Source organism: Nocardioides sp. SLBN-35 (assembly GCF_006715725.1).
GTDB lineage: Bacteria > Actinomycetota > Actinomycetes > Propionibacteriales > Nocardioidaceae > Nocardioides.
Map to the genome: position 1 here is coordinate 724974 of NZ_VFNU01000001.1, position 227144 is coordinate 952117.

Genomic DNA, 227144 nt, shown 5'->3' on the forward strand with positions numbered 1-227144 from the left:
CCCGAGCCGGTACGACGCTCGCCGGCCTCGCCGAGCTGTCCCCCCTGTTCGGCGAGGACCCGTTGTGGGCGCGGGTGGAGCGCCGGTTCCCCGGATTCACCCGTCCCGCCGAGGGCCTGCACACCGTGGCGACGGCGCCGCAGCTGTGCGACGGTGCCTCCGCCGCGGTGATCGGCTCCGAGCGCGCCGCCGACCTGCTGGGCCGGGCACCGGTCGGCCGGATCGTCAGCTGGGCCCACACGGCCGTCCGCTCGCCCGGTCTCGACGGCACCGTCGAGGCCGCCCGACTCGCCCTCAAGCGCGCCGGGATCACGGCGAGCGACGTCGACGTCGCCGAGCTCAACGAGTCGTTCTCGGTCACGCCGCTGCTGCTGGTCCGCGAGCTCGGGCTCGACCCGGAGCGGGTCAACATCGAGGGGGGCGCGGTCGCCGTCGGCCACCCGCTCGGCGCGAGCGGCGGGATCATCCTCGCCAACGCGCTCGACCTGCTCGCCCGCCGCGACGGCCGCTACGGCCTGCTGGTCATCCCGGCCGCGCTCGGCGTCTCGATGGCCATGGTCGTGGAGCGGACGGCCCGATGACCTACCGCGTGGTGCAGTGGGCGACCGGCGCGATGGGCAAGGCCGCGCTGCGCTCGATGATCGACCACCCGGGCGTCGACGTCGTCGGCGTCTACGTCTACGGCGCGAGCAAGGTCGGCCGCGACGCCGGCGAGCTCGCCAACCGCCCGCCCACGGGCGTCCTGGCGACGAACGACGTCGATGAGATCCTCGCGCTCGGGGCCGACGTCGTGGTGCACGCTGGCCGGCTCGGCCCCTACGGCAGCCACGACGACGACCTGGTCCGGATCCTCGAGTCGGGCAGCAACGTCATCAGCATCAACGGCTACAGCCATCCCGAGCACTGGGGCGGTGAGCGGCTGGGGCGGCTGGAGGACGCCTGCAAGAGGGGTGGCACCTCCCTCATGGGCGCCGGCCTCAACCCGGGCTTCATCGCCGAGCAGATCGCGACGGTGGCCACCAGCGTGTGCCTGTCGGTCGACCACATCGAGATCGTCGAGGCCGCCGACGCCTCGGAGGTGCGCGACCCGGCGTACCTCTTCGACGCGCTGGGCTTCGGCGCCGACCCGGCCGCCGTCGACCCGAACGACCTGTCGTGGGGCCCGGTCTCCTCACTCAACGGGATGTACGAGGAGACGCTCGCCGCGGTCGCCCGCCGGCTCGGGATGACCCTCGACCGGGTCGAGTCCGACCACCTCGTCCATGCGACGACCCGCGACCTCGAGGTCCCCGCCGGCGTCATCCCGGCCGGCACCATCGGCCACACCAACTGGCGCTGGCACGCGATCGTCGATGGTGAGCGGCGGCTGACCATGTCGATCCACTGGTACGTCGACCGCAGCCACCTCGACGACGCCGAGCCGCCGCTGTGGCAGGTCCGGGTCACCGGGCACCCCGGCGTCCGGATCGCCGTCGACCTGGTCAAGCACCCCGACGACTCGAGCCGGATGGGCGCGGAGCAGTACGGCCTCGCCGGCCAGGTGATCAACGGCCTGCCGCACGTGGTCGCGGCCGAGCCAGGAGTTCTGACCCGGCCGCTCGCCACGCCTTTCCGGGCCGACTACGCCTGACGGCGCAGCAGCGCCTGCTGCGTCACGTGGCAGACCGCTGCGCCGTCGGCGGTGAACGCGGTCGCCTGGACCAGTGCGCGGGAGGCGTGCGCCATCGGCGTGACGTGCTCCCACATCAGCCAGTCGTCGGCGCGGAACTCGCCCTGGAACCACATCGCGTGGTCCAGCGAGACCGCCCACCAGTCGCGGGCGAAGGTGTTCTCCATGCCGACGGCGAGGCCCTGGGGGGTGACCGCGGTCGACATCAGCATCAGGTCGCTCTGGTAGCCCGCGGCGGCGATGTGGAACAGCCGGTCGTCGGGCAGCTCCTCGGCCGCGCGCATCCACACGTGGATCGGCGGCGCGGCCGAGTGCGCGACGCGGGCGGTGGGGTCGACGTCGCCGACCCGGACCTCGACGCCGTCCATGCCGTCCCACATGGAGCTCAGGCCGCCGTCGGCCTCGGCCAGCTCGGCGAACGGCGGTGAGTCGTGGGGTGCCCGGGTCTGCGGGGCCGGGCGCTGGTGCGCGATGCCGTCGTCGACGACGCCGCCGGTGACGGTCGAGACGCAGAGGAGACGCTCGCCCTGCAGCACCTCGACCCGGATCGTCGCCTGCTGGCGGCCGGCTCGCACCACGTCGGCGCTGAGGGTGAGCGGCTCGTCGTGCCGTCCGGCCCGCAGGAACGAGGTGTACGACGAGTGGATCGTCTTGTCGTCGCCGAGCGCCCGCCCGGCCGCGACGAGCGTCTGCCCGACGAGCTGGCCGCCGAAGAGCTGCGGCAGGCCGAGGTTGTCGGACGCGGTGGTCCACCGCAGCTCCCCGACCTCGGTGAGGTCGAGGAGCCCGGCGAGCTTGGACCTCGTGCGCATCAGCCGGCCCGGACCCGGCGCGGCGGCATCGGGAAGAAGCCGCTCGTGCTCTCGAGGTACGCAGCATAGGCGTCGCCCTTGCTGCGCAGCATCCGCCGCTCCAGCAGGGCCTTGCCGCTGTAGCGCAGCAGCAGGACGGTCATGATCACCGGCGACAGCACGGTGGCCAAGCCGATCGGGTGGCCGAGCGAGAGCAGCCAGAGCGCCGTCCACACGCAGGAGTCCCCGAAGTAGTTGGGGTGCCGGGTCCACGCCCACAGGCCGCGGTCCATCACCTTGCCCTTGTTGGCCGGGTCGGCCTTGAACCGGGTGAGCTGCCAGTCGCCGATCGACTCGAAGCCGAACCCGACCATCCAGAGCGCGATCGCGACGACGCCGAGCACGCCGAGCGCGGTGTCCTCGTACATCGCGACCTGCACGGGCAGCGAGACCAGCCACATGAGCACGCCCTGCAGGCCGTAGATCTTGCGCACCAGGAACACCACGAGGTTGCCCTCCCGGTGGCGCATCAGCGCGGTGTAGCGGGGGTCCTCGCCGTGGCCGAGGTTGCGCCTGCCGATGTAGAAGCCGAGGCGAAGGCCCCAGATCGCCGTCAGCAGCAGGACGACGAGCCGGCGGGTGTCGTCGCCGTCCGAGCCGGCGGAGACGAGATAGCTGACCGCCGCGACGACGACGAAGCCCGGCCCCCAGACGATGTCGATGATCGACTGGTTCCTGATGAGGCACGCGACGGCCATGACGATCGCCATGACGGCGACGACGGCGCCGGCGCTGACTGCGAGGTTGAGGGCGAGATCGCCCCAGGGGTAGGACATGTACGGGTTTCCTTCGGTGGGATGGGGGTTTCGCGGTCAGACGAGGTCGGCGGCGAAGTCCTGGAAGGCGGCCTGTGCCTCGGGGAACGTGCGCCGTTCGCCGGCTCGGCTCCGCTCGACGAGCGCGACGAGCTCGTCGGGTGCGATCTCGGTGCCGGGGAAGCGCACGGTCGCGCCCTCGGACGTCTCGCCGATCCGGATGCCGTCGGCGCCGGCGACCATGGTGGTGCCGTTGAGCACGCAGCGCGGGTCGACGAGCGCGGTGGCGACCGGCGCGACCTTCTCGGACGTGAGCAGGTCGGCGTAGCGCTCGTCCATGTTGGTCTCGGTCATCTGCGTCGTGGCGTAGGGGAGCAGCACGTTCGTGTGGACGCCCTTCGCGCCGCCCTCGGTGGCCGCGGTCTTGGCCAGCGCGATGACGGCGCCCTTGCTCGCGGCGTACGCCGACACGGTGGTCTCGCCGTGCAGCCCGGCGGTCGAGGCGACCATCAGGATCCGGCCGCGGCCGGCCTCGCGCATGACCCGCGCGGCCTCGGCGGTGACGAGCACCGTGCCGAGCACGTTGACGTCGAGCACCTGCCGGAAGTTCTCCGGCGTCGTCTTGTGGAACATCTGCGGGTTGCTGATGCCGGCACTGGTGATCACGCTGTCGAGGCGGCCCCAAGTGTCGAGTGCGAGGGCGACCATGGAGCGTGCCGACTCCGGGTCCTCGACCGCGCCGTGGTGGGCGATCGCCGTGCCTCCGGCGGCGGTGATCTCGGCGACCACGTGGTCGGCCGGGCCGCGGCCGTCGGCGTCGACCTGGCGGTTGCGGTTGTTGACGACCACGCGTGCGCCGCGGCGGGCGAGGTCGAGGGCGAACGCGCGGCCCAGGCCCTTCCCGCCGCCGGTCACGACGGCGACCTGGTCGGCCCAGACGTCCTCGGGCTGCGTCGATCCGTTCACGTTCGGTTGTCCTCTCACGGCGATTCATGGCGAAGTCGGGCGGTTCCGGGAGGCTTCTTCCCTAGAACCTCTGTTAGTTGTAGTGTGAACGGGACGCTGTGGCAAGCGCCCTGCGCAAAGACGTGAGGAGATGAGGCGGATGAGCCTGCGGACGACGGACGTGTGGGTGCTGGGCGGCTATCAGTCGGACTTCGCGCGCAACCTGCACCGCGAGGGCAAGGACTTCGCCGACCTGGCCTCCGAGGTCGTCGACGCGACCCTCGCCGCGGCCGGCGTCGATGCCGAGCAGATCGGCGTGATCCACGTCGGCAACGCGTTCGGCCAGCTCTTCACCCACCAGGGCCACCTCGGTGCGATGCCCGCGACCGTCAACGCCGGCCTGTGGGGCGTCCCCGCCGCGCGGCACGAGGCGGCCTGCGCGTCCGGCAGCATCGCGGTGCTCGGCGCGATGGCCGACCTGCGCGCCGGCAACTACGACGTCGCGCTGGTCCTCGGTCTCGAGCTGGAGAAGACCGTCGGCGGCGACGAGGCCGCGCGGCACCTCGGCGCGGCTGCGTGGACCGGGCACGAGGGCGCCGACGCCACGTTCATGTGGCCCTACATGTTCGACAAGGTCATCGACGAGTACGACGCCCGCTACGGCATCGACCAGGCGCATCTCTCGCGGATCGCCGAGATCAACTTCGCCAACGCGCGCCGCAACCCCAACGCCCAGACCCGCGGCTGGGACGTCCCCGACCTCGGCCCGGCCGGTGACCCCGCCAACAACCCGTCGGTCGAGGGTCGCGTACGCCGCTTCGACTGCAGCCAGATCACCGACGGCGGCGCGGGCGTCGTCCTGGTGTCCGACGCCTTCCTGGCCCGCAACCCGGACCTGCGGCCGATCGCCCGGATCGCCGGCTGGGGGCACACCACCGTCGGCCTCGACATTCAGCAGAAGCTGGAGCGCGCGTCCGGTCAGCCCTACGTCATGCCGCACCTGCGCCAGGCCGTGCTCTCGGCGTTCGACCGCGCGCAGGTGCGCCTCGACGACGTCGACGCCCTCGAGACCCACGACTGCTTCACGCCCAGCGAGTACATCGCCATCGACCACATCGGTCTGACCGAGCCCGGCGAGTCCTGGAAGGCCGTCGAGAACGGCGACATCGAGCTCGGCGGCCGGCTCCCCATCAATCCGAGCGGCGGCCTGATCGGCGGTGGACACCCGGTCGGGGCGTCCGGCGTACGGATGCTGCTCGACGCGGGCAAGCAGGTCAGCGGCACTGCCGGCGACTACCAGGTCGAGGGCGCCGACACCGTGGCCACGCTCAACTTCGGCGGTTCGACCGCCACCACCGTCAGCCTCGTCGTCACCGCGAGCTGACCCCTACTCCCCGAGAGGAAGCACCCCTGTGAATGTCGAGCTGATCGGCCGGGTCCTGTCCACGCTGCCGGAGGACGACGACCACCCGTACCGGACCGGTCCCTGGAGGCCGCAGACCAACGAGTGGAGCACCGACGACCTCGAGGTGGTGGAGGGCGAGATCCCGACGGACCTCGACGGCGTCTACCTGCGCAACACCGAGAACCCGGTGCACCCGGCCAAGAAGTTCTACCACCCGTTCGACGGCGACGGGATGGTCCACGTCGTCGGGTTCCGCGACGGCAAGGCCTTCTACCGCAACCGGTTCATCCGCACCGACGGGCTGCAGGCCGAGCTCGACTCCGGCCGCGCGCTGTGGGCCGGCATCTCCGAGCCGCCGGTGATCTCCGAGCGTCAGGACGGCTGGGGCGCACGGCAGCGGATGAAGGACGCCTCCAGCACCGACGTCGTCGTCCACCGCGGCGTCGCGCTCACCAGCTTCTATCAGTGCGGCGACCTGTACCGGATGGACCCGTTCTCGCTGCAGACGCTCGGCAAGGAGAGCTGGAAGGGCCACTTCCCGTTCGACTGGGGCGTCTCCGCTCACCCGAAGGTCGACGAGCGCACCGGCGAGATGCTGTTCTTCAACTACAGCAAGGAGGCGCCGTACATGAAGTACGGCGTCGTCGACGACAACAACGACCTGGTCCACTACGTCGACGTACCTTTGCCCGGGGCACGGCTCCCGCACGACATGGCGTTCACGGAGAACTACGCGATCCTCAACGACTTCCCGCTGTTCTGGGACGAGGACCTGCTCAAGCAGGGGGTGCACGCCCCCCGCTTCCACCGCGACCTGCCGTCGCGCTTCGGTGTCATTCCGCGCCGCGGCGACACCTCGCAGATCCGCTGGTTCGAGGCGGAGTCGACCTACGTCCTGCATTTCGTGAACGCCTACGAGGACGGCGACGAGATCGTCCTCGACGGCTTCTTCCAGGGCGACCCCGAGCCCAAGGACATCGGCGGCGACCGCTGGGAGCGCGCCTTCCGCTTCCTCGCCCTCGACCGCCTGCAGGCACGCCTGCACCGCTGGCGCCTCAACCTGCGCACGGGCCTGGTCAAGGAGGAGCCCCTCAGCGAGACCATCACCGAGTTCGGCATGATGAACGGCGCCTTCACCGGCACCGACTACCGCTACGCCTACGCCGCCACCGGCAAGCCCGGCTGGTTCCTCTTCGACGGGCTGGTGCGGCACGACCTGCGCGACGGCACGGAGGAGCGGTACGGGTTCGGCGACGGCGTCTACGGCAGCGAGACCGCCATGGCCCCGCGGGTCGGGTCCACCGCTGAGGACGACGGGTATCTCGTCACGCTCACCACCGACATGAACCAGGACGCCTCGTTCTGCCTGGTCTTCGACGCGGCGCGGGTCGGGGACGGGCCGGTGTGCAAGCTCAAGCTGCCCGAGCGCATCTCCAGTGGCACGCACTCGACCTGGGCGGCCGGAGACGAGCTGCGGCGCTGGCGGACTGCTGACGAGGCCGCCGAGGCGATCGGGCTCTGAGCTCACACAGACCGACGAACCAGGGGGTGGACCGGGATCGCCGGTCCACCCCTTGGCGGTTCCCGGGCCGCTGGTCAGGCCGACGTGAGCCGGGTGAACCGGCCGGCCGCGGCGTCGTACTCCTTGACGAGGTGGTCGACGACGTCGGCCACGGGCTCGACCGACCTGATGGTCTGCAGGCCCTGGCCGGCGGCCCACAGGTCCTTCCAGCGGGTGGCGTTGCCGGAGGAGGAGTCGTAGTCGCGTGCGGTGGGCTTGACCAGGGTGTCGGGGTCGATGCCGTTGGCGAGCAGGCTCGGGCGCAGCCAGGAGGCCGGGGTGCCGGTGATGCCGTCGGTGACGACGAGGTCGTCGGGGCCGTGGTCGACGACCATCTGCTTGTAGCCGTCGGGGGCGAGGCTCTCGGAGGTGGCGAGGAAGCGGGTACCCATGTAGACGAGGTCCGCGCCGGCGGCGACGGCACCCGCGATGCCGGCCCCGTCGGTGATGCCGCCGCCGACGGTGACCAGGCCGTCGAAGAAGTCGCGGACGGCGGAGATGAACGCGAACGGCGACATCATGCCGGTGTGGCCGCCGGCTCCGGCGGAGACACAGGCGAGGCCGTCGGCTCCGGCGGCGACGGCCTTGCGGGCCAGGTTGATGTTGACGACATCGGCGATGACGGTGCCGCCGTACGACTTGACCGTCTCGATCGCGGGGATGGGGGAGCCGAGGGCGGTGATCACGAGTGCGGGCTGGTACTCCGCGACCAGGCGCAGGTCGTCCTCGAGTCGGGTGTTGGTGCGGTGGGTCACCAGGTTGAGGGCCCACGGCGCGCTGTCCGTGCCGGCGAGCTGGTCGGTGATGGTGCCCATCCAGGTGTCGAGGTCCTCGACGGTGCGGCAGTTCGGGCTCGGGAACGAGCCGATCACCCCCGAGCGGCAGGCGGCGACGACGAGGTCGGGCCCGGAGATCAGGAACATCGGCGCCGCGACGACGGGGAGCCGGAGGTGGTCGAAGGTGGTCATCGTGGTGCCTCGTCTCAGTGGGTGGGGTCGATCTGCAGGCCGGGGAAGGCCGGCGGACGTCGTTCGAGCAGGCTGTCGAGGCCCTCGCGGAACTCCGCCGAGCCGAGTACGGCGTCCAGCGTCGCGTCGACGCTCGTCACGGCCTCCTCGATCCGGGGCAGCCACGGCGCGGCCAGCGCCTGCTTCATCGTCATCAGGGAGGTCGGCGAACAGGTCGCCGCGATCCGCTCCGCCAGCTCGGTCGCCCGCGCCAGCGGCTCGTCGCTGACCGAGGTGACGACGCCGAGCCGCAGCGCCTCGTCGCCGCCGAAGGTGCGGGCGGTGAGCAGCAGCTCGGCGGCCGCGGCGTCGCCGGCGACCCGGGTGAGCAGGGGGACCATGCCGTGCATCGGCGGCAGCGCGCGCTTGGCGAAGGCGGTGGTGAAGCGGGTGTCGGGCGCGGCGATGCGCAGGTCGCAGAGCAGCGCCTGGGCCAGCCCGACGCCGGCGCACATGCCGCTGATCGCAGCGACGATCGGCTTCGGCACGAGCGCCGGGTACCACTCGGGCTGCTCGATGAGGGCCATCGCCGGGTTGGTCGTACCGGTCTCGGAGTAGCGGCTCAGCGCCTCGGTGTCCGCGCCTGGGCAGAAGGTGTCGCCGGCGCCGGTCACCACGATCACCCGGACCTCCGGGTCCGCGGCGAGCCGTTCCAGTGCTGCGAAGTACGCCGCCTGCATCGGCACGGTCCACGCGTTGTGGCGCTCCGGCCGGTTCAGGGTCACCCGGGCGACGCCGGCCTGCGTGGGCGCGACGAGTACGTCGGTCATGTGGCTCTCCCATCTGGTGCTGTCGAAAACGTACCTAAATCAATCCAAGAAGCGCCATAGCCTCTACCAGCCAAGATTTCTGTCACTTTCGATCTAGTAGTTCCGCTTCTCCGATCGTAGACTGCGGAGTGTGGAGCTCTACGACGAGGACCGGCGCGCGGCATTCGTCGCCGACGGCTGGTGGACCGGTGTGACCTGGAGTGGGCTGGTCGAGCGCTGGGCGCGGGAGAGTCCCGGACGCCCCGCCCTTGCCGACGCCGTCAACCGCGCGACCTTCGTCCCGGGCGCGCCCCGCGAGCTGACCTGGGCCGAGGTGGCCGAGGAGGTGCGCGCGCTGGCCGCCGTCCTCCACGCCCACGGCGTACGACGCGGCACCACCGTCGCCGTCCAGCTGCCCAACTGCGTCGAGCTCCCCGTCGCCATGGTCGCGATCGCCCGGCTGGGCGGGGTGGTCTCGCCGTTCCCGGTGCAGTACCGCCGCCACGAGCTGGAGCGGATGTGCACCCTCGCCGGGGCCGAGGTCTTCGTGACCGCGGAGCAGGCGGTCGGCCGGCCGCTCGCAGCCGAGGCCCGCGAGCTGGTCGCCGATGTCGTCACCATCGACGACATCGCGCCCACCCCGGCCCAACGCGAGGCGGCCGACGCCTACGCCGCCGGCCTCGACCTCACCTCCGCCGACCCGGTCACCATCGTGTGGACCTCCGGGACCGAGGGCCTGCCCAAGGGCGTCCCCCGTGGGTACGGCGACTGGGAGGTCCTCGGCACCGCGTGCTCGCAGTCCCCGCGACTGACCGGCGACGACGTCCTGCTCAACCCGTTCCCGATGGTCAACGGCGGCGGCCTGGCCGGGATGTTCCTGCCCTGGCTGCTGAACGGGACGATGCTCGTCCAGCACCACCCCTTCGACATCGCGACCTTCTGCGCGCAGGTCGAGCGGCACCGCGTCACCTACACCTGCGCGCCGCCGCCGGTCCTCAACGCGCTGGTCTCCGACGGCGCCCCGGCCCGCGACCTCTCCAGCCTGCGGGCGGTCTCGTCCGGCTCGGCGCCCCTGTCCGGCTGGATGATCGACGCCTGGGAACGCGGTCGCGGCGTGGAGGTGCTCAACCTGTTCGGCTCCAACGAGGGCGGCATGCTCTTCGCCGAGCCCGAGACGGTGCCCGACCCCGCTCAGCGCGGCCGCCTGTTTCCCAGGTACGGCGTGCCCGGCATGCCCTACCGCACGGCCGTCGCCGCCGCGATGCGCAGCCGCCTGGTCGACCTCACCACCGGTGAGGAGATCACCACGCCCGGTCGGGCCGGCGAGCTGAGGCTGCAGGGCCCAGCCATCTTCTCGGGCTACCTGGGCCGCTGCGGTGAAGGCTTCGACGAGGACGGCTGGTTCTGCACCGGCGACGTCTTCGAGATCAGTGCCGAGAACGCCGACCTGCTGGTGCACGTCGACCGCGCCAAGGACCTGGTGATCCGCGGCGGCTTCAAGATCTCGGCCGCCGAGATCGAGAACCTTCTCGTCGCCGATCCGCGGATCGCGGAGGTCGCGGCGGTCGGCATGCCCGACCCCGACCTCGGCGAGCGGCTGTGCGTGTACGTCGTGCCTGCCGACCCGGGCGCACCGCCGCCGACCCTCGACGACGTGATCGCCGTCGTCCGCGCGGCTGACGTCGCGAAGTTCAAGTGGCCCGAGCGCCTCGAGATCGTCGACGCCCTGCCCCGCAACCCGATCGGCAAGGTCCTCAAGCGAGAGCTGCGCACCCGGCTGCAGCCCACCCCTGCCGGAACGGAGCAGTAGATGTCCCACCCCCGCCTGCGCCAGGTCGTCCTCATCACCGCCGACCTCGACTCCGCGCTCACCCGCGCGCGCGACGCCCTCGGCTTCGGCCCCGGCGTCCGTGACGTGGAGGAGATGGCCAAGCTCGGCTTCGAGCACGAGGTGCTCACGCTGGCCGACACCTTCGTCGAGATCGTCGCGCCCCTCGACCCGGGGTCGTCCTTCGGGCAACTGGTCCGACGCAACGGCGACGGCGGCTACATGGCCGTGGTCCAGGTGCCCGACCTTCAGGGCGTCGTCGACACCGCCGCGGGGATCGGCGTCGAGCCGGTGATCCACCAGGAGTACGACGGCCACCGGATCAGCCAGTGGCACCCCAAGCACCTCGGCACCCTCGCCGAGCTCGACCAGGTCGAGCCCGCGGGGACCTGGCACTTCGCGCCCGGCATCTTCGAGCACCGGGCGCAGGGCCCCGGCGGCGACATCGTCGCGTGCACGATCGCCACGCCCGACCCGGCGACTGTGGCGCGGAACTGGGCCACGATGCTCGGCCTCGAGGCGGGGGCCGACTCCGTCCTGCGCCTGCCCGGCGAGGAGATCCGCTTCGTCGCCTCGGGCGAGGGTCCGCGCGGCCTGGTCGCCGTCGACCTGGTCGCGGTCGACCCGGCCCGCGCCGGTGAGGTCATCGAGCTGTGCGGGGTCCACTTCACCCTCGTGGCGAAGCAGGGAGAGAAGGCATGAGCGAGCACGTCCACTACGACGTCGACGAGGGCGTCGCGACGATCACCATCGATCGCCCGGAGAAGCGCAACGCCCTCTCCTACGCGATGTACGACGCGATCCGCGACGGCGTCGCCCGGGCAGAGGCCGACCCGGGGGTGCGCGCGATCGTGCTGACCGGCGTACCCGGCCAGTTCTCCGCGGGCACCGATCTCAGCCAGCTCGAGAAGGTCGAGGCCGAGACCCGGCCCGAGGACCGTGGCGAGCACGCCGACGGCCGGCACTGGTTCCTGTGGTCGTGCACGAAGCCGGTGGTCGCCGCGGTGGACGGGCCCTGCGCCGGCGTCGCGGTGGAGTTCGCGACCCAGGCCGACTTCCGGATCGCCTCGACGCAGGCCCGCTTCTCGTGGATCTTCGTGCAGCGCGGCCTGATCCCCGACCAGGGCGTCGGCACCTGGGTGCTACCGCGACTGATCGGCGCGCAGTGGGCGAAGCGGCTCATCTTCTCGGGCGAGTTCATCGGCGCCGAGCAGGCGCGCGACATCGGCTTCGTCCTCGACGTCGTCGAGCCCGAGCGGCTGCCGCAGGCGGCGCGCGAGCTCGCGCTGGCCGTGTCCTCGGGCTCGCCCTTCGCGCTGCGCAGGGCCAAGGCGCTGATCAACGACGGTCAGTCGCGCACCCGCGACGAGCACCTGCAGGCGCACGTCGTGGCGCTCACCGAGTGTGAGCAGTCCGAGGACCACCGCGAGGGGGTCGCGGCCTTCTTCGAGCGCCGCCCGGCGCGGTTCACAGGTCGCTGATCGCGCCCTCGAAGCGGATCTGGTCCCGCTCGATCACACCGTTGCAGGCGTTGCAGGTGTACTGCGGGACCAGTTCCGCGCCGCACGTGGTGTGCGTCAGCGACAGGCCGGAGTGACCGTCGGTCGCCACCCAGCGTTGCGCCCAGTGGTTGATGGTCGTGGTGACCTCCCAGAAGTCCAGGGCCTTGGGGGTCAGCCGGTACTCCGTGCGCTTGCTGCCCTCGATCGCGTCCTGCGACATCAGGCCGCCTTCGACGAACAGGTTGAGCCGCTGGGTGAGCGTCACCGGTGAGATCTGCAGCTTGGTCTGGAAGTCGTTGAACCGTCGTGAGCCGGTGAACGCGTCCGAGAGCAGGAAGGTCGACCAGCGGTCGCCGAGCACGCCGGTCGCGTCGATCGGCGTGGTCATCGACGGGGAGCGCCGGGAGCGCTTCTGGTGCGTGTCGACGTGCAGCCGCTCGTCGACGCGGCCGGTCGTGTCGCGGATGCCGACGCCGATCGCGCCGCAGACCGCGCAGCCGAAGACGGGTCGGGTGAGATGGCCGCACGGCAGGTGGCGCAGGTGCATGTGCGCGTCACGGTGCTGGTGCCCGGCCCAGCGCCGGTCCCAGACCCACAGCGCGACCAGGACCGGCCACAGCGCCCGGCCGGACTCGGTGAGCAGGTACTCCTTGCGGGGTGGGTTCTGCTGGTACTCCCGGGTGAACAGGATGCCGTGCTCGATGAGCGAGGTGAGTCGTCGCGAGAGCACCGGGTCGGAGATCGCCAGCGAGGTGCGGATGTCCTGGAAGCGGCGGCGCCCGGAGAACACGAGCATCACGATCCGCAGCGTCCACATGTCGCCGAGCAGGGCGAGCGCCGTACCGAGGGGTGACACCTCCGGCTCGGCGTCGTCGGTCTCGCGGTTCATCTCTCCTCGTTTCCAGCCCGGTCCCGGCGCGGGGCGGTGCCTGCACACGGTAGTGGAGCCGGACTCGATCGGGGCGCGCTCGGGCCGCGCGCGCGGCGCGGTGGGATCCGCCGGTGTGACGACGATATATCAATAGAGAAAGTTACAGAAGAGGACGGTTACTTCTATTGACGGAGTGACTTCGCCGCCGATATAAACATCCCCAACGCCCCATCCAGTGATCGGGGTCACAGGCTTCTCGGGTCCGTAGGAACGCTAAAGATTCGGCTAGGAAAGGTACCTCTGATGCTGAAGGTGGAAGGCGTCGTACTCCGCTTCGGGGGACTCACCGCACTCGACGAGGTCACCTTCTCGGTCGGGGACAACGAGATCTGCGGGCTGATCGGGCCCAACGGTGCGGGCAAGACCTCGCTGTTCAACTGCGTGACCCGGGTCTACCAGCCCAGTGCCGGCACCATCGCGTACGACGGCCGCGACCTGCTCGCGCTGCGTCGGCACCAGGTGGTCCGGGCCGGAGTCGCCCGCACCTTCCAGAACCTCGCGCTCTGGCCCTCGCGGACCGTGCTCGAGAACGTCATCGTCGGCGCCCATGCGCGCTCGGTGCCCCACCTGCTGCCGTCGCTCGTCGGCTGGCCGGGCGCGCTGCGTCGCACCCGGGCGATCGAGGCCGAGGCCTGGGCGCTCCTCGAGCGCTTCGACCTCGTCGACGTCGCCCACCACCCGGCGCGCGGCCTGCCGTTCGGCACCCTCAAGCGGGTCGAGCTGGCCCGCGCGCTGCTCAGCCGGCCGACGCTGCTGCTGCTCGACGAGCCGGCCGGCGGGCTGACCCATGCCGAGGTCGCCGAGCTCGGCGGGCTGATCCGAGAGCTGCGCGACGAGCTCGGCTTCAGCGCGCTGCTGGTCGAGCACCACATGGGCCTGGTGATGGGCGTCTCCGACCACGTCGTGGCGATGGACCACGGCGCGACGATCGCCGACGGCGCCCCGACCGACGTCCAGCGCGACCCCGCGGTGATCGCGGCGTACCTCGGGCGGGCGGCATGAACGCGGTCCTCGAGGCCCGCGACCTGGTCACCGGGTACGGCGGCCTGACCGTCCTGCGCGAGGTGTCGGTCAGCGTCGAGCCGAGCGAGGTCGTCGTCGTCCTGGGCGCCAACGGCGCCGGGAAGTCCACGCTGCTGAGCGCGCTCTCCGGTCAGCTCCCGATCTCCCGTGGCCAGCTGCTCGTCGACGGGGCGCCGGTGCGCAACGCCCGGCCTGACGTGATGCTCGCCAAGGGCGTCAGCCTGGTCCCGCAGGGGCGTGGCACGCTCACTGCGTTGTCCGTGATGGACAACCTGCGCCTCGGCGCGGTCACGCGCAAGGACAAGGGCGAGGTCGCCACCGACATCGACCGCTGGTTCACCGTGTTCCCGCGGCTCGCCGAGCGGCGCGACCAGGTTGCCGGCACCCTGTCGGGCGGCGAGCAGCAGATGCTCGCCGTGGCGCGGGCGATGATGAGCCGGCCCCGGCTCCTGCTCTGCGACGAGATCAGCCTCGGCCTCGCGCCGGTCGTCGTCCAGGAGCTCTTCGTGACGCTCGCCGAGGTCAACCGGGAGCTCGGCACCGCGCTGCTCCTCGTCGAGCAGAACGCCGAGCTGGCACTGGAGATCGCGTCCCGGGTCTACCTGCTCGAGGTCGGCGAGGTCAGCGCGAGCGGCTCGGCGGAGTCCTTCCGCGACGACAACAGCATCCGTGCCGCGTACCTGGGCTACTGAGGAGGGAACCCATGGACATCTTCTTGTCGCGACTGTTCGCGGGCACCACGTCGGGCTCGGTCTACGTGCTGATCGCGCTGTGCCTGGTGATGGTCTTCCGCAGCTCGTCCACCATCAACTTCGCCCAGGGCGAGTTCGCACTCTTCACGTCGTACGTCACCTGGTGGCTGGCGGGCAAGGGCGTCAACATCTGGCTGGCGGTCGTCCCGGCCATCCTGATCGGCTTCCTGATGGGCGCGCTGGCCGAGCGCTGGCTGGTCCGCCCGGTGCGCAAGCGGGACGAGACGGCGGTGCTCATCGTCGGCCTCGCCTTGTTCACCGGGCTGAACGGGCTCAGCGGCTGGATCTGGGGATCGGACGAGAAGCCGTTCCCACGGATGCTGCCCACCGGTGAGGACACCTACGTCGACATCGCCGGCGCCCGCCTGCACTACGACACGATCCTGATCGTCGCGATCATGGCCGCCGTCGTCGCGGGGCTCACCCTTTTCTTCAACAAGACCAGCATCGGCCTGCAGATGCGGGCGGTGGCCACCAACCCGGACTCGGCGTCGCTGTGCGGCGTCCGCGTCGGCCGGGTGCTCACCCTGTCGTGGGGCATGTCGGCCGCGGTCGGCGCCCTGGCAGGGCCGCTACTGGTGCCGCTCGTGCCTCCGGGCCAGCTCGGCCTGTCCGCCATGTTCCCGGTCCTGATCTTCGCGACGGCCGCCGCCCTCCTCGGCGGGCTCGACAGCATCAAGGGCGCCGTCGTCGGCGGCCTGGCGCTGGGCATCGGGCTCGCCATGGTCAACGGCTACGTCACCTTCCTCGGCGGCTCGATGTCGCTGACCTCGGCCCTCGTCGTCATCGTCGCCGTCCTGCTGGTGAAGCCCACCGGCCTCTTCGGCGCCCGTCGTCTGGAGCGGGTATGAAACTCCCCGTCGTCATCGAGCGCGGCACCACGCCGTACCGCGCGATCCTCGTCGCCGTCGTGCTCGTCGTTGCTCTCGCCGCGCTGTGGGGCAGTGGTCTCGCGCCGTTCGAGCAGGGGCAGGTCACCCGGTTCATGATCTACGCGGTCGCGATCGCCGGCCTCAACCTCGCCACCGGCTACGTCGGCCTGCTCTCGGTCGGGCACTCCGCCTTCCTCGGCCTGGGTGCCTTCACCACCGGCATCCTGGTCGTGCACCAGGCCTGGGAGCCGTGGGCCACGATCCCCGCAGCCTTCGGGGTCTGCCTGGTCGCCGGTCTGCTGGTGGGCCTGCCCGCGCTGCGGATCAAGGGCCTCTACCTGGCGATGGTGACGCTGGCCTTCGCCGTCGCCTTCCCCGAGCTGGTCGCCCGCTTCGACGGGCTGACCGGCGGGTCCAGCGGCATGAACATCCCGCGGCTCGCGATGCGTCCGCCGGCCTGGTCGGGCTTCACGCTCGGTGAGAAGGACCAGTGGCTCTACTGGCTCGGCGTCATCGTGCTCGCCCTGACCCTGTATGCCACCCACTGCCTGACCCGCAGCCGCTACGGGCTGGCGATGGCCGCCGTACGGGAGAACGAGATCGCCGCGTCGTCGTCAGGGATCAACATCGCGGTCGTCAAGACGCTGATGTTCGGCCTGTCCGGCGGCATCACCGGCGCGGCCGGCGCGCTCTTCGCGATCTACATGGGCACCCTGTTCGCCGAGGGCTCCTTCACGCTGATGGCCGGCATCACGCTGCTCATCGGCCTGGTGATCGGCGGCGAACGGACCATCTTCGGTCCGCTCATCGGTGCCGCCTGCGTGGTCTACATCCCCTACTACGCCTCGTCGATCGGACAGGGCCAAGGCTCCGCGGTGCTCTTCGCCGTGATCCTGCTGCTGGTCATCTTCCTCGCCCCCTCGGGCATCGCCGGCGCGCTCGGGTCGCTGGTGGACAAGTTCGTCGTGGTGCGCGCGGCTCGGCCGCGCACCGCGCCGCCGGCCCCCTCCGGGCCGGTCGTCTCCTCCGCAGAACCCGAGCGCGGACCCGTCCTCGCTCCATGAACACCGGAAACCAGAAAGGCAGTGCAATGACCGCACTCAAGCGTTCCCGAGCCCGCTCCCTCGCGGCCGTCTCGGGACTGGCCCTCTGCCTCGCGCTCACCGCGTGCAACAGCGCCGCGGACGACGGCGGCGGTAGCAGCTCGGCCGGAGGCGTCAACCTCGACGACTGCCCGGACCCGGCTGCGGTCAAGAAGGAGATCAAGGACGAGATCACCCTGGGCTACAGCGCACCGCTCTCAGGCCCGGTCGCCGGAGTCGTCGAGGTCTCCGGCCTCGGGTTCAAGGCCCGGATCAAGGCCGCCAACGACGCGGGCGGGATCAACGGTGTCCCGATCAAGATCGAGTACCTCGACGACGCCTTCTCGCCGGACAAGGCGAAGGCCAATGTCACCCAGTTCATCGAGAAGATGGACGTCGACATCCTCAACACCTTCGGCGCCGGCCAGGTCGGCGCGATGGCCGACGACCAGAACGCCGCCTGTGTGCCGCTGCTCTACCCGAGCTCGAGCGACCCGAAATACCTCGACATGAAGTCCTACCCGTGGACCGTGCAGTTCCTGCCGTCCGCCGCGGCCGAGACCGCCGTCCTCGTGCACCTGATCCAGGAGAAGGTCCCGAACGCCGTGGTCGGCGTCGCGGAGAACGAGACCGCCAGCGGCAAGGCCCAGAGCGAGGCCTTCCAGGAGGCGGCGAAGGACGCCGGCCTCGACATCGAGCTGGTCACCTCCGACACCGACCCGAACGCGGCTGCAACCGCGCTCAAGGAGGCCGGTGCCACCGTCGTCTACCACGCCGGCGTGGTCGGCACCTGTGGCGCATTCGACACCGCCCGAGGCCGGATCGGCTACGAGCCGGAGCTGGTCATCGCCGCCAGCAACTGCGCCAACGCCGCGGAGTACATCGCCGCCGGTGACGCAGCCGACGGCGTGACGATCCTGCGCTACTACAAGGACCCGGCCGACCCGGCCATGAAGGACGACGCCGCGGTCAAGGACTACCTGGCCGCCCTCGGAGATGTCGACGACCCGTCGAACTCCATCACCGTCGCCGGCTGGCTCCAGGCCGACCTCCTGGTCAACACCCTCCAGCAAGCTGCCGACTCGAAGGACGGGCTCAGCCAGCTCGGCATCATCGAGGCCGCCCGCGACCAGGACTACGCCTCGCCGATCCTGATCGACGGAATCCACTGGCTCAGCACCAACGAGCGCCCCGCCGGCGTCAACGGCTTCGAGCCGATCGCCTGGAGCGCCGCCGAGAAGCGGTTCGTGTCCGCCGGGGACGTCGTCCCCGCCGACTGAGGTCCTGCCCCCATCCCACGAGAAGGGCCCCGCTGCCGAACGGCAACGGGGCCCTTCTGTGGTGCTGGTCGCTCAGCGGAGCAGCTCGACCGCGCCGTGGTCGCCGAGACCGGCAGCGAGCCGCTGCAGGTGGAAGCCGGTGTCCCCCCAAAGGTGCTCGATGACCTCGAGCCGGGCCGTGAAATAGCCGATGCCGTGCTCGTCGGTGATGCCGATGCCGCCGTGCAGCTGGATGGCCTCCTGGCCGATCAGCCGCCCGGCCCGGCCGGTCTGCACCTTGATCCGGGAGGCGACCGCCGGGTCGAGGACGCCCTCGGTCAGGCACGCGGCACCGTAGAGCACGGTGCTGCGGGCCAGCTCGAGCGCGACGTAGGCGTCGGCGGCGCGGTGGGTGAGCGCCTGGAACGACGCCAGCGGTACGCCGAACTGGTGCCGGGTCCGCAGGTGGCCGACCGTCCGGTCGAGCGCCTCCTCCATCGCGCCGAGCGCCTCGGCGCCGTACGCCGTGACGGCGCGGACGCCCGCCGCGGTGAGCAGGTCGTCCGCGTGCTTGGGCGCGGCGAGGAGGGTCGCTGGCGTGTGCTCCAGCTCGACCCGGGCCACCGGGGAGCGGTCGTGCGACGCGTAGGCGTGGATCGCGACGGCACTCGGGTCGACGAGGAAGAGGGCGAGGCCTTCGGGCCCGGTCGCCGAGACGACGAGATGGTCGGCGGCGGCGCCGTGCGGCACCGGCTCCTTGGTGCCGGAGAGGTGCCACGTGGTCCCGTCGGCGCCGGGCTCGGCGCGGACGCCGGCGCCGGGATGCCAGCGGCCGCCGGGCTCGTCGTGGGCGAGGACGACCAGCCGGCCCGCCGTCCCCGGGACGAGGTGACTTCCGACCACCCCCTCGACGTACGGCGTCCGGGCGCCCGCGCGGCCGAGCGTCCGGGCCACGACGAGGACGTCGGCGAACGAGCCGCCCGCGCCGCCGTCCTCCTCGGCGAGGTCGAGCCCGAGCAGGCCCATCTCGGCGAGCCCGGCCCACGGGTCGGACGCGGTGGTCAGCATCCGGGCGACGGCGTCGCCGAGGTCGGTCTGCTCGGGAGAGAGAGTCAGGTCCATGTCAGAGTCCCAGCACGTTGGAGGCGATGATGGTGCGCTGGATCTCGTTGGCGCCGCCGTAGATCGAGACCTTGCGCTGGTTGAGGTACTGGAGCGCGGATCGGCGCGCCCACGCGTCGGCGCCCACGCGCTCGGCCGGCGTACCGGTCGCGACGGAGGCGGGTCCGGCCAGGTCCATGACCAGCTCGGCCACCAGCTGCTGCAGGTGCGTGCCGTGCAGCTTGAGCACCGAGGACGCCGGCTGCGGGCGCCCGTCGCTCGAGCCGGCGGCCACTCGCAGCGCGGTCAGCTCGAGGGCGGCGAGCGAGGCCTCCACCTCCGCGATCCGTACGGCGAGCAGCGGGTCGTCGATCAGCCGGGTGCCGTCGGCCCGTCGGGCGAGTGCCTGCTCCTTCGCGAGGGCCAGTCGCAGCTTGGTGGCTCCGATCTGGGCGACATTGACCCGTTCGTTGCCGAGGAGGAACTTGGCGTAGGACCAGCCCTGGTGGGGTGTTCCGACGAGCTGGTCGGCCGGCACCCGCACGTGGTCGAAGAACACCTCGTTGACCTCGGCCTCGCCGTCGATCATCCGGATCGGGCGCACCGTGATGCCCGGCGTGGCCAGGTCGACCAGCAGGAACGAGATGCCCTGCTGTCGCTTCGGTGCGTCCGGGTCGGTGCGGACCAGGCAGAAGATCCAGTCCGCCCAGTGCGCCAGGCTGGTCCACGTCTTCTGGCCGTTCACGACGTACTCGTCGCCGTCGCGTACGGCGCTCGTGCGCAGGGCGGCCAGGTCGGAACCCGCGTCGGGCTCGGAGAAGCCCTGGCACCAGAAGATGTCGAGCGCTGCGGTGGCGGGCAGGAAGCGTCGCTTCTGCTCCTCGGTGCCGAAGGCCGCGATCACCGGCCCGACCAGGCCGGTGTTGGAGCTCAGTGGCGGGAACACCGCGGCGCGGTGCATCTCCTCGGCCCACAGGTGGTGCTGCAGCGGCGTCCAGTCGCGCCCGCCCCACTCCACCGGCCAGTCGGGTACGGCGAGCCCGGCCCGATGCAGGATCCGGTGGGTCTCGACGATCACCTCACGGTCGAGCGGTGCGCCGTGCGCGACAGGCTCCCGCAGCTCCCACGGCACCTGGGTCTCGAAGAACTCCCGCATCTCCTGCCGGAACGCGGCGAGCTCGGGGGTCAGGGCAAGCCTCATGAGGTCATTCAAGCGTGTGGCCAAGTCACTGTCTACCAGATAGTGAACTGTCGTTTCGGCGCGCAACTATGGAGTTTTGGCGGCGCTCTTCCTTGATGTCGTTGTTGTAGTTAACATGCGGCCATGACCAACCCGAGCGAGCACGCGGCGCGCCACCCCGACAAGGCGGCGGTGATCCTCGCCGAGACCGGCGCGACGCTCACCTACGGCGAGCTCGACCGCGAGTCGGTGCAGCTCGCCCAGGCCTTCCGGGCGGCCGGGCTGCGTCCCGGCGACCATGTCGCCTCGGCGGTCGCCAACCACCTGCGCAACCCGGTGGTCTATTGGGCCGCGATGCGGGCCGGGCTCTACTACACGCCGATCAACACCTACCTCACCGACGCCGAGGCCCGGTTCATCGTCGAGAACTGCGGGGCGAGCGCGCTCGTGGTCGACGGCCGGCTCGACGTGCTCGCGGCCGGCCTCGCCGACCTCGATCTGCCACTTCGGATCAGCCTCGACGTCGCACTTCCGGGCTTCGAGGACCTCGGCGCTGTGCTCGACCGGCAGCCCGCCGTACCCGTCGACGAGGAGGTGCTCGGCGCGTCGATGGTCTACAGCTCCGGCAGCACCGGCCGGCCCAAGGGGATCAAGCGCCCGCTGCCGCCCCGCACGTACGCCGAGGGCAACGTTCCGCTGCTCGAGTTCGCCCGCACGGCCTACGACGTCGGCACCGACACGGTGAACCTCAGCCCGGCCCCGCTCTACCACGCCGCGCCGAACTCCTTCGCCAGCGCGGTTCTCGGCCTCGGCGGGACCCTGGTGCTGATGGAGCGGTTCGACGCCGCGGGTTTCCTCGACGCGATCGGCCGCTACTCCGCGACCCACGCGCTCGTCGTACCCACCATGTTCGTGCGGTTGCTGCGCCTGCCCGAGGCCGAGCGCTTGGCCGCCGACCTGAGCTCGCTGCGGTTCGCCATGCACGGCGCCAGCCCGTGCCCGGTGCCGGTCAAGCGGGCGATGATCGACTGGTGGGGCCCGGTGATCATGGAGTACTACGCCGGCAGCGAGGACAACGGCTCCACGGTGATCACCTCGCAGGAGTGGCTGGCCCACCCCGGCTCCGTCGGCAGGGCGTTCGGCAGCGCGGTGATCCACATCTGCGGTCCCGATGGCGCCGAGCTGCCGACCGGTCAGGACGGAGTCGTCTACTTCGAGACGCCCGGCGGCCTGCCCGCATTCGAGTACCACGGCGAGCCCGACAAGACCGACGCCACCCGCCATCCCTCGCACCGCGACTGGAGCACGCTCGGCGACGTCGGGCACCTCGACGCGGAGGGCTACCTCTACCTCACCGACCGCACCGACTACATGATCATCTCCGGCGGTGTGAACATCTCGCCGCAGGAGATCGAGGACGTCATCTCCGCACACCCGCGGGTGCTCGACGTCGCGGTCTTCGGCGTACCGAACGAGGAGTTCGGTGAGGAGGTCAAGGCGGTCGTCGAGCTCGCCGACGGTCCCGGCGCCGACGCCACCGCGGTCGCCGAGGAGATCCGCGCGTACGTCCGTGGCCGGCTCGCCCGGCACAAGGTCCCCCGCACCGTCGACGTCATCGACGTGATGCCCCGTTCGCCCGCCGGCAAGCTCTACAAGCGGCAGCTGCGCGAGCGCTACCTGAAGGAGGTCGGCCGTGGCTGACCAGCGCACCGCCATCATCACCGGAGCGGCTCGCGGCATCGGCCGCGCGGTCGCCGAGCGACTCGCCGCCGACGGACTCGCCGTCGCCGTGATGGACCTCGACGAGGCCGCCTGCGCCGACACGGTCTCGGCCGTTCGCGCCGCGGGCGGCCGGGCCCTCGCCGTCGGCGGCGACGTGGCCGACCCCGACGGCGTCGCCGCGGCGGTCGAGCGGGTCACCACCGAGCTCGCCGCCCCGACCGTCCTGGTCAACAACGCCGGGATCATCCGCGACAACCTGCTCCACAAGATGTCGCTCGACGACTGGGAGGCCGTCATGGGAGTGCACCTGCGCGGTGCCTTCCTGATGACCCGGGCGTGCCAACCGGCGATGCGGGAGGCGGGCTTCGGCCGGGTCGTCAACATGTCCAGCGGCTCGGCGCTCGGCAACCGCGGCCAGGCCAACTACTCCTCCGCCAAGGCCGGCCTGCAGGGTTTCACGAAGACGCTCGCCATCGAGCTCGGCCCGTCCGGCGTGACCGTGAACGCGATCGCGCCGGGCTTCATCCAGACCGAGATGACGGTCGCGACCGCCGAGCGGATGGGCTTCGAGTTCGACGCCTTCGTGGCGAAGTACGCCGACCAGATCCCGGTCCGCCGTGTCGGACAGCCGGAGGACGTCGCACACGCCGTGTCGTACCTCGTCAGCGAGGGCGCCGGCTACGTCTCCGGCCAGGTGCTCTACGTCGCCGGCGGTCCGCTGGGATGAAGCGCGACGACGTCGTCATCGTCAGCACCGCCCGCACCCCGATCGGGCGGGCTCACAAGGGCTCGCTGCGCGACGTCCGCGCGGACGACCTCGGCGCCATCGCCGTCCGGGCCGTCCTCGACCAGCTTCCCGCGCTCGACCCGGCGCAGGTCGACGACGTCGTCGTCGGCTGTGCCGTGCCCGAGGGACAGCAGGGCTTCGGGATCGCTCGCGCCGTGGGACTTCTCGCCGGGCTCCCGGTCGCGGTGCCTGGGCTGACGGTGAGCCGCGCGTGTGCGTCCTCCCTCCAGGCGATCCGCTCGGCCGCCCACGCGATCGCCGCCGGTGAGGCCGAGGTCGTGATCGCCGGGGGAGTCGAGAGCGTCTCGAAGGTGCCGGTGCCGCTGGGCCACGACGACCTCAATCCGCGCCTGTGCGACCCCGCCGCCGACGGGTTCGTCACCGACCTGTTCGCCTCGATGCTGCAGACGGCCGAGAACGTCGCCGCCCGCCACGACGTGTCCCGGGTGCGGATGGACGAGTTCGCCGCCCTGTCCCAGGCGCGTGCCGTCGCCGCGCGCGAGCTCCACGACGCCCGGATCACACCGGTCCCCCTGGCGGACGGCTCCGTGGTCGCCACCGACGACTGCCCGCGTCCCGGTACGACGGCTGAGGCGCTCGCCGCCCTGGCGCCCGTCCTCGGTCCCGCAGCGACCGTCACCGCCGGCAACTCGTGCCCGCTCAACGACGGCGCCGCCGCGGTCGCCGTCATGTCGGCCGGTCGCGCCGCCGACCTCGGGATCCGGCCGATGGCGCGGATCGTCGCCTCCGCCGTCACCGGCCTCGAGCCGGCCACCATGGGGGTGGGGCCGATCGCCGCTGTCGAGCGGCTGCTCGCCAGCACCGGACACACCATCGGCGACATCGATGTCGTCGAGCTCAACGAGGCGTTCGCCGCCCAGGTACTCGCGGTCGTCGACGCCCTCGGCATCGACATCGAGCGTCAGCTCAACCCGTTCGGCGGAGCGATCGCGCTGGGCCACCCGTTCGGCATGACGGGTGCGCGCATCATGACGACGCTGCTCGACGGTCTCGAGGCTCGCGACCAGGAGCTCGGCATCGAGACGATGTGCATCGGCGGCGGCATGGGCATGGCCATGCTGGTGCAGCGTCTCTGACCGGGCGTGGCGGTTCCCGGCCCCTCAGGAACGGACCTTGCGCACCGGTCCGGTCGTGATCACCTCGATCGTCAGCGCTCGCCTGGCGATCAGCCAACGCCCGTCGACCAGCGCGTACTCGTCGTCGTAGTGCAGGTACCAGGTCAGGTCCTGGGCCCGGCCGTCATCCGCCGTGCTCACGTGGTGCGCCTCGCAGGCGACCCGACCGGTCGCTCGGTCGGGTCGATCCGCGTCGACGTCCGCGATCCGGCCGACCACGGCGTGGAAGGTCGCCGCGAAGCCGGCGAGCCGGCCGAGAGCGGTGACCACGGCCTCTCGGCCGAGCACCTCGACGGTCGGCTGCAGGGAGGACGGCGGATCGGGCAGGACCAGCTCCGCGTCGGACGTGAACAGGTCACCGACCGCCGCGAACGCGCGCTGATCGACCAGCAGGGTGTAGCGGTGGACGAGGTCGTCGAGAGCGAGCCGGTCGGCGGTCGTCGGGGTCACGGAGGCGAGCCTTCCGGTGCACGGGACCGACGACAAGTCGCTCGACTCACCCAGTGGGACCCGGATCGAGATCGCGCGCGGGTCGCCCGAACAGGTAGCCCTGGGCCCGGTCGCAGCCGACGTCGCGCAGGAACAGGCGCTGCTCCTCGCACTCCACGCCCTCGGCGACGACGGACAGTCCGAGATCGTGGGCGCCGTCGACGAGCCACTGCACGACCCGCGCCACCCGGACGTCGTGCGGGACCCGGCTGATGATCGACAGGTCGAGCTTGATCCCGGTCAGGGGCAGGTCGAGCAGGCGCTGGAGCGTCGAGTGGCCGTTGCCGAAGTCGTCGGCGTCGATCCGCAGCCCGGCGTCGCGCAGTTGCTGCAGCTCGGGGCGCAGCACCTCGATCGGCGTCGGGCCTCCGGTCTCGGTGAGCTCGATCGTCACGGCGCCGGCCGGGACGGCCTGCTCGGCGATCTCGTCGATGATCCGCCGGGCGAACCCGGGCTGGGCGATCTCGACGGCCGAGGCGTTGATCGATACGCCGAACCCGGGCCCCTCGGCGGAGCCGCTGGAGACCGTGTCCAGGACCGATCGCAGTGCGGCGAGCGAGCGCCGCACCACCTGGCGTCCGGTCGGCAGGATCAGCCCGGTCGCCTCGAGCACGGGCAGGAAGGCCGACGGGGGGATCGGTCCGTGCTCCGGGTGCTCCCAGCGCAGGAGCGCCTCCGCGCCGCAACGCCGGCCGGTGTGCAGGTCGACCACCGGCTGGAACCAGGGCAACAGCTCGCCGTTGTCGAGGGCGGCGCGGATCCGCTCGGGTCGCAGCAGCCCGGACGTCTCGAAGCCGTCGGCCAGACCCGCTCGGTGGTCGGTGCGTCGCAGCTCGATGTGGGCGACGACCTGCTCGGCCAGGATCCGCAGCCACTCGACGGACTTGTCCGGCAGCTGGCGGGCGACGGTGTCGAACACGCAGAGCGTGCCGATGGGCAGGCCGTCGCGGCCCACGAGGGGCACACCGGCGTACGCCAGCACTCCGTCGTCGGCGGCGGCGCGGAATCGCGGATCGAGCCGTGAGTCGGCCACCGCGAGGGGCTCCTTGCGGGCCACTACCTGCTCACAGAAGGTGAAGCCGCGCGGCACTTCGGTGCGCCGGATGCCGAAACGGGCCTTGAACCACACTCGCTCGTCGTCCACCAGGGCCACCGCCGCCATCGGCGTACCGCACATCCGGGCGGCGATGAGGACGAGGTCGTCGAACAGGTCCTCGGGCTCGGTGTCGAGGAGCGCGTAAGAGCGCAGCGACTCGAGTCGGTCGGCTTCGTGGTCGTGCTCCGCGGCGTACGACGGCCGCGTGGTGGCGCTGGTCCCCATGGTGCGATCCAGGTGCGTGCGATGACGTAGATCGCGCTGGCTCGACGATCACGTGACCTCGTCCCCATCGGCCGGCAGGCAACGGAGCTGAGTGCTTGCATCGAGCACGCAGGGATCGCGCGAGATCCCTTGCCGCTTGCCCTAGCGTTTGCTTGGTTTGTCACCTACTATGACGATTCGTAATACCCCGGAAGGTCATAACGAGAGGCTCGGCTCCTCGCGTCGAACTGGCGGGCCTGCCCGGCCTGCCCACGCTCATCAGAAGGAATCTGGGATGAAGACACGTCTGTTCAAGGTGGTCGGCGGACTCGCCGCCCTCGCCATGGTCGCCGCGGGCTGCGCCGGCGAGGACTCCGGCAGCGGCAGCAAGGACGGCGAGTACCGCGTCCTGGTGCTCGGCGGCATCTCGGCCGAGGGCCCCCTCGCCGACAACGCCTCCACCTCGGTCCTGTCCGCGAAGGCCGGCGTCGACCTCGTCAACGCCAGCGGCGGGATCGACGGCAAGAAGGTCAAGATCGAGGTCCTCGACGACCAGGCCGACCCGACCGTCGCCGTCACCAAGCTGCGTGAGGCGATCGCCAAGGGCAAGCCCGACCTGGTCCTCAACTCGGGCCCGTCGACCGTCGCTGACGCGACCCTGCCGATCCTCAAGCAGAACAGCATCCTGTCCTTCAACATCGGCCCGACCGCGACCTCCGCGGACCCGAAGGCGTTCCCGCTCAACTTCGACCTCTCGGCCAGCGCGCAGAACCAGCTCGACGCGTACCCGCCGTACTTCGAGGAGAAGGGCTACGCCAAGGTCGGCATCCTGCACGGCTCGAGCTCCTACGGCGAGGTCTACGGCGCCGCCTCCGAGAAGACCTTCGACGCCGCCGGCCTCGATGTCGTCGCCAACGAGGAGTACGACGTCGCCGCCCTCGACATGACCGCGCAGCTCGAGGCGATCCGCGCCAAGAGCCCCGACGTGTTGGTGCTGGACGCGTACGGCGCCCCGCTCGGCTACGTCCTCAAGGGCATCGAGAAGCTCGGCTGGGACATCCCGATCGTCGGCAACACCTCGGTGTCCGCCACCACGCTGATCTCCACCGAGCCGCCCTCGGGCGTCCTCGGCACGCCCGCCGTCAAGAACCTGGTGATGCAGGTCTTCAAGAGCACCGCGTACGACGCGGCTGCGACCGACGCCAACGACCTGGTCGCCCGGATGAAGAAGATCGACCCGATCAAGGCGACGCTGATCCTCGCCTACAACAACGACGCGCTCGCCCTCGTCCAGGCCGCCGCCGACGAGGCCGACTCGACCGACCCGAAGAAGATCGCCGAGGCGCTCCTCGACGCCGACGTGCAGGAGGAGGCCACCACCGCGGTCATCGGCACCTACCGCTTCTCGGCCGACTCCCACGCCGCCAACCCGGCGCCCGAGGAGTTCGAGTTCATCGCCCCCGGCCCGCTCAAGGACGGCCAGTTCCACTGACGTGCTGACGCCGGCGGGGTGGGGTGACCCGTCCCGCCGGCGTTCGCCGTACGACCCGAGGGAATCACCGTGACTCTGATCTGGGGTGGCCTGTCCCTGGGGGCGATCTACGCGATCGTCGCCATCGGCTACAACATCGTCTTCATCTCCTCGAAGACCTTCAACTTCGCCCACGCGCAGCTGACCATGGTCGGCGCCTTCGTGGCCTACACCGGTCTCGTGACCTGGGACCTGCCCGCCCTGGCGGTGGTCCCGTTGGCGGCGATCGCCGTCGCCCTGGTCGCCGCGATCGAGGAGCGGATCGCGATCCGCCCGGTCGGCGACATGCACAACATCCTGGTCACCACGCTGGGCGCCTCGATCCTCCTCGACGGCATCGCCCAGCTGACCTGGGGCACGCAGCCCCTGACGGTCCCCTTCTTCGGCGGTGACGAGGCGTTCACGCTGCTGGGCGGCCGGGCCTACCCGGTCGAGCTGTTCCTGATCGCTCTGGCCGTGCTGCTCGTCGTCGCGCTCGGCATCTACAGCCGCGGCTCGCTGACCGGCCTGGCCCTGCTCGGCATGGCCGAGGACCGCGAGGCCGCACTGCTGCGCGGCGTGAACGTGCGCCGGATGGCCTTCATGGCCTTCGTGGCCGCGGGTGCGCTCGCCGGCTTCGCCGGCATGTTCGTGGGGTCCAAGACCTTCGCCGTCTCCACGCTCGGTGCGGCGCTCGCGCTCAAGGGCTTCGTGGTCCTGGCCATCGGCGGCTTCGGCTCGATGCCGGGCACCCTGGTCGGCGGCACCCTGGTCGGGCTGGCCGAGGCCTACGCCTCGCGCTACCTGGGCGGCGAGTACGCCAACCTCGCGGTCTTCCTGATTCTCATCACCGTCCTCATGGTGCGTCCCGCCGGGCTCTTCGTCCGCACGAAGGAAAGGGTGGTCTGACCATGGCTGCTCAGACGCTCGCACGCCGCATTGCCGGCGGTCCGCTCTGGATCGTCCCGCTGGCGCTGGGGATCCTGCTGATCCTGGTGCCGTACTTCAACCTGGAGTACTCCATCGTCCGCCAGCTCCAGCTGGCGATGATCCTGTCGCTGCTGGTCAGCGGCCTCAACCTGAGCCTCGGTTTCGCCGGTGAGCTCGCGCTCGGCCAGGTGGCGATGTACGCCGCCGGCGCCTACACGGCAGGCCTGCTCTCCCTGCACGGGCACACCGACATCGTGCTGCAGCTCGTCGCGGCCGGGGTCGCGGCTCTGCTGGTGGGAGTGGTCACCGGTATCCCGGGCCTGCGGCTCGGCAGCTGGTCGCTGGCCATGACATCGTTCTTCCTGGTGCTGCTGTTGCCCGACGTGATCGCGATCTTCCGCGAGGACACGGGCGGCCGCAACGGCCTCAGCGGCATCCTCTCGCCGACGTTGTTCGGCCGGCTGCTCACGCCCGAGGACTACTTCATGGTCATCGCGATCGTGACCGTCGGCTGGTTCGCGGTGATGCGCAACATCGCCGTCTCCCGGCACGGCACCGCGCTGCGGGTACTCAAGCAGAGCCCCGTACTCGCGGCCTCGATGGGCATCAACGTGTTCCGGATGAAGCTGATGGCCTACGCCCTCGGCGCCGTCCCGGCGGGTCTCGCCGGCGCGCTCTTCGCCAGCCTGGACCTGTACATCTCGCCCGAGGCCTTCTCGTTCACCGTCGCCACCACCATCCTGGCGTCGTCGGTGCTCGGCGGCTCGGCCAGCGTGTACGGCGCCGTGTTCGGCGCGTTCATCCTGCAGTTCGGCCTCAACCAGTCGACCGACTTCCAGAAGTACTCGTTGGTCGTCACCGGCGCCTTCCTCATCATCGGCGGCGTGCTGCTGACCGGCGGCCTCTCCGGCCTGGCCCGGGCGCTGTGGCGCAGGCTGGTCGCAGAGGACCTCTCGACCGCGGCCGAGCGGTCCGAGCGGTCCGTCTCAGCGGCCGACGAGGTGCCCGCCGTACCCGGCAAGGTGCTCAAGGTCGAGGGCGTCGCCAAGGCGTTCGGCGGCAACCAGGCGCTCAAGGGCGTCGACCTCACCGCCACGCCGGGCCGGGTGACCGCGCTGATCGGGCCCAACGGCTCGGGCAAGACCACCCTGCTCAACATGATCTGCGGCTTCTACCGCACCGACGCGGGCGTCATCGCCCTCGACGACCGGCAGCTGCAGCGGATGGGCCCGGACCGGGTCGCCCGCACGGGCGTGGCGCGCACCTTCCAGACGCCCAACATCCCCGAGGGCATCACCGTCCGCGAGGCCGTCATGGCGGGTCGGTACGCCGGCCACCGGGCCACCGTCCTCGAGGCCGTGCTGCGCCTGCCCCGCTACCGCAAGGTCCGCAAGGGCGACCTGTCCGAGGCCGACCGCGTGCTCGACCTGGTCGGGATCCGGCACCTGGAGAACGCCGAGGCGACCGCGCTGCCGTTGGGCCAGCGTCGTCTCCTCGAGGTGGCCCGCTGCCTGATCAGCAACCCGGGCGTGCTGCTGCTCGACGAGACCGCGTCCGGCCTGGACGAGGACGAGGTCGAGCGGCTCGCCGAGGTGATCCGCCGGGTGCGCGACGCGGGCGGCACCGTCGTCCTGGTCGAGCACAACTTCCAGCTCGTGCTCTCCCTGGCCGACGAGATCGTCGCGCTCGCCCACGGCGAGCTGATGGCCAAGGGAACGCCGGAGGAGATCCAGAACAACGAGCGGGTGATGAGCGAGTACCTCGGCATCGACCCCGACGCGCCGGCGTCCGCGCACGTGGTGCTGGCCGACGTACTCACCGATGGAGCGGCGGAAGGGGCCGACCGATGAGCACCGAGAGCACCGGGGACAAGGCGAACGAGCTGCTGCTCGAGGTCCGCGGCCTCGGCACCGGTTACGGCGACCTGCGGGTCGTGTGGGACGTGTCGTTCGACGTGCGGGCCGGTGAGATCACCGTCCTGCTCGGCCGCAACGGCGCGGGCAAGACCACGACGATCCGTGCGATCAGCGGCCTCAACAAGATCGTGGCCGGCGAGGTCCGCTACCGCGGGGAGTCGCTCGCCAAGGTGCCCGCGCACCAGCGGGTGCGGCAGGGGATCGCCTACGTGCAGGAGGGCAAGCGAGTCTTCCACTCGCAGACGATCGAGCAGAACCTGCTCCTCGGCGGCTACACCCGCAAGATGAAGCGGTCCGAGCTGCGCTCCGAGGCCGAGCGGATCTACGAGCTGTTCCCGATCCTCGCCGAGAAGCGGGCGTTGCCCGCGGCCAGCATGTCCGGCGGCCAGCAGCAGATGCTCGCCATCGGCCAGGCGCTGATGGCCCAGCCGCGGCTGCTCATGCTCGACGAGCCGTCCGGCGGCCTCGCCCCGGTCATCGTCAACGAGGTGATGGAGCGGGTGCACCAGCTCAAGGAGACCGGCATCGGCATCCTCCTGGTCGAGCAGGCCGTCGAGGCGTCCTTCGCGATCGCCGACCACGTCACCGTCCTCGACATGGGCCGCACGATGCTCTCCTCGCCCGCCAGCGAGGTCAGCGACATGACGCTGCTGCAGGACGCGTACTTCGGCAAGACCGCGGGCTGACCTGATCGCCGACCCGGCAGAAAGTTGCGCCGGGTCGGCGCCGACCCGGCGCAACTTTCTGCCGGGTCGGCGTGCTCTCAGGCCAGGCGGAGGACGGCGCCGCGCTTCGACGGGACCCAGTCCGGGTACAGCGTGCGGCTGGTCGTCCGGGCCGCGGCGAGCAACAGCGGGCCGACGACGGGGAGCGGCAGGTGACCGCGCCGGACCACGGAGATCGCGGCGATCGGTCGCGGGCCGCGCGGGCCCGGGACCACCGTGGCCATCGAGCTGATCCCGGTGCCGGGGAGGCCGTCGAGGATCGCGATCCCCTTGCGGCGTCGTACGGCGGCCAGCTCGTGGTGCACCGACTCGAGCCCGCCCGGCGTACGGTCGAGGTGACCCACCAGGGCGTCGACCTGCTCCGGGGCGAGGGCCGCCAGCATCGCGAGTCCGCTGACCGAGTCGGTGGCGATGATCCGGCCGCCGACTCGGGAGGGGATGGTCGTGGCGCGGGCGCCGCCGACCTTGTCGAGGTAGTGCACGATCGGGCCGTCGAGCACCGAGAGGTGGACGACGGCGTCCGTGGCGAGCTGGAGCTCGTTGAGCGCGACCGACGCGGCAGCGCGCAGGTCGAGGTGCTCGCCCTCGCCGCCGGTCGCGTTCAGTCGGCGCCCCGGCGAGTAGCCGCGGCGGTCGTGGTGGACCCAGCCGAGGTCGCGCAGCGTGGTCAGCAGCCGGAAGACGGTCGTGCGGGGGAGCTCGGTGATCTCGGCGATGTCGTCGAGCCCGAGCGGGCCCGGTGCGTCGTCGAACGCGTCGAGGATCATCGTCGCGCGCTCGAGGACGCCCAGTCGCGTCGCTGACTCCGTCATCGCCGTACCCCTCCTAGCCGCGGTGCTGCCGCAGCTCTTCCGACGTACGCCGGGCCTCGGCCGCGGACGACGTGCCCCAGGTGCGTGCCGCCTCGTCGAGCTCGGCGAGCATCAGCTCGGCCCGGTCGCGCTCGTCGGCGTAGTAGCGCTCCGACCAGCGCAGCACCAGCTCGGGGAAGGCCCAGCCGGGCTCGGCGGTCGCGCCCTCGCGGTCGGCCTCGGCGCGGACCCGCATCCGCTCGGACTGGTCGCGGTGCTCGGCGAGCACGGCGCGCAGCCGGTCGGGATCGGAGAGGTGACCGAGCCACAGGCGCAGCATCACGCCGTGCTTGAGGACGACCGGGTCGACGTGGTCGTCGGCCGACCAGTCGCGCAGCGCGGTGTGGCCAGCGTCAGTGATCTGGTACATCCGCTTGCCGCGGACGTCGTCGCGGTTCTCGATCCGCGAGCTGGCGAGTCCGAGCTTCTCCAGCCGGCGCAGCTCGCCGTAGATCTGGGAGAACGACGGCGACCAGTAGAAGAACTTCAAGCTCCAGTCGGCCCAGCGCTTGAGGTCGTAGCCGGACAGCTCCTCGCCGAACGAGAGCAGCCCGAGGACCGCCCATCCGGTGGGGGGGAGCGTGGGCGCGGCGTCGTCCGACGGCACGTCGGGTCCCTTGGTCGGCACGGGCTTCATCCTAGCTATCTGGTAACGGTTCGAACTATACCTACTAGGAATACCCGTGTCCCGGTCGAGCGCTTGGTTGGCCAAGGAGTGAAATCAGAGGTGACCTACCAACGAGTCACCGGCAGGGTGGGACACGTGGCTGCGACCATCGCCGAGCTCTGGATCGAACGCGCCCGCGTCCATCCCGACGATCCCGCCGTCGACGACGGTCGCGGGTGGCTGAGCTGGGCCGAGCTGCTGCCGCGCGCCCAGGCCGTCACTGATGCGCTCCGGGGCGCCGGTGTGGGGCCCGGAGACGTCGTCGTACTGCAGGCCAGGAACACGGTCGAGTGGGTGCTCGTCGCCGGCGGCGTCCACCTGCTCGGCGCGACCCTGGCGCCCCTCGGGGCGGAGGAGCCGGTGGGCTCCCGGCAGGCCTACGCCGACCGCGTCGGCGCCCGGGTCGTCGTGGCCGAGTTCCCGGTGGAGGGAGAGCTCGACCTCAGGTTGGTCTGTGGTCGGTTCAACTACCGGATTCGTCGCGCATCGGCCGATCCGGCGACAGATTCGGTAGTTGAACCGTCCGGACCCGCCGTGCTGCTCGCGACGTCGGGCACGGCGGGGCACCGGAGCACGGTGGCGATGGACCACGACGTGCTGGTGAGGCTGTACGTCGACGTGGCGGCCATGCTCGACATCGACCGGAGTGACCGGCTGCTGGGTGTCGTGCCCCTGGCGCACTCCTTCGGCTTCAACGGGCTGCTGGTGCTGGCTCTGCTGACCGGCGCGTCCGTGCGGCTGGTGCCTGAGCGCGACCGCGAAGCCCTGCCCGGGCTGGTCCGGGACTCTTCCGCGACGATCGTCGCGGGACCGCCCGCGCTGCTGCACGACCTCGCCGCCGCGGTGTCCGCCGGCGCAAGCCTGGGCCCGCAGGTGCGGCTGTTCATGACCGGTGCGACCGAGGTGCGTCCCGACGCGCTGCTGCCGATGGCCGCCGTGGCGGGGATCCCGCGGGTGTCGTCCGGGTACGGACTCACCCAGACCTGTGGCACGGTCGCGATCTGCCCCGACATCGGCCGGCTGACCAGCGGTGGCCATGCCCCGATGACCGTCGTGCCCGGTGTGGAGGTGGCCGTGGTCGACGCCCTGGGGGATCCACTGCCGGCGGGCGCACGTGGCCGGGTGCTGACCCGCGGCTACCAGGTCGCCGTCCCCACCGATGCCGGCGGCTGGCTCGCCACGGGCGACGAGGGACACGTCCACCCGGACGGCACGCTCTGCATCACCGGGCGCGTCGATGACCAGCTCGTCGTGTCGGGGTTCAACGTCGACCCGGTGCGGGTCGAGCAGGCGCTTGCTCAGTCGCCGTATATCGCCCAGGTCGCTGTCGTGGGCCTGCCGGACCCGCGGCGCGGGCAGCGGCTGGTCGCGGTCGCGGTGCCCGCCGACGACGCGGATGCCGATGGGCGGAACGACGCGGCGGTGCTGGCCGGGGCGCGGGCTGTACTGGCGAGGTACGAGGTGCCCGACGCCGTGGTCTGGATGGACGCCCTGCCCCACACCACCACGGGAAAGCTCTCGCGCGCCACCGTGCGCGGGATGCTCGCCGAGCGCCTGGAGGAGCGCGATCAGGAGGTCTGATGAGCACAGCAGTGGCAGACCGGTTCGGAGGCGGCATCGCCCTGGTGACCGGCGCGGGATCGGGACTCGGGGAGGCGATGGCTGCCCGCCTCGCCGCGGACGGTGTGCACGTGCTGGTCACCGACGTCGACCGCGACCGCGCCACCGCCGTCGCGACCGCGTGCGTCGCGGCGGGCGGCAGTGCCGCGGCCCATGTCCTCGACGTCGCCGACGGCCACGCGGTCGACGCCCTGTTCGCCTCGGTCTGGGCGGAGCACGGCAGCGTCGACCTCGTCGTCAGCAACGCCGGCATCGAGTCCGGCGACCGGGTCTGCGACATGACGCCCGAGCAGTGGCGCCGGGTGATGGCCGTCAACAGCGACGGCGCCTTCCACTGCGCGCGCTCCGCCGTACCGCGGATGGCCGCCCAGGAGCGGCCGGGGGTCTTCGCGGTGGTCGCGTCGACAGGCGCGGTGACCTCCTTGCCGTACCAGTCGGCGTACGTCGCCAGCAAGCACGCCGCCCTCGCCCTGGTGCAGTGCCTCGACCTCGAGCTGAGGGCCGCCGAGACCCCTGTCCAGGTCTCGGCGCTGCTGCCCAACTGGGTCCGCACCCGGATCTTCGACGACGTACGGCGAGGGGGTGACCCGGTCGACGCCGACGCGCGCGCCACCTTCGCCCGGATGGCGACGGCCATCCAGGAGCAGGGCATGGAGCCCGGGCGGGCGGCTTCGCTCCTCCTCGAGGCGGTGGCTCGCGGGGACTTCTGGTGCTTCACCGACCCCGAGCGGACGGCTCAGCTGTTCGAGGAGCGGGCCCTCACGCTGCGCGAGCTGCGTCCGCCGGCCCGACCGGGCTGGCTGACCGCCTGAGCCCTGCCGACGCTATTGGGTGATCGTCCAGCCGCCGTCGACCGGCAGGAAGACGCCGTTGACGTACGACGCCAGCGGTGACAGCAGGAAGAGGATCGGCCAGGCCATCTCCTCGGGCCGGCCCATCCGCTTCAGCGGAACCCGGCCGAGGATGTGGTGGCCCATCTCGGACTGCGCGAAGCCGGCCAGTCGCGGGGTGTCGGTCATGCCCGGCCCGATGCCGTTGGCGCGGATGAGGTCCGCCTTGTGGGCCGCCAGGTGGCGGACGTAGCCCATGACGGCGGCCTTCGACGCGGAGTACCAGTCGCTCTCGGTGCCGACCCTGTTGCCCGCGACCGACGCTGTCACGACCATCGCCGAGCCGGTCGGCGTACCGGCGTCGAGCCAGTCCTGGGTCAGGCCGCGCACGCTGCCGACGCTGATCCGCACGGCCTCCTCGAAGTCGAGGGGCACCTGCGAGGACGGGCCGGCGTTGTTGACCAGGTAGCGCGGCACTCCGCCCAGGGCAGCGGTCGTCGCGGACAGCGCGTCGGCGCGCGCCGACGCGTCGGCGACGTCGCAGACCGCGGTGTGGACACCCTTGGCCGCCAGGTCCTCGAGGCCGTCGGGGCGCAGGTCCCAGCCACTGACGCGCAGGCCGGCGTCGAGCGCGCCGAGGGCGACCGCGCGACCGATGCCGCTGCCGGCACCGGTCACGATGACGGCGTCGCCGGGGGTGAAGCCGAGGTTGATCGTGTCGTTGGTCATCGCTGTCTCCTCAGACTCCGTAGCCGCCGTCGATGTCGAGCTTCTGCCCGGTGACGAACCCGGCCCGATCGCTGGCCAGGAACGCGACGGCCTCGGCGATGTCGACCGCCGTACCGAACCGGCGCAGGGGGATGTTGGTGCGCGCGACGTCGAGGGCGCGCTCGTCGAGGTCGCCGTTGGCGATCAAGCGCTCGGCCATGCCGTCGGTGAGCATGCCGGGGCCGACGCAGTTGACGCGAACGCCGAAGCGCCCCTCCTCGGCCGCCAGCCCGCGCGCGAGCGCCTCGACGGCCGCCTTGGGGGAGGACGAGAGGCCGTCGCGGATCGGGTATCGCACCGTGGCGGCCGTGGTGACCGCGGTCAACGTGCCCTGGGTCGCGCGCAGCGAGGGCAGCACGGCGTGGGCGAGGTTGAAGAACGCGACGACGTCCTGGTCGACCTGGTTCGCGAACTGCTCGGGCGTGACCTTCGACAGGTGGACCATCGGCACGTGTGGGCCGGCGGCGTGGACAACCGTGCGGACCTGCCCGTGCTCGGCCTCCAGCTCGCTGACCGCCTGGCCGACCGAGGCCGCGTCGCTGAGCTCGCACTGCCGCGTGCCGCGCACGCTGGTGCCGAGCTCGGCGACCAGGGCGTCGGGCGCCGTACGCCGGTGCAGGAGGAGCAGGTCGGCGCCGTCCTCGGCGAGGCGGCGGCAGATCGCCGCGCCGAGTCCGCCGGTCGCGCCGGTGACGAGGGTGGTTCCGTAGCTCATGCGGTGGCCTCCGTGGGGGTCGGTTCGTTCGTCTGGTCCGTGGTGGTGAGGCGGGCGCCCTGCGCCCAGGCGTCGAGGTGCTGCCGCAGCAGGGGCGGGATCTCGACCGAGTCGATGCCGGGGGAGACGGCGACGATGCGGATCCGCGCTCGCGCCACGACCTCGTCGTCGGCCGTGCGCACCATCCGGTGCAACATCTCGAACGAGCGCCGCCCGACCGCCCCGAGCCTCAGCTCGATCCGGATCTCGTCGAAGAGTCCGACCGCGGCGAGGTAGTCACACGCGGTGTGCGCGGTGACCGTCCAGAACCCGTGCCGCTGCTTGAGCTCGTCCTGCCGCAGGTCGTTGAGCCAGAACCACTCGCTCTGCATCCGCTCCATCCACGGGAACCATGCGGCGTAGTAGAGGATCCCGGCCGGATCGGTGTCGGCGTAGCTCAGTCGGAAGGTCGTCGAGTGGAGCGCCGGGCCCGGCCCGCCGTCCGCGACGCGTGCGTCGGTCGCCATGAAGACAACCTAGCACTTGCTTGGTTTGAGAGATAGTGCTCTGAGCTCGCCGAGTAGCCGCTCCTACTCGACGAACAGCAGCCCGGATCAGCCCTGCCGCAGGTCCGTCTTGAGCACCTTGCCGCTGGCGTTGCGCGGCAGCGCCTCCTCGAGCACGACGTCGCGCGGGACCTTGAAGTTGGCGAGCCGCTCGCGCACCCAGGCGATGAGCTCGTCCGGGGTCGCGGAGGTCCCGGGCCGGAGTACGACGTGGGCCGCGCCGACAGCGCCCATCCGGTCGTCGGGGACGCCGATGACGGCGCTCTCCATGACGGCGGGGTGGGCGGCGAGGACGTTCTCGACCTCGGCGGGATAGACGTTGAAGCCGCCGACGATGAACATGTCCTTGATCCGGTCGGTGATCTTCAGGCAGCCGTGCTCGTCGAGACGACCGATGTCGCCGGTGTGGAACCAGCCGTCGGCGTCGATCGCGGAAGCGGTGGCCTCGGGGTCCTCGAAGTAGCCGAGCATCACGTTGGCGCCGCGCAGCCAGATCTCGCCGTCGCTGCCCACCGGGGCGTCGACGCCGTCGCCGCCGACGACGCGGACCTCGATGCCGGGGACTCCGGGGCCGGTCGTCTCGGCGATGTGGCGCGGGTCCTCGTTGCGGCGCGACACCGTGGCGACGACGCACTCGGTGAGCCCGTAGGCCTGGGCGACGGTGTCGAAGCCGAGGACGTCGAGCATCTGCTCGAAGAGGGTCTCGGGAACGGAGGTCGCGCCCGCGATGGCGAAGCGCAGCGACGACAGGTCGAACTCGGTACGACGGTCGTGGTTGATGAGCGTGATGAAGATCGTCGGCGCGCCCGGGAGGACGGTGATCCTCTCGTCCTGGATGAGCTGCATGAGCGCGACCGGGTCGAAGGTGAGGACCGGGTAGATGGTCGTTCCGGCGGTGAGCGAGGTGATCACGCCGGCCTTGTAGCCGAAGCCGTGGAAGAACGGGTTGACGATCGCGTAGCGGTCCTGCGGCGACAGCGACGCGCCGTCTGCCCACACGTCGGCGACGCCGATGGTCTGGGCGTGGGTGCTCATCACGCCCTTGGGGATGCCGGTGGTGCCGGAGGTGTAGAGGATGTCGCACACGGTCTCCGGGGTGACCTCGGCGGCGAGCTTCTCGACCTCCTCGACCGACACGCGCTCGCCGAGGGCGAGGAACTCGGTCCACGGCAGGGTGCCGGGACGACCGGCTGAGTTCATGTCGACGACGGTGCGCAGGTGCGGCAGGCCGGGTACGACGGGACCGGGCTGGTCGGCCCCGGCGTCGCGCAGCATCGTGGAGTAGTCGGTGGTGAGGAAGCCGTCGCAGAGCACGAGCGCGACCGCCCGCGAGCGCTGGAGCACGACCTGCGCCTCGTGGCCGCGGTAGCGCGTGTTGAGCGGGACGACGGAGGCGCCGATGTACTGCGCGGCCAGCAGGGCCACGATGAACTCGACCCGGTTCGGGGCCCAGATCGCGACCCGGTCACCGGGCTCCACGCCGACGGCGCGGTAGGACCTGGCGGCGGCGACGGCGAGGTCCTTGAGGCCCTCGTAGGTGACGGTGACGTCACCGTCGACGACGGCGGGGTGGCTGCCGTGGGTCGCGGCCCCCTGGGCCAGGAGAGCGGGAATGGTCCGTGCTGCCATCAGGCGAGACTCCTCGTGAACAAGTGCTTGTTAGGTACTGTAGTCCTGCCCGTCCCGGCCGGCCTGTGTGTCCGGCGGGAGGGACCGTGGGAAAGGATCAAGTCATGGCGAGCAGCAACAACGAGGCTACGGCGCGCGGCGGCCGGCGGCGGAGCAACGGCGCGGGTTCGTCCCGGCGTGCCCAGCTCCTGGCGATCGCGGCGGAGATGTTCGCGACGCGGGGCTACTCGCAGACGACGGTGCGCGACATCGCCGACGAGGCGGGCATCCTGTCGGGCAGCCTCTACCACCACTTCGACTCGAAGGAGGCCATGCTCACGGAGATCCTCCGCGAGTTCATGGGCAACCTGCTGGGCGAGATCCGCGACATCGCCGAGCGCGGGCAGACCCCGCGCGAGGCGCTCGACGGGCTGATCTACAACTCCTTCGAGACCATCCACAAGGTGCCGTTCGCGGTCGCGCTCTACCAGAACGAGTCGGCGCTCCTGGCCACGACGCCCGAGTTCGCGTTCGTCCAGAAGGCCAGCCTCGACGTCGAGAAGGTCTGGCTGGGCGTGCTCAAGCAGGGGCAGGTCGAGGAGGACTTCCGCGCCGACCTCGACCCCGGTACGACCTACCGCTTCATCCGCGACGCGATCTGGTCCACCGTGCGCTGGTACAACCCGCGCGGCCGGCTGCAGCACAAGGCGCTCGCCGACCAGTACCTCGAGATGCTCCACGGCGGACTGCTCGCCTGAGCCGCATCGACGACGGGAGTACGACGCGCTCAGCGTCGTACCTCCTTGTCGCGCAGCCCCTTCGGGTCGAGGACCGTGCGGATCAGCTCGAGCTCCTCGGCCGTGGGCAGGCGCGTGGTTCCGGCGGTGCTGGTGTCGATCGCGAAACCGGTGTTCTCGGCGACCTCCTCGGCGGTGACGCCGGGGTGCAGCGAGCGCACCTTGAGCCGGCCGTCGTCGTCGTAGTCGAGGACGGCGAGGTCGGTGACGACGACGCCGAGGTCGTGGAAGCGCAGCGCCCTCCCCTCATGGGCGCGCGCCCGGTCGTTGCCGACGCCCGAGACGACGTCGACGGCCTCGACGAAGACCCGGGCGCTGTGCTTGCTGACCCAGTAGTCGGTGCGGTGGTTGACCGTGTTGCCGGGCGCGCCGCGTACGCCGATCAGCTGGCGGGTCGGCTTGCGCCAGTCGCCGATCGAGGAGATGTTCTGGTTGCCGTAGCGGTCGACCTGGCTGGCGCCCATCATGCTGTGCCGGCGGCCGGTCGCGAGGATCTCGAAGACCCGGCGGAACGGCGCCCAGGACTCGATGGTCCCGCCGGCGGACGCGTTGCGGCCCAGCGGCGGCGGCTCGCTCATCAAGAAGCAGTCGCCGTCGGTGAGGACCAGGTCGGGCTCGGAGGTGAGCTTCGCGAGCCGGGCGCTGATGGTCGGGACGATGCCGACGGCGTGGGCCAGGATCTCGCCGGAGCCGCGCCAGGCGTCGGCGCAGGCGACGACGCAGACCTCGGCGCGGGTGACCTCGGTGGTGACGTCGGTGGTCGCGCTCATCGGGTGCTCTCCTCGAGGTAGGACTTCTCGAACGCGGCCCAGGCCTCGGGGTCGCGGGCGGCTTCGGCGTACTCCCGTTGGAAGGCCTCGTCGCGGCCGTAGTCGGGGTCGCAGCTGGTGAACCCGGCACCGCCCGGCGCCTCGACGACGCCCGAGACGAACATCCGGCTGACCAGCAGTGACTGCGGCGCGGCGGTCGCGGTCAGCTCCTCGGTGGGGACGATCCTCTCGACGCTCATGATGGTGCGGTCCGCTGCCATCGCGTAGAGGTCGTCGAAGTAGGGGTCCGGGCCGAGGTACTGGCCGTTGCCAGCCGCGTCCGCGCGGTTGAGGTGGATCAGCGCGAGGTCCATCCGGACGCCAGGGACGGCGACGTAGACCTCGTCGTCGTACGGCGACGCGACCGTCTTGAGCTCCGGGTTCATCGTCAGCACGTCGGAGGCGAGGCCGGCCCGGGTCGGCAGGAAGCTGAGCCGGCTGGCGCCGGCGCGAAGGGCGGCGACGAACATGCCCTCGTCGTACTCGGTCGTCTCGACGGTGCCGGCCTCGCGCGCGGCACGGAAGTGCGGGTCGAGCGGGATGCTGTCGAGCGAGACGAAGCCGTAGACCAGCCGCTTCACCTTGCCCGCGGCGCAGAGCAGGCCCACGTCAGGTCCGCCGAACGTGACGACGGTCAGGTCGGTCACGTCGCTGCGCAGCAGCTCGCGGACCAGGGCCATCGGCTTGCGCCGCGACCCCCAGCCGCCGATGCCGATGGTCATGCCCGACCGGACGTGGCTCGCCACGTCGGTCAGCTGCATGGTCTTGTCCGCCATCAGTCCTCCATACCTAGCGCTTGCTTGGTGGCGACTGTACCTCGGGGAGCGCGGCAGTGCCACTGGAGGGGACAGGCCTTGCGGGTGAGGCGGCGCGGTGGTTGCATCGCAAGCAAACGCTTGGTCGATACGAGAGGTGGAGGAATGACGGGACATGTGGTCGTGACCGGTGGGGCGAGCGGGATCGGCGCGGCCGTCGTCGACCGGCTCCGCGAGCGCAGCCACGCCGTGACCGTCTGGGACCTCGCGACCCCGTCCCGTCAGGACGTCGGCCATCACGAGCTCGACGTGACCGACGCGGACGCCGTGACCGCCGCCCTGCGGGCCGCCGAGGCTGACCGAGGAGTGGTCCGCCACCTGGTGGCCAGCCACGGCATCAGGGGCGCATTCGTGCCGGCCCTGGAGCTCGACCTCGCCGGCGTCCGACGGATGCTGGACGTCCACGTCGTCGGCACCCTCGTGACCGCGACCGCGCTGACCCGCCGCCTGGTGGAGCTCGATGCGACGCAGGGCGGGTCCGTGGTGACGCTGTCGTCGACGACCGCCTATCGGGGTTGGGCGAACCAGTCCGACTACGGTGTCGCGAAGGCCGCGGTGCGCCAGCTCACCGAGAACCTCGCGATCGAGTGGGCGGGGCTGGGGATCAGGGTCAACTCGGTCGCACCGGGGCACACGCTCACCCCGATGGTGCAGGACATGATCGACCACGGCTACGACGTGGGCCCGGTCGAGGCCCGCACGCCGCTCGGCCGCCTCTGCACGCCGGCGGAGATGGCTGCCGAGATCGTCCACCTGCTCCTCGACGCAACGCACACCACCGGGGTGTGCCTGCCGGTCGACGGCGGCTGGACGGCGGTCGGCAAGTGAGCCTTCCGAAGCGACGCCTCGGCGACCTCGAGATCTCCGCGATCGGGTTCGGCTCGATGACTCTCACCCAGACCCCGGAGAGCGATGTCGAGCGCGGGACTCGTGCCGTCCATGCCGCGCTCGACGCGGGCATCACCTTCTTCGACACCGCCGACGTCTACGGACCGACCGGCTTCGACACCGTCGGCGGCTACGGCGTCAACGAGCGTGCGCTGGTCGCGGCGCTGCGATCGTGGGACGGTCCGCTGGACGACGTGGTGATCGCCACCAAGGGCGGACACACTCGCGACGGCCTGACCTGGTGGATCGACGGTGGTCGCGATCACCTGCGCGCCGCGGCGCTGGCGTCCCGGGAGCGGCTGGGCCTCGACGTCATCCCGCTCTACCAGCACCACCGGCCGGACCCGCGGCGGCCGTACCGTGAGTCGATGGAGGCACTGCGGAGCCTGGTCGACGACCGGATCGTCGCCCGGATCGGGCTCTCGAACGTCGATGGTGACCAGATCCGGCTGGCGGTCGAGGTGATCGGGGACGCCCTCGTGTCGGTGCAGAACGAGTACTCGCCGCTCGCGCGGGGGAGCGAGCCGGTCATCGACCTGTGCGCCGAGCTCGGCCTCACCTTCCTTTCCTGGGGCCCGTTCGGCGGCATGCAGGAGGCGAAGTCCCTCGGCTCCTCGTTCGCTCCGTTCGCCGAGGTCGCCGAGGCGCGCGGGGTGAGCCCCCAACAGGTCGCCCTGGCCTGGCAGCTCGCCCGTTCGCCGTGGATCGTGCCGATCCCGGGGGCGAGCAGACCGGAGTCGGTGCGCGACTCGGTGCAGGCGGCCACGCTCGTCCTCACCGAGGACGAGCTGGCCCACCTCGCGGGCGGACGCGGTCAGTCGTGAGCCGGCGGCTCGACCAGCTCCACGCGGACCCGGTCCGGGTCGAGCACATAGACCACGCGGCACCCGGCCATCGGCTCGCTGGCCACGATCGGGTCCGACAGCGCAGTGGTCCCCGCGGCACGGAGACGATCGAGTGTGCCGTCCAGGTCGGTCACGGTGATCGCGACGTGCGCGGCGCCCACGTGGCCGTTGTCCGGGTCGAGCACGACGTCCGACCCGCCGTCGTACTGCAGCAGCTCGACGACGGTCGTGCCCTCCTGGGCGCGGACGAACGCCTGGCGCACGACCACGCCCGGGTAGCCCGTGACCGCGTCGATGCGCGGGCCACGCCGCTCGTAGGGACCGAGGCGCTCGCCGCCGAGCAGGTCCTCGTAGAACGCGAGGGAGCGCGCCATGTCGCTGACCGTGATGCCCACGTGATGGATCGTCGTCATGAACGAAACCTAGCAAGCGCTTGGTTTATGTGAAACCCTGAGGAGATGAACATGTCGGACACCGCACCCCACCCGCTCGTCGACCTGACCGACAAGGTCGTCGTCGTGACCGGTGCCAGTCGCGGCCTCGGCGCCGCCCACGCGCGCACCCTCGCGCAGGCCGGCGCCACCGTCGTCGTGACCGACCTCGCCGCGGAGGGCGTCGCCGAGGTGGCGGCCGAGCTGGGGGAGGGGCACGCTTCGGCCGCCCTCGATGTGACCTCGCCGCAGGCGTGGGCCGAGCTCGCCGCGTTCGTCCTCGAGAGGTACGGCCGCGTCGACGGCCTGGTCAACAACGCCGGCCGGTGCGAGTACGCGCACTTCCTCGAGACGTCGCCGGAGATGTTCGAGGGGCACTTCCAGGTCAACGTGATGGGCGCCGTCCACGGCATGCAGGCGTTCGCGCCGCACATGCGCCCGGGTAGCGCGATCGTCAACATCGCCTCGGTGGCCGGCCTGGCGGCCTGGCCGGGGAGCAGTGCGTACGGCGCCTCGAAGTTCGCGCTGCGCGGCGTGAGCCGGGCTGCTGCGATCGACCTCGGCGGCGAGCGCGGGATCCGCGTCAACTGCGTACTGCCCGGCGCCGCTGACACCGCGATGCTCTCGGAGGCCTCGCGCCAGGGCGGCGGTGTGGTTGCGAACCTGCCGGTCCCGCGGGCAGCGCAGCCCCACGAGGTCAGCGCGATGGTGACCTTCCTGCTCAGCGACGCGGCGAGCTACTGCACCGGCCAGGACTTCGTGGTCGACGGCGGGATGAAGGCCTGACCGTGCCGTTCTACGAGATCGACGGCGTCGTCCCGGTCTGCGACCCGACGTCCTATGTGCACCCGTCCGCCGATGTGATCGGCGACGTGATCATCGGTCCCGGCTGCTACATCGGCCCCTCGGCCAGTCTTCGCGGTGACTTCGGCCGGATCCGGATCGAGGCCGGCTCCAACGTCCAGGACAGCTGCGTCGTGCACGTCTACCCCGGCGCCGACTGCGTCCTCGGTGAGGGCAGCCACGTCGGCCACGGCGCGATCCTGCACGGCTGCGTGCTCGAGCCGCGGGTGCTGGTCGGGATGAACTCCGTCGTCATGGACGGCGCCCGCATCGGCGAGAACTCGCTCATCGGCGCCGGCAGTGTGGTCAGCGCGGGCTTCGTCGCGCCGCCACGCTCGCTGGTGATCGGCAGTCCGGCGAAGGTCCTCCGCGAGCTCGACGAGGCCCAGCTGGCCTGGAAGTCGAACGGCCCCGACGTCTATCGCCAGCTGGCCCAGCGCTCGCTCGCCACGATGCACGAGGTGGCGCCGGTGGCTGTCGAGGAGGCTGACCGGCGGCGGGTCAGCACCGACGCCTCGGTGAGCCGGCCGCTGCACGAGCTGCGGGCGGAGCGCGAGTCGCGGTGAACGCCCGGCGCGACCTGACCGAGGCGGTTCGCGAGCTCGCGTCGACCATGGCCGTCACCGACGTCGACGACCCGGACATGGCGCAGGCGGCCGCGACGGTGCGGGCATTGACCAAGCTGCTGCGGGAGCGGCAGCTGGACGACGTCCCCCGCACGCCGTACGACGAAGCGGTCGGTGCTCCCCACTACGGCTGGCATCTCGACAACCCGGCGCTGCCGGGCCTGGCCATGCTCTTCGAGGACGGCCGCGCCACCGCGTCCATCCCTGCCGGGCTGGGGATGGTGTACGCCGGCCCGCCCGGCAAGCTGCACGGCGGGGTGGGTGCGTTGCTGCTCGACGTGATCTTGTCGAGCCTGGTCCAGCACCACGCCGTCCGCGCGGTCACCGCCTCGCTCACGGTGGACTACCGCGTCGCCACGCCGCTCGACGTGCCGCTGCGGCTCACCGGCGAGATCGTCGGTCGCAGCGGCCGCAAGGTCGAGACCGTCGGAGCGCTGTGGTGGGGCGACGTCGCGACGGTCGAGGCACGGGGTCTGTTCGTAGCGGTGCCCTAGCGTGACAAGACACTAGGCCGTGCGCAGCAGGTGCAGGGCCCGACCGGTCGCCCGGACGGCGTTGAGCAGCAGCGGCCCGGCGACCGCGGTCGAGAGCTGTCCCCGGCGCGCCACCGTGATGGCGGCCACGGGACCGTGCGGACCGCGCACGGGCGCGGCGAGCGAGCTGATGCCCCCGTAGAGGCGTAGGCCGTCGGACACCGCGATGCCGCGGTTGCGGCGGATGTGGTTCAGGTCCCGGTGGAGCGCGGTCAGCTGGTCGGGGTGCCAGCGGTGCTGTCGGTCGACCAGGTCGTCGACCTCCTCGGGGCGCATCGCGGCGAGCATCGCCAGACCGCCCACGGCCTCTGTCGCCATGACTCGGCCGCCCACGCGCGACGGAATGCTCGCCGCGCGTGCTCCGCCGATCTTGTCGAGGTAGTGGATGACTGGTCCGTCGATCACGGACAGGTGGGCGACGGCGTCGGTGGCGAGCTGAAGCTCGTTGAGGGCGACCGCCGCCGCGATCCGGATCTGGTCGTGCTCGGCGTTGACGTCATGGCGGGTGATCCGCGGGCCTGGCGCATAGCCGCGCTCGTCCTGGTGGATCCAGCCGAGCCGGTGGAGCTTGCGCAGCATCCGGAACACGGTCGACTTGGGAAGGCCGGTGGCGTGGGTGACCTCCTCGAGGCCGAGCGGCCCGGCTGCGTCCGCGAAGCAGTCCATGATCTGCGTGACGCGCTCGAGCACGCCTTCGCGGGTCGCTGGACGGGCGACCGAGCTCGCGATGGCAGAGCTCATCGTGCACTCCTTCCTGAGCAAACGCTTGGTAGTTTATCGACTCCCCTCAAGGGCCGCCAGTGGCTCGGTGTGCCGTGCAGCAGCCCGCGCACTTCACCCAGTGGCACGGCGGGTGCGGGCGGCGATCGGCCCCCTGCAGGCTGATGCGGCGCCGCGCTCCGCGTCCCCACGGCGGGGCCGCGAAGGGCCGGTGACGAGTCGAGACCTCAGGGAGGACCCATGAGACCACCGTGCCTCACGGCCGAAGGCCGCTCCGCCCGGCTGTCGCAGGAACTGCGGACCGGGCGTGCGTCCTGATGGGCCGGTCGATGCACCTCGCGGTCTTCGCCCAGGCGATGGGCGCCGCGCAAGGAGTCTGGCGCTCGCCGCGGACCGTCGCCGGCACGGAGCTGAGCCTGGGGCACTGGGCCCACCTCGCCCAGACCGCGGAGGCGGGCTGCTTCGACGCGTTCTTCGTCGCGGACGCGCTCACCCTCTCGCCCGGCATCGCCGGCGACGCGACCTTGCGGCCGGACCCGGTCGCACTGCTCTCGGCGCTCAGTGTCGCGACCAGCCGGATCGGGCTGATCGGGACCAGCTCGACGACCTACAACGATCCGTTCACCGTGGCTCGGCAGTTCGCAACACTCGACCACCTCAGCGAGGGGCGCGCGGGGTGGAACGTCGTCACGACGGCCATCGCCGCGGCAGCCGAGAACTACGGCACGGAGACGTTGCCCGACCACGAGGACCGGTACGAGCGGGGCGAGGAGTTCGTCGACGTCGTCCTCGGGCTGTGGGACTGCTGGGAGCCCGACGCCGTCGTCGCGGACCGGTCCTCGGGCGTCTTCGCCGACCTCGACCGAATCCGGTCCCTCGACCACCGGGGCCGGCACTTCCGGGTGCGCGGGCCACTGACGGTTCCGCGTTCGCCGCAGGGCAGGCTGCCGCTCGCCCAGGCCGGTTCGTCGGGACCCGGGATGCGGCTCGGTGCGCGGGTCGCCGACCTCGTCTTCACGACCCAGGTCGACCCGGAGGCGTCGCTCGCCTTCGCGGACGAGATGCGCACCCTCGCCGTCGCGGCCGGACGTCACGCCGGCGACCTCAAGGTGCTGCCCGGTGTCACGCCGATCGTCGGCCGCACTCGCGCCGAGGCCGGGGACCTGGCTGCCGAGCTCGGCTCCTACGTGAGCGAACCCTCGACCCTGCAGTTCATGGCGGCGTCGTTCGGCGGCCTCGACCTGTCGTCGTACGAGCTGGACGACCCCTTCCCCGACCTGCGCGGCCAGCTCCCGGCCCACGCCGGCGTGTCGCGTCCGGAGCTGTTCATCCGGACCGCGCTCGAGGAGCGGTTGACCCTGCGGCAGCTGTTGCAGCGGATCGGGCTGAGCATCGGTCACCGCAGCCTCGTCGGCACGCCCGACGACATCGCTGACGACCTGCAGCGGTGGTTCGAGGCGGGCGCCGCCGACGGGTTCGTCGTGATCCCGGCCGACATGCCGGCGGGCCTGACCGACTTCGTCGGGGAAGTGGTCCCGCGGCTGCAAGCACGCGGCCTGTTCCGCAAGCGCTACGCCGGGGCCACGCTGCGCGACCACCTGGCCGACCGACCGACTGCCTGAGGAGATGTCCGTGTCCGACACCGAGCTGGCCGGGGACGCCCGGCGCTTCCGCGAGGTCCTTGCGCATTACCCGACGGGAGTCGTCGTGGTCACGGCGCTCGATCGCGACGGCGCACCGCTGGGGATGGTGGTCGGATCGTTCACGTCCGTCTCGCTGGACCCGCCACTCGTCGCCTACCTCCCGGCGAAGTCGTCGAGCAGCTACGCCGCCCTCCGTGAGCAGCCGCGGTTCTGCGTCAACGTGCTCGCGAGCGACCAGGAGCAGCTGTGCCGCCAGTTCGCCTCGCGCGGTGCGGACAAGTTCACGGACGTCACGTGGGCCCTGTCGCCCGGCGGCTCCCCGATGCTCGCCGGTGCCGTCGCCTGGCTGGACTGCTCGGTCGAAGGCGTCCTCGACGGCGGTGACCACGACATCGTGCTCGGCCGGGTCGAGCACCTCGAGGTGTCCGGCGCGGGCGACCCGCTGCTGTTCTTCCAGGGCGGGTACGGCGGATTCCGCCCGCGTGCCCTCGTCGCGCCCTGGTCCGCCGACCTGCGCCCCCAGCTCCAGGATGCCGATGTGGCACGGGGGCCGATGGAGGACCTGGCACGTGAGGTGGGGTTCCCCTGCTACGCGCAGGCGCTCGTCGACGACGAGGTCGTGGTCGTCGCCGGGGCGGGCGGCGACCAGGTCGTCCGGACCCACATCGGACGCCGGCTGCCGCTGGTCCCGCCCTACGGGTCGCTCTTCCTCGACCTCGCCGACCCGGACGTGGCCGCGGACCAGTGGGCCCACCACCTCCGCACGCCGGTCTCCGCGCCGATGCGGGCGCATCACCGGCTGATGCTCGAGCGCGTGCGCTCGCGCGGCTGGTCGCTCGGTCTCCGGGCGCCCCAGCACGATGACGTCTGGGACCAGGTCGCTCGCTTCTCAGAGGCGCGGGCCATGCCCGATGTCGAACGCCGCATCGGCGCCCTGCTTGACGGTCTCACGCCCTACTACGAGCCTTCGGACCTCGAGCCGACGGGTTCCTACGACGTCCGCGCGCTCGCCGCGCCCGTCCGATCTGGTGGCCGCACCGCGCTGGTGCTCGTGCTCCACGGCATGCCCGCCGGAGCATCCGGCGCGCAGGTGGCGCACTGGCGGGAGCGCCTGGTGACGACGGCCGACACGGTCTCTCGGCGACTGGCTGCGCTGCCGGAGGCCCGCACGCGTTGAGTGTGTGCCGGCTCAGAGCTCGCCGGCGTCCCGCTTGTTCGACTCCGCCATGGCGGCGGCGTCGAGCCCGGCGAGGGAGTCGACGGTGACCTCGGCGTTGTGCGAGTGGGCAGCGTGGTGGAGGCCGAAGACGGAGTCCATGCCGGCGCGCTGTCCCATCAGGTCCTCGGCCTGGTTGATCGCCTTCTTGGTCAGCGCGAGGCCGAGGCGGGGCATGACGGCGATGCGGCGGGCCATCTCGTCGACTGCGGCGTCGAGCTCGGGGCGCGGGACGACGTGGTTGACCATGCCGAGCTCGTGGGCGCGGCGGGCGTCGAAGCGGCCGCCGGTGTAGAGGAACTCCTTGGCGGCGCGCGGGTTCATCACCCACGGGTGGGCGAAGTACTCGACGCCGGGGATGCCCATCTTGACGACGGGGTCCTGGAAGAAGGCGTCGTCGGAGGCGATGATGAAGTCGCACACCCAGGCGAGCATCAGGCCACCGGCGACGCAGGCGCCCTGCACCTTCGCGATGACCGGCTTGGGGATCTCCCGCCAGCGTCGGCACATGCCGAGGTAGACCTCGGACTCGCGGGCGAACCGCGCGTCGACGCCCTGGGCGCCGACGTGGTCCCACCAGATGACGGCCTTGCGCTCGAAGGACTCGTGGATGTCGCGGCCGGGCGTGCCGATGTCGTGGCCGCCACAGAAGTGCTTGCCGTTGCCGCCGAGCACGATCACCTTCACGGCGTCGTCGTTGACGGCATCGGTGAAGGCGCGGTCGAGGGCGTAGGTGACCTTGGAGTTCTGCGCGTTGGCGTACTCCGGCCGGTTGAGGGTCACGTAGGCGACGCCGTCGCGGACGTCGTACGTCACCACCGGCTCGATGGTGGTGGTCTCGTCGCTCATGGCTGCTCCCGGGGTCGTCATACAAACCTAGCGTTTGCTTGGTATCGTAGCAGGATGACGACGCAACCCGATCTCGATGTGACCGACACCGCTGACTGGGCCGGCCGGTCACTCGGCGAGCGAGAGGTCAGCTGGGACGAGCGCGACGCGATCCTGTTCGCGCTCGCGGTGGGCGCCCGCGCCGACCAGCTCGACCTGGTCTTCGAGCGTGACCTGAAGGTGCTGCCGACCTTCGCGCTGACCTTGGCGCAGTGGGCGCCCGACGTGCTCGGGTCGGCCGGTGCCTTCGATGTCGGTACGGCCCTGCACGGCTCCCAGCGGCTCGAGGTCCTCGCCCCGATGCCGGCGAGCGGCACCACGCTGATGAGGGCGCGGGTCGGCAACGTGTGGGACAAGGGTGCGGCGGCGGTCTTCGAGGTCGTCGTCGAGTGCGAGTACGTCCGCGCGACCTGGTCGATCTTCGCGCCGGGCCGGGGCGGCTTCGGTGGCGAGCGCGGCCCGGGCCGGACCACCGGCCCCGAGGGTGAGCCGACGACGAGCATCGAGGTCGATGTGGCGGCGAACGCCGCGGCGCTCTACCGGCTCAGCGGCGACCGCCACCACATCCACATCGACCCGCTCGCCGCGGAGCGGATCGGCCAGCCGCGGCCGATCCTGCACGGGCTCGCGACCATGTCGACCGCCGTCCTCGCCGCGGCGGAGGCCCGGGGTGCGTCCCCGGCCGACCTGACCCTGCTCGAGGGAAGGTTCAGCAGCGCCGTCTTCCCGGGCGAGCGCTTGGTCGTGCCGGTGTGGGCGGACGGCTCGTTCCGCGTCGACACCGAGCGCGGTACGGCGATCGACGGCGCCCGCGCCCTGTTCGCGTGACCGCGACGGCCGCCGCTGCGACGACACCGGCCGCCCCGGCCCAGGGCCGGGTTGTGGCGGTGCTCGCGGCCGCCGGCCTGGTCGGGATCCTCTCGCAGGCGCTGCTCATCCCGCTGCTCGGCGACCTGCCCGCACGACTCGACGTCAGCGGCGAGGCGGCGTCGTGGGCGATGACGATCTGCCTGGTCGCGGCCGCCGTGGCCACGCCGGTGAGCGGTCGGCTCGCCGACATCGTCGGCCGCAAGCGGGTCCTCGTGTGCTGCCTGGCCGCGACGACCGTCGGCAGCGTGCTGTGCGCCAGCGGCGGGCACTACCCGCTGCTGCTCGCGGGCCGCGCGCTGCAGGGCGCCTCCAGCGCGGTCATCCCGCTCGGCATCAGCGCGCTCGCTGAGATCGCCGTCGGCGTCGGCCTGCAGCGCGGGGCCGCGCTGATCAGCGCCACCATGGGCATCGGTACGGCGGGCGGCGTCGCCTTCTCCGGGCTGATCGCCGCGGTCGCCGACTGGACCGTGGTGTTCTGGGTCGCCGCCGGGCTCGGCCTCCTCGCCACCGCCGCCGTGATCCTCGTCGTCCCGTCTCCCGCGGCCGACCGAGCAAGCGGCCGGGCGGGCTTCGACGGCGTCGGCTGCGTGCTGCTCTCCGTCGGCCTGACCGCCGCGCTGCTCGCCGTCACCAACGGCGGCCGCTGGGGCTGGGCCGGCGCACCGACGCTCGGGTGTGCCGTCGGCGGCCTGCTCGTGCTGGTCGGCTGGTGGCGCTGGGAGCGCCGTACGACGGACCCGCTCGTCGACCTCGACTCGGCCATCGAACCGAGGATGGCGCTGGTCCAGTCCGCCTCGGTGCTCGCCGGCGTCGCGATGTTCACCCACGTCCTGGTGCTGCCGATCCTGCTGCGGCACCCGGTGGACGGCAGGGCCGTCAGCGTCCTCGTCGCAGGACTGTGCCTGGTCCCGGCCGGCATGGCGATGATGCTCGCGGCCCCGCTCGGCTCCTGGCTGGTCGAACGTCGCGGCGGCCGGTGGGCGCTCACGGCCGGCCTGGTCTGCAGCAGCGTCGGGTATGCCGCCTCGGCCGGCTCCGCCCGCTGGCCCGCCGTCGTGGTCCTTGCCTCGGTCGTCATCGGTGTGGGGATCGGCCTGTCCTTCGCGACCCTGCCGTTCCTCGTGGTCCGGCTCACCGCGCCCGAGGCGGTCGGCGCGGCCAACGGGCTCAACACCTTGATGCGGATGATCGGCGCTTCGGTGTCGAGCGCCGTCGTCGGCGCACTGCTGGCGGCACACGCCGGGTCCGCGGTCGGGTACGCCCTCGGCTACGGCTGGGGTGCGGTCGCAGCAGCGATCGGAGCGCTGCTCGCCGTACGGCTGCCGAAGGACCTCTAGGTGCGGTGCCTGGGCATCACGCCCAGCAATCAGGCCGTCGTCGTCGTGAGGATCTCGATGACCGCCGCCGGGTCGGTCGCCGGGTTCACGAACGCCAGCCGCAGCACGGTCCGGCCGCGCCAGGACGTCGGGACGCAGAGGATCCGGCCGGCGCGGGAGAGCTCGTCGGACCACGCGTAGTAGTCGTCGCGGCTCCAGCCCGGGCGGTCGAACAGCAGCACCGACAGGTCCGGCTCCATCAGCAGCCGCAGCGTCGCGCTCTGCTCGATCGCGTCGGCCACGGCCCGCGTGGTGGCGAGGGTCTGCTCGACGGCCGCGGTGTAGCGGTCGGTGCCGTGCACGGCCAGGCTGAACCAGAACGGCAGCCCGCGCACGCGCCGTGACAGGTGCACGGCGAGGTCGGTCGGGTTCCAGGCCTCGCGGTCGATCCGGTCGAGGTACGACGCGTGCTGGCTGTGCGCGGCGCGGGCCAGGTCGGGGTCGCGGTAGAGCAGGGCGCAGCAGTCGTACGGCGCGAACAGCCACTTGTGCGGGTCGACGATGAAGCTGTCGGCTCGCTCGATGCCGGTGAACCGGGCCCGGGCGGAGGGGGCGGCGAGCCCCGCGCCGCCGTACGCGCCGTCGACGTGGAGCCAGATCCCGAGCTCCTCGCAGACGTCCGCGACGTCGTCGAGGTCGTCGATGATCCCGGCGTTGGTGGTGCCGGCGGAGGCGACGACGGCGAAGACGCCGGGCTCCTCGGCGATGGCGGCGCGCAGCGCGGCGCCGGTGAGCTGGCCGCGGTCGCCCTCGGGCACCTCGACGACCTCGACGTCCATCACCCGCGCGTCGGCGAGGATCGAGGAGTGGGCACCGGAGGTGCAGGCGATCTTCCAGCCGCCCTCGGGCCGCGAGCCGCGGCGGGCGAGCGCGGTGTGCCGCGCGGTGACCAGCGCCGACAGGTTGCCGGAGGTGCCGCCGGAGACGAAGCAGCCGCCGGCGTCCTCGGGCCAGCCGAGCAGCGACACCAGCCAGGCCAGCGCCTCGTTCTCGGCGAAGATCGCGCCGGCGCCGGCCTCCCAGGTGCCGCCGAAGATGTTGAAGCTCGACACGACGGCGTCGAAGGCGAGCGCGGCCCGGGTCGGTGCGGCCGCGATGTAGGCCAGGTTGAGCGGGTCGTCCTGGGCGCGGGTGGCGGGGGCGATGACGTCCTGGAAGACGGAGAAGGCCTGGTCGACCCCGATGCCCGCGGGCGTGATCGTCGTACCGGCGTCGGCGCGCAGCGCGGAGATCGGGCGCGCGGTGGTCTTCGGGTCGGAGGGACTGGAGATCCGGGCGGACGCGATCTTCACGGCGGCATCGGTGACGCGACGCTCGTCGCCCCAGATGTGGGTGGCCTGCATGGGGCGAGCAGATCAGCCCGGCGCCGGACCTCACAACCTGACCACCCGGAGGTGGTCATGCTGCGCAGATCTACGTGACGCTCGGGCATACAACTAGGCAGATTGACTAGATTGGACGGGTGCTGACCCTGGACCAGATCGACCTCGCCCTGCTCACCGCCCTCACCGAGCATCCGCGCGCCGGGGATCTCGAGCTCTCCCGGCTGACGTCGGTCGCCCGCGCCACGGTCCAGAGCCGGCTGCGCCGGCTGAGCGAGGCCGGCGTGATCTCCGACTGGGACCCGACCCTCGACGTCGCCGCAGCCGGGTTCGAGGTGCAGGCCTACGTCACCCTCGAGATCGCGCAGGGCGCGCTGGACGAGGTGGCCCGCGACCTCGAGCAGATACCGCAGGTGCTCGAGGCCTACGTCACCACCGGATCCTTCGACGTGCTCTGCCGGGTCGCGACCCGGTCGCACCCCGAGCTGCAGGCCACGCTGGTGCGGATCGACCAGGCCTCCGCGGTCGTCCGCTCCACCAGCGTGATGGTGCTGTCCGTGCTCGTGCCGCCTCGCGTGCTCCCGCTGCTCGCGAGCGCGGAGCCGGTGCCGAGCCGGCGCGCGCCGGCGTACCGCGAGCGCTGAGTCAGTCCTGGTCGGGCTCGTCCGGATCGTCGGCGTCGTCGGGGATGACCTCGCCCTCGAGCAGGTGCTCGACCATCCCCTGCGCCTGCCCGGGCGTCGGCGGGGCGTCGAAGTCCTCGGTCGCCGGCACCAGCTCGTAGAGCGCCGCCAGGCTCACCTCGTCGCCCGGGCGCGTGTCATCGGCCCTCTGGTCCCCCATGGTCCGAGCCTAGGCGGTACGACGCTCGCGGGGGCCGGAAAGTTTTTCTCGCAACCTGATGACAACCCCAAGGGCGCTCTGGCATGCTTCTCACGCCGCCGCAGGTGACCCGAGACGCCTGCGGCGGCTTCCAATTTTTCCGGACCCTCGCCCGGTGCGGGTCAGGACTTGAACAGCAGCGCCGTCTTGAAGTCGGTGTTCATGTAGTTCACCAGCGAGTTCAGCTTCTTCTCGTTCACCTTCACCTTCGACGTACCGATGGTGACCGCGACGATGTTGCCGTAGACGCTGGAGTTCCACTGCCCCTGGACGAAGGAGGGGTAGATGCTGCCGTCGGGCAGCTCGAAGTCCGTGTCCTTCATCGCGCCCTGGGCCGCCTTGGCATGCCGCTCGGTGTCGAAGACGAGGAACAGGTGGGTCATCCGGACCTTGCCGCCGAGGGCGTTGAAGACCCACTGGGCGGCGTACGTGCAGCGCTGGTCGGTGAGTACCGAGCCCTTCTCGACCGGCGCGCAGCTCGCGTGGTCCGTGGAGCTGACCAGGGTGGCGTGGTGCTCGACGTCGCCGAGCTTGAAGTCCCAGTTGCCCGGGAAGTCGGCGACCTTGACGTCGTTGTGGATGTCGTCGTCGGTGTCGTCGGAGGGGGTGTACGGCGTGGACGGGCCCGAGCCCGGCGAGGTGGGGCTGCCCTCGGTCGTGGCCTCGGACGTCGCGCCCGACGTCGCCTCGGAGGTCGGCTCGGAGGTCGGCTCCGAGGTCTCCCTGGTGCGGGTGGGCGTCTCCGAGGCGCGGTCATCGTCATCGCCGCCGCCGGCGATGAGGAAGGCGCCGACGCCGACGACACCGAGCAGCACGACGGCGACCAGCACGCCCACGATGACCAGCGCGATCCGCGCGCCGTTGCCCTTGCGCGGCGGGGGACCGAAGGGCGGGTACGGCGGGTAGCCCGGCGGCGGTCCCGTCGGGGGTCCCGTCGGGGGAGGGGGCGGGAAGCTCATGGGGGCGCTCCTACCCGTCCTGGCGTCGCTCAACCGAGCCCGAAGACGACGCTGCCGTCCTCGAGCACGTCGTACACCTCGGTGCCCTCGGTGACGTGGGCCTCGTCGGTCCCGAGGGAGACCGAGATCTTGTTGGCCGCGTTGCGCAGCAGGTCGAGGACGAGCTCGACCTGCTCGGCCGGTGAGAAGTGGCGTCGGACGTCGGCGACCAGGTCGGGGCCGAGCCCGGACGGGTCCCAGACCAGGGCGTCGACCACGGCCAGGCCGGTCCGGTGCCGCTCGGACAGGCTGCTCGCGGCGTAGTCGTCGATCTCGGCGTAGGTCTCCTCGGCGCCACCGGCGTCCAGCGCCGAGCGGCTGCGCAGCGACTGGCAGATCCGGCAGTTGTGCTGGCGAGCCTGGCGCAGCCGGAGCAACTCGGTGGTCAGCGGGTCGAGGACGCGGAGCCGGGCGATGGCGCGCCACAGCTCGTCGAGCGTGGGCCACGGGTCCTCGCCGGGGTCGGTCGCGACCGGCCAGGGCGTCGTCGAACCGGCGAGCTGGTCCAGGGCGCGGCGGGCGCGGGGGAGCCAGTCGGCGACGTACAGGTGGCCGGCGAAGGTGCGGGTCCGCGGGCCGAGGGCGGTCATCAGGGCCTGTCGCTGGTCGGGGCTGATCATCGAGACGTCGACGGCGAACTGCTCGGCGAAGGCGACGACCTCGTCGGGCTCGTCGGCCACCAGCGCGTCGAGCGGGACGAGGGGCAGGCGGGCCAGCAGGCCGGCGACCTCGGGGGCGTGGGTGCGCAGCACGACGCCAGCCAAACAGCCGTCCCGGTCGCACGGGACGCGGGTACCGGTGACCGGGAGTCGTCTGGCGGCCTCAGCCCGCGCGGATCACCAGGGCGTCGATCCGCACCGCTCGGCCGCGGGTGACCACCACCAGGCGCACCTTGCCCGAACGCGCCGCGAAGGCCGGGAGCAGCCGGGTCTGCTGGTGGGCACTCGCGCCCTTCAACGAGATCCGGCCCACCCTGCGCTTCCCCACGAACACCTCGACCTTCCCGCATCGGCTGCAGGTGGTGGCGAGGACGCCCACCTGCGTCAACGGCGTCCGGGGCAGGGTCAGCACGGCCCCCTTGCGCTTGGCGAGCAGGGCGGTGCCACCGTCGTACGCCGCACCGGTCTTCCGCTGCCAGCCGCTCGAGCGCCCGAGGGCGCCGTCGTCGACGACGACCAACGGGCTCGGCGTCGGCCCCGGCGTCGGCCCCGGCGGTGGCGCCGGGCCCGGGGGCGGGGAGGGTGGCGTCACCGTGGCCGGCCCTGCGCTGCTCACGCTCACGCGGAGCCGGTGGACTCCGCCGTCCACGACGCGGGACCCGGCGTACAGCACGCCGGAGGCGGCGACCTGGAGCGACCCGAGCACACCGTCGACCTCGGTGCGGGCCCACCCGGAGGTCGTCGGGGCGAGCACCGCACCGTCGCCGCCGTCGGTGTGGCCGACGACGGGTACGCCGGCCGGGGTGATCAACGCTCGTCCCCCCACACCGCGGACCGCGCTGCTGCCCTCGACCATCGGTGCGGGCGACGCCCAGGCGCCCGTGGCGGCGCGGTGCGAGGTGAGCAGGTCGCGGCTCCCGTCGACGCCGGCCGTCCCCGTCGCGACGACGACCATCGCCTGGCCGTGCGCCATCGCGATCGAGCGGACCGACCCGTTCACCGACGCGGGGGTGATCAGGCTGGTCGCGCCGGTCACGTCGCCACCCGCGTGGGCCCAGGTCTCCCTGCCGGAGGCGACCTCGCGGGTCCAGGCCAGGGCGATGCCGCCGGCGGGGTCGGCGTCGATCCCCGCCAGGGCGAAGGTGCGCGGATCCTGTTCGGAACCTGTGGCCAGGTGGCTGGTGACCGCGCCCCTCACGAAGATGCCGGCCTCCTCGGCGGGCTCGTCGGCCGCCTCGGTGTGCACCCAGGCGATCCACTCCCGGCCCCACCCGTCGAAGGCAACGGCCGGCTGGTCGGAGTGGCCCTCGCGGTCGGGGCAGTCGTCCGGGTCGGGCTCGGCGCACACGATCGGGAAGGGCGGGGTCTCGACCGAGACCTCCTCGGGCGCGGTCCACGCCGTGCCGGACCAGTGCGTGCGGAACACCTCCCTGTCCGCGCTCGTCTCACCGGGGCTCGCGGCCGGCTCCCTGGCCTCGAACGCCACCGTCGCCCCGCCGTCGGGGGCGACCGCCACCGCCTTCCGGCCGGCGAGACTGATCGGTCCGAGCCCGTCGGTCCCACCTGCGGCGACCGTCGTCGGCGCACCCCATGTGCCGGCGGCGGTGCGGACGACGGCGCGGTAGGTCCACACGTCGGCGGCGTCGTCGTACTGCGTCCAGGCCACCACCGCCGCGCCGGACGGATCCACGTCCCAGACGAAGTTCGGGTAGGCGGTGAAGTACTGCTGGAAGTCGCTGACGGCCACGGGTGGCGTCCAGACCTCGCTGCCCGGCCCGCGGCTGCTCGACCAGACCTGGGCCGGACCGTCTCCTCCTGCGGTCGGGTCGTCGACGACCGACCACAGGGCGAGGAGGCTGCCGTCGGCCAGTGGCCACACCCCACCGGCGGCCACGTCGATGCCCGCCGGCGAGACCCCCTCGGGCGCTGACCAGGTCACGCCGGCCCAGGGGTCGTCGGCAGCGGTGGCGGCCGGCGACGGAGCGAGGAGTCCGACCACCACCAGGGTGGCGAGCGTGGCGGGGACCCTCATCGCATCACCACGGCGAACACGTCGTAGTTGCCCGTCGCGCCGGGCGCCACCGCCGCCGCCGAGCCGAACACCAGGACCGAGCCGTCCGCGGACAGCTGGTCCTCGCCGCTGGCTCCGGCCCCGGCGCGGGTCACCAGCGTGCTCGTGCCGCTTGCCCGCTCCCAGACCACGATGTCGGCCTGGCCGCCGTTGGTGTCGCCGGGCAGCACGTTCTTGGTCCCCATCGTGACGTACCGGGCGTCGTCGGAGAGGGTGCCGCCGGGGTTGCCCGCGGCGCCGTACGGGCCGGCGAGGACGAAGCTGCCGGGAGCGACACGGAGGTAGGTGTCGCGCGCGCCGTTCAGGTCCTGGGCCGACAGGGCCTCGGCGGTCGTGAAGGCCAGCACGTCCCCGGTGCCGCTCAGCGAGGGGCTGTCCGCGTCGATGTCGGGCGTGAGGTTGCTCCGGCCCGAGATCGTCCCGGAGACGGCGACGTCCCAGGCGAAGATGGCGGACCCGTCGACGTCGCCCGGGTCCAGGTCGGTGTCGCCGCTCTGGAAGGTGACCCGACGACCGTCGGCGCTCAGGTCGAGCCCGAAGACGTTGGCGTCGGACCACCCGAGGCCGACCCGGTCGAGACCCCGGCTGATGTCGCCGCGGGTGCGGACGTAGGCGTGCCGCACGGTGTGGTCCGGCGGGGGCAGGGACGCCACCAGGTCCGTGGCGGTCGAGGTGAAGGCCACCACCCGGCCGTCGTCGCTCATGTCGTAGAGGTAGGAGTCGTCGTCGGCCGGTGTCGTGCCGCCCGCCGTCGTCGACACCAGCTCGACCTGACCGGTGGCGCGGTCGAGGACGAAGACGTCGTAGTCGTAGCCGGGCTCGCCGGCGAGGTCGATCGCGTCGGACTGGAACGCGACGTGACGTCCGTCGCCGGACAGGATCGGGCTGTTGACGTGTCCCGTCGCGCCGGCCACGAGATGGGTGAGGCCTCCGGTCACCCTGTCGAACAGGTAGATGTCGTCGTCGTCATCGGTGTCGCTGGGCAGGAGGGGCGACTCGGAGCTGAAGGCGACCCACCGCCCGTCCGCCGAGACCGACGGATCGGAGGAGTGCTCCGACGCACTGGTCCCCGCGCTCACCAGCTCCGGCGAGGCGGCGGTGCGCACCGGCTGCGGTGCCGAGGCCGTCGCGGCCGAGCCCCGGTGGCGCTCGCCGACGACGCGGTACGACGCGGTGCCGACCGGGCCGCCGGCGTACGGGATCCTCGCCACGCCCGCACCGTCGGTGGTCCCGGTGGCGACCGTCGACCAGGTCGTCCCGGTCAGCCGTTGCAGGGAGACCACCCGGCCCGCGCGCGCCGGTGTCAAGGTGGCGAGGGCCTGCCGCGGCAGACCGGCGACGAACGGCGCCCCCACACCCATCTGCGCCGCCTGTGCCGCGAGCCGGACCTTGACCTTCTTCGAGGTGGAGCCCCCGGCCCGGACCCGGTAGGTCCCGGGCTTCCTCACCTTCGCGGTGACCTTGAACTTCCCGTTCCTCACCTTGCCGCGGGCAACCGTGACCCAGCGCTTGCCCTTCCTCCGCTCGAGGGCGGCGGGGCCGTTCTTCGCGCCGATCCGTCCGCTGAACCGGGTCCGCTCCCCGGCCATCGGCCGGGCCGGGGTCACGGTGACGGCCCTGCCGCTGCCCGACGCGCCGGTCTCGGCGTGGGCCCGTGGCACCACCAGGGCGGCAAGGGTGAGGAGAAGGGCGACGAGGAGGCCGGCCACGCGGCGCGGAGAAGTGGTCACGCCGGTGATCGTGGCCATCCGGCGGCGTGCCGCCGAGAGGATCGGCGCAGGGTGAGACCAGGGTGAGACTCCTGGGCGGGGCTCATCCCGCGACCGCGTCCCGCACGGCCTGCCGGACCGCGTCGGGGTCGCGCTCCAGGTCGTCGGTCGGGCCCACCGCCAGCACGGCGTACGGCGGCGCGGGCTCGAGCAGTGGCCACGGGAGGGCGACGCAGCTGACGCCGGCGATGGTCCAGGACCGCTCCTCCGCGGCGGAGCCGGACCGCACGGCCCGCACGAGTCGCCGCACGTCGGCGGCGTCGCGGGGTGCGGCGGCGGACGGGCGGGGCCAGGGCGAGACGGCGAGACGACGCTCGAGCTCGGGGTCGGGGAGCTGCGCGAGCAGCGCGACGCCCCCGGCCGTGGACCACAGATGCTCGAACGGCTCGTCCGGCTCGAGGAAGTCCGTCGGACCGGCCACGGCCACCGGCTGGCTGCCGTCGCCGGAGAGCCGGAGCACGACCGCGGTCAGGCCGGTGCGCTCGTGGAGCTGCGCGGCGACCCGGGTGGCTCGGCGCCGTACGCCGGCCGGGTCGGTGGTGACCATCGTCAGCGCGCGCTCGCCGAGGACGTAGCGCGCGCCGGTGCGCAGTACCCAGCCCTCCGCGTGCAGCTGGCCGAGCATCCGGGAGACGCCGGCCTTGTCGACGCCGAGCCGGCGGGCGATCTCGGAGACCCCGAGGGCCTCGGTGCCCAGCATCTCGAGGGCACGCAGGCCGCGCAGGAGGCTGGTGGACACGTCGCGACCTTACGCCGAACCGTTGACCACTCGTCAACACTGATCCTAGGCTGAGGGACATGGGGATCGTCCGGCTCCGGACGGGGCAGCCCGCGGGGCCGACGCTGGCGTCGTACGCCGCCACACTGGATGCCCGGCGCTACGCCTGTCCCGCCGACCTCGACCGCCGGCTGGACCTGCTGCTCGACCCGATCGGACCGCACCGCCTGCTCGTGGTGACCGGCCGCGCCGGCAGCGGGAAGAGCGCCGGCCTGCGCGAGGCGGGCCGGCGTGGGGAGCGCTCCGGCCGCGGGGTCGTGGCTCTCGATGCGCGCGTCGACGACGTGCTCGCAAGGCTCGAGGCGGTGGAGGGTCCGGGTCGGGTGGTGATGGTCGACGAGGTGGACGCACTCGGTCCCGCGCTCGCCGCCCTGGTGGCCGCGATCGCGAGGCTGCCGGAGGACGCGTGCGTCGTGCTCGCGGCGCGGACCCTGCCGGCGCGCTGGCTGCCCGACCCGTTCGCCGCCCTGGCCGTGCAGGTCCGGCTGGCAGGGCTCACGCCGGCCGAGGCCGACGCCCTCCTCGTCCGTTGGGGTCTCGACGACCCGGCAGCGCGGGCGACGCTCGTCGCGCAGGCCGGCGGACTGCCGTTGGCACTCGTCCTCGGTGCCCGGGCCTGGGCCGCCGCCGCCGGTGCCGGTGACGGTGATCGGGACCTCGCGGAGCTGGTGCGCAGCTCAGGTGACGAGCTCGTCGCCCACCTCACCGACGCGGCGCTCGACCGGCTGGACCCCGACCTGCTCGCCGTGCTGGTCCTCGCCGCCGGGGTCGACGTACCGATGCTGGCGGCGCTCTTCCCCGACCGGGTCGAGGAGCTGGTCGCCGCGCTGCGGGAGACGAGCGTGGTGGAGGCGGTCGGCCACCGGCTGGTGCTGCATCCCTCCCTCGCCGGCCAGCTCGCCGACCGGCTGCGGGCCGAGGAGCCGGTACGGGCAGCGGCCGCGGTGCTGCGGGTCGCCGAGCACGAGCACGCCCGCGCGGTCGCCGGCGAAGCGGGTGCGCTGCCGCGGTTGGCCGCGTTGGTCGCGGACCCCGGTATCCGGGCAGGACTCGGGCCGACCACGCTGGGTCGCCACTATGCGGACCGCTGGCGCGCCAGCGACGCGGCCGTCGTGCGCCGCGAGCTGGCGGTGCGCCACCCCGGCGTGTGGCCGGTGGTCGCGCCGTGGCTGGGTGAGGGCACCCGGGTCGTCCGGCGCGGGGACGGACGCCCGGTCGCGCTCGTCGCCGCCCTCGCGATGTCCGCGGCCGAGGGCATCACCGGCCCACGGCGCCGGCTGGTCGCGCCGGTCGTCGAGCACGCCCGTCGCGCCGGCGGACCGGACCGGGCGGTGCTGAGCGCGGTCCAGCTGACCTTCGACGACGTCGACGAGGCGGAGGTCGTCCGGGTCCGCAACGCGGCGGGGCTCGCCCAGTGCGGCATCGGCAACCCGCGCAGCGATCACGTCAACCTGGTCGGCGACCTGGCTGAGGAGCGTGCCGTCCTCGAGGCCTACGGGTACGCCGAGGCCGTGAGCCTGCGCCGCGAGGTCGACGGTGTCCCGGTGACGACCTGGGTCGCCGACGTCGGGCCCCCCGGCCTCGCCGGGCTGCTCCACGCCGCGGTGGTGGCCGAGCAGGGTGGCCCGGAGGTCGACCTCGTCGCCGCCCTCGAGGACTACCCCGCCGCCGGTGAGCCGGTGCAGGCGCGGGTGCGGGCCCGCGTCGCGGAGCTGCTCGCGGCCGAGCCCGTGCTGCACGACCTCGTGGTCCGCCGCTACCTGACCGCCGGCGCCACCCATGAGGCGGTGATGCGGGCGACGTACCTCAGCCGGGCGACGTACTTCCGCCGACTGCGGCGGGCCCGGGAGATCCTTGCCGGCCCGGCCGGCGGCTGAACGCCGGTTGAACGATCCAACTCGCGCGGATGTGCGTCAACGCAAATCGGGTGTCATGGTGACTGTCACGCGGACGACGGTGTCCACGGATCGCACGATTCGAACCCCGGAAAAAACCGGGTGGGCTGTGGGGTAGCGTGCCCACACCTTGACAAGGACCGAAAGGCTGGCGAATAGCACATGGTTGATGTGGAGCGGACGCTCGACGAGGCGGGTCTCACCAACCCCCACGTCCGTGAGTACGTCGCACACTGGGCCAACATCACCGGAGCAGAGCGCATCGAGGTCGTGTCCGCGGCCGACGACGCGCGCCTGATCCAGGAGGCACTGGACGCGGGCGAGCTGCTCCCCGCCGGCGAGGGCCGCTACTACTCGCGCTCCTACTACAAGGACACCGCTCGCGCGGAGGAGCGCACCATCGTCGCGACCTCGAACGAGGCCGACAAGGGCGTCTACAACAACTGGAAGCCCGCCGCCGAGATGAAGCCGAAGCTCGTCGAGCTGATGACCGGCGCCTCGGCGGGCAAGACGATGTACGTCATCCCCTACCTCATGTCGCCGAAGGGCTCGCCCGTCGAGAAGTTCGCGGCCGGTGTGGAGCTGACCGACAACCGCAACGTTGTCATGCAGATGATCCGCATGGCCCGCGTCGGCGTCGAGTACGTCAACGACCTCGGCGACTCGTTCGTCAAGGCCGTGCACGTCACCGGCGACCTGGAGAACCTCGGCCAGGGCACCCCCGACGACAAGCGCTACTTCGTGACCGTCGCCGACGAGCGCACGATCCTGCACTTCGGTTCGTCGTACGGCGGCAACGCGCTGCTCGGCAAGATCGCCCACGGCCTGCGCCAGGGCTCCTACGACGGCTGGAAGAACGGCTTCCTCGTGGAGCAGTTCATGCTGCTCGGCATCACCGACAAGCAGACCGGCAAGAAGTACAACATCTGCGGTGGCTTCCCGTCGGCCTCGGGCAAGACGAACCTCGCGATGACGCTGGCGCCCGACGCCCTCGGTGACCGCTACTACGTCGAGTTCTACGGCGACGACATCGCGTGGATCTGGGTCGGCGACGACGGCAAGCTCTACGGGATGAACCCGGAGAACGGCGTCTTCGGTGTCGCGAAGGACACCAACGAGAAGACCAACCCGACCGCGATCGACTCCATCGTCGACGGCACCGGCGCCATCTTCACCAACGTCGCCTACAACCCGAAGACCCAGGAGGTCTGGTGGGAGGGTCGCGGCGAGAAGCCGACCGACCTCGACGGCTGGGAGGACTGGAAGGGCGAGGTCATCGCCGACCGGGCTCCGGAGCACGCCGACGACCCGTGGGCGCACCCGAACTCCCGCTTCACGACCACCCTGGCCAACGTCCCGAACGTCGCCAAGGACTTCGAGGACCCGAAGGGCGTCGAGATCCACGGCATCATCTTCGGTGGCCGCACGCGCGATCGTGAGCCGCTGATCCGTGCGATCACCGACATCGCCGAGGGCGTCTACGACGGCCTCACCCTGGGCGCCGAGGCCACCGCTGCCGCCGACGGCCTCGAGGGCGTGCTGCGCTACGACCCGATGTCGATGCGTCCGTTCATGTCGTACTCGGAGGCGGACTACGCCGCGCACTGGCTCGAGGTCATCGGCCGCGCGACGACCAAGCCGATCTTCGCGCACGTCAACTGGTTCCAGCGTGGCGACGACGGTCGCTTCCTGTGGCCCGGCTACCGCGAGAACCTGCGCCCGCTGAACTGGCTCATGGAGTTCCTCAACGGTGAGGTCGAGGGCGTGCAGACCGCCGTCGGCGTGCTGCCGAAGCGCGAGGAGCTCAACCTCGAGGGCCTCGACGAGCAGTGCCTCGCCGACCTCGACACCCTGCTCACCATCGACGTACCGCGCTGGCAGCAGGAGATGGGCTTCCGCGAGAAGCACCTCGCGCAGTTCGACGGTCTCCCCGAGGAGATCTGGGAGGCGCACCGTCGGGTCGCGTCCGCCCTGGACAACGCCTGAGGTCTCACCTCTTCGCAGTGCCCCGGCTCCTCGGAGCCGGGGCACTGTGCTTTTTCGGCCGGTGGTGAGTTTCACCGGCCGGCCGGTGAAACTGGTGCTGGGACGAGGAAGCTTCCTCGTCCAAGCGCCAGTTTCGTCGTCCAAGTACTCGTTATGTCGCCCGCCGCAGCAGTACGTCGAGCGCTGCGGTCGGGTCGATGCCGGTCGGCTCGGTGGCGCGGCGGCTGGTGAGCGCGGCCAGTCCGTGCACGCCGGACCACAGGGCGAGGACCTCCTCCGGGCTCGGGCTGCGGCGGGTGGCGCGGGTTGCGCCGAGGTCGGCGAACCAGCGCCCGGTGATCTCGCGCAGGTGGCCGCCGGCGCCCTCGAGCAGGTCATGGCGGGTGATCAGGTCGAACATCTCGGGGCGCTGCCGCGCGAAGTCGAGGTAGGCGCGGGCGGCGGCGTGGAGGTCGTCGGCGGCCAGCGCCGGAGCGATCTGCTCGTCGAGGTCCTCGAGACCGCCGCGCGCGATGGCCGCGAGCAGGGCCTGGTAGGTCGGGAAGTACCTGCGCGGGGCGCCGTGGGAGAGGCCGGCGGCGCTCGCGATGGCGCGCAGCGAGATGGCGGACAGGCCGCGTTCCTCGAGCAGCTCGGTGCCGATGGTGACGAGACGGTCGCGCGGGCTCACGTAGACATTGTCTACAGAGTCGGGCAGGCTGGCCAGTAGACATTGTCTACGCGGAGGTCTGTCATGTGGTTCTGGTTGCTGCGGTGGGTACTGCTCGGCCCGGTCGTGCGGTGGTTCACCCGTCCGCGGGTGGTGGGCCTGGACCGGTTCCCGACCGCCGGCCCGGTGGTCGTCGCGGCCAACCACCGCGCCGAGATCGACTCGCTGGTGCTCTCCCTGGTGCTGCCGCGCCAGCCGCGGTTCCTGGCGAAGGCGGAGTACTACGCCGGTGCCGGGCTGCGCGGGCGGACGGAGCGCTGGCTGTGCTCGGTCACCGGCCAGATCCCCGTCGACCGCGCCGGCGGCTCCGCGGCGTCCGCCTCCCTGGCCGCCGCCGAGACGCTGCTGCGGTCGGGCGGCGTCTGGGCGATCTACCCCGAGGGCACCCGCTCGCCCGACGGCCGGCTGCACCGCGGTCACACCGGCGTGGTCCGGGTCGCTCGGGCGGTGCCCGACGCGGTCGTGCTGCCGGTGGGCTTGCTGGGAACCGAGGTGGTCGATCCGCCTTCCCGCGGCGGCGGCGGTCGGCGGTGGTGGCGGCGCGGGCGGGTCACCGTCGTGATCGGCGCCCCGGTCGACGTACGGAACGGGGAGGTGCGGGCCGCCACCGACGCGTTGATGCGGGCGATCGGGGAGCTGACCGACCAGCGACCGCTCGACCGGTACGTCCCCCGGCGGGCGGCATGATGTCCGCATGCGCGCCGTCGTCTGCCACCGCACCGAGCTCACCGTCGAGGACCTCCCCGACCTGACGCCGGAGCGGGGGCAGGTGCTGATCGACGTGGAGCGGTGCGGGATCTGCGGGTCGGACCTGCACGCCCGCCTGCACAGCGACGAGACCGCGGCGGGCGCCGCCGAGCTCGGCTACGACCACTTCATGCGCTCGAGTGACCGGGTCGTGATGGGGCACGAGTTCGTCGGCACCGTCGCTGACTACGGTCCCGGCACGCGCAAGCGGCTGCCGGTCGGCACTCGCGTCGTCGCGCTCCCGGTGCTCCGCGCCGGTGGGTCCACCCACCTGACCGGCCTCAGCCCGCTCGCCTCGGGCGGGTACGCCGAGCAGGTGCTCGCCGTGCCGTCGATGACGATGCGCGTGCCCGACGAGCTCGACGCCGACGCCGCCGCGCTCACCGAGCCGATGGCGGTCGCGCTGCACGCCGTACGCCGTGGCGAGGTGGGCGCGAAGGACACCGCCGTCGTGATCGGCTGCGGCCCGATCGGCCTGGCCGTGATCGCGATGCTCAAGGCCACCGGCGTGCGGCACGTGATCGCCAGCGACTTCTCCGCCGGCCGCCGTGCCCTCGCGGAGAAGATGGGTGCCGATGTGGTGGTGAACCCCGCCGACGAGTCGCCCTGGGCCTCCTTCGCCGAGTCGAAGCGGTACCTCACCGAGGCGATCGCCCTGGCGGACCTCGGCATCGACGCGATGGACAAGCTGCGCGCCGTACCGCTGCTGCCGTGGGCCCACGTCATGCGCGCCGCCGAGAAGGCCGGGGCCACCCCGCGCGGCCCGGTCGTGTTCGAGTGCGTCGGCATCCCCGGCATGATCGAGCACGTCGTGTCGAACGCTCCGTTGCTCTCACGCGTGGTCGTCGTCGGCGTCTGCATGGGCGAGGACACCTTCCGCCCGTCGATGGCGATCAACAAGGAGATCGACCTCCGCTTCGCGTTCGCCTACGACCCCAGTGAGTTCCACCAGGCCCTGCAGTGGATCGCGTCCGGCAAGGTCGACGTGCGCCCGCTCGTCACGGGTGTCGTCGGGCTGGACGGCGTGGCCGGGGCATTCGAGGACCTCGGCGACCCCGAGCGGCACGCGAAGATCCTGGTCGACCCGTCCCGTTGAGTTGCCTCATCCTCCTGGTTGAGTTGCCGCCTTCTCCCCGTTGAGTTGCCGATCTCAACGGTGAGGATGCGGCGACTCAACGGTGAGGATGCGGCAAGTCAACGAGAGCCGACGGCGCGCCCGGCGGCCCGGCCGGAGAAGATGCAGCCGCCGAGGAAGGTGCCCTCGAGCGCGTTGTAGCCGTGGACGCCGCCCCCGCCGAAGCCGGCGACCTCGCCGGCGGCGTACAGGCCGGGGAAGGGGGTGCCGTCGGGGCGCACGACCTGGCTGTCGAGGTTGGTCTCGATGCCGCCGAGGGTCTTGCGGGACAAGATGTTGAGACGTACGGCGATCAGCGGGCCGTGGGCCGGGTCGAGGATCTTGTGGGGCTTGGCGACCCGCATGATCTTGCCGGTGCGGTCCTTGCGCCCGTTGTGGATCGCCATCACCTGGGCGTCCTTGCAGTAGGCGTTGTCGATCTGCCGGTCGCGGTCCTGGATCTGCCTGCGCAGCACCTCGACGTCGAGGACCCGGCCGCCGCGGGCGATCTTGTTCATCCCCGCGACCAGCTCGTCGAGGGACGATGCGACGACGAAGTCCTCGCCGTGCTCCTTGAACGCCTCGACCGGGCTGGTGGCGCCCTTGCCGAGCCGCTCCTTGAGCATCATCCGGACGTCCTTCTCGGTCCAGTCGGGGTTCTGCTCGGAGCCGGAGAGCGCGAACTCCTTCTCGATGATCGACTGGGTGAGCACGAACCACGAGTAGTCGGCGCCCGTGGCGAGGATCTGCTTCATCGAGCCGATCGAGTCGGCGCCGGGGACGCCCGACATCCCGGTGAGGCGGTGGCCGTCGGCGTCGAACCACATCGACGAGGGGCCGGGGAGGATCCGGATGGCGTGGTCGGGCCAGACCGGGTCCCAGTTGTGGATGCCCTCGACGTAGGCCCACATCCGATCCTTGTTGACCAGGTTGGCGCCGGCGGCCTCGGTGATGGCGAGCATCCGGCCGTCGACGTGGGCGGGTACGCCGGCGATCATGTGCTCGGGTGCGGGCCCGACCCGGTCGGTGGGCCAGTTGGCGCGCATCAGCTCGAAGTTGTGGCCGATGCCGCCGGACGTCACGATCACCGCCGGCGCCCTCAGGGAAAACGAGAAGACGACCTCGCGCGACGACCTCACGCCGCGCGGCAGGTCGGACGGCTCGAGGACCGAGCCGCGGACGCCGACGCACGCACCGTCCTCGACGACCAGCTCGTCGACCTGGTGCCGGAAGGCGAAGCGGACCTGGCCCCGGGCCTCGGCGGCCTCGACCGGCTCGAGGAAGACCCGGACCACCTCGGGGCCGGTGCCCCAGGTCAGGTGGAAGCGCGGGACCGAGTTGCCGTGGCCGCTGGCGGACCCGTCGCCGCGCTCGGCCCAGCCGACGAAGGTCAGCGACTTGAGGCCGAGCTCGCGCAGGTAGGCGCGCTTCTCGCCAGCCGCGAAGTCGACGTACGCCCGAGCCCAGCGGCTGCCCCAGTGGTCCTCGCCACGGTCGGGACCGTCACCCTCGCCGATCCGGTCGAAGCCCGCCGAGCCCTGCCAGTCCTGCCAGGCCAGCTCGGTGGAGTCCTTGATCCCCATCCGGCGCTGCTCGGGGGAGTCGACGAAGAACAGCCCGCCGAGCGACCAGAACGCCTGGCCGCCGAGGTTGGCGCGGTTCTCCTGGTCGAGCACGAGCACGTTCCTGCCCGCCTTCACGGCCTCGTGGGTCGCGACGAGGCCGGCGAGGCCGGCGCCCACGACGATCGCGTCCGGCTGGAATCCCTGTTCAGCTCCCTGGCTCACCCGAGGGAGCCTGCCACACCGAGCCACGTCCGTGGCCCGCGCCACACTTGCTTGCCACTGGCAAGGAACCGGTTCTACTTTCCGTGGGTGCCCCCTCACAGCGACCAGGTCGCGCGCTACGCCCGCTTCGCCGTACGACGGGCCGGGTGGGTGGTGCTCGCGTGGCTGGCCGTCACGGTCGTGATGAACGTGGCGGTACCGCAGCTCGAGGAGATCGCCGGGCGCGACTCTTCGCCGATGGTGCCGAAGGACGCGCCGTCGATGCGCGCCGTCGAGCTGATGAACCAGGAGTTCAGCAACGGCGACGCCGAGAGCTTCATCGTGGTGGCGATGGAGCGGACTTCGGGCCTGACCAAGGCGGACCGGGCGTACGCCGAGGGCCTGGTCGGCGGGCTCGCCGAGGACAAGGGCGACGTCGCGTTCGTCCAGGACATCCGGGACCCCGCGCTGCGCAGGGCGTTGACCAGCGACGACGGGCAGGCGCGCTACCTGCTGGTCGGCATCACCGGCGCGACCGGCGCGCCCGCGTCGCTGCGCCAGGTCGCCGCGGTGCGCGACATCGCCCGGGCCGGTGCGCCGGACGGGCTCACCGTCCAGGTCACCGGGCCCACCGCGACCGTCGTGGACCTCGCGACCGAGACCGAGCACAGCGTCGTGCGGATCACCGTGGTCACCATCGGCCTGATCGCGCTGATCCTGTTCCTGATCTACCGCTCGCTCGTGGTCCCGGTCCTCATCCTCACCGTCGTCGGGCTGGGCCTCGGGCTCGGCCGGGCGGTGGTCGCGTGGTGCGGGCTGCAGGATCTCTTCGCGGTCTCAACGTTCAGCGGCTCCTTCCTCACCGCGATCGTGCTCGGCGCCGGCACCGACTACGCCGTCTTCCTGGTGGCGCGCTACCACGAGCAGCGCCGTCTCGGCGTCGAGCCTGGGCGGGCGGCCGCGATCGCCGCGACCCGGGTCGGCTCGGTCATCGCCGGCTCCGCCGTCACCGTCGTCCTCGCCACCCTCGCGATGGCACTGGCCGACCTCGGCTTCTTCAACACCACCGGCCCCGCGGTCGCCGTCAGCATCGCGGTCAACCTGCTGGTCAGCCTCACCCTCACCCCGGCGCTGCTCGCCCTCGCCGGCCGGCGCGGCTGGGCCGAGCCGCGCGAGTCGAAGGCCTCGGGAGTGTGGGAGCGCGTCGCCGGCGTCGTGGCCGCGCACCCCGCGCGTACGTTCGTCGCCTCACTCGTCCCGCTCGCCCTGCTGGCCGCGGTGTTCCCCCTCACCGACCTGTCGTACGACGTGCGCGACCCGCTCCCCGAGGACGCGGAGAGCAACGCCGGGTATGCCCTGTTGGGACGGCACTTCCCCGTCAACGAGGTGCTCCCCGACTACGTGCTCATCCGTGCCGACCACGACCTGCGCACCAGCAAGGACCTCGCCGTGCTCGAGCGCGCCTCGGCCGCAGTGGCCCAGCACGACGGAGTGGCCCTGGTGCGCGGGGTCACCCGGCCGCTCGGCGTACCGATCACGGAGGCGTCGGTCGCCCACCAGGCCGGGCTGGTCGGGGACGAGCTCGGCAAGGCGCAGGGCAAGGTCGCCGAGGGCACCAGCGGTGCCGAGCAGCTGGCGGACGGTGCCGGGCAGCTCGACGACGGGGCCGGCCGGCTCGCCGACGGGGCCGGCAAGGCCGTGACCGGTGCCGACCGGATCGCCGCCTCGACGGGCCGGCTCACCTCCGGCATGACCAAGCTGCTCGACGGCGCCGACGCCGCGATCACCGGGACGGGCGACCTGCGCACGGGCGCGGCCGGTCTCGCCGACGGTCTGGACACCGCCGCGGACCAGGTGCAGGTCGCCGTCGACGGTCTCGGGCTGGTTCACGACGCGCTGGCCACCAAGAGCCTCACCTGCGGTCTCGACCCGGCCTGCCGGCAGGCCCGGACCGGGCTCAAGCAGATCTGGGAGGCCGAGCGCGACCAGCTGCTGCCTGGCCTGCGCCAGGCCGCGAAGGGTGCCCGGGCACTGGCCACCGGCAGCGGCGACCTTCAGTCCGGCCTCCAACAGCTGCGGGCCGGGATGGCGAAGGCCCGCAACGGCAGCCGCCAGCTCGCCGACGGCCAGAAGGTCTTCGCCGACCGGCTCGGCGACCTCTCCGCCGGTGTCGACGAGCTCGCGGCGGGGGCCGACCGCCTGTACGGCGGCACCCGGCAGGTCGCGGCCTCGCTGCCCGAGCTCGAGCACGGCCTCGCGGCAGCCGCACGCCACCTCCGCGAGACGCGCACGGCGGCCGACGACCCGGTCAGCGGTGGCTTCTACCTGCCGCCGACCGCCCTGCAGGACCAGGACTTCGCCGCGGCCATGCGGCTCTACCTCTCGCCCGACGGCCGGACGGCGCGCCTCGCCGTACTCGGCTCGACCGACGCCTTCGGTCCCGAGGCCTCCGACCGGGTCGAGGACATCCGTGCCACCGTGGAGACCTCCCTCAACGGCACCCGTCTCGACGACGCCGAGGTCCTCACCACCGGGATGGCGAGCACGAACGCCGACCTGCGCGACTACTCGATGTCCGACCTCGAGGTGATCGCGAGCCTCGCGCTGGTGGCGGTCTTCCTCGTGCTCCTGCTGCTGCTGCGCAGCCTGGTCGCGGCGTTCGCGCTGATGGCCACGGTCGTGCTGTCGTACGTCGCCGCGATCGGCCTCTCGGTGCTGGTGTGGCAGTACGGGCTGGGCATCCAGCTCGACTGGACCGTCGCCGCCGTCGCGTTCGTCGTGCTCGTCGCCGTCGGCGCCGACTACAACCTGCTGCTGACCAAGCGGATGCACGAGGAGGCGCCCGACGGCTCGGCCCTGGGGATCGCGCGCGCGACCGCCGCGACGGGGGGAGTGATCACGTCGGCCGGCGTGATCTTCGCGGTCTCGATGATGGCGCTGCTCGCCGGCCGGGTGACCACGATCGGGCAGGTCGGGTTCACCATCGCCGTGGGGCTGCTGCTCGACACCTTCGTCGTGCGCTCGCTCCTCGTGCCCGCACTCGCTACGTTGCTGGGCAGGCGGCTGTGGTGGCCGCAGCGGACTCGGTGACTCGGGGGATGATCATGAGGCAGGTCGACCTGCGGCAGCGGCTGATCCGAGCCGCGGAGCAGGAGATCGCGGCCTGCGGACCGGCCAAGGCCAGCCTGCGCGCGATCGCCCGCCGGGTCGGGGTCTCCCACCAGGCGACCGCCCACCACTTCGAGGACCGGGCAGGCCTGTTCACCGCGCTCGCCGTCGAGGGCTTCGAGCTCTTGCTGTCGTCGACCCGCTCGGCCGTCGTCGACGTCCCGGTTGCGGGTGGTCAACAGGTCACCGCCGCCGGAGTCGCGTACGTCGAGTTCGCCGCCCGCCAGCCGACGATGTTCGACGTGATGTTCCGCCCCGAGCTGCTGCACGCCGACGACGCCGCACTCTGCGACGTCCGGCTCGCCCACCGGGCCCTGCTGCTCGACCTCGTCCGGGCGGCCCAGGCGGACGGGTGGGCAGCGTCGGTGCCGACGGAGGAGCTGGTCACCATCGGCTGGGCGACCGTGCACGGGCTGGCGGTGTTGCAGCGCGACGCCCAGCTGACCGCCGTACCCACCGAGGTCGACCTCGAACCGGCCAAGCTGCTCGTCGTGATCGGTCAGGCGCTGGGCGCGCTGGCGTGACTTGTAACTAAGTGTTACAGCACGTTTCTGGCTGCACCAGCGCCCGGGTAGCGGTCGCAGCGCCGAGGTAGATGTCTGCTGGGTACTCGGAGGTGTTGCTCGGCGCGCGACTGCCATCGAGCCAAGGGTTGCTACCAGCCACCCGGGCGTTGTGGCTACTACCTGGGCGCTGTTGCACCGCTTTCTGGCGCGTAACACTTAGTTACAAGCGCTGGATCGCCAGCCGGGTCGGCTCGCTCCGCCCGCGGAGCACGATCTCGCCGTGCCCGATCCAGTGGGCCGCCTCGGCCGGGTCGGCGGCGGCGACCGAGTCCCAGGAGGCGAGTACGCCGCCGGGCACGTCCTTGGCGAGGTCGGTGAGCCGGGCGGCGGAGTTCACGGCATCGCCGATCACGGTGTACTCGAAGCGCTGCTCGTGCCCGACGTTGCCCGCGACGACCTGGCCGGTGGCGACGCCGATCCCGGCACCCACTTCGGGCACCTCGACGGCCAGCCGCGCTGCGGCGGCGCGGGCCGCGGCGAGCGCCGCGGTGGCGTGGTCGTCGAGCTCGACCGGGGCGCCGAAGATCGCGAGCACCGCGTCGCCGATGAACTTGTTGACCAGCCCGTGGTGACGGTCGACCTCGTCGACGACGACCCCGAAGAACCGGTTGAGTACGGCGACCACCTCGGTCGGCCCGTGCTGGGTGGCGTACGTCGTGGACCCGATGAGGTCGACGAAGAGCACGGAGCACTCCCGGGTCTCACCGCCGAGCTCGATCTCGCCGGCGCCCAGGGCCGCCGCGGCCGCCGCGACCTCCTGGCCGACGTGCCGGCCGAACAGGTCGCGGATCTGCTCGCGGTCCCGCAGCCCGTGGACCATGGAGTTGAAGCCGCTCTGCAGCTGGCCGAGCTCGGTGCCGTCGTACACCACCACGTCGGCGTCGAGCCGGCCCTTCTCGACCTCCTGCATCGCGTCGCGCACCGACAGGAGGGGCGCGACGACCGACCGGGCGTTGAGATCGGTGAGCAGGAAGCCGAACAGCAGCACGATCCCGCACACGATGATCGTCACGACGGCGAGTTGGGTGAGCGTCGCGTCCGAGCCGGCGGGCGTGAGGGCGAGGATCGCGGCGATGAGGAGGCCGACGACCGGCGCGCCGGTGCCGAGCGTCCAGAAGATCGCCATCCGGGGGCCGACACCGACGCCGCGCATCCTCTCGGTGACCCGGACGTCGCTCAGCGCCCGCGCCGCGATCGGTCGTAGTGAGAACTCCGTGAACAGGTAGGAGATGCCGGCCACCACGACCCCGCCGATGCTGACGGTGAGTGCTGTGCCGAGGGTGCGCGAGGGCTGCAGGAGGACCGTGAGCATCGTGAACAGCAGCGTCCCGACCAGCCACATCACCAGCTGCATGACCGTCAGCGTCAGCGGCACCCGCAGCGCCCGGGCACGCTGGGTGCGGTCCGGGTCGACGCCCGGCTGGGTGGCCCAGCGCAGGGCGCGCAGCGAGGTCGTCGTACCCCACACGGCACCGATCGCCGCAGCCACGAACACGTAGGTCGGGATCGCGATCGCCAACGCGATCACCATCTCGCGGTTGGGACCGGGCGACGGGATCGCCCAGGTGTTGATGACGAACACGACGAGCGCGCCGATCAGGTTGGTGCCGACCAGGAGCACGGTCAGCAGCACCTGGATCCGGACCCGGAGCTGCCGGGGCTCCTGGTCGCGCGGGCCGAGGACGCGCGAGCCGAACGGGCTGCGTCGTCGAGAGGCGGTCCCGCGCGGCATGGGCCGAAGCGTAGTGACTCCTAGGATGAGGCGGGTGGGTCTCGGGAGAAGGATCGCCGCTGCTGTCGTGCCCGCCCTCGCTCTGACGGCGTGCACGGGCGGGACGTACGGCGACGAGCTCGTCCGGTCGGGGCCCGCCGACCCCGCGCGGGCCACCCTGGCCGACGGGCACGAGCTCGTCATCAGCGACGGCGGCGACAGGTACGTCGCACAGTGGCGCGAGCGCGGTGGTGAGGGATGGACCGAGCCACAGACGGTCGCACAGGGCTCGGACCTCGACACGGGTGGCTCCACGATCGTGGTGGGCGGTGACGCCGCGGTCGTCGCCATCGACTGGTGGCAGGCGGACGACGACGAGCACGACAGCTTCGTCCGCAGCGACGCGGCGATCTGCCACGACCTCACCTGCGACCTCGTCGAGGACGTCACCGCGGCGCCGATGATCGACGCGGACGGGACCTTCGCCGCGGTCGCCACCGACGACGAGGTGCCCGCGTTCGCGGTGTGGCGCGGAGACGACGAGGGATGGCAGCGGGTGCGGCTGACCGGACCGCCGGCTGCGACGGGCGGGGTGCACCGGGCGCCGGACGTGAGGCTGCTGGCCGACGGCAGCCTGGTGACGGTGGTGGGACGGCAGGGGGCGGACGGCTGCACCTTCGAGCTGTGGGCCGCCCGCCCGCGTCGCACCGAGCTCGCCGTGGTCGCCGCCACCCCGGCCCGCGGCCAGGACGGCTGCTACGCCGAGGACATCGAGGCAGGGACCGCGTCGGTGTCCTTCTACAACCGCGCCATCGACCAGGTCGTCACCTTCACCCGCACCGGCGACACCTGGACCGACGACCAGCCGGGCGGCGCGACCGGCGAGGGAGGACTGGCCTCCATCGACCCCGCGGTCGGCCTGCCGATGCAGATCACCGACCTGGACGACGACTCGTCCGTCGCCGTGGGGTCACCGGACCTGCGCCGGGTCGTCGTCCAGCGCCGGTCCGCCGGCAGCACCGCGTGGACCGAGCCGAAGCAGGTGGCCCGGGCTCCCGCCGGCCAGGAGTGCCACGCCGCCCGCTCCGAGACGATCTACGGCGCCACCGACGTCCTCCACCTCGTCCAGTGCTGGCCCGCGGGCTCCGCCTGGGGTGACGAGTACGACGACGCGCCGCCGCCCTCGACCGGCGTGGTGGTCGCCAGCGCGGAGGGCAGCGAGTGGGTCGCGCAGGTCGTCGAGCGGCCGGCGTACGAGCCGCTCTCCCAGACCAGCGCCCACCTGCTCGTCGCGCGCGGCGGTGAGCGCTCGCTGCTGTGGCGGCAGGGAGCGAAGGCGTTCGAGGTGGTGCACCTCCCGCTGGCCAACCCGACGGTCGACGCGCTGGCCGTCGCCGGCGACGAGGCGATCCGGGTCACCGGCAACCCCGACGAGGACGCCGCGTGCGTGCCCACCTGGTCCACGGCGCCGCTGACCGCCCGCAGCTGGGGACCCTCGCAGCCGATCGCGCCGATCCCGGAATGGGCCGCCGGTCCCCACGACTGCTACGGCGTGGTGATCGACCAGGAGGAGCTCAAGCGCGCGCCGAGCCCCGACCGCGCCTACCGGGTCGCGGCGGTCGTCGAGGACTACAACGGGTCGATCGACGGCGTGCTGTCCCGGGTCCGCGGCGACTGGCGGTTCGAGGGCTCCGGGGACTGATCCCGTGCCCCGTTGGGCGGGACCTGATTGGATCGGACCATGAGCGCAGCCCCCTCGTTCACGTCTGCGGAGATCACCGAGGCGTACGCCGCCTTCCACGAGCAGGTCGCCGACTTCGCCAAGACCGGGAGCTGGGACGGCTACGCGGACCTGTTCACCCCCGACGCGGAGTACGTCGAGCACGCGATGGGCACCTTCCGCGGCCGCGACGAGATCCGTGCGTGGTCGGTGCGCACCATGACGTCCTACCCGGGACGGGTGATGCCCGAGTTCCCGATCACCTGGCAGGTCGTCGATGCCGCGCAGAACCGGCTGGTCTGCGAGGTCCTCAACCCGATGCCCGACCCCGGCGACGGGACGATGCTGACCGAGCCCAACATCACGATCATGACGTACGCCGGCGACGGGCTCTTCTCCCGCGAGGAGGACGTCTACAACCCGCTGCGCTTCCACGCCATGGCACAGAAGTGGGCCCGGATCGCTGCCGCGCACGGCAACGCCGACGAGGACGTGCTCGCGTGGCTCGACAGGTTCGGAGGCGGACGGTGACCGGCGCCGCCAAGCGGATCCTGCTGGAGGTCCTCGGCTGGGTCCTGCTGCTCGCCGGCATCGCGGCGATCGTGCTTCCCGGCCCCGGGCTGCTGCTCATGGCGGCCGGGCTCGCGGTCCTGTCGCAGCAGTACACCTGGGCCGAGCGGCTCCTCGACCCCGTCCTGCTCCGCGCCCTGCGCGCGGCCGCGGAGGGCGTCGAGACCTGGCCGCGGATCATCGCCTCGACCATCGGCGCCCTCGGGATCGGCGTCTTCGGCATGGTCTGGCTGCTCGACCCGGACATGCCGGACTGGTGGCCGATCGACGAGAAGTGGTGGCTGCCCGGCGGCGTGTGGACCGGCGTCACGCTGCTGCTGTCGTGCGCGATCGCGCTCGGCCTGCTCGTCTACTCCTACCGGCGCTTCCATGGGAAGCCGGAGGCGCGGGCGGCCCTCGAGGGCGAGATCAGCGAAGCCGACGGCCGCCGGCACCACACCGACGAGCACGAGTGGTGAGCGCCGTGGACGACACCCGCTCGACGAAGGAGCGGATGCTCGCCGGCGAGCTCTACCTCGCCGACGACCCCGAGCTGGTCGCGGACCACGTCCGGGCCCAGGAGCTCACCGAGGCCTACAACGCGACGGGGATCCACGAGCGCGCGCGTCGTACCGAGATCCTGCGCGAGCTGCTCGGCTCCCTCGGCGAGGACAGCGCGATCCGCCCGCCGCTGCGCGTCGACTACGGCAGCCAGATCCGGGTGGGTTCGGGGGTGTTCGTCAACTTCGGCCTGATCGCCCTCGACGTCGTCGACATCACCATCGGCGACGACGTGCAGATCGGGCCCAACGTGCAGCTGCTCACGCCGCTGCACCCGCTCGAGGCCGGGCTGCGGCGCGACAAGTGGGAGAACGCCGCCCCGATCACGATCGGCGACAACGTGTGGCTCGGCGGCGGGGTGATCGTCTGTCCCGGTGTCAGCATCGGCGCCGACACCGTCGTCGGCGCCGGCTCGGTCGTCACCCGCGACCTGCCCGCCGGCGTGCTGGCGGTCGGCAACCCGGCCCGGGTGGTGAGAGAGCTCCCCGCATGAACCACCCCACGAAGTTCTGCGGCTCCCCCGCTGCGCTCCTCCGCCGCACAACTCCGCGGGGACCCCGGTGACGACCCTGCTCGAAGCCCTCGCCGCGCGGCGCGCGTCCGGCAGCCGGCCGGGGCAGCGCGCCGACGAGTTCCAGATCGCGCTGGCCATCGAGGGCGGCGGCAGCCGGGCGGCGTACTCGGCCGGCATGGCGCTTGCCATCGACGAAGCCGGGCTGACCGACTGCTTCGACGACGTCTACGGCACCTCCGGCGGCGCCCTCAACGGAGCCTGGCTGCTGACCGGAGAGGCACAGCGGTGGCTGCGCAGCTGGGCCTGGCCCGAGGTCCAGGCCGCCAGGGTGACCGATCCGCGGCGGGTCTTCCGCGGTGGCCCGGTCGTCGACCTTCGCCGGCTGGTCCACCACGTCTACGAGTCGATCACGCCGATGGACTTCGACGCGATCGTGGCCAACCCGATCCGCTTCCACCCGATGGCGACCGATGCCGCCACGGGCAAGGAGGCCGACCTGGCGCCGTACGTCGTCGACCGGCTGAGCGCCCAGACGGCCCTGCGGGCCAGCTCCTGCATCCCGCTGCTGGCGGGTCGGCCGGTCCGCGTCGGCGACCGGAGGTATGTCGACGGCGGCCTCTCCGAGGGCGTGCCCTACCGCACCGCGCTCGCCCAGGGCGCGACCCACGTGCTGGTGCTGCGTACCCGCCGCGCCGACCAGCGGGCGGTCCCGCCCTCGCGGCTGGAGCGGGTGCTGCTGGCGCCCTACTTCCTGCGACACGGCCGGGCCGCCGGGGCCGCCCACGTCGGCCGGTTCCGGTCGTACGCCGCCGACGACCTGCGCCTCGCCGCGGGCACGCTGGCCGACATACCGACCCTGGTCGAGGTGCGCCCGCCGCTCGGCTCGCCCGACGTGTCGCGGCTCAGCGCCGACCTTCCCGCCATCGACGACGCGATCGAGCGCGGGCGGCTGGCGATGGTCGACTACCTCGACCGGCTGCCGGCCTGATGCCCGAGGCCGTCGCGCAGCGCCGCCCGCGCAACCGCAAGCAGCTGATCGTCGCTGCCGCCGCGCGGCAGTTCGAGCGGGCCGGCTTCCACGACGTCTCGGTCGCCGACATCGCCGCCGAGGTGGGCGTCTCCGCCTCCGCGCTCTACCGCCACTTCAGCGGAAAGACGGGCCTTCTCGCCGCCGCGGTCGAGCAGGAGATCGAGCTCCTCGAGCAGGCGTACGGCGGTCCCGCCGACCTGTCCGGTCTGCTCGACCACGCCGCGACCCGGCTGCTGCGACCGGACCGGGCGGGCAGCGTGTGGCAGCGCGGGCAGGTGTTCCTCGAGCCGGACCGGGCCGCGGAGCTGGAGGCGCGCTACCTCGCAGCGCTCGAGCCGTTGCGCCAGGCGGTCGGCGGGGAGGTGCCGGCCTGGGCGGTGCACGCGGTGCTCACGACCGGACGGGCGTTCGAGCGGGCCAAGGTCGACCGGGACCGTGCTCAGGAGCTGATGGTCGCGGCCGCCATCGCCGTCGCGGACCTGGGCGATCTCGGCACCGGTGGCGCCGTCGTACGCCGGCCGGTGGGCCCGGCGGAAGGGCTGCGGCCGGCGTCGCGGCGCGAGGCGGCGCTCTCGGCCGCCGTACGCCTCTTCGCCGAGCGCGGCTTCCACGCCGTCGGCATGGACGACATCGGCGCCGCGGCGGGGATCTCGGGTCCGACGCTCTACCACCACTTCCCGCGCAAGTCCGCAGTGCTCGTGCATGCCATCACCCGGTGCCTCGACGCGATGCAGTTCGACCTGGCGGGCGTCCTGTCCGCCACCAGCGACCCGGCCGAGGCGCTGGAGAAGGCGCTGGCGTCGCTGGTGCGGATCAACGTCGCGCAGGGGGACGCGCTTGCCGCGCTGTTCACCGAGCTGGTCCACGTGCCCGAGGACGAGCGGGCGCCGATCCGGCGGATGCAGCAGGACTACGTCGACGAGTGGGTCGTGCTGCTCGTGGCCTGCCGCCCTGAGCTGTCGCGCTCGGACGCCCACGCGCTCGTGCGTGCGGCGCAGTCGGTCGTCAACTCGATGCGGCTGCGCCTGGCGCTCGACGAGGACGGCCAGCGCGACGGGCTGCTGCGGATCGGGCGGGCGGTGCTGGGGACTCCGTCGGGTTCTGCCGGACCCCCTCAGTAGCCTCGGCCGCGATGACCCTCCACCTGCACCGCGCCGCGCGGACCGACCTGCTCGCCGACGAGCTCGGCGCGCTGTTGGCGAGCCCGCTGGCCGACCCGTTCGCCAGCGAGGTCGTGGTGGTGCCGGCGAAGGGCGTCGAGCGGTGGCTCACCCAACGTCTCTCGCACCGTCTCGGTGCCGGACCGTCGGGCGGTGACGGCGTGTGCGCGGGGGTCCGCTTCCTGCAGCCCGCGTCGCTGGTCGGCATGCTGCTCGGCCGCGACCGTGACGACCCGTGGCATCCCGATCGCCTGGTCTGGCCGCTGCTGGCGACCATCGACGACTCGCTCGACGAGCCGTGGTGCGCGACCCTGGCGACCCACCTCGGTCACGGCCTCGACGGCGAGGAGGGCGAGCTGCGCCGCAGCCGCCGGTGGTCGGTGGCGCGACGGCTCGCGGAGCTGTTCGCGTCGTACGCCGTCCAGCGTCCCGCGCTGGTCCGCGACTGGCGCGAGGGCCGCGACACCGACGGGGCCGGGTCGGTGCTGGCGCCGGACCTGGTGTGGGAGGCCGAGCTGTGGCGCCGGTTGCTCGCGCGGATGGCCGCGGCGGGGCACGACGAGGCGCCCGACGTACGCCACGACCGCGTGTGCGCGGCGCTGCGGGCCGGTGAGGTCGCCGGCCTGGACCTGCCCGACCGGCTGTCGCTGTTCGGCCACACCCGGCTGCCCGAGACCGAGATCGACCTGCTCGTGGCACTGGCCTCCCACCGCGACGTGCACCTGTGGCTCGCCCAGCCGTCGGCCGCGCTGTGGGCTGCGGTGGCCGAGGCCGGGATCGAGCCGGGGCCGCGCGACGGGTCCACCTCCGCCGAGCTGGCGCACCATCCGCTGCTGGCCTCGCTCGGGCGCGACGCCCGCGAGCTGGCGACGGTGCTGGGTGCACGGGTGCGGACGGGGGAGGCCTCCGACTCAGGTGCGGCGCCCGACCCCGAGGCTCCCGACGACCTGCTCGGCTGGCTGCAGTCCGACCTCCGGGCCAACCTGGCCCTGTCCGCCGAGGAGCGGGCCGGCCGCGTGCTGAGGGCCGAGGACCGCTCGCTGCAGGTGCACGCCTGCCACGGTCCGGCGCGGCAGGTCGAGGTGCTGCGCGAGCTGCTCGTCGGCCTGCTCGAGGACGACCCGACCCTCGAGCCGCGCGACATCGTCGTGATGTGCCCCGACGTCGAGACGTACGCGCCGCTGATCTCCGCCGGCTTCGGCATGGGCGAGCTGATCGGTGACGGCCCGGGCGGCCCGGGTGACGCCGGACTGCACCCCGCCCACCAGCTGCGGGTCCGCCTCGCCGACCGTGCCAGCACCAGCACCAACCCGCTCCTCGCCGTCGCGGTCGTGCTCGTCGAGCTCGCGGGCGGCCGGGCGACGGCGTCCCAGGTGCTCGACCTGCTGGCCCGGCCGGTGTGCCGGCGCCGGTTCGGGTTCACCGACGACGACCTCGCGCGGATGACCCGGTGGGTCGCCGAGGCCGGCGTGAGGTGGGGGATCGACGCGACCCAGCGGGCGGCGTACGCCATGGACGGGTTCGAGCACAACACCTGGCGGGCCGGGCTCGACCGGCTGCTGCTGGGCGTCGCGATGAGCGACGACGAGCACCGCCACGTCGGTCGCGGGCTGCCGGTCGACGACATCGCCAGCGGTGAGATCGAGCTGGTCGGCCGGATGAGCGAGGCGGTCGCTCGGCTCGGCGCCTGCCTCGGCGCGCTCGACGCCGCGACCGCTGCCGAGCAGTGGTTCGCGGCCCTCACCGAGGGTGTGCGCGACCTGTGCGAGGTCGAGGACGACGACGCGTGGCAGCTGCCGCAGTTCGAGCGCGAGCTCGCGCGGGCCCGGGCCAGTGCCGACGAGAGCGACGCTGACAACACGGGCGTCCCACTGCGACTCGCCGACGTGCGTGCGCTGCTGCAGGCCCGGCTGGCCGGACGGCCGACGCGCGCCAACTTCCGCACCGGCACCCTGACCGTCTGCACGATGGTGCCGATGCGGTCGGTGCCCCACCGGGTGGTGTGCCTGGTCGGGCTCGACGACGGCGTCTTCCCGCGCACCAGCGGGGTCAACGGCGACGACGTCCTCGGCCGCCGGCCGCGGGTCGGCGAGCGCGACCTGCGTGGTGAGGACCGCCAGCTGCTGCTCGACGCGATCCTCGCGGCCGGCGAGCGGCTGGTGGTCACCTACACCGGCGCCGCCGAGCACACCGGCCAGGAGCGGCCGCCGGCCGTGCCGCTCGGTGAGCTGCTCGACGCCCTTGACCGCACGGCCGCGGCGCCGGTGCGTGACCGGGTCGTCGTACGCCATCCGTTGCAGGGCTTCGACCCGCGCAACCACGTCCCCGGCGAGCTGGTCGGGAGCGAGCCGTTCAGCTTCGACCGCGCCTCGCTCGCCGGCGCGCGGGCGTCGGTGCGGGAGCGGACGCCGGTCCCGTCCTTCCTGTCGGGCCCCTTGACGACCCGCCCGCAGCAGGACGTGTCCCTCGCCGACCTCGTCGACTTCGTGCTCCGCCCCGCCCGCACCTTCCTGCGCGGCCGGCTGGACGTCGCCACCCCGTTCGAGCCCGGCGAGGTCGCCGACGCGATCCCCGTCGACCTCGACAACCTGGAGAAGTGGGCGATCGGCGACCGGCTGCTGCGCGCGGTGCTCTCCTCCGAGGACCCCGGCACGACCGGCGAGGCGGTGATGCTCGCCGAGCAGCTGCGCGGCTCGTTGCCCCCCTTCGGCCTCGGCCACGGCGCGCTCGCCGAGGTCGTCCGCGACTGCCAGGCCCTGCTCCAGCAGAGCGCGCCGCTGCGGGCCGCCCCTGCGCGCAGCGTCGACGTCGACGTCGACCTCGGGGGCGGTCGCCGGCTCACCGGCACCGTGCCCCGGATCCACGGCAACCAGCTCGTCGACGTCACCTACTCCCGGCCCGGCCCCAAGCAGCGGATCGCGTCGTGGTTGCGGGTGGTCGCCCTCAGCGCCAGCCACCCCGACGAGAACTGGAGCAGCCACGCGATCGCCCGCGCCAAGGGCGGACCCCAGCGGGCGCTGGCCGGGCCGCTGGACCACCGCGCACTCGAGTGGCTGGGCGCCGTCGTGGCGCTCTACGACGAAGGTGCCGTGCGGCCGCTGCCGATCCCGCTCAAGACCGCGCATGCCTGGGCCGAGGCGCGGGCAAAGGAGCTGCGCGGGATGGACATCGACCCGGTCGAGGCCGCGGGTCGCGCCTGGAGGACCGACCCGTTCAACCCGTTCGGCATCACCGGCGAGGACGACGACGCCGTGCACCGCCGGATCTGGGGGCACGACGCGCCCGTGTCGGTGCTGATCGACGCCGGCCTGCCGTCGTACGCCTGGACGTTGTGGGAGCCTCTGCTCGCCGGCGCCGAGAAGGTGGGTCCCCTATGACCACCCCACGCCGTTCTTCTCCTCCGCTGCACTCCCCCGAACAACGCCGCGGGGACCCCGGTCCTTCCGCCGGATCGGACTCGACGAGCATGAGCCCCTTCGACATCCGCGGGCCGTTGCCGACCGGCACCACCCTGCTCGAGGCCAGCGCCGGCACCGGCAAGACCTGGACCATCGGCGCGCTCGTGACCCGCTACGTCGCCGAGGAGGGCGTGCCGCTCGAGCAGCTGCTCGTCGTCACCTTCGGCCGGGCGGCGAGCCAGGAGCTGCGCGAGCAGGTACGCCGCCAGCTGGTCGAGGCCGAGGCCGCGCTGGCCGGGACCCTGGCGAGCCCGCCGACCGAGGTGATCGAACAGCTCCTCGACGGCCCGCCCGACGAGCTCCGGACCAGGCACCGCCGGGTCAGCCAGGCGCTGGCCGACTTCGACGCGGCGACCATCGCCACCATCCACCAGTTCTGCTCGCTGGTGCTCGAGTCGCTCGGCGTCGCGGGAGACACCGACGCCCGCGCCCGCCTGGTCGAGGACCTCGACGACATGCTGGTCGAGGTCGTCGACGACCTCTACCTGCGGGCGTTCGCGCAGCTGCCCGCCGGCACCGCACCGGCGTTCACCCACACCGAGGCGCTCGCCATCGCGCGCCGCGTCGTGGGCGACCCGCAGGCCGACCTCGAGCCCGCCGGCCTGCCTCGCGAGGACCCGGCAGGGCGACGCGTCGCGTTCGCCACGGCCGTGCGCCAGGAGATCGAGCGGCGCAAGCGCCGGCTCGGGGTGCTGTCCTACGACGACCTGCTCGACCAGCTCGCCGACGCGCTCGAGTCGCCTGACTCCCCGGCCCGGGCGCGGATGCGGGCGCGGTGGCGGATCGTGCTGGTCGACGAGTTCCAAGACACCGACCCGGTGCAGTGGAAGGTCTTCGACCGGGCGTTCAGCGGCCACGCCACGATGGTGCTGATCGGCGACCCCAAGCAGGCGATCTACGCCTTCCGCGGGGGCGACGTGACGACGTACCTCACGGCGGCGGAGACCGCCACCACCCGCCAGACCCTCGCGGTCAACCGGCGCAGCGACGCCGGCCTGATCGCCGGGTTCGGCCGGCTTCTCGGCGGCGCCGAGCTGGGCGACCCGCGGATCGTCGTCCACGACGTGCAGGCCCACCACCAGGAGTCACGGCTGGCCGGGGCGCCGAGGCCGGCGCCGTTCCGGCTGCGGGTGGTGCGGCGCGAGACCTTCCGCAAGCGGGGCGGGACCGCGCTGCCGGTCAACCAGGTCCGGCCCCACATCGCCCGCGACCTCGCCCACGACATCCGGGCGCTGATCACCAGCGGTGCGACGTTCGAGGACCGTGAGCTGCGCCCCGACGACATCGCGGTCATCTGCTACCGCCATGCCGACCTGGCCGCCGCGCGGGCCGCCCTGCTCGAGGTCGGCGTCGCGGCCGTCATCGCCGGCGGCGGCAGCGTCTTCGCGACCCCCGCCGCCGTCGAGTGGCTGTCCCTGCTCGAGGCGCTCGAGCAGCCCCACCGCACCCCGCGGGTGCGGGCCGCGGCGCTCACCTCCTTCCTGGGCTACGACGCCGCGACCCTCGACGCCGGCGGAGACGACCTCAGCGACGACCTCGGTGACCGGCTCCGGTCCTGGTCCGAGGCGCTCGGCCGGCGCGGCGTGGCGGCCGTCGTCGAGGCCGCGACCTCGGGCGGCATGCCCGAGCGGCTTCTCGGCCAGGTCGGGGGCGAGCGCACCCTCACCGACCTGCGCCACATCGGCGAGGTGCTCCACGAGGCCGCGCTGCGCGAGCAGATGGGCGCCGTCGCCCTGCTCGCCTGGCTGCGCCAACAGGTGCTCGAGGCGCGCGAGGGCCGCGGTGCCGAGCGGACCCGCCGCCTCGACTCCGACGCCGACGCGGTCCAGCTGGTGACGATCCACGCCAGCAAGGGCCTGCAGTACCCCGTCGTCTACCTGCCCTCGCTCGCCGACCGCTGGGTCGGCAAGCCCGACAAGCCGCTGTTCCACGACGCATCCGGGCGCCGCTGCCTCGACGTCGCCAACGCCGGGCCGGACTGGGCCGACCACCAGCGCCGTTGGCGCGAGGAGGAGAACGGCGAGTGGCTGCGGCTGCTCTACGTCGCCCTCACCCGCGCGCAGAGCCAGGTCGTCGCCTGGTGGGCGCCGACCCGCAACGCCGAGGCCTCGCCGCTCCACCGCCTCCTGCTGCGCGGTCCGGCCGCTGACGGTGAGGGCCTGAGCGGTGTGGTCCCGGTCGACCCGGCGGTGCCCGACGAGGAGGCGGCGACCCGGCTGTTCGCGACCTGGCGCGACCGGGGTGCGTTCGTGCCCGAGGTCGCCGAGCCCGCGGCCGCCCTGCCCCCGCTGCCGCCGGAGCCGCCGGTCGAGCTGAGCGCCCGGGCCTTCACCCGGTCCGTCGACACCGGTTGGCGGCGCACGTCCTACTCGGCGCTGAGCCATGTCGACCTCGGCACCCCGGCACCCGGCGTCGGCAGCGAGCCCGAGGTGGAGCCGAAGGACGACGAGGACCTGCCGCCGGTCGTCGAGACCGCCGCGCCCGACCCGGCGCTCGCCGTACTGTCCCCGATGGCGGGGCTGCCCGTCGGCGCGACCTTCGGATCGCTGGTCCACGCCGTGCTCGAGCACACCGACCCGACGGTGGGTGACCTGCGTGCCGAGCTGCTCGGTCACATCGAGGAGCAGCTGACCTGGTGGCCCGTGGCGCTCGAGCCGGAGGAGCTCGCCGACGCGCTGGTCGCGGTGCTCGACACCCCGCTCGGGCCGCTGATGGACGAGACCACGTTGCGCGCCGTCGGCACCACGGACCGGCTCTGCGAGCTCGACTTCGAGCTGCCGCTGTCGGGCGGCGACCACCCGATCCACCAGGCGCGGTCGAGTGACGAGGTGCTGCTCGGCGACATCGCCGCCCTGCTGCGCAAGCACCTGCCGGAGGGCGACCCGGTGCGTGCGTACGCCGACGCGCTCGACAACCCGCTGCTCGGCGGGCAGGTGCTGCGCGGCTACCTCACCGGCTCGATCGACGTGGTCCTCCGGCTGCCGTCGGCTGGCGGCGGGGGCGGCGACCCGCGCTACGTCGTCATCGACTACAAGACCAACTGGCTCGGGCCGGCCGACGACCCGCTGACGGCGGGCTCCTATCGGCCGAGTGCGCTGGACGAGGCGATGGGGCACTCCGACTACCCGCTCCAGGCGCTGCTGTACGCCGTCGTGCTGCACCGGTTCCTGCGCTGGCGCCAGCCGGGCTACGACCCGGCGCGTCATCTCGGCGGGGTCGCCTACCTCTACCTGCGCGGCATGTGCGGCTCGGAGACGCCGCGGGTCGACGGCAACCCGTGCGGCATCTTCACCTGGCAGCCGCCGGTCGAGCTCGTGGTGGCGCTGTCCGACCTGCTGGACGGGAGGAAGTAGGTCATGACCGAGATCTTCGAGCCGACCTCTCCCCACGACCCTCGCCTGGCGCTCCGGGTCGACGGACTGCTGGGCTCCTTCAACGCCTCCGGCGTGGTGGACGCGGCCGACGTCCGGGTGGCCGAGCGGGTGGCCGCGCTCGCGGGCGAGGACGACGAGCGGGTGCTGCTCGCCGCCGCCCTCGCGGTCCGCTCGGTCCGTGGCGGGTCGGTCGGTCTCGACCTCGACGCGCTGCCCGACCTCGACGGCACCGGCCTGGCCTGGCCGGACCGTGGCGACTGGGTCGCGGCGATCGGGTCCTCCGCGCTGGTCGCGACCGAGGTGCTGCACGTCGAGCACGACCTGGTCTACCTCGACCGCTACCACCGGCTCGAGCGGCAGGTCGCCGACGACCTGACGGCGCGGATCGACCTCGGTCCGCCGGCCGTCGACGAGGCGGTGCTCACGGCGACGATGTCGCGGGTCAGCGGTGAGCACCTGAGCGAGGAGCAGGCGGCCGCCGTACGTCATGCGGCGCGGCACCGCACCACTGTCCTCACCGGTGGCCCGGGCACCGGCAAGACCACCACGGTCGCGCGACTGGTGCTGGCGCTGGCCGACCAGTTCGCGCTCGCACAGGACCGGCGGATGTCGATCGCACTGGCCGCGCCGACGGGCAAGGCGGCGACCCGCCTGCAGGAGGCGGTGAAGGAGGAGCTGGTCGCCCTCGGCGCGCTGGGCGACGCCGACCACCAGGTCGCACCGCCCGAGGCGATGACCCTCCACCGGCTGCTGGGCTGGCGTCCCGACAACACCACCCGGTTCCGCCACGACCGCGGCAACCGGTTGAAGTACGACCTGGTCGTCGTCGACGAGGCGTCGATGGTCGACCTGACCATGATGGCCCGGCTGCTCGAGGCGGTCCGCCCCGACGGCCGGCTGGTGCTGGTCGGCGACCCGCGTCAGCTCACGTCTGTCGGTGCGGGCGCGGTGCTGTCCGACCTGGTCGCCGGGTTCGCGCCCCACCCGGACTCCCCGGTCGTCGCCCTCACCGAGAACCACCGCTCCACCGAGGAGATCAAGAGCCTCGCCGCGGCCCTGCGTGACGACTCGCCGGACGCGGCCGACCGGGTGCTCGAGGTGCTCCGGGCCGGGACCGGCGAGGTGCGGTGGGTCGAGACCGACGACCCGGTCGCCGCACTGCAGGACGAGTGCACCGCCGCCGCGCTGCGGGTGCGCTCGGCCGCGGTCGACGAGGGACCCGAGGCGGCGCTGGCGGAGATCGAGGGCTTCCGCCTGCTCTGCGCCCACCGCGACGGGCCCTACGGCGTGCGGGTGTGGAACCGCCACGTCGAGCAGTGGCTCGCGGCCGAGATCGGCGCGCCCCTCGGTTCGGCCTGGTACGCCGGGCGGCCGCTCCTGGTCACCAGCAACGACTACGCCCTCGACGTCTACAACGGCGAGACGGGTGTCGTCGTCACCGACTCGTCGGGCCGGCCCCGGGCGTGGATCGCGGGCGCCGGCGCACCCCGCCCGTTCGCCCCGGCCCGCCTCGACGCGATCGAGACCATGCACGCCATGACGATCCACAAGAGCCAGGGCAGCCAGGCCACCCGGATCGCCGTACTGCTGCCGGAGGAGGGCTCGCGCCTGCTCAGCCGCGAGCTGTTCTACACGGCGGTGACCCGGGCGCGCGAGACCCTGCTCGTGGTGGGCTCGGAGGCCGCCGTACGCGCTGCGGTGACGACCACCGCGCAGCGCGCGACCGGCCTGCGGCACCGCCTGGCCCGGTGATCCGCACGGCCCGGCTCAACCGGTGGGCCCGCAACCGGCCCGAAACCTGGGCGGGTTAGTGTCGAGACCATGCCATTCCTGCTCCGCGTGCTGCTGCCCGACGTCCCCGGGTCGCTGGGTCGCGTCGCGACGGCGATCGGTATGGCAGGCGGCGACATCGACGCGATCGAGATCGTCGAGCACCGTGTCGACGACGGCACTGCCGTCGACGACGTGCTGCTCGAGCTCGAGCAGGGGATGATGCCCGACTCCGTCGTCTCGGCGTGCAACGCGCTCGACGGGGTCGAGGTGCTGTTCGTGAGCCGCTACCCGGCCGGCGGCAACCTGATGCTGGACCTCGAGGCCGTCGAGGAGCTCACCGCGTCCCCCGACGACGCCTTCGACAAGCTGATCGACGTCCTGCCCGCGACCTTCCGCGTCGACTGGGCCGCGCGGGTGCACCGCGCGAAGGGCGTCGTCTACGGCACCAGCGCCGCGCCGGACGAGTTCGAGTTCCTCGAGATCGAGTCGCCGACCCGGCTCGAGTCTCCCGAGGACGAGGTCACCCTGTTCGCGGCCGCGCGCCTCGACGGCAACGAGATCGTCGTCGTCGGTCGCCGCGGCGGACCGGAGTTCGCCGACTCGGAGGTCATGCGGCTCGGCCACCTGTGCGGCCTCGCCGTGACCATCGCCAACAGCTGACCGGCGAGTTTCACCGGCCGACCGGTGAAACTCGCCCCTGGACGAGGAAGCTTCCTCGTCCCAGCGCGAGTTTCGTCGTCCAACCTCAGGCGGCGACGGGCTCCAGCAGGAACACCGGGATCTCGCGGTCCGTCTTCTCCTGGTACGACGCGTAGGTCGGCCAGGTCGCGACGGCGTGGTCCCACCACTCCTGGCGCTCCGCGCCCTCGGCGACGCGCACCGTGTAGGCCTTCGGCTCGGGTCCGTCCTGCAGCTCGACGAGCGGGTTCGCGACGAAGTTGGCGTACCAGCTCGGGTTCTCCGGCGCGCCGCCCTTGGACGCGATCGCTGCGTACACGCCGTCCTTCTCGACCCGCATGACCGGGTTCTTGCGGAGCTTGCCGGACTTCGCGCCGACCGAGGTGATCACCACGATCGGGTCCTTGCCGCCCTGGAGCGTGTTGGCCTCGCGGCCGCCGGACGCCTCGTACGCCGCGACCTGGTCGCGGACCCATTTCTGGCTGCTGGGCTCGTACTCACCGTGAAGAGTCATGTCCACCTCAAGGCCGGGCCACTGGCGGCTATTCCAGCGCCGCGTCGATCGAGCGCTCGATCGACGCCTTCGTCCGCGCGCCCGCGAGCTGGAGGACGGGCGCTCCGTCGCGGAACAGGATCATGGTCGGCAGGCCGAGCACCCGGTGCTCCGCGGCCCGCAACGGCTGCTCGTCCTGGTTGATCCGTACCACGCGCAGCGCCTCGCCGCGCTCCTCGTCGAGCTTCTCCAGCACCGGCGCGAGCTGGCGGCACGGACCGCACCACTCTGCCCACCACTCGACCAGGACGGGTACGTCGGACGTCAGCACCTCCGCCGCGAAGTCGGCATCGGTGATCTCCTGCAGGCTCATCATTTCTCCTCTCGGTTCGGGTAGGTCTCGGCGTCGTGCAACAGCCCGGACAGCTCGCCGCGCAGCCGGCTCAGCTCCTCGATCCGCCGGTCGATCTCGGCGATCCGCAGCCGGTAGGCGTCCAGCGACGACGGGCACACGTCCGCCCGCTCGTTGCCTGCCCGCAGGCACTCGACGAACGGCACGGTCTCGTCGGCGGTGAGGCCGAGCGAGAGCAGGGCGCGGATCTCGCGTACGACGAGCACGTCCGCGTCGTCGTACTCCCGGTAGCCGTTGGCCGCCCGCTCCGGCGTGATGAGGCCGCGCGACTCGTAGTAGCGCACGGCCTTCACGCTCACGCCGGCGCGTTCGGCGAGGTCCTTGATGAGCACGGGACCGACGGTAGACCTTGCCCCTGGGGTCAAGGTCAAGCCCGGGACCCGGGAGGGGCTAGCGTTCGGTGCCATGAGTGCGATCGAGGGCGTGAGCGAGACGTTCGACGCGAGCCAGTGGGACGTCGTCCCCGGCTTCGAGGACTTGACCGACCTGACCTACCACCGCGCCAAGGCGCACGGCACGGTCCGGATCGCCTTCGACCGCCCCGACGTCCTCAACGCCTTCCGCCCGCACACCGTCGACGAGCTGCTGCGCACCCTGGAGCACGCGCGCCAGTCCGCCGACGTCGGTTGCGTGCTGCTCACCGGCAACGGGCCGAGCGCCAAGAACGGCAAGTGGGCCTTCTGCACCGGCGGCGACCAGCGCATCCGAGGCCGCGCGGGCTACCAGTACGAGGACGTCTCCGCCGGTTCCGGTGACACCGGTGCCGAGGAGCCCAGCGCCATCGACAAGGCCAAGCTCGCCCGCCTGCACATCCTCGAGTGCCAGCGCCTGATCCGCTTCATGCCCAAGGTCGTCATCTGTGTCGTTCCCGGCTGGGCGGCCGGCGGCGGCCACAGCCTCTTCGTCACCTGCGACCTGGCCCTCGCCTCCACCGAGCACGCCCGCTTCAAGCAGACCGACGCCGACGTGGGCTCCTTCGACGGCGGCTACGGCTCGGCGTACCTCGCCCGTCAGGTGGGCCAGAAGTTCGCCCGCGAGATCTTCTTCCTCGGCCAGGAGTACTCCGCCGACGACGCCGTCCGGATGGGCGCCGCCAACCGCGCCGTCCCCCACGCCGAGCTCGAGGCCACCGCCCTCGAGTGGGGCCGCCTGATCAACGGCAAGAGCCCCACCGCCCAGCGGATGCTCAAGTACTCCTTCAACCTGCTCGACGACGGCCTCGTCGGCCAGCAGCTCTTCGCCGGTGAGACCACCCGGCTCGCGTACATGACCGACGAGGCGCAGGAGGGGCGGGACCAGTTCCTGGAGAAGCGCGAGCCGGACTGGTCGCCGTTCCCCTGGTACTACTAGAGGCCGCTGTTCGCCCAGGTCAGAGCCCTGACTGGCGCTCGCTGTCCCCATTGAGTCCCCAAGATGGCCTTCGCCAGCTGGGAGACCGCGTTGCGGGTCCGGTCCTCTGCCGTGGGCCACGGGTGTGAGCATGTCCAGGGTCGTCGTCGCCGTTGAGTGACCCGTCGCTGCCCTGGGCGGCGACGACATCGCAGCCGGAGGCGATGAGGCGCGAGGCGTAGAAGTGGCGCAAGGCGTGGAGCCGAGTGGACAGTCCTGCTGCCCCCTCGTGGCCCTCCACCGCCAGGGTGACGGCGTTCATCCTCTCCCTTGCGGAGACCGGCAAGAGCGCAGAGGGCGGGCGCTCGAGATCCTGGCCGGTGCGGCCCACAACCGGCTCCGGGCTGGCCGGCCGGCGAAAGGGTCAGATACTGGACTGCTCCTCACAGCGCACCGCGGTGTCCCGCTCCCGGCCGCCGCGGCAGACGTCGTGATGTGGCCCGCCGTCGAGACGGTCGACGCCCGTGAAACCGCGGAGCCGGTCTCGGCCCCTCCCGCCTCGCAGGATGTCGTTCCCGCGGCTCCCGCGGAGGATGTCGGACCCCCGGCCTCCGACAATGACGTCCGCGCCGAGGTAGCCGTCGAGGGAGTCCGCTCCCCGCTGGCCACGCAGGGTGTCCTCTCCGTAGCCGCCATTGATGCTGTCGTCGCCGTCGCCGCCGTTGATCAGGTCGTCGCCGTAGTAGCCGTCGATCACATTGCGGCCAGCGTCACCTGTGATCACGTCATCGTGGCGGCTGCCAGAGGCGTTGTTGATGGAGATCAGGACATCGGTCTTGTCCGGTCCGTCGCCCCTGGCAACGCTCCAGCCGTGCGTGGATGACCCCGGTGAGGAGAGTTGCACGATGACCCCGACCGCTGCGTTGGCGTACTGAACGGTGCCGCCGTCCGACCCGCCGTCCGCGACGTCGGCGTCACCGATGCCTGGCCAGATGTAGTCGTTCCCGAGCCCGCCGAGCAGCGTGTCGGAACCGCTCCCCCCGAGCAGGTAGTCGGAGAAGTCGCCACCCACCAACAAGTCGTCGCCGTCGTCGCCGTTGAGGATCTGTGCGTCCCTCGCGCCTCCACCGACGGCGCACACGACATCGTTGCCTGCCCCTGCAGACACCATCGAGGGACCCGTGACCGCGATCCGGTCGTCGCCTGGCGTGCCAAGGACGTTGCCGGCTCCGGTCTGGGTCACCACGCCGGTGTCCACACCCTGCACGACCAGGTGATCATCGACCACCGAGCACAACGCGTCGGACGGCACTGCCGTCGGCGCGGCGATCGATGATGACGGAGGGGCGATCAATGCGGCTGCGGAGGCGATCACCGCGACCGCGAGGACCTTGCCGGGTGCGCGCAGGCTGGTGACAGTCACGAACCGAAACTGCCCCGGCCTGCCAAGGCCAAACCGCGCTTGGCTGGGGCGATCACCCACCAGGAGAACAGGGTGAGGGGGACGCGGCTTGGATCCCTGTCGAGTCCGACGCGGTGGAATGGAACCACACGAGGTGAATCGCCCAGGGTTTCGTGGAGGCTCGGTCACCTGGAACCAGCCCCGGTCGACCGAACTTCTGTACTGGGGAAAGTCCTCCCGTTCAGATTCTGTTCTGCGTGAGAGTGGACGCGGCGCCGGGCACCCGGCCCCGCGCCCCGCCGTGGAGGTAGAGATGAACCGATCGTTGACCGTCGCCGACAGCGGCACCGCCGCGCGCGCCGCCCGGGCCGCCGAGATCGCCACCCTGGTCGAGCGCGACTGGCGCCTGCTGATCGGTGGTGAGCTGGTCCCGGCCGAGGGCGCGGCGAGGTTCACGGTGAGCGACCCGTTCACGCAGCAGCCGATCGTCGACGTCCCCGACGCCTCGCTCGCGGACGTGGACCGGGCGGTGGCCGCGGCCGAGGCGGCGCTCGCCGGCTGGCGCGCGACACCGGCGCTGCAGCGCGCCGAGCTGGTGCGCCGGTTCGCCGACCTGGTGGAGCAGCACGGCGAGGAGCTGGCCCTGCTCGACACGATCGATGCCGGGTCCCCGATCTCCAACGCCCGCTTCGACGTCGAGATCGCGCTGGGGCAGATGCGGATGTACGCCGGCTTCGCGCTGGAGATGAAGGGCACGACCGTCCCCGCGAGCGAGAACCTGCACCTCACCGTGCGAGAGCCCGTCGGCGTGGTCGCGAAGATCTTCCCCTACAACCACCCCTTGATGTTCGCCTGCCGCATGGCGGCCCCCCTCGTGGCCGGCAACCCGGTCGTGGCCAAGCCGCCGGAGGCAGCGCCCCTGTCGACCCTGCGACTGGCGGAGCTCGCGAACCAGGTGTTTCCCCCGGGGGTGGTCAACGTCGTCGTCGGCAACGGCCCGGAGGTCCCGGACCGGCTGGTCCGGCACCCAGCAGTGCGCCGGATCGGCTTCATCGGATCCGAGCCGACCGGCAGGGCGATCCAGCGTGCAGCCGCCGAGAGCGGTGTGAAGCACGTGACCCTCGAGCTCGGCGGCAAGAACGCGATGGTCGTGTTCGACGACGCCGACCTGGAGAAGGCGGCGGCCGGCGCGGTCGCCGGCATGAACTTCACCTGGTCCGGCCAGTCCTGCGGCTCAAACTCCCGCCTCCTCGTGCACCGATCGCTGCACGACGAGCTCGTCGACCGCGTGGTCGAGCTGGTCGAGGCCCGGACCATCGGCGATCCACTCGACGAGGGCTCCGAGCAGGGCACGATGATCAACCGCACCCAGTTCGACAAGTCGATGTCGTACGTCGACGTGGCCCTCGCCGACGGCGCGGTGGTCCGCACGGGCGGCGGCCGCCCCGACGGTCCGGCCTTCGAGGACTCGCTGTTCGTGGCTCCGACAGTGCTGGTCGACGTGGCGCCGGACGCCCGGATCGCCCGCGAGGAAGTCTTCGGGCCGCTGCTCTCGGTCATCCCGTTCGACACCGAGGCCGAAGCGGTCGCGATCGCCAACGGCGTCGACTACGGCCTCACCGGCAGTGTCTGGACCAAGGACCTCGACCGCGCAGTGCGCGTCGCCCGTGCCTTGGAGGCGGGCTTCGTGTGGGTCAACGGCTCGAGCCAGCACTTCCTCAACGTCCCGTACGGCGGCGTGAAGGCGTCCGGTGTCGGCGGCAAGGAGGAGTGCCTCGAGGAGCTGCTGTCCTACACCGAGGAGAAGGTCATCAACATCATGGTGTGACCGCTGCGCCTGTGTGGCCGCGCCGTGCTCCTCAGAGCCCGAGCGCGGCCACGTCCATTTGCAGGTCGTGCTGACTGGCCATGATCAGCTGGATCGACTCCGGCGCCAGCAGCTCGGCGAATCGGGCCGAGGGCGCAGAGATCGACATCGACGCGATAGCTCGGCCCGTGCCGTCTCGCAGCGGAACCGCGACCGCACTCACGCCCTTCTCGGTCTGCTGGTTGGTGGTGGCGAAGCCGTTGCGCCGGCACGCCCTGATCTCGCGCAGAAGGGAGCCGAGCTGCCTGTCGCTGAGGGCGTCACCCATCGCCGTGGCGCCCGGGCTCTGATAGAGCTGGCGCAACCCGTCGTCCGGAAGGTCGGCCAGCAGTGCCTTGCCCCCTGCGGAGGTGCTGGCCGGCAGCACGGCTCCCATGCGCGACACGATGCGCAGAGTCCGGTTGCCCTCCTGGCTGAACAGGAAGTGGATCTTCGTGCCCACCCGGACCACCAGGTTGGCCGTCTCGCCCGTCCGGTTGGACAGCAGCTCCAGGTGTGGCACCGCCACGTCGCGCAGCTGTCGGGTCCACGACAGTCCGACCGGGCCGACGCCCAGCGCCGGCCCGGGGCGGTAGGCCTTCGACTCGTCCTGCACGGCGAAGCCGTGGAAGACGAGCATCGACATCAGCCGGTGCACGGTCGACTCTGCGACGTCGAGGTCGCGTGCGGCGGTGCGCAGCCGGAGCTCGCCGTGGTCACGCAGCATCTGGATCAGCCGCAGTGCGCGGTCGACCGAGGACACCATGTAGGCCGGAACCTCGCGCGACTTCTCCGGCTTCTGCATCCCAGAAGTATCTGGTCCTTGTTTCTGCAAAGCAACACAGTTGAGGAACAAGGCGTGACGGGCGTCACCCGCCGGACCGGCCGATCGAGCCGGGTTCGCAACAAGCCCGCGGCACGCTCTCTCGGGATCCCACCACCACGGGTGGACGACCTCCCGTGTCCAGGAAAGGAAGCGCCATGACCGACACCACCCTGCAGCGGCGAGGCCAGCGCACGCGGTCCGTGGCGCGTCCGCGTCGACGCACGGCCGGCTGGCGATCCCTCGGCTACAGGTACGGGATCGTCGCGGTCTGGGCGGTGGAGGTCGTCGTGTTCGCGGTCCTCGCACCGGACACGTTCCCCACCGCTGCCAACATCACTTCGCTGCTCAGCTCGCAGGCCGTTCTCCTCCTGCTCGCGCTGGCGCTGGTGCCGACGCTGGCCACCGGCGAGATCGACCTGTCGATCGCAGGCACCATGACGGTCGCGGCCACGACCGCAGCCCAGCTCAACGCGGTCGAGGGGCTCAACGTGTGGCTCGCCGTCGCTGTCGCCTTGGGCGCTGCGGTCGCGGTCGGACTGGTCAACGCCTTCCTCACCGTGAAGGTGGGCGTGGAGAGCATCATCGTGACCCTCGGCATGGGCACCCTGCTGGTCGGCATCTCGGTCTGGCTGAGCAACTCGCTCACCATCAGCGGCGTCTCGCCCGAGCTCGGCAACCTGCTCAACACCCAGCTGGCACGCGTGAACACCGCGTTCTTCCTGGCGATCGGTGTCGGCGTGGCGATGTGGTTCGTCTACCGCAACACCGTCTTCGGCCGGGGAGCGGTGTTCGTCGGCAAGAACGCCGAGGTGGCACGCCTCTCCGGCCTGCCGGTCGCCCGGATCAAGGTGGTCAGCTTCGTGTGCACGGCCTTCCTGGCTGGTGCCGCGGGCATCCTCGTCATCGGCATCGCCGGCGGCCTCCAGCCGACGTCCCTGCAGACCCTGCTGCTGCCGGCCTTCGCTGCTGCCTTCCTCGGCTCGGCGATCATCGAGCCCGGCACGTCCAACCCGATCGGCACGATGGTCGCCGTCCTCTTCCTCGCCACCGGGATCAGCGGCCTGGTCCTGGTCGGCCTGGATCCGTGGATCCGCGACGTCTTCTACGGCGCCGCTGTGGTCGTGGCCGTCACCGTCTCGCGCCTCGCCGCGATGGCCGCCCCCTCGGCGGGGCGTCCGTGAGCTCGGGCTCCACCTCACCCCTGAATCCCAAGGAGAAGTCGATGTCCGTCCCCAAGTTCGCGGCGGCCGTGATCGCTGCCGGTCTGACCGCCGCGCTGGCTGCCTGCACCACCCCGGCCGACAGCACCTCCGGCGGTGGCTCCGGCGACGTCCCGAAGAGCGTCACCGACAACGTCGCCGCGCACGCCGGACCGCTCGAGGCGTCGTACGCCGGACCGGCCTTCGACGTCGGCGCGCTGCGGGGCAAGCGGGTCTGGTGGGTGACGCAGTACGCCGGCAACCCGTTCCTCGCCAGCATCGGCCGCAACCTCACCGAGGCGCTCGACAGCGTCGGCGTGAAGGTCACGACCTGCGATGGCAAGGGCAACCCCGTCGACGCCAACGCTTGCATCCAACAGGGCATTGCCCAGGGTGCCGACGCCATCCAGGTCGACGGTCCCGAGCCGGCGACGTACGCCGAGTCGCTGGCGTCCGCCGAGAAGGCGGGCATTCCGGTGCTATCCGGGGCCGCGGTCGACGTCACCACCACCGACCTCGCCGACGGCTTGGCCGGACAGACCAGCCAGCCGTTCGGGCTGACCGGCGAGCTGGCCGCCGACTGGATCGTCAAGGACTCCGGTGGCAAGGCCGACGTCCTGTTCCTCACCACCCCCGACGTCGTCGGCTCGGTCTCGGAGCAGAAGGCGTTCGAGGCTCGCATCGAGGAGACCTGCCCCGATTGCTCGCTGACCGTCAAGGGCGTGACCCTCGCCAACTGGGCCAACGACCTCGGTACGACGACCAGCTCGGAGCTCGTGAAGAACCCGAAGATCACCTATGTCGTGCCGGCCTTCGACCCGATGACCCAGTTCACCAACCCCGCGATCCTGCAGGCCGGACGCAGCGACCTGAAGGTCGTGACGGTGAACGGCAACCTGCCCTTCCTCCAGGAGCTGGCGAAGGGCTCGCCGATCAAGGCGATGGTCGGCATCGACCTCGATGCGCTGGCCTACCTCGAGGCGGACCAGCTGTTGCGCGCCATGACCGGCCAGGACACCCTGCCGGACGTCGTGGCGCCGGTGCGGATCTTCGACAAGGGCAACGTCGGCGACCTGAAGCTCGACGCGGCCGCGGCCGACGACGGCTCGTGGTACGCCGGCAGCGGCGCCTACGCCGACCTGTTCGCCGGACTCTGGGAGAAGTGAGTCCGATGGGGGTGGTCATCGAGCTGCGTGACGTGCGCAAGTCGTACGTGCCGGGCATTGCGGTGCTGCAGGGTGTCGACCTCGACGTCCGGGCCGGCGAGGTGACCGCCCTCGTCGGCGCCAACGGCAGCGGCAAGTCGACGCTGGTCAAGATCCTCAGCGGCTACCACGAGCCGGACCGTGGATCGCGCGTCCGCTTCGGCGACCAGATCATGGAGGGCCATATCCACCCGGCGCAGGCCCGAGCGGCCGGAGTCCGCTTCGTCCACCAGGACTCGCGGATGGTGACGGGAGTGTCGGTCCTGGAGAACCTCCTCGTCGACCGCCTCGGCACCGCATCGCTCGACCGGCTGGACTGGCCGGCCGAGCGGAGACGGGCACAGGCCTTCCTCGACGAGCACCGCATCACGGTCGACGTCCGCGAGGACGCGGGTTCCGTCTCCCTCGCAGACGCGGCCAAGATCGCCATCGCCCGCGCCGCGGGACCGGAGAGCGACACCGGCCTGCGGGCCCTGATCCTGGACGAACCCACCGCGGCGCTGGGCCGCGACGACGCGGCCGAGATGCTCGACTGGGCGCGCGCCCTGGCCCGCGGTCGCGGGGTCGGCGTCCTTCTCATCGGACACCGTCTCGAGGAGATCCTCGCGACCGCGGACCGGGTGGCGGTGCTGCGCAACGGCCGGATCGTTGCCGACACGCTCGTCGCCGAGCTCGACCACGACAGGCTCGTCGAGCAGATCGTCGGCCACGCGATCGATGCCTACTACCCCGAGCGCGAGGGCGCCACCGGTGCGCCTGTCCTCGAAGTCGGCGACCTCCGCGGTGGCGAGGTGCGTGGCATCTCGTTCACTGTCGCGGCGGGAGAGGTGCTGGGCGTCACCGGCCTCCCCGGCTCCGGCTTCGAGGACCTGCCGTACCTCCTCATGGACCCGCGAGCCGGCGCTCGCGGAGCGTTGACGGTGGCAGGTCGCGAGATCCAGGTCGCGAGAACACCTGTGCGCACGCGGGTGCAGGCCGGTCTCGCCCTCGTCCCCGCCGACCGCAAGCGTCGAGCGCTGGCGACGTCGGTGTCGGTCACGGGCAACGTCGGGCTGCCGCACCTGCGCCGGTTCCGGACCTGGTCGGGTCTCAGTGCCCGGGCGGAGCACCACCTGGCCGACGGGGTGGTGCGCGACTACGCCGTGTCGCCCGCTGATGCACGGGTGATCACCGGCAACCTCAGCGGTGGGAACCAGCAGAAGGTCGTCATCGGCAAGTGGATGTCGACCCGACCCCGGGTGCTGGTCGTCCACGAGCCCACCCAGGCCGTCGATGTCGGCGCCAAGGCCGAGATCTTCAAGCTGCTCGCCGACGCCGCCGCCGAAGGGATGGCCGCCGTCATCGTCAGCGTCGAGTACGACGACCTCGCCCACCTCTGCGACCGGGTCCTCGTCGTCGGCGCGGGACGCGTCGTCGCCGAGCTCTCCGGCGACGCGCTCAGCCCGGAATCGCTGGCAACCGCCGCCTACCGCTCAGGAGTCGAAGGACTCCCCGAGCCGGCCTCCATGCGTTGAACTAAGGAATCGAAGGAAACCCGAGGAACCATCATGACCACTCATCACGACACCGGGACCGGCGCCAGCCAGGACCTCTACATCGGCGTCGACACCGGCGGCACCTTCACCGACATCGTGGTGATGGATGCTGAGGGCGGCGTCTACGCCACCAAGGCGCCCACCACGCCGGACTCGCTCGACGTCGGCGTCTTCGATGCCCTCGCCCTGGTCGCGGAGCACCGCGGCGAAAGCGTCACCGAGCTGCTCGGCAAGGTGGTCACCTTCGGTCACGGCACCACCCAGGCCACCAACGCGCTCATCGAGCGCCGCGGCCGCCCGACCGGGCTGCTCACCACCCGGGGCTTCGGCGACACCCTCATCATCCAGCGGCTGATGGGCTTCACCGCCGGCGTGCCCGTCGAGAAGCTCGGGGACTTCAGCGAGCGGTCCTACCCCGACCCGATCGTCCCGCGCGACCTCATCGCCGAGGTACCCGAGCGCGTCGACCACGCCGGACAGGTCGTCGTACCTCTCGACGAGGCGGCGGTCCGCGCCGAGGTCCAGCGCCTGGTCGACGCGGGCATCACCTCCTTCGCCGTGTGCCTGCTCTGGTCCTTCCGCAATCCCGCGCACGAGCAGCGGATCGGGGAGATCGTCCGCGAGCTGGCAGGGCCCTCGGCGTACGTCAGCCTGTCGAGCGAGGTCAACCCGGTGCTCGGCGAGTACGAGCGGACCGCGACCACCGTGCTCAACAGCTACCTCGGCCCGGTCGTGGAGCGCTACCTCGAGAGCCTCGAGGCACGGCTGCGTGCCGAGGGCCTCTCCGGCCGGTTCAGCGTGCTCAACAGCATCGGCGGCGTGATGAACGCCCGCGACGCTGCCCAGCGCGGCGTCCTGCTTCTCGGCAGCGGGCCGACCGGCGGCGTGCTCGGCTCCCACCACCTCGCCGCGCAGCTCGGCCACCGCAACATCATCACCTCCGACATGGGCGGCACCAGCTTCGACGTCGGCCTGGTCGTCGACGGCAAGCCCGTGGTCAAGGCGGTCACCGAGGTCGCCAAGTACCACGTCGCCACGCCCATGGTCGACATCACCGCCATCGGCGCCGGCGGTGGGTCGATCGCCACCGTCGTCAACGGCAAGCTCCGCGTCGGCCCGGCCAGCGCCGGCTCCTACCCCGGCCCGGTCTGCTACCAGCGCGGCGGCACCCAGGTGACCGTCACCGACGCCGACGTCGCGCTCGGCGTGATCGACCCCGACAACTTCCTCGGTGGCCGGATGACGATCGACAAGGCCGCCGCGGAGGAGGCCATCCGCACCCAGATCGCGGAACCGCTCGGCATCAGCGTCGTCGAGGCCGCCGCCGGCATCCGCGAGATCGTGGACGCCCGGATGGCCGACACCCTGCGCGAGCTCACCGTCGGGCGGGGCCACGACCCGCGCGACTTCGTCCTCTACGCGTACGGCGGTGCTGGCCCGATGCACTGCGCCGGCTTCGGCGCCGAGCTCGGGGTGGCCTCGATCGTCGTACCGGCCACGTCGATGGCACACAGCGCGTACGGCGCACTGAGCGCCGACATCCACCACGGCGCCGAGCGCTCGGAGTCGTTGCGCAGCTCCCGCGGCAGCACCGCGCCCTGGGAGGAGTTCGACCGCACCCACATCGAGTCGATCTTCAAGGAGCTCGAGGAGGAGGTGCTGGCCAAACTCGCCGGCGACGACGTCGCCGAGGCGGACACCGTGATCGTCAGGTCGGTCGACATGCGCTACCGCAGCCAGACCCACGAGCTCATCATCCCGGTCACCGGCGACCTCGCCGATCCCGACTGCCTGCACGACCTGGTGCTTCTGTTCGAGCGCACCTACGAGGAGACCTACGGCAAGGGTTCCGGGTTCCGCGAGGCCGGCATCGAGCTGACCACCTTCCGCGTGGCGGGCATCGGTCGCACGGTCAAGCCGTCCTTCCGGGCCTTCACCCCCACTCCTGGTGCGGCGACGCGCACACGGCCGGTCTTCGACGTCCTCGCAGGCGACTGGTGCGAGGCAGTCGTCGTCGACTGGGGCGCGATGCAGCCCGACCAGCAGCTCACCGGCCCCGTCGTCGTCGAGCACCCGACCACCACCGTCTACGTGGCCCACGGCCAGCGGGTCCACGTCGACACCATCGGCAACCTGCTGATCACCCCCCAGACAGGAGCAGACGCATGAGCACCACCGCCGCACTCGACCCGATCACCTTCGAGGTGATCCGCAACAAGCTCTCGGCGATCACCGAGGAGCAGGCGACCACCCTCAAGAACGTGTCCGGGTCGCCGGTCGTGACCGAGGCGACTGACTTCAACGTCGGCATCTACCTCGGCGACGGCTCGGTCGTGACCATGGGCCCCCAGGTGCTCTTCCACTCGGGATCGATGGCCAGCGTCGTGCGCAACATCATCACCGACTGCGAGGACAACCCCGGGATCCGCGAGGGCGACATGTTCGTCCTCAACGACCCCTACAAGGGCGCCCTGCACCAGATGGACGTCACCTTCGTCGCCCCGGTCTTCGCCGAGGGCCGCCGAGTCGCGTGGGTCGGTGCCTGCGCGCACCAGATCGACGTCGGCGGAATGAACTTCGGCAGCTGGAGCCTCGCGGCGCGGGGCATCCAGGAGGAGGCCATGCTGTTGCCCGGCATCAAGCTGGTCGAGGCCGGCGAGATCCGCGCCGACCTGTGGTCGATGCTGATGGGGATGACCCGGATGCCCACGACGGTCGGCCTCGACTTCAAGGCGATGATCGCCGCCAACAATGTCGCTGCCGGCCGCCTCACCGAGCTCTTCGAGCGCTACGGCCTCGACACGGTGCTCGAGGTGATGGGCCACGAGCTCGACCACTCCGAGCGTGAGCTGCGCCAGGTGCTGAGCAGCCTGCCCGACGGCGTCTTCCGGGCCGTCGACTGGATCGAGCACGACGGTCACGAGAACAAGCTGTACGAGTTCCGGCTGACGGTGACCAAGACCGGCGACTCCCTGGACTTCGACTTCACCGGCACGTCGGAGCAGGCGCCCGGCTTCATCAACTGCACGTACTCCGGCCTGGTCGCCGGCGTCTTCACCGCGCTGCTGCCGACGCTCGCGCCGAACCTGCGGTGGAACGAGGGCCTGCTGCGCCCGGTGTCGATCACCGCACCCAAGGGCACGGTCGCCAATGCGAACTGGCCGGCCCCGGTCTCCAGCGCCACCGTGTCCGCTGTCTGGGTGGTCACCAATGTGTCCTTCAGCGCGTTGTCCCGGCTCGTCACCACCGCCCCCGACGTGGCGCGGCACGGCGCCGGTGTGACCAAGGGGTCGATGAGCGTGATGGTGCTCAGCGGCCTGTACCCCGACGGCGACCCCTACGGGAACTTCCTGCTCGACTCGACCGCCGGCGGCGGCGGCGCCTACCGCGACCACGACGGGCTGACCGCCTCGGGCGACTTCTGCGTCCCGCGTCCCGCGATCGCCAACGTCGAGTCGCACGAGGCCGACGGCCAGATCCTCTTCCTCTACCGGGGGATCGTGCCCGACTCGTCGGGGCCCGGCCGTCAGCGCGGTGGCTCGACCGTCGGTCTCGCGCTCACGCCGCACGGCACCGACCAGCTCCAGGCGATGCTCGTCGGCCACGGGGTCGAGGTGCCCAACAGCGCCGGCATCTTCGGCGGCATGGAGGGATCCTGCAACCGCAACGAGCTGCTGCACCGCGTCGACGGCGTCTCGCCGGTCGGTCTGGTGCACTCAGCGGCCGACCACGCGTCGTGGGTCGGTGAGCGGGAGATCATGAACGCCAAGCCGGGCTTCTTCACGCTGCGACGCGGCGACGTCGTGTCCTACAGCTTCCAGGGCGGTGGCGGCTACGGCGACCCGATCGACCGTGATCCCGCGCTCGTCGCCGAGGACGTGGCGACTCGGCAGGTCAGCGTCGCCACCGCATCGGAGATCTATGGCGTCGTGCTGGACGGCGACCTCACCATGGACGCGTCCGCGACCGACGCGCGGCGCGCCGCGATCCGGGCCGAACGGCTCGGAGCTGCCCCTGTCGCGGCGGTGGGTGTTGCCGAGAGCGCGGGGGACCGGCGCCTCACGCCCGACCTGAGCGTCGCGGTGGACGGCCACGTGCGCTGCAGCTGTGGCCACGACCTCGGCGCCGGCCCGGACTGGAAGCAGTCCGCGAAGCGTCGCACCGTTCCGGCGCAGGCGCACGGCCCGCTGCTGCGACTGCACGAGGAGCTGGAGCTGCGCGAGTACGTCTGTCCTTCGTGCGCGAGACTGCTGGAGTCCAGCGTCTGCCGCATCGGGGCGGCCGACCTGATCACCTCGGAGCTGACGTGAGCACGGCGTTCCCGCGGTTCGCCGTGCGCACCGAGGTGGTGACCGGCCTCGGCAGCCTGGCCCACCTCGACGCCCTCGTCGCCGGCTTCGGCCACCGGGAGGTCGCCGTGGTTGCCGACACCGCGCTTGAGCCGGCAGGGGTCCTCGCCCGCGTGCTGGGGCACGCGCCTGAGGCGATCGTCGTCAGTCAGACCCTCGTCGACCCGGACCCCGACATCGAGGTCGTGGAGCAGGCCGCCGCACAGGCTCGCGCGGCGGGCGCGCGCTGCGTCCTCGCGATCGGCGGCGGCTCCGCTCTGGGCGTCGGCAAGGCCGTCGGCATCCGGCTCACCAACGACCAGCGGATCGATGCCTACGAGGGTCGCGACAAGGTCGGCGAGCAGCCGGCGCCGACCATCGCCGTACCGACGACCGCGGGCAGCGGCAGTGAAGTCTCCAATGCCCTCGTGCTCCACGAGGCCGGACGAGACAACGAGATCGTCGTCCGCGGAGAGCTCTGCGCACCGCGTGCGGCCGTGCTCGACGCGACGGTGCTGCGCACACTGCCGCGCACACCCTTGGTCCACTCCGCCCTCGACGCGCTCTCGCACGCGCTGGAGGCCCTGTGGGCGCGGGGAGCGAGCTACTTCACCACAGCCACCGCGATCCCGGCGGCGCGCTCGATCATCGAGCTGCTGCCCGCAGCGGCGACCGGGGCCGACGACGGGAGCAGCGCAGCAGGCGCCAACGACGTCGTGCTCCAGGAGCTTCTCGAGGCGAGCTGCGCGGCCAACATGGCCTGTGGCAACAGCGGTCTCGCGCTGGTCCACGCTCTCTCCTCCTCGCCGTCCGTCCGGGTTCCGCACGGCCTGCAGAACGCCGTCCTGCTCCCGCACGTGGCACGTTTCAACGCGGACGTGCTGGCGCCGGAGGCCCGTGCCCTGCTGCCTCTCGTCGAGCACCTGTACGACGAGCTGAGGCTGGTGGCGTCCTTCGCCGCCCTCGACGCGCGTTCCGGTGCGGGCACCGTCGACGGCTGGCGCATGCTCGAGGCGAGCGCCCGCAATCCGTTCCGTGCCAACAACCTGCGCCCGACCACGGACGCCGACCTGGTGGACCTGCTCCGCGCTGCCGGAGCGACCTTCCCCGAGGAGAGCCGATGACCCAAGACCTGCGCACGCAACTCGTCGAGGCCAACCACATCCTGTTCGACCAGGGCGTCCTCGACGCCTTCGGACACGTGAGCGTCCGGAGCGACGAGCGCCCCGACCGGTTCCTGCTGGCCCGGAACATGGCTCCGGTCCTGGTCACGGCCGAGGACGTGCAGGAGTACGACCTCGACGGGCGGACGAGCGACCGCGCACCGTCCTACCTGGAGCGGTTCATCCACGCCGAGATCTACCGGGCGCGCCCCGATGTCCAGGCCGTCGTGCACAGCCACTCGGCTTCAGTGATCCCGTTCGGGTTGTCCTCGACGCCGATGCGCCCGCTGTTCCACATGGCCGGATTCCTGGCTGACGGCATCGCCCGCTTCGAGATCCGGGACGTGGCTGGCGACGCGACCGACCTCCTCGTCCGTGATGCCGACTTGGGTGCCGAGCTCGCTGCCTCGCTGGGCGAGGCCCCGTTCGCGCTGATGCGCGGGCACGGCTCGGTGGCGGTCGCTCCCTCCCTCCCGCTCGCGGTCTACCGCGCTGTCTATGCCGAGGAGAACGCCGCGCTCCAGCTGCGCAGCATGCCGCTCGGCGACACCGTGCAGCTCACGGTCGGCGAGGGCAGAGCCGCGGCGGACACGAACGCGGGGCAGGTCGGGCGGGCGTGGGACATGTGGCGCCGGCTGGCCGCCGCGCGACAGCAAGGTCTCCGCGCAGGCTGAGTGCGCGTCTCAGCTCGACGCGCCGGCGGCCAGCCTTCCCAGCCACTTGCGCAGCAACGTCACCTCTGCCTCGCCGATCGTGTCTTCCGCACCCCCGAGCGAGTGGAGGAGGCGCTGCGCCAAGGCAGCACCGTCCGCCGCGTCGCCCGCAGGTACGCCGGGGAGTCCGGTGATCGCGGCGATCGTCGCGTCGCGGACCTGGCCGGCCAGGGCGAGGTCCGGTTCCTCCGCGGTGATGAGGAACAGCGTCACGCCGACGTTCGCGGCCAGCACGTGATCGGCAGCGACGGCGGCCGGAACCGCCAGCCGGCCCTGCGCCTCGGCCTCCTGGCACAGCCTCATCAGCGCGGCGTGAGGACCCGCGGCTGCCTCGGGCCGGCGTCGCGGGGTGACCTGGCCGTACATCAGCGCGTAGAACCCGGCGTTGTCGAGACCGAAGCGGACGTGGGTGTCCCAGCCGTGCCGGATGTCCTCGATGGGGTCGCCGGAGGGCTCGGTCGCCTGCTTGAGTGCGAGGTAGCTCGCGAAGCCGTACTCGACGACGGCCGCGAGCAGGCCGTCCTTGCTGCCGAAGAAGTGGTAGAGCGTCGGCAGCTTCACGCCGACGCGGTCGCAGATGGCGCGTAGAGGCACGTCCTGACCGGGGGCGTCGCTGATCAGCGCTGCGGCCGCCTCGAGGAGCTCCTGCCGCGTGTCCGATCGTGTATCGCTCTTGCGTTCTGCTATCACATCGATATAGTACGTCTGGAACAGCGATATATGGAACGTGTATCGGTACAACACGAAGGAAGAGGCGCATGTCCGTCCCCACTCTCGAAGGCAAGAACGTCCTCGTCGCCGCCGGCGCCAAGAACCTCGGAGGGCTGATCAGCCGCCAGGTCGCCGAGGCCGGTGCGAACGTCGCCATCCACTACAACTCCGAGGCAACCCGCCCCGCGGCCGAGGAGACGCTGGCCGCGGTCGAGGCCGCCAGCGGCAAGGGCGTCCTGCTCACCGGCGACCTCACCAAGGTCGAGAGCGTAGAGCGGCTCTTCGCCGACGCGGCCGCGGCGCTCGGCCCGATCGACATCGCGGTCAACACTGTCGGCAAGGTGCTCCGCAAGCCGATCGTCGACACCACCGAGGCGGAGTACGACGACATGCTCGACGTGAATGCGAAGTCGGCGTACTTCTTCCTGCGTGAGGCCGGTCGTCATCTCGCCGACAACGGCAAGGTGATCACGATCCTGACCTCGCTGCTCGCCGCGTTCACCGACGGCTACTCGACGTACGCCGGCGGCAAGTCGCCGGTGGAGCACTTCACGCGGGCCGCCGCCAAGGAGTTCGCGGCGCGGGGCATCTCGGTCAACTCGATCGCACCCGGTCCGATGGACACCCCGTTCTTCTACGGCCAGGAGACGCCTGAGCGCGTCGACTACCACAAGTCGCAGGCCTTGGGCGGACAGCTCACGAAGATCGAGGACATCGCCCCGATCGTCCGGTTCCTCGCGACCGAGGGCTGGTGGATCACCGGCCAGACCATCTTCGCCAACGGCGGCTACACCACCCGCTGAGCCCCTGGACGCGATCGACGTGTTCCCTCCCTACGCCGGCAAGGACCCGGCCGACCTTCTCGCACCTTTGCGAGCTGACCCGAGGAGAAGATCCATGACCAGCGAGATGCCCGAGCCCGTCGCCAGCCTCGTCGCCGCCGTCAACGGCCACGACGAGGAGGCCTTCCTCGACTCGTTCACCCACGACGGGTACGTCGACGACTGGGGCCGCGTCTTCCGCGGTCGTGCGGCCATCGACGGCTGGAGCGCCAAGGAGTTGATCGGCGCCCGCGGCACGCTGAGCGTGTCGTCGGTGACGACCGACGGCAGCGAGGTCGTCGTGGTCGGCGACTGGCGCAGCGACTACGCCAATGGACCGAGCCGCTTCACCTTCGCCGTCGACGGCGACCGGGTCGCCTCCGTGACGATCCGCGAAGGGTGAGCGTGACGCACCGTGTCCACAGCGACACCGCCCAAGCAATAGAATCGCGTCCTCCGTCGTCGCAGCTCTCACCGAAATGAGCATCGAATGCCGGAGCATGGTGTGATGCGCGTTCTTCCCTACGGCGACCAGGCCTTCATGCTCGAGTTCGACGACGTCCAGCAGGTCATCGGACATCACGCCGCGATCCTCGCCGCAGAACCTCCCGCGATCGTCGAACTCGTCCCGGCCGCCCGGACGATTCTCGTCAAGGTCGACGTGTCCCTTCGTACGCTCGATGATGTCGTACAAGAGGTGTCGGCATTGAGCCCGCTCCCACCGGAGGCCGACCGACCGACGCCGTTGGTCGAGGTCCCCATCCGGTACGACGGCCCCGACCTCGACGACGCCGCAACCGCGGTTGACCTGAGCGTCGAGGACTTCGTACGACGTCATGCCGCGCAGACCTGGACCGCGGCGTTCACCGGCTTCGCACCCGGATTCGCCTACCTCGTCGGTGAAGACGAGTGGGAGATCCCGCGTCGATCCTCGCCCCGCGTCGCCGTACCCGCCGGCGCCGTCGCGATGGCCGGACCGTTCACCGGGATCTATCCCCGCGAGTCGCCGGGCGGCTGGCAGATCATCGGACACACCGACGTCGTGCTCTGGGACCTCGAGCGTGAGTCCCCGGCGCTCATTCCCGCCGGCTACCGCGTTCGCTTCAGGGAGGAGACATGACGGCCTCCGCCTTGGAGATCATCGATCCGGGTCCGCTCGCGACGACGCAGGACCTCGGCCGCCCGGGCCTGATGAGCATGGGCGTCCCCCGGTCAGGTGCGGCAGATCGGGACAGCCTGCGACTCGCCAACAGGCTGGTGGGCAATCCCGAGGCCTGCGTCGGCATCGAAGCCACCTTCGGTGGCCTGAGAGTTCGCGCTCGAGGCCCGCTGACCATCGCTCTCACCGGCGCACCTGCGCAAGCGCGGCGCAACGGCCAGCGCGTCGCACACAACAGCATCGTGCGGCTGGCCGATGGTGATGTCCTCGCTCTCGGCGCCCCACGCGCCGGCGTCCGCACCTACCTGGCCGTACGCGGTGGCCTGCTACCCGGGTTGGTGCTCGGGTCCGGTTCGACCGACGTCCTGTCCGGGCTCGGCCCCGCACCGCTCTCCATCGGCGTCGTGCTCCGGGTCGGAACGTCGCCGGTCAACCTTCCATCGATCGACCTCGCGCCGAGACCTCGCCTCACGAACACGACCCTGGAGTTGCCGTTGACCTGGGGACCGCGGGCGGATTGGCTCACGAGTGAGTCACGCGAGCGCCTGCTCGACACCGAGTGGACGGTCACGCCCACGTCGAACCGCATCGGGCTGCGGCTCTCCGGCAGGCCACTCGAGACCCGTTCGGATCGAGAGCTGCTCAGCGAAGGCCTGGGGCAGGGGGCGATCCAGGTGCCGCGCGAAGGCCAACCGATCCTGTTCCTCTCCGACCATCCTGTCACCGGCGGATATCCCGTCGTCGCGGTCGTCGACTCCGGTGCGATCGACGCGGCCGGTCAGGCCGTTCCGGGACAGAGGATTCGCTTCCGGCCGTCGCGAGCGGCAGCGGCGCGTCAGAAACCGCAGCTGACCGGACCGAACGCGTTGGGATGGGCGTGAGAGCTGCCGGAAGGTGCTGGCGCAGGTCAGCGCGTTGCGGACCTCCCGCTGCACCGTGACGTCGCCACGGCCCTCTCGTCGCGCTCGGCGATCAGCGCCATGATCGCCGGGTCGCTGAGGGTGGTGGTGTCACCGATCGAGCGGTTCTCGGCGACGTCACGCAGCAGCCGGCGCATGATCTTCCCTGACCTGGTCTTCGGCAGCTCGGGGACGATCGTGACCTGGCGTGGCTTGGCGATCGCACCGATCTGGCGGGCGACATGGCCGCGCAGCTCCTGGACCAGGGCGTCGCCCGCGGCGGCGTCGGGGCCGTCGCCGTCCCTGAGGATGACGTAGGCACAGACCGCCTGGCCGGTGGTCGGGTCGGCGGCGCCCACGACGGCGGCCTCGGCGACGCGCGGGTGGGAGACCAGTGCCGACTCGATCTCGCTGGTGGAGAGGCGGTGCCCGGAGACGTTCATGACGTCGTCGACCCGGCCCAGGACCCACAGGTCGCCGTCCTCGTCCCTCTTCGCCCCGTCGCCGGCGAAGTAGTGGCCGAGGGCGCTGAAGCGCGACCAGTAGGTCTCGACGAACCGGTCGTCGTCGTTCCACAGCGTGCGCAGCATGGCCGGCCACGGCCTGGTGAGGACCAGCAGGCCCCTGGAACCGGCCGGGACAGGGTGGCCACCCTCGTCGACCACGTCGGCGCCGATGCCGGGCAGCGGGCGCATCGCGGACCCCGGCTTGCCCGCGGTGACGCCGGGCAGCGGGGAGATCATGATCTGGCCGGTCTCGGTCTGCCACCACGTGTCGACGACGGGACAGCGGTCGCCGCCGATCACCTCGCGGTACCACAGGTAGGCCTCGGGGTTGATCGGTTCGCCGACCGAGCCGAGGATGCGCAGCGAGGACAGGTCGTACCCGTCGGGGACCTCCCGCCCCCACTTCATGAAGGTCCGGATCGCGGTCGGGGCCGTGTAGAGGATCGTCACACCGTAGCGCTCGATGATCTCCCACCAGCGGCCGTTGTGGGGGCTGTCGGGGGTGCCCTCGTAGAGGACCTGGGTCGCGCCGTTGGCGAGCGGGCCGTAGACGATGTAGCTGTGACCGGTGACCCAGCCGATGTCGGCGGTGCACCAGTAGACGTCGGTGTCGGGCTTCAGGTCGAACACGGCGTGATGGGTGTACGACGTCCCCGTGAGGTAGCCGCCCGTCGTGTGGAGGATGCCCTTGGGCCTGCCCGTCGTGCCGGACGAGTACATGACGTAGAGCGGGTGCTCGGCGTCGAACGCCACCGGCGCGTGCTCGGTGGAGGCGGTGTCGACGACGTCGTGCCACCACACGTCGGTCGCGTCGTCGAACGACACGTGCTGTCCGGTACGGCGGACGACGACCACGTGGTCCACCGGGCTGCCCTTGCCGAGCTTGGCGAGGGCGTCGTCGACCGCCGGCTTGAGCGCGAACGGCGCGCCACGGCGGTAGCCGCCGTCGGCGGTGATCACCAGCTTCGCCCGGCAGTCCTCGATCCGCGACGCCAGCGCCTCGGCGGAGAAGCCGCCGAAGACGACCGTGTGGGTCGCCCCGATGCGGGCGCAGGCCAGCATCGCGACGATCGCCTCGGGGATCATCGGAAGGTAGATCGCGACCAGGTCACCGCTCGTGACACCCAGGTCGGTCAACGCGTTCGCGGCACGTGACACCTCGTCCTTGAGGTCCGCGTAGGTGATGTCGCGGGTGTCGCCGGGCTCGCCGACGAAGTGGAACGCGACCCTGTCGCCGCGGCCGGCCTCGACGTGCCGGTCGACGCAGTTGTAGGCGGCGTTGAGCCGGCCGCCGACGTACCACTTCGCGAACGGCCGGTCGGACCAGTCGAGCACCTCGGTGAACGGCTCGGTCCAGCTCAGTCGCTGCGCCTGCTCGGACCAGAACCCGAGCCAGTCGCTGTCGGCTGTCTCGTAGGCGTCGGCCGTGACGTTGGCGTTCGCGGCGAGTACGGCGGGCGGCGCGAAGCGGCGCTGCTGGGTCACGTCGGCTCCGGTGGACATGCGGGATCCTGCTTTCTGGTTCTGCGGGTGCGGGGATGGCGAACCGTCAACCGAGGCCGGCCGCGGCCTCCAGGGCCGCGTACTCCTCGTCGGTGAACAGGCGGGAGCGGATCAGGAAGCGGGAGCCGCGCGGCGCCTCGAGGGAGAAGCCGGCGCCACGACCCTTCACGACGTCGATGGTGAGATGGGTGTGCTTCCAGTACTCGAACTGGGCCTTGGACATCCAGACCGGGACGTCCCGGTCCAGGCCGATGTCCAGGTCGCCGAGATGGATGTCGGAGCCGCCGAGCCGGAACTCGCCGTCGGGGTAGCACATGGGCGCCGACCCGTCGCAGCAGCCGCCGGACTGGTGGAACATGACGGGGCCGTGCTCGGTGGTGAGGCTGCGGAGCAGGTCCGCAGCCTCACCGGTGAGGTCGACCCGGTGCGGAAGGGAGGGCATGACCGGGCCAACGCCTGTCAGAAGAAGCCGAGGGCGTCGGGGGAGTACGACACCAGGAGGTTCTTCGTCTGCTGGTAGTGGTCGAGCATCATCTTGTGGGTCTCGCGGCCGATGCCGGACTGCTTGTAGCCGCCGAAGGCCGCACCGGCCGGGTACAGGTGGTAGCAGTTCGTCCAGACCCGGCCCGCCTCGATCTCGCGGCCGGCGCGGTAGGCCTGGGATCCCTCCCGGGACCACACGCCGGCGCCGAGGCCGTAGAGCGTGTCGTTCGCGGTCTCGAGTGCCTCGGCCTCGTCGGCGAAGCGCGCCACCGAGACGACCGGGCCGAAGATCTCCTCCTGGAAGATCCGCATCTTGTTGTGGCCCTCGAAGATCGTCGGCTTCACGTAGTAGCCGCCGGCGAGGTCGCCCTCGAGGACGTTGCGCTCGCCTCCGGTGAGCACCTTGGCTCCCTCGGCCTTGCCGATCTCGATGTAGGACAGGATCTTCTCGAGCTGGTCCAGCGAGGCCTGCGCGCCGATCATCGTGGTCGTGTCGAGCGGGTTGCCCTGCACGATCTTCTCCGTGCGGACGACGGCGTCGGCGAGGAACTCGTCGTAGATCGAGTCCTGGATCAGGGCGCGCGACGGGCAGGTGCACACCTCGCCCTGGTTGAGGGCGAAGAGCGTGAAGCCCTCCTGCGCCTTGTCGTAGAAGGCGTCCTTCTCGGTGGCGACGGAGTCGAAGAAGATGTTGGGCGACTTGCCGCCGAGCTCGAGCGTGACCGGGATGATGTTCTCCGCGGCGTACTGCATGATCAGCCGACCCGTGGTGGTCTCGCCGGTGAACGCGACCTTGGCGATCCGGCTCGACGTCGCGAGCGGCTTGCCGGCCTCGACGCCGAAGCCGTTGACGACGTTGAGCACGCCGGCCGGCAGCAGGTCGCCGATCAGCTCCATGACCTTGAGGATCGACCACGGGGTCTGCTCGGCGGGCTTGAGCACGACGCAGTTGCCGGCGGCCAGTGCCGGCGCGAGCTTCCAGGCCGCCATCAGGATCGGGAAGTTCCACGGGATGATCTGCCCGACCACGCCCAGCGGCTCGTGGAAGTGGTAGGCGACGGTGTTCTCGTCGAGCTCGCCGGCCGAGCCCTCCTGGGCGCGGATGGCGCTCGCGAAGTAGCGGAAGTGGTCGATGGTCAGCGGGATGTCGGCGGCGAGGGTCTCGCGCACCGGCTTGCCGTTGTCGTACGACTCGGCGACCGCGATCGCCTCCAGGTTCTCCTCGAGGCGGTCGGCGATCTTGTTGAGCAGGTTCGCGCGCTCGGTGGTGGAGGTCTTCTTCCACGCGGGGAACGCCGCGTGCGCCGCGTCGAGCGCGGCCTCGATGTCCTCCTCGGTGCCGCGGGCGATCTCGGTGAACGGCTTGCCGTTGACCGGCGAGATGTTCTCGAAGTACTGGCCCTTGGCCGGGGACACCCACTCGCCGCCGATGTAGTGGCCGTAGCGGCTCTGGACGTCGACGAGGGAGTCGGGCTGGCCCGGGGCTGCGTAGATGGTCATCTGAATGCTCCTGATGGTGGGACTCGACGCCCTCTGTGACGCCGTTCACAGCACGGTAGGAGCGGTCACGTTGCAGCCACGTTGCCGTTCTCCCGCGGTGTCCGGATGGCGGCCGGGCGGCCGGCCTCAGCTGGCGAACTCGGCGTCGAGCCGCGCCAGCTGTCCGCTGGCGAGCGCCCACAGGGGCGACCCGGGAGGGAGCAGGTCGCGTTGCCGGGTCCACATCTCGTAGTCGTCGGCGCCCCATGCCGACCGGGTCCAGGACGACATCAGGTCGGGCTGGCCCGCGTGCAGGACGGCGGCGCGCAGCTGCGCGGTGAGGGCCTCGCGGAGACGCACCACTCCTGGCGCGCTCGAGCGGGGCAGCAGGGGCCCGCGGAAGGCGCGCACCGCACCCGCGATGTCTCCGGATGCGAGCATCGCCTCGACCGCGAGCCAGTCGCCGCTGACGCCCGACAGCAGGCGGTACGGACGGGAGCCGAAGAAGGTCTCGCCGAGCAGGTGGCGCAGCCGGTTGAGCTCCGCGCGGAGTGTCGAGGACCCGCTCTCGTCCTCGTAGACCAGGACGCTCAGCTCGTCCCCGGACAGGCCGCGGGGTGCGCTGGCGAGCAGCAGGACCAGCTCGCTGTGACGGGGGGACAGGCGCATCCGCCCCGTGTGGCCGCGATCGTCGTCCACGGTCAGCAGCGCGTCGTTGCGACCGAGGGCCTCGATCCGGACCGTCGGCCGGCCGTGGTGCTCGACGGGGTCACGGCCGACGAGGCGGTCCCGGGCCAGCTCCGCCTCCGCGAGGCGGACCGTCGCGCGGACCAGGGCCATGGTCTGGGGGACGACGATCTCGTCGCCGCCGGTGACGTCGAGGACGCCGAGGAGCCGGGAGCTTGCCGGGTCGTGGATCGGGGCGGCTGCGCAGCTCCACCCGCGCACCGCATGGCGGAAGTGCTCCCCGCGAACCACGCTGGAGGGCTGTTCGAGGCGCAGTGCCAGGCCGGGCGCGTTGGTTCCCGCCAGGCGCTCGTCCCAGTTGCTGCCCTCGACGAAGCCGATCGACTCGGCTCGGCGCAGGGCTGCGCCGGACCCGCAGACCCAGAGCAGCTGGCCGGACTCGTCGGCCACCGCCATGGTCGCATCGCAGTCCCGGGCGGCCTGGCCGAGGACGTCGTCGAGGAGGGGGAAGACCTGGGCGAGCGGGTGCTGTGCGCGCGCTGAGCGCAGGTCGCCGTCGTCGAGCGTGATCGGCGCTGCCACCTCGTCGGCTGGCACCCCCGCTGCTGCTGACCGGTGCCATGACGCAGCGACCTCTGCCCGCATGCCGGCGTCCATCCCTGCACTGTGACACCAGTCACGTTGCAAGAAGGTTGCATCCGTACGGCATGCCCCGGCCGGACCGTCCGCCCGTGCACCGGCCGGCAGGCGAGGGGTGCAACCACATTGCAACCTTGATCCTCCTACGGTGTGGCGACCGTCACTCGGAACCGAGCGAATGGCGGGACTCAGGAGGTCCTTCGAGTGCTCACCCTGCCCGCACCACCGGCCGCCGCCGCCCGCGACGACCACCGACTGTTGAAGTTCCACGTGCCGGAGATGGTGTTCGGGCTCGGCTCGCTGGCCGAGGCGGGGTTCTGCGCGGGCCGTCTCGGCGCGCGCCGGCCGTTCGTGGTCACGGACCCGGGCATCATCGAGGCCGGCTGGGTGATCGAGCTCCTGGGCCACCTGTGCGACGTCGGGCTCGACCCGCAGGTGTGGTCCCACGTCAGCCCGAACCCCAAGGACCATGAGATCGCGGCGGCCCACGAGGCCTACGTCGACCAGGGCGCCGACGTCATCGTGGGCATCGGGGGCGGATCGGTGCTGGACGCGGCCAAGGGTGTCGCGATCCTCAGCGGCAACGGTGGTTCGATCCTCGACTACGCGGGCGTCGACCTGGTGACGCGGCCCATCCCGCCGCTGCTCATGATCCCCACGACAGCCGGCACCGGCTCCGACGTGTCGCAGTTCTGCATCGTCACCGACACCGTCAACGCCGTGAAGATGACGATCATGGGCCGGTCAGTGGTGCCGGACATCTCCGTCACCGACCCGCGACTGCTCACCACCATGCCGCCCGACCTGGCGGCCGCGACCGGGCTCGACGCCCTCACCCACGCCGTCGAGTCCTTCGTCTCGCTCGGCCACAACCCGCTCGCCGACGGGCATGCGCTGTCCGCGGCGCGGCTGGTCGGCAAGGCCCTGCGGCGCAACGTGGAGGCGCCCGGGGACGAGCGGGCGAGGCTGTGGATGGCCCAGGCCAGCCTCGAGGCAGGTCTGGCGTTCTCCAACAGCATCCTCGGCGCGACCCACGCGATGAGCCACCAGGTCGGCGGCCTCCTCGACCTTCCCCATGGTGTCGTCAACGGCGTCCTGCTCCCGCACGTCATCCGGTTCAACGCCGAGGTGGTGCCGGAGCGGTTCGCGATGCTCGCCGAGGCGATGGGCCTCTCCGTGCAGGGCATGCCCGACCAGGAGGCGGCCGAGCTGCTGGCCGCGTACGTCCAGGACCTCGCAGAGTCGGTCGGCGCGCCCCGGCGCCTCGGCGCGCTGGGCGTCACCGCCGCCGACGTCGACCGGATGTCGGTGACGGCGACGCGGGATGCATGCCTCGCGACCAATCCGCGCCCCGCCGACCGGGACGACATCGCGGGCATCTTCCGAGACTCGCTGTGACGGCACGGGCGCAGGTGGCGCAGGGCACGGGCCAGCCGGGCGCCGACCGGCCCGACCTGCCGGCGCCGCCGGACCTGGCCGCGCTGACGGGCGTCCGGTCGGGCAAGCAGACCTACTACTCGGCGTACCAGCGCTCGAACGAGCGCCTCCAACGCACGGTGACGGCGATGGACTCCATCTCCAGGGCCCTGGTCCACCCGGTCGAAGGACCCCGGGCGCTGCTGGAGAAGATCGTCCGGGTGGCCGCTGTCCACCTGGACGCCCGGTGGACCGTGCTCGCGCTGGGCTCCCACGCGCTGCCGTCGACCAGGCCGCGCTTCCTCGCGGTCGATGCCGCCGGCCGGGTCGGCGACCGTGTCGACGACCTGCCGGGCGATGCACGGGAGACCGTCGTAGAGATCGCCGCGGGCACGCTGCCGCCCCGGGCCGTCGACAGCCCCACCCGGGTGGTGGTGCCGATGCTCATCAACGGCAGCGTCATGGGTGGCCTGGCCGCCGCACCTCGCCGCGACCTTCCGCTCGAGTCCCCGGACCTGTCGGTCCTCCACATCCTGGCGAACCTCGCAGCCGTCTCCCTGCACACCGGCGACCTGTACCGGACCGGCCTGGCCCAGCAGCGTCGGGCCCAACAGCTGTTCGACGAGGTGTCCGAGCAGGCACGGACGCTGTCGTCGCGCACGGAGGAGCTCCGCGCCGCCGAGCAGCGGCTGAGGGTGGCCGACCAGCGGGAGCTCCTCGAGAGGGAGCGCCGCCGCATCGCCCTGGAGCTCCACGACAGCGTCGCGCAGACGGTGCTCAGCGCCGGCCTGGTCGTGGAGGTGCTCCGCGGCGAGTTCGGCAGCGGAGCCGCGCCCCAGGGCCCGGTCGTCCCGGAGCTGGACCGCGCGCGCGACCTGATGGCGAAGGCGACCGAGCAGCTGCGGTCGGTCATCTACGCGCTGCACCACGAGCGGGTCGCCGAAGACGTGGCGAGCCTGCCCGAGCTGCTGGCCGAGGTGGCCGCCCAGCACCGGCCCCACCTCGACGTGCGGCTGCGGCTCGAGGGAAGCCCGGTGCCCCTGGGTACGGCGGCCGAGCACGCCCTGGCGAGGACCGCCGGCGAGGCGCTCTTCAACGTCGCCATGCACTCCAACGCGGCCCGGGCACTGGTCCGGCTGCGCTACCTCGAGGACTCCGTCGTCCTGCGGATCAGCGACGACGGCGACGGCGACCCGGCGGCGATGCGCCGCACCATGCGACTCGCTCGCCGAGGCGCGGCCGACGGTCGGCACCGTGGCCTGGTCGGCATGGCACTGCGCGCCGAAGGGCTGGGCGGAAGCCTGTCGATCAGGCGGTCCCGCGCCGGCGGCGTCGCGATCGAGTCCCGTGTCCCGCTCTGCGGCGCAGTGCTCGGCGCCGTCCCAACGTCGGAGGAGAGAAGCACATGAGTGCATCCACGATCGAACCTGCCCGGAGCGCCGAGTCCTCGGATGCCATTGGGGTGGTGCTGGTCGACGACCACGCGATCGTCCGCCAGGGCCTGAGCTCCGTGCTGGAACGGGAGGCGGACCTGCGCGTCGTCGGCGAGGCGGCGACCGCCGCCCAGGCTCTCGCCGTCGTCGCGGCGTCCCGGCCCGACGTGGTCCTGCTGGACCTGCGGCTCTCGCCGTCGGGTGACAACGAGGGCATCGAGCTGTGTGCCCGCCTGCACCAGACGCATCCCGACGTCGCTCTGCTCGTGCTCACCACCGTGATCGACGACCAGCTCGTCCTCGAGGCGATCCACCAGGGGGCGCGCGGCTACGTCGTCAAGGAGGTCGACACCACCGAGCTGGTCCGTGCGATCCGGGCCGTGCACCGCGGCGACAGCGCCTTCGACTCGCGTAGCGCGGCGGCGATGGTGCGCGGCATCAACGCGGAGACCGCCGCCGAGAACCGTCGTCTGACCGATCGCGAGCAGGACGTCCTGCGGCTGCTCGCGCGGGGGATGTCCAACCGCGACATCGGGCGGCAGCTGTTCATCTCCGACACGACCGCGAAGTTCCACGTCAGCAACATCATGCGCAAGCTGCAGGTCAGCCGGCGTGCCGAAGCGGTGTACGTCGCGAGCAAGGACGGCCTGATCTGAGCCCTCGCCCGGACGGTACGGCGCGCGGGGGCGCGCGTCACGGGCGGTCGAGGACCAGCCATCCCCCGTGGTGGTCGTGGACGTGCCACTGCCAGCCGCCGCGACGACCCAGGTCAGCGAGGTCGCCCGGGGTGAACGTCCGCACGTGGCCGTAGGCCGCGGTCGGCTCGTCCTCGTAGGGGACGGCGACGACGACCCGGCGCCGGGCCACCCGCTGCATCTCCTGGAGGACGGCTCGGCCGTGCTCGGGAGGCAGGTGCTCCAGAAGGTGGAGGGCGACGACGGTGTCGAAGGAAGCGTCGGGGCGTGGCACGCGGGCGGCGTCGCACACGACGGTGTCGAGCCGACGTCCCAGCCGCGGCGCGACCCGCGCGAGCAGGCCGACGGTGTTGGGCGTGAGGTCGCTCGCGGTCACCTCGAGATGTCCGGCGCTGAGCAGGCTGAAGAAGCCGAAGCAGCTGCCCAGCTCGAGCATCGAGCCGGGGCCGATCAGCTCGTGGGCGCGGCGGTAGACCGGGGCATAGCCGGCGAGCGAGCCCTCCACGAGGTCGTGGCCACCGCCCGGGTCCTCGTTGCCCCGTGCGCCGGACTCGGCGAGGCGGTCGAGGGTGTTGCGATAGAACAGGGTCCAGGCGGCGAGCGGATCCGGTGAGGTGCTGACGACGATGCCGGTGACCACGCGCTCGAAGAGCTCGCTCCCGTCCAGCCAGCCCGGCGCGAAGAGCTCGCCGGCGACGAGCCCGGCGAGGTCGTTGTCGATGAGGTCGTCGGGCAGGTCGTGGACCAGGTGGATGCGTTCCCGGTCGCTCCAGAAGGCGAACGAGCACGTGCGGGTCGCGTGGTCCGGAGCCGCGGCGCCCCGCACGACCTCGACGAGCGCGTCGGAGTAGACACCGGGCCGTTCGCTTCGCAGCGGGTCGATCGGGGCCGCGGCCGTGACGGTCATCGGATCTCGGTCAGGTGGGAGGTGACCAGGTCCAGCCCGGCCAGGTCGCGGACGACGTGGACGCGGTCGCAGTGGGCGGCGTACGCCGGGAGGTCGCAGCTGCCGAGGGTCCACGAGTACCGCGGCTCAGGTGTGATCCAGATCGTCTCGCGGGCCCGTCGGGTGATCTCCTCGAACACCCCCACTGCCGCGTCGTTGCCGTTCCCGCGCCCGTCGCCCAGCACGACCACCGTGGTCCGCCGGTTGAGCCCGCCCCCGAACTCGTCGAGGAACTGCCGGAAGGCCGAGCCGTAGTCGGAGTCGGTGTCGACGTCGAGCACGCCGCCGGCGGGAAGCCCGGAGAGTGTCAGGGACAGGGCCTCCTCCATCGGGTGCTCTGCGAAGAGGTCGGTCACCTCGACCAGGTCGGAGACGAAGGCGAAGGTGCGTACGTGCGAGGCGATGCCCTGCAGCCCGTGGACCAGCTGGAGGGTGAAGCGGGCTGCGGCCCTGACGGAGAGGGAGACGTCCGCCAGCACGACGAGGCGCGGCCTGTCGGTCACCTTCGCGACCGTCACCGGGCGGAACGGCACGCCGTCGTTGCGGAGGTTGCGGCGCATGGTGCGTGAGCCGTCGATGCTGCCCCGAGCGGACTCGCGGCGCCGCGATCTCGGCGCCCCGTGGAGGCTGCGGACCAGTCTGCGCAGCGATTCCTCCAGCGTGGCCCGCTCGACCTCGCCGATCCGGTCGATCTCGCGGGCCTGTGCCTCGCGGGACTCGATGGCGGCCTCGGTGGCCAGCAGCTCCTCGAGGTGGCGTTGGAGTGCCGCGGGGAGGCCGTCGAGAAGACTGGAGAGTGCCGTTCGCAGCGCGGCCAGGTCGTCGGTCCCGACCGTGCTGCCCTCCACGGTCTCGTCGTCGCCGTCGTCGAGCCAGGCCAGCAGGGCCATCTCCTCGGCGACCGTCAGCTCCGAGTCGAGCCGCGTGCCCGTCCGGTCGGCGATCCTTCCCGGCCGGCCCGGGTTGTGCAGCCGCGAGGTGTCGAGCTGGACGCGAGCGGCGTTCGTGGCGGATCCGGCGCCGTCGTTGGACAGCACGATCTCGTCGGTCATCGCCGCCATGTCGAGCTTGTTGGCCTCCTGGTGCAGGTTGTACTGCTGGGCGAGGTCCTCGGGGTCGAAGAAGTCACGGATGTCCTGGGGTTTGCCGTGGCTGTGTCCCTGGCTGGGTGTGCGACCGGGCTCCTCGGACAGCACGAACTCGTCGAGCTCGCCGTCGTCCGAGAGGTCGTCGTGGGCGTGGGAGTGCCCGTGCTCCTCAGGGGAGTCGAGCACCGCGCGCAGCCGGAAGAAGCGGTCGAAGACCCGGTCGAAGGCGGCCTCGTCCCGCTGGTCCTTGACCAACGTCACGCGCAGCGCGCTGCGGAGCAGCTCTCTGTCGTCGAGGACTCCCGGGGCGCCGGCAGCCCGCGACGCGTCCACCACCTCGGAGATCCCGATCCGGATGCCGTGCAGTCGCAGCAGACGCACGAATCGGTGAAGGGCGCCGTCCATGGCACAGACCTCGGCTTCAGAAGGGGCGGCGGCGCGAGCCGAACGAGCGGGCGCCCTGGCCGGCAGGAACGGGACGGCTGGGCCCCATGGAACCGGTCCCGTAGTACGCCTCGTCATGCCGCCCCGGGAGGTCCTTCGCACGGCGTACCTCGGCCCCGTCGGGCTCGTCGGGACCGGTCGCGGTCCCGTGGTCGTGCTCGTGGTCGTGTCCGTGCCCGTGGCCATGTCCATGACCGTGGCCGTGGTCGTGCAGGTGGCCGGGGACGACCGCATTCGGGTCGACCATCCGCGGCAGTGCCTCGAGCGCGCGGCGCAGGTCGCGCTCGTACTTCACCACGACGTTGGCGGTCGCCGACAGCGTCTCCGCCGTGAGCTCCTCGGCGCCGAGGACCGCGAGCGTGCGGGCCCAGTCGACGGTCTCGGAGATGCTCGGTGCCTTGCGCAGGTCGAGCTCGCGCAGGCCGCGCACGACGCCGACCAGCTGGCGGGCGAGCTCGTCGGACAGCCCGGTCCTCTTGGACCGGATGATGTCGAGCTCCCGCTCCGCGTCGGGGTAGTCGAGGAAGAGGTGGAGGCAGCGCCGCTTGAGCGCGGCCGAGAGATCACGCGTGTTGTTGGACGTGAGGATCACGTACGGCGTGTGCCGGGCCCGGAAGGTCCCCAGCTCCGGGACGGAGACCTGGTACTCGGCGAGCAGCTCGAGCAGGACGGCCTCGAGCGCCTCGTCGGCGCGGTCCACCTCGTCGATGAGCAGGATCACCGGGTCCTCGGACCGGATCGCCTCGAGCAGCGGACGGGCGGCGAGGAAGCGCTCGGAGAAGAAGACGCTCTCCTCTCCCGCGAGGGTGTCCACGGCGCTGGCCAGGTCGGGGGCGTCGGCGACCAGGGCGCCGACCTTCTCCCGCATCAGCTGCGTGTAGAGCAGCTGCTTCCCGTAGTCCCATTCGTACAGGGCCGTCGTCTCGTCCTGGCCCTCGTAGCACTGCAGGCGCAGCAGTCGTCGTCCGGTCACCTCGGCCAGCGACTTCGCCAGCTGGGTCTTGCCCACGCCCGCTGGGCCCTCGAGCAGGATCGGCTTCTCCAGGTGTGCCTGCAGGAAGACGGTGGTCGCCAGGCGCTCGTCGGCGAGGTAGCCGTGCTCGGCGAACTGGTCGATGACGTCGGCGACGTCGGTGAAGCCGGCGTGGTCGCGCACGGCATCGAGGGGTCGGGCGGACATGGGTGCCTCCTGGGGCGACGGGGCGGTGGATGGGGGTGTGGATCGGTCCGGCCCGGGGGCGCGTGCCCCGGCTCACCCGAGCCGGACCGAGTCACGGTGGCTCAGGACAGGAGGTCGTCCAGATCGCCGGTCATGCAGTGGTCCACGACGGGGCGCACGGTCTCGAACGTGCACTCCTTGGCGTTGCCGGGGGTGCAGGCGTCGCCGAGCACGTGGTTGGTGATGCGGTCGACATCGTCGGCGTCGCCCTTGATGACCTTGGCGTTCTCGTAGTACTTGGTCGGGCCCAGGCCGAGCCGGTTCTTGGAGTAGGTGTCCTGGGTGACCGAGACGAAGTTCTCGGGGATGCCCACGTCGCGCAGCAGCCGGATCGCGGCGGCGAGCGCGGCGTCGGCTGCCTGCGGCTTGGTCATGCCGTGCGTGTCGACGCCCATCGCCTCGGCGATGTCGGCGAACCGGCCGTACTGCGCAGGCATGTTGAACGCCCACACGCGGGGGAGCGCGATCGCGTTGTTGAGCCCGTGGTGGGTGTCGTAGAACGCCGAGACCGCGTGCGAGATCGAGTGGATGATGCCCAGGCCGCCGGAGTTGAACGCCTGCGCGGCGATGTACTGGGCGTACATCATCCCCTCGCGACCCTTGAGGTCCTGGCCGTTCCAGACCGCCTCGCGCAGGTTCTCCGCGGTCAGCTTGATGGCCCGGATCGCGTTGCCCAGCGACGGCTCGAAGTTGAGCCGCGACACGTAGGGCTCAGAGGCGTGCGCGAGAACGTCGAAGCCGCACTGCGCGGTGTAGTCGACCGGGCAGTCGAAGTAGAGCACCGGGTCGTCGATGGCGAGGGTGGCCACCGATGCGTCGTCGAAGGCGACGTACTTGTGCGGGTTGTCGGGGTCCGTCGTGGTGTCGGTGATGACGTAGGCCCACGAGGTCTCCGAACCGGTGCCGGCCGTGGTGGAGACGGCGATGTGGGGCGGGTTGTTCGGGTTCTCCGACTTGTTGAAGCCCTCGAAGTCGTTGACGTTGCGACCGTCGTGGGCGACCGAGATGCGCGCGCCCTTGCACGCGTCGTGCGAGGAGCCGCCACCGATCGAGATGAACGAGTCGCACTTGTTCTGCTGGTACAGGGCCACCGCGTCCATGACGTTGTAGTCCTTCGGGTTGGACTCGACCTTGTCGTACACGACGGCCTCGAGGCCGTGGTACTTGAGCGAGTCCACGATCTTCTGGACCACGTTCGTGCCGCGAAGGCCCGACGTCATGACGAGCGGCTTGGTGAAGCCGAGCTTGATGGCCTCGGGACCGATGAGCTCGTGCGCTCCGGGGCCCATGAGGGCCCGTGGGAACGGGTGGAACTCCTTGATCGGGAACGGCTTGAGCAGTTCGTCAACCTGCATGAGGAACCTCCTGGTGGGACGTGCTGACCACCGGAACGTAAGGCTGGTCACACCCCGGCGGGGAGGCTGGGAAACGCAAACCATCCGCTGTGAGGAGCGGCTCCTGAACGGATGGTTCGGCTTCGACCTGCCCGGTCGGAGAGGCCGGTCGTCCTTCCGGCAGGCCCATGGGAAAGGGGCTGTGGTGGAGCGCCGTCCGGCACTCCGCCACAGCCCCGGGTCCGACCGGCGCTTCTTGTCGGTGATCAGGCGCGGATCGGCGCGCCGAGGGGCAGGGCCCGGCCGCCGGTGGCCTGCGACATGGCGTCGAGGAACAGGTACGCCCCGACGCTGACGAAGGCGAACACGGTGTAGCCGCCGAGCCGGGTCAGGTCGGTGCTGGCCTGGGCCGTGCCGAGCAGGACCAGCAGCAGGGCGAGGTCGATCAGGCCGAACAGGATCGTGAACGCACGCGGCAGGCGCAGGGTGGCCAGCGTGAGGAGGACGATGACGGCGAGCCAGGAGCCGAGGAACAGCTCCTGGGTCCGCACGGCGTCCGCGGGAAGGATCCCGAACCAGTTGTGCGTCAGGCCGAGGACGAGCGCCGCGTAGCTCGACCAGAAGCCGGTGAAGATGCCGAAGATGGCGGCGACGGCGTTCTGGTTGAGCCGCGTCGCCCACACGGCCGCCACGGCCTGGCCGAACGCGGTGGCGGTCGCGATGATCGGGATCGACGCCGAGCCGGCGCTGGCGGGTACGAAGCCGACCAGGACCAGGCCGAGGGCGACCGAGCCGACGAGGAAGGTCGGGACTCCGATCAGGCCGGGGTTGCCGTCGGGGACAGGGGTTTCAGTGGACATGGGATACCTCCAGAGGGGATGTGGTCCCGGTCACTGTGCCGACGGTGCGGTCGGGTCCGCACCCTGCGAGCAGGTCGCAGTTGGGACTGCCCGGTCGGACGGGCCCGACCCACCCGACGGTGGGGCCCGGCCCGGTGCAACGTAGCTGCAGCGGGCTGCGGCCTAGCCTGCGCGACGACGGGTCCGTGAGCTGGGGCGGACCCGCGTCGACGACGAAAGGTCCTCCTGCGCATGCGTCTTATCCTCATGGGTCCGCCCGGTGCCGGCAAGGGCACCCAGGCCGTCGCGATCGCCGAGCGGTTCGGCATTCCGGCGATCTCGACGGGAGACATCTTCCGTGCGAACGTCGCGCAGCAGTCCCCGCTGGGACGTACCGCCCAGCAGTACATGGATGCGGGCGAGTACGTCCCCGACGAGGTCACCAACGCGATGGTGGCCGGGCGGCTGTCGGACCCCGACTGCGCCGACGGCTTCCTCCTCGACGGCTACCCGCGCACGCTGCAGCAGGTCGACGAGCTCGACGCGATCCTCGAGCGCGGCGACACCGCGCTCGATGCGGTCGTGCTCGTCGAGGCCGACCCGGGTGAGCTGGTGCGCCGGCTCCTGCTCCGGGCGGAGGCCCAGGGTCGAGTCGACGACACCGACGAGGTCATCCGCCGCCGGCTGGAGGTCTACGCCGCCGAGACGGCACCGCTCGCGGCGCAGTACGCCGAGCGTGGGCTGCTGGCGACGGTCGACGGCCTCGGCCCGGTGGACGTGGTGGCCGAGCGCATCCTGACTGCGCTGGTGGCGAAGTCGTCAGCAGGTTCCTAGGTCTCGACGCCCAGGTACAACCGGAGCCCGGCCATGGCCGCGTCGATGATGTCGAGCAGGGGGACGGTCTCGGCATCGGGCTCTGCCAGCCACGCCGCATAGGCCGAGAGCGAGATGGCCAGGGACACGTGCCCGGCGACCTGGGGGACCAGGTCCCCGGGCCGTGCCCCGGTGCGCCGGGCGACGTCCTCGGCGATGACCTGGCGCCACTCCGCGTAGCGCAGCACCGAGTGCGCCTCGAGCTCAGGGGTCGTCAGGATCAAGCGCATCCGCTCGCGGTGCGGGGGGCGGGCGTCCGCAGGGAAGCGGTTGAACTCCACGACCGCGCGGTGGACGGCCTCGTGCACCGGGAGGTCGTCGGCCTGCTCGGAGAGCAGGTCGCGGAAGTGGTCGAGCGTCCGGTCGAACTGGCCCCACGGGATGTCGTTCTTCGACTGGTAGTAGCGGAAGAGCGTGCGCCGGCTGACGCCGACCGCCTCGGCGATCGCGTCGAGCGTGGTCCGGGCGAAGCCGCGCTCGACGAAGAGGGTGAACGCCGCCTGCTCGATCGCGGCGTGGGAGGTGGCCTCGGGGCGACCGCGGGCGCTGCTGCGCCCGCTCTCGCTCCGGCCCCCGGTCATGGGCCGTCAACCTACCGTCCCGGGGTCGAGGTCGAATCCCCTCCGAATGGAGGGGGACTTTCTGCCCTTGGTGCAATTAGTGTGGCGGCCACCACATCGGCACGAACTGGAGGAGAGATGATGAACCCCGAGATCGAGCAGGACCAGGCCGTCGAGATGGCCGCCGAGGACCTCATCGAGGAGGTCTCGATCGACGGCATGTGCGGCGTCTACTGATGGACGCCCTGCTGGGAGAGCCGTGGATGCTCTCGCCGTCGGTGGCATTGCGACCGGAGCCCTTCGGCGCGCTGGCCTACCACTTCGGCAACCGGAAGCTGACCTTCCTCAAGCGGCCCGAGCTGGTCGCCGTCGTCCGGGCCTTGGGGGAGGCTGCGGACGTGCGGACCGCGCTCGAGACCGCGGGTGTCCCGGCCTCCCAGCACGCGGCCTATGCGGCCGCCCTGCGCGGCCTGGCCGCGACCGACATGATCCGCCCCCGCCCCACCGTCACCGCCGAGGAGGTTGCGTGATGACGATCGCACCCGACCGACCGATGCAGCGTCCCGAGACCGGATCGCTGGTCCAGCAGTTCGAGTACGGCCTCGACGCCCCGATCTGCCTGACCTGGGAGCTGACCTACGCCTGCAACCTCGAGTGCGCCCACTGCCTGTCCTCGTCGGGCCGGCGTGACCCGCGTGAGCTGTCGACCGAGCAGTGCAAGGCAGTGATCGACGAGCTGCAGCGGATGCAGGTGTTCTACGTCAACATCGGCGGCGGCGAGCCGACCATCCGCCCCGACTTCTGGGAGCTGCTGGAGTACGCCGTCAACCACCAGGTGGGCGTGAAGTTCTCCACCAACGGCGTGCGGATCACCCCCGAGCGTGCGGCGTTCCTGGCCTCCCCGGCGTGCAACGGCTACGTCGACGTGCAGATCTCGCTCGACGGCGCGACCGCCGAGGTCAACGACTACGTCCGCGGCCCCGGCTCCTACGACACCGCGCTGCGTGCCTTGGCGAACCTCAAGGACGCCGGGTTCGCGGACGCCAAGATCTCGGTCGTCTGCACCCGGGAGAACATCGGCCAGCTGGATGAGTTCAAGGCACTCGCCGACCGGTTCGGTGCGACCCTGCGGCTGACCCGCCTGCGCCCGTCGGGCCGTGGTGCGGACGTGTGGGACGAGCTGCACCCGCTGCCGGAGCAGCAGCGCGAGCTCTACGACTGGCTGATGAAGCACACCGCTGACGGGGAGGAGGTGCTCACGGGTGACTCGTTCTTCCACCTTGCCGCGTTCGGCGAGTCCCTCCCGGGCCTGAACCTGTGCGGTGCGGGCCGGGTGGTGTGCCTGATCGACCCGATCGGCGACGTCTACGCCTGCCCGTTCGCGATCCACGACAACTTCCTCGCCGGCAACCTGCTCGCCGACGGCGGCTTCCAGAAGGTCTGGCAGGACTCGGCACTGTTCAACGAGCTCCGCTCGCCGCAGACCGGCGGCGCCTGCTCGTCGTGTGCGTTCTTCGACTCGTGCCGCGGTGGCTGCATGGCTGCGAAGTTCTTCACCGGCCTGCCGCTCGACGGGCCGGACCCCGAGTGCGTGCAGGGGTACGGCGAGCACGCCCTCGCCGGCGACCGCACCGTCCCCGCGCCCAGCCAGGACCACTCCAAGGCCAACCCCACGCGCAACCAGCCGGTGATGCTCAAGCTCCTCACCGCGCCGCCCGTCTCGGCGTGTGCCGAGAGCCCGCTGGCCGGATTCGACCCACTCGCCCAGCCGGGGTCTCGTGACGGTTGCTGCGCAACCTCCTCGACCACCGGGGACAACGGAGGCTGCTGCTCATGAAGAAGATCGAGAACCCCTGGAAGCAGAACCCCTGGTTCGAGTCCGTCGCGGTCGCGCAGGAGAGGGCTCGCAAGCGCCTTCCCCAACCGGTGTACGGCGCCCTGGTGGCCGGCTCCGAGCGCGGCCAGTCGGTCGCGGACAACCAGGCCGCGTTCGCCGAGCTCGGCCTGGCGCCGCACGTCGTGGGCCAGCTCCCCGAGCGCTCCCAGGCGACCACGGTGTTCGGCCAGCAGATCGGGCTGCCGGTGATCATCTCCCCGACCGGCGTGCAGGCGGTCCACCCGGACGGCGAGGTCGCCGTCGCCCGGGCGGCCGCCGCCCGGGGCACGATCATGGGCCTGTCGAACTTCGCCTCGAAGTCCGTCGAGGACGTCACCGCGACGGGTGCGACGACCTTCTTCCAGATGTACTGGACCGGGGACCGCGACACGATGGTCCAGCGCATGCGGCGCGCCCACGCCGCCGGCGTACGCGGCCTGATCGCCACCTTGGACTGGTCGTTCTCGATGGGTCGTGACTGGGGCAGCCCGGAGATCCCGGAGAAGGTCGACCTCAAGGCGATGGTCCGGCTCGCGCCGAAGGTGGCGACCAAGCCGCGGTGGCTGTGGCAGTTCGGCCAGCAGTTCCGCGAGACGGGGAAGCTGCCCGACCTGACCGCCCCCAACCTCGCCGCACCCGGGGAGGCGACCGGGCCGACGTTCTTCGGTGCCTACTACGAGTGGATGACCACCCCGCCGCCCAGCTGGGACGACGTGGCGTGGATGCGCGAGACCTGGGCGCAGATCTCCGGGACGCCGTTCGTGCTCAAGGGCGTGTGCCGCGTCGACGACGCCCTGCGTGCGGTGGATGCCGGTGTCGCGGGGATCTCGGTGTCCAACCACGGCGGCAACAACCTCGACGGCACCCCGGCCGCGATCCGCATGGTCCGCCCCATCGCGGAGGCCGTCGGCGAGCAGATCGACGTGGTCATGGACGGCGGTGTGCGTCGCGGCTCCGACGTCGTGAAGGCCCTCGCGCTCGGTGCCAAGGCCGTCATGATCGGCCGTGCGTACCTGTGGGGGCTGGCCGCGAACGGCCAGGCCGGCGTGGAGAACGTCCTCGACGTCCTCTCCGGCGGCGTCGACTCCGCACTGCGCGGGCTCGCGCTCGGCTCGACCGCCGACCTGCGCCCCGAGCACCTGCTGATCTCCGACGGCTTCGACCGGGCGCTCGGCGTACCGGCCTCGCAGCCGGTGGGTTTCGGGAGCTGACGATGGCCCCCGAGCTGGCGTCCGCGACCTCGCCCGCCATCCCGGCAGGACCCACGGTGCTGGTCCCGGTCGGCTCGATCGAGCAGCACGGCCCGCACCTGCCGCTCGACACCGACACGATCATCGCGACCACGGTGGCCTCGCGCGCCGCGGAGCAGATGACGGCGGCCGGTACGTCGGTCCTGGTCGCGCCCGCGCTCACCTACGGCTCGAGCGGGGAGCACCAGGACTTCTCCGGCACCAGCTCGATCGGCACGACCGTCCTTCACGACGTCCTCGTCGAGCTCACCCGGTCGATGTCCACCTGGGCGTCGCGGATCGTGTTCGTCAACGCCCACGGTGGCAACGTCGTGGCCCTGCGGGGCGCCGTACGCCGGCTGGTGGACGAGGGGCACGACGTCGACTGGGCCGCCTGCGCGACCGAGGAGGTCGACCTCCACGCGGGCCGCACCGAGACCTCGCTGATGCTGCACATCGCGCCGTGGAACGTCTGGCTCGACCGCGCGGAGGCCGGCAACACCGGGACCCTCGCGGAGCTGCTCCCGCTGATGATGGCGGGTGGGGTCAAGGCGGTCTCGCCCAACGGCGTCCTCGGCGACCCGACGGGAGCCAGCGCCGAGGAGGGGGCAGCGGCGCTCGCGTCGATGGTCGCAGACGTCGTGGACGCGGTCCGACGATGACCCGGGTGGTCCTGGTGACCGGGGCGGCGCGCGGCATCGGCGCCGCGACCGTACGTCGCCTCGTCGCCCGGGGCGACCGCGTCGTCGCGGTCGACGAGCTCACCATCGCCGAGACCGACCCTCAGGTGCTCCCGGTCGTCGCCGACGTCCGGGACCGGTCCGCCTTGGCCGCGGCCGTCGACCTCGCGATCGAGACGTGGGGCCGGCTCGACGCCGCCGTCGCCGCGGCCGCGGTCGTCGCCGGCGGCCGGCCCCTCTGGGAGACACCCGAGGCCGACCTCGACCTGCTCTGGGACGTCGACGTGAAGGGCGTGTGGAACACCGCAGCCGTCACCGTCCCCGCCATGCTCGCCGGCCCCGACCCGTCCGGCTGCCGCTTCGTCGCCGTCGCCTCCGCCGCCGGCCACCACGGCCTGCACCACCTCGCCGCCTACAACGCCGCCAAGCACGCCGTCATCGGACTCGTGAAGGGCCTGGCCGCCGACCTCGTCGGCACCGGCGTCACGGCGTGCGCCGTGTCACCCGGTTCGACCCGGACGCCGATGCTGGAGGCCACCGCGGCGCTCTACGGGCTCGACGACGTCGACACCTTCGCGGACAACCAGCTGCTCCGGCGCATCCTCGAGCCCGAGGAGGTCGCCGCCGCGCTCGTGTTCTGCTGCAGCAGCGAAGCGGCGGTGCTCAACGGGTCGGTCGTGCGCGCCGACGGAGGCTTCGCGCCATGACGACCGCGACCCTCGCCGACGGCTTCCGGGTCCGCCTGCGCGACGACGTGGTGTTCACGGACGGCGGCCGCCTGCTGGTCGGCGGTTCCCCGGTGCGCGCGGTCCGGCTCGGAGACCGGGCCCGCAGCCTGCTGGCCGGCGGCGACCTGGTCGTCGAGGACCAGGCCACGGCGCGCCTGGCCCGCCGCCTGCTCGACGGCAACCTCGCGAACCCCCTGCTGGGCGATGTCGAGGTCCCGCTGACCGAGCTCACCGTCGTCGTACCCGTGCGTGACCGGAGCGAGCAGCTGGCCCGTTGCCTGGCGGCGCTGGTGCCGCTGCCGGTGATCGTGGTCGACGACGACTCCGAGCAGCCGCACCGGGTGGCCGAGGTCGCCCACCGGCACGGCGCCCGGGTACACCGGCTCACCACCAACGTCGGTCCTGCCGGCGCGCGCAACGCGGGCCTGCGGCTCGTCCGGACCCCGCTCGTCGCCTTCGTCGACTCCGACGTGACCATCGACGCCTCTCGCCTGCTCGACCTCGCCCGCCACTGCGCCGACCCGCAGGTCGCACTGGTCGGTCCGCAGGTGGTCGGCAAGGTGCGCACCGCACCCGGTCGTCGGGCCCGCTGGTTCGAGCGGTACGACGCCGCCGCCTCCTCGCTCGACCTGGGCAGCACCGGCGGCGTGGTCCGGCCCGGCGCGGCGACCGGCTGGCTCCCCTCCGCCTGCCTCGTCGGCCGCACCGACCTCCTTGCCGGCGACACGGGTGGGTTCGAGGACGGGTGGCGCGTCGCCGAGGACGTCGACCTGGTCTGGCGGCTCGTCGACGCCGGCCATGTCGTCCGCTACGACCCCGGCGTCCGCGCCGACCACGACGTCCGCGGCACCGTGCGCACCTGGCTGGGCCGCAAGTTCTTCTACGGCACCGGCGGCGCCGACCTCGCCGCGCGTCACGGCGACAAGGTCGCCCCCGCCGTGCTGTCGCCGATGATGGCCCTCAGCGGCTGGGCGCTGTTGCAGCGACGTCGGTGGTCGCTCCCCGTGGCGGTCGTCGCGGGTGCCGTCACCGCCCGTCGGCTCGCCCCGCAGCTGCCGGTCGAGGAGGGCCGGACCGTGGTCGCTGCCCGGCTCGCCGCGAAGGGCACCGCATGGGCAGTGCGCCAGGAAGCCGGTCTCCTGCTCCGGCACTGGTGGCCGCTCGCCGCACTCGCCGCTCCCTTCAGCCGCTCCGTCCGTCGCGCGCTCGCCACCGCGGTCGTGATCGACCTCGCCGTCTTCCTCCGCGAGCGCACCGGCATCGACCCGTTCACCGCGCTCGTGGCCCGGCGGCTGGACGACCTCGCCTACGGCAGCGGCCTGTGGTGGGGCGCGATCCGCCGGCGCAGTCCGCGCTGTCTCCTCGTGCGCCGACCGGGCGCGACCGGACGCCCGGCTCAGTAGACCGTGATCCGCAGCGCCCGCATCTTCGCGTAGAGGGTGGTGCGCGAGATGCCCAGCGACTGCGCCGCCTTCACCTTGTTGCCGCCGTGCTCGCGCAGTGCCTCGACGATGACGGCCCGCTCGGCGTGCTCGATCGGGGCGAGCCGCTTGGTCGGCTCCTGGGCCCGGTAGGCCTCGGGCAGCTGGTCGAGCACGACCGCGCCGGTGCGTTGGTGGCGGGCGACGTGGTCGACGACGGCCCGCAGCTCGCGCAGGTTGCCGGGCCACGGCTGGGCCGAGAGGGCGCGCAGCGCGCCCGGCGTGAAGTGCAGCGAGGGGTCCGCACCGAGCTCCCTGAGCATCCGCCGGACCAGCTCGGGCAGCTCGTGCGGCCGACTCGACAAGGACGTCAGCACCCGACGCTCGGTGCACTCGCCGGCGAGCGCGGCGGCCCTCCCCGACAGGCCGTCGACGGGGCCGCACACCAGCACCAGCCGCGGGGCCCGTCGTTCCGCGAGGTGTGAGGCGACGAGGTCGACGAGGTCGTCGGGGAGCAGGTCGATGCCGTCGACGCAGACGGTTCCCTGACCGGCGCGGACCAGGGCGCCGAAGTTCCGCGCCCACGCCTCGGCGCCGTCGAGCAGCGCCGAGGCGGCGGTGAGGACCGTGACCGGCTGGACCTCGCTCGCGCGGCGCGCCTCGGTGGAGCGGCCGGACCCGGGGGGACCGGAGACCAGCACGGGCGCGTGGGCGAGGTCTGGACGGAACGGGTGCGGGGCCACCCGGAGCTCGCGGCGCGGCTCGACGTGGAGCAGCGCACCTCCGCGGGCCCCGCCGACCCGACTGGCCTCGACCCGGACCTCCAACCCGGACTCGAGGGTCAGGTCGACGTCGGCGTTGTCGTGCAGGTCGCCGACGAGCATCCGCAGCAGGGCGACGTCGGTCGAGCCGAGCAGGTCGGAGGCCGCCTGGTTCGACATGAAGAGGTCCTGCCCGATCGCCACCACCGCGCGGCGCCGGGTCCCGGCCGCCTGGAAGGCTGCGAGCAGCTGCTTGTCGGAGACGCGGCTGCGGTCGAGCAGTCGCTGCTCGATGTCGGCGACCGCGCGAGCCACGAGGGGCGGCAACAGGGGACTCGCCTCCTCCATCAGCGCGGTGATGTCGAGGACTCCCTCGATCCGGCGCGTGGTCGGATGGAAGATCGGGTGGCCGTAGCAGCTGAACCGCCGCAGCGGGACCGCGAAGTGCTCGCTGCCGTTGATCGAGATGCTCGTCCGGGTCTCCAGCACGGTGCCGAGGGCGTTGGTGCCCACGGCCTCCTCCAGGAGCGAGGCGCCCACGTCGAGCCCGAGGTGGTCGAAGGCCCGGCGGCCGCCGCGGTCGCCGCACCAGCGTTGGGCGATCCGGCCCTCGCGGTCCACCAGCAACGTGGAGAACATCGTCCCCTGCAGCTGGTCGTTGAGGTCGTCGAGCACCTCCGATGCCGCGGAGAGCAGGGGACCGGACGTGTCGACGTCGCTGTAGGTCACGTGGTCCAGCGCACTGCCCGGGGTCAGCCCGGCCATCGCGGCGCGCTGCCACGACTGCGCGATCGGGTCGCGGAGCTCCTCGGTTCCAGTCGCCACGCGTCTCTCCTCAACCTGCCGTCAACCGGCCTCGTGACCGCGGTCACAGTAAACGCCACGGGGTTGGCAGCCGGTTGTCCAGTTTCTGAACAACCAAGGGGCCGCCGCGTTGCGAGTGTGTCCGGCGTCACGTCCCCGTCGCCGACGCCCCGGCGCCCCACTCCAGGAGAACCCTCATGAAGACCAAGGCCGCAGTCGTCTACGAGACCGGCAAGCCGATCGTGATCGAGGAGCTGACCCTCGACAAGCCCCGCGAGGGCGAGGTGCTGATCCGCTACACCCACGCCGGGCTGTGCCACTCCGACGTGCACATCGCCCACGGCGACCTGGAGGCGCGGCTGCCGATGGTCCTGGGGCACGAGGGTGCCGGCATCATCGAGGAGGTCGGCCCCGGCGTGAGCCGGGTCAAGGTCGGCGACCACGTCGTCTGCTCGTTCATCCCCAACTGCGGCAGCTGTCGCTACTGCGCCAACGGGCAGCAGTCGATCTGCGACATGGGTGCCACCATCCTCGACGGCTACCTGCCCGGCGAGCGGTTCCCGATCACCGGGCCCGCAGGCCAGTACGGCGCCATGTGCATGCTCGGCACCTTCAGCCAGTACGGCGTCATCCACCAGAACTCGTGCGTGAAGGTCGATGACGACCTGCCGCTGGAGAAGGCGGTCCTGGTCGGCTGCGGCGTACCCACCGGCTGGGGCGCGGCCGTCAACACCGCCGAGGTCAGGGCCGGCGACACCGTCGTCATCATGGGCATCGGCGGCATCGGCATCAACGCCGTCCAGGGTGCCGCGCTCGCCGGCGCCAAGAACGTCATCGCGATCGACCCGCTCGCCAACAAGCGCGAGAAGGCGATGGAGCTCGGCGCCACGCACGCGTTCGAGTCCGCCGAGCTCGCGATGGAGACGATCACCAACCTGACCCGCGGGCAGATGGCGGACTCGGCGATCCTCACGCCCGGGCTGATGACCTCCGAGATCGTCGCCGACGGCTTCAACGCGGTCGGCAAGGGCGGCAAGGTCGTGCTGACCGGCCTCAACAAGCTGGAGGAGACGAACATCCAGCTGCCCGGCTCGATCCTCACGCTGTTCCGCAAGGAGCTGCGCGGCAGCCTCTTCGGCGACTGCAACCCGACCGTCGACATCCCGCGGATCCTCGGCCTCTACCAGTCCGGCGACCTCAAGCTCGACGAGATCCTCACCCGCACCTACACCCTCGACCAGGTCAACGAGGGGTACGACGACCTGCTCAACGGCAAGAACGTGCGCGGCGTCGTCGTCCACGAGCACTGACGAGGGCTGATGACTGCTGTGCTGTCGGAGCTCGCGGCCCTCGGGGTCGTCGACCGGGCACGGGAGACCGAGCTCCTCGAGGCGGCGTTGGCCAGTGGCGCCCACGTCGTCCTCGAGGGGCCTCCCGGCACCGGCAAGACCACCCTCCTGCGCCGGGTCGCCGCCGGCCGGGACCGCTCGTTCGCCCTCGTCGAGGGCAACGCCGAGCTGACCCCGGCCCGGCTGGTCGGCCACTTCGACCCCGCCCTGGTGCTCAGCCGGGGCTACCAGCCCGACGTCTTCGTCGACGGGCCGCTGCTCACGGCGATGCGCGAGGGCGGCCTGCTGTACGTCGAGGAGCTCAACCGGGTGCCCGAGGAGACCCTCAACACCCTGCTCACCGTGATGTCGGAGCGGGAGATCGTCGTACCTCGGCTCGGCCTGGTCCGTGCGGCGCCGGGCTTCGCGGTCGTCGCGGCGATGAACCCGTACGACGCCGTCGGCACCGCCCGCGTCTCCTCGGCCGTCTACGACCGGACCTGCCGGATCGCGATGGGCTACCAGTCCGCCGGTGCCGAGGCGCGGATCGTCGCCCAGCGGGCACCGGTCCCCTCGGACGACTGGCGCGACCGCGCGGTCGCGCTGGTGCGGGCGACCCGCGAGCACCCCGAGCTCCGCGTCGGCTCGTCGGTGCGCGGGACCATCGACCTGGCGGGGATCAACCACCAGCTGACCCGGGCGCGGGACGTCGCCGAGGACGACTGGCAGGCCGGGCTCGACGCGGCCCTGGTCGCGCTGAGCGGGCGGGTACGCGTCGACGAGGCGTCCACCCGGCGGCCCGAGGAGATCATCACCGAGCTCTACACCACGCACTTCGGACCGCCGCCCTCCTCCGGAGGCGACGCTGCGGAGGAGCCGCGCCCGGGGGAAGCCTGAGCCCGCCCCCGGTCGGGGCGGGCACCTCCCCGCCGCCCCCGGCGACCTCGCGCCGTGGGCGGCCCGAGCGCACGAACGGCCGCTGCGAGCTGGCGCGCAACCCGCGGTTCGAGGAGCTCTCGCCGGAGGTCGGCGAGCTCGACGTGGCGGCCGTCGAGGCGGCCGTCGCCGAGGACCCGGACGACGTGCTGCCGCTGCTCGCGCTGATGAGTCGCGCCACCGACCCCGCCCTGCGGGCGCGGGTCCAGGCGCTCGTGCCGCGGCTGGTCATCGAGCGGGCACGCAGCGGTCCGCACGGCCGGATCGGTGCCGGCCGGCTGCGGCCGACCCGCGCCGACCGCGGGGGCGACCTCGACCTCGACGCCTCCTTGGAGGCGGTCGCCGTGGCCCGCGGCGAGGGACGCCCGCCGGCCCTCGACGAGCTGACCGCGTCGGTGTGGGAGAGGCCGGCGAGCGCGCTGTGCCTGCTCGTCGACCGCTCCGGTTCGATGGACGGCCGGCGGCTCGCGACCGCGGCCATGGCTGCCGCTGCCTGCGCCCTCAGGTCGGCCGAGTCCGGTGGTGAGTTCGCGGTGGTGGCCTTCGACCGCCGGGCAGAGACGGTCGTCGCGCTCGGTACGGCGAGCCCGGCCCGCCGTACGGTCGAACGGGTCCTCGGGCTGCGTGGCCACGGGATGACCTCGCTCGACGCAGCGCTGCGGGCGGCGCGCGATCAGCTGTCCGGCGCCCGGGCCCGGCGCCGGATCACGCTGCTGCTCTCGGACTGCCGGGTCACCGACGACGTGGACCCGATCCCGGCCGCGCGCGGACTCGACGAGCTGCTGGTCGTCGCGCCGGCGTCGGACGACGACGAGGCCCGGCGGTTCGCCCGCGAGGCCGGAGCGCGGATGGCCTCGCTCGACGCGCTCGCGGAGCTGCCGGTCGTGCTGGATCGGCTGCTGGCGCCCTGAGCCTGCATTCAGGCTGAGGCTGACGCGGAATGTCCAGAAGCTGAACACCGCCGTGCGGCGGGGCGGACGACGCTCGCACCGCACGATCGACCACCCCTGACGGAGGAAACATGACCGACCTGCTCGTCCCCACCGACACCGCCGTGCTACCGCAGGTACGCGAGTGGCTGTCGCGTCCCAAGGGCCTGTTCATCGGCGGGGCGTGGACCGACGCCGCCTCCGGCCGCACCTTCGAGACCCGCGACCCGGCCACCGGCCAGGTGCTCACCGAGGTCGCGCGCGGCGAGGCGGAGGACGTCGACCGCGCCGTCCGCGCCGCCCGCCGGGCCTTCGAGGGCGAGTGGGCGCTGTGGACGCCGGCCCAGCGCCAGCGGCTGCTGTTCCGCATCGGCGAGGCGATCTACGAGCACGCCGAGGAGCTCGCCCAGCTCGAGGCGCTCGACAACGGCAAGTCAGCCGGTGTCGCGCAGGCCGTCGACGTCACCTGGGTCGCCGAGCTGTTCCAGTACTACGCCGGCTGGGCCACCAAGATCGAGGGCCGCACCATCCCCGTCTCGGTCCCGTGGGCGCCCGGCACCCAGTGGCACGCCTACACCCTGCGCGAGCCCGTCGGCGTCTGCGGCGCGATCGTGCCGTGGAACTTCCCGCTCCTGATGGCCGCCTTCAAGATCCCGGTCGCACTCACCTGCGGCAACACGGTGGTCCTCAAGCCGGCGGAGGACACCCCGCTGACCGCTCTCCGTCTCGCCGAGATCATGGCCGAGTGCGGCCTGCCGGACGGCGTCTTCAACGTCGTGACCGGGTACGGCGAGGCCGGGGCCGCGCTGGCCGCCCACGACGATGTCGACAAGATCGCGTTCACCGGCTCGACCGAGGTCGGCAAGCTGATCGTCGACGCCGCCAAGGGCAACCTGAAGAAGGTCAGCCTCGAGCTCGGCGGCAAGAGCCCCCAGGTCGTGTACGCCGACGCGAACCTCGACCTCGCGATCCCGGGCACCGCCTCGGGCTTCCTGTTCAACCACGGCCAGACCTGCACCAGCGGGACCCGGCTGCTCGTCGAGGACAAGATCTTCGAGGAGTTCACCCAGGGCGTCGCCGAGGTCGCTGCCGCCAGCAAGCTCGGTCCCGGCCTCGACCCCACCAGCGAGGTCGGCCCCCTCGTCTCGCAGACCCAGCTCGACCGGGTCCTCGGGTACGTCGACGCCGGGCTGCGCGACGGCGCCCGGGCGCTGACCGGCGGCCGCCGGCACGGCGACACCGGCTACTACGTCGAGCCCACCGTCCTGGTCGACGTCGACTCCTCGTTCAGCGTCTACCGCGAGGAGATCTTCGGCCCGGTCGTCGTCGCGACCCCGTTCAACGCGGAGCAGGGCGTGGCCGCGGCGGCCAACGACACGCCGTACGGACTGGCGGCCTCCGTCTGGACCCGGGACGTCACCAAGGCGCACCGCACCGCCCGCCAGATCAAGGCGGGCACGGTCTGGATCAACTGCCACAACGCCTTCGACGCCGCGATGCCCTTCGGTGGCTACAAGCAGTCCGGCTGGGGCCGCGAGCTCGGCGCCTCGGCGATCGACGCCTACACCGAGCAGAAGTCGGTCAACGCGCTGCTCGCGTGACTCGACTCGCCTGGGCGGCGGATCGGTCCACGACCGCCGCCCAGAGCGTCTCGATCGCCACCGACCGACCGAGCACGTTCTCGGCAGCGCGGTGTCCCGACCGGAGGGCGGCGGTGACCGTTGCCGGGTCCTCGGTCCAGGTCGCCTCGCCGGCCAGGTGCAGGACGCCGCCGACGGGTGTGGCGAGCACGTCGTGGTCCTCGGTCGTGGAGCCGACGGTCATGTAGGCGTAGGACCCGAGGGCGAAGGGGTCGTCGCGCCAGCGGGTCACCTCGACCGCCGCGGGGGTGATGTCGGCGTGGGGGTGGATCTCGCGCAGCGCAGCGAGCACGGATGCGGTGATCGCCTCGTCGGTCCAGCCGCGGATCGCCTGCGCGCACGGACCTGCCGCGAACGTCAGCAGGGTCGGCACGCCGTGCAGCGGGGTGAGGTCGTACCAGGAGTGCCACCAGGCGGCGGCCGGTCCCTGGCGGCGGATCGCGTAGACGTCGGGCGCCCAGAACCGCTCGCGGAAGCTCAGGAACACCTTCTCGAAGTGGTTCATCTCGAGCCGGTCGAGGGCGCCGGCCAGGGGATCGGGCAGGGGCGGCTCGATGACGAGTGCCCCGGCCTTCAGCACCCCGACCGGGACGGTCACGATCGCCCGGTGGGCAGCCAGGTCGCGGTCGCCGCAGCGGACGACGACGCCGTCCGTGCTCCACCGCAACCGGGTCACCACCTGCTCGAGACGCACGTCGACACCCTCGGCCAGGCGCCCGGCGAGGGCGTCGAAGCCGTCGGGGAAGACGACCTCGTCGCCCTCGACCTGGTCGTCGTCGAGGCCGTGCGCATCGAGGTCGCCGATCCACACGCCGTACTGCTCCTCGGTGCGGTGCCGCAGGAACTCGCGCACGCGCTCTCGACGATCGGCCGGCCACGCCAGCTCCGCCAGCGTCGTCTCGACCACGGTCTCGTACGACGTGCCGTGGCTCGAGGCCGCGACCGCCGTGGCGAGTCGCTCGTCGAAGGCGTGGACGTCGGCGGCGAACCGGTCCACCTGCGCCTGGTCGAGACGGACGCCTTCGGGGTCGTAGTAGGCGATCGGGCGGCTGTCGGGCTGGTAGCTGCCGACCGTGAGCTCCACGGTCGGCATGCCGAACGCTCGGACCGCGGCGAACAGCGGGTTGTCATCGATGCCGTGGATCCACGAGGCACCGAGGTCCGTCACGAGACCGTCGCTCCGCTGCGAGTGGGTCCGTCCGCCGACCCGGTCGCGGGCCTCGAGCACGACCACGCGCTGGCCGGCGGCGGCCAGCAGCCGGGCCGCGGTCAGGCCCGCGACCCCCGCCCCGACCACGACGGTGTCGATGTCGCTCATGAGCCGAGGCTAGGCGACCCAGCCCGATCCACCGACGGCTGGCTACTACGCGTCACCCCAGCTCGAGCACCAGGTCCCCGCCGTCGACGGGGTTCGTCCCGCGGATCGCGAGCCGCTCGACGACACCGCCCACCGGCGCGGTGATCGAGGCCTCCATCTTCATCGCCTCGATGGTGGCGACGGTGTCGCCGGCCGCGACCTCGTCGCCCTCGGCGACGGTGACGGTGACGACGCCCTGGAACGGGGCGGCGACGTGGCCGGGCTTCGCGGGGTCGGCCTTCTCGGCGGCGGCGACCTCGGCGGACACGGAGCGGTCGCGCACGGAGATCGGGCGGATCTGGCCGTTGAGGCGGGCCAGGACGGTGCGGTAGCCGCGCTCGTCGGGCTCGCCGATCGCCTCGAGCTCGACGAGGACACGCTTGCCCTCGTCGATGTCGACGGCGTGCTCGGTGTCGGGCTGGAGGCCGTAGAGGAACTCGGCCGTCGGTACGACGGACAGGTCGCCCCAGCGGGCCCGCGCCTCGGCGTACTCACGCGTCGGGCCGGGGAAGAGCAGCTCGTTCAGCGTCCCGCGCCGGTCGGAGACCAGCCCCGCCTCTGCCTCGGGCGACAGCTCCTCGGCGGGCGGGGTCCAGGGGCGGCCCTCGATCGCGCGGGAGCGGAAGGGCTCGGGCCAGCCGCCCGGCGGGTCGCCGAGCTCGCCGTGGAGGAACCCGATGACCGACGCCGGGATGTCGTACGACGACGGGTCGGCCGCGAACGCCTCTGCTGTCTGGATGGGGTCCGCGCCGCTGTTGATGGAGTTGGCCACGAGGGCGAGGGCCAGGTCGCCGATCACCTTGGAGGACGGGGTGACCTTGGGGACGCGGCCGAGGATGTCGTTGGCGGCGGCGTACATGTCCTCGACCTGCTCGAACTTCTCGCCGAGGCCGAGCGCGATGGCCTGCTGGCGCAGGTTGGAGAGCTGGCCGCCGGGGATCTCGTGGCGGTACACGCGCCCGGTCGGGGCAGGCAGGCCGGACTCGAAGGGCGCGTAGAGGCGGCGGACCGCCTCCCAGTAGGGCTCCAGTGCGTTGACGGCTGCCAACGAGAGCCCCGTGGAGCGCTCCGAGTGGTCGGTGGCCGCGACCAGCGAGGACAGCGGCGGCTGGGAGGTGGTGCCGGCCATCGACGCGGTCGCGGCGTCGACGGCGTCCACCCCGGCCGCGATCGCGGCGGTGAGGGTGGCGAGCTGGCCGCCGGCGGTGTCGTGGGTGTGCAGGTGCACCGGCAGGTCGAACCGCTCGCGCAGCGCGGTCACCAGGGTGGTCGCGGCCGGGGCGCGGAGCAGCCCGGCCATGTCCTTGATCGCCAGCACGTGCGCGCCGGCGTCGACGATCCTCTCCGCCAGGCGCAGGTAGTAGTCGAGCGTGTACAGGTCCTCGCCCGGCGACGAGAGGTCGCCGGTGTAGCAGAGCGCGACCTCGGCGACCGCGGTCCCGGTGGCGCGCACCGCGTCGATCGCGGGCCGCATCTGCTCGACGTCGTTGAGCGCGTCGAAGATCCGGAACACGTCGATGCCGGTGGCGGCGGCCTCCTCGACGAAGGCGTCCGTCACGGCGGTGGGGTACGGCGTGTAGCCGACCGTGTTGCGCCCGCGCAGCAGCATCTGCAGGCAGATGTTCGGCACGGCCGCGCGCAGCTTGGCCAGCCGGTCCCAGGGGTCCTCGGAGAGGAAGCGCAGCGCGACGTCGTACGTCGCCCCGCCCCAGCACTCCAACGACCACAGCTCGGGCGTCATCCGGGCCACGTGCCCGGCCACGCCGACCAGGTCGTGGGTCCGCACGCGCGTGGCGAGCAGTGACTGGTGGGCGTCGCGGAAGGTCGTGTCGGTGACGGCCACGCCGGTCCGGGCGCGCAGCTCCGCGGCGAAGGCATCCGGGCCGACGGCGAGCAGCCGCTGCCGCGACCCGTCCGGCACGGCGGCCGCGACGTCGAGAGAAGGGAGCTTCGCGACCGGGGCGACCGAGACGGGGATGCCACCGTGCGGCTGGTTGACCGTCACGTCGGCCAGGTAGGTGAGCAGCCGGGTGCCGCGGTCGCCCGACGCGCGGGCGGTCAGCAGCTGCGGGTGGGTCTCGATGAACGACGTCGTCACGGCGCCGGTGGAGGCGGCCGCGAAGTCGGGATCGTCGAGCAGTGCCTGCAGGAACGGGATGTTCGTGGCCACACCACGGATCCGGAACTCCGCCACCGCGCGCCGCGCGCGGGCGACGGCGTCCTCGAAGGTCCGGCCGCGGCAGGTGAGCTTGGCGAGCATCGAGTCGAAGTGCGGGCTGACCTCGGCGCCGGTGAAGGTGGTGCCGCCGTCGATCCGCACGCCCGCCCCACCCGGTGAGCGGTACGCCGTGATGGTGCCGGTGTCGGGACGGAACCCGTTGGCGGGGTCCTCGGTCGTGATCCGGCACTGCAGCGCGGCACCTCGCAACCGCACGGAGTCCTGGGCGAGCCCGAGGTCGGCGAGGGTCTCGCCGGACGCGATCCGCAGCTGGGCCTGGACCAGGTCGACGTCGGTGACCTCCTCGGTCACCGTGTGCTCGACCTGGATCCGCGGGTTCATCTCGATGAACACGTAGTTGCCGGCCGGGTCGAGCAGGAACTCCACGGTGCCGGCGCACGAGTAGCCGATCTCACGGGCGAAGCGCACCGCGTCGGCGCACATCCGCTCCCGCAGCTCCGGATCGAGGCCGGGCGCCGGGGCGATCTCGACGACCTTCTGGTGCCGCCGCTGCACCGAGCAGTCGCGCTCGAAGAGGTGGATCACCTCGCCGGCGCCGTCGGCCAGGATCTGCACCTCGATGTGCCGCGGGTCGACCACCGCCTGCTCGATGAAGACAGTTGGGTCGCCGAACGCGCCCTCGGCCTCGCGCATGCAGGTCTCGATCGCCTCGCGCAGCTGGGCCCGGTCGTCGACGCGGCGCATGCCTCGCCCGCCGCCACCGGCGACCGCCTTGACGAACAGCGGGGCCGGGATCGCCTCGGCCGCCGCGAGCAGGGCGTCGACGTCGGTCGACGGGTCCACGCTCTGCAGCGTCGGTACGCCGGCCGCCCTGGCGGCCGCGATCGCCCGCGCCTTGTTGCCGGTCAGGGTCAGCACCTCGGCCGAGGGACCGACGAAGGTGATGCCGGCCGCCGTACACGCCTCGGCCAGCGCCGGGTTCTCCGACAGGAAGCCGTAGCCCGGGTAGATCGCGTCCGCCCCACAGGCCACCGCCGCCGCCACGATCGCCTCGGGATCGAGGTAGGACCGCACCGGGTGCCCGCGCTCGCCGATCTCGTAGGCCTCGTCGGCCTTCAACCGGTGCTCGGAGCCCCGGTCCTCGTGGGGGAACACGGCGACCGTCGCCGCCCCCAGCTCGTAGGCCGCACGGAAGGCACGGATCGCGATCTCGCCACGGTTGGCGACCAGGACCTTCGAGAACATCGGGACTCCTGCGGGATCTAGAGCGAGAGGCGGCGTACGTCGGCGGCCAGGTGGGCGAGGTGCGCGGTGAACCGGGCAGCCAGCGCGCCGTCGATCACCCGGTGGTCGTAGGAGAGGCACAGCGGGAGCATCAGCCGGGGGACGAAGGTCTCGCCGTCCCAGACCGGTGCCATCTTCGAGCGTACGACGCCGAGGATGGCCACCTCGGGTGCGTTGACGATCGGCGTGAACGCGGTGCCGCCGATGCCCCCGAGGCTGCTGATCGTGAACGTCGCGCCCTGCATGTCGGTCGCGGTCAGCTTGCCGTCGCGGGCCCGGGACGAGAGGTCGGCGAGGTCGCGGCTGATCTCGAGGATGCCCTTGCGGTCGACGTCGCGCACGACCGGGACGACCAGGCCGTCGGGGGTGTCGACGGCGACGCCGACGTGCACGTAGTCCTTGAGTACGAGCTCCTCGCCGGACAGCGAGCTGTTGACCTCGGGGTACTTCCGCAGCGTCGCGGCCGCGGCCTTGAGCAGGAAGCTGAGCAGGGTGACCCGGTAGCCGTCGGCCTTCGCGGCCTCGTCGAGCTCGCGGCGGTAGGCGTCGAGGTCGGTGATGTCGGCCTCGTCGGAGTGCGTGACGTGGGGGACGTTGAGCCAGGACCGCTGCAGGTGCGGGCCGGAGATCTTCTTGATCCGTGAGAGGGGGACGCGGCGCACCGGGCCGAACTTCGAGAAGTCGACCTCGGGGACGGACGGGATCCCCGCACCTGCGGGGGATCCGCCGGCCGCGGGTGCGACGGCGCGGTCGTAGTGGGTGAGCAGGTCCTGCTTGGTGACCCGGCCCTTCGGGCCGCTGCCGCTCACCGTGGTGAGGTCGATGTCGAGCTCGCGGGCGAGGCGTCGTACCAGCGGCGTGGCCCGCAGGCCGTCCCCGGAGGTCGAGGAGGGCGCGCTAGCGCCCGTCACGAGACCCGGTGAGGTGGTGCTGGGACCGTCGGCGGAGGTTCCGGGGTCTCGTGACGGTTGCTGCGCAACCTCCTCGACCTCCGGAGCGGCAGGCGCGGCCTCCGCGACAGCCGTCTCCGCGACCGCGATCACGGTGCCCTGGCTGACCGTGTCGCCCACCTTCACCGAGACCGACACGATGGTGCCGTCGACGGGGGAGGGCACCTCCATGGTGGCCTTGTCGGTCTCCAGGGTGATGAGCGGGTCCTCGGCGCGCACGACGGCGCCGGGAGCGACGAGCACCTCGATGACGGGTACGTCGGAGAAGTCGCCGATGTCCGGAACCTGAATGTCCATGCTTGCTGTCCTCACGCGTGGGCCGGGTCGGCCCGGTCGGGGTCGATGCCGTACTTCTCGATCGCCTCGGCGACGACGTCGGGGGTGACGACGCCTTCGTCGGCCAGGCGGCGCAGGGCGGTGACGGCGATGAAGTGCCGGTCCACCTCGAAGTGCCGGCGCAGGTTGCGCCGGTAGTCGGAGCGGCCGAAGCCGTCGGTGCCCAGTGCGGTGTAGCTGCCGGGCACGAACCCGCGGATCTGGTCGGCGTACGCCTTCATGTAGTCGGTCGCGGCCACGACGGTCCCCGACGCGGAGCCGAGGCACTGCGCGACGTACGACGTCCGCGCCTCCTCCAGCGGGTGCAGGGTGTTCCACCGCTCGACAGCCAGGCCGTCGCGCCGCAGCTCGGTGAAGCTCGGCACGCTCCAGACGTTCGCCTTGACCTTGAAGTCCTTGGCGAGCAGCTCGGCGGCGGCGATCACCTCGCGCAGGATGGTGCCCGAGCCGAGCAGGTCGACCTTGGCGGCGCCGCGGCCCTTTCCGGGCTGCAGGAGGTACATCCCCTTGAGGATCCCGTCGGCGGCGCCCTCGGGCATCGGCGGGTGCTCGTAGTTCTCGTTCATCAGGGTCAGGTAGTAGAAGACGTCCTCCTGCTCGGCGTACATCCGGCGCAGGCCGTCGGCGACGATGACCGCCAGCTCGTAGGCGTACGTCGGGTCGTAGGCGACGCAGTTGGGGATCATCGCGGCCTGCAGGTGGCTGTGCCCGTCCTCGTGCTGGAGGCCCTCGCCGTTGAGCGTGGTCCGGCCGGCGGTGCCGCCGAGCAGGAAGCCGCGGGCGCGCATGTCGCCGGCGGCCCAGGCGAGGTCGCCGATCCGCTGGAACCCGAACATCGAGTAGTAGATGTAGAACGGGATCATCGCGGTGTCGTTGCTGGAGTACGACGTCGCGGCGGCGATCCACGACGACATCGCGCCGGCCTCGTTGATGCCCTCCTGGAGGATCTGGCCGCTGGCGTCCTCCTTGTAGAACATCAGCTGGTCGGCGTCCTCGGGCGTGTAGAGCTGCCCGCTCTGCGAGAAGATCCCGACCTGCCGGAACAGGCCCTCCATGCCGAAGGTGCGCGCCTCGTCGGGCACGATCGGGACGACCCGCTTCCCGATCTCCTTGTCCCGCAGCAGCTTGGTCAGGATCTGGACGAACGCCATGGTCGTCGAGATGGCGCGACCGTTGGAGCCGCCGGTCTGGCCGAGGGCCTCGACACCGGGCACGTTCAGCGCGGTCGACGTACGACGGCGCTCGGGCAGGTAGCCGCCGAGCTCCTTGCGCCGCGCGTGCAGGTAGGCGTGCTCCTCCGACCCCTCCGGGAAGGAGAGGTAGGGCAGGTCGAGGAGCTGCTCGTCGGCGATCGGGATGGAGAACCGGTCGCGGAAGGCGCGCAGGGCGGGCTCGGCGACCTTCTTGGCCTGGTGGCTGATGTTCATGCCCTCGCCCGCCGAGCCGAGGCCGTAGCCCTTGACCGTCTTGGCCAGGATCACGGTGGGCGTGCCGGTGTGGGCGTTCGCGGCCGCGTAGGCGGCGTACACCTTCTGCGGGTCGTGACCGCCGCGGGTGAGCCGCCAGATCTCGTCGTCGCTCCAGCCGGCCACCATCTGCGCCAGCTCGGGGTCGACACCGAAGAAGTGCTCGCGGACGTAGGCGCCGTCCTTGGACTTGAAGGTCTGGTACTCGCCGTCGACGCACTCCATCATCCGTCGCTTCAGCGCGCCGGTGGTGTCCTTGGCGAGCAGCTCGTCCCAGCCGGAACCCCAGATCACCTTGATGACGTTCCAGCCGGCGCCGCGGAAGACGCCCTCGAGCTCCTGGATGATCTTGCCGTTGCCGCGCACCGGGCCGTCGAGGCGCTGCAGGTTGCAGTTGACGACGAAGACGAGGTTGTCGAGCTTCTCCCGCGCAGCCATCGAGATCGCGCCGAGCGACTCGGGCTCGTCGGTCTCGCCGTCGCCGAGGAAGGCCCAGACCTTGCGGCCCGCGGTGTCGGCGAGGCCCCGGGCGTGGAGGTACTTGAGGAAGCGCGCCTGGTAGATCGCCATCAGCGGGCCGAGGCCCATCGAGACGGTCGGGAACTGCCAGAAGTCGGGCATCAGCCAGGGGTGCGGGTACGACGACAGGCCGTTGCCGCCGGTCTCCTGGCGGAAGCTGTCGAGCTGCGCCTCGGTGAGCCGGCCCTCGAGGAAGGCGCGGGCGTAGATGCCGGGGGAGAGGTGGCCCTGGACGTAGACGAGGTCGCCGCCGTGCTTCTCGGTCGGGGCGTGCCAGAAGTGCTGGAAGCCGACGTCGTACAGGGTCGCGGCGGACTGGAAGCTGGCGAGGTGGCCGCCGAGCTCGGTGGAGTCCTTGTTGGCGCGCAGCACCATGGCGAGCGCGTTCCAGCGGATCGCGGAGCGGATCCGGTGCTCGACCGCGCGGTCACCGGGATGGGTCGGCTCGTCGTCGGCCGGGACGGTGTTGACGTACGGCGTGGTCGCCACGAACGGCACGCGGGACCCGAGGCGCTGGGCCTCCTCGAGCACCTGGTCGAGCAGGTACTTCGTGCGCGCCTCGCCCTCGAACTCCAGGACGGCCGCGAGCGCGTCGCGCCACTCCTGGGTCTCGGCAGGATCGATGTCGGTCAACGGAGGTCCTCGGGTCGGTGGTGATGGCCGTCACCATCCTCCGATCCCGGCTGGAATGCGTCCAATGCCTAGTTCTCGGTTGATCTATGCATCAGCAACATGGATCTTCCGGCTCGTCCGAAGCACGTGCTCGCGGAAGTGCGCCGACGCCGGCGGCAGGCTGCGGTCGCGGACCCAGGCCAGCCCGATCTCGCGCGAGGCGCGCACGTCCTTGACCCGGATCGAGGGTGCGGCCGGGGACGCGCCACCGCGCGGCTCGGGCAGCAGCGCGACACCGAGGCCCGCCGAGACCAGGCCGCGCAGGGTCTCGACCTCCTCGCCCTCGAACCCGATCCGCGGTGCGAAGCCGACCTCGGCGCACAGGTCCTCGGTGACCGTGCGCAGGCTGAAGCCGGGCTTGAGCACGATGAACTGCTCGTCCCGGACGTCCTCGAGGCGAGCCGTACGGCGACGGGCGAGCCAGTGGTCGGGTGGTACGACGAGCCGCAGCGGCTCGAGGAACAGCCGCCGGCTCTCCAGCTGGGGCAGGTCCGGCCGGTCGCCGGTGATGGCGAGGTCGACCGCGCCGCCGAGCAGGTCGTCGATCAGCCCCTCGTCGCCGTGCTGGCGCAGGTCGAAGCGCACCTGGGGCCGCTTGGCGCGGAACTCGCGGATCAGCTCGGGCACCAGCCAGGTGCCGAGCGTGTGCAGGAAGGCGACGGGCACGAAGCCCCCGTCCGGCGCGGTGATGTCCTGCACCGAGCGCACCCCGCGCTCGTAGGACTCGATCGTCTCCCGCGCATGGAGGGCCAGCTCTCGGCCGGCCGGCGTCAGCACCAGGCCGCGCCCGACCCGCTGGAACAGCGGCGTGCCCACCTCGCGCTCGAGCCGGGCCAGTGCGCGGGACACGGCGGGCTGGGTGCGGTGCACCTGCTCGGCCGTCTCGGTCACGGTACTGCCGTCGGCCACGGCAAGGAATGCGCGGATGGTGTCCAGCTCCATGAACCCATGTTCTCAGCGCATGGGTTCTCCGGCCAGGTCCACGGTGTCGGGTTCTCCGGCGCCCCCTACGTTCTGGTCGCGTGCCGTGCGAATTCGCAGCCAATTCGTATGGGGCGCCGAGAGAACCCGGCCCGACCTCAGGTGAGCTCGTTCAGGATCGCGGCGCGCAGCTCGGCCAGGCGGTCGCCCACCCCGGTGGCCCGGTCGACCAGGTCCGCGCCGGCGGCCGCCCGGTCGGGAGTCGTCAGGTCGAGCAGGTCGAGGACGTCGTACGGGTCCCAGCGGTCGTAGGCGATGCACTGGAACCGCGCTCCGGCCTTGGTGCGGCGCTGGGAGATGCCGACCAGCTTGCGGCCGCCGACGAGCACCTCGCCCGGGCCGAGCGCCGCGAAGCAGACCAGCCGACCCCACGGCGTCTGCTCGAGCCCGCCGCGGTACAGCTCGGAGTCGATCCCCAGGCGCGCCAGCGCCCGCTGCCACGCCTCGCCGAGCCAGTACACCGACTCCCGCACGTCGTCGCTCCACCGCTCGTCGTGGCGCGGCACCACGACGTCGATCCAGACCGACCGCGCAGGGTCGACGTGGACCGCGCCGCCGCCGCTGCGTCGTCGTACGACGTCGATGTGAGCGGCGGCCGTCGCCTCCGCCGAGGCGGTCGTGTGGTCCTGGGCGCTGCCGAGGACCAGTGCCGGGGCGGAGGGCTCGAAGGACCACACCTCCGCCTCGGCGAGGTCGTCCGGGATCACCCGGGCGTGGAAGTCCGCGATCGAGCCGGTGACGTGGCGCAGCTGCACGCCTGGATTCTGCCGCAGAGGCTGGCAGGCTCCGTCCCGGGTAGCGCATGCCCATGAAGGCCAGCGGATGGGCGATCCCGGCCGCGGTGGTCGCCGGGGTGGCTGGGGTGGCGGCTCGTGACCTCAGGCAGCGCAAGCACGCGCTGCTGCGCAACTTCCCGGTCCTCGGCCACGCGCGCTACCTGCTGGAGGCGATCGGTCCTGAGCTGCGGCAGTACGTCGTCGCGGGCAACGACGAGGAGCGACCGTTCTCCCGCGACCAACGGCGCTGGATCTACGCCTCGTCGAAGCTGGAGAACAACTACTTCGGCTTCGGCACCGACAACGACGTCGAGCACACCGAGGGCTACACGATCATCAAGCACCGCACCTTCGGCGACACCGCGCCGCCCTCCCACACCCACGCGGGAGAGGAGACACCGCTGCCGTCGGCGAAGGTGCTCGGCGCGGCCCGCGGGCGTCCGGCCGCCTTCCGGCCGGAGTCGCTGGTCAACATCTCGGCGATGAGCTTCGGCTCGCTGTCGCACACCGCCATCGAGGCCCTCAACCGCGGCGCGGCCCTGGCCGGATGTCTGCACAACACCGGGGAGGGCGGGCTGTCGCCGTACCACCGCAACGGCGGTGAGCTCGTGCTGCAGATCGGCACCGGCTACTTCGGCTGTCGCGACAGCCGCGGCCGTTTCGACCTGCAGCGGCTCAAGGACGTCGTGGCCGGTGCGCCCGTACGGGCGATCGAGGTCAAGCTCAGCCAGGGAGCGAAGCCCGGACTCGGCGGCCTCCTGCCCGGGGCGAAGGTGACGGCGGAGATCGCGGAGATCCGCGGGATCGAACAGGGCAAGGACTGCGTGAGCCCCTCGCGGCACGCCGAGTTCTCCGACGTCGACAGCCTGCTGGACTGGATCGAGCTGATCGCCGCCGAGACGGGGCTCCCGGTCGGCATCAAGGCAGCGGTCGGAGTGATGGACTTCTGGGAGGACCTCGTCGCCCAGATGGGCAGCACCGGCAGGGGAGTCGACTTCGTGACCGTCGACGGCGGAGAGGGCGGCACCGGCGCCGCGCCGATGATCTTCAGCGACTCGGTGTCGCTGCCGTTCCGCTTCGGCTTCCCGCGGGTGTACGCCGCGTTCGCGCGTGCCGGTCTCGCCGACGACGTGACCTTCGTCGGGTCGGGCAAGCTGGGCCTTCCCGACAACGCCGTCGTCGCTCTCGCGCTCGGGTGCGACATGGTCAACGTCGGGCGGGAGGCGATGCTGTCGATCGGCTGCATCCAGGCACAGAAGTGCCACACCGACACCTGTCCCACCGGGGTGGCGACGCAGAACCGTTGGCTGGCCCACGGCCTCGACCCCGCCCTCAAGTCGGTTCGGTACGCCAACTACGTGAAGACGCTGCGTCGCGACCTGCTGAAGGTCAGCGAGACGTGCGGGGTCGTGCACCCGGGCCTCATCGACGCCGGTGACATCGAGATCCTGTTCGCGCAGCGCGAGACCCTCTCCTTGCGCGAGCTGGTCGGCTACGAGCCGGGCTGGGGTGGCGTCTCCGAGGGCGACCGGGCGGCGATCACCGCGTTCATGGCCGGCGCGCCGAGCGGGGGCTCACGACCTGAGTCGCCCACCGCGACCGGCTGAGGGCCGTCGCGTCGAGGACGCCCGGACCACCAGGTCGGTCGCGAGGTCGGCGCGGACCGTGGGAGGGGCGCCGGCCAGCGTCGCGGCCAGTGCGTCGACCGCGGCGGTGATCGTGTCGGCGGGGCGCAGGGAGACGGTGCTGATGGGCGGCGACGTGGAGGCGTACGTCGGGTCCTCGCTCGCGGTGACGACGAGCACGTCGTCGGGCACCCGGAGCCCGAGGGCGTCGGCGGCGGCGAGGACGCCGCGTCCGCTGTCGTCGAGCAGCCCGTAGACCGCGTCGGCGCCCTCGCGGAGCAGGCGCTCGGCCTCGGCGCGACCGACCGGGTCGGTGCTGTCGAGCAGGGCGATCCGGGGCGTGCGCACCTGGGCGCGGTACGCCGCCACGCAGTCGCGCGTGTAGTGGTCGGAGGTGTTCTGCGCGAGCAGCGCGATCCGCCGGGCGCCCTGCTCGCGCAGGTGGCCGAGCACCTTCGCCATGGTCGCGGCGTGGTCGTTGTCGACCCAGGAGTCGCGGGGGCCGAGCTGGTGGGGCTGGCCGTCGAAGGCGATCGGGATGCCGCGGGCACGCAGCACCTCGGCCGCGGGATCGCCCTCGGGGGAGTCGAGCAGGACCACGCCGTCGGCCGACACCGCGTGCCAGCCGTCGACGTCGAGGCTGGCGGGCAGCACGGTGAGGGCGTAGCCGTGGGCGTGCGCCGCGGACGTGGCGGCGGCGACCATCTGGGCGTAATAGGCGACCTCGGCGAAGTTCCAGGTCTGCTCGCCGAAGGTGGTGACCGCCAGGGCCAGGACGCCGGTGCGGCCCGTGCGCAGGGTGCGGCCAGCGGCATTGGGCCGGTAGCCCATCGACGCGGCCACTTCGCGCACCCGGGTCCGGGTCGCGGCCGAGGCGCGGCCGGTGTCGTTGAGGGCGTTGGACACCGTCGCCACGGACACCCCGGCGGCGCGGGCGACGTCGAGGGCGGTCGGCCTCATCTGCGGAACCCCTTGTGGTTAATGGATTAATCACTCACGGTACTGCCCATGCCCGTCCGTTCCTCCCGCCCCGGGACCGTCTTCTCGCGCACCGCCGTCGACGCCGCCGCCGTCGACCACGCGCTCGCCGGCGTGCGCGACGCCTGCTTCTGGATCGAGGACCTGCCCGGCCGAGCCGACCATCCGCAGCTGAGGAGCGCGATCGACACCGACCTGCTGGTGGTCGGCGGCGGCTACACCGGCCTCTGGACGGCCGTGGTCGCCAAGCAGCGCGAGCCCGGCCGTCGGGTCGTGCTCCTCGAGGCCGCCCGGATCGGCTGGGCGGCGTCGGGCCGCAACGGCGGCTTCTGTGCCGCGAGCATCACCCACGGCGAGGAGAACGGCCGGTCCCGCTGGCCCGGTCAGTACGACGAGCTGGAGCGGCTCGGGATCGCCAACCTGGACGCCATCGAGGCCACCGTCGGCGAGTACGCCATGGACTGCGACTACGAGCGCACCGGCGAGCTGGACGTGGCGATCGAGCCGCACCAGGTCGAGGACCTGCGGGCCAGCGGTGCGGAGGTCATCGAGGCGGACGCGCTGCGCAGGCTGGTCGCCAGCCCGACGTACCTCGCCGGCGTGCTCGACCCCGACGTCGCGCTGGTCCACCCGGCCAAGCTGGCGCAGGAGCTGGCCCGCGTGGCCACCGACCTGGGGGTCGAGATCTTCGAGGGCACCCGCGCGACGGGCATCTCCGGCGACGGCCGGCAAGGGCCGGTCACGGTGACGACCACGACCGGCACCGTCCGCGCCCGTCGGGTCGCGCTGGCCACCAACGTCTTCCCGAGCCTGCTCGCGCGCTACCGCATGCACACCGTGCCGGTCTACGACTACGCCCTGATGACCGAGCCGCTGAGCGCCGAACAGCTCGCCTCGATCGGCTGGGAGGGCCGCCAGGGCGTCGGCGACCTGGCCAACCAGTTCCACTACTACCGGCTCAGCCGCGACAACCGCATCCTGTGGGGCGGGTACGACGCGATCTACCACTACGGGCGCAAGGTCCGGCCGTCCTACGAGCACCGCCCGGAGACCTACCGCCGCCTCGCCGAGCACTTCCTGACCACCTTCCCGCAGCTGGAGGGCCTGCGCTTCGGCCACCGGTGGGCCGGCGCGATCGACACCTCGACGCGGTTCTGCGCCTTCCACGGAAGGGCCATGAACGGCCGGGTCGCCCACACCGCCGGATTCACCGGCCTCGGGGTGGGGGCGTCCCGGTTCGCGGCCGAGGTGATGCTCGACCGCCTCGCCGGCCTCGACACCGAACGCACCCGCCTCGACATGGTGCGCCGGATGCCGATGCCCTTCCCGCCGGAGCCGGTCGCCTCGATCGGCATCCAGACCACGCGCTGGGCGCTCGACCGGGCCGATCACCGCGGCGGCCGCCGCAACGCCTGGCTGCGTACCCTCGACGCCCTCGGACTGGGGTTCGACTCGTGACCGTCCCCGACCTCCCCATCGCCCGCCTCGTCGACGCGACCGCGCTCGCCGTCGAGCACGAGCCCGCCGACGGCGTCGTGTCCGGTACGCCGAGCGTCGGGGTCGTCGAGCTCGGCACCTTCAAGGAGGTCGAGCTGGGGATCTGGGAGATCACGCCCGGTGTGGTCCGCGACGTCGAGGCCGACGAGTTGTTCGTCGTACTCGAGGGCGAGGGCACGGTGCGCTTCGAGGACGGCAGCGAGGTGGAGCTGGTGCCCGGGGCCATCGTGCGGCTGCACGAGGGGGAGCGGACCGAGTGGACGATCCGCACCCGGCTGCGGAAGGTCTACCTCGCGTAGGAGTCAGGCTCAGGCCGGCACCGCCACCGCACTCCGAACGGCGTCCGCGAGCTCGTCGCGCGTGACCCCTCCGGGGACCCGCGGCTGCCAGCCTTCGCGCAGCTGCGCGCGGACCTGCTCGCGCACCGGCTCGAGGACGGTCGGCAATGCGAACATCCCGAAGTAAGGACCGATCACCGGCATCCAGTCCGGGTGGTCGTGCGCCGCGTCGGCGATGACGTCCCAGCCGACGGGGCCGTCGGCGGCGACGGGCTCATGGCGCCAGCGGGCATGCATGGTCGCGTCGACGGCGCAGTGGTCGTCGTACCAGGGCAGCAGCTCGGCCTCCGCCCACGCGTCCATCGCGCCGGCCCACTCGGTGTCCGGGAGGCTGCCGACGACGTCGGCGAGCCTTCCGGCCGCCGCCATGCCGAGGCTGAGGCCGCGCGCGGCCATCGGGTTGGTGACGAGCAGGGCGTCGCCGATGGCGAGCAGGCCGGTCGCGGACGACGGCTGGCGGTGGAAGCGGTTGACCAGGCCGGCGCCGGCGCGCACCGGCCCGATCGGCTCGGCGCGGTCGGGAGCGGTCCACGTCGCGATGCCGGGGAGCATCGCCGAGGCGACGTCATGGGCCGCCTCCTCCCGCAGCAGGGCGAGCTCGTGGTCCTCGGCGCGACGGACGACGAGTGTCTGGAAGGTGCCGGCGTCCTGGACGAAGACCATCTCCATGAAGCCGTCGTGGGGGATCGCGAGGCCCGGGCCGGGCTCGACCGGGCCCGGCCCGGCCCCGGGCAGCAGCCGGTACTCGCGGGCGACGTACGCGAACGGTGCCGCCGTCTCCTGTGCCTGCGGGCGCAGGTGCTGGCCGAGGTGGCCGGCCTTGCCGCCCGCGTCGACGACGAGGTCGGAGCGCACCAGCTCGCCGTCGACGACGACGCCCGTGACCCGGTCGCCCGCGCGCACCAGGGCATCGACGTGGCCGGTCCGCCGCATGATCCCGGGCTCGCGGTCCGCGCACGACCACAGCACCCGCTCCATCGTCGACCGGCGCAGGTGCAGGCCGGCGGTGAACGGCGGTGCCCCGTGCGGCACCGCGCCGTACGCCGCCCCGGCGTCGAGCAGCGCCTGGTGCACGTCGGGCAGACGCGACTCGAGGAACAGCCGGCCGGGCCCACGCAGGCCCTGCGGCAGGCGGAACTGCATGACGCCGACCCGGTCCCAGGTCCCGTCCGCGCGCGGCCCGGGGTCGCGGTCGACCAGCGTCACCTGATGACCGGCTCGGGCCAGCAGCAGCGCTGCCGTCGTTCCCGACGGGCCGGCGCCCACGATCGTCATCTTCATGGCTACCCCCTGTATTGTGGTGACCCGAGACGTATTCGTTACATCGAGAGTAACTCCAATGACTGAGACCGGCAAGAGGTCCTACTCGTCCGACCTGCGTGCCGAGCAGGCCCGCGCCACCCGGCAGCGGATCGTCGCGGCCGCGGGCGAGCTGTTCGCCGCCCACGGGTACGCCGCGACCACGATCGACGATGTCGCGAGGGCCGCCGGGGTGAGTCGCAAGACCGTGTTCACCGCCGTCGGCGGCAAGGTCGTGCTGGTCAAGCTCGCGTTCGACTGGGCGGTCGCCGGCGACGACGAGGACGTCCCGATGATGGAGCGACCGGTCATCCAGCGGCTGCGTGCCTCGACCGACCCGGTCGAGGTCATCGACGGGTATGCCGCCCATCTCGCCGAGACCATGCCGCGGGTCGCGCCGATCGCGCTGGCCGTCGAGGCCGCCGCGGCGTCCGGTGATCCCGACGCCGTCGCGCTGCTCGAGGACGTGCGGCGGCAGCGGCTGTTCGGCATGACGATGATGGCCCGCCAGCTGCACGACCTGCGCGGCCTGCGCCGCGGGCTCGGCGTACCGGCCGCGGCGGACCTGCTGTGGCTGATGACCGACCCGGCGCCGTACGACCTCCTGGTGCGGCAGCGCGGCTGGACCCCCAGGAAGTACGCCGACTGGCTGGCTCGCGCGACCCGGGCCAGTGTCCTGCGCCCCGAACTCGTGGACGGGTGACGCTGGTCACGGCACGGGCGGGTAGCCTCCCGACGTGCCTCAGATCGTCGTCCTGACCGGTGCCGGCATCTCCGCCGAGAGCGGGGTGCCGACCTTCCGCGACGCCGACGGGCTGTGGGAGGGGCACCGCGTCGAGGACGTCGCGACGCCGGAGGGTTTCGAGCGGGACCGGGCGACGGTGCAGCGGTTCTACGACGAGCGCCGCGCCGCGCTGGAGACCGTCGAGCCCAATGCCGCCCACCACGCCCTGGCCGAGCTCGAGGAGACCCTCGGCACCGGCCTGCTCGTGGTCACCCAGAACATCGACGACCTGCACGAGCGCGCCGGGTCGCGCAACGTGATCCACATGCACGGTGAGCTGCTCAAGGCGCTGTGCCGCTCCTGCGGGGTCGCCTCCCCGTGGACCGGCACCCTCCTCGACGAGCCGGCCTGTCCCGGCTGCGGCGCCCACGAGCTGCGGCCCGACGTCGTCTGGTTCGGCGAGGTGCCCTACGAGATGGACCGGATCGCCGACGCCCTCTCGGAGGCCAGCATCTTCGTGTCCATCGGCACCTCCGGCGCGGTCTACCCGGCCGCCGGGTTCGTCCAGCACGCCCGGCGCCACGGCGCCCGCACCCTCGAGCTCAACCTCGAGCCCAGCGAGGGCAGCCACTTCTTCCACGAGTCCCGGCAGGGCCGGGCCGGCGACCTGGTGCCGTTGTGGGCGCGCGAGGTGCTCTGGACCTGACGCCGACAACCTAGGGGCGGGCCGCCTGACCCGGCTCGTGCGCGACCCGCGCGGCGTGCAGGCGCGCGTGCTCGATGGCCTCCGGTGTCGTCGCGAACAGGTGCCGCTCATGGGCCAGCTGGCGGTGCACGCCGAGCTGCTCGAGGACGGCGACGTGCTCGGGGCGGGTGCCGGAGAGCAGGACGGTGACGCCACGCTGCTCCAAGCGGCCGATGGTGTCGGCGAGCACGTGGGCGCCGGTGGCGTCGACGGCGGTCAGGTGCGACATCCGGAGCACGACGACCCGGACCCGGCTGACCTCGGCGAGCTCGAGCAGGAAGTCGTGGGCGGCGGCGAAGAAGAGCGGGCCGTCGAGGCGGTAGGCGACGATCTGCTCGTCGAGCAGGCGGCGCTCCTCGTCGTGATGGTCGCTCTCGTCGAGCGGCACCTCCTCCAGCCGGGCCGTCGCGGCCGTGTGGCGAAGGGCGAAGAAGCCCGCGGCCGCCAGGCCGACGAGAACGGCCTGGACGAGGTCGAGGGCGACCGTGGCGACCGCGGTCAGGACCAGGGTCGCGGCGTCGCCGCGGGTCGCGCGCAGGAGCGGCGCGAGGCTGGACACCCGGACCATCTGGACCGCGGTGGCGATCAGTACGCCGGCGAGTGCGGCGAGCGGGATCTGGCCCACCCAGCGTGCCGCCACCAGCACGACGGCCAGCAGCAGCACGGCATGGGTCAGGGCGGCGAGCCGCGAGCGGGCTCCGGAGCGCACGTTGACCGCCGTACGCGCGATCGCCGCGGTGGCGGGGATGCCGCCGAACAACGGGCTGGCGAGGTTGGCCAGGCCCTGCCCGAGCAGCTCGCGGTCGGGGTCGTGCCGCTGCCCGACGCTCATCGCGTCGGCGACGGTGGCGGACAGCAGGCTCTCCAGCGCCCCCAGGGCCGCGACGGCGACCGCGGCCAGCACGAGGGTGTCGAGGTCGCCCCAGGGGACCCCGGGCAGGTGCGGCACGGGCAGGCCGGAGGGGATCTCGCCGATCGTGGCGAGTGGGCGATCGCCACCGCGGCCGGCCAGCAGTGCGTTCGCCACGGTGGCGGCCACGACGAGGACGAGAGCGACGGGGAAGCCCGCGCGCACCCGGGCGAGCACGACGATGAGGGCCGCGACGCCGAGCGCGGTTGCGGGCGCGCCCCAGGTCGGGGCCTGGGCCCACGCTCGTACGGCGTCCGCGGCGAGGACCAGGATCCTCTCGGCGTGTACGTCGACGCCGAGCGCGGCGGGCAGCTGCTGCAGCGCGATGATCACGGCGATCCCGGCGGTGAAGCCCTCGATCACCGGCACGGGGACGTACCTGATCGCCCGGCCGGCGCCGGTGAGCGCCAGCGCCAGCAGCATCAGTCCGGCGAGCAGCCCGACCACGAGGACGCCGTCGGCGCCGTGCGCGGCGACGATGGGGATGAGGACGACGGTCATCGCGCCGGTCGGTCCGCTGACCTGGACGTGGCTGCCGCCGAAGACCGCGGCGACGGCACCGGCGACGACCGCCGTGACGATGCCGGCGCCGGCGCCGACACCCGAGCTGACCCCGAAGCCGAGTGCCAGTGGGAGTGCCACGAGGGCGACCATCACCCCGGCGGTGAGGTCGTGGCGCAGGTCGGCCTGGGCCCAGTCGGCGCGGCGCGGCGCCAGCTGGCGCAGGCGCGCGAGCACGGTGGTCATCGGGTGGTCATCGGGTGGTCATCGGGTGGTCATCGGGTGGTCATCGGGTGGTCATCGGGTGGTCATCGGGCGGTCATCGGGTGCCCGGCACCATCAGCTCGTCCTCGAAGTCGGTGCGGGTCTCGGCGAGCCCGACCAGGATCCTGCGCGCCGACAGCAGCAGGTCGCGCACCTCGGGCGCGCTGATGGAGTAGACGACGGCGGTGCCCTCGCGGCGCGACACGACGAGCGACGTACGACGCAACACCGCGAGCTGCTGCGAGAGGTTGCTCGGCTCGATCGCGATCTGCTCGAGCAGCTCGTGGACCGCGTGGTCGCGCTCGGAGAGCAGCTCGAGGATCCGGATCCGGGCCGGGTGGCCGAGGGTGCGGAAGAACTCGGCCTTGGTCTGGTAGAGCGGCACTCCCATCGCCCCGCCTTCCTCTCGTCGTCGCTGTAACCGCTATGATACATCACTTGAAGAAGTCTTCATATCGTCATCCACACGGGGACCGAACGAAGGAGCGGACAGGCCGCATGGACGAGGGCACCGACGAGACCGTCACCGCCGCCCAGCTCGAACCCGGTGACGTCGTCACGCTGCCGGGGATCTCGAACCGGTGCCGGGTGCAGCTCGCCCGCTCCGCCGTCCCTGGCGTGGTGTGGCTCTACGTCGTCGACGCGGCCACCGGTGTGCGCCGCCGCGGCCACATCGCCCTGCCCCTGCACCAGGCTGTCGCCCGGCACGGACCGGCGCCGGCGCCGCGCGACCCGGCGCCCGAGGACACCTGACCCGAACCTGACGGCCTCAGGCTGGATCCGGGCTTCAGGCCGCGGCCACCTCGGCGATCGCATCCAGCAGGCGTCGGACCCCCTCGGCGAGGACGTCCTCCTTCTCCAGCGAGAACGCCAGCCGCAGCTGGTTCGTGCCGCCGCCGTCGGCGTGGAACGCAGACCCGGGCACGAACACGACCCGCCGCTCGATGGCGGCGTCGAGCACCCCGTGCACGTCACTGCCGGCGGGCAGCGTGACCCACGTGAAGAAGCCGCCGCGCGGCACCGACCAGCTGACGCCGGGCCCCGCGCCGGCCAGAGCGTCGAGCACGGCACCCGCGCGGGACTCGTAGAGCCGCCGGGCCCGGGCCAGGACGGCGAGCCAGTCGTGGCGCAGGACGTACTCCTCGACGACGGCCTGGCTCAGCACCGACGCGCAGATCACGGTGGCCTCCGAGGCCAGCTGCAGCGGCCGGCGCAGCGGCTCGGGCGCGACCGCCCAGCCGACCCGGAGGCCGGGGGCGACGACCTTGGAGAACGAGCCCAGGTAGACCACGTTGTCGGGGTCGAGCGAGCGCAGGCTCGGCAGGGACGCGCCGTCGAAGGACAGCAGCCCGTACGGGTTGTCCTCGATGACGGTGATCCCCGCGTCGCGGCAGATCCGCACCACGTCGGGCCGCCGCTGTGCCGCGAGCGTCACGCCGCTCGGGTTGTGGAAGTTCGGGATCGTGTACAGCGCCTTGACCCGGCGGCCCTCCGCGCGCAGCCGCGCGACGGTCTCCTCCAACGCGGCCGGCACCAGGCCGTCGTCGTCGATCGGTACGTGCACGACGTCGACCTGCATGCCGACGAACAGCCCGATCGCCCCGACGTACGACGGCCCCTCGGCCAGCACCACGTCGCCCGGGTCGAACAGCAGCTTGACCACCAGGTCGAGCGCCATCTGGGATCCCGCGGTCACCTGCACGTCCGCGGGGTCGACCGGGATGCCCTCGGCGGCCATCGTCCGGGCGACGGCCTCGCGAGTGCCCGGCGCGCCGGTGCCGCCGCCGTACTGCAGGACCTCGAGGCCTCGGTCGCGGATCACCCGCGCCGCCACCTCGCCGAGCTCGCCGAGCGGCAGGACCGACAGGTCGGGGTTGCCGCCGGCCAGGGAGATGATCCCGGGCTCCATCGACACCTCCCAGAAGTCCCGGACCGGGGAGGGCCGGAAGCCGCCGGCGCGGGCGGCGAGCAGGGGTGCGATCAGGTCGGTCACCTGCCCAGTGTGAACGGCTCAGGCCGCGCGCACGGTCAACCTCAGCTGACCAGTTCCACGTCGACCTGCTGGCTGGTGCGGACGACGCCGAGCAGGTTGGTCTGCACGTACACGGTCACGGTCTGGCCGGCGCTGACCTCGACCAGGAAGTCCTGGCTGATCCGCTCGGGGGCGAGGACCGCGTTGCTCACGGTCCGGCTGACCTGGCTGCCGGGCACGACCGGGTCGGTCGGCAGGCCGTCGGCGCCCTTGGTGGCGAAGGCGGACATGGTCACCAGCGCGAGCGGCGGCTGGAGGTCCAGGCCGTAGCTGATCCGGTAGGTGCCGGTGCGGGTGAACGACAGTCCCGTGGGGCTGCCGAGGAAGGCCGGTCCGTCGCCGAGCTTGGTGAACTCGACGCCACTGACGTTCTGCGGGGTGTTGGCCACCAGGATGGGGATCGCGATGGCGTTGGCTGCGCTCCACTCGTAGGCCGTGTAGGCGCTCCCCGGTGTGCCGTCCGCGCCGGCCACGCCTTGGGGGCCGACCGGGCCGATGGGTCCGATGGGGCCGACCGGACCGGCGGGTCCCTGGGGGCCGACGGGTCCAGGCGCGCCGGCAGCGCCCTGCTGGCCCTGCTGGCCCGGCAGGCCGTTCACCCCGGCGGCGCCGGGCGTGCCTGCGGGGAGCTCGCCGGTGCGGAAGTCACGTGCGCGCAGACTGCCGTCGAGCACCTTGCCGGAGCCGACGGCGCCCTGGGCGATCTTGCCGCGAGTGACGGCATGGTGCTGCAGGGCGGCGGTGTCGACGGAGTTGCGGTGCGCGGTCACCGCCGCGTACGAGCTGCCGGACACCGCGACGAGGAGGGCGAGGAGGGCGATCACGAGCGCGGCCGGGCCGCTGCCCTTGTGGGGGAGGCGCATGCCGGCACCTTAGTGGTGATGGTTCACCGGTACTGGTGCTTCGGCGCAAGATCACCCGCCGGGTCGCCCGACCCGCAGGCCGGTGGCGACCAGGTCGACCAGCGCCTGGTAGGCCTGCGCGTCGTCGAGCCCGGTCGCCGTACCGATGCGGCCGTCGCCGATCGCGTCCATCACCTCGGCGACGGCGGCGCCGACGAAGGTCGCGTTGACCTGGCGCAGGGTGCCCGCCTCGACGCCCTCGGTGACCAGCGCCTGCACGCGCGCGGCGGCCTGCGCGGTGTTGGCGCGGTAGACCTCGGCCCCGGGCGGGAAGCCGGCGAGGTCGGCGTAGAACTGCGGCGAGGCGGGGGCGAGCTCGTCGGCCACCGCGGTGAGGTACGTCGAGAGCCGGTCCGCCGGGTCGGGGGCTGCCTCGACGCGTTCCTCGATCCGTTCGGCGGCGCGCTTGAAGAACTGCCGAACCGTCGCGGTGATCACCTGCTCCTTGCTGGGCGCGACCAGGTAGAGCGTGCTGCGTGAGCAGGACAGCCGCTGGGCCAGCTCGCCGATCCCGAAGGCGGCGAAGCCCTCGGCCAGGAACAGGTCGACCAGCTCGTCGAGCAGCGCGTCACGGCGCTGGCGGGTGCGCGCCGGGAGGGTTCGCTGCTGCTGCACGCTGGCAGGTTAGCAACGAAAGGCGTACCGTAGTCCGTACCAGGATCACCATTTCAGTACTCAGATCACGGAGGACCCGATGCCCGCACGTCGCCTGATGGCGTCCGAGGAGTACGCCGACCTGCTCCGCCTGGCGCGCCAGCTCGCCACCGACGAGCTGTTGCCGCGCGCCGCGGAGGCCGAGGCGACGGGCACCTTCCCGCGCGAGGTGTTCCGGCTGCTCGGCCGGGCCGGCTTCCTCGGCCTGCCCTACCCCGAGGAGATCGGCGGCGGCGGGCTGCCGTACGAGGTCTACCTTCAGGTGCTCGAGGAGATCGGCTCGGTCTGGTCCAGCGTCGGCGTCGGCGTCTCGGTGCACGCGCTGAGCTGCTTCGGCCTGGCCACCGCCGGGACCGACGAGCAGCGCGCGGCGTGGCTCCCGGAGATGCTCGGGGGTGACCTCCTCGGCGCCTACTGCCTCTCCGAGGCGCACGCCGGCTCCGACCCGGCCGCGATGCGCACGCGCGCCCGGCTCGACGGCGACGCGTACGTCATCAACGGCGCCAAGGCATGGGTCACCCACGGCGGCCAGGCCGACTTCTACAAGGTCATGGCCCGCACGGGCGAGGGCCGCGGCGACATCTCCTGCTTCCTGGTCCGTGCCGACACCCCCGGCCTGTCGGCCGACGCCCCCGAGGACAAGATGGGCCTGATGGGCTCGACCACCGCGACGGTGCGCTTCGAGGACGTCCGGGTCCCCGTCGAGCAGCGCCTCGGCGCCGAGGGCCAGGGGCTCAAGATCGCCCTCGCCGGCCTCGATGCCGGTCGTCTCGGCATCGCCGCCGTCGCGACCGGCCTGGCCCAGGGCGCGCTCGACCGCGCGGTCGCCTACGCCCAGCAGCGCGAGGCCTTCGGGCAGCGGATCATCGACCACCAGGGCCTGGCCTTCGTGCTCGCCGACATGGAGGCCGCGATCCAGTCCGCCCGCGCCACCGTGCTGCACGCCGCCCGCCTCAAGGACCTCGGCCTGCCGTTCTCCCGCGAGGCCTCGATCGCCAAGCTGGTCGCCACCGACGCCGCCATGAAGGTGACCACCGACGCCGTCCAGGTGCTCGGCGGCGCCGGCTACACCAAGGACTTCCCGGTCGAGCGCTACATGCGCGAGGCCAAGGTGATGCAGATCTTCGAGGGCACCAACCAGATCCAGCGGATGGTCATCGGCCGCTCGCTCGACCGCGAGGCCGGCCAGGGCGCCATCGTCTCCGTCGGCCGACTCAGCTGACGAGGACGCCGCCCTCGGCGGGCCGCACCTGCAGCGCCGACCCGGCGCCGACGACCTCGACCACGCCGTCTCGTACGACGACCGCGGTGTGCTCGTCGATCGCCCGGGCCTGGGTGACCAGCCCGGCGCGGACCGCTGCGACCGCGCGCTGGAGGGTGCCCCACTGGGCAGCATGGACGTCCACGGCGAAGTCGACCCGGCCCAGGCCGGCGACCACGGTCAGGTCGTCGAGGTCCTCGCCGGCGTCCTCGGGCGCGACCTGGCGAGCGTCGTACGTCCAGCCGCCGACGATCGCGCGCTCGGCCGCGATCGCCGCGCCGGCCGAGAAGCCGGCGTAGGGGAGGGCGGCCAGTGCGGCGCGGGCGGGGACCACGAGCTCGGCGTACAGCGGGGTGAGTCCGCCGGCGACGAACACCCCGGCGCTGCCGGCGACGTCCTCGGCGATGAGCGGGCGTCCCTCCTCGAGGACGACGGTGCGCACCGCCGCGGCGTCGGCGAGCACGCCGCGCCAGCGGTCGAGGTCGACGCCCTCGCCGTCGTCGACGACCACGCAGGCCGCCTCACCGCCCGCGAGGGCGGCCACGAAGGGCGCGAGCAGCGCGCGTACCTGCGTCTCGTCACGACCACCGCCGACCAGCACACTCAGTCCGACCATGGTCCGGGAAGGTAGCAGTCTCATCTAGGGTGGCGCCGTGAGCGACGCCGACCTGCCCGAGCCGGTCGAGCGCCGGCTGCAGAGGCTCTGGGCGGACGCGGCCGAGCGGGGCGGGCCGATGCCGGGGGAGACCACGCTCGCCGCGTCGCTGGAGATCAGCCGGCCGGCGGTGCGCGAGGCCCTGGTCCGGCTGGAGGAGCGCGGCTTCATCCACCGCCGCAAGGGCGCCGACACCACGGTCAACAGCTCGCTGCTGGGTATCCCCGCCCGCTTCGAGCAGCGCCTCGACAGTGCCGAGCTGATCGCCGCGATGGGCCGCACGCCGTCGCTCGAGGTCGTGTCCGTGGAGGTCGGCGAGGTGAGCCTCGACGAGGCCGATGCGTACGACCTATCGCCGCGCCAGGGCGTGCTGCGCACCACCAAGGTGTGGTCCGCCGACGGTGAGCCGGTGCTGGTGGCGCGTGACGTCGTACCGATCCTGACGGGGGTGGACCCGGCCGGCCTCGACCCTGCGGCGCCGATGCCCGCGCTGGCGCGGGAGCTGGCCGGCGAGCAGGTCGGCTGGGAGCTGGTGTGGCCCGGCGCCGACGGCCTGTCGGCCGTGGACGCCGGGCTGACCGGACGCCCCGAGGGTGAGGCGGCGATGACCCTCGAGGCGACCGGGATCGGTCGCACCGGCACGGTCTGCTACTGGACCCGTGAGGTGCACGTGCGCGGCGCGTTCCGCTACGCGATGGTGCGTCGCGCCGACTGGTAGCCAGTAGCCAGGCTCAGCGCTGGAGACGGGTCGTGGTCTCCGACTCGGCGACGACCCGACCCTCGCGGATCACCCAGCGTGGCCGGGCGTGCTCGGTGAGCACGTCGCGCAACCGTCTGTCGGCGTGCACGCACAGGTTCGCCGGGTTGCCCTCCGCGATCGCGTGGTCCGCGACGCCGAGCACGTCGGCCGCCCGGGTCGTGATCAGCTCGAGCAGCAACCGCTGGTCGGCGGCGGTCAGGAAGCGCAGGGTGTGGGCGGCGAGGAAGGCGACCTCGAGCATGCTGTGCCGGCCGAACGGGTAGTACGCGTCCTCGATGTCGTCCTGGCCCAGCGCGACCGGGATGCCGTCCTCGAGGAAGTCCCGCACCGGCAGGTGCAGCGGCCCCGTGTGCGGGTCGGACACGAAGCCCAGTCCGGCCGCGTGGGCGAGGTCCATCAGCCGCTGCAGCGTCGGCTGCGGGTACGTCGCCAGGGCCCGCGCGTGGCACGCCACGCCGCGTCCGCGCAGGTCGTGCTCGATCATCGCCTCGGCCAGCATCTGCGTCGTACGCAACCCCGGGTCGCCGGCGTCGTCGACGAGCATCGCCACCCGCTTGCCCTGCGCGGCCGCCAGCCGGCATGCCCACTCCACGTGTGCCTTCGCATCGGCGTCGGTCATCTCGATCCAGGGGATCCCGCCCACCACGTCGGCCCCCAGTCGCAGTGCCTCCTCGCACAGTGCCGCGGCTCCCGGGTCGCGCAGCAGCCCGTCCTGCGGGAAGGCCACGACCTGGATGTCGAGCAGGTCGCGGTACTCCTCGCGTACCGCCAGCACCGCCTCCATCCCGACCAGTCGCGCGGTGGTGTCCACGTCGACGAAGGCCTGGAGGTGCAGCACCCCGTGGGCGAGTGCGGCGTCGAGCGCCCTGCGGATGTTGGGCTCGAGCCAGGCCCGGTCGTACTGCCGCTTCACCCCGCTCGCCTCCCGCACGATCGAGCGCAGCGCCGCGCCCATGCTCCCGGACGTGTACGCCGCCAGTGCGCCGTCACCCGCGCGGTCCAGGGTGTGCACCTTCTCCAGGTGCATGTGCCCGTTGACGAAGGACTCCGTCACCAGCCCGCCCGCGGCGTCGATGGTCGTCGTGGCGGTCGCGCCGTGCGGTGCCTGCGGGCCGACGTGGGCGTAGCGACCGTCGCGGATCCCCAGCGCCGCCGGCGATCCGTCGGCCAGGCGGGCGCCGGTGACGAGCAGGTCGTACGGCGCGCTCACGCCGCGGCCTCGAACGCGATCGACTCCTGCAGGGTGAGCCCGCGGCGCAGCGTGTTGCCGACCGGGCAGGTCTCGATGCCGTTGCGCAGGGCTTCCTGCTGCTCGGTGGTGAGGTCGCCGTGGACCGTGACCTCCGCGATGATCCGCGAGATCCGCAGCTCCCGCTCGCCGGGGTCCAGCGGCCCCGAGGTCGGCCGGTTGATCCGCAGTGAGAGCCGGATCTCGGCGCGGTCGTAGTCGAAGCCGTGCTGTCGCGCGACGCCGCGCAGGGTGCCGGCCATGCAGCCGCCGAGCGCCGACAGGACGAGGCCGAACGGGTTGGGCGCCGTACCGCCGCCCTCGAACTCGCGCGGCTCGTCGATGACGACGGTGTGCTCGCCACCGACGACGGCGAGCGAGGCGAAGTCGGTCAGGCTGTGGACGACGACATCGCGGTTGGCCGACGCGTGGGTCGTTGCGGTCATGGGGTCCTCCCGGGGTCCGTGATCTGTCAGACAGGACGTTCCTCACCTGTCAGACATGTGTCAAGGGCCCGGGGCATGCCGACGGCCCGTCTCGTCAGGTGTCGACGAGCCGGCGCGGGCGTTCGGGTCAGGATTCGCCGGTGCGCGGCCGTCCTGCCCGAGCGTGCGGTGTGGCTCCTGTTTGGTCGCGGCGGCGATCGACCTGCTCCGCGACATGCTGGGAGCTGGAGTTTCGTGATCGGGGCCGTCACTCCGTGAGTCGGGCCACCACCTCACTGCAGTGCTTCTGGAGGACGGGCAGGGTGCGCTCGGCCACCTCGGTCGCACCCGGGGCGTCGCCGATGTCGGCGAGCGCATTCTCGAACGCCGGCGGGAAGGCGGATGCCATGGCGGCGACGCGCTGGAGAAGGAGGTCGGGCGCGAGGCCGAGGACCTCGGCGGCCTTCGCCCACTGCTTGCCGCGGATCCTGTTGAAGATCCGCTCGCCGCCGATCGACAGCGCGAGGCTGCGCTCGACTGCCTCGGGATCGTAGGTCAGCCCGGTGGCGAGGTCGTAGAGCGGAGCGACCCAGCGGCTGCCGTCGGGGCCGAGGATCAAGGAGATGTTCTTGGCGTGGCCGTCGGGAGCGCCGGCAACCAGGTTGACCGCGGCGAAGTCCGCGAGGGCGCGGAGGTCGTCGGCGGGCTGCGTCATCTGCCTGCGGACCAGATCGGCCATGTCGCGAAGACGCGGACCGCCGGCCGACTCGTACTTCCTCTCCGGCAACCGGCCCAGCGCTTGACAGAAGTCCTCCTGGTGGAGCCGGAAGATCTTGGCGGCCGCGGTGATGCGGTCGAATCGGTCGACGACGATGGCCCACTGGTCCTCGAACCGCAGCAGTCGGCTCTCCGCGACGCTGACGCCAGTGGCCGCGGCCGCACGCATGGTGACGTGCTCGACCATGGCTTGGTGGTGCAGGACTCTGATGCCCGGCTTCACGATGTGCGTCGTCACCGCGGATCCTCCTGTCTCGTGCCACTGGCCGTCGATCCAGGTGAGGGCGAACTTCTCCTGCTGGCCGCCGAGCGACCAGTGCTCTCCCGGCAGCGTCCAGGATGCGGGCCGGTCCTGCAGGGTGCGCAGGCGTTCGGCGATGTCGTGTTCGGTCAGCGGGGTCAGCTCGGCCCCGCGGAGCCGGAGGTCCTCGATCTGCGTCTCGGGCGTGAACTGGACGGCACCGGGGCAGTCCCAGCCCATCGCTGCCAGGAGGCCGAAGGCATCGTCGGGTGTGGTGTCGAGGCGGGCCGCCCATTGCTGGCGGGTCTGGAGGTTCTCGGGAAGCAGTCCGCGGAGGTAGGGGAGGACGCGATCGGACCGATAGGTCTGGGGCGCGATGGGAAGCCGGGAGGACAGGGGGGTGCGGCCGGTTGCGGCGTACTCGGCGCTGTAGGTGAAGCTCGGGTCGTCGGATCCGGTGCGCTCGAGGTGCCCGACGGGCTGGCCGTAGAGAACGACGGTCAGTCGCTCAGTCACGGTCACGCCCACCGTCGGCAAGCGAGTCGGTCCAGGTCTGCGATCGGGTGTCCGAGGCGCGCCGGTGCTGGTCCAAGAGGGACTCGAAGGCAGCTGTGAATGCCGGGTCGTCGGCAGTGGTCGCCCGGTGGGCAGGGGGGTGGTCGTCGGCGTCGTCCGCGCGGCGCAGGACGAGAGTGAGGTCGAGGGCGCGGAGCAGGCGCATGACGCTCTCGAGCTCGGCCGTTCGATGGCCGGCCTCCAAGCGCGCGAGCCAGGAACGGGAGAGGGAGGCGCGTGAGGCGAGTGCCTGCTGGCTGAGGCCGGCACGCTTGCGCTCCGAGCGGATCGTGGAACCCAGCTTGGTCCAGTCGGGAATCTCGATGTCGGTCATCCGGGCCCTCCGTTGTCTTCGTACGAGGACATTATCCATTTGTCCTCGTACGAAGACAAAGTCAAAATGTCCTCGTACGAGGACGAGGTCCGTCAGGACATGCCGTCGACCGGTACGACGCCCGCGCGGTGCCGCTGAGCCAGCTCGGCGTAGTAGGCGGCGTTGGTCTCGACCCAGAAGTGAGCGCCGGTGCCCTCGATCGGCCGCTTCGTCTCGGCCGGGGCGCCGGCGGCGAGTACGCCGTCGGGGATCTTCGTGCCCGGCGTGACGACCGCGCCGGCGGCGACGAGCGAGCCGGCGCCGATCGTGGCGTGGTCGAGGACGGTGCTGCCGTTGCCGAGCAGCGACTTCTCGCCCATGGTGTCGCCGTGGAACACGCAGGCGTGGGCCACGGTGGCGTTCGGGCCGATGTCGACGACGACGTCGGGCGCGCCGTGGACGACCGAGTTGTCCTGGATGTTCGAGCCCTCGCGCACGATGATCGTGCAGATGTCGGCGCGGAGGACGGCGCCGTACCAGACGCTGGCGCCCTTCTCGATGCGTACGTCGCCGATCAGGGTCGCGGTCGGCGCGACGAACGCCTCGGGGTGGACCTGGGGCCGCCGGCCCTCGAACTCGTAGAGCAACACGGCTCCACCGTAGGGGTCAGCTGCCGGCGGCCCGCAGCCGGTGCTCGGCACCGCGCCACGGCTTGACCCAGGTCATGTCCTCGGGACGCAGCGGCTCGCCGCAGGCGCTGCAGGTCTCGGCCCGCGTGGTCTCCTGGCCGCAGGTCTCGTGCCGCAGTCCCATGTGCGAGCCGCCCTCGGGCAGCCGGGTGTGCTTCTCACCCCAGATCGCGAGCTGCTGGAGCAGGGGGAGGAGGTCGGCGGCGGCCTCGGTGGCGACGTACCGCTGGCGGGTGCGGCCGTCGCGCACGTAGTCGACGGTGTCGAGCAGCCCGGCCTCGCGCATCGCCCGCAGGCGCCGGCTGAGGACGGCCTCGGAGATGCCGAGGTTGTCGCGCAGCTGCTCGAAGCGGCCGCTGCCGTGGAGCACGTCGCGCACGATCAGCAGCAGCCACGGGTCCCCGAGCACGTCGAGGGATCGGCGGACCGGGCAGTAGTCGGTCGACCAGTCGGAGCGCAGGGCCATGCGTGCTAGCGTACCGGTCTGACTTCGCTCAAGAAAGCCTGCTCGATGACGATCTCCGCCCCACCGGTCACCGGCCGCCGCGTCCATCCCGCCTGGGTGGTGGCCGCGGTCGCCTTCCTCGCGCTGATCGGCGCGGCCGGCTTCCGCGCCGCACCCGGCGCGCTCATGGTGCCGCTGCACGACGAGTTCGGCTGGTCGACGAGCGTCATGTCGCTCGCGGTCAGCATCAACCTCGTCCTGTTCGGCCTGACCGCGCCGTTCGCGGCGGCGCTGATGGACCGCTTCGGCGTACGACGGGTGGTCGCCGCCGCGCTCTCGCTGGTCGCGCTCGGGTCGGGCGGCAGCGTGCTGATGACCGCGTCCTGGCAGCTCCTCGTGTGCTGGGGGGTGCTGATCGGGCTGGGCACCGGCTCGATGGCGCTGGTCTTCGCCGCCACCATCGCGAACCGCTGGTTCGACCAGCGCCGCGGCCTGGTCATGGGGATCCTCACCGCCGGCTCGGCGACCGGCCAGCTGGTCTTCTTGCCCATCGTCGCGGCGCTCGCCGAGGGCGCGGGCTGGCGCCCGGCGTCCCTGGTGATCGCGGCGGCCGCGCTGGCCGTCGTACCGGTGGTGTGGCAGGTCGTCCGCGACCATCCCGAGGACCGTGGGGTGGCGCCCTACGGCGCGCCCGCCGGCTGGACGCCCCCGGCCCGGGCGGAGGGCGGAGCCACCCGGCGGGCGGTCGAGGGCCTCACGTACGCCGCCCGGCACCGGGCGTTCTGGGCCCTCGCCGGCGCCTTCGCGATCTGCGGCGCGACCACCAACGGCCTGATCGGCATCCACTTCATCCCCTCGGCCCACGACCACGGGATGTCCGCCACCACCGCGGCCGGCCTGCTCGCCGTGGTCGGCGTCTTCGACATCGTCGGCACCATCGCGTCCGGCTGGCTCACCGACCGCTTCGACCCGCGGGCCCTGCTGGTGGCCTACTACCTGTTCCGCGGCCTCGGCCTGCTGCTGCTGCCGAGCCTGCTCGCCGACGCCGTGCACCCCAGCATGGTGCTGTTCATCGTGATCTACGGCCTCGACTGGGTCGCCACCGTCCCGCCCACCGCCGCGCTGTGCCGCGAGGCGTTCGGCGAGCGCGGCACCATCGTCTTCGGCTGGGTCTTCGCCTCCCACCAGCTCGGCGCCGCCGTCGCCGCCCTCGGCGCCGGCGTCATCCGCGACCAGCTCGGCACCTACACCTGGGCGTGGTGGGGCGGCGCCGCCCTGTGCGCCCTCGCCGCGGTCCTGTCCGTCGTCAGCGTGACGGGGAGGGCCTCGGTCGTCGAGGAGGGCGCGCAGCGACCGTCTCGAGACGCCGCGAGGTGATGCCGGGACTGTCCACGGACAGTTCCGGCATCACCTCACGTTGGTCTCGTGACGCGCCGCGACCTCGCTTGCTTCGCGGCGCGAGCGCGCCGGCGCTCCTCGACCTGCGGACGCCTTCAGCGCCTTCGCAAGCTCAGGCGCTGGCGTCCTTGATCTCGCAGACGACCTCGCCGTTGCCGATCGTGGCGCCGACCTCGGCCGTGAGGCCGGTGATGGTGCCGGCCTTGTGGGCCTTGAGCGGCTGCTCCATCTTCATCGCCTCGAGGACCACGACCACGTCGCCCTCCTCGACCGCCTGGCCCTCCTCGACCGCGACCTTGACGATGGTGCCCTGCATGGGCGATGCGACCGAGTCGCCCGACGCCGCGGCGCCGGCCTTCTTGCCAGCCGCGCGCTTCGGCTTCTTCGTGCCGCCGCCACCGCCGACGGAGAGTCCGCCGAGGCCGGCCGGGAGGACGACCTCGATCCGCTTGCCGCCGACCTCGACGACGACCTTCTGCTTCTCGCCGGCCTCGTCGGCCTCGCCCGCGGCACCGCCGTACGGCGTGATCTGGTTGTCGAAGTCGGTCTCGATCCACGTGGTGTAGACGTCGAAGGAGCCCTCGCCCGACGGCGTGGACGCGCCGACCCAGGCGGGGTCGTTGACGATGACCTCGTGGAAGGTGATCGCGGTCGGCATGCCGTCGACCTCGAACTCCGAGAGCGCCCGGCGGGACCGCTCGATCGCCTGCGTCCGCGAGGAGCCGGTGATGATCAGCTTGGCGATCAGCGAGTCGAACGCGCCCGGGACGGTCTCGCCGACCTCGTAGCCGCCGTCGACGCGGACGCCCGGGCCCTGCGGCGGGTTCCACGCGGTCAGCGTGCCGGGGGCCGGCATGAAGTTGTTGCCGCCGTCCTCGGCGTTGATCCGGTACTCGATCGAGTGGCCGCGGATCTCCGGGTCGCCGTAGCCGAGCTCCTCGCCCGCGGCGATGCGGAACATCTCGCGGACCAGGTCGATGCCGGTGACCTCCTCGGACACGCAGTGCTCGACCTGGAGACGGGTGTTGACCTCGAGGAAGGAGATGGTGCCGTCGGCGGCGACGAGGAACTCGCAGGTGCCGGCGCCGACGTAGTCGGCCTCGCGCAGGATCGCCTTCGAGGACTCGTAGAGACGCGCGTTCTGCTCGTCGGTGAGGAACGGCGCGGGCGCCTCCTCGACCAGCTTCTGGTGGCGCCGCTGCAGCGAGCAGTCGCGGGTCGAGACGACCACGACGTTGCCGTGGGAGTCGGCGAGGCACTGGGTCTCGACGTGGCGCGGCTTGTCGAGGAACTTCTCGACCAGGCACTCGCCGCGACCGAACGCGCCGATCGCCTCGCGGGTGGCGGACTCGAACAGCTCGGGGATCTCCTCGAGGGTGCGGGCGACCTTGAGGCCGCGACCGCCACCGCCGAAGACCGCCTTGATGGCGACCGGGAGGCCGTGCTCCTTGGCGAACGCGATGATCTCGTCGGCGTCCTTGACCGGGTCCTTGAGGCCGGGGGCCAGCGGGGCGCCGGCGGCGAGCGCGATCTGCTTCGCCTTCGCCTTGTCGCCCAGGCCGTCGATCGCCTCCGGGGACGGGCCGATCCAGATCAGGCCCGCGTCGAGGACGGCCTGGGCGAACGCGGCGTTCTCGGCGAGGAAGCCGTAGCCCGGGTGGACCGAGTCGGCGCCCGACTGCTTGGCGACCTCGATGATCTTGGCGATGTCGAGGTACGTCTCCGCCGGCGTCGAGCCGCCCAGCGAGTAGGCCTCGTCGGCCAGGCGCACGAACAGCGCGTTGGCGTCCGGCTCGGCGTACACCGCGACCGAGCCGATACCCGCGTCCTTGGCGGCACGGATGACCCGGACCGCGATCTCGCCGCGGTTGGCGATCAGGACCTTCTTCAACGACATGGTGTGGCCTTCCAGTTCAGCGGGGCAGGGCGCTGGCGCGCCAGGCGCCGCGTCCGGGGTTCGGGTGGGAGCTGGCGGTACGACGCAGGCGGCGGGCCGGGTTGGTCCACTCCGAGCGAGGTGCCTCGGGCGCGGGCGCGCCACCGCCGAGGGCGGAGAGCACCGCGACGATCGCGGCGACCTCCTCCGGCGTGGTGCCCGGCGTGATGACCCGCAGCAGGGGAGCGGCGGGCGCCACGGTCTCCTGATCGGTCACGGTCTCGGCGCTCACAGCGGGATGTTCCCGTGCTTCTTGGGCGGCAGCACCTCGCGCTTGTTGCGCAGCAGGCGCAGCGCCTTGACCACCTCGGCGCGGGTCTCCGACGGCTTGATGACGCCGTCGACGTAGCCGCGCTCGGCCGCGATGTAGGGGTTGGCCAGCGTCGTCTCGTACTCGTCGATCAGCTCGGCCCGCTTGGCCTCGACGTCCCCGCCGGCGGCCTCGAGCTCGGCGAGGGTGCGGCGGTGCACGATGTTGGCCGCGCCCTGCGCGCCCATCACCGCGATCTGGCCGGTCGGCCACGACAGGTTGATGTCGGCGCCGAGGTGCTTGGACCCCATCACGTCGTACGCGCCGCCGTAGGCCTTGCGGGTGATGATCGTGACCAGCGGGACCGTCGCCTCGGCGTACGCGTAGATCAGCTTGGCGCCGCGGCGGATGATGCCGAGGTGCTCCTGGTCGACGCCGGGCAGGAAGCCCGGGACGTCGACGAAGGTCAGCACCGGGATGTTGAAGGCGTCGCAGAACCGCACGAACCGGGCGGCCTTCTCGGACGCGTCGATGTCGAGCGTGCCGGCGAACTGCATCGGCTGGTTGGCCACGACACCGACCGAGCGGCCCTCGACCCGGCCGTAGCCGACGATGATGTTGGGCGCGAACAGCGGCTGCACCTCGAGGAAGTCACCGTCGTCGACGATCGTCGCGATGACGTCGTGCATGTCGTAGGGCTGGTTCGGCGAGTCCGGGATCAGCGTGTCGAGCGCGAGGTCCGCAGGCGTCGGCTCGAGGTCCGCCGCGTCGTCGTACGACGGCGCCTCGTCGAGGTTGTTCTGCGGCAGGAACGCCAGCAGCGCCTTGACGTACTCGAAGGCGTCCTCCTCGTCGGAGGCCATGTAGTGGGCGTTGCCCGACTTGGTGTTGTGGGCCCGGGCGCCGCCGAGCTCCTCCATCGAGACGTCCTCGCCGGTGACGGTCTTGATGACGTCGGGACCGGTGATGAACATCGCCGAGGTCTGGTCGACCATGATCGTGAAGTCGGTGACCGCGGGGGAGTAGACGTGGCCGCCCGCGCAGTTGCCCATGATCATCGAGATCTGCGGGATGACCCCGGAGGCGTGCACGTTGCGCTTGAAGATCTCGCCGTAAAGGCCGAGCGAGACCACGCCCTCCTGGATGCGGGCGCCGGCGCCCTCGTTGATGCCGATGATGGGGCAGCCGGACTTGATCGCCAGGTCCATGACCTTGGTGATCTTCTCGCCGTAGACCTCGCCGAGCGAGCCGCCGTAGACCGTGAAGTCCTGGGAGAACACGCAGACCTGGCGACCGTCGACGGTGCCGTAGCCGGTGATGACGCCGTCGCCGTACGGGCGGTTCTTCTCGAGGCCGAAGGCGGTCGAGCGGTGGCGGGCGAACTCGTCGAGCTCGACGAAGCTGCCCTCGTCGAAGAGCATCTCGATGCGCTCGCGGGCGGTCTTGCGTCCCTTGGCGTGCTGCTTCTCCTGGGCCTTGGCGGCGGGAGCGTGCACGGCCTCGTCGGTGCGGCGGTCGAAGTCCGCCAGCTTGCCCGCCGTCGTGTGCAGGTCGATCTCGGTCATGAAACTGAGTATCATCCATTGATACTGGAGTTCACAAGGGGGGTGGGGTGTGACGCAATCGCGTGAGGACGACCGGCGTGGCCGGACCGCTGCGGCGGCGATCGCCGACGCCGCCTTCCGGCTCTTCGCCGAGCACGGGTACGACGCCACCAGCGTCGACGACATCGCCGCCGCCGCGGGCGTGAGCCGCAGCTCCTTCTTCCGGCTGTTCGGGTCGAAGGAGATGGTGATCTTCCCCGACCACGACGCGATCCTCGCCGCGGTCGAGGAGCGCCTGGCCGCCTCCACCCAGAAGAGCGCGATCCTCGCGGTCTCCGACGCGGTGCGCGTCGTCCTGTTCCACTACATCGCCGAGGGCCCGCTGGCCCGGCGCCGCTACCAGCTGACCTCCACGGTCCCCGCGCTGCGCGAGCGCGAGCTGATCAGCGGTGCTCGCTACCAGCAGCTGTTCCGGCAGTACATCAGCGCCTGGGGCGACGGCTCCGAGGAGTCGGAGCGGCGCGGCGAGCTGATGGCGGCCGCCGTGGTCGCCGCCCACAACCGGGTCCTGCGGCGCTGGCTGCGTGAGGAGTGCGAGGACCCGCACGTCGAGATCGACGAGGCGATGGCGCAGGTCAATGCGCTCTTCGCCGCGCCGGCGGCGCCGCCCGCGACGGCCCCCGCAGCCCCCGGCGCCATCCTCGTCGTGCGCACCGACCAGGACCTCGCGGCGCTCGCGGAGCAGCTCCGGTCGCAGTGACCGGCCTGAGCCTCGATTCACCGATTTCCGGCTGCTCCGCGCCACCAGATGGAGCGTCGCCTGCGTTGCCGACGCTCGACAGACGCCCAGTCTGGCTTCGCGCCGGGCGCCTTGGCGCCGCACCCATCTTGTGACGCTCGCGACGCGGCAAAACGGTGAATCGAGGCTGAGCGGCTGTCGTCGCCGCGCCGGGGTACCGACGCGTCCATGCCGAGCGTCGAGCGTGTCATCGTCGTCCCCCGCCCCCTGGGGAAGGTCTGGGACTACCTGACCGACTTCACCACCACCGAGGAGTGGGACCCGCCCACCGTCACGACGGTGCGCACCTCCGGCGACGGCGACGTCGGTACGACGTACCGGAACGTCTCCTCCTTCCTCGGCCACGAGACCGAGGTCGAGTACCGCGTCGTCGCCTGCGTGCCGCACGAGCTGTTCGAGCTCACCGGGACGGCGTCCGGCGTCGACCTGCGCGACACGATCCGGTTCGCCGAGGACGCCGGCGCCACGACGGTCACCTACCGCTCGCAGATCACGCCCCGCGGAGCCGGGAAGCTCGCGGCGCCCCTGGTCAAGGGCGGCCTCGAGCTGCTCGCGAACCAGGTCGCCGACAAGATCGAGGAGCGCCTGCTCCTCCTCTAGTGCTCTAGCGCTCTAGCGCGTCGTGGCGTCGACGACCGCCGCGAGACCGGCGCCGACGGCGACGCCGAGGGCAGCGCCGGCGGCCACGTCCGCGGGCCAGTGTGCCCCCTGGTGCACGCGCACGTACGACGCGAGCAGGGTGCCGCCCGCTGCGGCGGCGCCGAGGATGCGCGACCCGGTGCCGCGGGCACCGCCACCAGTGCCGCCACCGCCCAGGCCCAGCGCCTCCGCGCGGCCAGCGCGGCCGCGGTCGCCGGCAGGGTCCACGGCGTCCCGAGCTGCTGCGGAACCCGCAGCCAGCGCCGGTCCGGCGCATCGTTGACGGCCCGGAACGCCCGCATCTCGAGCCGGCCGGGCCGGTCCCGGTGCCGAACGCACAGGGCCACGTAGGTGCCCGCCGCCAGTGTCGCCACCAGCGGGTCGGAGGGTCGTCTCATGGCGCGCTCCTCGCGTTCGGTCTCGTCCGGCACCGGTACCCAGGCGCATGCCGACGAGTCGAGGCCGCACAAAGCTCTCGTCGCCCGGAAACTTCACCGGGGATCCTCTCGCCAAGCAGGGGTCGGGGAGGACAGGATGTGGCCTGGCGCACATCCCGCGTCCTTCCTCTCGGAAAGGTTGATCCATGCCACAGCACCACCGGCGGCTCCGTGCCGCCGTCCTCACGGTCGCGACCGGCCTCACCCTGGCCGGTCTCTCCGTGACCGGCACCGGCGCCAGTGCCGCCCCCGCGGCCGGCGGCGAGCCCGTCTCCACCCCGGTCCCGATCAGCACACCTGACGGGGTCGTGTCGGCGTACATCCTCAACGCGAAGCACGCCAACCCCGGCCAGACCCGGCTCCTCGAGCGCGCGGTCGCCAAGGCCGGCGGCGTGGTCGTCCAGACCTGGCCGCAGATCGGTGTGGTCGTCGCCCACAGCGACCGGGCCGCCTTCCGCACCGACGTGCAGGCGTACGCCGGCAACGCGCTCGAGTCGGTCGGCGCCACCCGCACCGTGCCGGTGACCGAGGGAACCCCGGCCGGCGTCCAGGCCCCGTGGGGTCCGGGCAAGGGCCAGGTCCGCAAGGACCAGACCTCGCCCCAGCAGGACGACACCGAGAACACCGTCACGGCCGCGGACCCGCGCGAGACCGAGCAGTGGGACATGCAGGTCATCAAGGCCGACCAGGCGCACGCGATCACCGACGGCTCCCGTGACGTCGTCGTGGGCGTGCTCGACTCCGGTATCGACCCCGACCACCCGGACCTCGTCGCCAACATCGACGTCGCCGACTCGGTCAACTGCAGCAACGCGGGCCGCCCGGACACCTCGCCGACCGGCTGGTACCCGACCACGAGCGACCACGGCACCCACGTCGCGGGCACCATCGGCGCCGCGCGCAACGGCACCGGCATCGTCGGAGTGGCGCCCAACGTGCGGATGGCGTCGGTCAAGGTCGTCAACGACGACGGGTTCATCTACCCGGAGTACGCCGTGTGCGGCTTCGTCTGGGCCGGCATGCACGGCATGGACGTGACCAACAACAGCTACTACGTCGACCCGTTCGAGTTCTACTGCGAGGACCAGCCCGACCAGTACGCCGCCAAGGAGGCCGTGCGTCGCGCGGTCGCCTGGTCCACCGACCAGGGCGTCGTCCACGCCGCGGCCGCCGGCAACTCGGGCCACGACCTGGCCGACAAGTCGTCCTTCCTCGACGAGGGCAGCCCCGACGACGGCACCCCGGTGACGCGCACGCTCAACAGCGGCTGCCAGGACATTCCGACCGAGCTCCCGGGCGTGGTCACCGTCTCGGCCAGCCACCGCAACGACATCCTGGCCTACTTCTCGAACCGCGGCCTCGGCGTCATCGATGTGGCCGCGCCGGGACGCAGCATCTTGTCGACCATCGTCAACGGCAACGGCTACGGCCTGAAGTCCGGTACGTCGATGGCCTCGCCGCACGTCGCCGGCGTCCTCGCCCTGATGAAGTCGGCCCACCCCGACCTCACCCCGGCGCAGATGGTCGCCAAGCTGCGCGCCGACGCCGACGACCACCCGTGCACCGTCCAGGAGACGCCGCCGGGCGGCGGCGACTTCGGTGCCCCGTGCGTCGGGACCGACGCCGACAACAGCTACTACGGCGAGGGCATGGTCGACGCCCTCGACGCGGTCAGCTGAGCTCCGGGCTCCGCTGGGGCTGGGCTCAGTCCCAGCTCCAGCGGATGCCCAGCGTCCCGGGGCCGAAGGACGTGACCGTGCGGCTCACGCTGGTCCCGAAGGTCTCGAGCTCGACGACCTCCTCGTGGCCGTCGACGATCGTGTAGTACTCGCAGTGCGTGGGCATGTCGTCCGGGTCGAACCGGATCCACAGGCTGATCGAGCGCATCTTGCGCACGGCCCAGTAGAAGTAGCTGTTGTCGTCGGGGTCGGGCGTCCGGTAGACGACCTCCTGCTCGAGCAGCGTGCTCTCGCCGGGCCCCAGCGGCCGGTCCAGGATCATCTCGCCGACGACGATGCCGCGCTCCTCGTCGTGGGTGATCTCGCCGAGCCGGAAGCCGCCGAGCGAGGTCACGCCGGGGGTCAGCGCCCCGGGCCGCACCCGCAGGATGAAGGCCCGCCGGTCGGCATTCACGCGCACCGACTCGACCACGACGATGTAGGTCATCCGCAGGGGTGAGCGGTCCGGCCCGATGACGTACTTCAGCGTCACCTCCTGGTCGATCAGCCGGTCGGACGGCGACAGGAAGCCGAGGTCGTCGAGGAGGACCTGGATCCGGTCGGCGTCGTCGCTGAGGTCGGACAGCAGGTCGGGCGCGACCCGGCGCCGGCGCCCCTCGATCAGCGCCTCCAGGGCTCCCGGCTCGAGGCCGAGGACCTCCTCGACCTGGGCGAGCGCGCGCAGCGACCGCTCCTGCTCGGGCTCGCGCTGGCCGGAGCGCCAGTAGCTCAGGGTCGCCAGGCTGACGCCGGCACCGCGCGCGCTCAGCACGCGGTGCAGCGCGCTCAAGCTCATCGCACGGTCCGAGAGAGCCCGGTCGAAGGCCAATGAGAACGGGCCCCTCCGCATGAGGCGACCCTAACCAACAGCCCTCAGGACGCGCGCGGGACCTCCCCGCCCAGCCGCAAGTGGCGCTCGACCCGCTTGATCCGCAGCATCATGGTCGCCGACGGTACGACGTGCCCGTGCACGTAGCTCGACAGCCGCGACGCCGACGTACCGACCCGGGCCGCGAACGCGCGCTGGCTCAGGCCGCTCATCGCCACGATCCGGCGTACCTCCGCCGCGACCGCGGCCCGTTCGCGGTCCGACTCACGTTGCTGGCAGGCCCGACGGAACTCCTCGACCGCGCGCCGGACCCGGGGATCGGCCGCCCGGAGCACCTCCTCGGTGGCGGGGTCGGTCTCGGTGGACCACGGCCGGTACGCCACCCGGGCCAGCGTCGGACCCCAGCCCAGCGGGTCGTCCCCGTCGGCCGGCGGGTCGGCCTCGAGCGCGGCGAGGAGCAGCCACCCCGCCGGGTGGTTCCTCTCGGCGAGCCCTGCCAGGACGGCCGCCGCCGCGACCGTCGCCGGCCAGTCCCGCGTTCCCTCGTGCGTGCCCGACATGCAAGCCCCTCTCCCGGTGTCCTCCGCTCCGGGCAGCACGTTAAGGAGGTGGGCTTCACGCGCCGTGTCCTCGAATGTGAAGGGCCGGACCTGCTCCGGTCATCGGGCACCGGGCACACTCGACGCGTGAGCGCCATCGTCCCCGAGGAGCAGTCGGGCTTCCTGCGTGAGCTCCGGCTGTTCCACCTGAACTACAAGTTCGGCCTCGACGAGATCCTGACCAAGATCAACATCCTGCGCGAGGAGATGACCTTCCGCGACGGGGCCAACCCGATCGAGCACGTCACCTCGCGGATCAAGACCATCGACAGCCTGCGCCGGAAGGCCGAGCGGATCGGCTGTCCGTTGGAGCTCGACGCGATCGCTGAGCAGATCCGCGACATCGCCGGCGTCCGCATCGTGTGCAGCTTCATCTCCGACGTCTACCGGGTCCTCGAGATGCTCACCTCGCAGCCCGACGTCACGGTGCGCCAGGTCAAGGACTACGTCGCGCAGCCCAAGGCCAACGGATACCGGAGCCTGCACGCGATCGTCGAGATCCCGGTCTTCTTGTCCGACACGACCCACGCGGTGCCGATCGAGGTCCAGATCCGCACGGTGGCGATGGACTTCTGGGCCAGCGTCGAGCACAAGATCTACTACAAGTACGCCAAGGACGTGCCGGCCGAGCTCGTCGAGGAGCTCTCCGCCGCCGCCCGGGTCGCCCACGACCTCGACACCCGGATGGGCGAGCTGCACCGCATCGTGCACGGGTGAACTCGGGGGTGACATCGGGCTCGGGACCCCCGAGCCCGCCCGTGCCGCACCCAGAATCAGGGACATGCACAGCAGGCTCCCGATCGTCGTACGGCGCACGACGGAGTTCGACGCGCTCGTCGAGCTCCGTCTGCAGCGCCTGCGCACCGAGATCGACGCGGCCCGCTCGCGGTTGGCCGACGAGCCCGAGATCGAGGTCCTGACCCACCTGTGCACCGTGCTCGCCGGGCTGGGCGAGCGCCTGGAGGGCCGATGACGGCCGCAGCCTGAGGTCGCCGTGGGGCTCGGTCAGTCGGTCGGGTCGAGCAGCCCGAGGAGCTGCGCCCTGAGCACCACCGCGTCGCGGGAGCGTGCGTCGAGCTTGCGACGAAGGCTGGCCAGGTGGGTCTTGACCGTGTTGACCGAGACGAAGTTGGCCTTCGCGATCTCGGGCAGCGACAGGCCGGAGGCGAGGTCCTCCAGCAGGTCGCGCTCGCGCCTGGTCACGCTCACCAGGTCGACCGACTTGGGATAGATGTCGGTGATCCCGCGCCGGTCGAGGACGTCGAGCAGGTCGGCGAGGCCGGGCACCTCGGTGACGAGGTCGTCGAGGGTGGTCCGGGGGACCGTGGCGAGGGCGCGCGGCGCGTTCTGCTCCTGAGCGCGGGCCACGCCGCGCTGGGCAGCCTCGACGGCGCCCGGCCGGTCACCCGTCGCGTGCCGGGCAGCCGCGATCACCAGCAGCGCCTCGGTCACCGACCGTCGGCTCGCGGTGCTGTCCTGGACGACCGTCTCGGCCGCGGTGAGGGCCGCCTCGTGCTCACCGGTGAGGAGCAGCGTCCGGGCGCGCAGGACGCGGCCCGTGCCCGCGAGGTCCGGTACGCCGCCGAGCGCGGCCAGTGCGCGATTGGCCTGTCCCGTCGCGAGGTGGACGTCGGACCACAGCAGCGGGACGACTGCGGCCGCGAGGCCGGCCCGGGTCAGTGCCGTGCGCTGTGCGGCCATCGTGTCCTCGACGATGCGGCGTGCGTACGCGGTGTCGCCGCGGGTCAGCGCGTGTCGCACCTGGATCCACAGGTGGACCACCCATTGCTCGCCGCGTTGGCTGGGGTGGGGCATCGCACGCACGTGCTGATCGGCCTCCCGGTCGAGCCCGTCGATCGCGTGGAGGGCCCGCACCGCGGTGAGGTTGGACTCGACGAAGCCGTCGACCCACAGGTCGGGACGGCGTCCGGCGCGCGCCGCCTCGTCGAGCCAGCCGACGCTGGCGGCGTACGCACCCCGCAGCGCCTCGACCAGGGCGAGCTTGCCGGCGGTGCCCCGGGCGACGAAGCCGTACGGATCGCGCTCCCGGTGCGTCCAGGCCGTGAGGAATGAAGTCCGCGCGGCCGTCAGGTCGCCGGCGACCTGGGCGGTGATCCCGGCCTGGAGGTGCCAGTAGGGCAGGATCCGGCCGCGGTCGCCGTACCAGGGATAGACACTGGCCTCGGCCAGGGGCGCGGCCGCCCGGACGATCTCCATCGCCTCCTCGAAACGGCCCAGCCGGCGGCGGGTGACGAGAGGCAGCAACGCCTGGCGCAGCCGGATGTCGCCGTTGCGGGCGAACTCGGCCTCGGCCTCGTCGGCGGTGGGGGGCAGGCGCACAGGGGTGGTGCCGACCGGCAGTCGCCCGATGTCCTCGAGCCGGAACGCCAGGCCGGGCAGGTCGGCGGCGAGCTCGACCGGAAGGTCGAGGGTGGCCGCGTACATCGCCGCGGCGTACGGACCGTGGGCCAGGTCCACGCCCCACCGGTCGATGATCCGGGCCGTCCGTTCGAGGTCGCCGAGGGTGCGAGCCGCCGTGAGCCCGGCGTCGAGTCGTCCGGAGACCAGGCGCAGGTCGGCCTGCCGCCGCAGCAGCTGGGCGACCCGGTCGGGCTGGTCGCGGCGCAGCGCGTCGCACACGCGCGCCGCACGGACCCCTGAGGCGAGCGTGACGGCGGCGTCCTCCGCGCGCAGCGCGAGGTGACCGGCGTCGATGGCGTCCTGGGCCGCGGTCGTGGTGCCGGGGCCGCCGAGGTCGTCGAGCTCGGCGATCTCGGTCGGGCCGAGGACCGCGATGATCTCGACGACGTCGTGGTGTGCGGGGTCGACGTCCAGCAACGGGAGCTCCTCGGATGCCGGTCCCACTCCGAGCCGTCGTGGGGGCAGCCGGGACCGGTGCCGCCCCAGACGCCGACAAGGCTAACGTGCCGCTGCCCCCTCTCTCCCAGGAGTCCTGTCGTGCCCGTGCAGCGTCTGCGTCCGGCGAGTGTCGCCGCCCTCTGCGTCACCGAGCTCTGCGCCCTCGGTGCCCTGGTGGTCCCGCTCGTCGTGGGCCTGAGCCTGCTCGTGCGCGAGCTTGACTCCGGCCTCGCGCCGGAGACGCGGTTGAGCTGGGTGGAGACCACGGGGGCGCTGGCCGGGATGACCTTCAACCCGGTGTGGGGCTGGCTCAGCGACCGCCGGGTCCGGCGGGGCGGGGACCGCACGCGGTGGATCGTCGGTGGCACGGTCTGCGGCTGCGCCTTCGCGGTCACCGCGACCTTCATGCCGAACCTGCCCTTGCTCGTCGCGGTCTGGGCCTGCGCCCAGGCGTCCTACAGCGCGACCTTCGCGGCGCTCTACGGGACCCTCTCGGACGTCGTACCACCGGCCGACCGGACCCGGGTGTCGGGTTGGTTCGCCGCGGCGGCGACCGGTGCGATCGCGCTGGGCGGCCTGATCGGGTACGCCCTGCTGAGCGGCCACTTCGGTGCGGTGCTCCGGGAGCCGCGTGCGTCATTCGTGCTGCTCTCGATCGTCGCGGTCCCGGTGGCCGCCGTCGCTGCGTGGCACCTGCGCACGCTCGAGCCGCTCCCGCACGAGCCCGCGCCGGTACGACGTCCCGCGGACGGTCCGCGAGGGCTCGTCGCCGTGCTGGCGGGAGCGGGGGCGCCCTACTGGTGGCTGTGGTTGCAGCGTCTTTTCGCGCAAGCCGCGTACAGCTGCCTGACCGTCTACGGCGTGTTCTTCCTGATCCGGCGGGTGGGCCGCGAGCCACACGACGCCGCTTCCCTGGTCGCCCTGGTGACCGCGATCGGTGCGGCGACCGGGATGGTGATGGCGATCGGCGGCGCCCGGGCACTGGCCCGGCGAGTCGGGTACCGGCCGGTCATGGCCGGCGGGATCCTGCTGCTGCTCGGCGCCAACCTGGTACTCACCACGGCGACCGGCACGCCGGCGTACGTCCTGGCCCTGCTCTGCGCCGGCGCGGGCCTGGGCACCTACGTCGCACTCGACCTCGCCGTGGCGCTGGCCGTGCTGCCGCACGGCGCGAACGGTCGCCTGCTCGGCTACTTCAACATCGCCCGGACGCTGCCGCAGACCGTCGTCCCCGCCCTGGGCCCCGCGTTCCTCGCGATCGGCAGCGGGGACCTCGTCGGCGTCGACCCGTCCCGCAACTACTTCGCCTTCTTCGTCTTCGGCAGCGCTCTCGCGGCGGTGGCGCTGGTGCTGTTGACCCGGATGACGCTCCCGGAGCGCGACTCGATGGGATGAGACGTGGGGTGAGGTTCCCTCGTCCTGCGCACGTCGGACCGAGTGAGCCCCGATGCTCACGAAGCGAGGAGCAGGACCCCGTCCCCCTGGGGGTCCTGTCGTCCTCGGTCTCGTGCCCCCACTCGGAAGGTCCCCCCGTGAATCGCATCCTGGCCGCACGCGTCCCGGCGCTCGTGGCGCTGGTGCTCGCCCTCATCGCCTCCGGTGTGGGGGTCCTGCTCCCGACCTCGGCCGCGGCGGCTGGCAGCGGCGTGCTCAACATCGTCGTCACACCCGTCGACCTGAGCGACGGCTCGACGATCACGGACATCCAGGAAGGCGCGCACGGCAACAAGGTCACCTACCGGGTGCAGTACTCCTGCACCACGGCTGCCTGTGACAGCACCCAGGTGCAGTTCTCGACCCCGCCGGTCGACCCGTGGGGCCTGCTCCCCGCCGGGCAGACCATCCTCCAGTACGCGTCCTGGGTCGCGCCCGCCGCGGGCGGCGGCACGATCGGCGGCACCGACGCGACCGGCAAGGTGGTCGACCTCGGCAACCTCGCAGCCGGCACGTCGGGCACGTTCTCGGTGACCTACGGCTACCAGTCCTCGCGCAACCGGGAGGTCCCCAACGGCTCGTTCTACACGAACGGCTTCGACGTCCCCATGTCGGCCACGATCAGCTCGGCCACCGCCACCGCTCCGAAGACCTCGGACACCGCGGTGACGTGGCACATCGGGACGCCCAACGCCCCGTCGGCGAACCTCGCGCCGAACAACGGCACCTTCGACACCGACCTGCAGGAGACCTTCTCCATCGCGGTCAACCCCGGCAACATGAAGACCAACCCGGGGTCCAACGTGGCCGGTGCGGCCGACTACGTGGCGACCGGCAACTACCGGATCGTCTACACCGTGCCGGCCCAGGCCGTCATCGACGAGGCGAGCCACGGCGGTGTGGTCGACAACGCCAACCACACGGTCACCTGGACCAAGGGCTCGCTCGCCAGCCCGTCGTACGGCGCCCGCGGTGGCTTCGGCATCGCGGCCCTCAGCGGGTTCAACAGTGGCGGCGCGGCGTCGAACAACTCCCTGGTCGGTGACGACGACGACGCCTTCTGGAGCCCGCGCACGGTCAAGGTGCGCTTCCTCGGCGAGAACTTCCCGTCGGCGGATGCCGACGGCTGCAACTTCAACGAGCAGGTGAGCTCGACCCTCGACGTCACGGTGAACTACCTCGACCAGGCACGCACGCAGAAGACGCTGAGCCGCACCCAGACCAACAAGGTCGCCTGCACCACGCCGTTCGGTGGCGGGACCTCCTCGAAGACGGTCGTGGGCGGTGCCACCAGTGCCTTCGGAGACGGCGATCTCGGCGGGGGCGTCTACGCCGTCAACGTGCCCGCGCCGGGCGAGACCGACACCGGTGTGCGGGAGTGGCGGGTGGCGGCCTCCAACCAGGGCAACGTCGATGCCACCGCGGTGATCGACGAGCCGAACCTGGACCTCGACCACGTCAAGGTCCACCGGATCACGGCCTTCGCCTACGCCGGTGCGCCGTCCACCTGGCGCGCCGCGGTCGAGTGGGTGGACAACACCGGTGTCAGCGGTACCTCACAGCTCGCGACCAATGGCTTCGTCGATGCTGCCGCGGGTCGCTGGTTCGTGAGCGCGCGGACGACGGCGCCACTCGAGGCCGGCCGGATCCTCCCCACGGACAGCACGGCGACCACCATGCAGATGGGCTACCGCTTCCGCGTCGACGACGGTGCCGTACCGCTCCTCGGCGAGCAGCGCACCAACACCGCGGACGTCTCGTTGACCTACCCCGCGGACGCCGACGGGGACGGGACGCCCGACGACTACGTCAACCTGCAGGGGCAGCCGCTGCCGACCCGCCAGGTCTCCTCGCAACCCTCGCGGACCGTGAGGTACACCCAGCCGCTCGCCACGCTCGCTCCCGGCTGGTCCGGCAACCCCGTCGTGTCAGGCGGTGGGACGCCGATCCCCGGCACCGAGGTCACCTTCCGGCTGCGCGCCCTGACGTCGAACGTCTGGCCCGGGACGTCGGTCCAGCCCCAGCTGGTCTTCATCGCCCCCGAGAACTGGGAGGTCGTGCCGGGCTCGGCGGCCTTCGTGGCGGCGGGCACCGGCAACACGGCGACGGCTCCCGCCGGCGTCACCTTCGAGTACCGCACGGTGACCCTCAACGGCGTCCCGCGCAGCGTCGCGGTCGCGACGTACCCGGGACCCGTGGCGCTGAGCTCGGCGACCAACGACTACTGGCCCACGCTCAGAGTGGTCGCGCGGCCGACGGCAGCAGCCGTTCCCGGTGCCACCCCCTCGGCCACCGTGTGGGCGGGGGACCAGAGCGAGAGCTGGACGGACGCCACGGGCAACGCGTACGTCGCGGGACCCGACCAGTTCCGGGTCAGCGCGCTCGGCGTGGACGCCCCGGACGTCGATGGCGACGGCAACACGACCGAGGAGTACGCCGCCGTGACGACGGCGTACCCGAACCTCGCGGTCGCGGCGTCCGACGGCCTGACCGTCGTCAAGTCGCTCTGCATCCCTGACCCGGACGCGACGGACGGCTGCACCTGGGTCTCCGACCCCTCGCAGGTGCACGAGATCCCGGCCTCGGAGTCGAGTGTGAAGTACCGGATCACCCTGACCAACGGCGGCAACACCGCGTTGCAGGACGTCGTCGCCTACGACGTCATGCCGCACGTCGGTGACACCGGCCTGCTGGCCGACCCCGACCCGCGCGGCTCGGAGTTCGACCTGCTCATCGACTCCGTCGAGTCGAGCACCGCCAACGCGGACCTGGCGTTCTCCGCCTCGACCAACCCCGCCCGGCCGGAGGTCAACCCGACCGCCACCGGCACCGTGAACGACTGGGGTGCCGGCGCCGCGGGCAAGAAGGCGATCCGGCTGACGGTCCCCGGTGGTCTCGGCGCGGGCCAGAACGCGTCGGTCGTGCTCGTCGCCGCCGTGGCACCGGGTTCCCCCGCCAACAAGGTCGCGTGCAACACCGTCGCGGCGGACTCCGCGGCGACGCTTCCCGTCGAGCCGCTCCCGGTGTGCGTCACGCGTGAGGCGGGCATGCCCTCCCTCGCGACGACCAAGTCGGCCGTGCTCACCACCGACGGCGGCACGCACGGCGTGGCGGATGCGGGCGACGTCATCACCTACACGGTGAGCGTCGAGAACACCGGCAACATCGCGGTCGCCGACGTGTCCGTCTCCGACGAGCTGCCCGGCCTGTCCGCCGTGACGCCGGCGAGCGTCGCGACGCTCGCGCCGGGTGATGTCCAGGAGTTCACGGCGACGTACACCGTCACGCAGGCCGACGTCGACAACGGTGGCGTCGTCCGCAACACCGCCACCGCGCAGGGAACCGGGCCGGACGGCCCGGTCACCTCGCCGCCGGCCTCGGCCGACGTGACGCTGGTCGCCGCGGCACCGAGCCTGCTGACCGACAAGGAGGCCGATCTCCAGGACGCCAACGGCAACGGCAAGGCCGACGAGGGCGAGAAGATCGCCTACACCTTCACCGTCCGCAACAACGGCAACGTCACCCTCGAGGGCGTCACCGTGGACGACCCGATGGTCACCGGCATCACCCCGGCCTCGGCGACGATCGCGCCGGGCGCCAACCAGGTGTTCACCGCGAGCCTCTACACGGTGACCCAGGCCGACGTCGACGGCGGCGGCCCGATCGTCAACCGCGCGTCGGCGAGCGGCACCGACCCCGCGGGCGGCGACGTGACCTCCCCGGACGACACGACGTCGACCGACACGGCGACCCGCACCCCGGGCATCGCGATCGACAAGTCGGCCGCGATCACGACGGACGAGGGGGTCGCCGGCAAGGCCGACGCGGGTGACGTGATCACCTATTCCTTCGAGGTCGAGAACACCGGCAACGTGACCCTCGCCGCGGTGAGCGTCGTCGACGCCCTCCCCGGCCTCTCGCCGACCTCGCCGCTGCAGGTGGCGTCGCTGGCACCGGGCGCTAGTACGACGTTCACCGCGACGTACGTCGTGAGCCAGGCAGAAGTGGACGGTGGCGCGCCGATCCACAACTCCGCCGTGGCCAGGGGCACGGCGCCCGGCGGCGCGACCGCGACGTCTCTGCCGGACGCCACCGACACCGACGTGGCTCCGCCGACACCGGGACTGGCGATCGACAAGACCGCCGTGCTCGACGACACCAACCACAACGGCGCGGCGGACGAGGGCGAGGTCATCACGTACTCGTTCTCGGCGCAGAACACCGGCAACGTGACCCTCACCGGCGTCACCGTGAGCGACCCGCTGGACGGTCTCTCGGCGATCACGCCTGCGTCCGTGGCGATCCTGGCACCCGGCGACGACGCCGTCTTCTCGGCGACCTACGCGGTGACCCAGGACGATGTCGACACCGGCGGGACGGTGCACAACTCCGCCGTCGCGAAGGGCACCGCGCCCGGCGCGGTCGCCCTGACCTCGGACCCCGACACGACCGACACGAACCTCGTGCCGGGCGCACCGGGGATCGCGCTGGACAAGAAGTCCCTGCTCGATGACACCAACGGCAACGGAAAGGCCGACGTCGGCGAGGAGATCGCCTACACGTTCGAGGTCGAGAACACCGGCAACGTCACGGTGAGCGGCGTCAGCGTCACCGACCCGGAGGTCGCGGGCATCGCTCCCGCCAGCGCGACGATCGCCCCCGGCGACACGGCGACCTTCACCTCCGACCCGTACGTCGTCACCCAGGGTGACGTCGACGACGGGGTCGTGCACAACGTGGCGTCCGCCGCGGGCACGGCGCCCGGAGGCGTGCCGGTGAACGGCGACGACGTCGACGACGTCGACACCGTCGAGGCGCACCCCGACGTGACGGTGGTGAAGTCCGCGGAGCTGACGCTCGACGAGCACGTGCAGGGCAAGGCCGACGTGGACGACGTGGTGACCTACACGTTCAAGGTCCGCAACGACGGCAAGGCGACCGCCTTCGACGTCACGGTGACCGACGCCCTGCCGGGTCTCAGCACCGTCTCACCGGCGGGCGTGGCCAGCCTCGCACCCGGTGCCGAGGCGGAGTTCACGGCGACGTACCGGGTCACTCGGGCCGACGTGAAGCGCGGAAGCATCGACAACACGGCCACCGCGACCTTCCGCGGTCCCGTCCGCGGTGGCGTGACCCCGGCGCCCGTCGAGGTCGACTCCAACCAGGTGACGACCCCCACTGGGGGCCTGGGGGCGCCGGCGATCACGACGTCTGCCTCGGACCGCAAGGTCGCGATGTCGGTTCGCAGCAACGGCACACCGAACGCCGTCCAGCTGCACGACGTGGTGACGCTGAACGGGTTCGAGGCGGGTGGCGACGCGCAGGGGACCGCCACGCTCTACGGTCCCGTGTCCCAACCGTCGGCCGCCATGTGCGTCCCGGCCAAGGCCGTCGCCACGGTCGGCTTCGCGCCCGTCAACGGCACGACTCGGACGCCTTCGGTCGCCGTCACCGAGCCCGGCTACTACACCTGGGTCGTGAGCACCGGTGCCGACCGCCGCAACGAGGCGGCCAGCCACGCCTGTGGTCTCGCCGAGGAGACGACGCTCGTGCACCGGGCCGATGTCGACAAGGTGAGGATCGAGACCGGCTTCTCCGGGACCGCTCCGGCGACCGCGCGCCGGGCCAAGGCTGCCCGGATCTCCATCCCGGCGCTCGGGATGAGGGCCAGGCTCGAGACGGTCGGTGTGCGCAAGAGCTCGATGGTGATCCCGAAGAACGTCGCCAAGGGCGGCTGGCTGGCGAGCTCGGCCGCACCTGGCGAGGCGATCGGTGCGACGGTGATCGCCGGCCACGTCTCCGACCGGCACGACCGGCGGGGTCCGTTCGGCAAGCTGACGAAGGCGCGCAAGGGACAGGTGATCACCGTGCGCGGCGCGGACGGCACGGTGCAGAGGTACCGCATCGCGCGGATCTACACCCAGCTGCGCACGAGGGGCTTCACCGGCGACCCGGTCAGCACCACGGGCCCCCACCAGCTCACCCTGGTCACCTGCACCGGCAAGGTCACCCATCCCAACGGCCGCTACCACTACACGAAGAACCTCGTGGTCGTCGCGACCCCGATCGGGTAGCGGAGCGCGTCGCGACCCGGTCCCGTCCTCACCGACGGGACCGGGTCCAGGCGGCGACTGCCGTACGCCGATCTAGAACAGGTTCTATGGTGTCCTCGGCATGCTGCCGCGAACTCCAGGAGGACCCATGATCGACCAGCCCGCTCCCCGCCCCCAGCGCTTCACCGGCCGCCGGGTCGTCGTCACGGGTGCCGCCGGCGGCCTCGGACAGGTCGTCGCCGGGCTGTTCCGCGCCGAGGGCGCGACCGTGGTCGCCACCGACGTGGTCGCTGCCGACGGTGTCGTGGCCTGCGACCTGTCCGACGACGCCGCCCGCGACGCGTTCGTGGCCGACGCCCTCGCCGAGCTCGGCGGCCTCGACGTGCTGTGCAACGTCGCCGGGATCCAGAAGTTCGCCGAGGTCGGCGCGATCACCGCCGACCTGCTGCGCAAGCACTTCGACGTCAACGCCCTCGCGCCGATCATGCTCGCCCAGGCCTGCGCCGACGCGCTCGTCGCGAGCAAGGGCAATGTCGTCTCGGTCGCCTCGATCTCGGCCGTGATGGGCCAGCCCTACAACGCGCCGTACTGCTCCTCGAAGGCCGCGCTCCTGCTCGGCATGCGGGCCCTCGCCGTCGAGTTCGGCACGAAGGGCGTGCGGGTCAACTGCGTGTCCCCGGGCGGCATCGCGACGCCGATGGTCGAGGCCGCGGCCGCCGGGCTGCCCGCCGACGCCAACTGGGACCTGGTCGCCCGCAGCACCTCGGTCATTCCCGGCTTCATGCCGCCCGCCGACGTCGCGGAAGCACTGCTCTACCTCGCCTCCGACGCCGCCGCGTCGGTCACCGGCGCCAACCTCGTCGTCGACCGCGGCGTCGTCTGGTGAGTACTCGCCGGGCCGTCGTCACCGGTGCCGGGCCGCGCTCGATCGGTCGTGCCGTCGCCGACGCGCTGCTCGCCGACGGCTGGGGCGTCACGGTCACCCGCCGCGACACCCTCGACCTCGCCGACCGGGCGTCGGTCGCGGCCTTCGCTGCGTCGTACGCCGAGCAGGCCGACCGCCTCGACCTGCTGGTCAACAGCGCCGGCATCCACCTCGACCTCGGCTCGCGGTGGACCGAGCCACAGCTGCTCGACGGACACGAGATCCACTGGCGCACGAACTACCTCGGCACCGTCGACCTGACGACGGCGCTGCTCCCACTGCTCCTCGCTGCTGGCGGTGGCACCGTGGTGCACGTCGTCTCCCAGCTGCACGAGCGCGGCACCACCGACCAGCTGCTCGGGCGACCGGTCGGCTACGACTCGTGGGCGTCGTACGGCACCTCCAAGCTGGGCCTGGTCCACCACGCCGCCCTCCTCGCCGAGCGGTACGGCGAGCGGGGGCTCCGCGCCCTGTCCGTGCACCCCGGCGCGGTCTCGACGAACATCGCCGACCGCGGCCTCGAGACCCGCCCGCTGCTGCGCCGGCTGCGCAGCCTCGCCCTGCCCCTCGAGCGGCGCACCCTGATGACGCCCGGGGAGTCGGCCGCTCACCTGGTCCGGATCGCGACCGATCCCTCGGCCGCATCGGGCTACTACCGCAAGAGCCGGGCCCTCGACCCGGCCCCGGCCGCCGGCGACCTCGAGGCGCGGGCCGAGCTGGCGGCGGCCACGGAGGCGTGGCTGGCCGCTAGGCAGTGAGGGCCTCGGCCAGGAATCGCAGCTGGCCGGGCACCACCCGCCGCCAGTACCCGACGTCGTGCCCACCCCGACTGAACCCGCCGGCGGGCCGCGGAGCCAGATCGGCGACCAGGTCGCGGGTCGCGGGGTAGAACGGGTCGCCCTTGCCGCAGTCCACCCGCAGCGGTACACCGGCGAGCGTTTCCTCGCGACCGAAGATCGTCACCCGCGCGAAGTCGGCGGCGTCGTCGTACGAGCCGGGACTGGTGTCGGCGTACCGGTGCCAGAGCGCGGGGCTCATCACCCCCACGCCCTGGAGCGCGCTGCCCAGCGCCGGCACCAGGTGGAGCGCGCCGAACCCGCCCATCGACCAGCCCAGCAACGCGACCCGGCTGGTGTCGAGGCCACGCTTCGCGATCAGTGGCAGGAACTCCTCGACCACCATCGCTCCGGCATCCTCGCCGCTGCTCCGCTCGTGCCAGTAGGTGTCGCCTCCGTCGACGCTGGCGATCGCGAACGCCGGCATCCCGTCGGCCATCCCGGCCGCAAGGAACCGGTCGAGCGCCAGGTGCGAGCGCGCGAACGCCGACCGGTGGTCGTTGCGCCGCCCGTGCAGCACCACCACGACCGGAAGCCCGTCCGCCGGCGCGGCGATCGACCACCCGCACTGCGCGCCCTTCCGAGCCTGCGACACGAAGCTGCCCGAGGTGACTTCCGTGCCCCCGACGTCCGGCACCGGGCCAGCGGGTCCGTCGTCGGTCCGGTACCGGTACGCCGCTCCCGCGCCGCCGAGGGTCACCGCGCCACCGCCGGCGAAGAGCAGTCCGCGGCGGGAGAGGCGGCGAGGTCCGCGGTCACTCGTCGTCATCGTCGCGCAGCTCCTGCTCGAGGTCGCGCAGTGCCTGCGCGGCCAGGGTGTCGCCACCGGCCGCAGCGAGCCGGAAGTGCTCGATCGCGCCCTCGATGTCGCCCTGCTCGTCGAGCAGGACGGCGAGATTGTGGTGGGCATGCGCGTCGCCGAGCTCGGCCCCGGCCCGGTACGCCGCCTCCGCCGCGATCGGGTCCCCGAGCGCGTCGGCGTACAGGTTGCCGAGCGGGAGCATGCTCTCGACCTCGCCCATCAGCATACCGCGCTCCAGCACCGCCCGGCCCTCCTCGACGCGCCCGGACCGGATGAGCAGACTGCCGAGATCGCTTCGGGCCGAGGCGTACAGCTCGGCGCCGGCGCGCAGGTCGTCCTCCAGGGACGGGTCCCACGAGGTGCACCACCGCCAGCAGGCCACGACCGCCGCGGCGGTCGTGTCGCCGGCCGCGGCCGCCCGTTCGGCCGTCTCCAGCGCCTCGTCTCGCCGGTCCAGCTCGCGCAGCGCGAATGCGACCTGCAAGATCGCGTCCTCGTCGCCGGCCGCCTCCGCGCGTTCGAACGCGGCCAACGCCTCCGGCCAGTGGCCGAGCTCGGACAGCGCGTTGCCCAGGTTGTAGGAGCCCAGCGCCGAGCCGAGCTCATCGGCCATCCGGAAGCAGTCGATGGCCGCCTCGGTACGCCCCATCTCCGCCAGCTCGCACCCGGTCTCGATCAGCGCCTCCTCGTCGGAGGGGTCGACGCTGGGTGGCATGCCCCGGAATCTAGCGCCGCAGCTCCGCCAGCGCGTGCAACTGCTCGACATAGTGACCCGCCGAGTCCGCGGTGATCCGCACCGAGGCAGCGGTCGCGCCGACCTCCTCCAGCACCCCGAGCGCAGCGGCCGCAGCGTCCGGAGCGGAGGACGGGTCGAGGGCGATGTCGGGAGTGAGCACGACCTCGAACCCCTCCGGTACGTCGGCCCGAGCCAGCATGGCCGCCAGCTCGGCCGGCGCGAGGCCGAAGGGCACCCAGCCGTCGGCGAGCTCGACCGCCCGGCGCAGGGAGCGCGGGGTGCGGCCTCCGATCCAGAACGGGACGTGCGGCTGCACGGCATGGGGCGAGACGACCACGTCGGAGAAGGAGAAGTGCGGCCCGTCGTACGACGGCGCCCGGGTCGACAGCGCGGCCCGCAGCGCCCGCAACGCGTCGTCGGCGGCGGCACCACGCCCCTCGAACCGCGCGCCGAGCAGCGCGAACTCCTCCTCGAGCGAGCCGACGCCCAGGCCGAGGACCAGCCGGCCGCCGCTGACCAGGTCGAGCGTGCCGTAGCGCTTGGCGATGGCGAGCGGGTGGTGGTAGCCGAGGACGAGGACCTGGGTGGCGAGCCGGATCCGGGAGGTGCGGGCGGCGAGGTAGCCGAACGTGGCGAGCGGGTCCCAGTACGTGCCGCCGCGCTGGGTGGCGATGTCGGCGGGGACCATCACGTGCTCGCTGCAGGTGAGGAAGTCGAAGCCGAGGGTGTCCGCGGCCTCGGCGATCGCGCCGAGCTCGGCGATGCCGGCGTCGGCCTCCCACGGGGAGAACGACCCCGGCAGCTGCACCACCACGGGGCTGTTGATGCCGATCCTCACGTCACGCCTCTTTCCTCGTCCGCGTCCGTCTGATAGACCAAGTGCTTGCTTGGTTATCCGAACCCTACCCCCATCACGCAGGAGCCCGCCGTGACCAGCCCGCTCAACGACAGCCCCCTCGTCTTCTTCTCCTTCGTCACCCTCGAGGGAGCCGGGCCCGAGGAGCATCACGCCTACAACGAGTGGCACCAGCTCGACCACCGCCCCGAGAACCTCGCCCTGCCCGGCGTCGCGTGGGGCGACCGCTGGGCCCGCCCCGTCGAGTACCGCGGCGGCGTCGCGTCCGACGAGCACGCGCCGACCGACTACATCGCCATGTACTGGTTCAACGACCCCGTCGAGCGCGGTCTCCAGGAGTGGTCCGACCTCGGCGAGGACTCGTTCCAGTGGGGCCGCGGGCCGCTCATCCCGGGCGTGCGGCGCAAGCTGCTGTCGTTCTACCGACCCGTCAAGGGGTACGCCGCCGCGTCGGCGCTGGTGTCGCCCGAGGTGATCCCGTACCGCCCCAACCGCGGTCTCCACCTCACGCTGTCACGGCACGCCGAGCACCACAGCGGCGCCACCCACGAGCACTTCACCTGGCAGGACCGCAGCCTGATCCCCGCGCTGCTCGACCTCGACGGTGTCGCGGGCGCGTGGACCTTCTCCTTCGCCCGCCACCAGGCGCACCCGTCGCTGCCGCTCGCCACCGAGACCGCGGACGCGCCGGGGTCACTGCGGATCCGGCTCGTCTACCTCGACCAGGACCCGCTGCCGACCACCGAGGCCATCGAGAAGACCACCGCCGAGCTGACCGCCGAGCTCAGCGAGGAGGCCGTCGCCTCCGAGGAGGTCCTGCTCAGCACGCCGCTGCGCACGATCATCCCGTGGCAGGACTGGTGAGCACGCCGAGCGGGATCAGCTGAGCCCGCGCGCCAGCAGCTCGGCGAGATGGACCGGCTCCGCGTCGGGAGCCAGCTCGTCGAGCTGGGTGCGGCACGAGAACCCGTCGGCCAGGACGACGCGCCCCGGCTCGTCGGCCGACGACCGGACTGCCGGCAGCAGGTTCGCCTCGGCGACCGCGACCGAGACCTCGTAGTGCCCCTGCTCGACGCCGAAGTTGCCGGCCATGCCGCAACACCCGGGCACCGTCTCGACACTGGCCCCGGCCCGCTCCAGCAGCGCCTGGTCGGTCGACCAGCCCATCACCGCGTGGTGGTGGCAGTGCGGCTGGGCGACGATGCGCACTCCGGCGAGCGAGGGCGGGGTCCAGCCCGGCGTACGCGAGAGCAGCTCGGCCAGGGTGGTGGTCGCCGCAGCCACCGCCGCCGCGTCCTCGCCCGGCACCAGCTCGCGCAGCTCGTGGCGCAGCACCGCCGTGCAGGAGGGCTCCAGTCCGACGATCGGTACGCCGGCCCGCGCGTCCGCGGCCAGGGCGGCGACCATCCCGCCCAGCCGGCGGGCGGCGCCGTCGAGCTGGCCGGTGCTGATCCACGGCAGGCCGCAGCACTCCTGCTGGCGGGTGATCCTCGGGTCGTAGCCGGCGTCGCGCAGCACCGCGACCGCCGCCTCGGCGACGCGCGGCGCGAAGTGGTTGGTGAACGAGTCGACGAAGAGCACGACCGGCGTACCCGTCCCCGCCGCGCCCGCGAACGAGCGCCGGAAGGTCCGTCGCGCGAACGCCGGCATCCGCCGACGCGTGTCGACCCCGGCCGCCTTCAGCGCGATCTTCCGCAGTGGCGCGAGGTCCATCGACCTGTTCGCGAAGCGCGGCATCGCGGAGCCGACCTTGGCCCACCTGGGCAGCCAGCCGACGGAGTAGTGCGACCGCGGGCGCAGCTTGCGCTTGTAGGTCTGGTGCAGCACCTCGGCCTTGTACGACGCCATGTCGGTCCCGGTCGGGCAGTCCGACGCGCATCCCTTGCACGACAGGCACAGGTCGAGCGCCTCGTGCACCTCGGGCGAGCTCCACGTCGTCGTACTCGACCCGTTGACGATCTCCTGCAGCAGCCGTGCCCGGCCGCGGGTGGAGTGGATCTCCTCGCGCGTCGCCTGGTACGACGGGCACATCACGCCGCCCGAGCCGCTGTTGTCGGCGCGGCACTTGCCCACGCCGGTGCAGCGGTGCACGGCCTGGCCGAAGTCGCCGCCGTCGGAGGAGTACGCGAGCGCCAGCCCCTTGGTGAGTCTGGACGAGGCCGAGTAGCGAAGGTCGGCCGCGCTCGAGGCGGCCTCGACGAGGATGCCCGGGTTGAGCATGCGGGTCGGGTCGAAGACGTCCTTGACGGCGGCCATCAGGGACAGCGCGGCGGGGGAGTACATCCGCGGCAGCAGGTCACTGCGCGCGCGTCCGTCGCCGTGCTCGCCGGACAGCGAGCCGCCGAGCGAGGTGACCAGGTCGGCGGCGTCCTCGAGGAACGCGTGGAACGCCTCGGCCCCGTCGGGCCGGTCGAACGGGAAGTCCATCCGCACGTGGATGCAGCCCTCGCCGAAGTGCCCGAAGGGCATCGCGGTCAGCTCGTGCCGCGCGAGCAGGTCCTCGAACGAGGTCAGGTAGGTGCCGAGCCGGTCCGGCGGTACGGCGGCGTCCTCCCAGCCGGCCCACGCGGGCTTGCCCGAGGGCGCGCGCCCGGCGAGACCGGCGCCGTCGGCGCGGATCTTCCAGAGCCGGTCGGCCGTCCGGGGGTCGTCGATCACCTGCGCCGAGACGCCGAGGCCGGCGGCGGCCAGGAGGTCCGCGCGGCGCCGTACGTCGTCGGGGTCGGTGCCCGACAGCTCGACGAACATCCACGCGTCACCGGCCGGCAGCGGCGGCACCGCGTTCTCGCCGCGCCGCTCGCGGATCACCTCGACGATGCGCCGGTCCAGGCCCTCGCAGGCGGACGGCTCGAAGGCGAGCACCTCCGGCGTCGCGAAGCCGGCCGTCGGGAAGTCGGGGAAGCCGAGCACCACCATGATCGCGGCCTTCGGTGCCCGGACCAGCCGGACCGTCGCCTCGGTGAGCACGGCCAGCGTGCCCTCGGAGCCGACCAGGGTGCGGGTGAGGTCGAAGCCGCGCTCCGGCGCGAGGTGGTCGAGCGCGATGCCGGACACGTGCCGCCCGAAGGTGCCGAACTCGGTCCGCACGGTCGCGAGGTCGCCCGCGACGACCTTCCGCAGCCGCTCGACGACGTCGCTCCCGTCCGCCGTCGCCACCGGCGCGCCGGCGGCGTCGTACCCCGTCGTCAGCCCGGACCCGTCCGCGAGCAGCGCCCGCACCGCGCGCACGTTGTGCGACGTCCGGCCGTACGCCAGCGACCGCGCCCCGCACGCATCGTTGCCGATCATCCCGCCGATGGTGCAGCGGGTGCTGGTCGAGGGGTCCGGCCCGAACTTCAGGCCGTACGGCGCCGCCGCCCTCTGCAGCACCGCCTGGACCACGCCCGGCTGCACCACCGCGGTCTCGGCCTCGGCGTCGATCGACACGATCTGGTCCATGTGCCGGCTGAAGTCCACGACCACGCCGGGCCCGATCGCGTTGCCCGCGACCGACGTACCCGCGCCGCGTGCCGTGACCGTCAGCCCCTCCGCACGCGCCGCTGCCAGTACCGCGGCCACCTCGTCGGCCGAGCGTGGGAACGCGACGGCGACGGGCGGGATTCGGTAGAGCGAGGCGTCGGAGGAGTATGCGCCGAGGACCGCGGCGTCGTCGCTGACGTCGCCCGCTCCGTGGCGCTGGAGCTGCTGAGCGATGCCGGACACGGGCTGCAATCTATCGGGCGCGCGGCACGGTCGAGGCGGCGCGGGCCGGGCTTGGACCTCTCGCTTGCGCCGACCCGGCACAAAGTGTCCTCCGAATCGCGCCGACCCGGCAGAAAGTGTCCTCCGAACCGCGCCGACCCGGCAGAAAGTGTTCGGGCGTGCGCACACTTTCTGCCGGGTCGACGTGATCTGCGAGCTACTTCGAGCCGGGTCGGCGGATCTCAGGAGCCCGTTCGAGCCGGGTCAGCGGGTGGCGGCGTGCCGCCCAGCCCGGCGGCCGAAGAACGACCCCTCGCCGAGCTGGGTGCCGGAGCAGTAGCCGGCGCCGTCCTGGGCGATGTTCGACGCGCAGGCGCCGGCGGCGTACAGGCCGGGGACGACCGAGCCGTCGGTACGACGTACCTCGCCGTCGACGGTGGTCGCCATCCCGCCGATGGTGAAGCCGGCGTACAGCGCGACGCCCAGCGAGAGGTCCAGCACGGCCCAGGGGCCGGCGGTCTGCGGGGCGATCCAGTCGGGGTGCTTGTGGAAGTCGGGGTCCTCGCCGTGGGCGGCGTTCTCGTTGTAGGTCTCGATCGTCTTGACCAGCGTGCCGGCGGGCATGCCGAGGCCGGACTCCATCTCCTCGAGGGTCTCGAAGCCGTCCTTGAGCGGCACCAGCGGCATGTGGTCCTCGCCGAGGTGCTCACTGTCGACGATGAGGTACGCGATGGCATCCGGCTGCTGGAGCACGTGGTACGACGTCCGCGCGTGGTAGCTGTCCTCCGCCACGAAGCGCTCGCCGTCCTTGTTGACGATGATCCCCTTGCAGCGCGACGACGGCGGGTAGAAGGGCGCGGTGATGAACGGCTCCTCCATGTTCTCCAGCGCCGCGCCGACGGACTCGCCGAGGCGGATGCCGAGCCCGTCGTCGTACGTCGAGCCGAGGGTGAACAGCTTCGAGCCCAGCGCGGGCGTGTAGCGGGCGACCATGTCGGGGTTCATCACGAACCCGCCGGCAGCGATGACCACGCCGCCGGCGGAGACCACGCCGTGCTGGTCGAAGGAGCGCCAGCCCACGCCGACGACGCGCCCCGACGTGGGCGAGCCGTCGACGACGAGGTTGCTCGCGCCGGTCTCGTAGCGGACCTCGACGCCGGCCTCCTCGACCGCGGTGCGCAGCAGGTCCATCACGATCCTGGTGCCCTCGGTGTCGCCCGGCACCGGCACCTTGTGGCCGCGCGGCGCGGGCGCGACCTGGTCGCGGAAGGGCCACAACTTCTCGTTGCCGGTGAACATCAGCCCCTGGGTGCCCGGCTGGATCACGGCCTTGCCGGGGAAGTACGAGCGCTCGAACTCAAAACCCAGGGACTCCAGCCAGTCGAAGTGCGCGACCGATCCCTCGCAGTAGGCACGGATCTTGACCTCGTCCGGGTCCTTGGTCGAGGCCATCAGGTAGCCGACCATCGCCTCGACCGAGTCGTCGTGGCCGGTGGCGCGCTGGACCGCCGTACCGCCGCCGAGGTAGAAGTGCCCGCCCGACATGGACGACGTGCCGCCGTGCACCGCGGCCCGCTCGAGCAGCAGCACCCGGGCGCCGGCGCGGGCGGCCTCGAGTGCGGCGCAGCCGCCGGCGATGCCGAAGCCCACCACGACGACGTCGTAGTGCTCGGCGTCGGCCAGCACGGTGGCCGGGAGGACGTCGGGAAGGGTCAGGCCGGCCGGAGCGTTGGGGGTTGCAGATGCCACGGCTGAAATCTAGAACATGTTCTACCGATAGACTAGGCCTCCGCCACCCGACGAAAGCCGAGTGACTCTTGACCTTCGACGTCCACCAGCTCGACACGTTCCTGCTGATCGGCGCCGGGGTCACGTTCCTGGCCGTGCTGGCAGTGCGGATGTCGTCGGGGATCGGGCTCCCCAGCCTCCTGGTCTACCTGCTCATGGGCGTCGCCCTGGGCGACGCGGGACTCGGCATCAACTTCAGCGACGCGCAGGTCGCCCACGCGATCGGGTTCGGCGCCCTCGCCGTCATCCTCGCCGAGGGTGGTCTCACCACGAGCTGGCGCGACGCCCGCCCCGCGATGCGGATGGGTCTGTCCCTGGCGACGCTCGGCGTGCTCGTGTCGATCGCCATCGTCGCCGTCGGCGCGCACTTCCTGCTCGGGCTGTCGTGGCAGCTGTCGATCCTGCTCGGCGCGGTCTGCTCGCCGACCGACGCCGCGGCCGTCTTCTCGGTGCTGCGCGTCGTGCCCCTGCCGAAGCGGATCACCGGCACGCTGGAGGCCGAGTCCGGCCTCAACGACGCCCCGACCGTCGTCCTGGTCACCCTCGTCTCGTCCGGCGCGGTCGGCGAGCACGGCCTGCTCGGCACCACCGGCATCGTCGTCTACGAGCTCGTCGCCGGCGTCGCGTTCGGCCTCGCGGCCGGCTTCGGCGGCGCCTGGGTGATGCGCCGCGCGGCCCTGCCGTCGTCCGGCCTCTACCCGATCGCGGTGCTCTGCCTGACCCTGATCGGGTACGGCGGCGCCGCGGCCGTGCACGCCAGCGGGTTCGCCGCGGTCTACGTGGCCGCGCTCGTCCTCGGCAACGCCGAGCTGCCGCACCGCGTCGCCACCCGCTCGTTCGTGGAGGGCCTGGCCTGGTTGGCCCAGATCGGGCTGTTCGTCATGCTCGGCCTGCTGCTCTCGCCGGCCCGGCTGACCTGGGAGGTCATCGGGATGGCCGTCGTCGCGGGCAGCATCCTGACCTTCGTGGCGCGGCCGCTCTCGGTCGTGGTGAGTGCCGTCGTACGGCCCATGAGGTGGGCCGAGCTCGGCTTCATCTCCTGGGCCGGGCTGCGCGGCGCGGTCCCCATCGTCCTGGCCACGATCCCGCTCGCCGAGGGGGTCGACGGGGCCACCCGGCTCTTCGACATCGTCTTCGTGCTCGTCGTCCTCGACACCCTCATCACCGCGCCGTCGCTGCCGCTGACCGCCCGGCTGCTGCGGGTCGCCCGCCGCTCGGAGCCGCGCGGCATCGAGGTCGAGGCGGCGCCGCTCGACCGGGTCGCCGCGGACCTGCTCCAGATCACGATCAGCCCGGTCTCGAAGCTGCACGGCGTCGAGGTCGGCGAGCTGCGGCTGCCGGTGGGCGCCAACGTGTCGATGGTCGTGCGCGAGGGGCGCACCATGGTGCCCGAGCGTCGTACCGTCCTGCGCCACGGCGACGACCTCATCGTCGTCACCCCCCGCAAGCTGCGCGAGGCCACCGAGAACCGGCTGCGCCAGGTCAGCCAGGGTGGCCGGCTCGCGCAGTGGCTCGGGGACTGATCAGCTGGGGTCCTCGGGCTGGCTGCTGAGCGGCGGCGTGCAGACGTAGGCGTCCTTGCGCGCGGTCACCGTCGGGTGCCCCTCGACGACGCCCTTGAACCGCTTGCCGACCACGATCGTCACGCCGGGGTAGCCGGACGGCTGGTCGACGATGTCGACGTCGCTGCCGAGGTACGACGCCAGCAGGATCGCCGCGGGGTCGCCGGGGTCGTCCGACCACACCTGCGCGGCCACCGTGCCGTCGGTGTCGGGGGCGTTGCCGGTGTCGCCCTTGGCGAAGCCGAAGCCGACCAGCTTGTCCATGGTCGTGCCCGCCAGGCCGTTGGGCCCGCCGCCGTTGAGCACGGTGACCATCACCTGGGGCGGCGCGAGGTCGTCGCCCTTGGGGATCAGGGTGGAGGTGCAGGGCGCGGCCTCGACCTTCTCGGGGAACGGCTGGGTCACCTTGGCCCAGCCCCACGCCGCGCTGGCGACGAAGACCACTGCCAGCGCCCCCAGGGTCACCGCCGAGCGGCTGCCCGCCTTGACGTCGAGACCATTCATCGGGCGCTCAGCCCTCCATCCGGATCACGCGCGCGTGGAGCACGTTGCGCTGCTGCAGGGCGGCCCGCAGCGCGCGGTGCAGCCCGTCCTCGAGGTAGTAGTCGCCGCGCCACAGCACGACGTGGGCGAAGAGATCGCCGAAGAAGGTGGAGTCCTCGTCGAGCAGCGACGAGAGCTGCAGCGTGTCCTTGGTCGTGACCAGCTGGTCGAGGCGGACCTGGCGCGGGGGCACGGCGGCCCACCCCTTGGAGGTGAGGCCGTGGTCGGGGTAGGGACGCCCGACCCCCACACGCTTGAAGATCACGGCTTCGGAGTCTACGGGGCGAGGCCGCGCCTGACTGCGACGGCGTGTTCGGCCTAGAGTTCCGGCATGACGCAGGAGCAGACGCCCACTCCCGACGCAGCACCTGACACCGCAGCCCCCGCAGCACCCGCAGCACCCGCAGCCCCCGCACCCGCCGCGAAGAGCCCGATCGAGGAGGCGATCGCCCCCGGGTACGCCTTCGAGGGTCCCGCGCTCGAGCTCGGCGGCCTGATGACCGGCCCCGACCAGCTCTCCGGCAGCACCATCCGGATCCCGCTGGCGATGCTCAACCGGCACGGCCTGGTGGCCGGTGCGACGGGTACCGGCAAGACCAAGACCCTCCAGCTGATGGCCGAGCAGCTCTCCGCTGCCGGCGTACCCGTCTTCGCGGCCGACATCAAGGGCGACCTCTCCGGCATCGCCACCGCCGGTGAGTCCAGCGACAAGCTCCTCGCCCGCACCAGGTCGGTGGGGCAGGACTGGAAGGCGACGGCCTTCCCGGTGGAGTACTACGCGCTCGGCGGGCAGGGCATCGGCATCCCGATTCGGGTGACCGTGTCGTCCTTCGGCCCGATCCTGCTCAGCCGGGTGCTCGGCCTCAACGACACCCAGGAGTCCAGCCTCGGCCTGGTGTTCCACTACGCCGACAAGCAGGGCCTGCCGCTGCTCGACCTGCAGGACCTGCGCGCCGTCGTCCAGCACCTCACCAGCGACGAGGGCAAGCCCGACCTCAAGGACCTCGGCGGCCTGTCGTCGGCGACCGCGGGCGTGATCCTGCGCGAGCTGATCGCGTTCGCCGACCAGGGCGCCGAGGCGTTCTTCGGCGAGCCGGAGTTCGACTCCGCCGACCTGCTCCAGCAGGCGTCCGACGGACGCGGCCTGGTCAACCTGGTCGAGCTGCCGAACCTGCAGGACCGGCCGGCGATCTTCTCCACCTTCCTGATGTGGCTGCTGGCCGACCTGTTCCACGACCTGCCCGAGGTCGGCGACGTCGACCAGCCCAAGCTGGTCTTCTTCTTCGACGAGGCGCACCTGCTGTTCAAGGACGCGTCCAAGCCGTTCCTGGAGTCGATCGCCCAGACCGTGCGGCTGATCCGGTCCAAGGGCGTCGGCGTCTTCTTCGTGACGCAGAGCCCGACCGACGTACCCGACGACGTGCTGGCCCAGCTCGGATCCCGGATCCAGCACCAGCTGCGCGCCCACACCCCCAACGACGCGAAGGCGCTCAAGGCGACCGTCAACACCTATCCCAAGAGCGCGTACGACGACCTCGGCGAGGTGATCACGACCCTCGGCATCGGCGAGGCGATCGTGACCGTGATGGGCGAGAAGGGTGCACCGACGCCGGTCGCCTGGACCCGGCTGCGCGCGCCCGAGTCGCTGATGGCGCCCAGCGCTGCTGCGTCGATGGAGGCCACGGTCAAGGCCAGCCCCCGTCAGGCGAAGTACGCCGAGGTCGTCGACCGCGAGTCGGCCCGCGAGATGCTCGCCAAGAAGCTCGAGGAGGGCGCGAAGGCGGAGGCCGGCGAGAAGGCCGACAAGGCCGACGCGAAGGAGAAGGCCGCCCCGAAGGCGAAGAAGGACGACGGCAACGCGGCCGGCGAGATCGTCAAGGACGTCGTGAAGTCCTCGGCGTTCAAGCAGTTCATGCGCACCGCGGCCGCCGAGATCGCCCGCGGCATGTTCGGTACGGCGCGCCGGCGCCGCTGACGTCCCGAGGTCCCTGACGAACACCGCCGGGCGGCTCCTGCGTGAGGAGCCGCCCGGCGGTCCGGGGAAGGCGGTCGAGGAGCGCCGGTCAGGCCGACCAGCGGATGGCGTCGTCGACGAAGTCGGCGAGTGGGTGCACTCCGCGCAGGTCGGTGCGCTCGTCCATCAGGCGCGAGAGTCCGTGGGCATGGCGGTCGCGCAGGGCGGCGCGGCGGGCGAGTGAGCGGTCCACGGCGTCGAGGTCCTCGACGGGCTCGAGGTGACGCCCTGCGATCTGGGTCTCAGGAGAGGTCGTCTTGGTCATGGATCCAGCCTGTGGGCCGCAGGTTTCGGGTCGGCCGCGCGACGGTTACGAGTTGGTGACCGGGCCTGTGAGCCGCGCGACAGTGCGCTGATGGTCAGGCGCCGTCGAAGCCGTTCAGCAGAAGGAAGAACACGGCGACCCCGACCAGCGCGCCCAGGATGCCGAGCCCGGCGCCGGTGAGCGCCGGCCGCTGTGCCGAGGGGCCGAGCAGGAGGCGGCCGATGGCCGCGCCGACCGCGGCGGTCACGAGCACCTGCGCCGGCACGATCAGGTTCTCCCCGGTGTCGGTGCCGTCGAGGACGAGGGCGCTCAGCGGCAGGGCGACGCACCCGACCACGACCAGGACGAGGACCAGCAGCAGGATCCGCACGCGCTCAGCCTGACAGAGTCTCGTGCGCCTCGACCATCGCCGGCCCGTACCAGGTCAGCAGCCGCCCCGACACCAGCCGCGTCGGGACCCGGGTGAACGCCTCGGGCCCGTCGTCGTGCGTGAACACATAGGGCTCGTCGGGCAGCAGGATCAGGTCGAGGTCATCGCGGTCGAGGTCGGCCAGGTCGACCTTGGGGTAGCGGTCGGCGCCGGTGCCCCCGGCGTCGTACGCGTTGCGCCAGCCGAGCCGGGCCAGCAGGTCGCTGGTGTAGGTCCGCGGGCCGACGACCATCCACGGGTCGCGCCACACGGGGACCGCGACCCGCCCGCGCGCTGTCAGGGGCGGGTCGGACCAGAGCTCTCCGGCGCGGGTCAGCCACGCAGGAGCAGCGAGCCCGAGGGCTTCGCCGTACAACCGGGCCAGGGAGGCGAGCGCCTGCGGCACCGTCTCGATCGCGGTGACCCACACGGCCACGCCGGCCTCGCGCAGGCGGCGTACGTCGAGCTCGCGGTTCTCCTCCTGGTTCGCCACCACCAGGTCCGGGGCGAGGGCGCGGATCGCGGCGAGGTCGGGGTTCTTGGTGCCGCGTACCCGGGTGACGGCGAGGTCCGCGGGGTGGGTGCACCAGTCGGTCGCGCCGACCAGCCGCTCGGCCGCGTCGGTGGCGATCGCCTCGGTGATCGAGGGCACGAGGGAGACGACCCGGCGCGCGGGACCGGGGAGTGGCACCGGAGCGCCGAGATCGTCGACGAGGGGCCTGATCACGGGCTCACCGTAGTCCGTGCTGACCAGGCGGCGGACCGGTGATGGCTCCTTCGGGCCACCCCGATCGGACCCTCGCCCCTAGCCAGTAACAGGTTCTATACGCAAGGATCGGCTCGATCTTCGCGATCCGGCTCGAACATGGGCAGCCCGATGGGGCTGACCGGATCGCACTGGGGGGAGAGAAAGGTCCACCATGCTCCGATTCCGACTTCTGTGTGCCCTCGGCGCGGCGACTGCCGCCGTCGCCGCACTCGCCCCGGTGACCGCCGGCCCCACCGCTGCGGCACCCGCGGCCGGTGTGTCGGCGCTCAGCAAGGGCGCCTGCGGCGGCGAACGGCCGGCCAGGCCCGGCGGCGGGCGCTACACGTGCACCTTCGAGGACGACTTCAGCGGCACCGCCCTCGACCGGTCGAAGTGGGTGGTCCAGGACACCTCGCTGAGCGGGTTCCACGCCGGTCAGAGCGGCTGCTACGTCGACGACCCCGACAACGTGAGCGTGGGCTCCGGCCAGGTCTTCCTGACCTCGCGCAAGGAGGCCGAGCCCTTCGTGTGTCACAGCCCGTACGGCGACTACACGTCGGACCGCACCGCCGCGACGATCGCCACCTGGGGCCTGTTCGCGCAGACCTACGGCCGCTTCGAGTTCCGCGCGAAGCTGCCGGACACAGCCATCCAGGGCATCCACTCCGCGCTGTGGCTCTACCCCCAGAAGTTCACCTATGGCGCCTGGCCGAACTCCGGCGAGATCGACGTCGCGGAGTGGTTCAGCGGCGGCGCCGAGAACGTCTACCCGTCGGTCCACTACGCCGGTGAGGACCCCTGGAAGAGCACCGGCTACAACTGTCCGATGCCGAGCGCCGGCACCCAGTTCCACCGCTACGCCGTCGAGTGGACGCCGACCTCGATGCGCTTCCTCTACGACGACCGGGTCTGCTTCACCCACTCCTGGACGCCGGCCGCGCCGTTGGTGGCGCCGCAGCCGTTCGACCAGCCGTTCTACGTCGTCCTCACCCAGGTCTTCGGCGGCGGCTGGAACGCCATCACCGACCAGACGCCCACCTCGGCGACGACCGCCGTCGACTGGGTGCGGGTCTGGAAGTAGTCGCCATCACGCGCCATGATCGGCGCGTGAACGCGATCTTCGGGTGGTCGGTCCTGGCCCTGGTCTTCGTCGACGAGCTGCTCGCGGTGGCGGCGTTCGGGGTCTGGGGCTGGGACCGCAGCCCGCGGTGGCTGCTCGTGTGGCTGCTGCCCCTGCTGGCGATGACCGTCTGGTTCCTCCTGGCCTCGCCGAAGGCGCCGTACGGCGGCCCGCTGGTCCGCCCGCTGGCCAAGGTCGTCGTGTTCGGGCTCGCCTGCCTGGCACTGTGGGACGCCGGTCACGAGGACTGGGCGGTCGCCCTGCTCGTCTTCTCGGTGGTCGTCAACGGGCTCGCGCAGCTGCCCAGCATCCGGGTCCTCTCCGAGCAGGAGTAGCTGGAGCAGTCCCTCAACGGGGCTTGCGGGCCACCACGTACAGCCGCTCGGTGGTCTCGCCGCGAGCGAGCACCGGCCCGCGCCGGTACCACTCGACGCCGACGAGCCCGGCCTTCTCGACGAGCGTGACGACATCGGCCGGCTCGTGGAGGACCACGTCGAGGTCGACCGCCTGGTCGAACCAGGTGTCGTGGTGGCGCACCTCCGCGCCGGCGTGGAGGGCGAGCACCAGGAGCCCGCCAGGGCTCAGCGGCCGGGTCAGGGCGTCGAGCGCCGCGGGCAGCTCGGAGGCAGCGAGGTGGATCAGGGAGTACCAGCCCAGGACGGCCGCCCATCCAGAGCCGTTGACCGGGCGCATCAGGGTGCGCAGGTCGCCGACATCGTAGACCCCGTCCGGGTAGCGCTCGCGCGCCTGCGTCACCATCTCCGGTGTCAGGTCGAGCCCGGTCGCGTCGGCGCCGGCCTCGGCGAGGTACGCCGTGACGTGCCCGGGTCCGCACCCGACCTCGACGACCGGGTCGGTGCCGGCGTGCGCGGCGACCCGGTCGAGCAGCCAGCGCTCGAAGGGAAGGGCGTCGAGCTCGTCGGCCAAGGCATCGGCGTACGCCGTCGCAACGGCGGCGTAGGCCGCCCGCACCTTCGCGTCCCTGGCCTCGGCGCCGCCGGCGAGGACCGCGTCGCGGTCGACGGCCGCGGCGGCCGTACCGCCGGGACCGGACCCGCCGGATGCGCCGGACGCGCCGGACGGGTGGTCGGCGGGCCCGAGGAGGTGGATCCAGCGGGCGTCCTGCTCACGTGGCTGCCTCGGCAGCGCCTGGACCAGCGGGGTCTCGCGCGCGGCCAGCTGCTGCAGGCACGCCTCGACGGCGTCGCGGTCGGGGAAGGCGTGCAGCCGCTCGGTGCGCGTCCGCAGGGCGCCCGGGGGCTGAGGCCCGCGCAGCAGCAGGACGGTGATCAGGGCTCGTTCGTCCTCGGCGAGGTCGAGCAGCACCGCGAGCCGCTGGAGGTACTTCAGGGTGCGCCGGCCGCGGTCGTCCCACGTGACCGCGACCAGATCGCGCTGCTTGAGCTCGCGCAGCGTGCGGTGCACGAGCTCGTCGTCGTACTCCACGACGGGCTCGCGGCTGCTCTGCTGGTTGCAGGCGGTGCGGACGGCGCCCACGGTCATCGGGTACGACGCCGGGACCGTCACCTCCTTCTCCAGGAGGCTCCCCAGCACGCGCCGCTCCTCGGCCGTCAGGACGGGCAGGTCGCTCACGGAACGGAGACTACCGATGCGGGTCGGGTGAGGCCGAGCGGCGCGACATGCGCGAGCGGAGCGAGCGCCGAACTAACGCAGCTCGAGACACCCCGAAGTCACCGGCTCCCACTCGATGCCGGCGTGCTCGGCGACCCGCTTGTCGAGGCCCGCGGCGATGTCGGCCGGCCAGGGGGCGGTGCGGCGATCGGCGATCTCGACGCAGAGGAAGATCTCCTCGAACACGCACGCCACCCGCTGGTTGGTGTCGTCGAGCACGAACACCAGAGCGTGGGCGGCCCGCTCGGAGCGCCCGAGCAGGCGCACCCGGACCGACATCTGGTCGCCGGTCCTCAGCTCGTGCAGGTAGGTCAGGTGGTGCTCCGCCGAGAGGCACGCGAAGCCGCTGAGCACGGGCCAGTTGAACGGGATCCCGATGTCGTAGAGCGACTCGTCGAGGCCCTCGCTGCCGATGCCGAGGTAGTGGCGCACGTTGAGGAAGCCGTTGCTGTCCTCGAACGCGCTGGGGACCGGCTGGACCGCGAAGGCCGGAAGGGTGGCGAGCTGGTCATACGTCGGCTGCGTGCTCATGCCCCGGACCCTAGGGCATGGCCGTCGGCCCCGCGCCTGCTACGCGCCACGTCCGACTCGATCTGGCTGCGTTGGGGACGCTCGACGTGCGCCCAGCATGCCGTCGCGCCCCCGCCTTGCCAGATCGGCCGGACGTGACGCTCGCGACGGCACGGCGCCGGCGGCCATGCCCTACTGAACCCGGCCGATGATTGGGCGGCGCCCGACACGCGGTCGTACCATGGGTGCACCAGATCCACTGCGTGTATCTACCTCGCGCCGGCTCGACCGGCGGTCCAAGGCGGCACCCGACCCCTTGGACGAAGGACATGCCTGATCACTCCCCGACGCTGGTGCGGGCCGCCGGAGCGTCGTACTTCCCGATCGCGCTCGTCGCGCGCCTGCCCTACGCGATGATGGTCGTCGGCGTGCTGACGCTGGTCGTCGCCGGTCGCGACTCGCTCGCCTTCGGCGGGCTCAACTCCGCGGTGGTGGGCCTCGGCGCCGCGACCGTCGGGCCACTGCTCGGCGCGGCCGCCGACCGGTTCGGCCAGCGCCGGGTGCTGCTGGCCAGCGGTGTCGTGTCGACGACGGCGCTCGGCCTGATGGCCTGGGTGGTCTACAGCCCGCTGCCCGCCGCGGCCGTTCTCGCGGTGGCGTACGTCGTCGGCGCCAGCGCCCCGCAGATCGCGCCGATGTCGCGCAGCCGCCTGGTCCAGATCATCGGCGCCCGGATCGCGCCCGGTCGTCGTTCGCGCACCTTCGACGCGACCATGGCCTACGAGTCGGCCGCCGACGAGATCGTGTTCATCGTCGGTCCGTTCGTGGTCGGCCTGCTCGGTACGACGCTCGACCCGTGGGCGCCGGTCGCCGGCGCGGCCCTGCTCACGCTGGTGTTCGTGACCGCCTTCGCGCTGCACCCCTCGGCGCTCGCCGCAGCCGGTGCCGACGAGCAGGCCGCCCCGCCCGCACCGGCCCGCGAGATCGCCCGGCCCGCGCTGCTGGCCGTGGTCGCGGGAATCTTCGGCGTCGGGCTGTTCTTCGGCTCGATGCTGACCTCGCTGACCTCGTTCATGGCCGAGCACGGCGGAGCGGAGTCCGCCGGCCTGGTGTACGGCGTGATGGGCATCGGCTCCGCGATCCTGGCTCTCGGCGTGGCCCTGTTCCCCGCCGCGTTCTCGCTGCGCGCCCGCTGGCTCGTCTTCGGTACGACGATGCTCGCCGGCGCCGCGCTGCTGCCGTTGGTCTCGTCGGTCGCGGCGATGTGCGCGGTGCTGCTGCTCATCGGCTGCGGCATCGGCCCGACGATGGTGACCCAGTACAGCCTCGGCGCCCTGCGCAGCCCGGCCGGCCGTTCCGCGACGGTGATGACGATCCTCGGCTCCGCCGTCATCGTCGGCCAGTCGCTCGCCTCGGCCGTCACCGGCAACCTGGCCGACCGGTTCGGCACCTCGGCCGCGGTGTTCATGCCGATCCTGGCCGCCCTCGTGGTCGTCGCGGCGGGTGTCGTGAATGCCGTGCTCAGCCCGGTGCGACCTCAGTCGCCCTCGACCAGGATGGTCACCCCGCCGCTGGCGAACGCCGGCACGTCGGCCTGAGCCGCCTGGCCCTCGGGCGAGGCGAGCGCCGCGTCCAGCGCCTCCCTGTTCGGGAACTCCGCGTGGAAGCTGGCGAACACCGGCACGTCGCCGGCCAGGGTCTCGACGGCGAGCGAGTACCGCAGCGCGGTGGCTCCCGGCAGCGCTCGCGCGAGCGGGGCGTGGACCTCCTCGTAGTGGCGGCGGAAGGCCTCGGGGTCGCTCGGGGTTCCGTAGAGCACGGTCAAGGTGGGCATCTCAGGCCTCCTGGGCGCTGTCGGCGGGGGTGAACTTCTCGCGGTGGATCAGGCGCGGGGCCATCCGGCGCCGCTTGAACGCTCGCACACCGGCCTCGACCATCGGCGCAGGACCGCACAGCCAGCCGGACCAGCCGCGGGCGCTGGCCACGTCGTCGACGAAGACGTCGGTCGGGAAGCCGCCGCGGTACGACGTGCGGGCGTCGTCGGGCTCGTCTGACAGGACGGGGACGAACCGGAAGCCCGGGTGGGCGGCCGCGAGCTCGTCGAACCGGGCCAGGTCGTAGAGGTCGGCGCTGCCACGGACCCCGTGGTAGAGCACCACCTCGCGCTGGGGGTGGCGTGCGAGCGCGGTACGGACGATGCCGACCAGGGGCGCCAGCCCGGTCCCGCCGCCGATCAGCACCATCGGCTCGCCCTCGTCGGCCTCCGGGCCGGGCACGTGGAAGTCGCCCAGCGGGCCGATCGCCTCGACCCGGTCGCCGACGGCGACGGAGCCGAAGAGCCAGCGGTCGCTGGCGATCCCGTCCGGCACCCGGCGTACGTGGAGCTCGAGGACCTTGTCCTCCTCGGCCGTGTTGGCCAGCGAGTACTGACGGCGCTCGCCGCTGCCGGGAACCACCAGCTCGACGTACTGTCCGGCGCTGAAGGCCAGCGGCTCGTCGAGCCCGAGCAGGATCCGGCGGGTGTCGCGGGCGATGTCCTCGACGGCGGTCACGGTGGCGGTCAGGTCCCGAAGCGGGTGCGTGGTCCGGCCGGTGTCCGCGCCGCGCAGCGCCACCTCGGTGTCGCCGCAGGGGCGGGCCTGGCAGGCCAGCGCCAGCCCTGCCTCCCGCTCGTCCGCGGTGAGGGTGTCGAGCGGGGAGTCGCGGTGGTCGACCTCGCCGGACACCACCTGCAGCTTGCAGGTGCCGCAGGTGCCCTGGTTGCAGGAGTTCGGCATCCACACCCCGGCGCGCAGCAGCGCCTCGAGGACCGTCTGGTCGGCGGCGCCCTCCACCCGGCGCTCGCCGACGGTGATCGTCACCTCACACCTCCCAGGTGCAGTGCAGCGAGGTCGGGCCGCGGAAGCCCCACCCCCAGAACTCGACGTCCTCGGACGTGTCGCGCTCCAGGTTCGGGATCGCCTCGAGCAGCTCCTCCATCGCGATCCGCATCACCTGGTTGGCGTAGTAGATGCCCGCGCAGGCGTGGTTGCCGGCACCGAACGCGAGGTGCGGCAGCGGTGGACGGTGCAGGTCGAACTCGGTCGGGGCGTCGTACCTGCCGGTGTCGTGGTTGGCGGCGCCGTACGACAGGATCACGGGCGTCCCGGCCGGCAGGTCGACGCCCGCGACGGTGACCTCGCGGGTGGAGATCCGCGCCGTGGCCGACCAGATCGGTGAGGTCCAGCGCATTCCCTCCGAGATCGCGCGCGGGATCAGCGTCGGGTCGTCGACGACCTCCTCGAGCTGCTCGGGGCGGCTGAACAGACCGACCAGGGTGGAGGCCAGGCCGTGGCCCGGCTCCTGCATGGCGCCGAGCAGGTAGACGTAGATCGTGGGGTAGACGTACTCGCGCTCGCGGGTCTGGCCGGGCGGCATCCCGTCGTGCAGCCAGTGCGAGATGGCGGTCTCCGCGGGCTCGGCGATCCACCGGTCGATCAGCGGGTCGACGGTCGCGCGGATCTCCGCCTTCGCCTCGTCGCCCTCGCGGAAGCCCTCGGGGTCGAGGAACTCGCCGTTCTCGTCGACGCCGGCGTTGGTGAACGAGCGGCTCAGCTTGTGGAACCAGTCGCGCAGCTGGTCGGAGGAGACCGACTGCAGGCCGAGGAGGTCGCCGAGCGAGCGCACGCTGACCGGCTCGCAGTACTCGCCCACCAGCTCGGCGCGCCCGGCGTCCTCGAAGGCCTCGAGGTAGCGGCGGGCGATCGGGCGGACCAGGTCGTCGACCCAGCGGTCCACCTCGACCGGCTGCAGCTGCGGCTCGACCATGCCGCGCAGGTCGGCGTGGATGTCACCGTTGACGCCGATGATCGCCGGGTGGCCGAAGGTGCGGCCGCCGGCGGGCGTGATCACGGCCTCGAAGTGGGGGCTGGTGGCGACCTCGCGGCAGATCTCGGCGGTCGAGGCGACGTACGAGCCCAGGACGGGGACGAAGGCCAGCGGGGCCTCGCGGCGCAGCCTCTCGTACGTCGGGTAGGGGTTGCGCTCGAGCTGGGACATCGAGACCGACTCCAGCCAGGAGAGGTCCGGCGTGGTCGGCTGCTGAACGGCGGTCATCGGGTGCTCCTCGGGAGGGTGCTGGTGCTGCGGAAGTGCGACGAAGGTAGGCCGACCGGCGTACGGCGGCGACACGGATCGCGCGGTCCCGGCACCGATCGCGCGGGCGATTTGTGACCTGTGTCTCAGGTAGATTGCACAGCGTGTCCGAGCGGGTCCGGGGCCGGTCGCCGCGTGACTGGGGGAGTGCGTCCCGGGTCGTCGCGGAGGCCTACTTCCCCCACGAGCTCCGGCTCGTCGGCGGAGTCCACGAGCCGCGGCTGACGCTACGCACCCTCGACCTGGGGCCGGTCATGATCGGCCAGGTCGGCTGGGGTGCCGACGTCGCGATCGACTGCGACTACCCCGGCGCCTACGAGGTCAACCTGCCGATCACCGGACACCTCGAGAGCCGGGGCCGTCTCGGCGCGGTCACCTCGGTCGCCGGGCAGGGCACCGTCTTCCGGGCCGACTCCCCGTCACTGATCAGTCACTGGGACGCGACCTGCACGGTGCTGGGCGTGAAGTTCGACAGCGCCTGGTTCGAGGTGGAGGCCGAGCGGCTGCTCGGCACCGACCGGATCGGCGTACGAGAGCTGTTGCCGGACCAGCTGCGGCTCGACGAGGGCCGCGGCCGGGCGTGGCGCCAGCTGGTGGCCAGCCTCGCGACGAACCTGCACGACCCCCACCTGTTCGCCGACAGCGACCTGGTGCGCCAGCAGCTCGCCGGCGCGCTGGTCGCCGGCCTGGTCGACCTGTGCCGCTCCGGTGACGGGGCCGGGCCGCCGGCCCGCCCGTGGCACGTGCGACGCGTCGTCGAGGGGCTGCACGACGACCCCGCCCGGGCCTGGACCGCCGCCGAGATGGCGGCCCTGGCCGGCACGAGCGTGCGCCGGCTGCAGGAGGCCTTCCAGCAGTGGCTGGGCTGCACCCCGTCGGCGTACCTCCTCGAGATCCGGCTGCGCCGAGCCCGCGCCGACCTCGCTGCCGAGCCGGCGCCGATGGTCAGCGACGTCGCCGCCCGCTGGGGCTTCTCCAGCGCCAGCCGGTTCGCCGCGGCGTACCGCCGCCGCTACGGCGAGGCGCCCTCCGCCGCCCGCCGCTGACCCGGCCCGGAAGTGCGCCTGTCTCTCGCCGACCCGGCAGAAAGTTGCGCTGGACTCGCGCCGACCCGGCAGAAGAGTGCGCCGAAACGACGCCGACCCGGCGCGAAGTTCGCGCCGGGTCGGCGGGGATCCGGAGCACTTTCGCGCCGGGTCGGCGGGGATCCGGAGCAGTTTCGAGCCGGGTCGGTCAGAACAGGTCGGGGACCGTCCAGCCGTCGAGGTCGTACTCCCCGAGGAACTCGTCGGCGAAGCCCTTCATCTGGTCGACGATGCCGCGGTTCTGGGCGGCGAAGAGCAGCTCGGCCTTCACGTTCTCGTGGTTGCCGGAGTAGTTGCGCTCGTACAGCTCGTGGCGGCCGCCGAACTCGGTGCCGATCGAGTCCCACAGCGCCTTCATCACCTTGACCCGGTCGACGGCGGTGATGCCGTTGGAGCCGCGGACGTACTTGTCGAGGTACGGGCGGACCTCGGCGGACTTGAAGTCGGCGGCGCCCGAGGGCAGGTAGATCAGGCCGGAGGCGACGTCCTGCTCGATGATCTCCTTGACCCGCGGGTAGCCGTGGATCATGAACATCCGGTAGGTCAGGCCGTACTCCAGCTTCGGGATGACCGCGTCGCCCACCCACGGCTCGGGGTCGCGGGCCATCGACTCGGTGAGCGACCAGAACAGGTTGCGCCAGCCGATGACCTCGCCGACCCGGGTCTGTACGCCGCGGAAGTCGCCGGAGCCGGTGGTCTCGAGGGCCTTGATCAGCAGGCCGGCGATGAAGTCGAGCTTGACCGCGAGCCGGGTGCAGCCCTGGAAGGTGAACCGGGGCAGGAAGCCGGACTGCGGGAAGAACGCATTGATCCGGTCGACGTCGCCGTACATGAAGACGTTCTCCCAGGGCACCAGCACCTTGTCGAACACGAAGATGGTGTCGTTCTCGTCCATCCGGCTCGACAGCGGGTAGTCGAACGGCGTGCCGTTCTGGGCGGCCTGCTGGGTGTACGACGTGCGGCAGATCAGCTTCACGCCCGGCGCGTCCATCGGGACGGTGCAGATCAGCGCGAACTGCTTCTTGCGGATGGGCAGGCCGTAGTGGGCGATGAAGTTGTAGTTGGTGATCGCCGAGCCGGTCGCGACGACCTTCGCGCCCGACACGACCAGGCCGGCGTCGGTCTCCTTCTCGACCTTCATGTAGACGTCGCCGACCTCGTCGGGCGGCAGGTTGCGGTCGACCGGCGGGTTGATGATCGCGTGGTTCCAGTACAGGACCTTCTCCTGCGACTCGCGGTACCACCGCTCGGCGTTGGCCTCGAAGGGCGCGTAGAGCTCCTTGTTGGCGTGCAGCGTGCCGAGGAAGGACGCCTTGTAGTCGGGGCTGCGACCCATCCAGCCCCACGTCATCTTCGCCCAGCGCGCGATCGCGTCGCGCTCCTTGAGCAGGTCGGCCGACGAGGTCGGGGTCTTGAAGAACGGCATCGTCACCCCGCCGTTGCCGGTGTCGGTGGGGACGGTGAGCTCGTCGACGTGCGGACCGGTGTGGAGGGCGTCGTACAGGCGGGCGGTCATCCGGATCGGGTTGCGGAAGGCCGCGTGCGTCGTCACGTCCTTCACCCGCTCGCCGTTCAGGTAGATCTCCCGGCCGTCACGCAGGCTCTCGACGTACTCGTCGCCGGTCATCGGACGCGAGGCGAAGTTGGTCTGCTTGTTGGCGGGGGAGTCGGCGGCGGGGTTGACGGTCGGCGGGCCGTCGTCCTGGGCGGGGCTGGTCTCGGGGGCGAGGGTGTCGGTCATCTCGGGGTTCTCCTCAGTAGTGGGTGTCGGCCGGCACGAGCGCGCCGAACCAGCTGGTGTGGGGGTCGTCCTGGCAGCCGAGCCAGACGACGTCGGACGAGCGGCGGCCCATCTGGTGGAACGCGCTGTCGTGGAAGAGCAGCGGACGACGGTCGGTGCTGACGACGTCGACCACCTCGCCGAGGAACAGCAGGTGGTCGCCGCCGTCGTCGGTGCGGTGCGCGCGGCAGGTGATGGTGGCCGCGGTGCCGCGCAGGGAGGGCGCGACCGACCCGTCGCACCAGGGCAGCGGGTCCGCGCTCGGGCGCCCCGCGAAGTGCATCGCCACGTCGACCTGGTCGGCGGCGAGCACGTTGACGGCGAAGGACGCGCCGTCGAGGTACGCCGCGGCCCTCGACGTACGGGTCAGCGCCACCTGGACCAGCGGCGGGTCCAGGGAGATCGGCGTGAAGGCGGTGACGGTCGCGCCGTGGTGGGCGCCGTCGGGGGTGCGGCAGGTGATGACGGTGACGCCGGTCGCGAAGCGACCGAAGGTCGAGCGCAGCGTGCGCGGGTCCATGGCTCCTCCTCGTCGTTCGCGACCTGGGGACCAGGTCGGTGGACGGGGACGCTAGGCCGGTACGACGGACGCTGCGATCCGCTCCGCGAAGGGACTGTCCGCAATGCGCAGCGGGGTGGATCGGGTGCGTTTTCCGGACAACGCGGCGGCGGTACTGTGATGGGCGTCACCGAGAAGGGGGTGAGCCGCGTGACCGGAACCCTGACCGCGTCGTCCCACGAGCTGGGCGACTTCTCCGACGCCGTCGCGCGGGCCTACTTCCCCCACGACCTGGCGATCAAGCGGACCCCCGCCGGTCCGGCCGACCTGCGTGCCGTCGACCTCGGTCCGGTCCGCCTGGCCCGGATCGGCTGGGGCTCGGAGGTCGCCGTCGAGTCCGACCACCCCGGCGCGTGGGCGGTCAACGTGCCGCGCAGCGGGGTGCTCGAGGCCAACGTCGGCGGCCACCACGTGCTGTCCCTCGACGGCCAGGCGACGGTCTGCCCGCCCGACGAGCACACCCGGATGACCCGGTGGTCCGCCGACTGCTCGATCGTCGGGATGCGGGTCGAGCGCGCCTACCTCGCCGAGGAGGTGACCGCACTCGTCGGCCTCACCACCGACCGGCTGCCCGCCCAGGTCGACCTGCGCACCGACGGCGGCCGAGCCTGGATCGGCCTGCTCGGCTCGATCGGCACCGAGGCGCTGCGCAACCCGGTCCTGGTCCGCGACGAGCGGGTGGGCCGCCGTCTCGCCGGCACGCTGACCGCGGCCTTCGTCGCCGCCTGCTTCCCCGAGGAGCCCGGCTGCGGCACGATCCGGCCGCGGATCGTGTCCCGCGTCGTCGAGGCGATGGAGGCCGACCCGGCCCGCGACTGGACCGCCGCCGAGCTCGCCACCGCCTCCGGGGTCGGGATCCGCCGGCTCCAACAGGGCTTCCAGCGCTACCTCGGACGTACGCCGACCCAGCAGCTGCTCGCGATCCGGCTCGAGCGGGTGCACGCCGACCTGCTCGCGGGCGGTGTCGACAGCGTCTCGGAGGTCGCGACCCGCTGGGGGTTCGCGCACCTCGGCCGCTTCGCCGCCTCCTACCGGGAGCGGTACGGCGTGGCGCCGTCCGTCACGTTGCGCGGGCGGTAGCGCCCCGGTCCAGGCTCGCGAGCGCGCCGGCGACCACGCAGATCGCGGCCATGGTCAGGCCGGTCGCGCGGAACGCGGCCGCGTCGCCGCCGTACACCTGCAGCAGGGCGACGGCCAGTGCCGAGCCGACGGAGAAGCCGAGGTAGCGCAGCAGCTGGTTGAAGGCCATCGCGCTGCCGGTCTCCGCGGTGTCGACGTTGGGCACGATCAGGATCGCCATCGACGAGAACGTGAGGCCGCCGCCGAGACCGCCGACGGCCATCGCCAGCAGCGCCTGGCCGAGGGTGTCGTGCCAGCAGGTCAGCATGACCAGCGCCGTGCCGAAGACGAGGCAGCCGGCGGGCAGTAGTGGCCGGGTGCCGATGCGGCGGGCCGCGAGCAGGGCGATCCGGTTGGAGACGATCCCGGCGATGGCGTACGGCACCAGCACCAGGCCGCTCGCGGCGAGGCCGGCGTGCAGCCCGAAGCCGTGGCTGCCGTCGGCCTGGACCAGCACCACGACCAGGGTGAAGAGGCCGTAGAGGCTGACCCCGACGGCGACGGTGACCAGGTTGGGAGCGCGGACGCCGGGACGCACGGCGAGGTGGAGGTCGACGAGGACGGGCCGTCCGCGGCGGGGAGCGATGATGCTCCAGCGGATCCATGCGACGAGCAGGACGACCCCGCCGAGGCCGGTTGCCAGGGTCGGGAGCTCGGCCCATCCCCAGCGCTCGCCCTGGCTGACCGCGAGCAGGAAGCCGAGCGTGCCGGTGCACAGCAGCAGCGCGCCGACGACGTCGATCGGCTGCGGCTCGCCGTCGCGGGAGGCGGGGAGGTGACGGAACGCGAGGAGCGTCGTGGCGCCGATCAGGATCGACCCGAAGACATAGGCGCCGCCGATGCCGAAGTGCTCGGCCACCAGCGCGGACGCCGGGTAGCCGAGGCCGGCGCTGCTGACCGACGCCACGGACAGGGCGGCCAGCTTCGCGAGCAGCTCCTGACCGGACCACAGGTCGCGGGCGACCGCGAACGCCAGCGGCGCCAGCGCCATCCCCACGCCCTGCAGCGTCCGGCCGGCGATCATCGTGCCGATCCCGAGCGGGAGCGCGGTCAGCAGCGCGCCGCACAGCACCGCGACCAGGCCCGCCAGCAGCACCGGCCGGCGCAGCCGGCCCGTGGCCAGCCGGCCGAGGACGGGGGTCACGACCGCGCCGGCGAGCAGGGTCGCGGTGAGCATCCACTGCGCCGTCGCGAGGGAGACGTCCTGCTCCCTCGCGACGGTCGGCACCAGCGGGGCGCCGAGGCTGCTCACGATGCCGGTCAGCACGGTGACGGCGGCGAGGGTCGCGAACTGGACGCGGGTTCCCTCGGTCGTGGTGGCGGACGGCACGCCGCGATGGTCTCAGCCGCGCGCGGGGACCCGGCCGGCGACTTCCACCGGGCGGGACCGGCCGGGTTCAGCCGGTGCTTCGGGCGTGCGCCGCGCGGCGCTCCAGCAGGCTCCGCTCGTCGCCGTTGCGGGTACGACGGGCCGCCTCGTCGAACTCCTCGGCCGCCTCGGCGTGCCGGCCGGCCCGCTCGAGCAGGTCGCCGCGCACGCTCGGCAGGAGCGGGGAGTCGCGCAGTGCGTCGTCCGGGAGCGCCGCCAGGACGACGAGGCCGGCGTCCGGGCCGGCCGCCCTGCCGTGAGCCACGGCGCGGTTGACCTCGACGACCGGGCCCGGGGCGGCGGCCGCCAGGACGTCGTAGAGGCGGGCGATGCGGGGCCAGTCGGTCGCCGCGGCGGTGCCGGCCTTCGCGTGCTCGGCGGCGATCGCGGCCTGCAGGTAGTAGCGGCCCACCGGGACCCCGCGCGCGGCGATCTCCTCGGCCCGGCGCAGTGCGGCCAGGCCACGGCGGATCAGGAGCTCGTCCCAGCGGGTGCGGTCCTGGTCGTCGAGCAGGACCGGAGCGCCGTCGGCATCGGTGCGGGCCGGGAGCCGGGAGCCCTGCAGCTCGAGCAGAGCCTGCAGGCCGTGGACCTCGGGCTCCTCGGGCGCCTGCTCCGCCAACAGCCGGGCCAGCCGGATCGCCTCCGCCACGAGGTCGGGCCGGGTCCAGTCGTCGCCCGCCGTGGCGACGTACCCCTCCGTGAAGACGAGGTAGACCACCGCCATCACGTCGTCGAGCCGCTGCGTGCGCTCGGCGCCGGTGGGCAGCTCGAGCTCGGCGCCGGCCTCGGCGAGGGTCTTCTTGGCCCGCGAGATCCGCTGGCCCATCGTGGTGCTCGGCACGAGGAAGCCGCGGGCGATCTCGTCGGTGGTGAGGCCGCCGACCAGACGCAGCGTGAGCGCGGCGCGCGACTCGGGCGTCAGCGCGGGGTGGCAGCACAGGAACACCAGGCGCAGGACGTCGTCCTCGATGTGGTCCACCTGCGACTCCAGGTCAGGCATCGGGCTCACCTCCTGTGCCGCGTGGCCGAGCTCCTGGGTCTTGCGACGCAGCGTCTCGGCGCGCCGGATGTGGTCGATGCCGCGGCGCTTGGCGGTCGTCATCAGCCAGGCGCCGGGATTGTCGGGTACGCCGACCGCCGGCCACTGCTCGAGGGCGGCGACCAGCGCGTCCTGGGCGAGGTCCTCGGCCAGGTCGACGTCGCGGGTCATCCGGGCGAGCGCGCCGACCAGCCGCGCCGACTCCTGCCGCCAGGTGGCGGTGATGGTGTCGGCGGTGGTGGCGTCGGCCATGCGGCCAGCCTAGTGGCGCGACGCGCCCCTAGGGCCGGCCGCATGGCGGTGCCGGTGAGCGGCTGGCGCTCAGGCGTCGGCGGCCTCGGGCGCCTCGTCGGAGATCTGGCGCAGGGTGGCGACCATCTTGCAGTCCGGCCAGTGCTTGGCGTGCAGGTCGGCGAACTCCTCCTGGTTGGCGATCGCCTCCTCGAGGGTGTCGTACTGCAGCAGCGCCCAGCCGCCCACGGCCTCCCGGGCCTCGGCGTACGGGCCGTCGACCCGGGTGACCTCGCCGGTGCGCACCACGAAGTTCACGGCGTCCTCGAGCCCGAACAGCCCGCCACCGTCGAGGAAGTGGCCCTTCTGCGCCTGCTCCCCGATGTAGGCGTCCATCGCGTCGAACAGCGCCTGCGGCGGGTTGCCCTGTCCCTCTTCCATTCGCACGAGTCCCATGAAACGCGGCATCTCGATCAGTCCTTCTTCTCTCGTAGGTGAGTGATTCGAACCTACGTCGAACGACCGACGCCGCCTTCGACATCGACTGCGAAAAAAAATTCGTCGGAGGTCGAGGAGGTCGCTCAGCGACCGTCACGAGACCCCTGGCCGTACTCTCGCCGACCGTCCACGGATAGCCCCGGCAGCACCTCACCTGGTCTCGTGACGTGCCACGACCTCGCTTGCTTCGCTGTGCGAGCTCGTCGGCTCTCCTCGACCTCCTCGGCCGACGCCGGTCTGCTCCTTCGTCGCAGACCGGCGGGCCTCAGACGTTCCTGCGGTACTGCCCGCCGACCTCGAAGAACGCCTCCGTGACCTGGCCCAGCGAGCACACCCGGGCGGCGTCCATGAGGACGGCGAAGACGTTCTCGCCGCTCGTGGCCGCCTCCTTGAGCCGGGCGATGGCCGCGGTGGCGTCGTCGGCGTGGCGGGCCTGGAAGTCGCGCAGCCGCACCAGCTGCGACTCCTTCTCCTCCGTGGTCGCGCGGGCCAGCTCGATCTCGTCGGGCGTCCCGTCGCCGCTCTCCGGCGCCCGGAAGGTGTTGACGCCGATGATCGGGAGCGTGCCGTCGTGCTTGCGGTGCTCGTAGAGCATCGACTCGTCCTGGATCCGGCCGCGCTGGTAGCCGGTCTCCATCGCGCCGAGGACACCGCCGCGCTCGGAGATCCGGTCGAACTCGGCGAGCACGGCGGACTCGACGAGGTCGGTGAGCTCGTCGACGACGTACGAGCCCTGGAGCGGGTTCTCGTTGGAGGCCAGGCCCCACTCGCGGTTGATGATCAGCTGGATCGCCAGCGCGCGACGCACCGACTCGGTCGACGGGGTGGTGACCGCCTCGTCGTAGGCGTTGGTGTGCAGCGAGTTCGCGTTGTCGTAGATCGCGATCAGCGCCTGCAGCGTGGTGCGGATGTCGTTGAAGTCCATCTCCTGCGCGTGCAGGGAGCGACCGGACGTCTGGACGTGGTACTTCAGCTTCTGCGAGCGCTCGTTGGCGCCGTAGCGGTCGCGCATGGCGACGGCCCAGATCCGGCGGGCGACCCGGCCGATCACGGTGTACTCGGGGTCCATGCCGTTGGAGAAGAAGAACGACAGGTTGGGCGCGAAGTCGTCGATGTCCATGCCGCGGGCGAGGTACGACTCGACGTACGTGAAGCCGTTGGCGAGGGTGAACGCGAGCTGGCTGATCGGGTTCGCCCCGGCCTCGGCGATGTGGTAGCCGGAGATGGAGACCGAGTAGAAGTTGCGGACCTGCTGCTGGATGAACCACTCCTGGATGTCGGCCATGCAGCGCAGCGAGAACTCCGTGGAGAACAGGCAGGTGTTCTGGCCCTGATCCTCCTTGAGGATGTCGGCCTGGACCGTGCCACGGATCGACTTGATCGCCTCGTACGGGTCGATGCCGCGCTCGCGGGCCTGGTCCATCGCGGTATTGAGGTAGAACGCCAGCACCGTCGGGGCGGGGCCGTTGATCGTCATCGAGACCGACGTCGTGGGGGAGAGCAGGTCGAAGCCGTCGTAGAGCGCCTTCATGTCCTCGAGCGTCGCGACGGAGACGCCGGACGTGCCGACCTTGCCGTAGATGTCGGGGCGCTCGTCGGGGTCGCGGCCGTAGAGCGTGACCGAGTCGAAGGCGGTCGACAGGCGGGTCGCCGGCTGGCCCTCGGAGAGCATCCGGAACCGCTTGTTGGTGCGGAACGGGTCGCCCTCGCCCGCGAACATGCGGGCCGGGTCCTCGTCGGCGCGCTTGAACGGGAAGACGCCCGCGGTGAAGGGGAAGTGGCCCGGGAGGTTCTCGCGGCGCCAGTAGCGGACCAGCTCGCCGTGGTCGGCGAAGCGGGGTACGGCGACCCGCGGCACCCGGTTGCCGGAGAGCGACTCGCGGCCCTTGGCGGCGGTGTCCTCGTCGTACTGCGCGACGACACCCGGCCAGGCGGCCAGCTGGTCGCGTACGTCGAGCGGCAGGTCGTCGTTGGCCCGGGCCGCGGCGGCGGCGAGGTCCTCGATCTCGGCGAGCTCCTCGGCGACCGCGGCGAAGCGCTGCGCACGGCGGGCCTTCTCGACGAGCACCTCGGTGTCGGCGTGGTAGCTGCGCACGGTCTCGGCGATCTCGGCGAGGTAGCGGACCCGGTCGGCGGGCAGCACGGTCTGGATCCGGGTCGACGTCTTGCCCTCGACCGGCGCGAGCAGGCCCTCGCCGGCGGCGAGGCCCCGTCCGGCGAGCAGGCCGCGCAGGAACTGGTAGAGCGCGGTGACGCCGTCGTCGTCGAAGGTGGCGGCCGAGGTGCCGAAGACGGGCATGTCGGCGGGCTGCTTGCCGAACGCCTCGCGGTTGCGGACCATCTGGCGGCCCACGTCGCGCAGCGCGTCCTCGGCGCCGCGGCGCTCGAACTTGTTGATCGCGACCGCGTCGGCGAAGTCGAGCATGTCGATCTTCTCCAGCTGCGACGCGGCGCCGAACTCCGGCGTCATGACGTAGAGCGAGGTGTCGACGAACGGCACGATCGCCGCGTCGCCCTGGCCGATGCCGGGGGTCTCGACGACGACGAGGTCGAAGCCGGCGGCCTTGATCACGGTGAGCACGTCGTCGAGGTGCTCGGGCACCTCGTGCGCGCCGCGGGTGGCGAGGCTGCGGAAGTAGACCTGGTTGCGGTCCAGGCCGTGCCCGGTCAGGTCGAGGCTGTTCATCCGGATCCGGTCGCCGAGCAGCGCGCCGCCGCCCTTGCGCCGGGTCGGGTCGACGGCGAGCACGGCGACGCGGACCTTGTCCTGCTGGTCGACCCGCAGGCGTCGTACGAGCTCGTCGGTGAGGCTGGACTTGCCGGAGCCGCCGGTGCCGGTGATCCCGAGGATCGGTACGGCGTGAGCGGCCGCCGCCGCGGAGAGCTGGTCGAGCAGCGCGCGGTCGAGCTTGCCGAGCTCGGCGCCGGTGATGGCGCGCGCGAGCGCCGCGCGGTCGCCGCTGAGGACCTGCTCGGCGGTGACGCTGCCGGTCTCCCACAGGTCGGTGTCGCAGGCCTCGACGACGGTGTTGACCATGCCCGGCAGGCCGAGCCGCTGGCCGTCCTCGGGCGAGAAGATGGTGACGCCGGACTCGCGCAGCCGGTTGATCTCGTCGTGGACGATGACGCCGCCACCGCCGCCGACGACCTTGATGTGGCCGGCGCCGCGCTCACGGAGCAGCTGGGTGAGGTACTCGAAGTACTCCACGTGACCGCCCTGGTACGACGACACCGCGATGCCCTGCACGTCCTCCTCGATCGCGGCCTCGACGACCTCGGCCACCGAGCGGTTGTGCCCGAGGTGGATCACCTCGCAGCCCTGGCTCTGGAAGATCCGCCGCATGATGTTGATCGAGGCGTCGTGGCCGTCGAACAGGCTGGACGCCGTCACCAGGCGGACGGGGTGCTGCGGGACGTGCAGGGTGTGCTCGGGCATCGATCCTCCAAACTCCTTGGATCTCCGATAGTAGGACGTCCAAGTAATCTGGGAAAGTCCCCGGATGATCTAGGGTTCGGTCCGTGCCCGACGCCCGCCTGCCGTTCGACCCGATCGACCGCGCCGGCGACCTCTGGGAGGAGCACTTCGGCGACGCGACCGCGATGCGGCTGGCCACTTCGGTGATGCGGGTCCAGCAGCTGATGATCGGGGCGCTCGACGCCGCGCTGAAGCCGTTCGGGCTGACCTTCTCCCGCTACGAGGTGCTCGTGCTGCTGCTGTTCAGCCGGCACGGCGCGCTGCCGCTGAGCAAGATCGGCGAGCGGCTGATGGTCCATCCCACCTCGGTCACAAGCGCGATCGACCGCCTCGAGGCCCAGGGGTACGTCGTCCGGGTGCCCGACGAGGCCGACCGCCGTCGTACCCTCGCCCGGCTCACGCCCGAGGGCCGCACGACCGTGCGCAGGGCGACCAAGGCGGTCACCGCGATCGACTTCGCGGTGACCGGCCTCAGCGGCGACCAGCAGGCCGATGCCTACGACCTGCTCCGCCAGGTCCGCCAGGCCTCCGGCGACTTCGCGGACTGACCTACTTCTTCGACCTGCTCTGGCTCACCTGGGTGGTCACGGTGACCTGCGGCGATCCTGAGCCGGCCGCGGTGTTCTTGACGACGAAGGTCAGCTTGCCCGGGACCAGCTTGGTCACCTTGACGACCAGGTAGGTCGCGCCCCGCTTGGTCCTGATCTTGAGCGGGTGGCCCTTGGTCGCGACGACCCGGCCGTGGCGCTTGATCTTGACCTTCTTGACCTTGAACGCGTCGAGCGGGCTGGTCCAGGTCAGCGTCAGCTGCGCGGACCGCGACTTCCGCTTGATCTTCACCCCGTGATGGGTCGCCCCACCCGCCGCGATGGTGTCGACGAAGGTCTTCGGCGGCGACTGGCAGGTCAGGCGGGTCTGGATCTCGTTCATCACCGGCTGCAGGGCCTGCGCGTCCGGGAGGGCGAAGTACTGACCGCCGGTCTCGGCCGCGATCTGTTGCAGCCGCGCCTGGTCCTCGGCCGCGGCGAGACCGGGGCTGAAGCCGATGACGTACGTCGGCGTCTGGGCCTGCGGTGCGGGGTTGAGGTGGGCGTTGAGGTAGTCGCCGCTGTTGTGGCCCCCGTCGGTCAGGAAGATCCGGACCGTGGCGCCGGGGTTGACCGCGCGTGCCGAGTCGAAGGCGAGGTTGTAGTCCGTGCCGCCGTTGTCGGCCTGGATCAGCGCGTCGAGCGATGCCTTCATCGTCGCCGCGCTCGGCCCGACGGCCGCCGGCGCGAAGACGTTGTCCTCGACCGACCCGAACTCGGTCGCGCCGAGGATCCGCGAGGGGGCCAGGGCGTCGACGAGCAGGTTCATCGCCTGGACCCGCAGCCGGTCCGGATCGGTGCCCGACATCGAACCGGAGTCGTCGATGATCGCCTGGATGTTCGCGGCCGGCGCGCAGGCCGCGGCCCTGGCCGGTGGTGCGGCCGTGGCGGGTGCCGCCGCGACCAGGCTCGTCGCGACGAGCCCTCCTGCCAGTGCCCGTGCCACCCCTGAGCCCGGAATGCCCATGGTCGTCCCCTTCGCTCGACGTCAGGGCATCGTCCATCGGGGCCGGTGGCGCGAACATCACCGAAATCTGGGGTATCGGTGCGCCGTGTCGACCCTCCGTTCGAGGGTGTCGCCGCGCGCGGCGGGTGGGCAGAGTGGGCACCATGAGCACAGCCCTGCGTACCGCCCGGGACCTGCTGCGCGACCTCCGCGCCGATCACGCCGGGGCGGTGGCCCGGTTCGAGTGGCCCGACGTCGGGCCGAGGTTCAACTTCGTGCACGACTGGTTCGACTCCTATGCGCGGGACAGCGAGCAGCCCGGGCTGGTGATCGTCGAGGAGGACGGCCGGCGGGCGTCGTACACCTTCGGCGAGCTGGTCACCCGCTCCGAGCAGGTGGCCGCGCTGCTGGCCGAGCAGGGGATCGGACGCGGCGACAGCGTCGTGGTCATGCTCGGCAACCAGGTCGAGCTGTGGGAGTCGATGCTCGCGCTGATCCGGCTCGGCGCGGTGATCATGCCGACCACCACGGCGGTGGGGCCGGCCGAGCTGGTCGACCGGCTGGGGCGCGGCGATGCGCGGGCCGTCGTCTGCAATGCGGCCGATGCGGGGAAGTTCGACGAGGTCCCGGGGTCGTACGCGCGGATCGCGGTCGGTCCTGCCGAGGGCTGGGTGTCGTACGCCGCGGCGTACGAACGTCCCGCCGAGCCTGTCCCGCACCCCGGCAATGCGAGCACCGACCGGCTGCTCCTGTACTTCACCTCGGGCACCACCTCACGGCCCAAGCTGGTCGAGCACACCCATGTGTCCTACCCGGTGGGGCACCTGTCGACGATGTACTGGCTGGGCCTGCAGCCCGGCGACGTGCACCTCAACATCTCGAGCCCCGGGTGGGCGAAGCACGCGTGGTCGAACTTCTTCGCCCCGTGGCTGGCCGAGGCGACGGTGTTCGTCTACAACTACGCCCGCTTCGACGCGGCTGCCCTGCTGGGCCAGCTCCGCGCGGAGGGGGTGACGACCTTCTGCGCGCCGCCGACGGTGTGGCGGATGCTGATCAACGCCGACCTGTCCGGGGGTCCCGGCGTGCTGCGTGAGGCGATCGCCGCGGGTGAGCCGTTGAACCCCGAGGTGATCAGCCAGGTCGAGAGGCACTGGGGCCGCACCATCCGCGACGGCTTCGGCCAGACCGAGATGACCGCCGCGATCGCGAACACCCCGGGCCAGCCGGTGAAGGCCGGCTCGATGGGCCGCCCGCTGCCCGGCGTACCGGTGGTGCTGGTCGACCCCCTGGAGGGCGCCGTGGTCGACGGCGTCGGCGAGGGCGAGCTCTGCCTCGACCTCGCGTCCTCACCGCTGAGCCTGATGACCGGCTACCAGGGCGATCCGGCGAAGAACGCCGAGGCGATGGCCGGCGGCTTCTACCACACCGGCGACGTCGCGGCGCGTGACGAGGACGGCTACATCACCTACGTAGGCCGCACCGACGACGTGTTCAAGGCCTCGGACTACAAGATCAGCCCGTTCGAGCTCGAGAGCGTGCTGATCGAGCACCCGGCGGTGGCCGAGGCCGCCGTCGTGCCCGCGCCCGACCCGGTGCGGCTGGCGGTGCCCAAGGCGTACGTCGCGCTGGTGCCCGGCTTCGAGCCGACCGCGGAGACGGCGGAGTCGGTCCTGCGCTACGCGCGCGAGCACCTCGCCCCGTTCCTGCGGGTGCGGCGCCTGGAGTTCTACGAGCTGCCCAAGACCATCTCCGGCAAGATCCGGCGGGTCGAGCTGCGGCAGCGGGAGAACGAGGTCGAGGGGGCTCGGCCCTCGGGTGAGTTCCGCGACGACGACTTCCCGGACCTGAAGGGCTGAACACACGAGTTGGGTGGGTGAGGGTGACCCTGAGGTCACTCTCGCCCACCCAACTCGGTCGTCTCAGGCGTAGGTGTAGAAGCCCCGCCCGGTCTTGCGGCCCAGCAGGCGTGCCTCCACCATGCGGGCGAGCAGCGGCGGGGCGGCGTACAGCGGCTCCTTGAACTCCTCGTAGAGCGACTCGGCGACGGCCTTGACCGTGTCGAGGCCGATCAGGTCGGCGAGCGCGAGGGGGCCTTGGGGGTGGGCGGCGCCGAGGACGAGACCGTGGTCGATGTCCTCGGCGGAGGCGAAGCCGGACTCGTACATGCGGATCGCAGACAGGATGAACGGGATCAGCAGCGCGTTGACGACGAAGCCGGCGCGGTCCTGGCAGTCGATGGCGGTCTTGCCGAGGTCGTCCTGGACGTACGCGCGGGCGCGCTCGGTGGTGTCGGCGTCGGTCATCAGGGACGGGACCAGCTCGACCAGCTTGAGGACGGGGACCGGGTTGAAGAAGTGCACGCCCAGCACGTGCGTGGGGCGCTTCGTGGCGACGGCCAGCTTCATGATCGGGATCGAGGAGGTGTTGGACGCGAGGATCGCGTCGGGGCTGGTCACGATCTCGTCGAGGCGGCGGAAGAGGTCGGTCTTGGCCTGCTCGTCCTCGACGATGGCCTCGACGACGAGGTCGCGGTCGGCGAGGGCGGCGAGGTCGTCGACGACGCGGATCCGGTCGAGCACGGCGGCGGCGGACTCGATCTTGCCGCGGCTCTCGGCGCGCTTGAGGGAGGTCTCGAGGCGATGGCGGGCGGCCTCGACCGCGTCAGGGGTGGACTCGACGACGATGACGTCCTTGCCGGCGCGGGCGTTGACCTCCGCGATGCCGGATCCCATCAGGCCGCCGCCGACCACTCCCACACGCTCGATGCTCGTCATCAGGTTCCCCTCGCTCGATTACTAGGACGTCCTAGTAAATGTAGGGGTGACCGGTGAGTAGGACCAGTTCAGGCGAGTACGCCGGCCACCGCGGTCACGAGGGCGGCCGAGGTCCGCTCCACCATGGCGAGCACGGTGCCGAACCCGTCGTCGCCACCGAAGAACGGGTCGGGGACCTCCCCACCCGGCTCCACCGGGTCGAAGTCGCGGAACAGCCGCACGCGGTCGGGGTCGGCCTCACCGAGTGCGCGCAGGTCGCGCAGGTTGTCGCGGTCCATGGCGAGGACCAGGTCCTGCTCGTCCAGCCAGGACGCGAGCACCTGCTGGGCCCGGTGCCGACTGGCGTCGTACCCCTCGGTCGTGAGCAGGGCCGCGGCCCGGCGGTCCATCGCCTCGCCGACGTGCCAGGTGCCGGTGCCGGCGCTGACCACCTCGACCCGGTCGTCGAGGCCGGCGTCGGCGACGCGCGCGGCCAGGACCACGTCGGCCATCGGGGAGCGGCAGATGTTGCCGAGGCAGACCAGCGCGACGCGGTAGTGCCCCGGGGTGCGGGGCGGGGGAGCAGCCGTCATCAGTCGCCGAAGCCGAGGATCGCGTCGAGGAACCACGTGGTGATGCTGATGATGATCGAGCCCCACACCGCCGGCCAGAACCCGTCGACGTGGAACCCGATGTCGACCAGGTCGGCCAGCCACGCGGTGAACCGCAGCAGCAGCGCGTTGAGCACGATGAGGAACAGGCCCAGCGTCAGCAGGATGAAGGGGATGGACAAGAAGGTGAGCAGCGGCTTCACCAGCGCCGTCACCGCGCACGAGATCAGCGCGACCAGCACCAGCGGCAGGATCTTGTCGTCGAACTCGGCGCGCCCCTCGGTCGCGCCCTTGAACCAGATGCCGTCGATCAGCTGCGCGGCCACGGC

At 72.1% G+C, this 227144-nt stretch carries 204 protein-coding genes (2 of these 204 cut by a window edge); 104 read left to right on the forward strand and 100 right to left on the reverse strand.

Translation table 11 applies throughout. From position 1 onward, the window contains the following. Nucleotides 1–581: the end of an acetyl-CoA C-acyltransferase gene (locus tag FBY23_RS03630; RefSeq protein WP_141796896.1), read on the forward strand. It extends 607 nt beyond the left edge of the window; the window shows 581 of its 1188 coding nt (coding positions 608–1188); the start codon falls outside the window, past its left edge; it ends in the stop codon at nucleotides 579–581. Continuing rightward, nucleotides 578–1630: a hypothetical protein gene (locus FBY23_RS03635; protein WP_141796897.1), complete on the forward strand. Its 1053-nt coding sequence runs from the start codon at nucleotides 578–580 to the stop codon at nucleotides 1628–1630. The genes FBY23_RS03630 and FBY23_RS03635 overlap by 4 nt, the downstream gene beginning before the upstream one ends. Here FBY23_RS03635 and FBY23_RS03640 read toward each other — a convergent pair. Genes FBY23_RS03640 through FBY23_RS03650 form a run of 3 tightly spaced genes read right to left on the reverse strand, consistent with a single transcriptional unit; the run spans nucleotide 1621 to nucleotide 4241 of the window. Then, on the reverse strand, nucleotides 1621–2481 hold the full coding sequence (locus FBY23_RS03640) for an acyl-CoA thioesterase II (RefSeq protein WP_141796898.1): 861 nt from the start codon (nucleotides 2479–2481) through the stop codon (nucleotides 1621–1623). The two genes, FBY23_RS03635 and FBY23_RS03640, sit on opposite strands and share 10 nt — an antisense overlap. Further along, nucleotides 2481–3296, reverse strand: a complete 816-nt coding sequence (locus tag FBY23_RS03645; RefSeq protein WP_141796899.1) for a DUF1295 domain-containing protein — start codon at nucleotides 3294–3296, stop codon at nucleotides 2481–2483. Before FBY23_RS03645 ends, FBY23_RS03640 begins: the two co-directional genes overlap by 1 nt. 36 nt (nucleotides 3297–3332) lie before the next feature. Continuing rightward, on the reverse strand, nucleotides 3333–4241 hold the full coding sequence (locus tag FBY23_RS03650; RefSeq protein WP_141796900.1) for an SDR family NAD(P)-dependent oxidoreductase: 909 nt from the start codon (nucleotides 4239–4241) through the stop codon (nucleotides 3333–3335). Nucleotides 4242–4380: 139 nt separating this feature from the next. Between FBY23_RS03650 and FBY23_RS03655 the strand changes: the two genes are divergently transcribed. Further along, nucleotides 4381–5604 carry an acetyl-CoA acetyltransferase gene (locus tag FBY23_RS03655; RefSeq protein WP_141796901.1) on the forward strand — a complete coding sequence of 408 codons (1224 nt, stop codon included), beginning with the start codon at nucleotides 4381–4383 and terminating at the stop codon, nucleotides 5602–5604. A 28-nt stretch (nucleotides 5605–5632) separates the two neighbouring features. Beyond that, a complete protein-coding gene (locus FBY23_RS03660) occupies nucleotides 5633–7147 on the forward strand; it encodes a carotenoid oxygenase family protein (protein WP_141796902.1) in 1515 nt (504 codons plus the stop codon). A 74-nt stretch (nucleotides 7148–7221) separates the two neighbouring features. Here the strand turns inward: FBY23_RS03660 and FBY23_RS03665 are convergent, their stop codons facing one another. Continuing rightward, nucleotides 7222–8154, reverse strand: coding sequence for a nitronate monooxygenase family protein (locus FBY23_RS03665; protein ID WP_141796903.1), 933 nt, complete (start codon nucleotides 8152–8154; stop codon nucleotides 7222–7224). Nucleotides 8155–8168: 14 nt separating this feature from the next. Beyond that, the gene (locus FBY23_RS03670) at nucleotides 8169–8963 is read right to left on the reverse strand and encodes an enoyl-CoA hydratase-related protein (RefSeq protein WP_141796904.1); all 795 of its coding nucleotides are present in this window, start codon (nucleotides 8961–8963) and stop codon (nucleotides 8169–8171) included. Nucleotides 8964–9093: 130 nt separating this feature from the next. Between FBY23_RS03670 and FBY23_RS03675 the strand changes: the two genes are divergently transcribed. Genes FBY23_RS03675 through FBY23_RS03685 form a run of 3 tightly spaced genes read left to right on the forward strand, consistent with a single transcriptional unit; the run spans nucleotide 9094 to nucleotide 12251 of the window. Next, the gene (locus FBY23_RS03675) at nucleotides 9094–10752 is read left to right on the forward strand and encodes a class I adenylate-forming enzyme family protein (RefSeq protein WP_141796905.1); all 1659 of its coding nucleotides are present in this window, start codon (nucleotides 9094–9096) and stop codon (nucleotides 10750–10752) included. Then, complete coding sequence (locus FBY23_RS03680) at nucleotides 10753–11472, forward strand: VOC family protein (RefSeq protein ID WP_141796906.1); 720 nt, start codon at nucleotides 10753–10755, stop codon at nucleotides 11470–11472. Beyond that, entirely contained in the window at nucleotides 11469–12251 is a 783-nt protein-coding gene (locus FBY23_RS03685; protein WP_141796907.1) for an enoyl-CoA hydratase/isomerase family protein, read from the forward strand. The genes FBY23_RS03680 and FBY23_RS03685 overlap by 4 nt, the downstream gene beginning before the upstream one ends. Here the strand turns inward: FBY23_RS03685 and FBY23_RS03690 are convergent. After that, the gene (locus tag FBY23_RS03690; protein WP_141796908.1) at nucleotides 12238–13161 is read right to left on the reverse strand and encodes a helix-turn-helix domain-containing protein; all 924 of its coding nucleotides are present in this window, start codon (nucleotides 13159–13161) and stop codon (nucleotides 12238–12240) included. The genes FBY23_RS03685 and FBY23_RS03690 overlap by 14 nt on opposite strands. 285 nt (nucleotides 13162–13446) lie before the next feature. Here FBY23_RS03690 and FBY23_RS03695 point away from each other — a divergent pair, with 285 nt between their 5' ends. From FBY23_RS03695 to FBY23_RS03715, 5 genes are read left to right on the forward strand one after another with little or no spacing between them, the layout of a single operon-like run. Next, complete coding sequence (locus tag FBY23_RS03695) at nucleotides 13447–14205, forward strand: ABC transporter ATP-binding protein (protein WP_141796909.1); 759 nt, start codon at nucleotides 13447–13449, stop codon at nucleotides 14203–14205. Then, nucleotides 14202–14918 carry an ABC transporter ATP-binding protein gene (locus FBY23_RS03700; RefSeq protein ID WP_141796910.1) on the forward strand — a complete coding sequence of 239 codons (717 nt, stop codon included), beginning with the start codon at nucleotides 14202–14204 and terminating at the stop codon, nucleotides 14916–14918. The genes FBY23_RS03695 and FBY23_RS03700 overlap by 4 nt, the downstream gene beginning before the upstream one ends. 11 nt (nucleotides 14919–14929) lie before the next feature. Further along, a complete protein-coding gene (locus tag FBY23_RS03705; protein WP_141796911.1) occupies nucleotides 14930–15829 on the forward strand; it encodes a branched-chain amino acid ABC transporter permease in 900 nt (299 codons plus the stop codon). Further along, nucleotides 15826–16914 (forward strand): branched-chain amino acid ABC transporter permease, encoded by a 1089-nt coding sequence (locus tag FBY23_RS03710; protein WP_141796912.1) that lies wholly within the window; start codon nucleotides 15826–15828, stop codon nucleotides 16912–16914. The genes FBY23_RS03705 and FBY23_RS03710 overlap by 4 nt, the downstream gene beginning before the upstream one ends. Before the next feature lie 26 nt (nucleotides 16915–16940). After that, a complete protein-coding gene (locus FBY23_RS03715) occupies nucleotides 16941–18212 on the forward strand; it encodes an ABC transporter substrate-binding protein (RefSeq protein ID WP_160158147.1) in 1272 nt (423 codons plus the stop codon). A gap of 72 nt (nucleotides 18213–18284) precedes the next feature. Here FBY23_RS03715 and FBY23_RS03720 read toward each other — a convergent pair whose 3' ends face one another. After that, on the reverse strand, nucleotides 18285–19313 hold the full coding sequence (locus tag FBY23_RS03720) for an acyl-CoA dehydrogenase family protein (protein WP_141796914.1): 1029 nt from the start codon (nucleotides 19311–19313) through the stop codon (nucleotides 18285–18287). A 1-nt stretch (nucleotide 19314) separates the two neighbouring features. Beyond that, a complete protein-coding gene (locus FBY23_RS03725; protein ID WP_141796915.1) occupies nucleotides 19315–20493 on the reverse strand; it encodes an acyl-CoA dehydrogenase family protein in 1179 nt (392 codons plus the stop codon). A 123-nt stretch (nucleotides 20494–20616) separates the two neighbouring features. Between FBY23_RS03725 and FBY23_RS03730 the strand changes: the two genes are divergently transcribed. From FBY23_RS03730 to FBY23_RS03740, 3 genes are read left to right on the forward strand one after another with little or no spacing between them, the layout of a single operon-like run. Further along, nucleotides 20617–22173, forward strand: a complete 1557-nt coding sequence (locus FBY23_RS03730) for an acyl-CoA synthetase (protein ID WP_141796916.1) — start codon at nucleotides 20617–20619, stop codon at nucleotides 22171–22173. Beyond that, a complete protein-coding gene (gene fabG, locus FBY23_RS03735; protein WP_141796917.1) occupies nucleotides 22166–22921 on the forward strand; it encodes a 3-oxoacyl-ACP reductase FabG in 756 nt (251 codons plus the stop codon). Before FBY23_RS03730 ends, fabG begins: the two co-directional genes overlap by 8 nt. Then, the gene (locus FBY23_RS03740) at nucleotides 22918–24078 is read left to right on the forward strand and encodes an acetyl-CoA C-acyltransferase (RefSeq protein WP_141796918.1); all 1161 of its coding nucleotides are present in this window, start codon (nucleotides 22918–22920) and stop codon (nucleotides 24076–24078) included. Before fabG ends, FBY23_RS03740 begins: the two co-directional genes overlap by 4 nt. 24 nt (nucleotides 24079–24102) lie before the next feature. Here the strand turns inward: FBY23_RS03740 and FBY23_RS03745 are convergent, their stop codons facing one another. Continuing rightward, a complete protein-coding gene (locus FBY23_RS03745; RefSeq protein ID WP_141796919.1) occupies nucleotides 24103–24567 on the reverse strand; it encodes a nuclear transport factor 2 family protein in 465 nt (154 codons plus the stop codon). 46 nt (nucleotides 24568–24613) lie between these two features. Beyond that, nucleotides 24614–25927 carry an EAL domain-containing protein gene (locus tag FBY23_RS03750; RefSeq protein WP_141796920.1) on the reverse strand — a complete coding sequence of 438 codons (1314 nt, stop codon included), beginning with the start codon at nucleotides 25925–25927 and terminating at the stop codon, nucleotides 24614–24616. A gap of 274 nt (nucleotides 25928–26201) precedes the next feature. Here FBY23_RS03750 and FBY23_RS03755 point away from each other — a divergent pair, with 274 nt between their 5' ends. The 4 genes from FBY23_RS03755 to FBY23_RS03770 all read left to right on the forward strand — a co-directional run bounded on the left by FBY23_RS03755 (nucleotide 26202) and on the right by FBY23_RS03770 (nucleotide 30948). Continuing rightward, the gene (locus FBY23_RS03755; RefSeq protein WP_141796921.1) at nucleotides 26202–27398 is read left to right on the forward strand and encodes an ABC transporter substrate-binding protein; all 1197 of its coding nucleotides are present in this window, start codon (nucleotides 26202–26204) and stop codon (nucleotides 27396–27398) included. Nucleotides 27399–27467: 69 nt separating this feature from the next. Further along, entirely contained in the window at nucleotides 27468–28325 is an 858-nt protein-coding gene (locus tag FBY23_RS03760; protein WP_141796922.1) for a branched-chain amino acid ABC transporter permease, read from the forward strand. 2 nt (nucleotides 28326–28327) lie between these two features. Next, nucleotides 28328–30196, forward strand: a complete 1869-nt coding sequence (locus FBY23_RS03765) for an ABC transporter permease subunit (RefSeq protein WP_141796923.1) — start codon at nucleotides 28328–28330, stop codon at nucleotides 30194–30196. After that, entirely contained in the window at nucleotides 30193–30948 is a 756-nt protein-coding gene (locus FBY23_RS03770) for an ABC transporter ATP-binding protein (protein ID WP_141796924.1), read from the forward strand. Before FBY23_RS03765 ends, FBY23_RS03770 begins: the two co-directional genes overlap by 4 nt. Before the next feature lie 77 nt (nucleotides 30949–31025). Here the strand turns inward: FBY23_RS03770 and FBY23_RS03775 are convergent, their stop codons facing one another. Then, nucleotides 31026–31799 carry an IclR family transcriptional regulator gene (locus FBY23_RS03775; RefSeq protein WP_141796925.1) on the reverse strand — a complete coding sequence of 258 codons (774 nt, stop codon included), beginning with the start codon at nucleotides 31797–31799 and terminating at the stop codon, nucleotides 31026–31028. 13 nt (nucleotides 31800–31812) lie between these two features. Continuing rightward, the gene (locus FBY23_RS03780) at nucleotides 31813–32466 is read right to left on the reverse strand and encodes a helix-turn-helix transcriptional regulator (RefSeq protein WP_222117715.1); all 654 of its coding nucleotides are present in this window, start codon (nucleotides 32464–32466) and stop codon (nucleotides 31813–31815) included. Between the two features lie 135 nt (nucleotides 32467–32601). On the opposite strand from FBY23_RS03780, the gene FBY23_RS03785 reads away from it, so the two are divergent. Next, complete coding sequence (locus FBY23_RS03785) at nucleotides 32602–34086, forward strand: class I adenylate-forming enzyme family protein (protein WP_160158148.1); 1485 nt, start codon at nucleotides 32602–32604, stop codon at nucleotides 34084–34086. After that, nucleotides 34086–34937: an SDR family oxidoreductase gene (locus tag FBY23_RS03790; protein WP_141796928.1), complete on the forward strand. Its 852-nt coding sequence runs from the start codon at nucleotides 34086–34088 to the stop codon at nucleotides 34935–34937. The genes FBY23_RS03785 and FBY23_RS03790 overlap by 1 nt, the downstream gene beginning before the upstream one ends. Before the next feature lie 12 nt (nucleotides 34938–34949). Here FBY23_RS03790 and FBY23_RS03795 read toward each other — a convergent pair whose 3' ends face one another. The 4 genes from FBY23_RS03795 to FBY23_RS03810 all read right to left on the reverse strand — a co-directional run bounded on the left by FBY23_RS03795 (nucleotide 34950) and on the right by FBY23_RS03810 (nucleotide 38612). Next, nucleotides 34950–35684, reverse strand: coding sequence for an SDR family NAD(P)-dependent oxidoreductase (locus FBY23_RS03795; protein WP_141796929.1), 735 nt, complete (start codon nucleotides 35682–35684; stop codon nucleotides 34950–34952). 10 nt (nucleotides 35685–35694) lie between these two features. Further along, nucleotides 35695–36438 (reverse strand): SDR family NAD(P)-dependent oxidoreductase, encoded by a 744-nt coding sequence (locus FBY23_RS03800; RefSeq protein WP_141796930.1) that lies wholly within the window; start codon nucleotides 36436–36438, stop codon nucleotides 35695–35697. Further along, nucleotides 36435–36944, reverse strand: coding sequence for a thioesterase family protein (locus FBY23_RS03805; RefSeq protein WP_141796931.1), 510 nt, complete (start codon nucleotides 36942–36944; stop codon nucleotides 36435–36437). The genes FBY23_RS03800 and FBY23_RS03805 overlap by 4 nt, the downstream gene beginning before the upstream one ends. Nucleotides 36945–37031: 87 nt before the next feature. Next, on the reverse strand, nucleotides 37032–38612 hold the full coding sequence (locus FBY23_RS03810) for an AMP-binding protein (protein WP_141796932.1): 1581 nt from the start codon (nucleotides 38610–38612) through the stop codon (nucleotides 37032–37034). Between the two features lie 104 nt (nucleotides 38613–38716). Between FBY23_RS03810 and FBY23_RS03815 the strand changes: the two genes are divergently transcribed. Next, entirely contained in the window at nucleotides 38717–39349 is a 633-nt protein-coding gene (locus tag FBY23_RS03815) for a TetR/AcrR family transcriptional regulator (protein ID WP_141796933.1), read from the forward strand. 29 nt (nucleotides 39350–39378) lie between these two features. Here the strand turns inward: FBY23_RS03815 and FBY23_RS03820 are convergent, their stop codons facing one another. Both FBY23_RS03820 and FBY23_RS03825 read right to left on the reverse strand, forming a co-directional pair. Then, complete coding sequence (locus tag FBY23_RS03820) at nucleotides 39379–40158, reverse strand: CoA-transferase subunit beta (RefSeq protein ID WP_141796934.1); 780 nt, start codon at nucleotides 40156–40158, stop codon at nucleotides 39379–39381. After that, a complete protein-coding gene (locus tag FBY23_RS03825; RefSeq protein WP_141796935.1) occupies nucleotides 40155–40973 on the reverse strand; it encodes a CoA transferase subunit A in 819 nt (272 codons plus the stop codon). Before FBY23_RS03825 ends, FBY23_RS03820 begins: the two co-directional genes overlap by 4 nt. 144 nt (nucleotides 40974–41117) lie before the next feature. Between FBY23_RS03825 and FBY23_RS03830 the strand changes: the two genes are divergently transcribed. Both FBY23_RS03830 and FBY23_RS03835 read left to right on the forward strand, forming a co-directional pair. Next, nucleotides 41118–41840, forward strand: a complete 723-nt coding sequence (locus FBY23_RS03830; RefSeq protein ID WP_141796936.1) for an SDR family NAD(P)-dependent oxidoreductase — start codon at nucleotides 41118–41120, stop codon at nucleotides 41838–41840. Then, nucleotides 41837–42724, forward strand: coding sequence for an aldo/keto reductase (locus tag FBY23_RS03835; protein ID WP_222117716.1), 888 nt, complete (start codon nucleotides 41837–41839; stop codon nucleotides 42722–42724). The genes FBY23_RS03830 and FBY23_RS03835 overlap by 4 nt, the downstream gene beginning before the upstream one ends. Here FBY23_RS03835 and FBY23_RS03840 read toward each other — a convergent pair. Continuing rightward, nucleotides 42715–43158 carry a VOC family protein gene (locus FBY23_RS03840; protein WP_141796937.1) on the reverse strand — a complete coding sequence of 148 codons (444 nt, stop codon included), beginning with the start codon at nucleotides 43156–43158 and terminating at the stop codon, nucleotides 42715–42717. The genes FBY23_RS03835 and FBY23_RS03840 overlap by 10 nt on opposite strands. A 51-nt stretch (nucleotides 43159–43209) precedes the next feature. Here FBY23_RS03840 and FBY23_RS03845 point away from each other — a divergent pair, with 51 nt between their 5' ends. From FBY23_RS03845 to FBY23_RS03855, 3 genes are read left to right on the forward strand one after another with little or no spacing between them, the layout of a single operon-like run. Beyond that, complete coding sequence (locus FBY23_RS03845) at nucleotides 43210–43962, forward strand: SDR family NAD(P)-dependent oxidoreductase (RefSeq protein WP_141796938.1); 753 nt, start codon at nucleotides 43210–43212, stop codon at nucleotides 43960–43962. A 2-nt stretch (nucleotides 43963–43964) separates the two neighbouring features. Beyond that, on the forward strand, nucleotides 43965–44585 hold the full coding sequence (locus FBY23_RS03850; RefSeq protein ID WP_141796939.1) for a gamma carbonic anhydrase family protein: 621 nt from the start codon (nucleotides 43965–43967) through the stop codon (nucleotides 44583–44585). Further along, complete coding sequence (locus FBY23_RS03855; RefSeq protein WP_141796940.1) at nucleotides 44582–45139, forward strand: PaaI family thioesterase; 558 nt, start codon at nucleotides 44582–44584, stop codon at nucleotides 45137–45139. Before FBY23_RS03850 ends, FBY23_RS03855 begins: the two co-directional genes overlap by 4 nt. 12 nt (nucleotides 45140–45151) lie before the next feature. Here FBY23_RS03855 and FBY23_RS03860 read toward each other — a convergent pair whose 3' ends face one another. Next, nucleotides 45152–45919, reverse strand: a complete 768-nt coding sequence (locus FBY23_RS03860) for an IclR family transcriptional regulator (RefSeq protein ID WP_141796941.1) — start codon at nucleotides 45917–45919, stop codon at nucleotides 45152–45154. Nucleotides 45920–46227: 308 nt separating this feature from the next. On the opposite strand from FBY23_RS03860, the gene FBY23_RS03865 reads away from it, so the two are divergent. Both FBY23_RS03865 and FBY23_RS03870 read left to right on the forward strand, forming a co-directional pair. Beyond that, the gene (locus FBY23_RS03865) at nucleotides 46228–47520 is read left to right on the forward strand and encodes an LLM class flavin-dependent oxidoreductase (RefSeq protein ID WP_222117717.1); all 1293 of its coding nucleotides are present in this window, start codon (nucleotides 46228–46230) and stop codon (nucleotides 47518–47520) included. Between the two features lie 10 nt (nucleotides 47521–47530). Then, nucleotides 47531–48718: a flavin reductase gene (locus FBY23_RS03870; protein WP_160158149.1), complete on the forward strand. Its 1188-nt coding sequence runs from the start codon at nucleotides 47531–47533 to the stop codon at nucleotides 48716–48718. A gap of 12 nt (nucleotides 48719–48730) precedes the next feature. Here FBY23_RS03870 and FBY23_RS03875 read toward each other — a convergent pair whose 3' ends face one another. Further along, entirely contained in the window at nucleotides 48731–49606 is an 876-nt protein-coding gene (locus FBY23_RS03875; protein ID WP_141796944.1) for an enoyl-CoA hydratase, read from the reverse strand. 54 nt (nucleotides 49607–49660) lie between these two features. On the opposite strand from FBY23_RS03875, the gene FBY23_RS03880 reads away from it, so the two are divergent. Both FBY23_RS03880 and FBY23_RS03885 read left to right on the forward strand, forming a co-directional pair. Beyond that, nucleotides 49661–50473 (forward strand): MaoC/PaaZ C-terminal domain-containing protein, encoded by an 813-nt coding sequence (locus FBY23_RS03880; RefSeq protein ID WP_141796945.1) that lies wholly within the window; start codon nucleotides 49661–49663, stop codon nucleotides 50471–50473. Continuing rightward, nucleotides 50470–51852: an MFS transporter gene (locus FBY23_RS03885; protein ID WP_160158150.1), complete on the forward strand. Its 1383-nt coding sequence runs from the start codon at nucleotides 50470–50472 to the stop codon at nucleotides 51850–51852. Before FBY23_RS03880 ends, FBY23_RS03885 begins: the two co-directional genes overlap by 4 nt. A gap of 29 nt (nucleotides 51853–51881) precedes the next feature. Here FBY23_RS03885 and FBY23_RS03890 read toward each other — a convergent pair whose 3' ends face one another. Further along, on the reverse strand, nucleotides 51882–53234 hold the full coding sequence (locus FBY23_RS03890) for an aminotransferase class V-fold PLP-dependent enzyme (protein WP_141796947.1): 1353 nt from the start codon (nucleotides 53232–53234) through the stop codon (nucleotides 51882–51884). Nucleotides 53235–53353: 119 nt separating this feature from the next. On the opposite strand from FBY23_RS03890, the gene FBY23_RS03895 reads away from it, so the two are divergent. Next, nucleotides 53354–53857, forward strand: coding sequence for an Lrp/AsnC family transcriptional regulator (locus FBY23_RS03895; RefSeq protein WP_260805726.1), 504 nt, complete (start codon nucleotides 53354–53356; stop codon nucleotides 53855–53857). Between the two features lies 1 nt (nucleotide 53858). Here FBY23_RS03895 and FBY23_RS03900 read toward each other — a convergent pair whose 3' ends face one another. The 6 genes from FBY23_RS03900 to FBY23_RS03925 form a co-directional block, all read right to left on the reverse strand. Then, the gene (locus FBY23_RS03900) at nucleotides 53859–54056 is read right to left on the reverse strand and encodes a hypothetical protein (protein WP_141796949.1); all 198 of its coding nucleotides are present in this window, start codon (nucleotides 54054–54056) and stop codon (nucleotides 53859–53861) included. Nucleotides 54057–54217: 161 nt separating this feature from the next. After that, the gene (locus tag FBY23_RS03905; RefSeq protein WP_141796950.1) at nucleotides 54218–55054 is read right to left on the reverse strand and encodes a hypothetical protein; all 837 of its coding nucleotides are present in this window, start codon (nucleotides 55052–55054) and stop codon (nucleotides 54218–54220) included. A gap of 29 nt (nucleotides 55055–55083) precedes the next feature. Then, nucleotides 55084–55845, reverse strand: a complete 762-nt coding sequence (locus tag FBY23_RS03910; protein ID WP_141796951.1) for a carboxymuconolactone decarboxylase family protein — start codon at nucleotides 55843–55845, stop codon at nucleotides 55084–55086. 70 nt (nucleotides 55846–55915) lie between these two features. Beyond that, a complete protein-coding gene (locus FBY23_RS03915) occupies nucleotides 55916–57784 on the reverse strand; it encodes a hypothetical protein (RefSeq protein WP_141796952.1) in 1869 nt (622 codons plus the stop codon). Further along, nucleotides 57781–59553, reverse strand: a complete 1773-nt coding sequence (locus FBY23_RS03920) for a PD40 domain-containing protein (RefSeq protein WP_160158151.1) — start codon at nucleotides 59551–59553, stop codon at nucleotides 57781–57783. The genes FBY23_RS03915 and FBY23_RS03920 overlap by 4 nt, the downstream gene beginning before the upstream one ends. An 82-nt stretch (nucleotides 59554–59635) precedes the next feature. Continuing rightward, entirely contained in the window at nucleotides 59636–60331 is a 696-nt protein-coding gene (locus tag FBY23_RS03925; RefSeq protein ID WP_141796954.1) for an IclR family transcriptional regulator, read from the reverse strand. Between the two features lie 59 nt (nucleotides 60332–60390). Between FBY23_RS03925 and FBY23_RS03930 the strand changes: the two genes are divergently transcribed. Beyond that, the gene (locus tag FBY23_RS03930; RefSeq protein ID WP_141796955.1) at nucleotides 60391–62247 is read left to right on the forward strand and encodes a hypothetical protein; all 1857 of its coding nucleotides are present in this window, start codon (nucleotides 60391–60393) and stop codon (nucleotides 62245–62247) included. Nucleotides 62248–62427: 180 nt separating this feature from the next. Further along, the gene (locus tag FBY23_RS03935; RefSeq protein WP_141796956.1) at nucleotides 62428–64251 is read left to right on the forward strand and encodes a phosphoenolpyruvate carboxykinase (GTP); all 1824 of its coding nucleotides are present in this window, start codon (nucleotides 62428–62430) and stop codon (nucleotides 64249–64251) included. A gap of 151 nt (nucleotides 64252–64402) precedes the next feature. Here FBY23_RS03935 and FBY23_RS03940 read toward each other — a convergent pair whose 3' ends face one another. Continuing rightward, nucleotides 64403–64921, reverse strand: coding sequence for a TetR/AcrR family transcriptional regulator (locus tag FBY23_RS03940; RefSeq protein ID WP_160158152.1), 519 nt, complete (start codon nucleotides 64919–64921; stop codon nucleotides 64403–64405). Nucleotides 64922–64984: 63 nt separating this feature from the next. Here FBY23_RS03940 and FBY23_RS03945 point away from each other — a divergent pair, with 63 nt between their 5' ends. Then, nucleotides 64985–65647 carry a 1-acyl-sn-glycerol-3-phosphate acyltransferase gene (locus FBY23_RS03945; protein ID WP_141796958.1) on the forward strand — a complete coding sequence of 221 codons (663 nt, stop codon included), beginning with the start codon at nucleotides 64985–64987 and terminating at the stop codon, nucleotides 65645–65647. A 7-nt stretch (nucleotides 65648–65654) separates the two neighbouring features. Then, a complete protein-coding gene (locus FBY23_RS03950; protein ID WP_141796959.1) occupies nucleotides 65655–66803 on the forward strand; it encodes a zinc-binding dehydrogenase in 1149 nt (382 codons plus the stop codon). Between the two features lie 98 nt (nucleotides 66804–66901). Here the strand turns inward: FBY23_RS03950 and FBY23_RS03955 are convergent, their stop codons facing one another. Then, nucleotides 66902–68608 (reverse strand): FAD-binding dehydrogenase, encoded by a 1707-nt coding sequence (locus FBY23_RS03955; protein ID WP_141796960.1) that lies wholly within the window; start codon nucleotides 68606–68608, stop codon nucleotides 66902–66904. 87 nt (nucleotides 68609–68695) lie between these two features. Between FBY23_RS03955 and FBY23_RS03960 the strand changes: the two genes are divergently transcribed. Further along, nucleotides 68696–71677: an MMPL family transporter gene (locus tag FBY23_RS03960; RefSeq protein ID WP_222117718.1), complete on the forward strand. Its 2982-nt coding sequence runs from the start codon at nucleotides 68696–68698 to the stop codon at nucleotides 71675–71677. Between the two features lie 14 nt (nucleotides 71678–71691). Next, nucleotides 71692–72279: a TetR/AcrR family transcriptional regulator gene (locus tag FBY23_RS03965; protein ID WP_186348218.1), complete on the forward strand. Its 588-nt coding sequence runs from the start codon at nucleotides 71692–71694 to the stop codon at nucleotides 72277–72279. A 202-nt stretch (nucleotides 72280–72481) separates the two neighbouring features. Here the strand turns inward: FBY23_RS03965 and FBY23_RS03970 are convergent, their stop codons facing one another. After that, complete coding sequence (locus FBY23_RS03970; protein ID WP_141796962.1) at nucleotides 72482–74053, reverse strand: adenylate/guanylate cyclase domain-containing protein; 1572 nt, start codon at nucleotides 74051–74053, stop codon at nucleotides 72482–72484. A 67-nt stretch (nucleotides 74054–74120) separates the two neighbouring features. Here FBY23_RS03970 and FBY23_RS03975 point away from each other — a divergent pair, with 67 nt between their 5' ends. The 10 genes from FBY23_RS03975 to FBY23_RS04020 all read left to right on the forward strand — a co-directional run bounded on the left by FBY23_RS03975 (nucleotide 74121) and on the right by FBY23_RS04020 (nucleotide 88831). Further along, complete coding sequence (locus FBY23_RS03975) at nucleotides 74121–75734, forward strand: hypothetical protein (protein ID WP_141796963.1); 1614 nt, start codon at nucleotides 74121–74123, stop codon at nucleotides 75732–75734. Between the two features lie 39 nt (nucleotides 75735–75773). Next, on the forward strand, nucleotides 75774–76283 hold the full coding sequence (locus tag FBY23_RS03980) for a nuclear transport factor 2 family protein (protein WP_141796964.1): 510 nt from the start codon (nucleotides 75774–75776) through the stop codon (nucleotides 76281–76283). Continuing rightward, nucleotides 76280–76780: a PGPGW domain-containing protein gene (locus FBY23_RS03985; protein ID WP_141796965.1), complete on the forward strand. Its 501-nt coding sequence runs from the start codon at nucleotides 76280–76282 to the stop codon at nucleotides 76778–76780. The genes FBY23_RS03980 and FBY23_RS03985 overlap by 4 nt, the downstream gene beginning before the upstream one ends. Beyond that, nucleotides 76777–77355, forward strand: coding sequence for a sugar O-acetyltransferase (locus FBY23_RS03990; RefSeq protein WP_313901088.1), 579 nt, complete (start codon nucleotides 76777–76779; stop codon nucleotides 77353–77355). The genes FBY23_RS03985 and FBY23_RS03990 overlap by 4 nt, the downstream gene beginning before the upstream one ends. 67 nt (nucleotides 77356–77422) lie before the next feature. After that, nucleotides 77423–78364, forward strand: coding sequence for a patatin family protein (locus tag FBY23_RS03995; protein WP_141796966.1), 942 nt, complete (start codon nucleotides 77423–77425; stop codon nucleotides 78362–78364). Then, nucleotides 78364–79527, forward strand: a complete 1164-nt coding sequence (locus FBY23_RS04000) for a TetR/AcrR family transcriptional regulator (protein WP_141796967.1) — start codon at nucleotides 78364–78366, stop codon at nucleotides 79525–79527. Before FBY23_RS03995 ends, FBY23_RS04000 begins: the two co-directional genes overlap by 1 nt. 11 nt (nucleotides 79528–79538) lie before the next feature. Beyond that, nucleotides 79539–82943 (forward strand): exodeoxyribonuclease V subunit gamma, encoded by a 3405-nt coding sequence (gene recC / locus FBY23_RS04005; protein WP_141796968.1) that lies wholly within the window; start codon nucleotides 79539–79541, stop codon nucleotides 82941–82943. A gap of 89 nt (nucleotides 82944–83032) precedes the next feature. Then, nucleotides 83033–86377, forward strand: coding sequence for a UvrD-helicase domain-containing protein (locus FBY23_RS04010; RefSeq protein ID WP_141796969.1), 3345 nt, complete (start codon nucleotides 83033–83035; stop codon nucleotides 86375–86377). Between the two features lie 3 nt (nucleotides 86378–86380). Beyond that, nucleotides 86381–88150, forward strand: a complete 1770-nt coding sequence (gene recD / locus FBY23_RS04015) for an exodeoxyribonuclease V subunit alpha (RefSeq protein WP_141796970.1) — start codon at nucleotides 86381–86383, stop codon at nucleotides 88148–88150. A 69-nt stretch (nucleotides 88151–88219) separates the two neighbouring features. After that, on the forward strand, nucleotides 88220–88831 hold the full coding sequence (locus FBY23_RS04020; protein ID WP_141796971.1) for an ACT domain-containing protein: 612 nt from the start codon (nucleotides 88220–88222) through the stop codon (nucleotides 88829–88831). 85 nt (nucleotides 88832–88916) lie between these two features. Here the strand turns inward: FBY23_RS04020 and FBY23_RS04025 are convergent, their stop codons facing one another. The 3 genes from FBY23_RS04025 to FBY23_RS04035 are packed head-to-tail and all read right to left on the reverse strand — an operon-like array spanning nucleotide 88917 to nucleotide 90086. Continuing rightward, nucleotides 88917–89363, reverse strand: coding sequence for a nitroreductase family deazaflavin-dependent oxidoreductase (locus FBY23_RS04025; protein ID WP_141796972.1), 447 nt, complete (start codon nucleotides 89361–89363; stop codon nucleotides 88917–88919). A 28-nt stretch (nucleotides 89364–89391) separates the two neighbouring features. Continuing rightward, a complete protein-coding gene (gene trxA, locus FBY23_RS04030) occupies nucleotides 89392–89715 on the reverse strand; it encodes a thioredoxin (RefSeq protein ID WP_260805728.1) in 324 nt (107 codons plus the stop codon). After that, complete coding sequence (locus FBY23_RS04035) at nucleotides 89715–90086, reverse strand: MerR family transcriptional regulator (RefSeq protein ID WP_141796974.1); 372 nt, start codon at nucleotides 90084–90086, stop codon at nucleotides 89715–89717. The genes trxA and FBY23_RS04035 overlap by 1 nt, the downstream gene beginning before the upstream one ends. A gap of 73 nt (nucleotides 90087–90159) precedes the next feature. Here FBY23_RS04035 and FBY23_RS04040 point away from each other — a divergent pair, with 73 nt between their 5' ends. Then, nucleotides 90160–91104, forward strand: coding sequence for a 1,4-dihydroxy-2-naphthoyl-CoA synthase (locus tag FBY23_RS04040; RefSeq protein ID WP_141796975.1), 945 nt, complete (start codon nucleotides 90160–90162; stop codon nucleotides 91102–91104). A gap of 403 nt (nucleotides 91105–91507) precedes the next feature. On the opposite strand, the gene FBY23_RS04050 is transcribed toward FBY23_RS04040, so the two are convergent. Next, a complete protein-coding gene (locus FBY23_RS04050; RefSeq protein ID WP_141796976.1) occupies nucleotides 91508–92506 on the reverse strand; it encodes a calcium-binding protein in 999 nt (332 codons plus the stop codon). Between the two features lie 292 nt (nucleotides 92507–92798). Here FBY23_RS04050 and FBY23_RS04055 point away from each other — a divergent pair, with 292 nt between their 5' ends. Further along, complete coding sequence (locus FBY23_RS04055) at nucleotides 92799–94313, forward strand: aldehyde dehydrogenase family protein (protein WP_141796977.1); 1515 nt, start codon at nucleotides 92799–92801, stop codon at nucleotides 94311–94313. Nucleotides 94314–94344: 31 nt separating this feature from the next. Here the strand turns inward: FBY23_RS04055 and FBY23_RS04060 are convergent, their stop codons facing one another. Further along, entirely contained in the window at nucleotides 94345–95136 is a 792-nt protein-coding gene (locus tag FBY23_RS04060; protein WP_141796978.1) for an IclR family transcriptional regulator, read from the reverse strand. Nucleotides 95137–95312: 176 nt separating this feature from the next. Here FBY23_RS04060 and FBY23_RS04065 point away from each other — a divergent pair, with 176 nt between their 5' ends. The 7 genes from FBY23_RS04065 to FBY23_RS04095 are packed head-to-tail and all read left to right on the forward strand — an operon-like array spanning nucleotide 95313 to nucleotide 105261. Next, nucleotides 95313–96338 carry an ABC transporter permease gene (locus tag FBY23_RS04065; protein WP_141796979.1) on the forward strand — a complete coding sequence of 342 codons (1026 nt, stop codon included), beginning with the start codon at nucleotides 95313–95315 and terminating at the stop codon, nucleotides 96336–96338. Between the two features lie 41 nt (nucleotides 96339–96379). Beyond that, nucleotides 96380–97522, forward strand: coding sequence for a substrate-binding domain-containing protein (locus tag FBY23_RS04070; RefSeq protein ID WP_141796980.1), 1143 nt, complete (start codon nucleotides 96380–96382; stop codon nucleotides 97520–97522). A gap of 5 nt (nucleotides 97523–97527) precedes the next feature. Beyond that, entirely contained in the window at nucleotides 97528–99075 is a 1548-nt protein-coding gene (locus FBY23_RS04075; protein ID WP_141796981.1) for a sugar ABC transporter ATP-binding protein, read from the forward strand. A 33-nt stretch (nucleotides 99076–99108) separates the two neighbouring features. Further along, nucleotides 99109–101265, forward strand: a complete 2157-nt coding sequence (locus FBY23_RS04080; protein WP_141796982.1) for a hydantoinase/oxoprolinase family protein — start codon at nucleotides 99109–99111, stop codon at nucleotides 101263–101265. Next, nucleotides 101262–103406 (forward strand): hydantoinase B/oxoprolinase family protein, encoded by a 2145-nt coding sequence (locus FBY23_RS04085; protein ID WP_141796983.1) that lies wholly within the window; start codon nucleotides 101262–101264, stop codon nucleotides 103404–103406. The genes FBY23_RS04080 and FBY23_RS04085 overlap by 4 nt, the downstream gene beginning before the upstream one ends. After that, the gene (locus tag FBY23_RS04090; protein ID WP_160158153.1) at nucleotides 103403–104548 is read left to right on the forward strand and encodes an iron-containing alcohol dehydrogenase family protein; all 1146 of its coding nucleotides are present in this window, start codon (nucleotides 103403–103405) and stop codon (nucleotides 104546–104548) included. Before FBY23_RS04085 ends, FBY23_RS04090 begins: the two co-directional genes overlap by 4 nt. Then, a complete protein-coding gene (locus FBY23_RS04095; RefSeq protein ID WP_141796985.1) occupies nucleotides 104545–105261 on the forward strand; it encodes a class II aldolase/adducin family protein in 717 nt (238 codons plus the stop codon). The genes FBY23_RS04090 and FBY23_RS04095 overlap by 4 nt, the downstream gene beginning before the upstream one ends. 9 nt (nucleotides 105262–105270) lie before the next feature. Here the strand turns inward: FBY23_RS04095 and FBY23_RS04100 are convergent, their stop codons facing one another. After that, nucleotides 105271–105990: a TetR/AcrR family transcriptional regulator gene (locus FBY23_RS04100; RefSeq protein ID WP_222117719.1), complete on the reverse strand. Its 720-nt coding sequence runs from the start codon at nucleotides 105988–105990 to the stop codon at nucleotides 105271–105273. 68 nt (nucleotides 105991–106058) lie between these two features. On the opposite strand from FBY23_RS04100, the gene FBY23_RS04105 reads away from it, so the two are divergent. The 4 genes from FBY23_RS04105 (at nucleotide 106059) to FBY23_RS04120 (ending at nucleotide 108872) form a co-directional block, all read left to right on the forward strand. After that, nucleotides 106059–106814 (forward strand): SDR family oxidoreductase, encoded by a 756-nt coding sequence (locus tag FBY23_RS04105; protein ID WP_141796986.1) that lies wholly within the window; start codon nucleotides 106059–106061, stop codon nucleotides 106812–106814. A 94-nt stretch (nucleotides 106815–106908) separates the two neighbouring features. Then, the gene (locus FBY23_RS04110) at nucleotides 106909–107235 is read left to right on the forward strand and encodes a nuclear transport factor 2 family protein (RefSeq protein ID WP_141796987.1); all 327 of its coding nucleotides are present in this window, start codon (nucleotides 106909–106911) and stop codon (nucleotides 107233–107235) included. Nucleotides 107236–107340: 105 nt separating this feature from the next. Then, nucleotides 107341–107952, forward strand: coding sequence for an allophanate hydrolase subunit 1 (locus FBY23_RS04115; RefSeq protein ID WP_141796988.1), 612 nt, complete (start codon nucleotides 107341–107343; stop codon nucleotides 107950–107952). Further along, nucleotides 107949–108872: a biotin-dependent carboxyltransferase family protein gene (locus FBY23_RS04120; protein WP_141796989.1), complete on the forward strand. Its 924-nt coding sequence runs from the start codon at nucleotides 107949–107951 to the stop codon at nucleotides 108870–108872. The genes FBY23_RS04115 and FBY23_RS04120 overlap by 4 nt, the downstream gene beginning before the upstream one ends. Before the next feature lie 26 nt (nucleotides 108873–108898). On the opposite strand, the gene acs is transcribed toward FBY23_RS04120, so the two are convergent. The 4 genes from acs to FBY23_RS04140 form a co-directional block, all read right to left on the reverse strand. Further along, on the reverse strand, nucleotides 108899–110899 hold the full coding sequence (gene acs / locus FBY23_RS04125; protein WP_141796990.1) for an acetate--CoA ligase: 2001 nt from the start codon (nucleotides 110897–110899) through the stop codon (nucleotides 108899–108901). A gap of 46 nt (nucleotides 110900–110945) precedes the next feature. Further along, entirely contained in the window at nucleotides 110946–111341 is a 396-nt protein-coding gene (locus FBY23_RS04130) for a DUF779 domain-containing protein (RefSeq protein WP_141796991.1), read from the reverse strand. Between the two features lie 17 nt (nucleotides 111342–111358). Continuing rightward, nucleotides 111359–112882 carry an aldehyde dehydrogenase family protein gene (locus tag FBY23_RS04135; RefSeq protein WP_141796992.1) on the reverse strand — a complete coding sequence of 508 codons (1524 nt, stop codon included), beginning with the start codon at nucleotides 112880–112882 and terminating at the stop codon, nucleotides 111359–111361. A 126-nt stretch (nucleotides 112883–113008) separates the two neighbouring features. Further along, entirely contained in the window at nucleotides 113009–114145 is a 1137-nt protein-coding gene (locus FBY23_RS04140) for a GAF domain-containing protein (RefSeq protein ID WP_260805731.1), read from the reverse strand. 246 nt (nucleotides 114146–114391) lie between these two features. On the opposite strand from FBY23_RS04140, the gene FBY23_RS04145 reads away from it, so the two are divergent. The 3 genes from FBY23_RS04145 to FBY23_RS04155 are packed head-to-tail and all read left to right on the forward strand — an operon-like array spanning nucleotide 114392 to nucleotide 117692. Next, nucleotides 114392–115585: an iron-containing alcohol dehydrogenase gene (locus FBY23_RS04145; RefSeq protein WP_260805732.1), complete on the forward strand. Its 1194-nt coding sequence runs from the start codon at nucleotides 114392–114394 to the stop codon at nucleotides 115583–115585. Then, the gene (locus FBY23_RS04150; RefSeq protein WP_260805733.1) at nucleotides 115582–117012 is read left to right on the forward strand and encodes a sensor histidine kinase; all 1431 of its coding nucleotides are present in this window, start codon (nucleotides 115582–115584) and stop codon (nucleotides 117010–117012) included. The genes FBY23_RS04145 and FBY23_RS04150 overlap by 4 nt, the downstream gene beginning before the upstream one ends. After that, nucleotides 117009–117692, forward strand: coding sequence for a MadR family response regulator transcription factor (locus FBY23_RS04155; RefSeq protein ID WP_141796995.1), 684 nt, complete (start codon nucleotides 117009–117011; stop codon nucleotides 117690–117692). The genes FBY23_RS04150 and FBY23_RS04155 overlap by 4 nt, the downstream gene beginning before the upstream one ends. A 37-nt stretch (nucleotides 117693–117729) precedes the next feature. On the opposite strand, the gene mftM is transcribed toward FBY23_RS04155, so the two are convergent. From mftM to FBY23_RS04180, 5 genes are all read right to left on the reverse strand, one after another. Beyond that, nucleotides 117730–118638, reverse strand: coding sequence for a mycofactocin oligosaccharide methyltransferase MftM (gene mftM, locus FBY23_RS04160; protein WP_141796996.1), 909 nt, complete (start codon nucleotides 118636–118638; stop codon nucleotides 117730–117732). Next, nucleotides 118635–120170 (reverse strand): VWA domain-containing protein, encoded by a 1536-nt coding sequence (locus tag FBY23_RS04165; protein WP_141796997.1) that lies wholly within the window; start codon nucleotides 120168–120170, stop codon nucleotides 118635–118637. The genes mftM and FBY23_RS04165 overlap by 4 nt, the downstream gene beginning before the upstream one ends. A 16-nt stretch (nucleotides 120171–120186) precedes the next feature. Continuing rightward, nucleotides 120187–121389, reverse strand: a complete 1203-nt coding sequence (locus tag FBY23_RS04170; RefSeq protein WP_141796998.1) for a MoxR family ATPase — start codon at nucleotides 121387–121389, stop codon at nucleotides 120187–120189. Nucleotides 121390–121490: 101 nt separating this feature from the next. After that, nucleotides 121491–122783 carry an NDMA-dependent methanol dehydrogenase gene (gene mdo, locus FBY23_RS04175; RefSeq protein WP_141796999.1) on the reverse strand — a complete coding sequence of 431 codons (1293 nt, stop codon included), beginning with the start codon at nucleotides 122781–122783 and terminating at the stop codon, nucleotides 121491–121493. A gap of 245 nt (nucleotides 122784–123028) precedes the next feature. After that, nucleotides 123029–123622: a GPR1/FUN34/YaaH family transporter gene (locus tag FBY23_RS04180; RefSeq protein WP_141797000.1), complete on the reverse strand. Its 594-nt coding sequence runs from the start codon at nucleotides 123620–123622 to the stop codon at nucleotides 123029–123031. Nucleotides 123623–123853: 231 nt separating this feature from the next. Between FBY23_RS04180 and FBY23_RS04185 the strand changes: the two genes are divergently transcribed. After that, nucleotides 123854–124435 carry an adenylate kinase gene (locus tag FBY23_RS04185; protein ID WP_174245179.1) on the forward strand — a complete coding sequence of 194 codons (582 nt, stop codon included), beginning with the start codon at nucleotides 123854–123856 and terminating at the stop codon, nucleotides 124433–124435. On the opposite strand, the gene mftR is transcribed toward FBY23_RS04185, so the two are convergent. Then, nucleotides 124432–125055 carry a mycofactocin system transcriptional regulator gene (gene mftR / locus FBY23_RS04190; protein WP_141797002.1) on the reverse strand — a complete coding sequence of 208 codons (624 nt, stop codon included), beginning with the start codon at nucleotides 125053–125055 and terminating at the stop codon, nucleotides 124432–124434. The genes FBY23_RS04185 and mftR overlap by 4 nt on opposite strands. 120 nt (nucleotides 125056–125175) lie before the next feature. On the opposite strand from mftR, the gene mftA reads away from it, so the two are divergent. From mftA to mftF, 7 genes are read left to right on the forward strand one after another with little or no spacing between them, the layout of a single operon-like run. Beyond that, nucleotides 125176–125271 (forward strand): mycofactocin precursor MftA, encoded by a 96-nt coding sequence (gene mftA, locus FBY23_RS04195; RefSeq protein ID WP_141797003.1) that lies wholly within the window; start codon nucleotides 125176–125178, stop codon nucleotides 125269–125271. Next, on the forward strand, nucleotides 125271–125564 hold the full coding sequence (mftB, locus tag FBY23_RS04200; RefSeq protein ID WP_141797004.1) for a mycofactocin biosynthesis chaperone MftB: 294 nt from the start codon (nucleotides 125271–125273) through the stop codon (nucleotides 125562–125564). The genes mftA and mftB overlap by 1 nt, the downstream gene beginning before the upstream one ends. Further along, entirely contained in the window at nucleotides 125564–126871 is a 1308-nt protein-coding gene (mftC, locus tag FBY23_RS04205; RefSeq protein WP_141797005.1) for a mycofactocin radical SAM maturase, read from the forward strand. The genes mftB and mftC overlap by 1 nt, the downstream gene beginning before the upstream one ends. Further along, the gene (gene mftD / locus FBY23_RS04210; RefSeq protein WP_141797006.1) at nucleotides 126868–128121 is read left to right on the forward strand and encodes a pre-mycofactocin synthase MftD; all 1254 of its coding nucleotides are present in this window, start codon (nucleotides 126868–126870) and stop codon (nucleotides 128119–128121) included. Before mftC ends, mftD begins: the two co-directional genes overlap by 4 nt. 2 nt (nucleotides 128122–128123) lie before the next feature. Next, the gene (gene mftE / locus FBY23_RS04215; RefSeq protein ID WP_141797007.1) at nucleotides 128124–128801 is read left to right on the forward strand and encodes a mycofactocin biosynthesis peptidyl-dipeptidase MftE; all 678 of its coding nucleotides are present in this window, start codon (nucleotides 128124–128126) and stop codon (nucleotides 128799–128801) included. Beyond that, a complete protein-coding gene (locus tag FBY23_RS04220) occupies nucleotides 128798–129526 on the forward strand; it encodes a mycofactocin-coupled SDR family oxidoreductase (protein ID WP_141797008.1) in 729 nt (242 codons plus the stop codon). Before mftE ends, FBY23_RS04220 begins: the two co-directional genes overlap by 4 nt. After that, nucleotides 129523–130950 carry a mycofactocin biosynthesis glycosyltransferase MftF gene (mftF, locus tag FBY23_RS04225; protein ID WP_141797009.1) on the forward strand — a complete coding sequence of 476 codons (1428 nt, stop codon included), beginning with the start codon at nucleotides 129523–129525 and terminating at the stop codon, nucleotides 130948–130950. Before FBY23_RS04220 ends, mftF begins: the two co-directional genes overlap by 4 nt. Here mftF and FBY23_RS04230 read toward each other — a convergent pair. Further along, the gene (locus tag FBY23_RS04230) at nucleotides 130944–132554 is read right to left on the reverse strand and encodes a sigma-54-dependent Fis family transcriptional regulator (protein ID WP_222117720.1); all 1611 of its coding nucleotides are present in this window, start codon (nucleotides 132552–132554) and stop codon (nucleotides 130944–130946) included. The two genes, mftF and FBY23_RS04230, sit on opposite strands and share 7 nt — an antisense overlap. A gap of 176 nt (nucleotides 132555–132730) precedes the next feature. On the opposite strand from FBY23_RS04230, the gene FBY23_RS04235 reads away from it, so the two are divergent. The 4 genes from FBY23_RS04235 to FBY23_RS04250 all read left to right on the forward strand — a co-directional run bounded on the left by FBY23_RS04235 (nucleotide 132731) and on the right by FBY23_RS04250 (nucleotide 137327). Continuing rightward, nucleotides 132731–133843, forward strand: a complete 1113-nt coding sequence (locus tag FBY23_RS04235) for an NDMA-dependent alcohol dehydrogenase (RefSeq protein WP_141797010.1) — start codon at nucleotides 132731–132733, stop codon at nucleotides 133841–133843. Between the two features lie 9 nt (nucleotides 133844–133852). After that, nucleotides 133853–134758 carry a MoxR family ATPase gene (locus FBY23_RS04240; RefSeq protein ID WP_141797011.1) on the forward strand — a complete coding sequence of 302 codons (906 nt, stop codon included), beginning with the start codon at nucleotides 133853–133855 and terminating at the stop codon, nucleotides 134756–134758. 143 nt (nucleotides 134759–134901) lie between these two features. Next, nucleotides 134902–135708, forward strand: a complete 807-nt coding sequence (locus FBY23_RS04245) for a VWA domain-containing protein (protein ID WP_222117721.1) — start codon at nucleotides 134902–134904, stop codon at nucleotides 135706–135708. A gap of 110 nt (nucleotides 135709–135818) precedes the next feature. Next, nucleotides 135819–137327 carry an aldehyde dehydrogenase family protein gene (locus tag FBY23_RS04250; protein WP_141797012.1) on the forward strand — a complete coding sequence of 503 codons (1509 nt, stop codon included), beginning with the start codon at nucleotides 135819–135821 and terminating at the stop codon, nucleotides 137325–137327. On the opposite strand, the gene FBY23_RS04255 is transcribed toward FBY23_RS04250, so the two are convergent. The 6 genes from FBY23_RS04255 to FBY23_RS04280 all read right to left on the reverse strand — a co-directional run bounded on the left by FBY23_RS04255 (nucleotide 137308) and on the right by FBY23_RS04280 (nucleotide 147865). Then, entirely contained in the window at nucleotides 137308–138684 is a 1377-nt protein-coding gene (locus FBY23_RS04255; protein WP_141797013.1) for an NAD(P)/FAD-dependent oxidoreductase, read from the reverse strand. The two genes, FBY23_RS04250 and FBY23_RS04255, sit on opposite strands and share 20 nt — an antisense overlap. Nucleotides 138685–138736: 52 nt before the next feature. Beyond that, the gene (locus FBY23_RS04260) at nucleotides 138737–142147 is read right to left on the reverse strand and encodes a pyruvate carboxylase (RefSeq protein ID WP_141797014.1); all 3411 of its coding nucleotides are present in this window, start codon (nucleotides 142145–142147) and stop codon (nucleotides 138737–138739) included. Nucleotides 142148–142164: 17 nt separating this feature from the next. Further along, a complete protein-coding gene (locus FBY23_RS04265; protein WP_141797015.1) occupies nucleotides 142165–143433 on the reverse strand; it encodes a 2-oxo acid dehydrogenase subunit E2 in 1269 nt (422 codons plus the stop codon). A gap of 11 nt (nucleotides 143434–143444) precedes the next feature. Continuing rightward, nucleotides 143445–146090 carry a pyruvate dehydrogenase (acetyl-transferring), homodimeric type gene (gene aceE / locus FBY23_RS04270; RefSeq protein WP_141797016.1) on the reverse strand — a complete coding sequence of 882 codons (2646 nt, stop codon included), beginning with the start codon at nucleotides 146088–146090 and terminating at the stop codon, nucleotides 143445–143447. Between the two features lie 84 nt (nucleotides 146091–146174). Further along, on the reverse strand, nucleotides 146175–147071 hold the full coding sequence (locus tag FBY23_RS04275; protein WP_141797017.1) for a LysR family transcriptional regulator: 897 nt from the start codon (nucleotides 147069–147071) through the stop codon (nucleotides 146175–146177). A gap of 137 nt (nucleotides 147072–147208) precedes the next feature. Then, entirely contained in the window at nucleotides 147209–147865 is a 657-nt protein-coding gene (locus tag FBY23_RS04280; protein ID WP_160158154.1) for a lipoyl protein ligase domain-containing protein, read from the reverse strand. A 53-nt stretch (nucleotides 147866–147918) separates the two neighbouring features. Between FBY23_RS04280 and FBY23_RS04285 the strand changes: the two genes are divergently transcribed. Continuing rightward, a complete protein-coding gene (locus tag FBY23_RS04285; protein ID WP_141797019.1) occupies nucleotides 147919–149493 on the forward strand; it encodes an FMN-binding glutamate synthase family protein in 1575 nt (524 codons plus the stop codon). Here FBY23_RS04285 and FBY23_RS04290 read toward each other — a convergent pair. Then, nucleotides 149461–150471 (reverse strand): LacI family DNA-binding transcriptional regulator, encoded by a 1011-nt coding sequence (locus FBY23_RS04290; RefSeq protein WP_141797020.1) that lies wholly within the window; start codon nucleotides 150469–150471, stop codon nucleotides 149461–149463. The two genes, FBY23_RS04285 and FBY23_RS04290, sit on opposite strands and share 33 nt — an antisense overlap. Nucleotides 150472–150519: 48 nt before the next feature. Between FBY23_RS04290 and FBY23_RS04295 the strand changes: the two genes are divergently transcribed. Next, nucleotides 150520–151947, forward strand: coding sequence for an FAD-binding oxidoreductase (locus FBY23_RS04295; protein WP_141797021.1), 1428 nt, complete (start codon nucleotides 150520–150522; stop codon nucleotides 151945–151947). Beyond that, entirely contained in the window at nucleotides 151944–152285 is a 342-nt protein-coding gene (locus tag FBY23_RS04300) for a cupin domain-containing protein (protein ID WP_260805736.1), read from the forward strand. Before FBY23_RS04295 ends, FBY23_RS04300 begins: the two co-directional genes overlap by 4 nt. A gap of 9 nt (nucleotides 152286–152294) precedes the next feature. Here FBY23_RS04300 and FBY23_RS04305 read toward each other — a convergent pair whose 3' ends face one another. After that, nucleotides 152295–153605: an FAD-dependent oxidoreductase gene (locus tag FBY23_RS04305; protein ID WP_141797022.1), complete on the reverse strand. Its 1311-nt coding sequence runs from the start codon at nucleotides 153603–153605 to the stop codon at nucleotides 152295–152297. 58 nt (nucleotides 153606–153663) lie between these two features. On the opposite strand from FBY23_RS04305, the gene FBY23_RS04310 reads away from it, so the two are divergent. Together FBY23_RS04310 and FBY23_RS04315 are read left to right on the forward strand one after the other, a co-directional pair. Then, the gene (locus FBY23_RS04310; RefSeq protein WP_141797023.1) at nucleotides 153664–154326 is read left to right on the forward strand and encodes a TetR/AcrR family transcriptional regulator; all 663 of its coding nucleotides are present in this window, start codon (nucleotides 153664–153666) and stop codon (nucleotides 154324–154326) included. A gap of 34 nt (nucleotides 154327–154360) precedes the next feature. After that, nucleotides 154361–155053, forward strand: coding sequence for an NAD-dependent deacylase (locus tag FBY23_RS04315; RefSeq protein ID WP_141797024.1), 693 nt, complete (start codon nucleotides 154361–154363; stop codon nucleotides 155051–155053). Between the two features lie 10 nt (nucleotides 155054–155063). On the opposite strand, the gene FBY23_RS04320 is transcribed toward FBY23_RS04315, so the two are convergent. Both FBY23_RS04320 and FBY23_RS04325 read right to left on the reverse strand, forming a co-directional pair. Further along, nucleotides 155064–156749 carry a SulP family inorganic anion transporter gene (locus FBY23_RS04320; RefSeq protein ID WP_141797025.1) on the reverse strand — a complete coding sequence of 562 codons (1686 nt, stop codon included), beginning with the start codon at nucleotides 156747–156749 and terminating at the stop codon, nucleotides 155064–155066. Nucleotides 156750–156822: 73 nt separating this feature from the next. Further along, complete coding sequence (locus FBY23_RS04325; protein ID WP_141797026.1) at nucleotides 156823–157158, reverse strand: metalloregulator ArsR/SmtB family transcription factor; 336 nt, start codon at nucleotides 157156–157158, stop codon at nucleotides 156823–156825. 107 nt (nucleotides 157159–157265) lie between these two features. Between FBY23_RS04325 and FBY23_RS04330 the strand changes: the two genes are divergently transcribed. Beyond that, the gene (locus FBY23_RS04330; protein WP_141797027.1) at nucleotides 157266–157520 is read left to right on the forward strand and encodes a hypothetical protein; all 255 of its coding nucleotides are present in this window, start codon (nucleotides 157266–157268) and stop codon (nucleotides 157518–157520) included. Between the two features lie 34 nt (nucleotides 157521–157554). Here FBY23_RS04330 and FBY23_RS04335 read toward each other — a convergent pair whose 3' ends face one another. Genes FBY23_RS04335 through FBY23_RS04350 form a run of 3 tightly spaced genes read right to left on the reverse strand, consistent with a single transcriptional unit; the run spans nucleotide 157555 to nucleotide 160316 of the window. Further along, nucleotides 157555–158760 (reverse strand): PLP-dependent aminotransferase family protein, encoded by a 1206-nt coding sequence (locus FBY23_RS04335; protein ID WP_222117722.1) that lies wholly within the window; start codon nucleotides 158758–158760, stop codon nucleotides 157555–157557. A gap of 41 nt (nucleotides 158761–158801) precedes the next feature. Then, nucleotides 158802–159662 (reverse strand): collagen-like protein, encoded by an 861-nt coding sequence (locus FBY23_RS25860; RefSeq protein WP_160158155.1) that lies wholly within the window; start codon nucleotides 159660–159662, stop codon nucleotides 158802–158804. Between the two features lie 51 nt (nucleotides 159663–159713). Then, complete coding sequence (locus FBY23_RS04350; protein ID WP_141797029.1) at nucleotides 159714–160316, reverse strand: TetR/AcrR family transcriptional regulator; 603 nt, start codon at nucleotides 160314–160316, stop codon at nucleotides 159714–159716. Between the two features lie 79 nt (nucleotides 160317–160395). On the opposite strand from FBY23_RS04350, the gene FBY23_RS04355 reads away from it, so the two are divergent. Further along, a complete protein-coding gene (locus tag FBY23_RS04355; protein ID WP_141797030.1) occupies nucleotides 160396–161577 on the forward strand; it encodes an acyl-CoA dehydrogenase family protein in 1182 nt (393 codons plus the stop codon). Here the strand turns inward: FBY23_RS04355 and FBY23_RS04360 are convergent. After that, nucleotides 161570–162232 (reverse strand): peptidase S51, encoded by a 663-nt coding sequence (locus FBY23_RS04360; protein ID WP_141797031.1) that lies wholly within the window; start codon nucleotides 162230–162232, stop codon nucleotides 161570–161572. The two genes, FBY23_RS04355 and FBY23_RS04360, sit on opposite strands and share 8 nt — an antisense overlap. Nucleotides 162233–162269: 37 nt before the next feature. On the opposite strand from FBY23_RS04360, the gene FBY23_RS04365 reads away from it, so the two are divergent. After that, nucleotides 162270–162989, forward strand: a complete 720-nt coding sequence (locus FBY23_RS04365) for a GntR family transcriptional regulator (protein WP_141797032.1) — start codon at nucleotides 162270–162272, stop codon at nucleotides 162987–162989. A 13-nt stretch (nucleotides 162990–163002) separates the two neighbouring features. Here the strand turns inward: FBY23_RS04365 and FBY23_RS04370 are convergent, their stop codons facing one another. The 6 genes from FBY23_RS04370 to FBY23_RS04395 form a co-directional block, all read right to left on the reverse strand. Continuing rightward, nucleotides 163003–164241, reverse strand: coding sequence for an amidohydrolase family protein (locus tag FBY23_RS04370; protein ID WP_141797033.1), 1239 nt, complete (start codon nucleotides 164239–164241; stop codon nucleotides 163003–163005). Beyond that, a complete protein-coding gene (locus FBY23_RS04375) occupies nucleotides 164238–164705 on the reverse strand; it encodes an OsmC family protein (protein WP_141797034.1) in 468 nt (155 codons plus the stop codon). Before FBY23_RS04375 ends, FBY23_RS04370 begins: the two co-directional genes overlap by 4 nt. Nucleotides 164706–164952: 247 nt before the next feature. Next, nucleotides 164953–166218, reverse strand: coding sequence for a type II toxin-antitoxin system HipA family toxin (locus FBY23_RS04380; RefSeq protein ID WP_141797035.1), 1266 nt, complete (start codon nucleotides 166216–166218; stop codon nucleotides 164953–164955). Then, a complete protein-coding gene (locus tag FBY23_RS04385) occupies nucleotides 166211–166591 on the reverse strand; it encodes a helix-turn-helix domain-containing protein (RefSeq protein WP_141797036.1) in 381 nt (126 codons plus the stop codon). The genes FBY23_RS04380 and FBY23_RS04385 overlap by 8 nt, the downstream gene beginning before the upstream one ends. Nucleotides 166592–166683: 92 nt before the next feature. Further along, nucleotides 166684–167220: a gamma carbonic anhydrase family protein gene (locus FBY23_RS04390; RefSeq protein WP_141797037.1), complete on the reverse strand. Its 537-nt coding sequence runs from the start codon at nucleotides 167218–167220 to the stop codon at nucleotides 166684–166686. A 16-nt stretch (nucleotides 167221–167236) separates the two neighbouring features. Continuing rightward, nucleotides 167237–167725, reverse strand: a complete 489-nt coding sequence (locus FBY23_RS04395; protein ID WP_141797038.1) for a helix-turn-helix domain-containing protein — start codon at nucleotides 167723–167725, stop codon at nucleotides 167237–167239. A gap of 45 nt (nucleotides 167726–167770) precedes the next feature. Here FBY23_RS04395 and FBY23_RS04400 point away from each other — a divergent pair, with 45 nt between their 5' ends. Next, nucleotides 167771–169081, forward strand: a complete 1311-nt coding sequence (locus FBY23_RS04400) for an MFS transporter (protein ID WP_141797039.1) — start codon at nucleotides 167771–167773, stop codon at nucleotides 169079–169081. Between the two features lie 133 nt (nucleotides 169082–169214). Here FBY23_RS04400 and FBY23_RS04405 read toward each other — a convergent pair whose 3' ends face one another. The 3 genes from FBY23_RS04405 to FBY23_RS04415 are packed head-to-tail and all read right to left on the reverse strand — an operon-like array spanning nucleotide 169215 to nucleotide 172853. Beyond that, nucleotides 169215–170993 carry an acetyl/propionyl/methylcrotonyl-CoA carboxylase subunit alpha gene (locus tag FBY23_RS04405; protein ID WP_396954510.1) on the reverse strand — a complete coding sequence of 593 codons (1779 nt, stop codon included), beginning with the start codon at nucleotides 170991–170993 and terminating at the stop codon, nucleotides 169215–169217. Between the two features lie 22 nt (nucleotides 170994–171015). Next, nucleotides 171016–171270 carry an acyl-CoA carboxylase subunit epsilon gene (locus tag FBY23_RS04410; RefSeq protein WP_222117723.1) on the reverse strand — a complete coding sequence of 85 codons (255 nt, stop codon included), beginning with the start codon at nucleotides 171268–171270 and terminating at the stop codon, nucleotides 171016–171018. Further along, entirely contained in the window at nucleotides 171267–172853 is a 1587-nt protein-coding gene (locus FBY23_RS04415) for an acyl-CoA carboxylase subunit beta (protein WP_141797041.1), read from the reverse strand. Before FBY23_RS04415 ends, FBY23_RS04410 begins: the two co-directional genes overlap by 4 nt. Before the next feature lie 49 nt (nucleotides 172854–172902). On the opposite strand from FBY23_RS04415, the gene FBY23_RS04420 reads away from it, so the two are divergent. Both FBY23_RS04420 and FBY23_RS04425 read left to right on the forward strand, forming a co-directional pair. Then, entirely contained in the window at nucleotides 172903–173592 is a 690-nt protein-coding gene (locus FBY23_RS04420) for a TetR/AcrR family transcriptional regulator (protein WP_260805738.1), read from the forward strand. Nucleotides 173593–173799: 207 nt separating this feature from the next. Next, nucleotides 173800–174231: an SRPBCC family protein gene (locus FBY23_RS04425; RefSeq protein ID WP_141797042.1), complete on the forward strand. Its 432-nt coding sequence runs from the start codon at nucleotides 173800–173802 to the stop codon at nucleotides 174229–174231. A gap of 12 nt (nucleotides 174232–174243) precedes the next feature. Here the strand turns inward: FBY23_RS04425 and FBY23_RS04430 are convergent, their stop codons facing one another. Further along, nucleotides 174244–174498: a phosphatase PAP2 family protein gene (locus tag FBY23_RS04430; protein WP_141797043.1), complete on the reverse strand. Its 255-nt coding sequence runs from the start codon at nucleotides 174496–174498 to the stop codon at nucleotides 174244–174246. A gap of 355 nt (nucleotides 174499–174853) precedes the next feature. On the opposite strand from FBY23_RS04430, the gene FBY23_RS04435 reads away from it, so the two are divergent. Then, nucleotides 174854–176386 carry a S8 family serine peptidase gene (locus FBY23_RS04435; protein WP_141797044.1) on the forward strand — a complete coding sequence of 511 codons (1533 nt, stop codon included), beginning with the start codon at nucleotides 174854–174856 and terminating at the stop codon, nucleotides 176384–176386. A gap of 25 nt (nucleotides 176387–176411) precedes the next feature. On the opposite strand, the gene FBY23_RS04440 is transcribed toward FBY23_RS04435, so the two are convergent. Continuing rightward, nucleotides 176412–177221: a helix-turn-helix transcriptional regulator gene (locus tag FBY23_RS04440; protein WP_141797045.1), complete on the reverse strand. Its 810-nt coding sequence runs from the start codon at nucleotides 177219–177221 to the stop codon at nucleotides 176412–176414. A gap of 77 nt (nucleotides 177222–177298) precedes the next feature. Then, nucleotides 177299–177814: a DNA-binding transcriptional regulator gene (locus FBY23_RS04445; RefSeq protein ID WP_141797046.1), complete on the reverse strand. Its 516-nt coding sequence runs from the start codon at nucleotides 177812–177814 to the stop codon at nucleotides 177299–177301. Between the two features lie 126 nt (nucleotides 177815–177940). Between FBY23_RS04445 and FBY23_RS04450 the strand changes: the two genes are divergently transcribed. Continuing rightward, a complete protein-coding gene (locus FBY23_RS04450; RefSeq protein ID WP_260805739.1) occupies nucleotides 177941–178570 on the forward strand; it encodes a GTP pyrophosphokinase family protein in 630 nt (209 codons plus the stop codon). Nucleotides 178571–178634: 64 nt separating this feature from the next. Further along, on the forward strand, nucleotides 178635–178826 hold the full coding sequence (locus tag FBY23_RS04455; RefSeq protein WP_141797047.1) for a hypothetical protein: 192 nt from the start codon (nucleotides 178635–178637) through the stop codon (nucleotides 178824–178826). A gap of 32 nt (nucleotides 178827–178858) precedes the next feature. On the opposite strand, the gene FBY23_RS04460 is transcribed toward FBY23_RS04455, so the two are convergent. Further along, entirely contained in the window at nucleotides 178859–180691 is a 1833-nt protein-coding gene (locus FBY23_RS04460) for a LuxR C-terminal-related transcriptional regulator (protein ID WP_141797048.1), read from the reverse strand. 120 nt (nucleotides 180692–180811) lie between these two features. Here FBY23_RS04460 and FBY23_RS04465 point away from each other — a divergent pair, with 120 nt between their 5' ends. From FBY23_RS04465 to FBY23_RS25865, 4 genes are all read left to right on the forward strand, one after another. Further along, nucleotides 180812–182107, forward strand: a complete 1296-nt coding sequence (locus FBY23_RS04465; RefSeq protein WP_160158156.1) for an MFS transporter — start codon at nucleotides 180812–180814, stop codon at nucleotides 182105–182107. 137 nt (nucleotides 182108–182244) lie between these two features. After that, nucleotides 182245–188220 (forward strand): sortase domain-bontaining protein, encoded by a 5976-nt coding sequence (locus FBY23_RS04470; RefSeq protein ID WP_141797050.1) that lies wholly within the window; start codon nucleotides 182245–182247, stop codon nucleotides 188218–188220. 127 nt (nucleotides 188221–188347) lie between these two features. Then, nucleotides 188348–189085, forward strand: coding sequence for an SDR family NAD(P)-dependent oxidoreductase (locus FBY23_RS04475; RefSeq protein ID WP_160158157.1), 738 nt, complete (start codon nucleotides 188348–188350; stop codon nucleotides 189083–189085). Further along, entirely contained in the window at nucleotides 189082–189882 is an 801-nt protein-coding gene (locus FBY23_RS25865) for an SDR family NAD(P)-dependent oxidoreductase (protein ID WP_160158158.1), read from the forward strand. The genes FBY23_RS04475 and FBY23_RS25865 overlap by 4 nt, the downstream gene beginning before the upstream one ends. Here FBY23_RS25865 and FBY23_RS04485 read toward each other — a convergent pair. The 3 genes from FBY23_RS04485 to FBY23_RS04495 are packed head-to-tail and all read right to left on the reverse strand — an operon-like array spanning nucleotide 189872 to nucleotide 192336. Further along, a complete protein-coding gene (locus FBY23_RS04485; RefSeq protein ID WP_141797053.1) occupies nucleotides 189872–190729 on the reverse strand; it encodes an esterase family protein in 858 nt (285 codons plus the stop codon). The genes FBY23_RS25865 and FBY23_RS04485 overlap by 11 nt on opposite strands. Further along, nucleotides 190716–191477: a tetratricopeptide repeat protein gene (locus FBY23_RS04490; RefSeq protein WP_141797054.1), complete on the reverse strand. Its 762-nt coding sequence runs from the start codon at nucleotides 191475–191477 to the stop codon at nucleotides 190716–190718. The genes FBY23_RS04485 and FBY23_RS04490 overlap by 14 nt, the downstream gene beginning before the upstream one ends. 10 nt (nucleotides 191478–191487) lie before the next feature. After that, nucleotides 191488–192336, reverse strand: a complete 849-nt coding sequence (locus FBY23_RS04495; RefSeq protein WP_141797055.1) for a TIGR03619 family F420-dependent LLM class oxidoreductase — start codon at nucleotides 192334–192336, stop codon at nucleotides 191488–191490. 90 nt (nucleotides 192337–192426) lie between these two features. Between FBY23_RS04495 and FBY23_RS04500 the strand changes: the two genes are divergently transcribed. Next, nucleotides 192427–193218, forward strand: coding sequence for a hypothetical protein (locus tag FBY23_RS04500; RefSeq protein WP_141797056.1), 792 nt, complete (start codon nucleotides 192427–192429; stop codon nucleotides 193216–193218). Nucleotides 193219–193233: 15 nt separating this feature from the next. Here the strand turns inward: FBY23_RS04500 and FBY23_RS04505 are convergent, their stop codons facing one another. Together FBY23_RS04505 and FBY23_RS04510 are read right to left on the reverse strand one after the other, a co-directional pair. Further along, nucleotides 193234–196056, reverse strand: coding sequence for an FAD-binding and (Fe-S)-binding domain-containing protein (locus FBY23_RS04505; RefSeq protein WP_260805743.1), 2823 nt, complete (start codon nucleotides 196054–196056; stop codon nucleotides 193234–193236). Between the two features lie 243 nt (nucleotides 196057–196299). Then, the gene (locus FBY23_RS04510; protein WP_260805744.1) at nucleotides 196300–197784 is read right to left on the reverse strand and encodes an FAD-binding protein; all 1485 of its coding nucleotides are present in this window, start codon (nucleotides 197782–197784) and stop codon (nucleotides 196300–196302) included. 68 nt (nucleotides 197785–197852) lie between these two features. Between FBY23_RS04510 and FBY23_RS04515 the strand changes: the two genes are divergently transcribed. After that, on the forward strand, nucleotides 197853–199346 hold the full coding sequence (locus FBY23_RS04515) for a potassium/proton antiporter (protein WP_141797058.1): 1494 nt from the start codon (nucleotides 197853–197855) through the stop codon (nucleotides 199344–199346). On the opposite strand, the gene FBY23_RS04520 is transcribed toward FBY23_RS04515, so the two are convergent. Together FBY23_RS04520 and FBY23_RS04525 are read right to left on the reverse strand one after the other, a co-directional pair. Continuing rightward, entirely contained in the window at nucleotides 199347–199889 is a 543-nt protein-coding gene (locus FBY23_RS04520) for a LytR C-terminal domain-containing protein (protein ID WP_141797059.1), read from the reverse strand. A 7-nt stretch (nucleotides 199890–199896) separates the two neighbouring features. Beyond that, nucleotides 199897–200193: a type II toxin-antitoxin system VapB family antitoxin gene (locus tag FBY23_RS04525; protein WP_141797060.1), complete on the reverse strand. Its 297-nt coding sequence runs from the start codon at nucleotides 200191–200193 to the stop codon at nucleotides 199897–199899. 66 nt (nucleotides 200194–200259) lie between these two features. Here FBY23_RS04525 and FBY23_RS04530 point away from each other — a divergent pair, with 66 nt between their 5' ends. Then, nucleotides 200260–201903, forward strand: a complete 1644-nt coding sequence (locus FBY23_RS04530) for a helicase HerA-like domain-containing protein (protein WP_141797061.1) — start codon at nucleotides 200260–200262, stop codon at nucleotides 201901–201903. Between the two features lie 88 nt (nucleotides 201904–201991). Here FBY23_RS04530 and FBY23_RS04535 read toward each other — a convergent pair whose 3' ends face one another. The 3 genes from FBY23_RS04535 to FBY23_RS04545 form a co-directional block, all read right to left on the reverse strand. Then, complete coding sequence (locus tag FBY23_RS04535; protein ID WP_260805745.1) at nucleotides 201992–202207, reverse strand: hypothetical protein; 216 nt, start codon at nucleotides 202205–202207, stop codon at nucleotides 201992–201994. Nucleotides 202208–202301: 94 nt separating this feature from the next. Further along, on the reverse strand, nucleotides 202302–202577 hold the full coding sequence (locus FBY23_RS04540; protein ID WP_160158159.1) for a hypothetical protein: 276 nt from the start codon (nucleotides 202575–202577) through the stop codon (nucleotides 202302–202304). Between the two features lie 4 nt (nucleotides 202578–202581). Continuing rightward, complete coding sequence (locus FBY23_RS04545; protein WP_313901089.1) at nucleotides 202582–203343, reverse strand: helical backbone metal receptor; 762 nt, start codon at nucleotides 203341–203343, stop codon at nucleotides 202582–202584. A gap of 193 nt (nucleotides 203344–203536) precedes the next feature. On the opposite strand from FBY23_RS04545, the gene FBY23_RS04550 reads away from it, so the two are divergent. Continuing rightward, nucleotides 203537–204445: a family 16 glycosylhydrolase gene (locus FBY23_RS04550; RefSeq protein ID WP_141797063.1), complete on the forward strand. Its 909-nt coding sequence runs from the start codon at nucleotides 203537–203539 to the stop codon at nucleotides 204443–204445. 26 nt (nucleotides 204446–204471) lie between these two features. Then, nucleotides 204472–204819, forward strand: coding sequence for a YrdB family protein (locus FBY23_RS25870; RefSeq protein WP_160158160.1), 348 nt, complete (start codon nucleotides 204472–204474; stop codon nucleotides 204817–204819). Between the two features lie 13 nt (nucleotides 204820–204832). On the opposite strand, the gene FBY23_RS04560 is transcribed toward FBY23_RS25870, so the two are convergent. After that, a complete protein-coding gene (locus FBY23_RS04560) occupies nucleotides 204833–206077 on the reverse strand; it encodes a DUF480 domain-containing protein (RefSeq protein ID WP_141797065.1) in 1245 nt (414 codons plus the stop codon). Between the two features lie 72 nt (nucleotides 206078–206149). Beyond that, complete coding sequence (locus FBY23_RS04565; RefSeq protein WP_141797066.1) at nucleotides 206150–206647, reverse strand: thioesterase family protein; 498 nt, start codon at nucleotides 206645–206647, stop codon at nucleotides 206150–206152. A 308-nt stretch (nucleotides 206648–206955) separates the two neighbouring features. On the opposite strand from FBY23_RS04565, the gene FBY23_RS04570 reads away from it, so the two are divergent. Further along, nucleotides 206956–208224, forward strand: a complete 1269-nt coding sequence (locus FBY23_RS04570) for an MFS transporter (RefSeq protein ID WP_141797067.1) — start codon at nucleotides 206956–206958, stop codon at nucleotides 208222–208224. Here the strand turns inward: FBY23_RS04570 and FBY23_RS04575 are convergent. The 3 genes from FBY23_RS04575 to FBY23_RS04585 are packed head-to-tail and all read right to left on the reverse strand — an operon-like array spanning nucleotide 208164 to nucleotide 210721. Further along, nucleotides 208164–208460 (reverse strand): EthD family reductase, encoded by a 297-nt coding sequence (locus FBY23_RS04575; RefSeq protein WP_141797068.1) that lies wholly within the window; start codon nucleotides 208458–208460, stop codon nucleotides 208164–208166. The two genes, FBY23_RS04570 and FBY23_RS04575, sit on opposite strands and share 61 nt — an antisense overlap. Nucleotide 208461: 1 nt before the next feature. Continuing rightward, entirely contained in the window at nucleotides 208462–209487 is a 1026-nt protein-coding gene (locus tag FBY23_RS04580; RefSeq protein ID WP_260805746.1) for a 2Fe-2S iron-sulfur cluster-binding protein, read from the reverse strand. A gap of 1 nt (nucleotide 209488) precedes the next feature. Further along, complete coding sequence (locus FBY23_RS04585; protein ID WP_141797069.1) at nucleotides 209489–210721, reverse strand: cytochrome P450; 1233 nt, start codon at nucleotides 210719–210721, stop codon at nucleotides 209489–209491. Between the two features lie 143 nt (nucleotides 210722–210864). Between FBY23_RS04585 and FBY23_RS04590 the strand changes: the two genes are divergently transcribed. Then, the gene (locus tag FBY23_RS04590; protein ID WP_222117724.1) at nucleotides 210865–211806 is read left to right on the forward strand and encodes an AraC family transcriptional regulator; all 942 of its coding nucleotides are present in this window, start codon (nucleotides 210865–210867) and stop codon (nucleotides 211804–211806) included. Nucleotides 211807–211993: 187 nt separating this feature from the next. Here FBY23_RS04590 and FBY23_RS04595 read toward each other — a convergent pair whose 3' ends face one another. Together FBY23_RS04595 and FBY23_RS04600 are read right to left on the reverse strand one after the other, a co-directional pair. Beyond that, nucleotides 211994–213586 (reverse strand): 4-hydroxyphenylacetate 3-hydroxylase family protein, encoded by a 1593-nt coding sequence (locus FBY23_RS04595; RefSeq protein WP_141797071.1) that lies wholly within the window; start codon nucleotides 213584–213586, stop codon nucleotides 211994–211996. A 13-nt stretch (nucleotides 213587–213599) separates the two neighbouring features. Further along, nucleotides 213600–214145 (reverse strand): flavin reductase family protein, encoded by a 546-nt coding sequence (locus tag FBY23_RS04600; RefSeq protein ID WP_141797072.1) that lies wholly within the window; start codon nucleotides 214143–214145, stop codon nucleotides 213600–213602. A 189-nt stretch (nucleotides 214146–214334) separates the two neighbouring features. Between FBY23_RS04600 and FBY23_RS04605 the strand changes: the two genes are divergently transcribed. Beyond that, on the forward strand, nucleotides 214335–215264 hold the full coding sequence (locus tag FBY23_RS04605) for an AraC family transcriptional regulator (RefSeq protein ID WP_260805747.1): 930 nt from the start codon (nucleotides 214335–214337) through the stop codon (nucleotides 215262–215264). Here the strand turns inward: FBY23_RS04605 and FBY23_RS04610 are convergent. The 4 genes from FBY23_RS04610 to icmF form a co-directional block, all read right to left on the reverse strand. Then, on the reverse strand, nucleotides 215245–216633 hold the full coding sequence (locus FBY23_RS04610; RefSeq protein ID WP_141797074.1) for an MFS transporter: 1389 nt from the start codon (nucleotides 216631–216633) through the stop codon (nucleotides 215245–215247). The two genes, FBY23_RS04605 and FBY23_RS04610, sit on opposite strands and share 20 nt — an antisense overlap. A 67-nt stretch (nucleotides 216634–216700) precedes the next feature. After that, the gene (locus tag FBY23_RS04615; protein WP_141797075.1) at nucleotides 216701–217966 is read right to left on the reverse strand and encodes an RNA polymerase sigma factor; all 1266 of its coding nucleotides are present in this window, start codon (nucleotides 217964–217966) and stop codon (nucleotides 216701–216703) included. A 69-nt stretch (nucleotides 217967–218035) separates the two neighbouring features. Further along, entirely contained in the window at nucleotides 218036–218401 is a 366-nt protein-coding gene (locus FBY23_RS04620; protein WP_260805748.1) for a YciI family protein, read from the reverse strand. A 307-nt stretch (nucleotides 218402–218708) separates the two neighbouring features. Then, on the reverse strand, nucleotides 218709–221879 hold the full coding sequence (icmF, locus tag FBY23_RS04625; RefSeq protein ID WP_141797077.1) for a fused isobutyryl-CoA mutase/GTPase IcmF: 3171 nt from the start codon (nucleotides 221877–221879) through the stop codon (nucleotides 218709–218711). Nucleotides 221880–221962: 83 nt separating this feature from the next. Here icmF and FBY23_RS04630 point away from each other — a divergent pair, with 83 nt between their 5' ends. Beyond that, a complete protein-coding gene (locus FBY23_RS04630; protein ID WP_260805749.1) occupies nucleotides 221963–222466 on the forward strand; it encodes a MarR family winged helix-turn-helix transcriptional regulator in 504 nt (167 codons plus the stop codon). Between the two features lies 1 nt (nucleotide 222467). On the opposite strand, the gene FBY23_RS04635 is transcribed toward FBY23_RS04630, so the two are convergent. Further along, nucleotides 222468–223472: a VWA domain-containing protein gene (locus tag FBY23_RS04635; RefSeq protein ID WP_141797078.1), complete on the reverse strand. Its 1005-nt coding sequence runs from the start codon at nucleotides 223470–223472 to the stop codon at nucleotides 222468–222470. A 143-nt stretch (nucleotides 223473–223615) separates the two neighbouring features. Between FBY23_RS04635 and FBY23_RS04640 the strand changes: the two genes are divergently transcribed. Next, the gene (locus FBY23_RS04640) at nucleotides 223616–225307 is read left to right on the forward strand and encodes an AMP-binding protein (protein ID WP_141797079.1); all 1692 of its coding nucleotides are present in this window, start codon (nucleotides 223616–223618) and stop codon (nucleotides 225305–225307) included. Between the two features lie 63 nt (nucleotides 225308–225370). Here the strand turns inward: FBY23_RS04640 and FBY23_RS04645 are convergent, their stop codons facing one another. From FBY23_RS04645 to FBY23_RS04655, 3 genes are all read right to left on the reverse strand, one after another. Continuing rightward, nucleotides 225371–226225: a 3-hydroxybutyryl-CoA dehydrogenase gene (locus tag FBY23_RS04645; protein ID WP_141797080.1), complete on the reverse strand. Its 855-nt coding sequence runs from the start codon at nucleotides 226223–226225 to the stop codon at nucleotides 225371–225373. A gap of 68 nt (nucleotides 226226–226293) precedes the next feature. Further along, nucleotides 226294–226797, reverse strand: a complete 504-nt coding sequence (locus tag FBY23_RS04650) for a low molecular weight protein-tyrosine-phosphatase (protein ID WP_141800858.1) — start codon at nucleotides 226795–226797, stop codon at nucleotides 226294–226296. Then, nucleotides 226797–227144 carry the 3' portion of a phage holin family protein gene (locus tag FBY23_RS04655; protein WP_141797081.1) on the reverse strand. 45 nt of this gene lie beyond the right edge of the window, so only the last 348 of its 393 coding nucleotides appear in the window; its start codon lies beyond the right edge, outside the window; the stop codon is at nucleotides 226797–226799. The genes FBY23_RS04650 and FBY23_RS04655 overlap by 1 nt, the downstream gene beginning before the upstream one ends.

Bases quoted from the DNA above. Each gene is read 5' to 3' on its own strand.
- FBY23_RS03635 (WP_141796897.1), top strand. From the start codon at position 578: ATGACCTACCGCGTGGTGCAGTGGGCGACCGGCGCGATGGGCAAGGCC.
- FBY23_RS03640 (WP_141796898.1), bottom strand. From the start codon at position 2,481: ATGCGCACGAGGTCCAAGCTCGCCGGGCTCCTCGACCTCACCGAGGTC.
- FBY23_RS03645 (WP_141796899.1), bottom strand. From the start codon at position 3,296: ATGTCCTACCCCTGGGGCGATCTCGCCCTCAACCTCGCAGTCAGCGCC.
- FBY23_RS03655 (WP_141796901.1), top strand. From the start codon at position 4,381: ATGAGCCTGCGGACGACGGACGTGTGGGTGCTGGGCGGCTATCAGTCG.
- FBY23_RS03665 (WP_141796903.1), bottom strand. From the start codon at position 8,154: ATGACCACCTTCGACCACCTCCGGCTCCCCGTCGTCGCGGCGCCGATG.
- FBY23_RS03670 (WP_141796904.1), bottom strand. From the start codon at position 8,963: ATGACCGACGTACTCGTCGCGCCCACGCAGGCCGGCGTCGCCCGGGTG.
- FBY23_RS03680 (WP_141796906.1), top strand. From the start codon at position 10,753: ATGTCCCACCCCCGCCTGCGCCAGGTCGTCCTCATCACCGCCGACCTC.
- FBY23_RS03685 (WP_141796907.1), top strand. From the start codon at position 11,469: ATGAGCGAGCACGTCCACTACGACGTCGACGAGGGCGTCGCGACGATC.
- FBY23_RS03690 (WP_141796908.1), bottom strand. From the start codon at position 13,161: ATGAACCGCGAGACCGACGACGCCGAGCCGGAGGTGTCACCCCTCGGT.
- FBY23_RS03695 (WP_141796909.1), top strand. From the start codon at position 13,447: ATGCTGAAGGTGGAAGGCGTCGTACTCCGCTTCGGGGGACTCACCGCA.
- FBY23_RS03700 (WP_141796910.1), top strand. From the start codon at position 14,202: ATGAACGCGGTCCTCGAGGCCCGCGACCTGGTCACCGGGTACGGCGGC.
- FBY23_RS03705 (WP_141796911.1), top strand. From the start codon at position 14,930: ATGGACATCTTCTTGTCGCGACTGTTCGCGGGCACCACGTCGGGCTCG.
- FBY23_RS03710 (WP_141796912.1), top strand. From the start codon at position 15,826: ATGAAACTCCCCGTCGTCATCGAGCGCGGCACCACGCCGTACCGCGCG.
- FBY23_RS03715 (WP_160158147.1), top strand. From the start codon at position 16,941: ATGACCGCACTCAAGCGTTCCCGAGCCCGCTCCCTCGCGGCCGTCTCG.
- FBY23_RS03720 (WP_141796914.1), bottom strand. From the start codon at position 19,313: ATGGACCTGACTCTCTCTCCCGAGCAGACCGACCTCGGCGACGCCGTC.
- FBY23_RS03725 (WP_141796915.1), bottom strand. From the start codon at position 20,493: ATGAGGCTTGCCCTGACCCCCGAGCTCGCCGCGTTCCGGCAGGAGATG.
- FBY23_RS03730 (WP_141796916.1), top strand. From the start codon at position 20,617: ATGACCAACCCGAGCGAGCACGCGGCGCGCCACCCCGACAAGGCGGCG.
- FBY23_RS03740 (WP_141796918.1), top strand. From the start codon at position 22,918: ATGAAGCGCGACGACGTCGTCATCGTCAGCACCGCCCGCACCCCGATC.
- FBY23_RS03750 (WP_141796920.1), bottom strand. From the start codon at position 25,927: ATGGGGACCAGCGCCACCACGCGGCCGTCGTACGCCGCGGAGCACGAC.
- FBY23_RS03755 (WP_141796921.1), top strand. From the start codon at position 26,202: ATGAAGACACGTCTGTTCAAGGTGGTCGGCGGACTCGCCGCCCTCGCC.
- FBY23_RS03765 (WP_141796923.1), top strand. From the start codon at position 28,328: ATGGCTGCTCAGACGCTCGCACGCCGCATTGCCGGCGGTCCGCTCTGG.
- FBY23_RS03770 (WP_141796924.1), top strand. From the start codon at position 30,193: ATGAGCACCGAGAGCACCGGGGACAAGGCGAACGAGCTGCTGCTCGAG.
- FBY23_RS03775 (WP_141796925.1), bottom strand. From the start codon at position 31,799: ATGACGGAGTCAGCGACGCGACTGGGCGTCCTCGAGCGCGCGACGATG.
- FBY23_RS03790 (WP_141796928.1), top strand. From the start codon at position 34,086: ATGAGCACAGCAGTGGCAGACCGGTTCGGAGGCGGCATCGCCCTGGTG.
- FBY23_RS03795 (WP_141796929.1), bottom strand. From the start codon at position 35,684: ATGACCAACGACACGATCAACCTCGGCTTCACCCCCGGCGACGCCGTC.
- FBY23_RS03800 (WP_141796930.1), bottom strand. From the start codon at position 36,438: ATGAGCTACGGAACCACCCTCGTCACCGGCGCGACCGGCGGACTCGGC.
- FBY23_RS03805 (WP_141796931.1), bottom strand. From the start codon at position 36,944: ATGGCGACCGACGCACGCGTCGCGGACGGCGGGCCGGGCCCGGCGCTC.
- FBY23_RS03810 (WP_141796932.1), bottom strand. From the start codon at position 38,612: ATGGCAGCACGGACCATTCCCGCTCTCCTGGCCCAGGGGGCCGCGACC.
- FBY23_RS03815 (WP_141796933.1), top strand. From the start codon at position 38,717: ATGGCGAGCAGCAACAACGAGGCTACGGCGCGCGGCGGCCGGCGGCGG.
- FBY23_RS03820 (WP_141796934.1), bottom strand. From the start codon at position 40,158: ATGAGCGCGACCACCGACGTCACCACCGAGGTCACCCGCGCCGAGGTC.
- FBY23_RS03825 (WP_141796935.1), bottom strand. From the start codon at position 40,973: ATGGCGGACAAGACCATGCAGCTGACCGACGTGGCGAGCCACGTCCGG.
- FBY23_RS03830 (WP_141796936.1), top strand. From the start codon at position 41,118: ATGACGGGACATGTGGTCGTGACCGGTGGGGCGAGCGGGATCGGCGCG.
- FBY23_RS03840 (WP_141796937.1), bottom strand. From the start codon at position 43,158: ATGACGACGATCCATCACGTGGGCATCACGGTCAGCGACATGGCGCGC.
- FBY23_RS03845 (WP_141796938.1), top strand. From the start codon at position 43,210: ATGTCGGACACCGCACCCCACCCGCTCGTCGACCTGACCGACAAGGTC.
- FBY23_RS03860 (WP_141796941.1), bottom strand. From the start codon at position 45,919: ATGAGCTCTGCCATCGCGAGCTCGGTCGCCCGTCCAGCGACCCGCGAA.
- FBY23_RS03865 (WP_222117717.1), top strand. From the start codon at position 46,228: ATGCACCTCGCGGTCTTCGCCCAGGCGATGGGCGCCGCGCAAGGAGTC.
- FBY23_RS03875 (WP_141796944.1), bottom strand. From the start codon at position 49,606: ATGAGCGACGAGACCACCACCATCGAGCCGGTGGTGACGTACGACGTC.
- FBY23_RS03880 (WP_141796945.1), top strand. From the start codon at position 49,661: ATGACGACGCAACCCGATCTCGATGTGACCGACACCGCTGACTGGGCC.
- FBY23_RS03890 (WP_141796947.1), bottom strand. From the start codon at position 53,234: ATGCAGGCCACCCACATCTGGGGCGACGAGCGTCGCGTCACCGATGCC.
- FBY23_RS03900 (WP_141796949.1), bottom strand. From the start codon at position 54,056: ATGGGGGACCAGAGGGCCGATGACACGCGCCCGGGCGACGAGGTGAGC.
- FBY23_RS03905 (WP_141796950.1), bottom strand. From the start codon at position 55,054: ATGAGCTTCCCGCCCCCTCCCCCGACGGGACCCCCGACGGGACCGCCG.
- FBY23_RS03915 (WP_141796952.1), bottom strand. From the start codon at position 57,784: ATGAGGGTCCCCGCCACGCTCGCCACCCTGGTGGTGGTCGGACTCCTC.
- FBY23_RS03930 (WP_141796955.1), top strand. From the start codon at position 60,391: ATGGGGATCGTCCGGCTCCGGACGGGGCAGCCCGCGGGGCCGACGCTG.
- FBY23_RS03935 (WP_141796956.1), top strand. From the start codon at position 62,428: ATGGTTGATGTGGAGCGGACGCTCGACGAGGCGGGTCTCACCAACCCC.
- FBY23_RS03945 (WP_141796958.1), top strand. From the start codon at position 64,985: ATGTGGTTCTGGTTGCTGCGGTGGGTACTGCTCGGCCCGGTCGTGCGG.
- FBY23_RS03950 (WP_141796959.1), top strand. From the start codon at position 65,655: ATGCGCGCCGTCGTCTGCCACCGCACCGAGCTCACCGTCGAGGACCTC.
- FBY23_RS03965 (WP_186348218.1), top strand. From the start codon at position 71,692: ATGAGGCAGGTCGACCTGCGGCAGCGGCTGATCCGAGCCGCGGAGCAG.
- FBY23_RS03970 (WP_141796962.1), bottom strand. From the start codon at position 74,053: ATGCCGCGCGGGACCGCCTCTCGACGACGCAGCCCGTTCGGCTCGCGC.
- FBY23_RS03980 (WP_141796964.1), top strand. From the start codon at position 75,774: ATGAGCGCAGCCCCCTCGTTCACGTCTGCGGAGATCACCGAGGCGTAC.
- FBY23_RS04000 (WP_141796967.1), top strand. From the start codon at position 78,364: ATGCCCGAGGCCGTCGCGCAGCGCCGCCCGCGCAACCGCAAGCAGCTG.
- recC (WP_141796968.1), top strand. From the start codon at position 79,539: ATGACCCTCCACCTGCACCGCGCCGCGCGGACCGACCTGCTCGCCGAC.
- FBY23_RS04010 (WP_141796969.1), top strand. From the start codon at position 83,033: ATGAGCCCCTTCGACATCCGCGGGCCGTTGCCGACCGGCACCACCCTG.
- recD (WP_141796970.1), top strand. From the start codon at position 86,381: ATGACCGAGATCTTCGAGCCGACCTCTCCCCACGACCCTCGCCTGGCG.
- FBY23_RS04020 (WP_141796971.1), top strand. From the start codon at position 88,220: ATGCCATTCCTGCTCCGCGTGCTGCTGCCCGACGTCCCCGGGTCGCTG.
- FBY23_RS04025 (WP_141796972.1), bottom strand. From the start codon at position 89,363: ATGACTCTTCACGGTGAGTACGAGCCCAGCAGCCAGAAATGGGTCCGC.
- trxA (WP_260805728.1), bottom strand. From the start codon at position 89,715: ATGAGCCTGCAGGAGATCACCGATGCCGACTTCGCGGCGGAGGTGCTG.
- FBY23_RS04040 (WP_141796975.1), top strand. From the start codon at position 90,160: ATGAGTGCGATCGAGGGCGTGAGCGAGACGTTCGACGCGAGCCAGTGG.
- FBY23_RS04055 (WP_141796977.1), top strand. From the start codon at position 92,799: ATGAACCGATCGTTGACCGTCGCCGACAGCGGCACCGCCGCGCGCGCC.
- FBY23_RS04060 (WP_141796978.1), bottom strand. From the start codon at position 95,136: ATGCAGAAGCCGGAGAAGTCGCGCGAGGTTCCGGCCTACATGGTGTCC.
- FBY23_RS04065 (WP_141796979.1), top strand. From the start codon at position 95,313: ATGACCGACACCACCCTGCAGCGGCGAGGCCAGCGCACGCGGTCCGTG.
- FBY23_RS04070 (WP_141796980.1), top strand. From the start codon at position 96,380: ATGTCCGTCCCCAAGTTCGCGGCGGCCGTGATCGCTGCCGGTCTGACC.
- FBY23_RS04075 (WP_141796981.1), top strand. From the start codon at position 97,528: ATGGGGGTGGTCATCGAGCTGCGTGACGTGCGCAAGTCGTACGTGCCG.
- FBY23_RS04080 (WP_141796982.1), top strand. From the start codon at position 99,109: ATGACCACTCATCACGACACCGGGACCGGCGCCAGCCAGGACCTCTAC.
- FBY23_RS04085 (WP_141796983.1), top strand. From the start codon at position 101,262: ATGAGCACCACCGCCGCACTCGACCCGATCACCTTCGAGGTGATCCGC.
- FBY23_RS04095 (WP_141796985.1), top strand. From the start codon at position 104,545: ATGACCCAAGACCTGCGCACGCAACTCGTCGAGGCCAACCACATCCTG.
- FBY23_RS04105 (WP_141796986.1), top strand. From the start codon at position 106,059: ATGTCCGTCCCCACTCTCGAAGGCAAGAACGTCCTCGTCGCCGCCGGC.
- FBY23_RS04110 (WP_141796987.1), top strand. From the start codon at position 106,909: ATGACCAGCGAGATGCCCGAGCCCGTCGCCAGCCTCGTCGCCGCCGTC.
- FBY23_RS04115 (WP_141796988.1), top strand. From the start codon at position 107,341: ATGCGCGTTCTTCCCTACGGCGACCAGGCCTTCATGCTCGAGTTCGAC.
- FBY23_RS04120 (WP_141796989.1), top strand. From the start codon at position 107,949: ATGACGGCCTCCGCCTTGGAGATCATCGATCCGGGTCCGCTCGCGACG.
- acs (WP_141796990.1), bottom strand. From the start codon at position 110,899: ATGTCCACCGGAGCCGACGTGACCCAGCAGCGCCGCTTCGCGCCGCCC.
- FBY23_RS04130 (WP_141796991.1), bottom strand. From the start codon at position 111,341: ATGCCCTCCCTTCCGCACCGGGTCGACCTCACCGGTGAGGCTGCGGAC.
- FBY23_RS04135 (WP_141796992.1), bottom strand. From the start codon at position 112,882: ATGACCATCTACGCAGCCCCGGGCCAGCCCGACTCCCTCGTCGACGTC.
- FBY23_RS04155 (WP_141796995.1), top strand. From the start codon at position 117,009: ATGAGTGCATCCACGATCGAACCTGCCCGGAGCGCCGAGTCCTCGGAT.
- mftM (WP_141796996.1), bottom strand. From the start codon at position 118,638: ATGACCGTCACGGCCGCGGCCCCGATCGACCCGCTGCGAAGCGAACGG.
- FBY23_RS04165 (WP_141796997.1), bottom strand. From the start codon at position 120,170: ATGGACGGCGCCCTTCACCGATTCGTGCGTCTGCTGCGACTGCACGGC.
- FBY23_RS04170 (WP_141796998.1), bottom strand. From the start codon at position 121,389: ATGTCCGCCCGACCCCTCGATGCCGTGCGCGACCACGCCGGCTTCACC.
- mdo (WP_141796999.1), bottom strand. From the start codon at position 122,783: ATGCAGGTTGACGAACTGCTCAAGCCGTTCCCGATCAAGGAGTTCCAC.
- FBY23_RS04180 (WP_141797000.1), bottom strand. From the start codon at position 123,622: ATGTCCACTGAAACCCCTGTCCCCGACGGCAACCCCGGCCTGATCGGA.
- FBY23_RS04185 (WP_174245179.1), top strand. From the start codon at position 123,854: ATGCGTCTTATCCTCATGGGTCCGCCCGGTGCCGGCAAGGGCACCCAG.
- mftR (WP_141797002.1), bottom strand. From the start codon at position 125,055: ATGACCGGGGGCCGGAGCGAGAGCGGGCGCAGCAGCGCCCGCGGTCGC.
- mftA (WP_141797003.1), top strand. From the start codon at position 125,176: ATGAACCCCGAGATCGAGCAGGACCAGGCCGTCGAGATGGCCGCCGAG.
- mftB (WP_141797004.1), top strand. From the start codon at position 125,271: ATGGACGCCCTGCTGGGAGAGCCGTGGATGCTCTCGCCGTCGGTGGCA.
- mftC (WP_141797005.1), top strand. From the start codon at position 125,564: ATGACGATCGCACCCGACCGACCGATGCAGCGTCCCGAGACCGGATCG.
- mftD (WP_141797006.1), top strand. From the start codon at position 126,868: ATGAAGAAGATCGAGAACCCCTGGAAGCAGAACCCCTGGTTCGAGTCC.
- mftE (WP_141797007.1), top strand. From the start codon at position 128,124: ATGGCCCCCGAGCTGGCGTCCGCGACCTCGCCCGCCATCCCGGCAGGA.
- FBY23_RS04220 (WP_141797008.1), top strand. From the start codon at position 128,798: ATGACCCGGGTGGTCCTGGTGACCGGGGCGGCGCGCGGCATCGGCGCC.
- mftF (WP_141797009.1), top strand. From the start codon at position 129,523: ATGACGACCGCGACCCTCGCCGACGGCTTCCGGGTCCGCCTGCGCGAC.
- FBY23_RS04235 (WP_141797010.1), top strand. From the start codon at position 132,731: ATGAAGACCAAGGCCGCAGTCGTCTACGAGACCGGCAAGCCGATCGTG.
- FBY23_RS04240 (WP_141797011.1), top strand. From the start codon at position 133,853: ATGACTGCTGTGCTGTCGGAGCTCGCGGCCCTCGGGGTCGTCGACCGG.
- FBY23_RS04250 (WP_141797012.1), top strand. From the start codon at position 135,819: ATGACCGACCTGCTCGTCCCCACCGACACCGCCGTGCTACCGCAGGTA.
- FBY23_RS04255 (WP_141797013.1), bottom strand. From the start codon at position 138,684: ATGAGCGACATCGACACCGTCGTGGTCGGGGCGGGGGTCGCGGGCCTG.
- FBY23_RS04260 (WP_141797014.1), bottom strand. From the start codon at position 142,147: ATGTTCTCGAAGGTCCTGGTCGCCAACCGTGGCGAGATCGCGATCCGT.
- FBY23_RS04265 (WP_141797015.1), bottom strand. From the start codon at position 143,433: ATGGACATTCAGGTTCCGGACATCGGCGACTTCTCCGACGTACCCGTC.
- FBY23_RS04275 (WP_141797017.1), bottom strand. From the start codon at position 147,071: ATGGAGCTGGACACCATCCGCGCATTCCTTGCCGTGGCCGACGGCAGT.
- FBY23_RS04285 (WP_141797019.1), top strand. From the start codon at position 147,919: ATGAAGGCCAGCGGATGGGCGATCCCGGCCGCGGTGGTCGCCGGGGTG.
- FBY23_RS04290 (WP_141797020.1), bottom strand. From the start codon at position 150,471: ATGAGGCCGACCGCCCTCGACGTCGCCCGCGCCGCCGGGGTGTCCGTG.
- FBY23_RS04295 (WP_141797021.1), top strand. From the start codon at position 150,520: ATGCCCGTCCGTTCCTCCCGCCCCGGGACCGTCTTCTCGCGCACCGCC.
- FBY23_RS04305 (WP_141797022.1), bottom strand. From the start codon at position 153,605: ATGAAGATGACGATCGTGGGCGCCGGCCCGTCGGGAACGACGGCAGCG.
- FBY23_RS04310 (WP_141797023.1), top strand. From the start codon at position 153,664: ATGACTGAGACCGGCAAGAGGTCCTACTCGTCCGACCTGCGTGCCGAG.
- FBY23_RS04320 (WP_141797025.1), bottom strand. From the start codon at position 156,749: ATGACCACCGTGCTCGCGCGCCTGCGCCAGCTGGCGCCGCGCCGCGCC.
- FBY23_RS04325 (WP_141797026.1), bottom strand. From the start codon at position 157,158: ATGGGAGTGCCGCTCTACCAGACCAAGGCCGAGTTCTTCCGCACCCTC.
- FBY23_RS04330 (WP_141797027.1), top strand. From the start codon at position 157,266: ATGGACGAGGGCACCGACGAGACCGTCACCGCCGCCCAGCTCGAACCC.
- FBY23_RS25860 (WP_160158155.1), bottom strand. From the start codon at position 159,662: ATGCGCCTCCCCCACAAGGGCAGCGGCCCGGCCGCGCTCGTGATCGCC.
- FBY23_RS04355 (WP_141797030.1), top strand. From the start codon at position 160,396: ATGCCCGCACGTCGCCTGATGGCGTCCGAGGAGTACGCCGACCTGCTC.
- FBY23_RS04360 (WP_141797031.1), bottom strand. From the start codon at position 162,232: ATGGTCGGACTGAGTGTGCTGGTCGGCGGTGGTCGTGACGAGACGCAG.
- FBY23_RS04375 (WP_141797034.1), bottom strand. From the start codon at position 164,705: ATGACCGCAACGACCCACGCGTCGGCCAACCGCGATGTCGTCGTCCAC.
- FBY23_RS04385 (WP_141797036.1), bottom strand. From the start codon at position 166,591: ATGACCGACATCGAGATTCCCGACTGGACCAAGCTGGGTTCCACGATC.
- FBY23_RS04395 (WP_141797038.1), bottom strand. From the start codon at position 167,725: ATGGCCCTGCGCTCCGACTGGTCGACCGACTACTGCCCGGTCCGCCGA.
- FBY23_RS04400 (WP_141797039.1), top strand. From the start codon at position 167,771: ATGACGATCTCCGCCCCACCGGTCACCGGCCGCCGCGTCCATCCCGCC.
- FBY23_RS04415 (WP_141797041.1), bottom strand. From the start codon at position 172,853: ATGACCGAGATCGACCTGCACACGACGGCGGGCAAGCTGGCGGACTTC.
- FBY23_RS04425 (WP_141797042.1), top strand. From the start codon at position 173,800: ATGCCGAGCGTCGAGCGTGTCATCGTCGTCCCCCGCCCCCTGGGGAAG.
- FBY23_RS04435 (WP_141797044.1), top strand. From the start codon at position 174,854: ATGCCACAGCACCACCGGCGGCTCCGTGCCGCCGTCCTCACGGTCGCG.
- FBY23_RS04440 (WP_141797045.1), bottom strand. From the start codon at position 177,221: ATGAGCTTGAGCGCGCTGCACCGCGTGCTGAGCGCGCGCGGTGCCGGC.
- FBY23_RS04445 (WP_141797046.1), bottom strand. From the start codon at position 177,814: ATGTCGGGCACGCACGAGGGAACGCGGGACTGGCCGGCGACGGTCGCG.
- FBY23_RS04455 (WP_141797047.1), top strand. From the start codon at position 178,635: ATGCACAGCAGGCTCCCGATCGTCGTACGGCGCACGACGGAGTTCGAC.
- FBY23_RS04475 (WP_160158157.1), top strand. From the start codon at position 188,348: ATGATCGACCAGCCCGCTCCCCGCCCCCAGCGCTTCACCGGCCGCCGG.
- FBY23_RS04485 (WP_141797053.1), bottom strand. From the start codon at position 190,729: ATGACGACGAGTGACCGCGGACCTCGCCGCCTCTCCCGCCGCGGACTG.
- FBY23_RS04490 (WP_141797054.1), bottom strand. From the start codon at position 191,477: ATGCCACCCAGCGTCGACCCCTCCGACGAGGAGGCGCTGATCGAGACC.
- FBY23_RS04520 (WP_141797059.1), bottom strand. From the start codon at position 199,889: ATGAATGGTCTCGACGTCAAGGCGGGCAGCCGCTCGGCGGTGACCCTG.
- FBY23_RS04530 (WP_141797061.1), top strand. From the start codon at position 200,260: ATGACGCAGGAGCAGACGCCCACTCCCGACGCAGCACCTGACACCGCA.
- FBY23_RS04535 (WP_260805745.1), bottom strand. From the start codon at position 202,207: ATGACCAAGACGACCTCTCCTGAGACCCAGATCGCAGGGCGTCACCTC.
- FBY23_RS04550 (WP_141797063.1), top strand. From the start codon at position 203,537: ATGCTCCGATTCCGACTTCTGTGTGCCCTCGGCGCGGCGACTGCCGCC.
- FBY23_RS04565 (WP_141797066.1), bottom strand. From the start codon at position 206,647: ATGAGCACGCAGCCGACGTATGACCAGCTCGCCACCCTTCCGGCCTTC.
- FBY23_RS04570 (WP_141797067.1), top strand. From the start codon at position 206,956: ATGCCTGATCACTCCCCGACGCTGGTGCGGGCCGCCGGAGCGTCGTAC.
- FBY23_RS04575 (WP_141797068.1), bottom strand. From the start codon at position 208,460: ATGCCCACCTTGACCGTGCTCTACGGAACCCCGAGCGACCCCGAGGCC.
- FBY23_RS04585 (WP_141797069.1), bottom strand. From the start codon at position 210,721: ATGACCGCCGTTCAGCAGCCGACCACGCCGGACCTCTCCTGGCTGGAG.
- FBY23_RS04595 (WP_141797071.1), bottom strand. From the start codon at position 213,586: ATGACCGACACCCTCGCCCCCGAGACCAGCCCCGCCCAGGACGACGGC.
- FBY23_RS04600 (WP_141797072.1), bottom strand. From the start codon at position 214,145: ATGGACCCGCGCACGCTGCGCTCGACCTTCGGTCGCTTCGCGACCGGC.
- FBY23_RS04615 (WP_141797075.1), bottom strand. From the start codon at position 217,966: ATGGCCGACGCCACCACCGCCGACACCATCACCGCCACCTGGCGGCAG.
- FBY23_RS04620 (WP_260805748.1), bottom strand. From the start codon at position 218,401: ATGGGACTCGTGCGAATGGAAGAGGGACAGGGCAACCCGCCGCAGGCG.
- icmF (WP_141797077.1), bottom strand. From the start codon at position 221,879: ATGCCCGAGCACACCCTGCACGTCCCGCAGCACCCCGTCCGCCTGGTG.
- FBY23_RS04635 (WP_141797078.1), bottom strand. From the start codon at position 223,472: ATGGGCATTCCGGGCTCAGGGGTGGCACGGGCACTGGCAGGAGGGCTC.
- FBY23_RS04640 (WP_141797079.1), top strand. From the start codon at position 223,616: ATGAGCACAGCCCTGCGTACCGCCCGGGACCTGCTGCGCGACCTCCGC.
- FBY23_RS04645 (WP_141797080.1), bottom strand. From the start codon at position 226,225: ATGACGAGCATCGAGCGTGTGGGAGTGGTCGGCGGCGGCCTGATGGGA.
- FBY23_RS04650 (WP_141800858.1), bottom strand. From the start codon at position 226,797: ATGACGGCTGCTCCCCCGCCCCGCACCCCGGGGCACTACCGCGTCGCG.